Origin of the sequence: uncultured Chitinophaga sp. (assembly GCF_902168175.1) — a bacterium.
Classification (GTDB): Bacteria; Bacteroidota; Bacteroidia; order Chitinophagales; family Chitinophagaceae; genus Chitinophaga.
In genome coordinates this window covers 1-227,683 of record NZ_CABHOU010000101.1, presented here as the reverse complement: position 1 = coordinate 227,683, position 227,683 = coordinate 1, and the positions used below count along the sequence as shown (strand labels likewise).

At 48.4% G+C, this 227,683-nt stretch carries 137 protein-coding genes; 85 read left to right on the top strand and 52 right to left on the bottom strand.

Annotation, left to right across the window (positions count from 1 at the left end; translation table 11 throughout):
* Positions 1-284, bottom strand: a 284-nt coding sequence (locus QZT80_RS24650; protein ID WP_295128741.1) for an AraC family ligand binding domain-containing protein, incomplete at its 3' end; no start/stop codon positions are given.
* A gap of 96 nt (positions 285-380) precedes the next feature.
* On the opposite strand from QZT80_RS24650, the gene QZT80_RS24645 reads away from it, so the two are divergent.
* From QZT80_RS24645 to QZT80_RS24615, 7 genes are all read left to right on the top strand, one after another.
* Positions 381-1,838, top strand: coding sequence for an arabinose isomerase (locus QZT80_RS24645; protein ID WP_295128739.1), 1,458 nt, complete (start codon positions 381-383; stop codon positions 1,836-1,838).
* A gap of 217 nt (positions 1,839-2,055) precedes the next feature.
* A complete protein-coding gene (locus QZT80_RS24640) occupies positions 2,056-2,652 on the top strand; it encodes an RNA polymerase sigma-70 factor (protein WP_295128737.1) in 597 nt (198 codons plus the stop codon).
* Between the two features lie 91 nt (positions 2,653-2,743).
* Complete coding sequence (locus tag QZT80_RS24635) at positions 2,744-3,724, top strand: FecR family protein (protein WP_295128736.1); 981 nt, start codon at positions 2,744-2,746, stop codon at positions 3,722-3,724.
* A 110-nt stretch (positions 3,725-3,834) separates the two neighbouring features.
* Positions 3,835-7,275, top strand: a complete 3,441-nt coding sequence (locus QZT80_RS24630; protein ID WP_295128734.1) for a TonB-dependent receptor — start codon at positions 3,835-3,837, stop codon at positions 7,273-7,275.
* Between the two features lie 29 nt (positions 7,276-7,304).
* Positions 7,305-9,215, top strand: a complete 1,911-nt coding sequence (locus tag QZT80_RS24625; RefSeq protein ID WP_295128732.1) for a RagB/SusD family nutrient uptake outer membrane protein — start codon at positions 7,305-7,307, stop codon at positions 9,213-9,215.
* A 33-nt stretch (positions 9,216-9,248) separates the two neighbouring features.
* Positions 9,249-10,424 (top strand): DUF5000 domain-containing lipoprotein, encoded by a 1,176-nt coding sequence (locus tag QZT80_RS24620; protein ID WP_295128730.1) that lies wholly within the window; start codon positions 9,249-9,251, stop codon positions 10,422-10,424.
* Between the two features lie 18 nt (positions 10,425-10,442).
* Complete coding sequence (locus QZT80_RS24615) at positions 10,443-11,567, top strand: DUF4998 domain-containing protein (RefSeq protein WP_295128728.1); 1,125 nt, start codon at positions 10,443-10,445, stop codon at positions 11,565-11,567.
* A gap of 86 nt (positions 11,568-11,653) precedes the next feature.
* Here the strand turns inward: QZT80_RS24615 and QZT80_RS24610 are convergent, their stop codons facing one another.
* From QZT80_RS24610 to QZT80_RS24600, 3 genes are read right to left on the bottom strand one after another with little or no spacing between them, the layout of a single operon-like run.
* Positions 11,654-12,541 (bottom strand): SIR2 family protein, encoded by an 888-nt coding sequence (locus QZT80_RS24610; protein WP_295128726.1) that lies wholly within the window; start codon positions 12,539-12,541, stop codon positions 11,654-11,656.
* A 39-nt stretch (positions 12,542-12,580) separates the two neighbouring features.
* Positions 12,581-13,855: a sodium:proton antiporter gene (locus tag QZT80_RS24605; protein WP_295128724.1), complete on the bottom strand. Its 1,275-nt coding sequence runs from the start codon at positions 13,853-13,855 to the stop codon at positions 12,581-12,583.
* A 30-nt stretch (positions 13,856-13,885) separates the two neighbouring features.
* Complete coding sequence (locus QZT80_RS24600) at positions 13,886-14,092, bottom strand: hypothetical protein (protein ID WP_295128722.1); 207 nt, start codon at positions 14,090-14,092, stop codon at positions 13,886-13,888.
* Positions 14,093-14,280: 188 nt separating this feature from the next.
* On the opposite strand from QZT80_RS24600, the gene QZT80_RS24595 reads away from it, so the two are divergent.
* A complete protein-coding gene (locus QZT80_RS24595) occupies positions 14,281-16,731 on the top strand; it encodes a phosphocholine-specific phospholipase C (protein WP_295128720.1) in 2,451 nt (816 codons plus the stop codon).
* Between the two features lie 2 nt (positions 16,732-16,733).
* On the opposite strand, the gene QZT80_RS24590 is transcribed toward QZT80_RS24595, so the two are convergent.
* The 7 genes from QZT80_RS24590 to QZT80_RS24560 form a co-directional block, all read right to left on the bottom strand.
* A complete protein-coding gene (locus QZT80_RS24590; protein WP_295128718.1) occupies positions 16,734-17,159 on the bottom strand; it encodes a hypothetical protein in 426 nt (141 codons plus the stop codon).
* 254 nt (positions 17,160-17,413) lie between these two features.
* On the bottom strand, positions 17,414-19,660 hold the full coding sequence (locus QZT80_RS24585) for a DUF4838 domain-containing protein (RefSeq protein WP_295128716.1): 2,247 nt from the start codon (positions 19,658-19,660) through the stop codon (positions 17,414-17,416).
* A 4-nt stretch (positions 19,661-19,664) separates the two neighbouring features.
* On the bottom strand, positions 19,665-22,535 hold the full coding sequence (locus QZT80_RS24580) for a tetratricopeptide repeat protein (protein WP_295128714.1): 2,871 nt from the start codon (positions 22,533-22,535) through the stop codon (positions 19,665-19,667).
* 5 nt (positions 22,536-22,540) lie between these two features.
* Positions 22,541-24,040, bottom strand: a complete 1,500-nt coding sequence (locus QZT80_RS24575) for a glycosyltransferase (protein WP_295128712.1) — start codon at positions 24,038-24,040, stop codon at positions 22,541-22,543.
* A gap of 26 nt (positions 24,041-24,066) precedes the next feature.
* Positions 24,067-25,512 carry a glycosyltransferase gene (locus tag QZT80_RS24570; RefSeq protein WP_295128710.1) on the bottom strand — a complete coding sequence of 482 codons (1,446 nt, stop codon included), beginning with the start codon at positions 25,510-25,512 and terminating at the stop codon, positions 24,067-24,069.
* Positions 25,512-26,657 carry a HEAT repeat domain-containing protein gene (locus QZT80_RS24565; protein WP_295128708.1) on the bottom strand — a complete coding sequence of 382 codons (1,146 nt, stop codon included), beginning with the start codon at positions 26,655-26,657 and terminating at the stop codon, positions 25,512-25,514. Before QZT80_RS24565 ends, QZT80_RS24570 begins: the two co-directional genes overlap by 1 nt.
* A 44-nt stretch (positions 26,658-26,701) precedes the next feature.
* Positions 26,702-27,079: a response regulator transcription factor gene (locus QZT80_RS24560; protein WP_295128707.1), complete on the bottom strand. Its 378-nt coding sequence runs from the start codon at positions 27,077-27,079 to the stop codon at positions 26,702-26,704.
* Between the two features lie 359 nt (positions 27,080-27,438).
* On the opposite strand from QZT80_RS24560, the gene QZT80_RS24555 reads away from it, so the two are divergent.
* From QZT80_RS24555 to QZT80_RS24535, 5 genes are all read left to right on the top strand, one after another.
* Positions 27,439-30,861: a response regulator gene (locus QZT80_RS24555; protein ID WP_295128705.1), complete on the top strand. Its 3,423-nt coding sequence runs from the start codon at positions 27,439-27,441 to the stop codon at positions 30,859-30,861.
* Between the two features lie 31 nt (positions 30,862-30,892).
* The gene (locus tag QZT80_RS24550) at positions 30,893-31,714 is read left to right on the top strand and encodes a protein-glutamate O-methyltransferase CheR (protein WP_295128703.1); all 822 of its coding nucleotides are present in this window, start codon (positions 30,893-30,895) and stop codon (positions 31,712-31,714) included.
* Positions 31,715-31,716: 2 nt separating this feature from the next.
* Positions 31,717-32,274, top strand: a complete 558-nt coding sequence (locus QZT80_RS24545; RefSeq protein WP_295128701.1) for a chemotaxis protein CheB — start codon at positions 31,717-31,719, stop codon at positions 32,272-32,274.
* Between the two features lie 30 nt (positions 32,275-32,304).
* Positions 32,305-33,405, top strand: coding sequence for an ATP-binding protein (locus tag QZT80_RS24540; protein WP_295128699.1), 1,101 nt, complete (start codon positions 32,305-32,307; stop codon positions 33,403-33,405).
* 406 nt (positions 33,406-33,811) lie between these two features.
* On the top strand, positions 33,812-34,690 hold the full coding sequence (locus tag QZT80_RS24535) for an AraC family transcriptional regulator (protein WP_295128697.1): 879 nt from the start codon (positions 33,812-33,814) through the stop codon (positions 34,688-34,690).
* A 36-nt stretch (positions 34,691-34,726) separates the two neighbouring features.
* Here the strand turns inward: QZT80_RS24535 and QZT80_RS24530 are convergent, their stop codons facing one another.
* Positions 34,727-36,460, bottom strand: coding sequence for a DUF885 family protein (locus QZT80_RS24530; RefSeq protein WP_295128695.1), 1,734 nt, complete (start codon positions 36,458-36,460; stop codon positions 34,727-34,729).
* Between the two features lie 145 nt (positions 36,461-36,605).
* On the opposite strand from QZT80_RS24530, the gene QZT80_RS24525 reads away from it, so the two are divergent.
* On the top strand, positions 36,606-36,770 hold the full coding sequence (locus QZT80_RS24525) for a phosphatidate cytidylyltransferase (protein ID WP_295128693.1): 165 nt from the start codon (positions 36,606-36,608) through the stop codon (positions 36,768-36,770).
* Here the strand turns inward: QZT80_RS24525 and QZT80_RS24520 are convergent, their stop codons facing one another.
* A complete protein-coding gene (locus QZT80_RS24520) occupies positions 36,771-37,277 on the bottom strand; it encodes a sigma-70 family RNA polymerase sigma factor (RefSeq protein WP_295128691.1) in 507 nt (168 codons plus the stop codon).
* Between the two features lie 770 nt (positions 37,278-38,047).
* Between QZT80_RS24520 and QZT80_RS24515 the strand changes: the two genes are divergently transcribed.
* A complete protein-coding gene (locus QZT80_RS24515; RefSeq protein ID WP_295128689.1) occupies positions 38,048-39,196 on the top strand; it encodes a FecR domain-containing protein in 1,149 nt (382 codons plus the stop codon).
* A 199-nt stretch (positions 39,197-39,395) separates the two neighbouring features.
* On the top strand, positions 39,396-41,684 hold the full coding sequence (locus tag QZT80_RS24510) for a S9 family peptidase (RefSeq protein ID WP_295128687.1): 2,289 nt from the start codon (positions 39,396-39,398) through the stop codon (positions 41,682-41,684).
* 149 nt (positions 41,685-41,833) lie between these two features.
* On the opposite strand, the gene QZT80_RS24505 is transcribed toward QZT80_RS24510, so the two are convergent.
* The gene (locus QZT80_RS24505; RefSeq protein WP_295128686.1) at positions 41,834-42,715 is read right to left on the bottom strand and encodes an AraC family transcriptional regulator; all 882 of its coding nucleotides are present in this window, start codon (positions 42,713-42,715) and stop codon (positions 41,834-41,836) included.
* A 200-nt stretch (positions 42,716-42,915) separates the two neighbouring features.
* On the opposite strand from QZT80_RS24505, the gene QZT80_RS24500 reads away from it, so the two are divergent.
* From QZT80_RS24500 to QZT80_RS24465, 8 genes are all read left to right on the top strand, one after another.
* Positions 42,916-43,851 (top strand): dihydrodipicolinate synthase family protein, encoded by a 936-nt coding sequence (locus QZT80_RS24500; protein ID WP_295128684.1) that lies wholly within the window; start codon positions 42,916-42,918, stop codon positions 43,849-43,851.
* A 24-nt stretch (positions 43,852-43,875) separates the two neighbouring features.
* Positions 43,876-45,366, top strand: a complete 1,491-nt coding sequence (locus QZT80_RS24495; RefSeq protein WP_295128682.1) for an aldehyde dehydrogenase (NADP(+)) — start codon at positions 43,876-43,878, stop codon at positions 45,364-45,366.
* Between the two features lie 23 nt (positions 45,367-45,389).
* Positions 45,390-45,692 (top strand): hypothetical protein, encoded by a 303-nt coding sequence (locus QZT80_RS24490; RefSeq protein ID WP_295128680.1) that lies wholly within the window; start codon positions 45,390-45,392, stop codon positions 45,690-45,692.
* A 294-nt stretch (positions 45,693-45,986) separates the two neighbouring features.
* A complete protein-coding gene (locus tag QZT80_RS24485; RefSeq protein WP_295128678.1) occupies positions 45,987-47,432 on the top strand; it encodes an APC family permease in 1,446 nt (481 codons plus the stop codon).
* A 21-nt stretch (positions 47,433-47,453) separates the two neighbouring features.
* Complete coding sequence (locus QZT80_RS24480; protein ID WP_295128676.1) at positions 47,454-50,030, top strand: alpha-L-arabinofuranosidase C-terminal domain-containing protein; 2,577 nt, start codon at positions 47,454-47,456, stop codon at positions 50,028-50,030.
* Positions 50,031-50,271: 241 nt separating this feature from the next.
* Positions 50,272-51,276 (top strand): 4-hydroxyproline epimerase, encoded by a 1,005-nt coding sequence (locus tag QZT80_RS24475; RefSeq protein ID WP_295128674.1) that lies wholly within the window; start codon positions 50,272-50,274, stop codon positions 51,274-51,276.
* 48 nt (positions 51,277-51,324) lie between these two features.
* Entirely contained in the window at positions 51,325-52,575 is a 1,251-nt protein-coding gene (locus QZT80_RS24470) for an FAD-binding oxidoreductase (RefSeq protein WP_295128672.1), read from the top strand.
* A 237-nt stretch (positions 52,576-52,812) separates the two neighbouring features.
* Positions 52,813-54,513, top strand: coding sequence for a DUF885 family protein (locus QZT80_RS24465; RefSeq protein WP_295128670.1), 1,701 nt, complete (start codon positions 52,813-52,815; stop codon positions 54,511-54,513).
* A gap of 195 nt (positions 54,514-54,708) precedes the next feature.
* On the opposite strand, the gene QZT80_RS24460 is transcribed toward QZT80_RS24465, so the two are convergent.
* On the bottom strand, positions 54,709-56,283 hold the full coding sequence (locus tag QZT80_RS24460) for a hypothetical protein (protein WP_295128668.1): 1,575 nt from the start codon (positions 56,281-56,283) through the stop codon (positions 54,709-54,711).
* 234 nt (positions 56,284-56,517) lie between these two features.
* On the opposite strand from QZT80_RS24460, the gene QZT80_RS24455 reads away from it, so the two are divergent.
* From QZT80_RS24455 to QZT80_RS24435, 5 genes are all read left to right on the top strand, one after another.
* Complete coding sequence (locus tag QZT80_RS24455) at positions 56,518-57,225, top strand: NUDIX domain-containing protein (protein ID WP_295128666.1); 708 nt, start codon at positions 56,518-56,520, stop codon at positions 57,223-57,225.
* A gap of 142 nt (positions 57,226-57,367) precedes the next feature.
* Entirely contained in the window at positions 57,368-59,023 is a 1,656-nt protein-coding gene (locus QZT80_RS24450; protein ID WP_295128664.1) for a ribulokinase, read from the top strand.
* Complete coding sequence (locus QZT80_RS24445; RefSeq protein WP_295128662.1) at positions 59,020-59,718, top strand: L-ribulose-5-phosphate 4-epimerase; 699 nt, start codon at positions 59,020-59,022, stop codon at positions 59,716-59,718. The genes QZT80_RS24450 and QZT80_RS24445 overlap by 4 nt, the downstream gene beginning before the upstream one ends.
* A gap of 48 nt (positions 59,719-59,766) precedes the next feature.
* Positions 59,767-61,269 (top strand): L-arabinose isomerase, encoded by a 1,503-nt coding sequence (araA, locus tag QZT80_RS24440; protein WP_295128660.1) that lies wholly within the window; start codon positions 59,767-59,769, stop codon positions 61,267-61,269.
* A gap of 149 nt (positions 61,270-61,418) precedes the next feature.
* A complete protein-coding gene (locus QZT80_RS24435; RefSeq protein WP_295128658.1) occupies positions 61,419-63,119 on the top strand; it encodes a sodium/sugar symporter in 1,701 nt (566 codons plus the stop codon).
* Between the two features lie 228 nt (positions 63,120-63,347).
* On the opposite strand, the gene QZT80_RS24430 is transcribed toward QZT80_RS24435, so the two are convergent.
* The 6 genes from QZT80_RS24430 to QZT80_RS24405 all read right to left on the bottom strand — a co-directional run bounded on the left by QZT80_RS24430 (position 63,348) and on the right by QZT80_RS24405 (position 77,672).
* The gene (locus QZT80_RS24430; protein WP_295128656.1) at positions 63,348-64,631 is read right to left on the bottom strand and encodes a hypothetical protein; all 1,284 of its coding nucleotides are present in this window, start codon (positions 64,629-64,631) and stop codon (positions 63,348-63,350) included.
* Between the two features lie 328 nt (positions 64,632-64,959).
* Positions 64,960-65,721 (bottom strand): hypothetical protein, encoded by a 762-nt coding sequence (locus tag QZT80_RS24425; RefSeq protein ID WP_295128654.1) that lies wholly within the window; start codon positions 65,719-65,721, stop codon positions 64,960-64,962.
* A 19-nt stretch (positions 65,722-65,740) separates the two neighbouring features.
* Positions 65,741-67,300, bottom strand: a complete 1,560-nt coding sequence (locus QZT80_RS24420; RefSeq protein ID WP_295128652.1) for a RagB/SusD family nutrient uptake outer membrane protein — start codon at positions 67,298-67,300, stop codon at positions 65,741-65,743.
* A gap of 13 nt (positions 67,301-67,313) precedes the next feature.
* Positions 67,314-70,409, bottom strand: coding sequence for a TonB-dependent receptor (locus tag QZT80_RS24415; RefSeq protein WP_295128650.1), 3,096 nt, complete (start codon positions 70,407-70,409; stop codon positions 67,314-67,316).
* A gap of 162 nt (positions 70,410-70,571) precedes the next feature.
* Positions 70,572-73,391 (bottom strand): TIM-barrel domain-containing protein, encoded by a 2,820-nt coding sequence (locus tag QZT80_RS24410; protein WP_295128648.1) that lies wholly within the window; start codon positions 73,389-73,391, stop codon positions 70,572-70,574.
* Between the two features lie 228 nt (positions 73,392-73,619).
* A complete protein-coding gene (locus QZT80_RS24405) occupies positions 73,620-77,672 on the bottom strand; it encodes a hybrid sensor histidine kinase/response regulator transcription factor (protein WP_295128646.1) in 4,053 nt (1,350 codons plus the stop codon).
* Positions 77,673-77,985: 313 nt separating this feature from the next.
* Here QZT80_RS24405 and QZT80_RS24400 point away from each other — a divergent pair, with 313 nt between their 5' ends.
* On the top strand, positions 77,986-78,963 hold the full coding sequence (locus QZT80_RS24400; RefSeq protein WP_295128644.1) for a pectinesterase family protein: 978 nt from the start codon (positions 77,986-77,988) through the stop codon (positions 78,961-78,963).
* A gap of 101 nt (positions 78,964-79,064) precedes the next feature.
* Here QZT80_RS24400 and QZT80_RS24395 read toward each other — a convergent pair whose 3' ends face one another.
* From QZT80_RS24395 to QZT80_RS24385, 3 genes are all read right to left on the bottom strand, one after another.
* The gene (locus QZT80_RS24395) at positions 79,065-79,985 is read right to left on the bottom strand and encodes a type IX secretion system membrane protein PorP/SprF (protein ID WP_295128642.1); all 921 of its coding nucleotides are present in this window, start codon (positions 79,983-79,985) and stop codon (positions 79,065-79,067) included.
* Between the two features lie 30 nt (positions 79,986-80,015).
* Positions 80,016-85,100 carry a gliding motility-associated C-terminal domain-containing protein gene (locus tag QZT80_RS24390; protein WP_295128640.1) on the bottom strand — a complete coding sequence of 1,695 codons (5,085 nt, stop codon included), beginning with the start codon at positions 85,098-85,100 and terminating at the stop codon, positions 80,016-80,018.
* A gap of 370 nt (positions 85,101-85,470) precedes the next feature.
* On the bottom strand, positions 85,471-87,048 hold the full coding sequence (locus QZT80_RS24385) for a Na+/H+ antiporter (RefSeq protein WP_295128638.1): 1,578 nt from the start codon (positions 87,046-87,048) through the stop codon (positions 85,471-85,473).
* A gap of 294 nt (positions 87,049-87,342) precedes the next feature.
* On the opposite strand from QZT80_RS24385, the gene QZT80_RS24380 reads away from it, so the two are divergent.
* The 5 genes from QZT80_RS24380 (at position 87,343) to QZT80_RS24360 (ending at position 97,079) form a co-directional block, all read left to right on the top strand.
* On the top strand, positions 87,343-90,558 hold the full coding sequence (locus QZT80_RS24380) for a TonB-dependent receptor (protein WP_295128636.1): 3,216 nt from the start codon (positions 87,343-87,345) through the stop codon (positions 90,556-90,558).
* Positions 90,559-90,577: 19 nt separating this feature from the next.
* Complete coding sequence (locus QZT80_RS24375) at positions 90,578-92,389, top strand: RagB/SusD family nutrient uptake outer membrane protein (protein ID WP_295128634.1); 1,812 nt, start codon at positions 90,578-90,580, stop codon at positions 92,387-92,389.
* A gap of 19 nt (positions 92,390-92,408) precedes the next feature.
* Complete coding sequence (locus tag QZT80_RS24370) at positions 92,409-94,055, top strand: DUF4957 domain-containing protein (protein ID WP_295128632.1); 1,647 nt, start codon at positions 92,409-92,411, stop codon at positions 94,053-94,055.
* 17 nt (positions 94,056-94,072) lie between these two features.
* Positions 94,073-95,380 carry a pectate lyase gene (locus QZT80_RS24365; RefSeq protein WP_295128630.1) on the top strand — a complete coding sequence of 436 codons (1,308 nt, stop codon included), beginning with the start codon at positions 94,073-94,075 and terminating at the stop codon, positions 95,378-95,380.
* 82 nt (positions 95,381-95,462) lie between these two features.
* Positions 95,463-97,079: a glycoside hydrolase 43 family protein gene (locus QZT80_RS24360; protein WP_295128628.1), complete on the top strand. Its 1,617-nt coding sequence runs from the start codon at positions 95,463-95,465 to the stop codon at positions 97,077-97,079.
* A gap of 180 nt (positions 97,080-97,259) precedes the next feature.
* Here QZT80_RS24360 and QZT80_RS24355 read toward each other — a convergent pair whose 3' ends face one another.
* From QZT80_RS24355 to QZT80_RS24330, 6 genes are all read right to left on the bottom strand, one after another.
* Positions 97,260-97,811: a YceI family protein gene (locus QZT80_RS24355; protein ID WP_295128626.1), complete on the bottom strand. Its 552-nt coding sequence runs from the start codon at positions 97,809-97,811 to the stop codon at positions 97,260-97,262.
* The gene (locus QZT80_RS24350) at positions 97,799-98,347 is read right to left on the bottom strand and encodes a hypothetical protein (protein WP_295128624.1); all 549 of its coding nucleotides are present in this window, start codon (positions 98,345-98,347) and stop codon (positions 97,799-97,801) included. The genes QZT80_RS24355 and QZT80_RS24350 overlap by 13 nt, the downstream gene beginning before the upstream one ends.
* Before the next feature lie 141 nt (positions 98,348-98,488).
* Complete coding sequence (locus QZT80_RS24345; RefSeq protein WP_295128622.1) at positions 98,489-99,412, bottom strand: helix-turn-helix transcriptional regulator; 924 nt, start codon at positions 99,410-99,412, stop codon at positions 98,489-98,491.
* Between the two features lie 259 nt (positions 99,413-99,671).
* The gene (locus QZT80_RS24340) at positions 99,672-101,621 is read right to left on the bottom strand and encodes a sigma 54-interacting response regulator (RefSeq protein ID WP_295128620.1); all 1,950 of its coding nucleotides are present in this window, start codon (positions 101,619-101,621) and stop codon (positions 99,672-99,674) included.
* A 489-nt stretch (positions 101,622-102,110) separates the two neighbouring features.
* Positions 102,111-104,513: an FtsX-like permease family protein gene (locus QZT80_RS24335; protein ID WP_295128618.1), complete on the bottom strand. Its 2,403-nt coding sequence runs from the start codon at positions 104,511-104,513 to the stop codon at positions 102,111-102,113.
* Positions 104,514-104,713: 200 nt separating this feature from the next.
* Positions 104,714-105,745 carry a LacI family DNA-binding transcriptional regulator gene (locus QZT80_RS24330; protein WP_295128616.1) on the bottom strand — a complete coding sequence of 344 codons (1,032 nt, stop codon included), beginning with the start codon at positions 105,743-105,745 and terminating at the stop codon, positions 104,714-104,716.
* A gap of 252 nt (positions 105,746-105,997) precedes the next feature.
* On the opposite strand from QZT80_RS24330, the gene QZT80_RS24325 reads away from it, so the two are divergent.
* The 13 genes from QZT80_RS24325 (at position 105,998) to QZT80_RS24265 (ending at position 131,359) form a co-directional block, all read left to right on the top strand.
* Positions 105,998-108,955, top strand: coding sequence for a TonB-dependent receptor (locus QZT80_RS24325; RefSeq protein WP_295128614.1), 2,958 nt, complete (start codon positions 105,998-106,000; stop codon positions 108,953-108,955).
* An 18-nt stretch (positions 108,956-108,973) separates the two neighbouring features.
* Entirely contained in the window at positions 108,974-110,623 is a 1,650-nt protein-coding gene (locus QZT80_RS24320) for a RagB/SusD family nutrient uptake outer membrane protein (protein WP_295128611.1), read from the top strand.
* On the top strand, positions 110,620-112,272 hold the full coding sequence (locus QZT80_RS24315) for a glycoside hydrolase family 28 protein (RefSeq protein WP_295128609.1): 1,653 nt from the start codon (positions 110,620-110,622) through the stop codon (positions 112,270-112,272). The genes QZT80_RS24320 and QZT80_RS24315 overlap by 4 nt, the downstream gene beginning before the upstream one ends.
* A gap of 8 nt (positions 112,273-112,280) precedes the next feature.
* Positions 112,281-114,203, top strand: coding sequence for a glycoside hydrolase family 88 protein (locus QZT80_RS24310; RefSeq protein ID WP_295128607.1), 1,923 nt, complete (start codon positions 112,281-112,283; stop codon positions 114,201-114,203).
* Positions 114,204-114,208: 5 nt separating this feature from the next.
* Complete coding sequence (locus QZT80_RS24305) at positions 114,209-115,702, top strand: tagaturonate reductase (RefSeq protein WP_295128605.1); 1,494 nt, start codon at positions 114,209-114,211, stop codon at positions 115,700-115,702.
* A gap of 36 nt (positions 115,703-115,738) precedes the next feature.
* On the top strand, positions 115,739-117,184 hold the full coding sequence (gene uxaC / locus QZT80_RS24300) for a glucuronate isomerase (protein ID WP_295128603.1): 1,446 nt from the start codon (positions 115,739-115,741) through the stop codon (positions 117,182-117,184).
* 511 nt (positions 117,185-117,695) lie between these two features.
* Entirely contained in the window at positions 117,696-118,094 is a 399-nt protein-coding gene (locus QZT80_RS24295) for a BlaI/MecI/CopY family transcriptional regulator (RefSeq protein WP_295128601.1), read from the top strand.
* An 18-nt stretch (positions 118,095-118,112) separates the two neighbouring features.
* Positions 118,113-120,377 carry a M56 family metallopeptidase gene (locus tag QZT80_RS24290; protein WP_295128599.1) on the top strand — a complete coding sequence of 755 codons (2,265 nt, stop codon included), beginning with the start codon at positions 118,113-118,115 and terminating at the stop codon, positions 120,375-120,377.
* Between the two features lie 85 nt (positions 120,378-120,462).
* The gene (locus tag QZT80_RS24285) at positions 120,463-122,892 is read left to right on the top strand and encodes an outer membrane beta-barrel protein (protein ID WP_295128597.1); all 2,430 of its coding nucleotides are present in this window, start codon (positions 120,463-120,465) and stop codon (positions 122,890-122,892) included.
* Between the two features lie 525 nt (positions 122,893-123,417).
* On the top strand, positions 123,418-125,625 hold the full coding sequence (locus QZT80_RS24280) for a transferrin receptor-like dimerization domain-containing protein (protein ID WP_295128595.1): 2,208 nt from the start codon (positions 123,418-123,420) through the stop codon (positions 125,623-125,625).
* 109 nt (positions 125,626-125,734) lie between these two features.
* Positions 125,735-128,860: a TonB-dependent receptor gene (locus QZT80_RS24275; protein WP_295128593.1), complete on the top strand. Its 3,126-nt coding sequence runs from the start codon at positions 125,735-125,737 to the stop codon at positions 128,858-128,860.
* Positions 128,861-128,884: 24 nt separating this feature from the next.
* Complete coding sequence (locus QZT80_RS24270; protein ID WP_295128591.1) at positions 128,885-130,357, top strand: RagB/SusD family nutrient uptake outer membrane protein; 1,473 nt, start codon at positions 128,885-128,887, stop codon at positions 130,355-130,357.
* A gap of 6 nt (positions 130,358-130,363) precedes the next feature.
* Positions 130,364-131,359 (top strand): TlpA disulfide reductase family protein, encoded by a 996-nt coding sequence (locus QZT80_RS24265; RefSeq protein WP_295128589.1) that lies wholly within the window; start codon positions 130,364-130,366, stop codon positions 131,357-131,359.
* 3 nt (positions 131,360-131,362) lie between these two features.
* Here QZT80_RS24265 and QZT80_RS24260 read toward each other — a convergent pair whose 3' ends face one another.
* A complete protein-coding gene (locus QZT80_RS24260) occupies positions 131,363-132,511 on the bottom strand; it encodes an acyltransferase (protein ID WP_295128587.1) in 1,149 nt (382 codons plus the stop codon).
* A 143-nt stretch (positions 132,512-132,654) separates the two neighbouring features.
* On the opposite strand from QZT80_RS24260, the gene QZT80_RS24255 reads away from it, so the two are divergent.
* From QZT80_RS24255 to xrtN, 3 genes are all read left to right on the top strand, one after another.
* Complete coding sequence (locus QZT80_RS24255; protein ID WP_295128585.1) at positions 132,655-132,969, top strand: DUF6686 family protein; 315 nt, start codon at positions 132,655-132,657, stop codon at positions 132,967-132,969.
* A gap of 835 nt (positions 132,970-133,804) precedes the next feature.
* Positions 133,805-136,321, top strand: coding sequence for an XrtN system VIT domain-containing protein (locus tag QZT80_RS24250; protein WP_295128583.1), 2,517 nt, complete (start codon positions 133,805-133,807; stop codon positions 136,319-136,321).
* Entirely contained in the window at positions 136,318-137,682 is a 1,365-nt protein-coding gene (xrtN, locus tag QZT80_RS24245) for an exosortase N (protein WP_295128581.1), read from the top strand. The genes QZT80_RS24250 and xrtN overlap by 4 nt, the downstream gene beginning before the upstream one ends.
* Here xrtN and QZT80_RS24240 read toward each other — a convergent pair.
* Both QZT80_RS24240 and QZT80_RS24235 read right to left on the bottom strand, forming a co-directional pair.
* Positions 137,612-139,039, bottom strand: a complete 1,428-nt coding sequence (locus tag QZT80_RS24240) for an anion permease (protein ID WP_295128579.1) — start codon at positions 139,037-139,039, stop codon at positions 137,612-137,614. The genes xrtN and QZT80_RS24240 overlap by 71 nt on opposite strands.
* Positions 139,040-139,054: 15 nt before the next feature.
* A complete protein-coding gene (locus QZT80_RS24235; RefSeq protein ID WP_295128577.1) occupies positions 139,055-140,209 on the bottom strand; it encodes a porin in 1,155 nt (384 codons plus the stop codon).
* 117 nt (positions 140,210-140,326) lie between these two features.
* Here QZT80_RS24235 and QZT80_RS24230 point away from each other — a divergent pair, with 117 nt between their 5' ends.
* On the top strand, positions 140,327-140,863 hold the full coding sequence (locus tag QZT80_RS24230) for a hypothetical protein (protein ID WP_295128575.1): 537 nt from the start codon (positions 140,327-140,329) through the stop codon (positions 140,861-140,863).
* On the opposite strand, the gene QZT80_RS24225 is transcribed toward QZT80_RS24230, so the two are convergent.
* On the bottom strand, positions 140,860-142,179 hold the full coding sequence (locus QZT80_RS24225; protein WP_295128573.1) for a rhamnogalacturonan acetylesterase: 1,320 nt from the start codon (positions 142,177-142,179) through the stop codon (positions 140,860-140,862). The two genes, QZT80_RS24230 and QZT80_RS24225, sit on opposite strands and share 4 nt — an antisense overlap.
* A gap of 373 nt (positions 142,180-142,552) precedes the next feature.
* Here QZT80_RS24225 and QZT80_RS24220 point away from each other — a divergent pair, with 373 nt between their 5' ends.
* From QZT80_RS24220 to QZT80_RS24185, 8 genes are all read left to right on the top strand, one after another.
* Positions 142,553-143,056 carry a hypothetical protein gene (locus QZT80_RS24220; RefSeq protein ID WP_295128572.1) on the top strand — a complete coding sequence of 168 codons (504 nt, stop codon included), beginning with the start codon at positions 142,553-142,555 and terminating at the stop codon, positions 143,054-143,056.
* Between the two features lie 11 nt (positions 143,057-143,067).
* A complete protein-coding gene (locus tag QZT80_RS24215) occupies positions 143,068-143,736 on the top strand; it encodes a hypothetical protein (protein WP_295128571.1) in 669 nt (222 codons plus the stop codon).
* Between the two features lie 103 nt (positions 143,737-143,839).
* Positions 143,840-144,289 carry a YqgE/AlgH family protein gene (locus QZT80_RS24210; protein WP_295128569.1) on the top strand — a complete coding sequence of 150 codons (450 nt, stop codon included), beginning with the start codon at positions 143,840-143,842 and terminating at the stop codon, positions 144,287-144,289.
* Between the two features lie 618 nt (positions 144,290-144,907).
* A complete protein-coding gene (locus QZT80_RS24205) occupies positions 144,908-146,041 on the top strand; it encodes an efflux RND transporter periplasmic adaptor subunit (protein WP_295128567.1) in 1,134 nt (377 codons plus the stop codon).
* A 51-nt stretch (positions 146,042-146,092) separates the two neighbouring features.
* Entirely contained in the window at positions 146,093-149,266 is a 3,174-nt protein-coding gene (locus QZT80_RS24200; protein WP_295128565.1) for an efflux RND transporter permease subunit, read from the top strand.
* A 10-nt stretch (positions 149,267-149,276) separates the two neighbouring features.
* The gene (locus tag QZT80_RS24195) at positions 149,277-150,689 is read left to right on the top strand and encodes an efflux transporter outer membrane subunit (RefSeq protein WP_295128563.1); all 1,413 of its coding nucleotides are present in this window, start codon (positions 149,277-149,279) and stop codon (positions 150,687-150,689) included.
* A gap of 143 nt (positions 150,690-150,832) precedes the next feature.
* Positions 150,833-151,186, top strand: coding sequence for an MmcQ/YjbR family DNA-binding protein (locus tag QZT80_RS24190; RefSeq protein WP_295128561.1), 354 nt, complete (start codon positions 150,833-150,835; stop codon positions 151,184-151,186).
* Positions 151,187-151,279: 93 nt separating this feature from the next.
* Complete coding sequence (locus QZT80_RS24185; protein WP_295128560.1) at positions 151,280-152,209, top strand: ring-cleaving dioxygenase; 930 nt, start codon at positions 151,280-151,282, stop codon at positions 152,207-152,209.
* A gap of 86 nt (positions 152,210-152,295) precedes the next feature.
* On the opposite strand, the gene QZT80_RS24180 is transcribed toward QZT80_RS24185, so the two are convergent.
* From QZT80_RS24180 to QZT80_RS24165, 4 genes are all read right to left on the bottom strand, one after another.
* Positions 152,296-153,270, bottom strand: coding sequence for a PorP/SprF family type IX secretion system membrane protein (locus QZT80_RS24180; protein WP_295128558.1), 975 nt, complete (start codon positions 153,268-153,270; stop codon positions 152,296-152,298).
* A gap of 29 nt (positions 153,271-153,299) precedes the next feature.
* Complete coding sequence (locus QZT80_RS24175; protein WP_295128556.1) at positions 153,300-153,992, bottom strand: gliding motility-associated C-terminal domain-containing protein; 693 nt, start codon at positions 153,990-153,992, stop codon at positions 153,300-153,302.
* Between the two features lie 153 nt (positions 153,993-154,145).
* Complete coding sequence (locus tag QZT80_RS24170) at positions 154,146-156,473, bottom strand: BamA/TamA family outer membrane protein (protein WP_295128554.1); 2,328 nt, start codon at positions 156,471-156,473, stop codon at positions 154,146-154,148.
* 3 nt (positions 156,474-156,476) lie between these two features.
* Positions 156,477-161,513, bottom strand: coding sequence for a translocation/assembly module TamB domain-containing protein (locus QZT80_RS24165; RefSeq protein ID WP_295128552.1), 5,037 nt, complete (start codon positions 161,511-161,513; stop codon positions 156,477-156,479).
* A 229-nt stretch (positions 161,514-161,742) separates the two neighbouring features.
* Here QZT80_RS24165 and QZT80_RS24160 point away from each other — a divergent pair, with 229 nt between their 5' ends.
* Both QZT80_RS24160 and QZT80_RS24155 read left to right on the top strand, forming a co-directional pair.
* Positions 161,743-162,399, top strand: coding sequence for a hypothetical protein (locus QZT80_RS24160; RefSeq protein ID WP_295128550.1), 657 nt, complete (start codon positions 161,743-161,745; stop codon positions 162,397-162,399).
* 1,048 nt (positions 162,400-163,447) lie between these two features.
* Positions 163,448-164,305, top strand: a complete 858-nt coding sequence (locus tag QZT80_RS24155; protein ID WP_295128548.1) for a DUF6089 family protein — start codon at positions 163,448-163,450, stop codon at positions 164,303-164,305.
* An 889-nt stretch (positions 164,306-165,194) separates the two neighbouring features.
* On the opposite strand, the gene QZT80_RS24150 is transcribed toward QZT80_RS24155, so the two are convergent.
* A complete protein-coding gene (locus QZT80_RS24150; protein WP_295128546.1) occupies positions 165,195-166,778 on the bottom strand; it encodes a peptide chain release factor 3 in 1,584 nt (527 codons plus the stop codon).
* Between the two features lie 121 nt (positions 166,779-166,899).
* Between QZT80_RS24150 and QZT80_RS24145 the strand changes: the two genes are divergently transcribed.
* The 4 genes from QZT80_RS24145 to QZT80_RS24130 are packed head-to-tail and all read left to right on the top strand — an operon-like array spanning position 166,900 to position 172,119.
* Positions 166,900-168,153 (top strand): ABC transporter permease, encoded by a 1,254-nt coding sequence (locus tag QZT80_RS24145; protein WP_295128544.1) that lies wholly within the window; start codon positions 166,900-166,902, stop codon positions 168,151-168,153.
* A 39-nt stretch (positions 168,154-168,192) separates the two neighbouring features.
* Positions 168,193-169,206, top strand: coding sequence for a tRNA (adenosine(37)-N6)-threonylcarbamoyltransferase complex transferase subunit TsaD (gene tsaD / locus QZT80_RS24140; protein WP_295128542.1), 1,014 nt, complete (start codon positions 168,193-168,195; stop codon positions 169,204-169,206).
* 49 nt (positions 169,207-169,255) lie between these two features.
* On the top strand, positions 169,256-171,400 hold the full coding sequence (locus QZT80_RS24135) for an alpha-L-fucosidase (protein ID WP_295128540.1): 2,145 nt from the start codon (positions 169,256-169,258) through the stop codon (positions 171,398-171,400).
* A 2-nt stretch (positions 171,401-171,402) separates the two neighbouring features.
* A complete protein-coding gene (locus QZT80_RS24130; protein ID WP_295128539.1) occupies positions 171,403-172,119 on the top strand; it encodes a methyltransferase in 717 nt (238 codons plus the stop codon).
* Here the strand turns inward: QZT80_RS24130 and QZT80_RS24125 are convergent.
* Together QZT80_RS24125 and QZT80_RS24120 are read right to left on the bottom strand one after the other, a co-directional pair.
* On the bottom strand, positions 172,116-173,321 hold the full coding sequence (locus QZT80_RS24125) for an NAD(P)-dependent oxidoreductase (RefSeq protein WP_295128537.1): 1,206 nt from the start codon (positions 173,319-173,321) through the stop codon (positions 172,116-172,118). The genes QZT80_RS24130 and QZT80_RS24125 overlap by 4 nt on opposite strands.
* 49 nt (positions 173,322-173,370) lie before the next feature.
* Entirely contained in the window at positions 173,371-175,278 is a 1,908-nt protein-coding gene (locus QZT80_RS24120; protein ID WP_295128534.1) for an AAA domain-containing protein, read from the bottom strand.
* 255 nt (positions 175,279-175,533) lie between these two features.
* On the opposite strand from QZT80_RS24120, the gene QZT80_RS24115 reads away from it, so the two are divergent.
* The 6 genes from QZT80_RS24115 to QZT80_RS24090 all read left to right on the top strand — a co-directional run bounded on the left by QZT80_RS24115 (position 175,534) and on the right by QZT80_RS24090 (position 187,074).
* Positions 175,534-176,430 (top strand): phosphatase PAP2 family protein, encoded by an 897-nt coding sequence (locus QZT80_RS24115; protein WP_295128532.1) that lies wholly within the window; start codon positions 175,534-175,536, stop codon positions 176,428-176,430.
* Positions 176,431-176,753: 323 nt separating this feature from the next.
* Entirely contained in the window at positions 176,754-178,373 is a 1,620-nt protein-coding gene (locus QZT80_RS24110; protein ID WP_295128530.1) for a DUF6377 domain-containing protein, read from the top strand.
* A gap of 315 nt (positions 178,374-178,688) precedes the next feature.
* Positions 178,689-181,826: a SusC/RagA family TonB-linked outer membrane protein gene (locus QZT80_RS24105; protein ID WP_295128528.1), complete on the top strand. Its 3,138-nt coding sequence runs from the start codon at positions 178,689-178,691 to the stop codon at positions 181,824-181,826.
* 20 nt (positions 181,827-181,846) lie between these two features.
* Complete coding sequence (locus QZT80_RS24100) at positions 181,847-183,673, top strand: RagB/SusD family nutrient uptake outer membrane protein (RefSeq protein ID WP_295128526.1); 1,827 nt, start codon at positions 181,847-181,849, stop codon at positions 183,671-183,673.
* A gap of 59 nt (positions 183,674-183,732) precedes the next feature.
* Positions 183,733-184,962 (top strand): glycoside hydrolase family 71/99-like protein, encoded by a 1,230-nt coding sequence (locus tag QZT80_RS24095; RefSeq protein ID WP_295128524.1) that lies wholly within the window; start codon positions 183,733-183,735, stop codon positions 184,960-184,962.
* Between the two features lie 18 nt (positions 184,963-184,980).
* Positions 184,981-187,074 carry a glycoside hydrolase family 97 protein gene (locus tag QZT80_RS24090; RefSeq protein WP_295128522.1) on the top strand — a complete coding sequence of 698 codons (2,094 nt, stop codon included), beginning with the start codon at positions 184,981-184,983 and terminating at the stop codon, positions 187,072-187,074.
* A gap of 43 nt (positions 187,075-187,117) precedes the next feature.
* Here the strand turns inward: QZT80_RS24090 and QZT80_RS24085 are convergent, their stop codons facing one another.
* Positions 187,118-188,446: an APC family permease gene (locus QZT80_RS24085; protein ID WP_295128520.1), complete on the bottom strand. Its 1,329-nt coding sequence runs from the start codon at positions 188,444-188,446 to the stop codon at positions 187,118-187,120.
* Between the two features lie 189 nt (positions 188,447-188,635).
* Between QZT80_RS24085 and QZT80_RS24080 the strand changes: the two genes are divergently transcribed.
* The 3 genes from QZT80_RS24080 (at position 188,636) to QZT80_RS24070 (ending at position 193,479) form a co-directional block, all read left to right on the top strand.
* Positions 188,636-190,453 carry a histidine kinase gene (locus tag QZT80_RS24080; RefSeq protein WP_295128518.1) on the top strand — a complete coding sequence of 606 codons (1,818 nt, stop codon included), beginning with the start codon at positions 188,636-188,638 and terminating at the stop codon, positions 190,451-190,453.
* The gene (locus tag QZT80_RS24075) at positions 190,446-191,195 is read left to right on the top strand and encodes a LytTR family DNA-binding domain-containing protein (protein ID WP_295128516.1); all 750 of its coding nucleotides are present in this window, start codon (positions 190,446-190,448) and stop codon (positions 191,193-191,195) included. The genes QZT80_RS24080 and QZT80_RS24075 overlap by 8 nt, the downstream gene beginning before the upstream one ends.
* Before the next feature lie 157 nt (positions 191,196-191,352).
* Positions 191,353-193,479, top strand: a complete 2,127-nt coding sequence (locus QZT80_RS24070; protein WP_295128513.1) for an outer membrane beta-barrel protein — start codon at positions 191,353-191,355, stop codon at positions 193,477-193,479.
* On the opposite strand, the gene QZT80_RS24065 is transcribed toward QZT80_RS24070, so the two are convergent.
* Positions 193,480-194,400, bottom strand: a complete 921-nt coding sequence (locus QZT80_RS24065; protein WP_295128510.1) for a family 43 glycosylhydrolase — start codon at positions 194,398-194,400, stop codon at positions 193,480-193,482.
* A gap of 80 nt (positions 194,401-194,480) precedes the next feature.
* On the opposite strand from QZT80_RS24065, the gene QZT80_RS24060 reads away from it, so the two are divergent.
* On the top strand, positions 194,481-195,080 hold the full coding sequence (locus tag QZT80_RS24060) for a cyclic nucleotide-binding domain-containing protein (RefSeq protein ID WP_295128507.1): 600 nt from the start codon (positions 194,481-194,483) through the stop codon (positions 195,078-195,080).
* On the opposite strand, the gene QZT80_RS24055 is transcribed toward QZT80_RS24060, so the two are convergent.
* The 6 genes from QZT80_RS24055 to QZT80_RS24030 form a co-directional block, all read right to left on the bottom strand.
* Positions 195,077-195,553, bottom strand: a complete 477-nt coding sequence (locus QZT80_RS24055) for a LytTR family DNA-binding domain-containing protein (protein WP_295128504.1) — start codon at positions 195,551-195,553, stop codon at positions 195,077-195,079. The genes QZT80_RS24060 and QZT80_RS24055 overlap by 4 nt on opposite strands.
* A 119-nt stretch (positions 195,554-195,672) precedes the next feature.
* Entirely contained in the window at positions 195,673-198,204 is a 2,532-nt protein-coding gene (locus tag QZT80_RS24050) for a zinc-dependent metalloprotease (RefSeq protein WP_295128502.1), read from the bottom strand.
* A 24-nt stretch (positions 198,205-198,228) separates the two neighbouring features.
* On the bottom strand, positions 198,229-199,608 hold the full coding sequence (locus QZT80_RS24045) for a RagB/SusD family nutrient uptake outer membrane protein (RefSeq protein ID WP_295128499.1): 1,380 nt from the start codon (positions 199,606-199,608) through the stop codon (positions 198,229-198,231).
* A 14-nt stretch (positions 199,609-199,622) separates the two neighbouring features.
* A complete protein-coding gene (locus QZT80_RS24040) occupies positions 199,623-203,267 on the bottom strand; it encodes a SusC/RagA family TonB-linked outer membrane protein (RefSeq protein WP_295128496.1) in 3,645 nt (1,214 codons plus the stop codon).
* A gap of 183 nt (positions 203,268-203,450) precedes the next feature.
* Positions 203,451-204,599 carry a FecR domain-containing protein gene (locus QZT80_RS24035; protein WP_295128493.1) on the bottom strand — a complete coding sequence of 383 codons (1,149 nt, stop codon included), beginning with the start codon at positions 204,597-204,599 and terminating at the stop codon, positions 203,451-203,453.
* 69 nt (positions 204,600-204,668) lie between these two features.
* Positions 204,669-205,274 (bottom strand): RNA polymerase sigma factor, encoded by a 606-nt coding sequence (locus QZT80_RS24030; protein WP_295128490.1) that lies wholly within the window; start codon positions 205,272-205,274, stop codon positions 204,669-204,671.
* A gap of 100 nt (positions 205,275-205,374) precedes the next feature.
* Here QZT80_RS24030 and QZT80_RS24025 point away from each other — a divergent pair, with 100 nt between their 5' ends.
* The 7 genes from QZT80_RS24025 to QZT80_RS23995 all read left to right on the top strand — a co-directional run bounded on the left by QZT80_RS24025 (position 205,375) and on the right by QZT80_RS23995 (position 221,218).
* Positions 205,375-205,779 carry an immunity 22 family protein gene (locus tag QZT80_RS24025; RefSeq protein WP_295128487.1) on the top strand — a complete coding sequence of 135 codons (405 nt, stop codon included), beginning with the start codon at positions 205,375-205,377 and terminating at the stop codon, positions 205,777-205,779.
* Positions 205,780-206,114: 335 nt separating this feature from the next.
* Positions 206,115-207,962, top strand: a complete 1,848-nt coding sequence (locus tag QZT80_RS24020; protein ID WP_295128484.1) for a CHAT domain-containing protein — start codon at positions 206,115-206,117, stop codon at positions 207,960-207,962.
* Positions 207,938-212,230: an ATP-binding protein gene (locus tag QZT80_RS24015; RefSeq protein ID WP_295128481.1), complete on the top strand. Its 4,293-nt coding sequence runs from the start codon at positions 207,938-207,940 to the stop codon at positions 212,228-212,230. The genes QZT80_RS24020 and QZT80_RS24015 overlap by 25 nt, the downstream gene beginning before the upstream one ends.
* Before the next feature lie 34 nt (positions 212,231-212,264).
* A complete protein-coding gene (locus QZT80_RS24010) occupies positions 212,265-213,965 on the top strand; it encodes a caspase family protein (protein WP_295128479.1) in 1,701 nt (566 codons plus the stop codon).
* A 19-nt stretch (positions 213,966-213,984) separates the two neighbouring features.
* Positions 213,985-215,121 carry a MoxR family ATPase gene (locus tag QZT80_RS24005; RefSeq protein WP_295128477.1) on the top strand — a complete coding sequence of 379 codons (1,137 nt, stop codon included), beginning with the start codon at positions 213,985-213,987 and terminating at the stop codon, positions 215,119-215,121.
* The gene (locus QZT80_RS24000) at positions 215,121-216,326 is read left to right on the top strand and encodes a hypothetical protein (RefSeq protein ID WP_295128474.1); all 1,206 of its coding nucleotides are present in this window, start codon (positions 215,121-215,123) and stop codon (positions 216,324-216,326) included. The genes QZT80_RS24005 and QZT80_RS24000 overlap by 1 nt, the downstream gene beginning before the upstream one ends.
* 2 nt (positions 216,327-216,328) lie before the next feature.
* Complete coding sequence (locus QZT80_RS23995; RefSeq protein ID WP_295128471.1) at positions 216,329-221,218, top strand: pYEATS domain-containing protein; 4,890 nt, start codon at positions 216,329-216,331, stop codon at positions 221,216-221,218.
* 153 nt (positions 221,219-221,371) lie between these two features.
* Here QZT80_RS23995 and QZT80_RS23990 read toward each other — a convergent pair whose 3' ends face one another.
* Both QZT80_RS23990 and QZT80_RS23985 read right to left on the bottom strand, forming a co-directional pair.
* The gene (locus QZT80_RS23990) at positions 221,372-223,516 is read right to left on the bottom strand and encodes a GH92 family glycosyl hydrolase (protein ID WP_295128468.1); all 2,145 of its coding nucleotides are present in this window, start codon (positions 223,514-223,516) and stop codon (positions 221,372-221,374) included.
* Positions 223,517-224,280: 764 nt separating this feature from the next.
* The gene (locus QZT80_RS23985) at positions 224,281-225,090 is read right to left on the bottom strand and encodes an ATP-grasp domain-containing protein (RefSeq protein ID WP_295128465.1); all 810 of its coding nucleotides are present in this window, start codon (positions 225,088-225,090) and stop codon (positions 224,281-224,283) included.
* An 86-nt stretch (positions 225,091-225,176) separates the two neighbouring features.
* Here QZT80_RS23985 and QZT80_RS23980 point away from each other — a divergent pair, with 86 nt between their 5' ends.
* The gene (locus QZT80_RS23980; protein WP_295128462.1) at positions 225,177-225,635 is read left to right on the top strand and encodes a hypothetical protein; all 459 of its coding nucleotides are present in this window, start codon (positions 225,177-225,179) and stop codon (positions 225,633-225,635) included.
* Between the two features lie 38 nt (positions 225,636-225,673).
* Here the strand turns inward: QZT80_RS23980 and QZT80_RS23975 are convergent, their stop codons facing one another.
* Positions 225,674-226,672, bottom strand: coding sequence for a glycoside hydrolase family 43 protein (locus QZT80_RS23975; RefSeq protein ID WP_295128459.1), 999 nt, complete (start codon positions 226,670-226,672; stop codon positions 225,674-225,676).
* A 174-nt stretch (positions 226,673-226,846) separates the two neighbouring features.
* On the opposite strand from QZT80_RS23975, the gene QZT80_RS23970 reads away from it, so the two are divergent.
* Positions 226,847-227,683, top strand: an 837-nt coding sequence (locus tag QZT80_RS23970) for a pectinesterase family protein (RefSeq protein ID WP_295128456.1), incomplete at its 3' end; no start/stop codon positions are given.

The following is a 227,683-nucleotide window of genomic DNA, read 5'->3' as shown; positions in this document are numbered from 1 at the left end:
TAACGGTGCCATTCGTAAGGGAACAGCAGTAATATAGTACCTTCTTTAACCACCGTAGGCGCACAACTGGCCGATTCAAATATGCCTTTGCCCCGCGAGATGTAGATCACCTGGAATTCCTGCAATATCCGGCCCGTTTCCCAGTTAAAGGAATAGGAGGGCGGGTGTCCGGCAGAAGGATAACTTTTCCTTTTCTCAATGCGGTTATAACCCACGTTCAGCACATGCAGTCCCCACTTTTTATCTTCCGCACTTACCGGCAGGTATTTGTAGTAATTGTTCATGGCAGTTCAGAAAGTGTATGTAATATATCAAAATGGCTATTCCTTTTGATAGCGGAGTAGCCGAAATTTGGAAGATAAGTTGATAAATCATCCGTTATGAAAGATATACAATTCCCGCACCTGCAGCAACAAAGCCAGTTTAAGATCGGTTTGTTCGGCATAGGGCTCGATACCTACTGGCCACAGTTTGAAGGCTTAAAAGAGCGACTGGAGGGCTATTTAATGATAGTAGAACAACGGTTGTCTGCCATCCATCCGCAGGTGTTGAATGCGGGCCTGGTAGATACCGTGGATAAGGCCTTCCTGACCGGTAAACTGTTCAAAACGGAAGATGTGGATATCATTTTCCTGTACGTCACTACCTACGCATTATCATCTACCGTACTGCCCGTTGTGCAGAGGGCCAAAGTACCGGTGATCGTACTTAACCTCGCGCCGGAAGCGGCGATTGACTATAATTCATTTAACAAAATGACCGACCGTACAAAGATGACCGGCGAATGGCTGGCCTTTTGTTCGGCATGCCCAGTACCCGAAATTGCTAATGTGTTTAACCGCACGGGCGTTCGCTTTTTCCAGGTGACCGGCATGTTAGCCGGGCAGGATGCGTGCTGGCGCGAAATAACGGAATGGGTGGAGGCTGCAAGGGTGGCACACACAATGGCTTATAACCGCATGGGTTGTATGGGCCATTACTACAGCGGTATGCTCGACATCTACACCGATCTTACACGCCAGTACGCCAGTTTCGGCGGTCATATTGAATTGTTGGAGGTAGAAGAGCTGGCGGCGCTGCGAAAAGAGGTTAGTGCTACGGAAGCTGCTGAGCGGGTGCAGCTGTTCCGTAAAACCTTTGATGTGCAGGAGGATTGTTCGGTCGCCGAGCTGGAAAAGGCCGCTATTACCTCGGTGGCGCTTGATAAACTGGTGGTGCTGCATAAGCTGGGCTCCATGGCTTATTATTATAAGGGTACCGGCAATTTGGATAACGAAACGTCCATTGCCTCGATCATCCTCGGTAATTCGTTATTGACCGCTAATGGTGTGCCGGTGGCGGGCGAGTACGAGATCAAGAACGCGCAGGCCATGAAAATTATGGACAGCTTCGGTGCCGGTGGTTCTTTCACCGAATATTACGCGATGGATTTTAAAGATGATGTGGTGCTGATGGGACACGACGGTCCCGGCCATATTGCGATAGCGGAAGGTAAAACGAAAGTGCGGCCCTTACAGGTGTATCACGGTAAAGTTGGAAGCGGGTTATCGGTAGAAATGATGGTGAAGCATGGCCCGGTTACCCTGTTATCGGTCGTAGAAACGAAAGATGGCGGACTTATGCTGCTGGTGGCCGAAGGAAGTTCGGTACCCGGGCCTGTTTTACAGATTGGGAATACGAACAGCCGTTACCGCTTTCCGCAGGGCGCACGTAAGTTCGTGAACGACTGGAACAGTTATGGCCCGGCGCATCATTGTGCCGTAGGAGTAGGGCACATAGCAGCCAAAATAGAAAAGCTGGGCGCCTTGCTGGGTTTGGCAGTAAATAAGGTTTGCTGATACGACAAACCATTGCCTCCCAAACATTTTTTAATTACTTTAGTACGCGTTTAACGGCTGCTTTAAGAAAATGTGAACAGAATAAGTGTACACACCCTCTGCCTCAAAGCGCAGATGGTACAGGACAGTTAGCATGAATCGCTTATGTATCTTGGCTCTTCGGCATACCATGTATGCACAGTGAACCTTTTAGTCTCTTGATAACATTGGCAGACAAATGGCGTCTAAAATAATAACAACAAATCCTCCTCTACCGGAAAAGGACCTGGTGGCCGCAATGGTAGCCGGGAATGAAGACGCTTTTACGGAAATCTATAACCGTTACTGGGAGCGCCTGCTTTCCATCGCCTTTAACCTGACCCGTAACCAGGTGCAGGCCGAAGAGGTTACGCAGGAAGTGTTCATCAGCCTCTGGGACCGCCGCGGCGACGTAGAAATACTGTCATTGGGCGCTTACCTGGCTACTGCCGTTAAGTTCTCCGTATTTAAATCTATCGTTCGCCAGCGCCGCCGCCAGGAAATACTGAAAGAGAACTATACCACGGTGCTGTTCGATAACACTGAAGATAAAATATATACCCGCTTCCTGAAGGAGTATATAGATGGGGTAGTGGAAACGCTGCCCGAAAAGTGCAGGCTGGTATTCCAATATAGCCGCCGCGAGGGTCTTTCTGTAAGCGAAGTCGCCAAACGCCTCGATATTTCTCCCAAAACCGCAGAAGCGCATCTCACCAAAGCACTGAAAGTCATCCGCCTTAGCCTTAAAGGCTCCGGCCCGCTCATGTTATTCCTGGCACAATACTGCCAGCAGTAAGACTTTTCCTGTTCCACCTTATTTTTTACAAATAATTTTTACCCGGCTAAGGGTAGGGTAATATTTATGGTACATTATAATTAAGACGAAAATGCAAAACCCATTTAGCGTGGATGAAAAGGAACTAACAGACCTTGTTGAGAAGTATCTCGCAGGTTTGGCCACAGACGAAGAGCGTGAACGGCTGCTGTTATGGTATCGCCAGCAGGCGGACCAGCCGGCCAGCTGGCCGGCAACATCAGCCGGAGAGAAGCAGGAGGTGAAAAACCGTATGCTGCGCAATATTATGGAGCAGATAACGCATCAGCAGCCCCGTAAACGCCGGGTTTACCGTAGTGTTGCTGCCGCTGCTGCGCTGCTGTTACTGGGCGCAGGCCTGGCGAAGTTGTTGTTCTGGCCTGCATCAACATCTCAACCTGTTATATATAAAGTGGCTACCGCAGCAGGTGAACGAAAAATAATTCAGCTGCCCGATAGTACCAGGGTTTGGCTTGGGCCACGAAGTGAATTACAATATACAGCGGCATTTGGGAACGATAATAGGGACGTAACGCTGAGTGGTGAAGGCTTTTTTGATGTAACGGCGAAGACAGAACTGCCATTTGTATTACATACGGGCGAGCTGGCCACGAAGGTATTGGGGACGGAGTTTAATGTAGAAGCCTATCCCGGCGAAACACAGGTGAAAGTGACGCTGCTCAGCGGTGGCGTGGCACTTACAGGGCCTAACGGAAATAGTCGCCTGCAGCCCATGCAACAGGCCTTGTTTAATACTGATTCAGGCAATGTTCGCCAATACGATTATCCGGCAGCATCTGCCATGCTTAAAAGAAGAGAAGGAAACATTGAATATAAGAACGTAACTGTTAGCGAGATCGTAAAAGACCTGGAGCATATGTACGGCATCAACGTTACGCTACGTGGCCGAAGCAGCACCTGCCTGTTTTACGGACGACTTAAAGCCAACGAAACGCCGGAAGATTTCCTGGAAAAATTGTGCCTTGTACTAAATATGAAGCTGGAAGAAAATGAGGGGAAATTTATCATCTCTAAAGGAGATTGTAACAAATGATTGGCGCTTGTAAATCCACGTATGTAAATACATGCTGTTTATTAATATCAACCAACTAATAGCGGAACAGAAGTTCTGATTAGCTAACACAAAAACATATGGTCAAAAGTATGAAGAAAATCTATGCCTCACCGGGCAGGAACGGATTGTTGCGCGCCATTCAATACCGATTCCTTGTCCTTTCCCTGTTATGCTTTACGGCGGTAACGGCTATGGCCCAGGATGCACTCAGCAAAAAGGTGACGATTAACCTGAAGGATGAGGTGCTGGGCAATGCGCTGGAAAAAATTGCAGACGCTGCTGGTGTGAAATTTACTTATGATGGCAAAGTGGCGAACAGTGCCATTAAGATAAGTGTCGCCGCTAAAGACATGCGCCTGGCTGATTTGCTGACGCAGGCATTTAAGTCGCAGCCCATTACTTATGTTCTTTTAAAAGATGAAATTGTAGTGCGACTTGGAGAAAAAAAGTCTCCGCCGGCACAAGAGGCCGGCCAGCAAAGGGTAATAACGGGAAGCATATTCGACGATAACGGGCCGCTGCCCGGTGCTACTGTAATGGTGCAGGGTACCTCGCGCGGCGCACTTACGGATGCGGACGGAAAGTTTAAGATACAGGTAGATAATGATGATGAGGTATTGGTGTTTTCATTCATCAGTTACCTGACGCAAACGATCGTAGCGGGTACGCAGAAGGTAATCGATGTTAAACTGAAACCCAATGCCGCGAAAGATTTGGGAGAAGTACAGATCGTAGCTTTTGGCACGCAGAAAAAGGAAAGTGTGATCGGTTCCATTACGACCATCAATCCCAAAGATCTGAAAGGTCCAACCAGTAACCTTACCACAACGCTGGCGGGTCGCCTTGCGGGCGTTATTGCTTACCAGCGCAGTGGTGAACCCGGTGCTGATAATGCGGACTTCTTCGTTCGCGGTATTACCACGTTCGGTGCCAACAACCGCCCGCTCATCCTGATAGATGGTATTGAGCTTACCAGTACAGACCTTGCGCGTTTGCAGCCAGATGATATCGCCAGCTTTTCTATCATGAAAGATGCTACTGCTACGGCATTATATGGTGCGCGCGGTGCTAACGGTGTGATCCTGGTTACCACTAAACAAGGTACAGCCGGGGCTGCCAAGGTATCGCTGCGCGCCGAAAATTCAATATCAGCCCCCACTAAAAATATTGAACTGGCCGACCCTGTAACCTACATGAAACTCTATAATGAGGCCATGCTTACCCGTAAACCGGAAAACGGAACGGAGTTTACAGAAGAGAAAATTGAGAATACGGCAGCGGGTAAAAATCCCTACGTGTACCCGGCTAACGACTGGAGGGAAATGTTGTTCAAGGATTATACGAGCAACAAACGCGTGAACCTGAATGTGAGTGGCGGTGGCAACGTAGCCCGTTATTATGTAGCTGGTTCATTTAACCAGGATAACGGGATTCTTAATGTAGATGAGCGTAATAATTTCAACAGTAACATCAACCTGAAAAGTTACTCGCTGAGGGCGAACGTAAACATTAACGTGACTAAAACGACAGAGATGATGGTACGCCTGAGTGGTAACTTCGATGATTATACCGGTCCGATAGACGGCGGTGCCTCGATGTATCAGAAGGTGATGGCCTCTTCGCCCGTACGGTTCCCCGCGTATTTCATGCCGGATGCGGCCCACTCGTACGTAAAACACATCATGTTCGGTAACGCCGGTAATAACGGCCAGTACCTGAACCCTTATGCCGACATGGTAAAAGGCTACCGCGAATCGACCCGCGCCCTAATGCTGGCACAACTGGAACTGAAACAGGATTTAGGTGCTTTGCTGAAAGGTCTTTCTGCCAGAACAATGTTCAATACGAACCGTACCTCTTACTTCCAGGTAACAAGGGCCTATTCGCCTTTCTGGTACAACATCGGCTCGTACGACCGCGTAAAAGATACGTATACCATGCAGCAGCTGAACCCTGGTGGCGGTACGGAGTATCTGGGTTATGATGAAGATCCCACGCAGCTCAACAGTATTTTCTATTCAGAGTCTGCGTTGAACTACAGCCGCGACTTTTCGAAACATAGTGTAAGCGGTTTGCTGGTATTTATTGCCCGCCAGAGCGTGAACGCAAATGCCGGTACGTTACAACGCTCGTTGCCATCACGTAACCTGGGGCTTTCTGGTCGTGCCACGTACGCTTATGCTAACAAGTACTTCGCGGAATTTAACTTCGGTTACAACGGTTCTGAACGTTTTTATAAGAACAACCGTTTCGGCTTTTTCCCTTCGGGTGGTGTAGCATGGAGTGTTTCGAATGAAAAGTTCTTTGAGCCGTTGCAGGCCATCGTAAACAACTTCCGGGTGCGTTACTCACTGGGTTACGTAGGTAACGACCAGATCGGCGATATCACCGATCGTTTCTTCTATCTCTCCAATGTAAATATGAACGAACCTGGTCGCGGTGCTACTTTCGGCCGCGATGGGGGTGAGTTTAAAAATGGCGTACTGATCGACCGTTATTCCAACCTCGATATCAGCTGGGAAACTTCCCTGAAGCAGAACGTAGCGATGGAATTAAACCTGTACAGCAAGTTTAACCTCGTGGCGGAATTCTATACGGAAAAGCGCAGTAATATCCTGCAGAACCGTGCCGATATTCCGAATACGATGGGGTTGGCTACGGGCATTAGTTCTAACCTCGGTAAGGCGTCGGGTAAGGGTGTAGACCTTAGCCTCGATTACCGGCAGGCATGGTCGGGTGGCCTGCAACTGTCGGTGCGTGGTAACTTTACTTATGCCAAAAGTAAGTACGATGTATATGAAGAACCTGAGTATCCTGAACGTTACCGCTCCTACATTGGTCAGTCGGTGGCACAGCGTTTTGGCCTGATAGCAGAACGTTTGTTTGTGGACGATAAGGAAGCCCAGAACTCACCTAACCAGGAATTTGGTGCCGATTATGGCGGTGGTGATATAAAGTACCTCGACGTAAACCGCGATGGCCGTATCACGAATGCAGACATGGTGCCGATCGGTTATCCCACTGTTCCTGAAATTATATATGGTGGCGGATTTTCGCTGATCTACAAGAAGTTTGATATCTCTGCGTTTTTCCAGGGCGCTGCGAACCAGTCTTTCTGGATAGATGCAGTAGCTACCTCGCCATTCAAGCGTAACGGCGCTTTCGCAGCTAATAATGAAACACAGTTGTTGAAGGCTTATGCAGATGATCACTGGTCGGAAGACAACCGTAACATTTACGCCATGTGGCCACGCTTAAGCACCAACATCAACAATAATAATGTGCAGACAAGCACCTGGTTTATGCGCGATGGCTCCTTTATACGCCTGAAGCAGGTGGAACTGGGTTATTCGCTTCCCCAGAGCTGGCAAAAGAAAATCCGTACTTCTTCGTTCCGGTTTTATGTAAGCGGTACCAACCTGTTGCTGTTCAGCAAATTTAAATTATGGGATGTGGAGATGGCAGGCAACGGGCTTGGATACCCTATCCAGCGTGTATTTAATATAGGTTTGAACGCATCATTTAACTAACCGGAAGTTTTACAGAAATGCAAAGAATTATGAAAAAGCATAGCATCAAAGCCTTTGTACTCGTGCTGTTACTAACGGTACTGGGCTCCTGCAAAAAATACCTGGATGTAATACCTGATAATATCGCTACACTCGATAACGCATTCACCATGCGCTCGGAAGCAATCAAGTATCTCTACACCTGTTACTCCTACATGCCGAGAAACGGGGAGTTAACGGCCGATCCTGCCATGCTCAGTGGCGACGAGATGTGGGCGCTTACTGATCCGGGTTTTCCGGAGTTCGATCACATTATGTTCACCGTGGCCAGGGGCCGCCAGGTTACCGCTAACCCGGTAGGCGAGGGGTCTTACTGGGTAAACCTTTACAAAGGTTTGCGTGATTGTAATATCTTCCTGGAGAATGTTTATAAGGTGCCAGACCTGCTGCCCGAAGAACGCACCCAGTGGATCGCGGAAGTAACATTCCTGAAAGCCTACTATCATTTCTCCCTGTTAAGAATGTATGGGCCCATTCCCCTGGTAAAAACAAATTTGCCGGTAGATGTGGATGTAAACACCGTAAAGGTATACCGCGACCCGGTAGACTCCTGCTTTAGCTACATCGCCCGTTTGCTGGATGAATGCAAAGACGACCTGCCGCCCATTGTAATAGACCCTACGAAAGAACTGGGTCGCATTACACAGCCTATCGCTTATGCTTTAAAAGCCAAAGTGATGATCGCCGCTGCCAGCCCCTTATTTAATGGTAATACCGACCAGGCATCGCTGAAAGACAACCGTGGAATACAACTGTTTAACCAAAATGTATCGTCTGCCAAGTGGGATTCGGCCGTGGTGGCCTGTAAACAGGCGATTGATGTATGTCATGCGGTAAATATGAAGCTGTACACTTACCTGCCGTCATTCCAGCAATACACGCTTACCGATACGATGGTAACGCAGCTGGGCATAAGAAATGTGTTTACGGAGAAGTGGAATAGTGAGATCATATGGGCAAATACACAAACCAGTGTTAGCCTGTTGCAACGTGTGGCTACGCCAAACGTAGACTTTACGCGCATCGATAACCCAAGGATTGTATCGGAGCTGGCACCACCGCTGAAAATGGTGGAACTGTTTTACACCGACAACGGTGTGCCGCTGAATGAAGATAAAACCCGCACCGGAAGCAAAACAGCATTACGTACCGCCGTACCGGCAGAGGCCTTGTACATCCGCAATGGTTATACTACAGCCGCACTGCACTTCAACCGTGAACCACGTTTTTACGCTAACATCGGTTTTGATGGAGGGGTGTGGTATGGGCAGGGACAATACAATGATGCTACGCCTAACAACCTGTTTTACGTGGCGTCGAGAAAAGGTCAGCCCAATGGTAAAATCCAGCCCGATAAAGGATCTGTAACAGGTTACTTCATAAAAAAGTATGTGCATTTCCAAAACGTGCAGGGTACGGGCGTATCTGACTATTCCATCACTTCTTATCCATGGCCAGTTATCCGCCTCGCACAACTGTACCTGTGGTATGCGGAAGCGCTGAACGAACAAACTGGTGGCGCGGAAGAAGCTATTGTATACCTGGATAAAGTACGTGAGCGTGCAGGTTTGCAGGGCGTAAAATCTTCCTGGGATAACTTCTCCATCACACCTGGTAAATACACTACCCAAAATGGTTTGCGCGATATTATCCGCCAGGAAACGATGATTGAAATGGCCTTCGAAGCACAGCGTTACTGGGACATTCGCCGCTGGAAAACAGCCATCGCAGAATATCGCAGACCTATCGAGGGCTGGGATATCGAACAGTCGGACCCTCAGTATTTCTACAGGCAGAAAACACTGTTCACGCAAACTTTTGGGTTGAAGGATTACTTCTTCCCGATTAATACAGAAAACCTGCTAAGGAATAAAAACCTGGTGCAGAACATTGGCTGGTAATTTTTACAGATCCTATTCAAACATATGAAGCATATGAAGAAAATATTTAGCATGCTCGCAGCCGGCAGCCTGTTGTTGCTCTGGAACAGTTGTGCCAAGGAAGACCGGATAGATCACGTGGACAGCAGTTCACATGTGCCCGACCAGGTAAGCGAAGTAAAAGTAGTGGCTACGCCCGGAGGCGCCATCCTCACTTTCAAATTTCCCAAAGATCCGCAGTTGGCTTATGTGAAAGCAACGTACGAAATACAACCCGGCGTTATCCGCGAAACCAAAACATCTGTATACTCAGATACCCTGGTGCTGGAAGGCTTTGCCGATACGGCTTCGCATATAGTCAAAGTATTCAGCGTAGGTAAAAACGAAAAGGCATCAGCACCGCTGGAAGTGACCGTGAAACCACAGCGCGCTCCGGTTTTTAATGCTTTCGATGCGTTAACGATCGAAGAGGCGTTCGGTGGCGTGAAGATCAGGGTAACCAATGCCAACGAAGCTAACCTTGCAGTAGTGTTAATGTCTGATACGGCCAACGAGGCTTATTATACACCCCTGCAAACCTTTTACAGCAAATCGCCCGAAGGAGTGTTTTCGTTCAGAGGTCTGCCACCGGTGGAAAAGAAGTTTGCCGTTTACCTGCGCGACCGCTGGGGCAACCGTTCCGACACGTTGCTGAAAACGATTACGCCTTTGTATGAAGAAGCAGTGCCGAAACCTTTCGTGGGACTTAAACTACCTACCGATGAAGTAACGCCCGTAGAACCACCTTACACGATGGACAGAATGTGGGACGGAATTATTGATGGATGGATTTTCGCGACCAGGCATAGCAGCTCCACGCCACAGTGGTTTGCCTTCGATCTGAAAAAGAAAGTGGTGATAAGTCGTATGAAACTGCACCAGCGTGGCGAGAACTACACCTACACGGGTGGTAACGTTAAACAGTTCGAACTCTGGGGGTCTAACAATCCCGACCAGGACGGCGGCTGGGTTAACTGGAATTACCTCGGCACCTTTAACTCCTACAAACCATCAGGTCCGGGTACGGTTACTGCGGAAGATAAACAGTATGCTGCCGTAGACGGGGAGGACTTTGATCTTTCTTTCATCCCGCCTGCTTATCGTTACGTGCGTTTCAAAACCACGGCTACCTGGGGCGGCGGTCCGCAGATCACGATTTCCGAACTGAGCTTCTGGGGACAGATTCAATAACCTTAAACGCTATTTAACATGAAGAAAATATATAAAGGCGTATGGCTTTTACTGGGATTAGCCGGTGCATTTGCAGCCTGCAGGGATATGGACGATAATTACAAAGATTATATCGTGAACGGCGGTATTACTTATCCCGGTAAACCCCAGAAAGTAAGCTTGCATCCGGGCAATAACCGGGCTATGTTACAATGGCTGAAGGGCACTGACCCCAAGGTGGTGAAAGCCCGCATCTTCTGGAATAATTATACGGATTCTGTAGAACTGGATATGCCATCCAAGGGTGATACGGTGAACTATACGTTTGCTACTTTACCGGAGGGCGACTATACGTTTAACATCCGTACTTACGACGAAAAAAATAATGCATCTATTCCAGTAGAAATATCCGGAAGAGTGTTCGGTGCTACTTATGGCGGCACCTTACTTAACCGTCCCGTAAGCGCCAGTGAACTGGCTTTCTCCGGCAGTCTGAAAATAGGATGGGGATCGCCCGATACGGTAAACGGTGCTTTTGCCATGGAAGTAAAGTACATTAATGTTGCAGGTGCGGAAACGATTACCCGCTTTGGAATCAAAGAAACCAATACAGAGATCACCGATTTCAAGCCAGGTGGTACTTACGAATTCAGAACATTGTTTCTGCCCGATTCGCTGGCCATCGATACCTTTTACACACCGTTCCAGTTAGCGAAGAACGAGTTCAAACTCGCCAAGCAAGGCTGGATCGCTTATGCAAATTCATTCGAACCCTCGGGGCAACAGCCTAACGGGGCACCAACGAAGATCCTTGATGACAATGCGGAAACGTACTGGCACTCGGTGCATACCTCCCCATCTCCCCGTTACCCGCACTGGGTAGTGGTGGGCACTATTAATACGGTGGAACTCACAAGGGTTGAACTTACCTCGCGCAGTTCTCACTTCAGGGAAGATTTTACTGCCTTTAGGTTAGAAGGGAGTATGGATGGGAACACGTGGACAGAGTATGGATCATTCACCCAGGCAGAAATTACCGGCCCGCAATCATTTGCCATTCCCGGGAAGCCCCAGGCGAAATTTATCAGGATCTATATGACAGCTGGCCCAACTATTCACTCGCATATGGCAGAGTTTTCGGCTTTCGGTAATTACGTGCAGTAGTGGAGTTGAAGAAATAATTATCCCAGCCCATAAATACGTCACAATAAATAACGGCCGCTTCTTCGGAGGCGGCCGTTATTTATTCATTAATGGCCTTCTTCGGTTATCATCCCTTCAATATGCCCTAATACGCTCCTGTAGTATTCCAGCGGCGACGGGTAGGGAAACTCTACGACCTCTACACCATTCACCCGTAACAGATCGAGTTTAAATTTACTGGCTGCTGAAAACTTATCGGGGACGTAGTAATACAGGCGATTATTGATGGGCAGCTTACGATAATATTTCAACCTGGCGCGATAAGTAAGCAGCCACCAAAGATCGGTTTCTGAGAAGTCGAGGGAGAGTCCGAAAATATGTACATCGCTGGTAAAAAACAGGTCGATCCACGATTGGTGATTGATCCTGCCGTTTTGCAGGCGGTACTCAAGCGATTGTTTAAAGATGCCTTTGGTTTTGTAATCAGTGCCTGTTACCACGTAATTACGCATTTGCTGCAACTGGCCACCATAATGCTCATAACCCAGGTTAATCGACTGTGGTGAACGGCATTCTCCATGCACATGCCAGTAAGTAGTAGGCCCTTTTTGCGAACGGCGGAAAATACTGTAAATGCGCTCTTTCACCATGCCGGTATTTTTGTCTGGCAAACCATTTTCGAGTGAGTATTCGTAATTAGTGGTCATAATATGCGGCAACTTCATCTTTTCGATCCGCTGATGTATTTCATTTGGTTTAATAACGTTAACATTTTCGGCGATGAACGTTTTTAGTGCAATTTCGTCGATGTGCCCTTTATGAAGGGCGGTGAGAAATATTTCTTCGTACACAAGGGGGAATGGTTTTTCTTTATGTCGTTCCACCTTATCGCTTACGCCACAGAAGTCAATGATTTTACTCAGCAGCACGTCCCAGCTAAGTTGCTGAGTGGCGTTATTAATATCGTTGCCAACAAGCAGGGAAATCGGTTTCATGGATATATTTATCAGGAATGAGGAGGATAAAATTAAGCTTTAATTTCCGGATGGGAGTGAAGGGTCAATTGTTACCGGTTGCATCCATCGCCGCGCCAGCGGACCTATTGATAAGCCCTGAACGATAATCGAAAATAATACGACCACGTACGTGATCGTTACCATTTTCTCCCGGCCGGGACCTTCAGGTAAACTGAGCGCCAGTGCTACGGAAACGGCGCCGCGCAGGCCTCCCCAGGTAAGTACGGCAATAGCGCCTTTTTCGCGCGTGGTTTTATTGGTGAGAATGTACATGGGGATGATAACGGATACCCATCTGGCCAAAAATACGACAGGCAAACAGAGTAAGGCTGCACCCACCAGCTGCCAGTCCAGCACGAGTACCAGCATTTCAAAGCCGATCAGCAGGAACAGGAAGGCATTCATGATCTCATCTATCAATTCCCAGAATTTAGATACATAATCGCGGGTAGTTTTGCTCATTGAAATAGCCATCCCCTTGTTGCCAATGATGATACCGGCCACCACCATACTCAGTGCGCCGGATACGTCCAGCAATTCAGAAACGAGGTAACCGCCCATTACGATCGCCAGTGTAATCAACGTTTCTACTTTATAGTTGTTGATAGATTTAAGTACGATAACGCCTCCATAACCCAGGGCTAATCCCCATAACCAGCCACCAGCGGCCTCGCGCAGGAATATCCAGGCAATTTGCCCGGCTTTCATGGTTTCTACGCCATTTTGGTCCAGTTGGAGCAGGATGAGAAACAGTACCACGCCAACGCCGTCGTTAAACATCGACTCCCCCGCGATCTTAATCTCCAGCGATTCGGGAACGCCCAGTTCACCAAGAATGCCGAGTACGGCGATAGGATCGGTGGGGGAGATGAGTGCGCCGAACATCAGGCAGTAAATGAGTGGCACATGAATGTTGAATACCTGGAACAGGAAAAAGATGCCTGCCCCAATAACAGCGGCCGATATAATGACGCCGATGGTGGCCAGTAATATTACCACGCTACGGTGGCGGTGGAGCTTTCGAACATCCAGTTGAATAGCACCTGCAAACAGCAGGAAACTTAATAACGATTGCATGATCAGATCGCCGAACCTCACGTTTTGCATAATAACACGCGCTTGTTCCGCCAGTTCAGGAAACAGGTTCCCTAACGCAATAAGTACCATGCTACATACCAGCGACATAATCATTATACCGATAGTAGACGGAAGGTGGATGTATTTGCAATTGATATAACTAAAGGCCGCGGTAATCGTAATAAGCAGGGCCAGCGATGTGTACACGGGTGACATTCACAAGGGGCTTTGTCACTAATTTACTGATTATTTATAACAATAACCACATGCCTTTTCGTGGCCCGATTCCACCGCTTCTTTAATAGTAACCGTATCTATGCGGTGCGTGCAGCGCTTAAGACCCTGGCAAAGTTTTTTATGATAGGCATAACTGGTGCCGGATTTGCAAACGTACACTTTGGGGGCTTCGCCAGGCATTAAAAACAGTGCGAGTAAAAGGGAAATCGTATTCATAACGTTAGGGCTGTGGTACTTCTCCAAGATAGGGCTATTATTGCGCGTAGCACTAGCACGATGATGGGATTATATTCATAATAATATTTATGGATTGTACTGGTTATTCGTTATACTGTTAAGTTCCTGTAAAGAAGCTATTGATTCTGAAAGATTAGTGCTATTTTTTCCGCCATTAACAGCAAAATATGGATTCAAGAAGGGATTTTATAAAGAAGGCAGCACTTTTATCGGGCAGCGGCCTGTTCGCGGGGTTGCCTGTATCTATACAAAAGGCGATGGCAATAGATCCTGCGCCCGGCAGCACTTATGAGGATGCGGAACATGTAGTTTTCCTGATGCAGGAGAACCGTTCGTTCGATCATTGTTTCGGCGCGCTTCGTGGTGTTCGCGGATTTAATGATCCCCGGGCCATCACACTCCCTTCTGGCCATCCTGTTTGGTTACAGTCTGATAAGGGCGGCGAAACCTATGCCCCTTTCCGGCTGGATATGAAAAACAGTAAAGCTACCTGGATGAGTTCTTTGCCACATTCGTGGGAGAACCAGGTAGATGCGCGTAATGGCGGAAAATACGACCAGTGGCTGGAGGCAAAACGGCCTGGCATCAAAGAGTATGCGAACATGCCGCTTACACTTGGGTATTATACACGGGAAGATATTCCGTTCTATTACGCCATGGCAGATGCGTTTACTGTTTGCGATCAGCACTTCTGCTCTTCACTTACCGGTACTACGCCAAACCGTTTGTATTTCTGGAGCGGTACGATCCGTCCGCCCGAAGACGCCGATTCGCACGCGGCCGTGCGCAACTCCGATATTGAGTATGACTCCAACGCCAACTGGAAAAGTTTTCCCGAACGCCTCGAGGAAAACGGAATTTCATGGAGGATTTATCAGAATGAATTAAGTATGCCAACGGGTTTAAGCGGGGAAGAAGAATCGTGGCTGGCTAACTTCACTGATAACCCGATAGAGTGGTTCCCGGCTTACAAGGTGCGCTATGCGAAAGGTTATATGGCCTATCTTGTTAAAGAAATAGCCAAACTGAAAGCAGAAATAGTAGTGCTTCCGGCAGGCGATGCCAAACTTGCCACTAAAAAGGAAACACTGGCAAAGCTCGAGAAAGAGCAACAGCAGTGGAATACGGAGAATTACGAAAAGTTGTCGGCATACGAAAAGGCCTTACACGAAAAGGCTTTCACCACCAATATCAATGATCCGTATTATCATCAGATAACAGAAGTGGAATATGAAGACGGCCAGGAGAAGCGGAAGATGAGCATGCCCAAAGGAGATGTGCTGCACCAGTTCCGTGAAGATGTGAAAGGCGGCAAACTGCCCACCGTTTCCTGGCTGGTAGCGCCCGAAAACTTCTCTGATCATCCCACTTCGCCCTGGTACGGCGCCTGGTATTTATCCGAAGTCCTCGACATTCTTACCCAAAACCCGGAAGTATGGAAGAAAACCATTTTCATTCTTACCTATGATGAAAACGACGGCTGTTTCGACCATGTGCCTCCCTTTGTAGCGCCCGATCCGCGTGATCCATCTACGGGAGCAGTGTCGCCGGGCATTGATACTAAAAACGAATGGGTAACGAAAGAACAGGAGTTGCGTAGAGATGATCTGAAACCTTCACAGGCGCGGGAAAGTGCCATCGGGCTTGGGTATCGCGTACCTTTTGTAGTCGCCTCACCATGGAGCCGGGGCGGTTTCGTCAACTCCCAGGTTTTTGATCACACCTCTTCCCTTCAGTTCCTGGAAAAGTTCCTTAGTAAGAAGACGGGTAAAAAGATAACAGAGCCTAATATCAGCAGCTGGAGGAGAGCCGTTTGCGGCGACCTTACATCGGTATTCCGTCCGTACAACGGCGATAAAATCGACCTGCCGACGTTTATCGAGCGTAACGGCTTTCTCGAAATGGTGAATAATGCCCGGTTTAAGCCCGTTCCCGATAACTATCGTAAACTGAGTAAGGCAGATATCGCGCTGGTGCTTAAATCGCCTCAATCAGCCACTTACATGCCACGGCAGGAGCCAGGCACTCGGCCATCGAACGCCCTGCCGTACGAACTGGCAGTAAGTGGTAAGTTAGATGCAGGCAAACAATCGTTCGTGCTGCAATTTGAAGCAGGTAATCAATTGTTCAGGGATAAAGCGGCGGGTGCACCTTTTACTGTGTATGTACCCGGCCCCAATATGCAGGTCAGCAATTTTGCTGTAGCTGCCGGCGGTAAGGTAAATGGAGCATGGAAACTGCAGAAGGGCGGTTATCATTTACAGGCGCACGGTCCTAACGGTTTTTACCGCGAGTTTAAAGGAACCGCTCATGATCCGGAACTGGAGTTCCGTGTGCAGCAAATAGTCGCTAAAAATGAAAAGTACCATAACCTGTTACTGTCATTTCAAACACCGGCAAAACCCGTCACTCTGAAATTAATAGACAATGCGTACGGCAAAGCGCCACTTACTGTCGTGGTCCGTTCTGAAAAGGATAGTCCGGTTATCAACCTGCAGAAAACACAGGGCTGGTACGATTTTACGATTCGCGTGAAAGGTCATAAGGCCTACGAGCGCCGCTTTGCGGGTCGCGTAGAGGCAGGGGCGGAGAGTATTACGGATCCTGCTATGGCGTAACATTAATGATTGTACAGCCGGAAAATATAGCTTAGCTCATATACGATAAAAGCGATGACGATAGCCGCATGATAAGTGCGGTTATTCGTTCGCGTGGCGATAATGCATAGTAGAAAGTGAATGGCATTGCGTACGGGGTATTCCCAGTGCAGGTGTGCGAAGTAGGCCCGGCCTTTTATCAGCGTATCTATAAAGTCGGCCACGAAGTTCAATGCCATCAGGCCGAAGAACCATTTTTTACGGGAAAAGAAATACTCTTCGTAGTTGTTGTATTCTTTAAGATCATCGGGGAACAACAATACGCATTGAAGATAGAAGATGATTATATACAACACCAGGAAAATATACTCGCTGAAGGTCCACACGGTTACATTACGTAACCCTATTTCCCACCACCAGAAATGCACAAGCAGCAGGAATATATACAAGGCCCAGCCCAGGTGCAGCCAATAGGGTTTTTTTACCCGGATGCTCGATAAATTTCACGCCTCCTTTCAACAGATGTGTAATGCTGAGGCTTAGAATAATGCCAATGAGAATACGGATGTGAAAGAAAATATCCATAAAGCCAGTAGTTTGGGCGTTAAGCTGTATGAAAATAGTGAATTGTGGGCAGCCAGGCAAACGCATGTACATGTAAGGCGGGGCCTATTCTTTTGTCACTACTGTTTCACTTGGGTTGCTACAAAACAGTGATCTCATCACAACACAATCCCACCTTTTTGTCTGAACCGCGCCAGGCAGGCATGGCGGACAGGCATTTAGCGGTTACTCTGATATAACGTACTCCCGTAACTGGTGTAGCCAGGGTTATATTGCGGATCGCAGCGCTGTAATCCTCTTCTGTGGCCGAGGGCACGTCCTGCTTTCCGGCGGGTTTATAGGTTTTGCCATCTGCAGAGGTTTCTACGATCACCGTTTGCGGCGCAAATATGAAATGGCGGGCATCCTGTAAAAAGCCTGCCTGTATGCTCCTGATATTTTTAGTCTGACCAAGGTCGATGGTCGCCACCATATCCTGTCCGTAAAAGTATAGCCAGTTCGTACTAAAGTCCAGCCCGCCGGTAATTCCATCGGTAAGTGTACGTTCGCCTTTGGCCGGATAATCTTCGCTATAGGGGAACTGTAAGCTTACTTTCGCTCCAAACGCAATGCTGTTCAGCCATTTGCGGGAGAATATCTCCGACCATTCCTTTGCATAAGCATCCGGCGAAAGGCCGCCTTCGGAAAGTTCGGTAACGCCGGCTTTTTTACTTAGTTCTGTAAAACGTTTTACACGGTCGGGCCATTTGGGGTTTACCCCATATGCGGTGCCCTGCGGTACGAGGTAGCCAAATTTCTCTGTGCCGTAGAAACGTGATTGTTGTAATACAACGTATTCCAGTCCCAACCGCACTTCATTCACACGTTCCAGCAGGTAAACGTTGCCGTCAGCGGCCTTTTCAGCTTTATCGAGGATGGTTGAGTACTGATCTAACAACTCCGGCGTTAAATATCCAGCCTTTGTACCGCCATATATGTCGAGCCTTGTTTTACTGCTCTGCAGGCCCTTTTGCAGGGCCGCCAGGTATTCGGAAACATACGGGGCCGATTTGCCATAATAATCCTTTATAAAGTCATTACTGGCCTGGTTGAAGTCGATCTGCTGCTGCCACAGCAACTTCGCCTGTATAAAGCTGTTATAAGCTGCCATGTCGCTAAACGTAGCGCCGCTGCCCTGGGAGAATACGCCCTTTACGCCATTCTCCGCGAAGTAACGAAGGTTGGGCTGCAGGTTATTGTAGTCGGGAAATGGATTAAGATAGTTGGTAAACTGTGTGGTATAGTCCCATATAAAAATGTGAGGGGTAATGGTCGCCCAGCCTTTCAGGTCCTTCCGGAAACTTTCTGCGGATGCGGTGCTGCTGATCGGCTCGTGCCTGAGTACCGCGATGGTGCTGAGCATTATGAATACGTTAGCGGCCGGTTTAATATTTTTAGGCGGATGTACGGTTTGCTCGTACGCCAGTGTGGTAATAGTTTGCTTGGGGAACTTGGCCGCCACGCGGTTTACAAATGCGATAAGCGAACCCTGAACACCACCTTCTGCCGCGTTAACGCTGCTGCACTTATCGCAACTGCAAAAGCCGCCGCCGTCTTCCTGGCTTACCGACCAATACATGGCATCTGGGTTTTCGGCAATTGCTTTACGAAGGTTTTCGGTGACCAGGCGTAATACGTTTTCGTTGCTCAGGCAAAGTTGTGTGGGCTGGCGTTTGCCGTTTACTAAGGCATAGTATTCGGGGTGGCTGGCGAACCACGTTTTGGGCGGCACAAGTTTGAAGAACGAGTGGCCCCATATTCCCCATAAATCTTCGAAGCGGTGTAGTTTATGCCAGTCGAGGTACTCCGCGTCTGCAGAAGCAGGGTAGTAGGTTTCGCGGTATTGGAACGCTGGTTCCTGTTTGTCGTCGAGGTATTGAGGAATGTTGATCGTTTTAAGGGCGGCGACGCTGGCGGGGCCATCGCTGAACTTCTTACAGCCCAGGTAATTTTCCAGCAGGGTGTATACGCCATACAGACTTCCTTTTCCGCTACCGCCTAATATATAAAGGTCGGAAGCGTCTGAGTTGATTATAAACCCTTCTCCCTGTATTTTTCCCTTATTTATTTTTTGGGAGCGATTGGTTTTGCCAATGAAAATAGCTGCCCTGTCCTTATTATAAGCACTTTCTTTAATGATGTTAAATGCCGCGCCCGACATGCGTTTCAGATACTGTTGTAATACAGATGCTGCCTTTGATTCGTTTTTAGTCGCCTCATCGGGTATCACGATCACATGTTGTGCTACGCCGTTTTTTACAAGCGTAATACTGCCAGCCTTGATGCGGCAGCCGGTAGCGATGAGCATGGCAATTATTAACAACAGTGCCTGTAACGTTTTTTGCATGAACTTAAAATTTTCTTAGGAACATCAGGTAGATATCGTACTGGTTCTGGAACTGGTTGTCCGCAATCTTCTGATTGATCCAGGTGCCTGTGATACTTAGCGTGTTCCTATATTTAATTGACTTTTGATAACCCGCGCCCACACTGCGCGTCAGCAAGCCCGACAGTTGCGGAAAGGCAATCAGCCGGCTGCGATCATCGGGAGAGGTGCCCAGTCCGGCGAATACTGACAGGAAATCCTGGCTGCGGTTCATGTAATAACGGGTGGTCAGGTTAAAAGAAGTGTAGAAGTCGGACGAGTCGCTAATAAAGTAAGCACGGCCATTTACCCAGAAGTCGTTCCATGTTTTAGCCAGCGACACTACGCCGGAAATACTTTGCACACTGTCGGCCTTCAAATAACGCGCACCCAGTTCCGCTTCTATATCGTGCTTAAATGTTTTAAAGATGGAATAACCCAGCCGCATTTGCGGAAAGGCTACTTCGTTAGAGAAGGTGGCAATACCGTAGGAATACAATGATTTACTATGATTGATATACGCTTCCAGCTCGCCCTGTATACCCGTGCCTTCGGCCCGTCCGGCATAACTGATACGGCCGGCAATAGAACCGGCTTTGATAAACCTGCGGTATTCAAGCGTAGCTATCTGGTATCGGGTGGAACTATAGTCGTATTGGGTATTCAGGTAGTACAGTCCAAACTGGTTTTTTAGCGTTTTGCTCCGCAGGAAATCTGCATAGTCAGTATTAGCCGCGCTGCCATTCATTTTAACCAGACTATCTGCCGCCAGGGCAGCTTCTGCAAAGCGTTGCTGGTTTTCCAGGGATACTACGCGTTTCTGCAAAAATGTTTCCTGGTTAGGGTAATATTTCAAACCTTGTTCTGCGAGTGCCAATGCGCTGTCGTTTTGGCCAAGACTGCTATACAGATTGATACTGTACAGAAGCGCGAGTGAATCACGTTTGTTCAGCGCCAATACTTTTCGGAAGGCTTGTAAAGCACTATCAGGCTGGTTATTGCGCTGGTAGTTCACGCCCTGCTGTAATAACCCATCTGTATAAGATGTTTTGTAGCGCAGTGTAAACGGATAACGTTGCAGCAGTTGCGCGTTAATTTCGTTAGCTGCTGTGTATTGTTTCAGCTCAGTAAGGGCAGCGGCCTTCTTTAGCAACAGGTCCTTATTGTCCGGGTAATACTGTAAACCCTGGTTTGCATAAGCCAGCGCACTGTCTGGCTGGTTCGTAGCACTTTCAAGGTTAATGAGGTAATTGAGCGCGTCGATATTGTCAGGCGCCTGGGCAATAACTGCGGTAAACTGTTGTTTCGCCAAATCGTATTCCTCCGCCTGCATCAGGATGCGTCCCGCAGTGAGGCGTAGTTCCACGAACGTAGAAGCGTACTTTTCGTCCGAAGGGTCATTGTTTAAAAGTGATTCAACGATCTCCGCTGCTTCATCATATTTACCCATTTCAGCCAGCACACTCGATTTTTTAACGAGGAAGCGGGTATTGGAAGGGTAGAAGGATAAGGCATTGTCCAGTGCAGTTAAGGCCTTGGTGTAATCCCTGCGGGTAATGTAAGTGTTAGCCAGCATATCCAGTACGGTCGTGTCTGACGGGGAAGCCTGGCGTGCGTTTTCGAGTTCTGCAATGGCCAGGTCGTATTGCTGTTGCGCGAGGTATTCGCGGCCACTGGCCACTTTTAAGTAGGTATAGCGGTTGCGTATGTCGGTAGAGGATGGGTTCATCTGCCTTAACCTGCCCGCTATTGCCGCAGCTTCGGTGAATTTACGGTCGCTTTCCAGTACGTCGGCCTTTAAACCTAGTAAACGTTGGTCATTCGGATTTGTTTTCAATCCCCTGTTAATCCAGGCGAGGGCTTCACGGTAGGCGCCCCGGCTCATGCTCAGGCCAATTACTTTATCCAGTGCCTCGCGGTTGCCGGGGTTCTTTTCTAATACGCCCTGGTACAGCAAGTAAGGATCTGTATCTGTATAATAATTGGCAGCATCCATTCGCAGGTCGGTCTCCAGCTTGCGGGCTTTAGCGTCGTTAGGGTAATGTTTTAAAATCTCTTTCAGGGTGATGAGTGCTTCCGGGTAGTTGTTCATCTGCTGCTGCAGCCCCAGCTTTTTCATGAGCAAATCGTAGGAGTTAGGATTGGCGGCCAGTTCCTGGTTTACCTGTTCCAATGCACTGGTGTAATTGCGGTTGCGTACATACATGTTCGTGATGGCTGTTTTCGCCTCCTCGTTACCGGGTTCCACCGCCAGTACTTTCTCAAAGTGTTCGCGGGCCATAATGGTATTGCCTGCACGCTGGTATTGCCCGCCCGCCAGTAAAAAGTGACCGGTATAAGCTTTCTGTATGGTCGTATCTTCCGGATGTTTTTTCAATAATTCAGGCGCATACATATCACCCTGGTAAAATTTGCCGGAAGCATCCATGATGCTCAGTTTTTTTAACATCAGCACCTTGTCGTTCGGGAACTCGTATAAGGCCTCATCTGCAAAACATAGGGCTTCTTCATATTTCTTTTCGCTCATTTCTATATTGATAGCATAGAAATAGGCATCCCTGTACTGCGGCGATTTGCGTATTACTGCATTGATCTGTTTACGGGCTTCGATGTTGTTGCCGGTAAGCATATAGAGTCTTCCCAACAATAGCTGCTGGTCCACAAAGTCGGGCTGCTTGGCAAGTGCCTGTTTCGATAATTCGATAGCTTTGGCGTAATGCTGTAGTTTGGTTTCCTGCACGGCCTGTTCGTACAGTGCATCGGCATCGCCGCCTTTCTTAAATATCTGCGCCTGTGCGGATAAACCGATCAGCATCACAAACCCGAAAATGAAATATGTTAAAGGTATCCTCATCATTGTAATTAAGCCGTTTGTACTTTTTTCTTCTGACCAAATCCTTGCCGCTGCATGTTGCCCCAACTGTGCTTTTTGCCGATTAGGAAGAAGTAATATCCTCTCAAAGCAAAGAAAACTATTAAGGGGTGGTAGATCAGCGGTTCGATAAATGCCATGAGCGCTAATCCTATCACCTCGCGCCAGGTTTTATAGTATCGGTAGGTAATATGGTCCCACCATATGGCCATGGTGGTGATCATAATGGAATATAGATATACGAAAAGCAATAGTATCAAGGCATATGGCCAGTTTATCTGCCCGGTTATAATCAGGTAGATATAATAGAAAATACCGGTAACCTCGATGATAGGCGCCAGGAACTCAAACAATAAGTTATAGGGGAGTACCACGAGGCCTAGTTGTTTGTAACGCGGGTTAAATATCACCTTCCGGTGGATAGTGACAATTTCGGCCAGTCCACGTCCCCAGCGGGTACGCTGCCTGCTGAACACTTTCATGTTGGGGGGCCCTTCCGTCCAGCACTGTGTAGTGGGAATATAACGGATGGCGTACTTCAGCTTATTATCAATCATGTACGTACACATGCGCGTTACAATATCCATATCTTCGGCAAACGATTTACTGTCGTAGCCGCCGGCTTTAATAGCAATTTCTTTATCAAACAACCCCAAACCGCCCGATACGTTGGGCACGCAGTTAATGAGGCTCCATCCCATTTTCCCCAATACGTATGCGCGTATGTATTCCATTTCCTGGAATCGTGGTAACAACTGGCTTGGCGGCCTTACACGGGTAATTACTCCCTCGTCTATCTCACAACTGTTCGCCAGCCGAAGGGTGGCGCCGGTAGCAATTACGCGGGTACTGTCTTCCACCACATGTATATAACCGCACTCCGGACAAGGTTCGCCCACTTCTTTGATCTTTTTATGATCTTCGTCCATGAAGGGTTTGATCATGCGGAGCAGCGTATCTTTTTCAATGATACAGTCTACGTCCGTACACAGGAAGTAGTCGAAAGCAGCGGCGTTAATGCCCGCGTTAGACGCGTCGGCCTTACTTTTACCATTCACTTTATCTACTACTACCAGTTTGTCGTATGCGCTGTTAGTCGATTTAAATAATCTTTTTACCGGTTGTGATTTGATACGTTCGTTGTAAGCAAAGTCTACCTGCTGCAGCTCGAATTCATTGATCAGCTTCTCTAATGTATCGTCTGTGCTACCATCGTTTACAATAATCACTTCGAATTTGGAGTAGTTGAGTGTAAGCAGCGAACGTACGTTTTGTATGATCGTCACCGATTCGTTAAAGGCGGGGGCGATAATAGAAATGCCCGGTGCCATGGGCGATTGGAGTAGTTTGTTGTAATCTACATAACTGTTCTTCCGCTGATACCGGATAATGCCTCTTAGCGAAAGCATGGCCAGCAGGGCGTACATGAACAGCATGGTACAGCCGTACACAAACACAAAGCCTTCATAGAAATTCTTGAATAGTTCCATCTCCGAATATTTATACCTGTTGCACGCTATTTTTGTGTAGCCACTTTGACTGTTGTCTGAAATCCTCTACGCTGCATGTTGCCCCAGCCTGTCTTTTTACCTGTCAGGAAGTTGAGATAGCCTTTGATAGAGAACACTACGATCAGCGGGTGATAAAGAAAAAATTCCATGAAAGGCGTAGCGCATAAGTAAAGCGCTTCTTTCCATGTTTTATAATACCGGAACGTAAGCTGGTCCCACAGTATGGCGATAGTGGTGATCATTACGGAATAGGTATACACGAATAGCAACAGCCATAATGCGGTAGGCCAGTTAATAAGCCCGAGTATAGCCATGATGATGTAGTACGCAATACCGGTGATTTCCACGATGGGTGCCAGCAGTTCAAAAAAGAAGTTGTAAGGAAAAACGATCATGCCCATTCTGCCGTAACGCGGGTTCAGGAACATGCCGAAGTGGGCATACATCAGCTGCGCCAAACCTCTCGCCCAGCGCGTACGCTGCCGCTGGAAGACCTTTACAGTACTTGGCGCCTCTGTCCAGCAAAGGGTTTTAGGTATGTATCGAATGGCGTAGTCAATTTTATTATCGTGTGAGTAGCGGCACATACGGGTCATCAGTTCCATGTCTTCACCAAAGGAGCTATGGTCGTAGCCACCGCAGCGTATGGCGATTTCTTTGTCAAACAGGCCCAGCCCGCCCGATACGTTCGGTACACAGTTTAATAAACTCCATCCCATCTTCCCCAAAACAAAAGCCCTGATGTATTCCACTTCCTGGAAGCGTGGCAGCAGCTGCTTCGGCGGCCGCATCCTTACCATTAACCCCGCATCGAAGTCGCAGGAGTTAGCAATACGCAAAGTAGCGCCTGTAGCGATTACGCGTTTGCTTTTTTCCTGCATCACCGGTTTAATCAGTTCTGTAATGGTGTTTTTATCAAGGATGCAATCCACATCTGTACATACAAAGTGAGGATGGGCAGCAGCGTTGATGCCTGCATTTACCGCATCGGCCTTACTTTTACCGTTAACCTTGTCTATCACCATCAATTTGGCGTAGGCCGGATTGATGCTCTTGTATATCTTACGTACAGGTTTTGTCTGGATCTTAGCGTTATAGGCGAAGTCGACGGGCACCAGCTCAAACTCGTTGATCAGTTGTTCAAGGCTGTCATCGGTGCTGCCATCGTTAACGATAATGATTTCGTAGTTGGAGTAGTTCAGTGTAAGTAGGGAGCGTACATTAAAAATGATGGTGAGGCCTTCGTTAAACGCGGGTGCCAGCACGGTGATGCCGGGGGCCAGGGGAGAGCTCATTAATACGTCCTCCTCATGAAACTGGGCTTTGCGGGCATAAGCCCTGGTGGCGATAAATGAAAAAATGGCCAGCAGGGCATAGGTTACCAGCAGGATCGACCCATAAACAAAAATAGTGTTCTCATAAATCTTCCCGATCGTTTCCCAGATAGTCATCAATACTTTATTAGAGGGTTCATGCTATGTTTCAGTATCAGCTTGTTTTCGGAAGTAGCTGTATCTACTAACTCCTGCACCAGCCCTTTAGCGGCCCATTGGTTATTGATTATGGATTTAGCGGCGTGTTTACGTACCTCGAAGTCGGTAGCGTGTAAAAACTCCTGCCGTAAAAAGTCGATGTATTTGCCGCTGCTGATGCGGCCAAGTGCCTTAAGAATTTCCAGCTGGCAAAGCAGCGGCTGACTGTCGTACATGTACACCAGCTTTTCCTCTACTGTTTCTGTTTTCAGTTTGCCCAAACAGTTGATCGCATCGGCCCGCAGATAGTGGTCTTTAGTGTTCAGCAGCTTTACTACAGCGGGTACAGCGCTTAACTGGTTATAGTGTACGATCAGCTTTAAGCAGAAGGAAACAATGCTTTTATTGGAAGAATAGGTAATCCATTGCGCAAAGTTGGGAATGGCGATATGTTCTGTGGTAGAGATAATTTTGAACAGCTCTACCTGGTCCCACTCCAGCAGAGGTTCGGTAGCAACATCAAAAAACTTGAAAGGTTCGTTTTTACTGAGTTTAATATAGGCATGCCTGGCGGCGGCGCGCAATTCGCGGTTACGACTGTTAGTGAGGGGAAGTATCGTTACGTCGGCGATAGACATGTCCATGCTGGTGAATTCATAAAGCGCCTGCACTTTTTTCTCCCACTTGCCGGACTTCATCTTCTTCAGTGTTTCTTTGTCCAGCTCCAGTTGCACATAAAGATTACGTATCTGGTCGCCCATGGCGCCACGCACATTTTTACGGAAGTTAATGAGGCGGTCGATCATTGCCTGCCTGGCCCATTTTTTCTGAAATACAGGCTGGTCAAACACTTCAATAGGCAGCTGTACTTGCTCCGGCAGCAGATTGGGGTCGTTCAGCGACTCGTTCATTAATATATGTTCAATAAGCAGCTGATCGATTAAAGGTTGAAGTTTAGAAAGCCGCTTGTCGTTCCTATACCCCCGGAACCTGGCAACCAGGATCGACAGGTAAGCGAGCAGGGTGGCGACAACGGCAATCACTATAAAGATCAGTGCGATCTGTATGATCAGCGGTGCATATCGGAAATCATGAAATAATACAGAGAAGGACTCTGAGAACATGCGGTTACTTTTTATATGGATATGGTAGTGTCTGTTACCTGGTACTATCGGTATTGCATCAGCAGGCGTTTCACGCGAATCAGCAATTCTCCCGGGATCACTGGTTTTTTGAGAAAATCGTCGGCACCGAGCTTAAAGCCTTCCAGTATCATATCCTCATTACCAGCGTTAGAAACAATAATAACCGGAATTGGTTTGGCATCCGGACGATTTTTCACCTTACTTAAGATTTCGAAGCCATTTGCGTAAGGCATCATAATATCTGTAATAATCAGGTCATAGCCGAAATTGGTTTCCTCCAGTTTAGCGAAGGCTTCTTTGCCATTAGTCACATGATCGATCTGGTACTCTTCCCGATGAAGGATACGCTCCATGATCTTTGGCATTACTTCATCGTCTTCTACTAACAATATTTTACTCATGTGAATGGTGTTTTTCAAAGGAAGCGGGGAGCATTGCTGCTAAACGGTCCTTATAGGTTTTTTCGGTTATATTAAGTGTTTAATTAATAGCTTGTATGGTGATATCTACGTGGTAAAGCTGAATACGGTTTTCCTATTTTTTTATTATTTAATACGGTGTTTTTCTTTGATATGTTCAACGGTGCAAAATAGTGACTCACATGCAAAAGTCATAAATGTTTTGCTTATAACAATAGCACGTACGTAATATTCTTACGAAATCCTACTTCTTTTGTCAACTATAGCATACTTCGCGCCAACTGGCATATATTTGTTGATACATAACCATTAGCCGTTTTCGGCAAACCTTATCTGCAAGTATGAATATTTCGATGAAAAGCCGCTTATACACAGGTTTTGCCATAGCAGTACTGCTGGTGCTAACGGGCGGTATTCTATCCTACGTTAACTTCCATCGGCAGGCCAGTGAATCCGAGTGGGTCCAGCATACATATGAGGTAATTACCCAGGCGCAACGCATCAACCGGCTTATTTACGATATGCAGGTGGCTGGTAATACGTACCGTATTATAAAGGACGAGAAGTTCCTGGAGCCCTACTATGCCACTAAACCTAAGATGGCGCCGGCTTTACAAAACTTAAAGAACCTGGTGGGCGATAACCTCGACCAGGTAAAACAGGTCGATTCGCTGGAAGCCGATATCAATAAAGTAATAGATTATTGGGACGCGCTGGGTGTGCGATACCCTATGACCTATGTATTTTCGCATCAGCTGGAAGTGTCGCTCACGGAGGGGCAATACCTCGCGGTTGTACATAATCGGATATTGCGAATGGTCGAGAATGAACGAAGATTGTTAGTATTCCGAAATAACCGTAATGAAGCCTTTATCGACCGGGCCTCCACCATGCTCGGACTTAACTCTGTACTTACGCTGGTAGTAGCGTTCACCCTTATGTGGTTTACCTTCCGCGAGTTCCGCAACCGCTGGCGTGCAGAACGGCTGCTAAAGCAGAAGCTGGAGGAACTGGTAACGCTCAATGGGGTGGCGAACGAACGGAACTGGCTGCTTACCGGCATGGCCAGGTTAAACGAGAGTTTGCAGGGAAATGTGGAATTGCAGACCATGATGCAGCAGTTTCTCTACACCTTGGTGTCGTACCTGCGTTACCCGGCGGGTGCATTATATTATTATGATGAGTTAACCAACACCTTGCAACTCGGCTCTTCTGTAGCGCTGCCCGATACTGTTAAAAAGATATATAAATTAAAGGAAGGGATGATAGGAGAGGCGGCCATGCGCCGGGAAATCACGATCATCGACGAGGTGCCTGCATCTTACTGGCGGATAGAAGGTGCGTCCGGCTCACAACAGCCAGGTACGCTCATGCTGGTTCCGCTGTGGCGCGACAATATGCAGGTGGGCGTGATAGAACTGGCCTTGTTCAGCGCGGTGAAGCCCCGCGACCATGAATTGCTGGGGCAGGCCGCGGGCGACATTGCAGTAGCGCTTGCCGCCGCCGCCTCGCGGGATACAGCTAACAAACTGCTGCAGCAGCTGCAACAACAAAAGGAAGTGCTGGAAACACAACAGGAAGAGCTGCGGCAGACCAATGAAGAACTTACGCGACAGTCCGAAATACTACAGGCGTCTGAAGAAGAACTGCGAGTACAGGAGGAAGAGTTAAGGCAGGTGAATGATGAGATGACCGAGAAGAACAAGGCGTTGGAAATAACCCGCCAGGAGCTGTCGGTAAAGGCGCAGGAACTGGAACAAACCAGCAAATACAAGTCGGAGTTCCTGGCTAACATGTCGCACGAGTTAAGAACACCGCTTAACAGCGTACTGATCCTGGCCCGCCTCCTCGAAGAAAATAAAACAGAAACCCTGACACCCAAACAAAAAGAATATGCCGGTATCATCCATAAATCGGGATCGGACCTGCTTGAACTGATAGATGATATCCTGAACCTGGCTAAAATAGAAGCTGGTAAGATAGAAATGAATTTTGCGGCCGAACCGGTGCAGGAACTGGTGAACGATATGGAAAGCCTTTTCCGCGTGGTGGCCGAAGAGAAGAAAATCGGATTTACGACGGCTATAGCACCTAATGTACCGGCGCGTATACGTACCGACCGGCAGCGGCTGGAGCAGGTAATTAAAAACCTGCTTTCCAATGCGTTCAAGTTTACGCCAGCCAACGGCAGCATTAAACTCCAGGTGGAGGCTAAAGACGAAGCCTTGTTATATATTATGGTAGCAGATAGTGGTACCGGCATTGCTGCAGAAAAGCTACAGCTTATATTTGAAGCCTTCCGGCAGGCGGACGGTTCCACCAGCCGCAAATATGGTGGAACGGGACTTGGACTCTCTATCAGCAAAGAACTTACACATCGACTGGGCGGCGAAATACGGGTCGAAAGCGAGTTGGGCAAGGGCAGTACTTTCACTATCATATTACCACTGGCAGTTGATGGCGAAGTGTTGCGCCAGGGTGCGCCAGTTGTTGCGCCAGCCCCGCTACCGCCTCCACCAGCCCCGCCGATAACAATTAAAGCCCCGGTAACGGCAGAGGTACGTGATGACCGGGAATCCGTAACGAAGGCCGACAAACTGGTACTTATTATTGAAGATGACGCAACATTTGCGACCATTCTTCGTGATGCCGCACATGAAAAGGGCTATAAGGCCATCGTAGCGCTGAACGGTAACGATGGATTGTACCTCGCACGAAAATACTTGCCCAGCGCCATTATCCTGGATATGAACCTTCCGCTTATTGATGGTACGAGTATCCTTAAAATCTTAAAAGGCAACGATGATCTTAAACATATACTGGTCCATGTAATATCGGCTGGCGAAGTGTCTGCGCAGGTAATGAACCACGTTCATGGTTACACTCAGAAGCCTTTGCAGCTTACAGACATGGATGCGGTGTTCTCCGGCATCAGTCTGCAACTGAAGGCGGGCTTTAAAAATGTACTGGTTGTATCCGATGGCGGTTTGCTGCATCATCCTTCTATACAATCCATGAGCGACGAACGCCAGATGGAAACCCACTATGAGCAGGTAGGTTCTATTCAGGAGGCCATGAATCTGCTGGTGGAAAAAGATTTTGAAGGAATAGTACTGGATGTAGGAAAGGATGTAAAGGAAGGGATTAATAAGCTTTCGCAACTACGCCAGCTTACAGCATCCAAACAAACACCTGTTATCGTTTATATCGATCAGGATATATCGGAGGCTGATGAAAAGCTGATCCGCAAAGAAGCTGCGGCTATTGTGCGTAATTCCACCTTTTCGGCCGACCGTTTGATGGATGAGCTGGAACTGTTCCTGTATAAACTGAAAGAGGCGGGCGATGACCCGGAGAAGGCAGGCAAGTTGCTTAGGGCGGCAGATGTGAAAATGGAAGGTCAAAAAGTACTGCTGGCCGACGACGATATGCGGAATGTGTTTTCGCTGAGTGCGCTGCTTGAAGGCAACGGATTACAGGTAGTAACGGCTTCGGACGGTAAAGACGCAATCCGTCAACTTGAAGCGCATCCCGACCTGCGACTGGTGCTAATGGACATTATGATGCCCGAAATGGATGGGTACGAAGCCATACGCCAGATCAGGGCAAATGCAAAGTATGCCAGGCTCCCGATTATTGCCCTCACGGCCAAAGCCATGGCCGGCGACAGGGAAAAATGTATTGAGGCGGGCGCATCTGATTATATAGCAAAACCGGTAAACAGCAATAAGCTCTTATCCCTCATCAGGGTGTGGCTGGCTTAATTAATAACCGGAAGGAATTCTGGCGGATCTTATGAATGATGAACTTTCAATGGCAGATTACCTGGAATTAGTGCAGGTAATCAGGCTAAGATACGGTTATGATTTCAGCGGTTATGCGCAGGCTTCGCTGAAGCGTCGTATGGTACGTTTTATGGGGCACTCAGGGATGCCATCGGTATTTGAACTGAAGTACCGCCTGGTAAACGATGAGGCGTTTTTTAACAGCATGGTCCAATACCTCACTGTGAACGTAACAGAAATGTTTCGCGATCCGGCATTTTATAGAACGTTAAAAGAGGATATTCTGCCAAAACTGGCCGCCTATCCGAATATCAGGATATGGCATGCTGGTTGCTCTACAGGCGAAGAGGTGTATTCTATGGCCATTCTATTAAAGGAGGCGGGGTTGCTGGATCGCACACGCATTTACGCAACCGATCTTAACCCTGCCAACCTCGAAAAGGCCGCTTCGGGCGTTGTACAGCTGGAATATATGAAGGAATATACCGCAAACTATATACAATCGGGCGGCATCGGGGATTTTTCGGACTATTACTCTGCGCGGTATGACAGGGTGATATTGCAGAAGGAGCTAAGGAAAAACATTACTTTCTTCCAGCATAACCTTGCAGCCGACCAGGTATTTAACGAATTTCAGCTTATTTGCTGCCGTAATGTGTTTATTTACTTTAACCGGGAGTTGCAGAATCACGTATTGAAACTGTTTTATGACAGTTTATCACCCTGGGGCTTCCTTGCTCTTGGAATTAAGGAATCCTTACGATTTACGGAAATGAGGAATGCTTACGAAACGGTGCATGGCGCCCATAAAATTTACCGGCGTAAAAGATAAATATGGGAGCATACGATATCATTTTGGTAGGAGGGTCGGCAGGTAGTTTACTACCTGTAACAACAATTCTGGAGCAGCTTCCAGGCGATCTGGATATTCCGGTAGTGATCGTTTTACACCGGCTTAAAAATGTGCAAAGTGAAATGGACCGTTTACTTTCTGTGAAAAAAAAGATCATCGAACCAGAAGATAAAGAGAAAATTGTGCCGGGCCGCATCTATCTTGCGCCTCAAAATTACCACCTGATAACGGAAACCGATCGAACGTTTATGCTCGATTATTCCGAACTGGTAAATTTTAGCCGCCCATCTATTGATGTCACATTTAATAGTGTGGCACTTGCCTATGAAAGCAGAACGCTGGCCATACTTTTAAGCGGCGCAAATAAAGACGGTGCGGAAGGACTATGTAACGTACAGGAAAAAGGCGGCAAGGCGGTGGTGCAGGATCCGGCAACTGCCGAATTCGATGTAATGCCGCTGGCTGCTATAAATGCGTGTACAGATGTGAGTGTAATGAATATCGAAGAGATCATTCTGCATATAAAAAATAACAAGTAGATGCATTGTACATCTGCCAATTAACAACCAATGACCGAAAAAACCAAACCTAGAAAATTTACCATACTGTTGGTGGATGACCGTATCGAAAACCTGCTTTCACTCGAAGAAATGCTGGATGCGGAGCATCGCATATTTATTAAAGCCAGTTCGGGCAACGAGGCGCTTAAACAGGTGCTGCGTAATGATGATATCGGCCTTATTATGCTGGACGTTCAAATGCCGGAGATGGACGGTTTTGAAGTGGCAAGGCTGCTGAAAGCGAATCCCAAAACCCGCGACATCGCCATCATCTTTGTAACGGCCATCAATAAAGACGAACAGCACGTACTTAAAGGGTTTGAAGAGGGTGCGGTGGATTATCTGCCCAAACCGCTCGATCTGCTGGTGACCAGGGCAAAAGTAAATGTATTCGAAAAGTTATACTTCTATGAGCGCGATCTGAAGCAGGCTCTCAAAGAAAAAGAATTGGTAAATAACCAGCTGGAGCGTTTTATGTACGTGGTCGCCCACGATCTGCAATCGCCACTTTCCGGCGCTATGGGGTTAATGATGCTAATGCAGGAGGATCCTCGTATACAGGAACACGATGACCTGCTGGAATTTACTACTATGGCCGTAAAAGCCAGCTCCAGCCTGTCGGCCATGATCACCGCTATATTCGAATACTCGCGTAAAAATGAGTTACAGCAAATAGTGGAAGATGTGGATCTGAACGAATTAGTGAACGAGATAAAGGAAATGCTGTTTCCTCCTGATCACATAAAAATTAAGATTGAAGGTAAGTTGCCGGTAATTTTCAGTGTACGGTCTAAGTTACACCAGGTTTTTCAAAACCTTATCGGTAATGCGATTAAATACAACGATAAGGCAGAGGGTGAAATAGTGGTCGGGGTAAATGAAACGGACTCTTTCTACGAATTTTTCGTCAGGGATAATGGCCCCGGCATAGAGGAAAAGGACAACGAACGTATTTTCAAACTTTTTGAGGTGGTGGACGAGGAAAACGGCGATAGTACTGGGATCGGTCTCAATATCCTGAAAATGCTGGTAGAATCGCAGGGTGGAAAGGTATGGGTACAATCGTTCCGTGGCGAGGGAAGCTGTTTTTATTTCCAGTGGCGTAAATAATGGCATGGTAGATAGCTTAAAGGGGATTTTCAGCAGTAGGCTTTTATCGATGTGAAAAGAAATGGTAATTATTGTTAATATCTGACTTTAGAAAGATATCATCTTCGTATTTAACAAATTTTGTCTTTCTATTATCATTAATTGCCCCACTGGCGACAATTGTGATTAAACCTATTACTTTTGAAAAAGTGAGATCATTCACCAACCATTATCATACGCCATCTATTAAATGTCCCGCCGTGAGGGGACTTTTTCATGAACGAGAACCGAAAGCCAAACCGGGAGCCAGCTGTTTTTGAATCAACCAGGAAGATCTATCGAAGGAGAAAAAAGAAGAGGTGAGTCAATTTGAGCATTTATTATCCCATCATTGGTGATTGTCTGATTTTATGAGCAACCTAAAGCAATGAAAGTCATCCAGTTTACAGTACCTGTAGCTACAGAGGATTCTGTGGTAGTGGAGGAGGACCTGCTTCCAAATTTTTATAATTACCTGCACCGCCACAAGGAAATGCAGGTTACGCTGATCGTAAAGGGCAGCGGTACGCTCATTGCGGGGAATTATACCCAGCCATTTGAGCCGGGCGATATTTATGTGATGGGTGCTAACCAGCCGCATATTTTTAAGTCCGACCCTTCGCACTTCATCAATCCGAAAAAGGGGAATGCGCATGCCATACACATTTTTTTCGACCACGAGCGTATCCTTAAAAACCTGCTGCACCTGCAGGAAATGGAGCATATCAAACGGTTTCTCGATCGCACTCAAAGCGGTTTGCAAATGCATTCATCTCTCGGGCAGGACGATATAGCAGAAACTATCCACAAAGTGAGCGACAGTTCAGGTTTCGAGCGGCTGATACACTTTTTGCAGCTATTGCAAGGGTTTTCAAAAGATGTGAAAGACTGGAAGTCACTATCCACAGGTTTCTCCAAACATTCTCTGCCCGACTCCGAGGGTATCAGGATGAATGACATTTACCAGTATACGATGGACCATTACGGAGAAAACATCTCTCTAAAAAGGATAGCCGAAATCGCGCACATCACGCCTCATGCTTTTTGTAAATACTTTAAGAAGCATACGCGTAAAACTTATATGGCTTTCCTGAATGAGATCAGGATTAACGAAGCCTGTAAAAAGATCATCAGCGGGGAGTTTAACAGTATTTCCAGCATCGCTTACACGTCGGGGTTCAACAGTGCTATCAATTTCAACCGCGTATTTAAGAAAACGACCGGAATATCTCCCAGCGAGTATATACGGGAATACAAAACGAAGTAAAAAGAAAACGCAGGCCGAAAGAGCCTGCGTTTTTCGTTATTTTAACGCTCCGGCAAAACGCCAGGAAGTTTTGTAGTCCCGCGTAAGACGCTGGTTAAGCACAATAGCGCGGAACATTTCGATTGGGAGGGTATTTTCATGCAGGAAGGTGTCGTGAAACTGTTTCTCCGTCATTTTGCCCGTGGCGGTTATCTCTTTGTGTAAAGCCCTTAACTGAAGGCCGCCCATCATATAGGCGATCTGGTACAGCGGACCGTAACCACCGGTAAACGAACGGCGCACTTCCGATTCAGCGCTGAAAGGCTCGTGCCCTACACGGTCCACCAGGAAGTCGATACATTGTTTCGGTGTCCATTTGCCGAGGTGGTAATTGAGGGAGAAAATGATGCGCGCGCAACGGTGCATTCGCCAGAACAGGGCGCCTACTTTTTCTTCGGGCGTGAAATGAAAGCCCTTGTCCCAAAGCAGCATTTCCCAATATAAGGCCCAACCCTCCGATGAAAACGGCGTATAAAAGCATTCGCGGTAGCTTTTGAAGCGCGAATTCATAAAGAACTGGAGGTTATGTCCGGGTATCAGTTCATGAAAAACGGTAGCATGCGCAAAGCCGTAGTTGTTACTGCGCAGGCTCATTTCCTTAGTGGCCTCATTCATTTCGTCCGTAGGATAGGCGATAAGAATTGATTCGCCGCCCAGAAAAAACGGCGCAAAACGTTGCTGTTCTACAGTGAGCATGTTCATGCGCCAGGCTTCTTTGGCGAGAGCCGGCACAGTTACCAGGTCGTTTTTTTCTAAAAACGCGATCGCCTCTTCGGCCAGCCTGTTTATAAGTTCCGGTTGTTTGCCCGGTTCCACGTAATTCGTTTTCGTTTTTTCCAGCGCCTTTTTCCACTCAGTGCCAAAACCCATCTGCTGCGACGCTTTACGCATTTCCGCATCGCACCACTCAAATTCGCGGTTCGCAATTTTGACCAGCTCTTCCGCAGTATATGGGATCATTTCGTATTCCAGCAGCTGTTTAAGAGCGGCAGCGCCGATTGGCTGACCTTTTATACCTGTGCCATCATCAGTTGCGCTGGATTTATCTTCCTGTTTGGTTTTAAGCAATTCCGCCAGTTCGTCCAGTGCCTTGTCCGCGTCCTTGTAAGGTTGGGTTACCCGCCAGGTGAATTGCGGGTCATAGCCCTTATAAAAGTTATAAAAATTAGCCAGGCCGGCATCCAATTCCTTAACTACCATCACCGCGTTTGCCTGCAATGAAGGAGAAGGCAATTGCTTTTTCCAGGTAGCGATAGTGGTGTTTATCTGTTGCTGGACTGTTTTCAGTTGTGCGGCAGTAGTAGCGGCATCGAGGTATTTGCCACGGCGACGTTGTTGTTGCAGAGATACGATGGTGACGGCAAAAGGAATAGATGGCTCCAGCAGGCGGTACTGCTGCATTTTTTCTCCCAGGTTTACATTCATGGAGTTGATGTTACGGGCAAACAGGATGTAATCAGCCTGATCGCTTACGCTCATTGATCCAAAATCCAGTTTCTTCAATTCCGCCAGCACCTGGTCGTTGTGCTGCCGCATTCGTGTAAAGTATTCCGGATGCTGTCGAAAAATATACACACGCTCGATACTTTCGATATCGGTGTAATAGTTGGCAATTATACCTGGCATCACAGATTGTGGTATTTCAATCGCACTAACAACATGCGGTTTGGCGCTTACTACAGACAGGCAGGGAAGCAGGAGGGCCGTTAAAAGTAAATGTTTTGCTTTCATAAACACGATATGCCATAAGGTATAAATACTTTACCGCAATTTCCAGCGCTGCCGGGCAAATGATTAATTTTTGTAAAATAAAGCACAATACCAGCCACATCCCTTTGGCACAGGATATGTTATAACTATTTAAAAACTACACCTTATGAAAAATATCACGATTACGATGTTGGCTTTTATCACAGTGTTTTTAAGCAGTTGCGGTTTGGTGGAAGGAATATTTAAAGCCGGGGTTTGGACGGGGCTGTTGATTGTAGCTGTGGTATTAGGCCTCATTATCTTCCTGCTCACCCGTATGGGTAAGAAGTAATTATTCCAACATAAGTCGACCGAACTTCAGCCGCAGGTATTGTAAACCGATCTTTATTTGTGTTTTGATGGAGTTTTTACTGATACTTAGCCGTTCGGCCGCTTGCTGGTAGGGGAGTCCCTCAATATATACCAATTGGAATATAAGGGACCTTCTTGCCGGCATATCGTAAATAGCCGCAGCCAGTTTATCGGAGATATCCGGACCGTCCGCCTTGAGGCGAATTTCCTCGCTGGCTTCCCGTTGTTCCATTTCATGCTCGGCCACCTTCTTTTCATGGTTAGCTTTGTTGCGCTGATACGTGATGCAACGATTCTTTATCGATATCCACAAGTAAGATCCAACATCTTTCCTGATATCGATTTCATTTCTTCGCTCCCATAAATCAGCGAAAAGCGCCTGAACCAAATCCTTTGCTGCTGGATGATCGTCGAGCATAGCGAATGCTTGCAGGCAGAGAACTTTATAATGTTCTCGAAAAATGTCTTCAAATGTGCTTGCGTCCATACGGCACTAAGATTTCGGATATAACAGTAATAGGTACAAGAAGAATCTCGTATTGTCTGACGCTTTATATTGGAGAATATGGCTACTGCCCCGTGTGCTAAACAGGGTATTTATCGTTAGCAACACGAAAGTAGGGGAATTGGGTAGGGAAAGATGTTAATAAGCCGTTAATGAGGCATGCGGACGCAAGCTGCTACAACGTTGCAGTCGCTGCCCGATGAACAGGGTAACCGATATGATTTCGCTACCCTCATCTCAAGACAAAAACGATCGGAATGACAACATTTACTCAAGCCAGTAAAAGAAAAAAAGCTTTCCTCCACGTTACAGTCGGCTGGAGGAAAGCATTGAAACATGATGGTTTTTGAAGGATGTGGATATGTAAAGTATTTGATTGGTCATCTATTTGTTAATGGTGGCGCTTTTAGTTTCTTTTCGATAGAAAAAAGACGCTGGTATACTATAAAGACTGTTAAAGCTAAATACGGGGTGAATAAATGATGGAAAAAAATAAAATATTTATATTGATAATGTATTGCGTTGCTTTTTTTCTCTGCCTGAGTATTTTATCAGCTATATAATCGATCTTTACTGCATCGGTATTTCAGCCGGTTCTCTCCAAAAAGCTTCAAGACTAGCCACCATCGAGCCATTTTGCCAACTCGGTCACTGGTGTTTATGTATTTTATTCTCCATTTTTGAAATTATTTATTGAATTATTCTCCTTGTCGTTCACCCCGGTAAGGTGTAATTGTAGTCTTTATATATATATGGAACAGGATCAAATAGAACAGCTAATGGTGAAAAAGCTGGCAGGTATGACAACCGCCAGTGAAAACGCCTGCCTCGACGAGCTGCTCGCCATGGACCCTGCCGTAAAAGCCCAATGGGATGAACTTCGTACAATGACCGGCTCGAAAGATATGCAGGCATTTGCGGAAAGCCTTGATGTAGAAAGCGCCTGGGATGAATTGCAGACCATTGTGGCACCCGCCCGTCCATCACGTGTAATTACGCTGCGCCGCCTCTCGGCAGCCGCGGCCATTATACTACTACTGGGAGGTACTACCTACTTCCTGTTAACTAAGCAACAGCCTCTCCGTAAAGTTGTGGCCGTCAACCCGCCTGCAAACCTGCCTGTTGTTAACGGTATACGATTGCAAACAGAAGATGGTAATGTATTGGCGCTTGATGGTGAAAATGCCGCTAAAACAGCTACTGTAAACGGAATTCAACTTAGCAACGATAACGAAACCCTGCGTTTTGAAGGCAACGGTAGCGCAGCCACGAAATGGAACACGCTTATTGTGCCGGCCAAACTGGATTATAAAGTAGTACTAGCCGACGGCTCGCAGGTGTGGCTGAACGCAAACAGTCAGCTTCGGTTCCCGTTTGCTTTTTCGGGCGATTACAGAGAGGTGTTTGTAGAAGGTGAAGCATACTTCAGTATCGTTCCGAATGCGTCCCGTCCCTTTATTGTAAATATTGGTGAGAGTAAGGTGGAAGTGTTGGGTACAGAATTCAATCTCAATAATTATGGACAAAAAACAATAACCACCTCCCTCGTTAAGGGCGCAATTGCTGTAAACAATAAAACGGAAAGGGTAGTGCTGTCGCCGGGCCGGGAAGCTGTGTACAATGAAAGCGGCAGGGTAAAAGTGCAGCCATTCGATGAAGGCTATGCTACATCGTGGATGAGCGGAGTGTACACATTCCACAATACGCCACTGTCTGTAATGGTCGATGTTGTGCCGCGTATGTTTGATGTAAAGGTAATATTCGATAATCCGGAGGTGGCAGCCATCCGTTTCACGGGTGCTATGAACAAACATGAAGAGTTGTCGTACTTTCTTCATAACCTCGACCTGGCAGCCGATGTGAAATCATACTATAAAGACGGTGTTTTACACCTGAAATAAATAATTTTTCATTCTCTTCGAATCAGGACGCCGCTCGTTTCCACGGGCGGTTTTTTGTGTTATAAGGCATATTTTCCACCTTTTTACATTTTACGCTCATCCCTATTGTTAATTTTCGTAAACAATCGGCTAAGAAGCGCTTAACCAACGAAGCGCCGGGCGCGTAATTTTAAAAGCAGGAACCAATGTCCTCTTTAGCATGATCAACATCTCTATATTTCCCGCTTTCCGCCGTTTTATGATGGCGGCTCCGCTGTTCGCAGTGGCGCTTGGCGCTACAGCGCAGGCTCCCTTGTCTCCCTACCATCCAGACCGGAACGAGGTAGCGTCGCTCTACAAAAGCGCTGCCGAACTGGACAGCCTGGTACGTAATAAGGCCTACCGGTTAGGTGTAAGGCCGCGGTGGCAGGCAGGTCAGCATAACTTCTGGTACAAAAATGTGCTGCAGGACAGCGTGGTAGAATACATTTATGTTGATATAGCATCGGCTGCGAAGAAGCCGGCTTTTGATCATGAACGTCTTGCCGCAGCCCTTTCCAAAGCCACAGGCAAAACTATCGACGCAAAAAAATTACCGGTAACGGATATCGTTTACGCCAAAGACGCGATATTAATTGAAACGGGTGGGAAATGGTACAGTTGCCATCCGGGAAGTTATGAGTGTACGGCTACAACCGCCGCCGGTAAGTCTGTGGAGTCGGTAAACCCGGGTTCCCGGCCGCGTTGGGAGCGGGGTGACTGGATGTCGCGCAACACATCTCCGGATAAAAAATGGAAAGTTGACATCAGAAAGGGCAATATCTACCTGCTACCTGAAGGTGGAACAGAAATACAGTATACTACCGATGGTACTGAAAAAGAGCCTTATGGAGAAGTGCGCTGGGCGCCGGATAGCAAGTTTTTTGCGGTATGTCGCACGCATCCGGTGGAAGCTGCAAAGGTGTATTACCTGTTAAGCTCACAGCCCAATACTACCCGCGCTGAACTTAAATCGAACGAATATGCTCAACCCGGCGATGCCAATACCATGTTTGAAGTGTATGTGTGTGGTGTCGCGGACAAAGCTGTGAAAAAAATAGCGGTAGATAGTAGTAATGATCGTCCCTCTTTCCGCTGGCGGAAATCTGATCCCCGTTATTTTACATTTGAACGCGCCGATCGTGGCCACCAGCGCTTCCGCATCATAGAGGTGGATCGCGAAACCGGGAATACGCGCAACATTGTGGAGGAAAAAACGAACACTTTCATCTACGAGCAGCGCATCTTCACCAGCTATAACGATGATAAGGACGAAATTATCTGGGGGTCAGAGAAAGATGGTTATATGCACCTTTATCTTGTAGATGGCAAGAAAGGTGGAGTGAAAAATGCCATCACCCAGGGAGAATGGGTGGTCAGAACTGTGGATAGTGTAGATACAAAAAAACGCCAGGTTTGGTTTCGTGCCAGTGGCATGAATCCGGGGGAGGACCCGTATAACCTGCATTACTATCGCATTGGGTTTGATGGGAAAGGCCTGGTAAAACTCACAACAGCGAATGCTAACCACTCGCTTACCTTTTCTCCGGACCGCTCTTATTACATAGATACTTATTCCCGGCCAGACGTACCGCCTGTTACCGAACTCCATCGCACGGCAGATGGCAAAATAGTAACGGTGCTTGAAAAGGCGGATATCAGTCGCCTAATGGCTACAGGCCTCCGTTTACCGGAAGTATTTACCGCTAAGGGCCGCGATGGCAAAACGGACATCTGGGGCATTGTATGCCGCCCGCGTAATTTCGATCCTAATAAAAAATATCCGGTGATCGAGAATATTTATGCAGGGCCGCAGGACGCTTTTGTGCCTAAGAACTTTTCTACTTATAGCGAAATGCAAAGCATGGCCGAACTGGGCTTCATCGTAGTGCAAATGGATGGAATGGGCACGGCTAACCGCTCAAAAGCATTTCACGATGTATGCTGGAAAAACCTGGGAGATGCCGGTTTTCCCGATCGCATTCTCTGGATTAAAGCACTGGCCGCCAAATATCCTTACGTGGATGTGGACAGGGTAGGGCTGTATGGAACTTCAGCTGGTGGGCAGAATACAGCAGGCGGTCTGTTGTTTCATCCTGAATTTTACAAAGCAGGGGTGTCGGCATGTGGCTGCCACGATAATCGCGTAGACAAGCAGTGGTGGAATGAGCAGTGGATGGGGTATCCTGTGGGTAAACATTACGAAGAGCAATCGAACATTACCAATGCGGCAAAATTGCAGGGTCACCTGTTGCTCATTGTGGGTGAAGCAGATACGAATGTGCCGCCGGAATCGACCTACCGCCTGGCCGACGCGTTAATTAAAGCAAACAAGGACTTCGATCTCCTGGTAGTACCAGGTATGGGACACAGTGATGGCGGGCCTTACGGTCGTCGTAAGAAGCGCGACTTCTTCGTAAAAAAACTGCTGGGCACCGATCCTCCTGAGCGGAATATTGCCACCAACTAATATAATAAAAAGAACAGCATACGCGCCCCAAAAGGCGGGGCGTTGTTTTTAAGTAAGGTGAAAATATAGCTAAGTACTTATTTTTATAAAAAAAGCAACCGTTGTTAGGCGGCTGCTTTTTTATTTTGTATCTTTTAGAAGGTGCTTAACTAATGCTCAACATTTTGAAAGTAGCTATTTACGTAGTCGCTCGGCGATTGGTCGGTAATACTCTTGAACACGCGGTTGAAATTCGTAATGCTGTTAAAACCACAGGTATAAGCCACTGTAGCTATATTGTCGTAACCGCCGTCTGTTAGTTTTTTGCAGGCCTCGTTAATGCGAACTTCATTCAGGAATGACACGAATGTATGCAGTGTATGTTTTTTGAAATAACGGCAAAACGCCTGTGGGGTCATGTGGGCCTGTTTGGCAGCATCTTCCAGCGTAATAGGTTTATCATAATTGTGCATGATAAAGTTGTAGATGTTACCGATACGAATACCTTCATGTTCGCTGTAAACGGGTGTTTGACTGGCAGATGATAATGGCTTCATATCTTTTACAGCACTCATGAACTTCAACAGGTCGATGAAGTGAATGAGCTGATCGGCACCACTGCTTTGATGTATGCGGATCATTTTGCTCGACACCTCGGATACATGCGTTTGTGGTATTCTGAAACCGGATTGTGCCTGTGAAATAAAGTTCTTAAGCAGCTTGAGTTCCGGAAGATTAAAAAACGAAGCCAGCTGGCCGTTCGGATTGAAGAAAATATCAAGCGCTACGATCTTCTTTTTGCTTTTAGGCGCGAAGTAAGAAGGGTCGCTTTTAAATACATGTGGTTGATTGGCGCCCAGCCAGAAGATCTCGTTATCCCGGAAGGAATGCATGTTGTTTTCGGCAACCAGCGTGCCTTCGCCTTTCTGTATCCAGGTAAGTTGTATTTCCTGATGACGGTGAAGATGCTGGTAAAAGTGCGGTAATACATTCTTTTGTACGATGATGGTCTTATCGTGCGGCACAGGTATCGTGAACTGCAGTACTTTCATTGTTATACTGTATTTTAACTACTGATGGAATAGTTTTCCTGTCTGTTAAGTCTTCGGCTAAAGCCCTATGGGCTGCTCGCTTCCTCAATATTACTAATTTTTTGTGGTCTTTAGCAAAGAGGTTAATATATGGGCACAATTGATTACAATTAGACATGCAAGCCGCCCCGGTTTGAAATACTTTTGAAAAAAAAATTATTATGAGTATTGCCTGGAAGGGTATATATCCCGCACTGACCACCAAACTGACAGCAAATGACGAGCTGGACCTGCCTTTTTTCGAAAAGAACCTTAACGCGCAGATCGAGGCCGGTATCGACGGTATCGTACTGGGTGGTACGTTAGGTGAGGCCAGTACCTTAACTGTAGCAGAAAAAGAGAAACTGACCAAATTTGCAGTTGAAAAAACCGCGGGAAAGATACCTGTGATATTAAACATTGCAGAAGGATCTACCGCTGAGGCCATCCTTCGCGCTAAGGAGGCAAAAGCCTGGGGTGCTAAAGGCCTGATGATGCTGCCCGCTATGCGTTACAAAACTGACGCCCGCGAAACAGCCGCTTACTTTAAAGCTATCGCAAATTCAACCGATTTGCCTATCATGATATACAATAACCCGGTGGACTACAAAACCGAGGTTACGCTTGATGTTTTTGAAGAAATCGCTGAATGCCAGAACATCCAGGCAGTAAAAGAATCTACCCGCGATATTTCTAACGTTACCCGCATGCGCAATGTTTTCGGTGATCGTTACAAAATACTTTGCGGTGTTGATACCCTCGCTATGGAAGAACTGCTGATGGGCGCTGATGGCTGGGTAGGCGGACTGGTATGCGCTTTTCCTGAAGAAACGGTAGCGGTTTACCGTTTGGTAAAAGCTGGCAGAATTGAAGAAGCGCTGAAAATCTACCGTTGGTTCCTTCCATTGCTGGAACTGGATATCCACGCGAAACTTGTACAGTACATCAAACTGGCGGAAGTTCAGGTTGGTTTGGGTAGTGAATATGTAAGAGCGCCACGCCTTACGCTTATCGGCAAAGAAAGAGAAAGAGTACTGAAAGTAATCGACGATGCATTGGCTGTAAGACCTACATTGCCTGATTACAAATCTATTGCTGCCGGTCTGCAAACGATTTAAATTTGAACCTGATAAATTGAGAATATGCAAGTGCCTGTAACAGAAACTGTAAATGTAGACGTAGTGATGAACAATGCCGCTGCGGCATTTGAAGAATATAAGAACCTCTCTGCGGCTAAACGCGCGGCTTTCCTGGAAGCCATCGCCCAGGAGCTGGAGGCCGCAAAGGAAGCATTGGTGGCTGCTGCACATGCAGAAACCAACCTGCCACTGCCCAGGCTTAACGGAGAGGTAGGAAGAACAACAGGACAGTTACGATTATTTGCAAACCTTATTAAAGAAGGAAGCTGGGTAAATGCAGTGATCGACAGCGCAGATGCTACACGCACTCCCGCTCGTCCGGATTTGCGTAAGATGTCGCTGCCGCTTGGTCCCGTGGCTGTTTTTAGCGCCAGCAACTTCCCGTTTGCGTTCTCTACTGCGGGCGGCGATACTGCCAGCGCACTGGCTGCCGGTTGCCCTGTAGTGATAAAGGGGCACTCTGCTCATCTGCAAACCTCGCTGCTGGTATTTGATGCTATCCGCAAAGCGATTGCTGTTTCAGGTGTTCCGGAGTTTACGGTACAGCATATTACCGGCCCGGGTAACCTGGTAGGAAAGCAGCTTGTACAACATCCAAATATTGCAGCTGTAGGTTTTACCGGCTCATTCGCCGGTGGCACCGCACTGGTTGAATATTCAAGCCAGCGTGAAGTTCCTGTTCCTGTTTTTGCGGAAATGAGCAGCATTAACCCGGTGGTTTTCTTCCCTGATACTTTGCAGAAGAATGCTGCACAACTGGCGCAAACTTATGCTGGGTCAATAACCATGGGCATGGGGCAGTTTTGTACTAACCCGGGTTTGTTACTGGCAGTAAAAAGCCCAGCCCTGGACAGTTTCCTTGGTTTATTGGCTGAGGAAATAGCGAAAATAGCTCCGGCTAAAATGTTGCACGCTGGTATCTGTAAATCATTCAGCCACAAACTGACTGAAGTATTGGTACATAAAGATGTGGAACTGTTAAAACAGTCTGCGCAATCACCTGCCGAACTGGAGGCTTATCCAACGCTCGCTAAAGTAAGCGCCACGGCCTTCCTGGCTGATGCCACGCTGAAAGAAGAGGTGTTTGGACCATTCTCCCTGGTAGTAGAATGTGAAAGTAAGGCAGAACTGGTGAAGGTGCTGAAAAGCCTGAAGGGTCAGCTCACTACTACACTGATGGCTACCGACGAAGACATCAAAGCTAACCGCGATATACTCGAATTGCAGACAACACTGGCGGGAAGGATCATCCTGAACGCTGCGCCAACAGGTGTGGAGGTTTGTGCTGCGATGGTACACGGCGGGCCATTCCCGTCTACAACCGATCCGCGTTTTACGTCTGTAGGCTCCTCTGCAATACAACGCTGGGTACGCCCGGTATGTTTCCAGGGGTTCACCGACGATATGCTGCCGGATGCGCTTAAGAACAGCAATCCGCTTAATATCTGGCGCAACGTAGACAATAGCTTTACACAATCGCCAATCGGCGCTTAAACCTTTTTCTTACACGGCAAGAGATGAAGAGAATATTTGCACTGTTTCTGTGCGCATATGCAGGCATCACTTGCTGTGCGGCGCAACACAAAGGCGCTATACATCACCCGGTGGCAAAATTTGCCACCGGGGATGATGTATCCTTCAGCCAGTCGCGATTTGATGACCATCAATGGAAAGAAATTACAGCGGGTACGGCTTGGCAGTCGCAGGGTTATACAGACTATTACGGCTTCAACTGGTACCTCATACACATTGTTATCCCATCTTCTCGTAAAAAGTATCAATCAAAAATCAATTTAATACCACGGTCAAAAGCACATTGAAGTATGTAGTGTACGATGCGCTTATGAGTAAAGGCAATCCTCAACATCAGAAAGAGAGTAGGAAGACGGGAGCAAAACGTTGGGGATTTTTAATATGGACACAACGACTTACAAAATAAAAGTGCCCTGGAAAAGCCTGGGCCTGGCTGGCATACACAACAGGTGCGTTACCTGTGGAGACAACAGGATAAAGGAATGATAGAGGATGGTATACGGCGATTGTCCCTCCGCATGGCGTACGTTTCCTAAAGCTCGGAAAATAATTATTCGGTAACTATTCATTTCGCAATTTTTATGACCAATCAACCAAAGTCATTTAAGCAATCGTTCGGATTGCTGGATGCTACCATGATCGTGGCCGGCTCTATGATCGGCTCCGGGATTTTCCTGGTGAGCGCGGACATCACCCGCAATACCGGCTCTGCAGGCTGGCTCATCCTCATCTGGATTATCACCGGTTTGTTAACCGTTACCGCAGCCCTCAGTTATGGCGAATTAAGCGCTATGTTCCCCAAGGCCGGCGGGCAGTATGTTTACCTTAAAGAAGCATTTAACCCGCTGGTAGGTTTTCTTTATGGATGGAGTTTCTTCACTGTAATACAGGCAGGGTCTATCGCCGCGGTAGGCGTGGCTTTTGCAAAGTTTTCGGCCTACATATTTCCCGCCCTTAGCGAAAATAATATATTGGCCGATCTTGGATTTATAAAGATATCGGCGGCACAAATCACTTCCATTTTATTGATAGTTGCGCTTACATTCGTAAATACACGCGGCGTAAAAGAGGGAAAGATCATTCAGACTGTATTTACGCTAACCAAGCTGGCAGCCTTATTCGGCCTGATCGTTTTCGGTTTCCTGTTCGCTGCCAAAAAGGAAATATGGGATGCTAACTGGGCTACCGGTTTTAGCATAGGTAAGATGGACGGCGGTTCTCTTATTTCTTATTCAGGCCTCTCTATACTCGGGGCTATCGCTGGTAGTATGGTGGGTAGCCTGTTCAGCAGCGACTCCTGGAACAATGTTACCTTCATTGCCGGTGAAATTAAAAATCCAAAGAGAAATATTGGTTTAAGCCTTTTTCTCGGTACCGTCATCGTAACAGTTATTTACGTAGCAACCAACCTGATGTACATCAGTATTATGCCGATGAACGAAATTGCGTATGCCGAAAACGACCGCGTAGGTGTGGCAGCCTCGAAGTATATTTTCGGCGCCGATGGAACGATCATTATCGCTGCTTTCCTGATGATTTCTACATTTGGTTGTAATAACGGATTGATTTTGGCGGGGTCGCGGGTATGTTATACTATGGCTAAAGATGGCCTGTTCTTTAAAAAACTCGGTGTTTTAAATAAAAATGCGGTTCCTGGTAAAGCCCTTTGGATTCAGTGTGTTTGGGCCTCTGTGTTATGTCTTAGTGGAAAATACGGGCAGTTGCTTGATTATGTTATTTTCTGCGTATTGATATTTTACATTCTTACCATCATAGGTATTTTCCGGCTGCGTCGCACGCGCCCCGATTTGCCAAGGCCTTACAAAGCCTTCGCGTACCCTGTGTTACCTGCGTTATATATTATAGCAGCATCGGTAATTTGCTTTGCATTATTAATTTATAAACCTATGTATACCTGGCCTGGCTTAGGCATTGTATTACTGGGTATTCCTGTATACTACCTCGTGTGGGGTAAAAATTATTCGGCGGAAACAGTGAAAGAGGAAGAGACGGCGGATATGCTTTAATTTAACATCAAGCACGTACTTATGAAAAGAACTTTCCTGGCCCTCTGCGGAGGCTTGTATATGTTTTCGGCTACAGCCCAGAAAGCAGTTAGTGTTACGGTAGATGTAGCAAAACCGGAGGCGCGCGTATCGCCCTCGCTGCACGGTATTTTCTTTGAAGAGATCAGTCACGGTGGCGAAGGTGGATTATATGCAGAACTGATCCAGAACCGCGGTTTCGAGGAAAGTCGTATCCCGCAAGGAGTACAGCTGAAAAACGGTTGGCTGGTACCTGATGCCGCGCCACACTGGTTTCTGAATGGTAAACCCAGCGATTGGCGTATGCCCTGGGAAATCAAAAGTGATTACCCTTATTGGAAGCTTAACAGTAAAGGCGGTTCGCAGATGACGATCGCGCTTACGCAGGAGAAGCCATTGAATGCTGCTACACCACGTTCCCTGAAAGTTACGGTAAACAAGGTAGATGTTGCGGCTAAGCACGAAGTGGTAAACGAAGGGTTCTGGGGAATAAATACCGTGAAAGGAGATACTTACACATTAACTTTCTTCGCCCGTACTGCGGCTGATTATAAAAGTGGTGTAACCGCCTCGCTCCAAACCCGCGATGGCAAAGTGTTGGCAACTAATACTTTTAAAAGCATCAGTTCCGGCGAATGGAAAAAATATACCTGTAAACTCACCGCTACCGATACAGATCCACTGGCCGAGTTTGCACTCTCATTTAACGGAACGGGTACGGTCTACATCGATTTTGTGTCGCTGTTCCCTGATAAGACGTTCAAAGGCCGTAAAAACGGTATGAGAAACGACCTGGGCGTGTTACTTGCAGATTTAAAACCTGCGTTTTTACGCTGGCCGGGCGGCTGCTTCGTAGAAGGAATTACTATTGAAAGCGCGCCAAACTGGAAACAAACAATTGGTCCGCTGGAAAAACGCGAGGCAACTTACAGTCCATGGGGATACTGGGCCAGTAACGGTTTCGGGTACCATGAATATTTGCAGTTCTGCGAAGATATAAAGGCCGATGCCATGTACGTATTTAACGTGGGCATTGCCTGCGAAATGCGGAGCGGTACTTTCCTGGGGGAAGAAAAGGTGCCCGGCCTTATTGCTGATGTACTGGACGCAATTGAGTATGCTATTGGGCCCGCTACGTCTAAATGGGGTAAGGTGCGCGCCGCTAACGGCCATCCTGCACCATTCCCTTTAAAGTACCTGGAAATTGGTAACGAACAGCATGGCGTTGAGTATGCGAAACGTTACAATCAGTTTTATGACGCCATTAAAAAGAAATACCCGCAGCTCGAACTGATTGCCAGCATGGGTATCGGCGATATTAACCGCAATACGCTGGATAGCATGAAGAAGGTGGATATTGCTGATGAGCATGCGTACAAGGCCGCGTGGTGGTCGTTTACGAATAGCGACCATTTTGATCGTTATAAACGCGGAGCCTGGGATGTGTATGTGGGCGAATATGCCACGAATAACGGTGTAGGCGCGGGTAATATGATGGCCACACTCAGCGATGCGGCTTATATTTTATCAATGGAGCGTAATGGTGATTTGGTGAAGATGAGCAGCTATGCCCCGCTATTTGAAAATGTAAATACAAGGCATTGGCCGGTAAACCTGATCAATTTTGATGCTTCCCGCAGTTTTGGCCGTATTTCTTATTATCTGATAAAGATGATGAATGATGCCCGTGCGGACCAAAACTTCGCCGTAACCACGGCTATTGCTCCCGAAGCTGATCCGCAGCCTATGTATGCGGGCGGCATTGGACTGGCTACCTGGGATACGCAAACGGATTATAAGGACATCCAGGTGATAAAGGATGGTAAGGTTGTGTACCAGAGCGACCTGGTTAACAATAAGCTCGACTGGGAGTCCACGATAGGCAAGTGGGATTTGTCGGATAGTGTGATCTCTATGAAGGCGGAGGGCGCTCAGCGGTTTATCGCACTCAGAAATAAATCGTTCGATACTTACACCCTGAAGCTGAAAGCACGTCGCAATAGTGGATTTAACGCCTTTATCATTGGTTTCGCAGCTAAAGACCCACGGAATATGCTGCGGGCGCACATCGGCTCGTGGGTAAATCAGAACTGTGTGTTCGAATCGGTAACCGATGGCTTTAATGTATCTGACGTGTCGGTGCAGAAAAGATTGCCCAAACCCATCGAAACTGGCCGTTGGTACGATATTACGCTGGAAGTAGGCAAGGATAAGGTGGATTGCTACCTGGATGGTAAACTGCTAATGTCTTACTCCGAACCGCAAAAATTCATGTCCATTGCTGGCCGTGATGAGCAAAGTGGCGATATTATAGTGAAGATGGTGAATGCGTACGCCTCGCAGATGACTGTAAACCTTGATCTGAAAGGAATTACCGGGATAGAGGCAAAGGCGCATCAGCTTGACCTTTCTTCACCCAGTCTTGCGGATGAGAATTCGCTGGAGAACCCCCATGCATTTGTACCAAAATTGTCGGTTATATCAGGCATTGGTGCCAATAGCAAAATATCGCTCGAGCCCTTTACAGTATCGGTTATAAGGATTAAAGATCCTAGCTGGAAAAGGACCGCATCAAAATAAAACCAAATGTAAACGATAAGAGAAACAGGGCCTTAGCGCCCTGTTTTTTTTGCCCCGCAATGTGTTCGGGCTACCCTTTGTTAACATCATCTGTTTTTAAATTGCCGGAATTATGTTAATTTTTGCAAACATTTGATTAAATCCTGCGTGAATTTCCTGCTATAGCAGGGATATCTTTGTCTGGAACCCGGTAAATTCCTGCCGGAATACGCAACAGAAACAACGGACCAATACCTGAAACGTGAATAAGAAGACATTTTTTTGCATCGATGCGCACACCTGCGGTAATCCCGTAAGGCTGGTAGCGGGCGGCGGCCCTGTTTTAAAGGGTGATAATATGAGCGAAAAGCGTGCGCATTTCCTCAGCGAATTCGACTGGATCCGTAAAGGTCTGATGTTTGAGCCTCGCGGTCATGATATGATGAGCGGAAGTATTCTGTACGCTCCGCATGATCCTGCAAACGATGTAGCTGTGTTGTTTATCGAAACGAGCGGTTGTTTGCCTATGTGCGGTCATGGCACTATCGGTACCATTACTATTGCAGTAGAAGAAGGGCTCATCACCCCTAAACAACCGGGTGTTATCCGTATGGAAGCTCCTGCCGGACTTGTAAATATCGAATACAGGCAGGAAGGCCGTAAGGTAAAAAGTGTTAAACTCACCAACGTAGCCTCCTACCTGGCTGCCGAAGATATAGAAGTAGAATGTCCTGACCTGGGTACTTTGAAGGTGGACGTATCGTACGGTGGTAACTTTTACGCCATCGTAGATCTCCAGGAAAACTTCCCTGGTCTCGAGCACTTCACATCTTCCCAGCTGGTTTCCTGGGCGCGCGAGATGAGGAAACGTATCAACGAGAAGTATACTTTCGTTCACCCTGATAACCCAACTATCAACGGCTGCTCTCACGTATTATGGACGGGTAAAACGATCGATCCTGCTTCTACTGCCCGTAACGCGGTTTTTTATGGTGATAAGGCAATTGACCGGTCACCCTGTGGTACGGGTACTTCTGCACGTATGGCGCAGTGGTACGCGAAAGGTAAGTTGAAGAAAGGGGATGAGTTCATACACGAAAGCATTATCGGTTCTAAGTTTATCGGCCGCATCGAAGAAGAAACTACGGTGGGGGGCAAACCCGCTATCCGTCCAAGTATCGAAGGATGGGCGCGCGTATATGGTTACAATACCATTTCCATCGATCCGGAAGATGATCCGTTTGCATACGGATTCACCGTAATTTAACATCATCAAATTTATCAATCAAGCATATTTAAAAGTTTAGCAGCAACAATGGGAAATCAGGTGATCGTTATTGGTGGCGGAATTATTGGTTTAAGCAGCGCTTATTATTTGCAGCAGGCGGGCTATTCCGTAACTGTTGTTGATAAATCGGATATGTTAAATGGCTGCTCGTACGGTAACGCTGGTTATATCTGCCCCAGCCATTTCGTACCGCTAGCCGCTCCGGGCATCGTAAAACAGGGCTTCAAATGGATGCTTAACTCTAAAAGCCCGTTCTACGTACAACCCCGGCTGGATATGAACCTGATTAACTGGGGACTACAGTTCATGAAATGTGCCACTAAAGAGCATGTTGAACGCTCTGCCGTGCCGCTGCGTGATATTGCGCTGCTTAGCAAAAAATTATACGAGGAATGGACGGCGGTGCCAGGTCTCGACTTTGCCTACGAACCGAAAGGCATGTTGGAGTTTTTCAAAGAGGAGTCCAGCGCGCATCACGCTGAGGAATCGGCCCACGCTTCCCGCCAACTGGGGCTCGACGCCAGGGTACTGAGCAGAGCAGAAGTGGAGAAAATGGAACCCAATGCTAAGCTGGATATTCTTGGCGCAGTTTACTTCGCCTGCGATTCCCAGTTGTATCCGAATAAGCTCATGAGCAGCCTGCAGGCACATCTGAAGGCCAATGGCGCCAAATTCCTGAGCAATACTGAGGTGAGAGGTTTTGAAACCAGCGGTGGTAAAATCACGGGAGTGAAAACTGGTACCGAAACACTACAGGCGAGCGAAGTGGTGCTGGCTACGGGCGTATGGAGTGGAGAACTGGCAAAACAACTGTCGATTAAGATCCCAATGGTCGGCGGCCGTGGTTATTCGGTTAGCTATGAAAATGCGCCTTATAATCTGCATCATTCAATTATCCTGAGTGAAGCCCGCGTAGCTATTTCGCCGATGGATGGTAATAAGATCCGCTTTGGGGGCACTATGGAAATAACCGGGGTGGATGCGCCGCCAAGAATGAAGCGTGTACAGGGCATCCTCGAATCTGTTAAAAAATATTTTCCTGAATATAATATTCCAATGCCGGCCGAAAAGGACGTATGGTACGGCTATCGCCCCTGCAGTGCTGATGGCTTACCGCATATCGGTAAAACCAGCAGGTACAGCAATCTAACCGTTGCCACCGGTCACTCTATGCTGGGTATCAGTTTGGGGGCAGCTACCGGAAAACTGGTGGAGGAAATTATTCTCGGAAAACCAACATCTATGGACATTCGTCCTTTCCAGGTAGAGCGCTTTTAAAAAGCGCTCTTTTTTTTGGTATGATCATCTTGATTGTCCGGTAGACAATTATAAGTAACAATGAGTTAATATCGGCGAAGTGCTATTCCATATTGGGCTGTACTTTCACGATAATGCAATTCAGGGATAATAGTATCCTGCCTGCTTATACATCAACCAGGGTCTGCGTCACCTTATAAAACAATGTCTGCCTGTATGAACCGCAAAAAGAGATTTTTTAAACTATTTCTGATTATAATGAGCGTCCACAGCATGCCGGGACAAATGACCGCACAGGATAAGGGCGTTACCGCGCTTTATCAGCAAACCAGTGAAGTGAACAATATTATGGTGAAATATAGCGCAGACAGGGGGAACCTGATGCGCTTTTATTCCATCGATAACTCGCCTGAAAGGCGCGAACGCTTCCGCATCATGTACCAGGGTTACCTGGACCAGATAGAAAAAATGGATTTTGAATCATTGCCAGTCGGTTCAAGGGTAGATTACCTGTTGTTTCGCCAGCAATTACAGGATCAGTTACGTAAGCTGGATATCGAAAAAAAGGAGGTGGGCCAATTGAAAGACTGGTTCACTTTTGCAGATAAGATTTACGAAACGGAGAAACTGCGTCGTCGAGGTACAGAGCTGGAGGCCCAGCCGTTAGCTGCATCGTGGCACAGCATTGCTCAAACCATCAATAAAAATATTAAAGCGCTGGAAACTTCCGGCGGCATGGATATTTATGTAATTCGTCGAGGAGGAAGTGTGGTAAGAGGTTTGAAGGAGGCGGTGCAGAGCATCAACGAATTCTACAAAGGTTATGATCCGTCCTACACCTGGTGGATGGCGGGTCCGGCAAAGGAGTTGAACGACGCGTTGGATGCTTATTCCGCCGCCTGGAGAACGAAAGAAAAGGCGGCACCTTCCGGCAAAGACGATGGCAGTGGTATCATCGGTTATCCAATTGGAAATGAGGAACTCATTCGCCAGTTGCAGATTGAAATGATCCCTTATACACCTGAAGAGCTGGTAGCGATCGCTAATAAGGAATTCGCCTATTGCGATGCAGAAATGCTGAAGGCCAGCCGCGAAATGGGCTTCGGTGATAATTGGAAAGCTGCCATGGAGAAGGTGAAAAACACTTACGTGGCACCTGGCAAACAGCCGCAAATGATCATGCGTCTTTATAATGAGTCGGTGGATTTTCTGAAGAAACATGATCTCATTACCATCCCGCCTATGGCAGAAGAAGCCTGGTCGATGATTATGATGACACCTGAGCGCCAGTTGGTAAATCCATTTTTCACTGGCGGCGAAACCCTTAGTATCTCTTACCCTACCAACGATATGTCAGAGGCGGATAAGTTGATGAGCATGCGCGGTAATAACCCGCATTTCTCGCGCAGCACGGTACATCATGAACTGATTGCCGGTCACCATTTACAGGGGTACATGGAGTCGCGCTACAAAACCTACCGTAATTTCCAAACTCCTTTCTGGATCGAAGGTTGGGCTTTGTACTGGGAAATGCTGTTGTGGGATATGAAGTTCCCGCAATCGCCTGAAGATCGCATTGGTATGCTGTTCTGGCGTATGCACCGTTGTGCGCGAATTATCTTCTCGCTCAACTACCACACTAATAAATGGACGCCGCAGCAGTGTATCGACTTCCTTGTAGACAGGGTGGGACATGAAAGGGCCAATGCGGAAGGAGAAGTTCGTCGCTCTTTCGTAGGCGGTTACAGCCCGCTGTATCAGATTGCTTACATGATCGGTGGGTTACAGTTTTATGCGTTGCAGCGTGAATTGGTACCTGCTAAAATGACGATGAAGCAGTACCACGATGCTGTGTTGCAGGAAAACGGAATGCCGGTAGAAATGGTTCGCGCCATTCTCACCAGTCAGCCGTTGAAGAAGGAATTCAAAACAAACTGGCGTTTTTACCAGGTTAAATAACATAGGACTAACTATTAGATAAAATGAAGGAAGATGCGCGGTTTCGTGCATCTTTTTCTTTTTTGGGGATGGCCTATTTAATGAATTTATAAAACTGTTTACTACGCGTTAGAAGCAGTCAAGGGAAAATGGGGGGTAAATTAAAACGGCCCGTGCATATTCCATGCACGGGCCGTTCCTGTTTGGATGTTTTTCTTAGTTCTTTACCCAGCTTTTATTGATAGCCGTCTGCAGTTCGTTCATCTTGTCCATATCCTTTATGGCTAGGTTTTTCTGTGAACCAGTCTTATCAAACACCACCGGGAAAGCTTTTCCTGGCGTAAGGTCTATCTCAAGCCCGGCATACGCAAGGTATTTAGGATAATCTATTGGAGCGGTCGTAGTGGCATACACATCAAATATCTCATCCAGTTTAACACCGGCAATATTTTCACATACCTGTCTGAACTCTTCGTCCTTAAAACCTCGCTGTTTTTCCTGGTAAAACTCTTTGTAGAGGTGGCGCATCACATCATCGAGCGATTTTTTATTGCGTGTTTCATGCCTGATTTTCAAATCCAGCAGCAGGCCTAATGCACAGCCTTTATTGTAATATGAAATAGTGGTTACGGCCGTATTCGGATTATGGTTAAAAAACTGTAACCAGGTATCGAAGCTCGATGCTGTAGCCGACTGGAAGAGGTGTCCCGGACTGTTTTCATAAGCGGCTATATCGCTGCGGAGCATGTTATATACGTCCTGGCGGTTCAATATCCCAGCCCTGTTTAGGATCAGGTATTCGTAATAAACGGTAAAGCCTTCTGATACCCAGAGCATATTCGTGTAGTTTTCCTTGTCATAGTCAAAGGGGCCCAGGGCAATCGGGCGGATAGCTTTGATGTTATAGAGGTGAAAGTACTCATGGGCCAGGAAGTTGAGCCAGCGTTTGTAGGAATCGCTATCCTTTTTACCATACGGGCCTCCGGAGAACACTGCGGTCGAGTTCCTGTGTTCCAGGCCACCACGGCCTTCGCCCATGATGAGAAACGTGTAATGTTTGTAAGGAACATGCCCCATCAGCGTATTAGCGGATTTAATCATCTTCTCCAGGTCACTGAAAAAGCCCGGCACATCAATGCCCGCAGTGTCCTGAAGTACCAGCCGGTGGGGAATGTTGTTAATGGTTTTTGCGGTACTGTACTGGTTACCGAGCAAAAACGGGCAGTCGTAAAGTTCGTCGAAGTTGCTGGCTGTATAGGTAAAATCCTTTCCAGGTAAGGGATTTAGGCCGGTGTAACATTGCTTCCAACCGGCATAGGGTGTTACTTTTACGGTAGATGCCTGTTGCAATGCACCGTCGGGATGCATGAACACTGCGGCGGGAGGGAGGTAGGCAAAACCAGTATCTACCCAGGCGTCGGCCACCGATTGGCTGAAGGCGTAGAGGTCGTAACTTACAGTTACTTTGCCTCCCTCAGCAGCAATGTACCAGGTGTTCTTATTTGTTTTACTCCACTTTAAATCCTTTCCTGTAGCGGTTTTGGCGCGGAAGTTAACTACGTTTTTGGCGTAGTTGATCAGCCAGTAGTAGCCCGGCGTCCAGGCAGGCATCTTCACATTTAAACCGTTGTTTCTTATATTTTCACATTCCATTTCCACATGTATGTAGTGGTTGGCCGGATTGTTCATGCTGATGCTGTACCTGATGTCGGTGGGCTGAGTTTGAGCCTGGAGGCTGGAAAGGCCGGTAAACAAAAGGACGGCGGGCAGTAAAAAGCGCGGGAGGTTCATAGCCGTTGAAATTTTATTTATTGAAATATGCTGAATGAATAGCTATTTGCAACACTTATTCTTGATAACATCTGGCCGTATTTTAACCAGTACAGCACAGTATGGCCCATTCATAAAAAACCTTCTAAAATAATTGGTATAGCGACTTTTTATAGCTTATTTTGATAGGAATATCAGCAGGGCCGCCAAAGCCCGCAGGCATAAGTTTAAATATTGCATAAATTTCGCGTTAATATGACCAGTTACGGTAAACAGAAGCGGTTGTTAGTAGCAGTGGATTGTATCATTTTCGGATTCGACGGGCAGGAACTTAAAGTGTTGCTCATTAAGCGTGGGTTTGAACCAGAGAAAGGGAAGTGGAGCGTGATGGGAGGCTTTGTTCAACCAGAAGAAAGTTTTGAGGGTGCGGCCACACGTGTGCTATCGCAACTTACCGGTCTGCAGGATATTTACCTGGAACAGTTGTTCGCCTTCAGCCGTCCCGACCGCGACCCGATTGAACGCACTGCATCCATCGCCTACTTTGCCCTGTTGGATATTAACCAGTACCATCGCCAGCAACTTAAGCACGAGTTTCATGCAGAATGGTTTTCCTTGTCGCAAGTACCCGAACTAATCTTCGATCATACGGAGATGATAGAAATGGCCAAAGAAAAACTGCGGTACAAAGCAGCCATCCACCCGATCCTGTTCGAACTGCTGCCACAGAAATTTACCATACCACAGTTGCAGCTATTGTACGAAGGCGTTTACGAAACCGATTTCGACAAACGTAACTTCAGCCGTAAAATACTGTCGCTCAAACTGCTGGTTAAACAAAAGGATAAAGAAAAGGAAAGTTCGAAGAGAGGTGCTTTTTACTATAAGCTCGACAAACGGAGGTACAATGCAAATTTCCATTCTTTCCTGAATTTCATCGCAAAACCGCATAATCTGAAATAATGCCTTCCCAACGGGCCCCGACGGTAAAATTACCGTTGGGAAAGTTGAGAAAAGTGTTATTTTTGGAATAATTGTCGTGTAGACAATTTATTTTTGTTTACTTTTATTAAATGTCAAACTGACAATAATCACAAAACGCGTTATGAACAAGAGTGCTTATGTAATAGGCGTCGACTTTGGAACGGATTCGGTGAGGGCCCTGGTAGCCAGCACTCAGAACGGAGAAACGGTAGCCAGCGCCGTAAATTATTATCCACGTTGGAAGCAGGGCTTGTACTGCGACCCTTCGTCCCAACAATATCGCCAACACCCACTTGATTACCTGGAAAGCCTGGAAGCTGCCATCAAGGAAGCTTTGGCACAATGTCCGGCCGATATAAAAGCGGCCGTTAAAGGTATTTCTATAGATACAACCGGCTCTACGCCTGTAGCTGTTGATGCTGCCGGCACCCCGCTGGCACTTACGCCCGGGTTTGAAGAGAACCCGAACGCGATGTTCGTACTCTGGAAAGATCATACGGCCAACGATGAGGCAGAACGTATTAACCAGGTAGCTCACAGTGGTCAGGGTGAAGACTATACCAAATATTGCGGCGGTATTTATAGTAGTGAATGGTTTTGGGCTAAAATGATGCATGTTATTAAGGTAGATGTGGCTGTTCGTGAAAAAGCGGTGGCCTGGGTGGAGCATTGCGACTGGATCCCCGCACTGCTTACCGGTAATAACGATGTCAAAACACTTGTCCGCAGCCGTTGCGCTGCCGGACATAAAGCCATGTGGCACGAGTCATGGGGCGGTTTGCCCCCGGCGTCTTTCCTGGAAGCCGTAGACCCGCTGCTGGTTAAATATGATAAAATGTTCACCGATTCGGTAGTTTCCAGCGAAGCTGCCGGTACTATTACCGCCGAATGGGCCGCTAAACTGGGCCTTCCGGCTGATGTGGTAATTGGCGTTGGCGCTTTTGACGCGCACATGGGTGCTGTGGGAGCTGATATACAACCTTATGCCCTTTGCAAGATCATAGGTACCAGCACCTGCGATATCCTTATGGCTCCGATGGACGCTACCGGTCACCTGCTGATCAAAGGTATCTGCGGACAGGTTGATGGCTCTGTAGTGCCTGGTATGCTGGGCATGGAAGCCGGCCAGAGTGCTTATGGTGATGTGTACGCATGGTTGCGTAAACTGATTATCAAGCCGATGGCTGCGCTGATGAATGGCGACCTCGATCCGCAGAAGATGCAGCAGTACGAAGATAAACTGCTGGCTTACCTCTCCGGCGAAGCGCAAAATTTACCTTTAAAAGATAATGATATACTGGTACTCGACTGGTTTAACGGCCGTCGTACACCAGACGCAAACCATACTGTTAAAAGCGCCATGATCGGTCTTCACCTGGGTACGGATGCCGTACACCTGTTTAAGGGGCTGGTAGAAGCTACGGCTTTTGGCGCAAAAAGCATTGCCGATCGCTTTGAGAACGAAGGCGTGCCTATCAAAGAAGTGATAGCACTGGGTGGCGTTGCTAAAAAATCAGGTTATGCCATGCAGGTATTGGCTAACGTAATGAACCGGCCGATCAAGATCGTGCAGAACGAACAGGCATGTGCTATTGGTGCTGCGATGTTTGCGGCCGTGGCTGCAGGTGTTTACAGCAATGTATCCGAAGCACAAAAAGCTATGTTCGGTGGTTATGAGAAAGTATGGGAACCACAGCCGGAAAATGTGGCCTATTACGCTCAACGTTATAAAAAGTTTTTACAACTGGGTGCATTCTCAGAAAATATTTACGCATGAGCCAATACCAGCAACTGAAGCAAACGGCCTACGAAGCCAATATGCAGCTGCCTAAACTGGGCCTGGTACTTTTCACTTTCGGTAATGTAAGCATGGCCGATCATAGTAAAGGGCTCTTCGCTATCAAGCCAAGTGGCGTTCCCTACGACCGGTTGCTGCCTGATGATATGGTGATCGTTGATTTCGATGGTGTTACTGTCGAAGGTAAACTTCGTCCATCTTCGGATACTAAAACCCACGCGGTATTGTATAAACACTGGCCTAAAATAGGCAGCGTTGTACATACCCATTCAACTTACGCTACTGCCTGGGCACAGGCGCAGCGCGACGTTCCCATCTTTGGCACCACGCACGCCGACCACCTCACGGTAGATGTGCCTTGTGCCCCGCCAATGAGCGATGAGATGATTAAAGGGAACTATGAGTATGAAACAGGTTTTCAGATATTGAACTGTTTCAAGGAAAGAGGGTTGAGTTATGAAGAGGTGGAGATGATACTGGTGGGTAACCACGCACCATTTACCTGGGGTAAAACGGCTGATAAAGCGGTTTACAATGCAGCAGTACTGGAAGAAGTTTCACGCATGGCTTATCTCACAGAAACTATTAATCCCCAGGCCCCCCGCCTGAAGGATGCGCTGATACGCAAGCACTTCGAACGCAAACATGGTCCCGATTCTTATTACGGGCAATAAAACACGTCAATTACACTACTATTATCATTAAAAAAATTTCACTTTACAATGGCAGATTTGAAAGCATTTGAAGTTTGGTTCGTCACCGGCAGCCAGCATTTATACGGAGAAGAAACACTGCGCCAGGTTGCGGCCAATGCGCAAACTATTGCAGCTTCGCTGGACAAAGCTCCGCAGGTACCGGTGCGTGTTGTGTTTAAGCCTGTTGTTAAAACGCCCGAAGAAATTTACCAGGTTTGCCAGGAAGCAAATGTGGCGAAAGATTGTATCGGTATCATTACCTGGATGCACACTTTTTCGCCTGCTAAAATGTGGATCGGCGGTCTGAAAGTATTGCAAAAACCTTTGCTGCACCTGCATACACAGTTCAATCGCGATATTCCCTGGAAAGATATAGACATGGACTTCATGAACCTGAACCAAAGTGCTCACGGCGACCGTGAATTTGGACACATGGTATCGCGCATGCGTATAAACAGGAAGGTAGTGGTGGGGCACTGGCAGGAGGAATCGGTGCTGAACAGCATTGAAACCTGGACGCGTGCTGCTGCAGGCTGGGCCGATCTACAGGGCGCACGTTTCGCCCGTATTGGCGATAACATGCGTTATGTAGCGGTTACAGAAGGTGATAAAGTAGAAGCTGAACTGAAGTTCGGTTTTGCTGTAAATACGTATGGAGTAGGAGATGTAGTCGAACATATCAAAGCTGTTTCTGACGCTTCACTGGCGGCACTTACAGACGAATATGAATCTGCTTATAATGTAGTAGCTGCCCTTCGTAAAGGTGGTGACAAATACGAATCGCTGAAAGAAGCGGCCAGGATTGAATTGGGCCTTCGCAGCTTTTTGGAGAATGGTAATTTTAAAGGATTTACCGATACGTTTGAGGATCTGCATGGTATGATCCAGTTGCCAGGTATCGCAGCGCAAAGGCTGATGGCTTCTGGTTATGGCTTTGCCGGTGAGGGCGACTGGAAAACATCGGCGCTGGTGCGGGCGATGAAAACGATGGGTACTGGCCTCAAAGGTGGTAACGCTTTCATGGAAGATTATACCTATCATTTTGATCCGAACAACCGTCTGGTACTGGGTTCTCACATGCTCGAAATCTGTTCCTCCATTGCAGATGGTAAGGCTTCCTGCGAAGTACATCCGTTGGGTATCGGTGGTAAAGCCGACCCGGTAAGGCTGGTGTTTAACGTGGCGGCTGGGGCGGCCATCAACGCGTCTATCGTGGATATGGGTAACCGTTTCCGCCTGCTGGTAAATGATGTGGAAGCCGTGAAGCCGGAACATGATCTGCCTAAACTGCCTGTAGCCCGCGTTCTCTGGAAAGCATTGCCCGACATGAACACAGCGCTTGCAGCATGGATACTGGCAGGTGGCGCACACCATACCTGTTACAGCCAAAACCTGAACGCAGAACACATGCAGGACTTTGCAGACATGGCGGGCATTGAGTTCGTACATATCGGCGCAAAAACAGACCTCTACCAGTTCCGCAACGAACTTCGCTGGAACGAAGTGTATTATCAAATTAACAAGGCATAATAAATAAATATTTGCTTTATTACGTTAACTTGGAGGCAGCGCCCGTGAATCCGCTGCCTCCCGTTAACATCAGACAAAATCAACCAGAAAAATAAACCTATTCCCGACGAAGAAATATTCCACTTAAAAACAACAACAACGTTCTCCTTATGAACAAACTGAGCAACATAGATTACATCATATTTGTCATCTACTTTTTCCTCGTAGCGGGTTATGGCTACTGGATCTACCGCCGTAAGAAAAAAGACAGCATCGATACCAAAGATTTCTTCTTAGCAGAGGGTTCACTTACCTGGTGGGCTATTGGTGCATCTTTGATTGCTTCTAACATTTCGGCAGAACAATTCATCGGCATGAGCGGTAACGGTTTTACCGTTGGTGTGGCCGTTGCAGCATACGAATGGGTAGCGGCTATCGCACTTATTATCGTGGCTATGTGGTTTATCCCGGTATATCTTAAGAACAAGATATACACGATGCCACAATTCCTGAAAACCCGCTATAATGAAACAGTAGCACTGATCATGGCTGTTTTCTGGTTGTTCCTGTATGTATTTGTAAACTTAACTTCCATCCTGTTCCTGGGCGCGCTGGCTATCAGCAACCTGATTGGCGGAGGGGAGAACTTTCACCTTATCATGATTGGTTTGGCTGCATTTGCCCTCGTTATCACCCTGGGTGGTATGAAGGTGATCGGTTATACCGATGTAATACAGGTGGTAGTGCTTATCATCGGTGGTTTGGCTACCACGTACCTGGCGCTGACTATGGTGAGCGAGCATTTCGGACTTGGAAAGAATGCGCTGGCGGGTTTCAACCAGTTGCTGAAGGACAGTCCTGATCACTTTAAAATGATACTTCCCAAACCGGGGCCAGGTGCCTCGCAGGAGGAAATTAATAAGTACCTGATGCTGCCAGGTATAGCGATGTACTTCGCCGGGCAGTGGATCGTAAACCTGAACTACTGGGGCTGTAACCAATATATCACACAACGCGCGCTGGGCGCAGATCTTAAGACTGCCCGCAACGGTATCCTGTTCGCTGGTTTGTTGAAGCTGATGATGCCTGTCATCGTAATGCTTCCGGGTATTGCTGCGTATGTGTTGTATAAAAATGGTAGCTTACAGGCAGAAATGGCTTCCGGTGGTAAATTTAACCCCGATAACGCCTATTCTGCGGTACTGAGCTTCCTGCCTACAGGTTTGAAAGGTTTATCGCTGGCAGCCTTAACAGCAGCTATCGTAGCCTCCCTGGCCGGTAAAGCAAACAGTATTTCAACGATCTTTACACTGGATATCTATAAAAAGTATATCAGAAAGGAATCGGACGAAAAGAAACTGGTATGGATCGGTCGTTTGGCTATCGTGGCTTCTATGTTGATAGCGATCGCGTTTACCTGGAAAGATACCCTGAACATCGGTGGTGAAGGTGGGTTCACATTTATCCAGAAGTATACCGGCTTTATCAGCCCTGGCGTATTCGCGATGTTCCTGTTAGGCATGTTCTGGAAACGTACCACAGGAGCTGCTGCTGTAGCGGGTGTGGTAACTGGTTTTGCATTATCAGTTGTTTTTAATAACTATGCACCACAGTGGTTTGGTCACGAAACAATTCTCTATACCGCTTTCATTAACAGTAAAGGCGTTTACGAGATTCCGTTCCTGATCTGTATGGGCTGGTCTTTCTTCTTTACCGTAGTGGTAATGGTGGCTATCAGCCTGGCCGGACCGAAAATTAATCCGAAAGCTTTCGAGCTGGATAAAGCGATGTTTAAGGCAGAACCTTCTACTATCGCCCTGATCGTAGTTACTTTGCTGATCCTCACCGCCCTGTACGTGCGGTTCTGGTAAGCTAGATGATATTAAATTTTCTGGGATATCTTATTTCATAAGATCTCAGCATGACGTGGATGCTATCGGAGGCCGGATTTTTCCGGCCTCCCTCTTTTTATACTGATGTAATGTTACCAGGGATTATCCGCATTCGGGCGAATTTATGCCTCGCCAATGTTAAAATCGAACACTAAGGACTATCCACTGCCATGATTTGTACCTTCTTAACAGGGACAACCCCCGTAATTATAAGGTCGATTTCTTTACTCTGAATTTGCCGTCTATATTGGCCGACCCGAGGTAACGTCCGTCCATTGAGCTAAAACGCCCGGAAGGGACTACGGTGAACGTACCGGTGATATAGCCATCATCTATGCCCATGCTGGTGATCGTAATTCCTCCATCGCTTAGCAGTATGTGCTCGCCATCGATATAGAAGCATTTATAGGAGTCTAACGCATTGTTCTCGCTGAGCATGAAGCTATTTTTAGTTTGGGTGTTGTTTCCATTGCGGTAAGCATGAAAACCCACAGCAGACTCAAATTTCAGATCAATCACACGGCCGTCTTCAGCGGCAAGCAGGTTATATGTATCGCCAGATTTAAACGCGGTGGCGCGCATGCTCTGCCAGTTGCCGCCGTTAATGCGAAACGAAATACTACTACCAGTAATATTGATGGCGGTTACGAGGGTAACTGCTGCGCTTTTCAGATTGAGGGCGAGGGTTACTGCCACAGGGTTATTGGTCGGCACTTCGGAAGGAGCGAAGTAGGTAGCTTCAGCCCCTTCGGATTCCAAAACACCTGCTCCTGCGAGATCCCATTTTTTGATGTACTTCTTCTCCAGTGGTACCTGGTCGCCAACAGGTATCCCTTCACCTTCCGGCGGCACCAGCGGCACCAGTACATCGCCTTCCAGCGCCGTTGGCAACACTCTTACCGCCTTCAGCGGAACGTCTCCGTTTACGTCCACGTCGGCCGTTTGCGGGGTCAGGAACATCCATAACATCAGCGTCCAGTCGCTGAAATGGGTGCTGTTTATAGTGATGCTTTTGTTATTGGTATTGATAACAGGTTCAGCCATATACTGCCATATGCCTTTCGCATCCTGGTAAGCAATCCCCAGGGCTGGGGGATAAGAAATCATGGAACTCATCGCCGCATAGGAGAACGTAATACTAACTGGCTTGAGAAAGGTGATGCCATGCGGCGTTAGCCTGTAACCAGTGCCAATGCCACCGGGATTTGTATTCTCAATTGGCTCCAGGCTAATAGTGGTGGTATTAGTCAGCGCTCCCGCCGGTATACTCACCTGCAAGCTGCCGTCCGCATTGGCAATAGTACCACCATCTGCCCCTATCTGTTTGGTAGTGGCGGGGCCCAGTAAGCCGCCAATAGGCCGAACCACACCGGTAGCGGGTTGGGCGGGTTTCACCTGGTTGTCTTTTTTAGCACAGGCTGTAAATAAAAGCATGCAAATAGCCGCCAGCCAGCCTGGTAAGCCGTTGTTACGTAGTGTGATCATCTTCATGGTTCCGTTGTACGATCGGGGTTAATCGACCGGGTTGCAAAGGTAGAGAGCGTGTAGTCGGTGCGCGTAAGTAGGAGTGAGTGTTTTTACGATTAAGTAGTTACACGTAAGAGGGTGGTTGTAGATGTATACAATGTTTGCGCTATCCGCCTGATAACTCTGCAAACCTCCGGGGTGGTTATGGATAGCATTACCTGAGCGCTGTAAAACAAAGTCCCCCGCCACTGCAGGGGACCGTTGTTCAACATTAACCGGTTATGATTACCGGTTCAATCGTGCTCTAAAAGATTGTGGCTTTTGGAGTGTAAAACCTGGATGAACAGTATCGTTAATAATTAAAACCTTTGCGTTTGAACAACCACAGGTTCCTCCACCCGTCGCCCTGTTCTACTACTGTTAGTTCGTTGTTATTGATCTTAACGATGTTGTACACTATGCCCTTTCCATTGCTGATATCGCTGCCGGTTATTTTAAGTGTTTTGTTGAGTGTGTCGAGCGCGAAAAACCCTTTTTCTGTTTTGCCTTTGCTCACTTTAGTGAAGTTGGCGGCACCGTTCAGGTCAAAGGTCATTTCATCGTTAACTACGCCCCAGGATGTAAGATCGGGTACACCCACACGCCACCATTCGGGTGTTAAAGCGCCCCCGGAGCCGTTGCCGTAGCAGGCGCCATTGGGTTCATCTATCGCCCACACCCATACTTTGCCGGTTTGACCATTTGTTAGCTGGTTCCACATGGGGTTGGCGAAGTAATTAGCATCGTTGCTGGATACTGTAACAGAAGCGGAATCTTTTACCGGCCCGCCTTTGCTGTAAGCATAAAATTTGATGTTGTAAGTGCCTGCGAAAGGTAGTATGATCGTATCCTTTTGTTTGTTGGATATGCCGATCCCATAGTCCCAATAAGCCAGCACACCTGCTGTCTGGTTTTCAAGCATTACCTTGTTATCGTAACCGGCTTGCTGGGTAACAGCGAATTTTATTTGCGATGCTGCTATTGGTGCTGGCATATCTTCCCGGTCTTCGCGCGGGTCGCAGGAGGCCAGGGTAGCGGCAATGAGCAGTGTATATAATATGCGGAACTTTTTCATGTCAATGTTTTTAAGATGATTACAAACTCCATCCTTCATTTTGATGCAGACTGCCGTTGCTCAGGTTAATTTGTTTCTGGGGGATTTGCAGCAGCCCCTTTGTTTCGGGGCGGAAGCTGACGTTAAACTGCGCGTCGGCGCTGGTATTGTCTATGGCGGCTTTGGCTACGGTAACACCCTGCCGCAAAAGGTCCCAGTACCTTACACCTTCCAATGCCAGTTCCAGCCTGCGTTCGTTCATGATCAGCTGTTTGCCGGCGTCGGTATTGGTAACTGTAATACGATGGTTGTTGTTCCTGAACGCACGGTCGCGTACCTGGTTGTAGTAGTCCTGTGCTTTGCCAAGATCGCCGTCCAGCTGTAGTTCTGCGGCCATCAGTAATACATCGGCATAACGAATTACTACATAATCATAATAGTTGTCTATCTGGAAATCGCCGCCTACGTCTTCTGGCTTCATATCATTCATCGGCATATATTTTTTCCAAAAGAAACTGGTGTATTGCGGATAGCTTTCGTTGTACGTCAGGTTTTCATCCGTAACGGAAATAATGGATGAAGTTCTTCGTGTATCGCCGGTTTCGTAAGCCGCATATAGTTTAGGATTTACCGATCCCGCGCCCCAGCCTTTGTAGTAGGGAAGTACGGTTTTATTACGAATGCCTATCATCACCATCATCCTGTTCCCATCGTTTTTATTCCAGTCTTTAAGACCGGCGGAGGTGAACTTAATGGAGAACACAGTTTCTTTATTATCCTCTTTTGCAAAATTCGCGAGTGATGATTGCCACAGCAGGGGAAACGAATCTATCATTCCATAACCGCTGGTGTTGATCAGTTCTTCGAGGTAACCGCGCACTTTTACTTTATCGGTTACACCCGCCAGGTCGTTTTGTGCATAGTAGCCGGTGTAGTAAAGATAAACTCTTGCCAGCAGAGCTTCTGCTGCCCAGTGCGTAACACGCCCGTAATCGGCTTTGGCAATAGAAGCATAAGGAGTAGGGGCAAGATTAGCGATCGCGAATTCCAGGTCTTCTGCTATCACTTTATATACTTCTTCTGGTTTTGCCTGTGGCTGAAAATATTCTGTAGGGTCCAGCGGTTTGGTAACCAGTGGTACATTACCGAACATACGTACGAGGTCGAAGTAGAAGTAAGCGCGGAGGAAACGGGCTTCGGCTACGTACTTCACTTTGTTGGAAGAATCGGCGCCCCAGTTCACATTGTCGATATTGGCCAGCAGCACATTCGCCCGGTAAATCCCTTGATAATACTTCGTCCAGGGGCCATCGTTTGTATTGATATCATTTTCGAACCTGTCCCAACGCTTCCACGACATATCTGATTCGCCGCCACCGCCAAAACAATTGTCGCTGGCTATTTCAGAGATGAGGTGAATGTTGTCGAAACCGCCGAGCTGTAACACATCGTATACTGCTACCAGTGCTTCCAAAGCGTCTTTGGGCGTTTTGTAAAAGCTCTCGGTGGTTCTTTTGTTCAGCGGGTCTCTTTCGAGGAAACTCTTGCTGCATGAGGCGGCAAGGGTAAGTATAATGATGGAGGTGATTAGTTTTTTCATGATCTGCTTCGTTTTAGAGTTTCACATTTAAGCCAACCATCAGCGTTTTGGGCTGCGGATAGGTACCGATATCTATGCCGGAAGCCCAGCCGGTTGGCGCATAACCAACTTCGGGGTCCATGCCTTTATATTTGGTGAGTGTAAGCAGGTTGAGGCCTGATACATACAACCGGCACTGCTGTAATTTTACCTTACGCAGCAGGCTTTGTTTAAGGTCATAACCAATATTGATGCTGCGGAAGCGCAGAAAGTTGGCATCGTGTACAAACAGGTCGGATGCACGCGTGTAGTTCAGGTTCTTTTCATCATGTAACGTCATCCGCGGAAGCCTGTTGGAAGTACCTTCGCCAGTCCAGCGACCAAGAATTTCGGTGGTGTAGTTACTTTGCGGACGCGAGAAGTCGCGGATACCATCGTACACCTGGTTGCCGGCCACGCCGTAGACGTAAACCGAAAGGTCGATTCCTTTGTAATTCACGCTCAGGTTCAGTCCGTAACTCACATCCGGATTGGGGTTACCGATCATCGTTTTATCCCTGGAGTCGATAAGGCCATCGGCGTTACGGTCTACGAAACGTACGTCGCCAGGCAGGGCATCTGGTTGAATCCTTTTGCCTGCTTTGTCTACATAACTATTTACTTCGCTGGTGTTCTGGAATATACCTGCAGTTTGCAGTCCGTAAAAGTACCCCATCGGGAAGCCTTTCTGTGCGCGGAAAAACTCATCTCCCCCCACGAAATTGATACCTGCTTCGCCCTGTATGATCTTCTCCTGGTTGGGTATATCGATGACGGTATTCTTATTGAAAGTCAGATTTGGATTTACATTTACTGTAAAATCACCGAATGTATGGTGATAACCCAAACTTATCTCCACGCCTTCGTTTTTCACACTGCCACCGTTGATCATCGGTGGGTTAGCACCCGCAAGCGCGGGCACAGGAGGCGCAATCAGCCAGTCTTTGGTAGTCTTTCGATACCAGTCCACGGTGAGGTTGAAGGCGCCGAGGAACTCAGCATCAAGGCCTATATTGGTTTGCTCTGAGGTCTCCCATTTCAGATCGGGGTTGGCAACGCGATCGGGGGAGGAACCTACGAACTTTACATCTCCTTCTCCAAAGTAATAGTCTTTATTGGTAGACGTGATGGTAGCCAGGTACAGGAAGTCGTCGGTGGGCTGGTTACCGTTTTGGCCCCAGCCTGCCCGCAACTTCAGGAAGCTAAGCCAGCTGGTATGGAAAAACTTTTCATTCGTGGCCACCCATCCCGCAGAAACGGAAGGGAAATAACCGAACCGGTTATTGGCGCCGAACTTGGTAGAACCATCGGCCCTGAATATCGCAGTGAGCATATACTTCTCGGCATAGTTGTAACCAACACGACCAAAGTAGGAGAGTAATGCGCTTTCATTACGACTACCCGACACTTTACGCGTTTCTTCATTGGTGCCGTTATCAATGATGGCATGCGCGAAATCCAGTACCAGTAGGTCCTCTTTGGAGCCGCTCATGTTAAAACCATTGTACTCGTTGGATGTCATACCGCCCAGCACGTTGATGTTATGTTTGCCGAAGTCGCGCTGGTAAGAGATCGTATTGTCCCAATTCCAGGTAGCGTAGCGGCCCATGTCCTGCGCAGCGCGGGAGAGGTTGTTTACCACGTTGGTAGACAGGTTGTACGCTGGGTAAAACGCGTTCCCGGAAACGAAGTTGGCGTCCATGCCGAAGTCACTCCGCAACTTCAACCCCTTAATGGGCTCCAGTTCCAGGTACACATTGCCCAGGAAACGGTCCGATTTCGTCTTGTTGTTGTACGAGTAATACATGAGTGCCACCGGGTTAGTTTCGTCCGGATTAAAGGTCGATTTCGCGAAATCGCCGCTGGAGTCGTAAACGGGGAACAATGGACTCACGTTAATAACCGGGCGCAGTGTGTTGCTGTAAATATTCCCAACGCCTACACCTTTTTTATTCGACATGGTGTACGTAAAGTTCTGTCCGAAACGCAGCACGTCTTTATACATTTTATGCTCGGTGCTCAAACGTATGTTCACCCGCTCGTATTCTGACTGTCCCTTGAAACCTATCACCCCGGCCTGTTTCATGTAACCAACGGAAGTGGAGTAGGTCGATTTCTCAGAACCGCCTGATATCGTAAGAGTATGGCTTTGCGTAGGGGCATTGTCATTATAAATATGCTCCTGCCAGTCGGTGCCTTTGCCGTAGTTGTTGATCTGGTCTAAACTGAAGTACGGTGGCCGGCCGGAGTTGATAGCCGCTTCGTTCATAATGATGGCATATTCCCTGGCGTTCAGTAGCGGCAATTTACGGGCAGGACTCTGCACACCGTAAAAGCCGTCGTACGATACGGTCATATCTCCTTTACGGCCTTTTTTAGTGGTGATAAGGATTACCCCATTTGCCGCGCGGGAGCCGTAGATCGCAGCAGAGGCAGCGTCTTTCAACACGTCCATAGAGGCTACATCTGAAGCGTTCAGGTAGCTGATATCGCCGGTGGGCACGCCATCTACGATATACAATGGATCTGAATTACCCACAGTGCCTGTTCCGCGTATGCGCACTTTCATGGCTTCGCCGGGTTGGGCGGAATTAGTCGTGATCTGCACGCCGGGTGTTTGTCCCTGCAAGGCCTGGTCAACACGCAGACTATGAGTTTCCTGTAGATCGGCGCCGTTCACATGCCCTATCGCGCCGGTATTTAGTTTCTTTTTTTCTGAACCGAAACCTACCACCACTACTTCGTCAAGACCGGTGCTGGTTTCTTCGAGTTGTAAACTGATATTGCTGCGGCCATTCACTGGTACAAGCTGTTTCACAAAACCGATCAGCGATACTTCCAGGGTATCGTTGTTATCCACCTGTACCAGAAAAGCGCCGTTGGCGTCGCTAACCGTGCCGGTGCGGTTGGATTTTACCAGGATGTTTACCCCCGGCAAAGGGGAATTGTCTTTCGCGGAAAACACCTTTCCATTCAGGGGATGTTTGTCCGATTGTGCGGAGCTCGCCGTACCGGCCAGCATCATGCAGAGTAGGAACACTCCCTGCAGCGGGACCCGCAACAGGCCCGGCATGTAGTAAACGTTTTTCATAACCGTAATTTTTTTAGAGCTTAATTGAACCGTGGTTTATCTGTTACCTCTTTATCGTTCGTCGTATGTACCAGGGGGAATGAATACAATGTTGATCTTTTTCATACTTGTGGATTTAATGTATATGGAACTATTGCATAGGGATAAACGCAACGGGCGCTATTACAGCGTTACCGTTTGCGTGTTCCCATTATACCTGATGATTTTTTGTGCTTTACTTTCCGGATTAAAAGCCTGTGGATTTTTTTTGCTGATGTATATAATGCGGAACACGCGCTGTTGCAGCATACCGGGGAATGTGCCTTCCCGCTCCGCGATCGTCAGTTGTTTCTTATCTTCATTGTAAGCCAGGCGGATATTGGAAAAACGCCCCTGTTCATATTGATAATTGATATTCTCATCTTCATAGAGAGTGAATTCCGCGTCCTTACCACCGTACACGAACAGCGTTAACGTATCGGCTGGTTTTTCGCCGGTGTATTGCAGTGCGGGACCAGCAGGTAATATGCTGCCTTCGCGAACGAATAAGGGCAAACGGCTTAATGGGGCGCTGGCGGTTATGCTTTGGCCGCCTGCATTGTATTTGCCGCTGTAGAAATCGTACCAGCCATTACCGGCGGGCAGGTAGAGCTTACGTTCTCTTGCTTTATAATGGTACACTGGATTTACGAGCAACGAGGGCCCGAACATGAACTGGTCGCCTATGTTTGTTACGCTGCTGTCGTTCGGAAAGTCCATTACCAGCGCACGCATGATGGTGTAATCACTGTGGTGCGTATGGCCGGCGAGCGAATAGATATAAGGCATCAGGCGGTAACGGAGGCGGTTGTAATACAACATCGACTGGTACTCCTCGCTTTGTTCCGGTGCGATGTTAAATATTTCGCGGTACGGGTATTGGCCATGTGAACGGAACAGGGGGCAGAAAGAGCCGTACTGGTACCAGCGGGTGTTGAGTTCACGCCATTCGGCCAGGGCTGCGCCTTTCGGGTTGGGCATATCGTATTTGTTCTCTACGAAAAAGCCGCCAATATCGGTGGTCCAGTAGGGCAGGCCTGAAAGCGACATGTTGAGGCCTGCAGGTATTTGCCTTTCCATCTCATCGAAACGGGCAGCGATATCACCGCTCCAGCTTGCCGCTCCGTAATGTTGCAGACCGGGAAATGCGGTGCGGGTAAGGATAAACACGCGCTGGTCGTTGTTCACGCTGCGCTGCCCTTCGTAAACGCCTTTTGCGTTCATCAGGGTGTACGCATTAAAGTACTGTTCCGAAGGACCCAAGGCCGTTGGCGTCATCAGCTTTTTGCGATGATCGATGGAGGAGTTCGAATAGATATCTGGTTCGGAGGCATCCAGCCACCAGGCATCCACGCCCTTACTGAACAAATTCTTGTTCATCAGTTGCCAGAAAAGGCCGCGTGCTTCAGGACTGTACGCATCATAAAAGGTAGATACGTAACCTTTTCCTATCCAGTCGCGCTGTTTATCGGCGATGTTCTGACGGTACAGCCATCCCTTGTCATCAAACAGTTTATAGTTACTGATACCCTCGTAAAACTTAGGCCATACGGAAATCATGAAATGCGTATGGTATTTATCATGCAGCTCACCGATCATGGCTTTTGCATCAGGAAAGCGGCTTTCGTCGAACTCCTGGCTGCCCCAGGCGTCTTCTTTCCAGTACGACCAGTCCAGCACAATGTTGTCCAGCGGGATGTTGCGCTCGCGGAAGGTTTTAACGGTGCTAAGTATTTCTTCCTGTGTTTTGTATCGCTCGCGGCTCTGCCAAAAGCCCAGTGCCCAGGCGGGCAGCATGGAGGCTTTGCCGGTCAGGCTCCGGTAGCCGCTCACCACCTCGTCCATATCTTTACCCCACATAAAATAGTAATCGATCTTTTCTGCTGCTTCTGCGCTCAATGCCATCTTATCTTCCAACTCCACCGAAGGTCCCAGCCATTTGAAGGAAATAAACGACTGGTTCGACTCTGGTACCCATTCTATTTTCAGTTGATGTGGTTCGCCTGTCCGGTAAGTATTTTCAATAATACTCGGCCCCGGATTCCAGCTCTCCCGCCATCTGTCCAGTTGCAGTTTCCCATCTACCCATATTTTGATATAGCCCGATGCAGTAACATAAAACTTATGTTTTCCATCTGCCGCGGGTGTAAAACTTCCTTCCCATACCACTTTCCCTTTGTCCATCGGGAAACCGGCGGGCATATTGGAAAGGGAGGGGATAAAGGTGTAGTCGATGTTCGGCTCGTGACGAATGGTATGCACTTTACCATCTACGCTGTAAGTGGCCTTTATGCCATTGCCAGCAACAAGCTCTCCGACGTTACGCTGCGCACGGTCGTCGCCAAAGCGGGTAATGGAGTAGTTGTCCCACAAAATGCCGTAGTTGCGGCTCGATACCAGGAAAGGCACTGCGGCTACTGAGTTGTATTGGGTAAGGTCTACATCTTTGTCTTTATAGTTCATCAGCCCCGTTTGCGGTTGGCCCAGCCCGTAAAAGGCTTCGTTTTTGGGAGATTCGAATACTTGTTTTACACGGTACAACTGTTTGCCCTCTATCTCTACGGGTGCAAATGTTTTACCGCCTCCTGTCTTTTCCTGTAGTATAATACGGCCGCGGAGGTCGCGGAAGGTCACTTCGCCCGTACTCAGCAACACCGTAGCCGTAAGCGCAGCGGTTTTCAGCACAACTTCATCACCTTTCTCTTCCGACTCCCATTTGGCACCCGGTGCGCCGGACGTAAGCACGATCAGGCTGGGAGTGGCCGAAAAGGTATTGTCGGCGCTGGCGGTTACGTGTATGATCTTGTCGGAAATCACCTGCAGCTTTACCTGCTTCGCAGTGCCTGACCGGTAGTGCTTTAGTTTGATAATGAGCCCGTCGGGAAGTTTTTCTACATTATCGGCCATGCAGCCAATGGAAAACAGTAAGCTCAGCGCGAGGAACCCTGCCATTCTTTTTTTCATACCAGTGGAATTGTATCGTTACTATAATCGTGTTAGATGTGGTTGCACCTGTGTTGCCAGGTATTTTACAAATGTAGCGGCAGGGTTTATAGGCTGTGGTACGGGTATGTTGTGGATTACGGGTGCAAATGTTAAGCGGTTAACAGGGCAGGGGGCGGGTTTGATAAGGAGAAGGGATGGAAATGTTAAGTTGATAGCAATAAAGCTGCTGATTATCAGCAGCTTTACTTATTCTTTAAACTTAGCCGCGTAGGCCGATGGTAGCAGGTTGAATTCATTTTTAAAGTAGCGGGCAAAGTATTTCGGGTTGTTGAAGCCTACTTCGTATGCCACTTCGGCCACGGTTAACTGGCTTTTTTCGAGCAAGCTGGCCGCCCGCTTCAACCGTATCACCCTTATAAATTCAATGGGTGTTTTACCGGTGAGCGCCAGCAGTTTCTTGTAAGCGGTTACCCTGCTCATGAAAAGCGCTTTGCTCAGGTCTTCCACCGAAAAGTCGGGATTGCTCATATGTTGCTCAACGATGGCAATGGCTTTGGCGAGTAATTGCTCATCGGCCGGTGTTACCTCGGGTACAGAAGGCTGTACTTCCATTTTTTTGCGATAGGTTTCGCGCAGCGATGCGTGCTGGGATATAATATTACGAAGCCGCGACAGCAGCATTTCGAAATTGAACGGTTTGGTAATGTAGTCGGTGGCGCCAAGTTCAAGGGCTTCTATTTGCTCTGTATCGGCTGTTCTGGCAGTAAGCAGCACGATGGGAATATGCGCGGTTTTATGGTTGCCACGTACTTTACGGCAAAATTCCAGTCCGTCCATGCCGGGCATGGCTACGTCGCTTACAATAAGGTCGGGCGGCTGTTGTTGCAGCAGGTCCCAGGCAGCCTTGCCATTTGCGGCTTCTGTAATATGGAAGTATTGGCCCAGGTTATCTTTCAGGTAAAAGCGGAAGTCCTCGTTGTCTTCCACCAGCAACAGCGATGGCTTTTTGCCTGTTCTGGGTTTTGTAACCTTCGCGGATGCTTCTTTTGCAATTACTTCTGTTTGTGCTTCTCTTACCGGTGGCTGTTGGCTGGCATGCAGCGGGAACAGCACGGTGAAACAACTGCCCATTTCGGGGGCGCTGTCCACCGAAATAGTGCCGCCATGCAGTTTTACGAACTCGCTGGTAATGCTTAATCCAATACCGCTGCCCTGGTTTAACAGGCTGCCCGGTAATTCGTGCTGGAAAAAACGTTCGAAAATACGCTGCTGCTGTTCGGGCGGGATGCCTATGCCGGTGTCTTTTACGCTTACCTGGCAGGCGTCGGGCAATAGCTGAACGCTTACGGTAATGCTGCCATTGTCGGGCGTAAACTTAAAGGCGTTCGACAGCAGGTTGAATATGATCTTTTCAATCTTATCGCTGTCGTAGTCCATCCTGATTTCATCGGCATTACTTTCGAAATGGAGTTGGATATGTTTTTTCTCGGAGAGGTCGGAGAAGGACTGGGTGAGTTCGCGCACGAAAGCTACCATATCGCCTTCTGTAGCATGCAGTTTAATTTCCTGCATTTCCAGTTTACGGAAGTCGAGCAGTTGGTTCACGAGGTTTAACAGTCGCCGGGCATTACGTTGCATGAGCGTCAGGTGACCTTTTACGTTACCTTCCTCTGTTTGTTTGATGATTTTCTCTAACGGCGCTAATATCAGGCTCAGTGGGGTGCGGAACTCATGGCTGATATTCGTAAAGAAGCGGATCTTCAGTGCGTCCAGTTCGTGCATGCGTTGTGCTTCCTGGCGTTCCTGGGTAATTCGGAAGCGCATGCGTTCGCGGTCGAGAATAATGCGGCGGGCCAGTAGCAGGCCACTTAAAATAAGGATGATGTAAATGCCAAAGGCCAGCGGGTTGCGCCAAAAGGGCGGCAGTACTACTATGCGCAGACTTTGTTCCCGCCCTGTCCATTCCCCGTCGCTGTCGGCTGCGCGTACGCGGAAGGTGTACGTACCGGGGTCGAGGTTGGTGTAGGTCGCCTTTCGCGAAGTACCGGCGGGTATCCAGTCTTTATTAAACCCCTCCAGCATATACGCATACCGGTTACGTTCGGGGTGAAAATAGTTGAGCGCAGCAAACGACACGGAGAACACGTTCTCTTTATGTTTCAGCGTGATGGCGGGCATTTCCGTAATCGACTGTTGTATCAATACCCTGCCATTTAATTGGTCACCCGCAGTCATGGCTTGATTGAATATCTCGATACCTGTAAATACCAGTGGCGGCGCATAATTGCCGGAAGCGATGGCGTGGGGGAAGAAGAGGTTAAAGCCATTGGCCCCACCAAACACCAATTCTCCTTTTCGGGTCTTTAATGCAGCGTTCTCGTTAAACTCTTTGCCTTGCAAGCCGTCTGCTTCGTCATAGTTCTTAAATTTAAATGCGCCTTTAGCGTCCACACGCACGTTGCACAAACCATTGGTGGTACTCATCCAAAGGGTATGATCATTATCTTCTAATACATTCAGCACTGTGTTTTCGGGCAACCCGTCTTCTTTCCGGAATGTGCGTACGCCGCCCGTTGCGGGATCATAGAGGTTCAGCCCCTCGCGGGTACCTGTCCATACCCAGCCGCGACTGTCTTCAAAAAGGCAGATCACGTTTTTGTTGCTCAACTGGCCTTTGGTAAAGGTGAGTTTGGAAAAATTGCCTGTCACCGTATCTCTCACCGCAATTCCATCATCCGTACCCACCATCAGCCTGCCCCGCTTATCTTCTATGATCGCATAAATGAAATTGGAATGAATAGCAGGCTGGCGATAGGTTTGAAACTGATCACCAGCGGGATCGTACAGTGAAAGACCTCCTCCCAGCGTGCCTACCCATAGCTGCCGGCGACTGTCTTCAAACAGTTCCCATACATTATTGTTTGGCAGCGATGTTGTATCGGTGCCATTATTACGGCAATGCTTAAACTTCCCGTTGTCAAAACGTTCGAGCCCGCCCATATAAGTACCCACCCATAATTGCTGGCGATGATCGATGAGCAGGCTTACGATTACGTTGCTGCTAATGCTGTTTGGGTCCGACGGATTGTTACGGTATTGCGTAAAGCCGCCGGTACTGCGATCAAAGTAAATCAGGCCGCCGCCATTGGTACCTATCCATATATTCCCTTTTGCATCCTCCACAAACCTGTTTACATCATCGTAAGGCAGGCTGCGGTTGTTGAACGACTGGTATTGGTACAGCGGGAATTTAACAATGTTCTCGTGGTAATAATTGATGCCTTTTTTATAAGTTCCTATCCATATAATCCCGCTGTTATCGCGGTACATGGCCGTAATGCTGTTTTGGCTCAGACTTTTTGGATCGGCGGTATTGGATAACAGGTAAGTGATGCGTTGCTGTTTTTTATCCAGCACGTTTACGCCGCCATGATCAGTGCCTATCCATATTAAACCTTTATTATCCTGCGCCAGGCCGCGAACAATATTCGTGTTCAGTTTCGTTTTGCCATCGTGCTGGCTATAATGGGCGTGGCTGTTGGTGTTTGGGTTGATGTAGTAGATCCCTCGCGCATCACTGCTACAATATAACCACAGGTCACCATCCGCGTCGGCCAGCATGCCGTACAGCTGATTGGTGCCCGCAGCTGCAAAGGTGCTTCGGAACAGTACTTTTCCGCTATTGGCATCTATTTTTTCCAATACCCCTGTATGATGTACCAGCCATATTTGCCCCATTGCATCCTCTGTAATAGCAGCCACCGTATCTGTACTAATGCTGTTCTCATCACCGGCTTTATGCCGGACAGAGAGTGTTTTACCGGTATTCGGATCGTGCCGGTAAATGCCTGTATTCGGGTGCAGTAACCAGTATCGGCCGTTCCGTGTTTTTAAAATGAAGGGAATAATAGCAGGAGGGATGTTCAGCCTTTTCAGTTCCGCACCGGCACTACGTGTAAACTTCTCCGTCCGCGGATCGTACAGGTTCTGACGGGTACCGGCCGTAATCCATAACAGTCCGCCAGGCCCTTCGCTGATGCGGGTTACCATATCGTCGGAAATGGTGGCCGAATCGCGTACATCATGACGGAATACTTTAAACTCATAACCATCATAGCGGTTAAGTCCCGACATAGTACTGAACCACATAAAACCTTTACTGTCGCGGAAAATATTATTTACCTGGTTGTTGGAAAGCCCCTGACCAATGTCTACGTGACTAAACTGGTACGGATCGGTTTGTGCGTGCAGTTGCCCACAGCCAAACAGCAATAATAATATGGAGATCAGGTATTTCATGAACGTGCACGGAATCGATATCCCAATTTAATCAATACAAACAAATAAAACGGTAAGGGGGGCAAAAAAGAAAAAGGGTTGAAAGACTTCAACCCTTTATTGCTAAAATTCCACGTTATGACATTATGATGGTCATAATCTCTTTAATATCTTTTATAGAAATTATCTGATGATAATAAATGTCTGTTTGACAATACAAAAATAGGGTATGCTAACACGCCAGCCAAAAAATATAAGTTCCGGGAACGATTGCGTAAATAAATTGCTACTTTTTTTCTTAGTAAATAACTTTAGTGTGATAAAAATTCCCGTTATGTATCGCTCACAGCCTTGCCGGTATTGCCTGCTTTTCATTTTACTACTGCTTTCTTCAATGGTCGCGAACGCGACAAGCCGGTACGATTTTACAGTAGCGAAAGATGGTAGTGGTGACTTTTCTACGATACAGGAAGCGATAAATGCGGTGCCCGATTTCAGGAAAAAAACAACCATAATATTCATTAAGAAGGGCGTGTATAAAGAAAAGCTGGTGCTGCCTAATTCAAAAATGATGATCACGCTTGTGGGCGAACAGGTGGATAGCACAATTATCACTTATGATGATTTTGCATCACGGAAGAACCGCTTCGGTGAAGAAATGGGCACCAGCGGCAGTTCGGGTTTCTTCATTTTCGGTACAGACTTTTCCGCATTCAATATAACTTTCAGTAATACTGCCGGCCCTGTTGGACAGGCAGTAGCCGTATTTGTTGCCGGCGATCGCGCACGGTTTTATAACTGCCGCTTTCTCGGTTTCCAGGATACGCTGTACACTTATGGCTACGGCAGCCGTCAGTATTATAAGCAATGTTATATAGAAGGAGCGGTGGACTTCATTTTCGGCTCTTCCACCGCCGTGTTCGACAGTTGCACCATTTACTGCCGCCGCGGAGGATACATTACCGCAGCTTCCACACCCGATTCTACAAAATACGGTTACGTATTCCTGCATTGTAAGATCACCGGCGATGCGCCCGATAGTTCCTTTTACCTTGGCCGGCCCTGGAGGCCGTACGCCAAAACAGTGTTCATCAACTGCGAACTGGGGGCTTTTATAAAACCAGCAGGCTGGCATAACTGGGGCAGCACCGATAAGGAAAAAACAACCTTTTATGGGGAATATGGCAGCTACGGCCCCGGCGGTAACACGAAATCCCGGGTGCCATGGTCACACCAGTTAAAGGATACAGACGCCTATTCGTTGGATAAAATATTCGGCGACTGGTGGAAAACTGCCGTGAGTGGAATTTGATGATGAATTTAAATGAATCATGCGGTCGCGCGGCCGTATCCTACAAAAGAAATGGCGACCCAGGTGGGCCGCCATCTCATATTTGACTCGAACAGTAATGTCTAGTATGTATCCCTGAACAGGTTAATTGTTAACCCCAGTGTAAACGCATCATCCAGGTAGCTTCTTAAACCAGCGGTTTGTGAAGTGTACATCAGGTGCAGGTTTACGGTTGATTTAATATTGAAGCCCACGCCCGCAGTAGCATTCTTCGTGGTATGGTACAACCCGAATACATTCAGGGCATTATTCAGGAACACCAGGTTGGCACCCACATCAAAAATGTTATCGTAGTGCCGCACGCCACGGAAAGCTACTTTAGGTTCCACGCTGCCACTGCCATCGCCCAGAGGTATTTTGTAGCTGGCGGCTGCATAAAACGTAGTGCTGTTCGCAATTTCCCTGTTCTCCGATTTCAGGTAACCGGCAATGTTGGGCAAAGACGCCTGCAGGTTCCAGCGGTTATTGGTATACGCTACGCCAAAGTCTCCATCGAAGTAGTTATCGCGGCGGTTAAACAAACCCAGTGATGGGTCGTTTACTTCGCCGTTCAGGCTTTTGGTATCCAGGCGATCGCTACGGATGCCGGCCGATAAGCCGAAATGCAGCGACTGGCTACCCGTTACCGTCAACGGCAGGTGATAGGCATACGTTAAAGTTACCCTGGTACGGGAAAGCAAACCCGCTTTATCCATAAACACGCTGGCGCCCACACCTACACGTTTGCCCACATAATAATCACCAGTGAAGTTCATTGTAACGGGTACACCCGGCGCATTTTCCCACTGACGGCGGTAAGCGCCGTTCAGGTGAAAACCAGAGTCGATACCCGCGAAGGACGGATTGCCCAGGTATTGATTCTGGAAGTATTGAGTCGGCAACGGGTCTATCAGGGCGCTTGTGTTACCCACTTCCTGCGCTGCCGCTGTTTGGGCGGCAGTGAGCATACAGGTAAAACCAGCTATCATTAAAAAACGTTTCATGTCGGATATTTTTAGCAATGTCATTTTAAATTATTTGTCGCGTACTACGGTGATGAAACCTTTCACTTTAGGCAGGCCCGGACCAAAATCGAGGATGTAATAATAAGTGCCTTCTTCAACAGGACGGCCGCTGATGCGGGCATCCCACTCGTTCATGTATCCCTTCTTCGCGTAAATCATACGGCCAGTGCGGTCGAAGATCTTCACTTCGTTAAGCGGATAAGTGTCGATGTTTTTGATGATGAAACGATCGTTCACACCATCACCGTTAGGCGACATGAAGTTGGTAGCATCTACTTTATAATCGTCTTTAACAGTAAGGCTGATGTCGGCCGAAGCGGGACATCCTGCTGCGTTGTAGGCCGTTACGCGATACACCGCGTTTTGGGTGGCGCGTACGGTGAGGTTCGCCGTGTTAATACCGGAAATAATACCCGGACTGGTAGCATCCCATGTGTAAGTAACACCTCCGCTGGCAGTCAGTACGGTATTGATGCCTTTGGAGATATTGAGTCCCTCGCTGCTGGTGATCGTAGGAGGAGTGATAGAAGTCACGCTCAATACAAAGGTATTGCTTACCTGGTCTACCCCGCCGTTGGCAATACCACCGTTATCTTTGACAGTTAAAGTGACAATAGCAGTGCCGGTTGCCCCATTTACAAAACGCACGTGTACGCCGTTCATATCAGCCGTGAGCTGCGAGAACAGGGCCGGATTGTCTGAAGTAACGGTGAAGCTCAGCGTCTGGCTGGTTTCAGGACCGGGTGTTACACCGTTCAGCGCGATGATCTGCTCGCTGGCGGTGGCACAAAGGGCGACGTTGGAGATGGCACCGAGGGTAGGCGTTTCATTTACATCGCCAATATTTACTACGAATTCTCTGTCGAGGAATTCGCCTGCCTGTGTAGTAGCGCGAACACGGATGTTATAGATCGATTTTGCTTCGTAATTGAATGACTGTGCTGCCGTAAGGTTAGTGCCTGTGATGGCGAATGCGCTGTTGTCTGCGCTGCCTGTACCTGCAACAAGCGTGTAAGTGAACGTTGCGCCAGGTTCAGTGGAAGTAGCGCTGAATGCACCCACGATCGCGTTTACTGCATTATTCTCGAAGATGCTGTTCGCACTTAAGGAGATGCTGGTAGGCGGTTCAGGAAGATTATTAATATTGATTGTAACCGTAACAGGCGCGCTGGTGTTCAGTCCATCGCTCACCGTTAAGGTAAGTGTATAAGAAGTGATAGTTTCGTAGTCAAGTGCCGTGGCATTGTTTACTGTAATAGCACCGGTAGCGGCATTGATGGCGAAAGCATTGTTGGTATTACCTGCTGTAATAGTCCATGCCTGCAGCGGGAAGGCATCGGAACCGGTTGCGGTACCTACTGCTGTACCAACCGCACTGTTTTCGTTAATGTTGAATGTTTGACCGGCTGCGATTACCGGAGCTACAGCGTCCACCAGCACGGCGCTGGTAGAAGGAACGCCGGTCAGTGTGGTTACCAGGTTATTACTTGCCGCATCTTTCAGTATACTGGTATTGAGCTGAAGGGTAGTGGCGAGTGCAATACCGTCGGTGTCAAGATCGCCCGCTACTACCGTGTAACGGAAGGTATAGCTGTTACCGGCGCCGGTACCTGTATAATCCGCTATCTTATTGGCCGCACCGGCCGTGAAGCCCAGGGAAGGTTCGCCCACACCAGTTTTCACCAGGGGTTCGCTGAATGCTACCGTGAAGTCGAGGAATTCGCCTGCTTTGTAACGTTTGTCCGCTGGTACAGCAACGCTGGTTACCACCGGGGCAACTGCATCTACCAATACCTGGGTAGTACTACCGATATTATTGAGTGTAAGCACTGCGTCGTTACCAGTCAGATCTTCAACATCACCAGTCAGGGTGTTTACCGTAATGCCGTCTGTATCCTCCTGACCCACAAGCACGGTATAAGTGAATACGAGGCTATTGCTGCCAGTGCCAGAAACATAACCCGCGTTCACGTTCGTGCTGCCGATCTGTACCTGCAGGGTGGGAGTAGCAGTTACATTTACATTTTCACTGAAGGTTACGCTGAATTGAAGCACTTCGCCGGCAACATATGCTTTATTGGCCGGTACATTTACGGCAGTAACTACCGGAACTATTGCATCTACTAATACCAGGCTGGTATTGCCAACATTCATCAACAGCAGCTGCGCATTGTTGGTTGCATTGTCTTTAATATCGCCGGATAATGTACCCAGTGCGATGCCATCAGTGTCTTCATCACCAGCAACTACCGTGTAACGGTACAGCAGGTTATTTGAGCTTGAGCCGGAAACGTACGTAGCGTTTACCGTGTTGCTGCCGATAATAACCGTGAGGTTAGATGCGCCGGTGAGGTTTACCGCTTCGCTGAAGGTAACCGTGAAGTCGAGTTGGTCGCCTGCCACATAAGTACCGTTAGCTGGTACGCTTACATTCGTAATAACCGGTAGCACCGCATCTACCCATACGTTGGCAGCGGATGCTACGTTATTCAGCGTGAGATCGGCGGGATTACCCGGAACATCAGCGATAGTGCCCGACAGGCTGTTGATGGCAATACCATCGAGGTCGAGGTTGCCTGCAGCCACTGTATAGTTGAATACAAGAGCGCTGGTGCCTGTACCGGAAGCGTAGGTAGCGTTCACATTGGTGCTGCCTATCGTAAGTGCCAGTTGTGGTGTGCCTGTTACGGCAACATTCTCAGAGAAATTAACCGTGAAGGTCAGTGTTTGTCCCTGCAGGTAAGTCGCGTTGGCCGGTACGGCTACGCTGGTAACCACAGGCGTTATTGCATCAACATATACGCCGGAGGTGCTGCCTGTATTATTGAGCGTGAGTACGGCATCGTTGCCTGGTACATCTTTAATAGTGCCGGTAAGGGCGCCCACTGTAATACCATTGCCATCTTCCTGGTTGGCCAGTACAGTATAGTTGAAGATAAGAGCGCTGGTGCCGTTGCCGGAAAAATATGTTGCACTTACGTTTGTGCTGCCAATGGTAATGCCGAGGGAAGGCGTGCCGGTTATATTTACGGCTTCACTGAAGTTAACTGTGAATGAGAGTGTTTCGCTGGTGATATAAGTATCGTTGGCCGGTACAGCAACGCTGTTTACTACAGGCGCTACCGCATCCACCAGTATACCCGAAGTGTTAAGGGTACCTAGAGAAAGGTTGGCTGCGTTAGTAGCTGCATCGGCGATGGTGCCGGTAAGTGCGCCTACAGTAATGCCGTTGTTATCCAATTCACCTGCTGTTACCGTGTAACGGAATAGCAGCGCGTTGGTGCCGCTACCAGAAACGTAACTGGCGTTAACGTTTGTGCTGCCGATAGTGAGTGCGATGGCAGGCGTGCCGGTTACATTTACCGGTTCGCTGAAGTTAACGGTGAAGTTAAGCTGCTCGTTCGTGATATATGTTTTGTTGGCCGGTAGCGTAACACTGTTTACAGATGGAGCAACTGCATCCACACGTACGCCGGTAGTGCTGCCAATGTTGTTTAGCGTACCACCCAGGTCGTTGTCGGCCATGTCTTTAATAGTATTGCCGGACGGGGTCACGATAATGCCTATACCGTCTGTGTCTAAATCTCCGGCAGTTACTGTGTAGCGGTATACGACTGAGCTGGTGCCTGTTCCTGAAAAGTAAGCGGCTGTTTTGGACGTGCTGCCAATCTGGAGGTCAATCCCCGCTGGTGCCGTAACATTCACGGCCTCGCTGAAATTAACCGTAAATTCCAGCACTTGTGCGCCAACGTATATGCCGTTTGCCGGCACTGTTACGCTCGTTACGGTGGGCCTGATACCATCTATCACCAGGGCCTTTTGTCCTGAAATACTGGAGGTGCCTCCCAATGCAGGCAATGTAAGCTCCGCATCTGTGCCACCGGGTGACTTTAGGGTAGCGCCGGCTGGTAAAGTCAATGCCGCTGTAGACTGATATTCGAGGTCGGCCGATACATCGCCTTCCTGTATAATATAGTTGAATACGAGTGTATTCCCAACGTTGCCGGTGTAGGTGGCTAAACGATCGGTAGTGCCGGTTTCTAATAATAATGTAGGAAGTCCGTCGGCAAGTATTATCGCTGCATCGAATTCTACCCGCACATCTATATTTTGTCCTATGCTGTACGTTCCGTTGATCGCATTGGATGTTACCTGTAACACTTTTGGTACTGCTGGGGAAACGGTTACATTTATTGTTGTTGATGCCGTTTTGTTGCCGCCCGAACCGGTATGTCCACCATCATTTGTAGTAACTGTAATAGTTTTAACGCCGTTAGTGGTGGAGGTAAAAGTTACGGGGTTGCCGCCCAGGTAGGTGCGCAATGCACCGTAACTGCCAGTAAGCATAAGGCTTGCTGAGCCGCTGCCAGTTACGGTAACACCGGTTCCGTTCAGTGCGGAAAAAGTTCCATCGCTTACTCCAAAGCTGATGGTTACATTTGAACTTCCTTCTTCAGGATCGGAGGCTGTTACACTGGTTAATGTTACAGGCGAATTGGCTATACCTGAAAGCGTTGTGGTAGCCGAAATAGTTGGAGGGTCGTTAAACGCAGTTACCGCCATCGTAGTCGTTACATCAAAAACCGCATTATTCTTATTTCGGAACCGGAACGTTATCGTCCTGGTAAGAACAGAAGGCTGGTTGCTGGTGTTCTCAAAAGTAAAGTTGTGCAGCAACGCCGAGATGGCTGCCGCAGTAACGCCTGAGGCAAATGAAAGCCTCATATTATTACCGCCACTGGGGCCGCCATCCAAAAACATTGCAATTTCTACGCCGTTATAATACACGTATCCGGAGGTAGTGGTAATACCGCCCGCGTCGGTAATATTGATGATGTCACTGGTTGAACTGTTGGCGGAAATATATACCTCCAGCATGCTAGGCTGATAATATCCTGCATTCCATAGACCGATATCGGAGGTAGTGAACGTCGCGTTGCCCCCTACGTCAATCGCCGATGCCGGGTCTTCTTCATGGTAGGTGCCGGCATCGCCGTTCATATTGCTGACAGACGATTGCGCCGAAGCTGCCTGCACCAGCAACAGGCCAATAACGGATAATGTGAAGCTGCGTAAGATTGTTCTTGTTTTCAAAAGAGTGGAAACGTAAAATTCCTTCATCGTATAACAGTTAGTATTGTGTCAATGGTCATAACGTCCCGCTCCCAGCGTACAGGCGAAAAAAGCCAGTCCTGGCAGACAGGTAGTGTTGGTATAGGGTTTTTACTAAGAGGTGGTTAAAATTGCTTACGGGCTATTCCGGGGCACATCAGGATAAAAATTTCCTACAGGGGAAGGGGGAATTCACTGCATTAAAAACACGTCCCATGTAATCGGGCGCTAAGATAGTTGAATATCTGTATTTTTTAATATTAGAAGGTTTTTTGTTGAATATTCTTCGTGAACGTATCGATTTCGGGGGTAAACAACAGAGGCTACCCTGGGGCAGCCTCTGTAAAATGTCTTATTTTCTTAGCCTGGCTTCTTCCAAATCGAGGTTGGCTTCATGTTTACGAATGATCTCATCGTCATAATCATGTTCTGCTCTTAACCGGTTTAGCTCATTACGCCTTACGTCTATCAACTCTACCAACACTTTCCTGTAATGCCTGGCCACACTTTTATCTACCTGCTCGGTAGCATTTTCAAGAATGGCCGTGTACCGTTTCATCAGTTGTTGCAAAGCTGGGGAATGCTCCAGCTCTGACGCGTACTTACTCTGCAGAAATTCCATGGCGGCCTGCGTAAGATGTACATTTACCGCCGCCTCCTGCTGACTCTCTTTCAAGGCCGCCTCGCCTGTTTCTATATTCAGCCATTTGATGATCAGCGGAAGCGTTAGTCCCTGTAACACCAGGGTAAACAGAATCACCACAAAGGTGATGAACAGGATAATGTTGCGCTGCGGAAAAGCCACATCTTTGCTGATCATCAACGGAATAGACAGTGCTGATGCCAGCGAAACCACGCCCCGCATGCCCGACCAGCTTACGATGAATACGGATTTAAAAACGGGTTTTGATTCTTTCGCTCTGACCTTACTACTGATCCACCGGGGAATATAGGTAGCCGGGTATACCCACACCATACGTATCACCACCACCAGCAGGCTGATGACGATCCCGTAAAATATGGCCTGCTTCATTGAATAGTCCTCCAATCCCTCTACAATGGCCGGTAACTGTAAACCTATCAATATAAATACAAAGCCATTTAAGAGGAAAACGAGGGTAGACCATACGTTGGTAGTTTGTATGCGCGACCGGTAACTGAAGAAGTTGTGCGAACGGTAGGAGAGGAACAGGCCCCCGCTTACCACGGCCAGCACACCGGAAAAATGGAACTCTTCCGCCGTCAGGTACATCAGGTAGGGCGTCATCAGTGAAAGACCGGTATCTATCTGTGGAGTAGTAGGCAGATAACGGTGCAACAGGTAAAAGATCTGGCCTATTACCAATCCCACCACAATGCCCATACCCGCCACCAGGTAGAAATCGCCGATAGCTTTGACTAACACGAATTGTCCGGACGCTACCGCCGCCAGTGCAAAACGGAACACGATGAGCGATGAAGCGTCGTTTACCAGGCTCTCACCTTCTAATATGGTGGTTACCCGTTTCGGAATGTTCAGACCTTTTAATACAGATGTAGCCGCCACGGCGTCGGGGGGAGAAATGATCCCTCCCAGTAAAAAGCCGAGCGCCAGCGTAAACCCGGGTATCAGTGCATGAGAAACAAAGGCCACGATGGTAGAAGTGAATATCACCAGTCCCAAAGCCAGCAGCCCAATTGCCCGCCTGAACTTCCAGAACTGCTTCCAGGAAGTGTACCAGGCCGCTTCGTACAGCAGCGGCGGCAAAATTACCAGGAAAATAATATCCGGCTCAATGTCTATATGCGGCGTGCCGGGAATAAGCCCGATCAGCAACCCGGACAATACCAGGAAAATTGGATAAGATACCCGAAGTTTCTGGCCAAGCATGACCAGCAACGAAACCACGAACAAAAGAGAGATAATCAACAAAAGATGCTCATGCAGCATAAAACGAAAATATAGATTTTAGTCAGTCCGGGAAAGGCGTTTGATATGGTCCGGAATACTGCAAAATAAAGGTTTTTACCGGGAACGATTGCGTAAATAATCAAACGCCCTTCCTCCGTTTTGTACAAAAATCTGTTTATACTTGTTAAACACTGATACGGATTTATTCATCAACCAGAATAGTGACACGTTAACTTAAACAGATGACCTGGATATAGCGATGTAGAATGTGATCTGTTTTATGCTTAAGAACTAAATTCCCGCAGGCCCTAGCCTTCACTAAAATAGCCACGTATGAAAAAGGTATTTACACTCCTTTTAATTTTCCTGTTTCCCACTCTCTGTGCCTGGTCGCAAACGCGGCAGGTAAAGGGGAAAGTAACCGACGACAAAGGTGAAGCGCTGATCGGCGTTACCGTGTCGGTTGCCCATACTAATATCGGGGCCCATACTAGTCCCGATGGTAGTTTCGCCCTGAATGTTCCCGGCAGCGGACAGATAGAGTTGAATTTCTCTATCATGGGGTATAAAAAGAAAACACAGGTGACCGATGGAAAGTCGCCAGTGAATATCTCCCTCGAACCAGAAATGTCGTCGCTGAACGATGTGGTGGTAATCGGTTACCAGTCGGTAAGGCGAAAAGACCTCACGGGCTCTGTATCGTCGCTGGGCCCCGAAGCGCTGAAAGATATGCCGCTGAGTTCTGCCGCAGAAGCTATTACTGGCCGGCTTGCAGGCGTACAGGTGCAAACTACCGAAGGTCGCCCCGGCGCCGATATCACGATTCGTGTGCGCGGCGGCGGTTCCATTACGCAGGATAACTCACCGCTTTATATCGTGGATGGTATACAAGTGGAAAATGCACTGTCGTTTCTTTCTCCCCAGGAAATTGCCTCTATTGATGTGCTTAAAGACGCCGCCTCCACCGCTATTTATGGTGCAAGGGGCGCCAACGGCGTATTTGTAATTACGACCAAAAGCGGCCGCGATATGAAAACCCGCGTATCGTATGATGGATATGCAGGTGCAAGAAAGATCGTGAACAAACTCGACGTAATGAAACCGTACGATTTTGTGATGTACCAACACCAGTTGTACAACCGCTCGGCCGACGATCGTATTGCATTCGAAAGGAACTATGGCCGCTGGGAAGATCTGGACATCTATAAAAACATGCCTTTCACTGACTGGCAGGAAGAAGTGTTTGGACGCAACGCTGCTACGCAAACGCATGTAGTAAACGTAACGGGCGGTACTAAAGCCACTACATTTAATCTTACCCTTAACAATACGAACGAAGACGGTATCATGATCGAGTCGGGCTTTAAAAGGACTTTATTGTCTTTCAAATTCGATCATAAAATAAATGATAAGTTGAAAGTAGGTGTGAACACCCGTTACGCCAACCAGCGCATCGATGGCGTAGGTACTTCCAATACCGGCTCACAAGGAACGAACAGGCTGCGTAACGCTGTGCGCTTTAAACCGTTCATAGCACCGGGTGAAGAAAGTGTGGTGGATGAATTTGATTCTGAGTACGCATTGCTCACTAATCTTACCAGCCCTGTACTGCTGGCGAAAAATGAACTGCGTTACGCGTATCGTAAAGATATTATCCTTAATGGCTGGCTGGACTACCAGATCATCAAAGGCCTGAACTTCCACAGTGTGTTGGGAACTACCATTACGAATACCCGCGAGAACACCTTTAATGGTGCCATTACCAGTGTAGCCCGGCAAAATGCCAATATGCCGGTAGCGAGCATCCGTCGCGGCGAAAGTATTTCGCTCACCAACTCTAATACACTTACTTACAGCCTTCCATTACCCAAGCAACATAAAGCGGACGTGATGATCGGGCAGGAGATTTACCAAACCAATACCAATGCCATGAACCTCACGGTTAAATGGCTGCCCGTAGATATTACTGCTAAAGAAGCTTTTGCCGGTATGCAGAAAGCCACTCCGCCCACAGGAATGATCCAGGACGCACCGACCACAGGAGAGTCTATTACCCGCCAGCTTTCCTTCTTCGGCCGCGCTAATTACGTGTACAACGACAAATACCTGGCGAATTTCACGCTGCGGTACGACGGTTCTTCGAAGTTCCTGTACGATAATGGTTTCGCGGCATTCCCATCCGCAGCCCTTGCCTGGCGTATTTCGCAGGAGGAATTTATGAAAGATATCAGGGCGCTTTCTGATCTGAAGCTGCGTGTGAGTATGGGTACTTCGGGCAACAACCGCATTGGCAACGATTTGTTTAAAACGATGTTTAATACAAGTACGAGCAGTTATGCGTTCGACGAATCTATCACCCCTGGTATCGCGCCACTCAGTCTGGCTAATCCTAACCTGAAATGGGAAACCACGATAGCCAGGAACATTGGCCTGGATTTTACGTTGTTTGCTGGTCGTGTTAGCGGTGCATTGGATTTCTATCATAATAATACCAAAGACCTGCTGCTGGACGCAAACGTGCCGCCTACCAGCGGTTATACTTCGCAGATACAGAACGTGGGCAAAACAGAGAACAAAGGTGTGGAGTTGCAACTGAACGGTGTGATCATCAATAAAAAGAACTTCTCCTGGAACGCAGCGTTTAATATTTCTGCCAACCGCAATAAGATCGTAAGCCTGGGTACCGATCCGGAGGGCAAGCCCGTAAAATCTTACCTGGTACGTTCCGGTTGGGAAAACAGCCTGTTCGACTTCCTGGTAGAAGTAGGTAAACCGATCGGCCAGTTCTATGGCTATGTGTACGATGGCTGGTATACGCCGGATGATTTTGATTTCAATCCTGCTAATAATAGTTATACATTGAAAGCGGGTGTTCCCAATTCTAACTCCGCTGCCCTGGGCTCCCGCGAGCCGCAGCCTGGCGATCTGAAGTTGAAAAAGCTGTCGACCAAAGCAGATACTAAAATAGGAGAGGAAGACAGGACGGTGATTGGTAATGCTCAACCGAAGTTTACTGGCGGCCTTAACCAGCAGTTTTCCTATAAAGGCATTGACCTCAGTATTTTTATGAACTGGTCGTATGGAAACAAGGTGTACAACGCTAATAAAATGGAGTTCACCACCGCATATCTCTATAAAGATAATAACATGCTGTCGCTGATGAACGACCGTTACAAGCTGTTCGATGAAAACGGCACCCGCGTATACGATCCTGAACAACTGAAGGCGATGAACGTGAATACAAAATACTGGACGCCTTCGATGGGTAACTATATGCTGCATTCCTTCGCCATCGAAGATGGCTCGTTCCTCCGCATCAGCAATGTAACATTGGGTTACAGTTTACCAGAGGCCATGCTGAAAAGGACCAAAGTAATATCGCGTTTACGGGTGTACGCTACCGTGAACAACCTATATACGTTCACCAAGTACACAGGTTACGATCCTGAAGCGAGCACCCGCCGTGGTAACCCGCTTACGCCGGCGGTCGACTACTCGGCTTATCCGCGTAGCCGCTTCATTCTCGGTGGTGTAAACGTAAGCTTCTAACCCTTAAATGCGCATTCAAATGAAAAAGATAGTTTTATCAGCAATAGTTTTAAGCACCTTGTTTGTACAGGGCTGTAAAGATTACCTCCAGGTAGAGGATCCTTCCTCCCAGTCGCAGGTAGCGGTATTTAACAGCGTTTCTTATTCAAACTCCGCCGTTGTGGGCGTTTACGCTATGCTTATCGGCGATAACGCTTATGGTAACAGGGTGAGCTGCCTGTATCCACAGTCGGCCGACGATTTTAAAACTTCAGGAAGTTATAACTGTGACGATCGTCGCGGCATTAGTGTGTACGGCGCCTGTTCCTCCAACTCAGAGTTGCTCAATCCTTTTAACCAGTTGTATAAAGGGATTGAACGGGCGAATGTGTGTATCAAATACATTCCGGCATCCGACAAATATAACAATGGTACGGCAGCCGATAAGGCGACGTTGCGCAAACTGCATGGCGAGGCGCTGACGTTAAGGGCACAGTTTTATTATGAACTGATACGCAACTGGGGCGATTTGCCGGCATCGTTCGAACCGGCAGCCGATATATCCAATCTGTATCTTCCTAAAATGGACCGCGATTCTATTTACGACCATATTATCGCCGACCTTAAACTGGCCGAAGAGCTGGTGCCTTGGCGTACCGAAAGTCCTGACCAAAACCTGCGCCTTACAAAAGGTGCGGTAAAAGGCCTTCGCGCGAGGATAGCGCTGGCCCGTGGCGGTTACTCGCTTCGCCGCGAAAGCCGTAAGATGGAACGCCGCGCCGACTACAAAACTTATTACCAGATTGCATACGATGAGTGTAAAGATTTGTTGGCGCGCCGCGATCAGCACAGCCTCAACGATAACTACGAGAATATATTCCGCACGCTGCACAGTGCCACCCGCCTCGATAATGCCCACGAACTGATGTTCGAAGTAGGTGCTTACGGCGGTAATGCCAGCACCGACAGTAAACTGGGTTACTACAACGGTTTAAAACTGGACGGTAACTCTAAGTTCGGCCCCGGTGGCGGTGGTATCATCGCCCTGCCCACCTACTTCTACGAATTCGATTCTATCGCTGATGTAAGAAGAGATGTAACACTGGCTTATTACGAGATCGATAAGGATTCTAAAAAGATCATGCGTAAGGCTACGGATATTTGCGACGGTAAGTTCCGCCGCTCCTGGACAACTATCACCGGCACCTCCCAGAACCTGGCGATTAACTGGCCTATCCTGCGTTTTGCGGATGTGATGCTGATGTTCGCAGAGGCTGATAATGAAATTAACGGCGCGCCTTCCGCAGCAGCCATTGCCGCACTAACGGAAGTAAGGGCGAGGGCATATAAAGGCAATGAAAGTCGCATGGGTACTATTCCCGGTGATAAAGAAGGTTTTTTTAAGGCCGTAGTACAGGAACGTTTGCTGGAGTTCGGCGGCGAAGGCATTCGCAAATATGACCTGCTCCGTTGGAACATGCTGGCAGCCAAGATCACCGAAACCAGGGCGAAACTCACTGAGTTCATGAACGGCACCGGCCGTTATGCCAACGTACCACAGTATATATATACCAAGGCCGCTGATTATTTAAATACAGCCGTTCCTGCCGATATCAATACGCTCGACCTGTACGGTGGTGCTGCCTCTAAAGTATTCTTTGAACCAGGTGCGGCCACTACGCCCACAGGTTACGCCCGCCGCGACTGGCGTTCGGCCGTTACACAGGATTTCCTTACGGGTGCCCTTAACGGTTATGTAATACAGTTTGAAGAGAACAGGAAAGAATTGTACCCGCTGCACAATACGATCATTAACACCAATTACAATCTCAAACAGGATTATGGTTATTAATCCCACAAACTATATAGAGATGAAGATATTATCCATGTACCGCCTGATGCTATTGGTTTGCGCTGTCTGCTGCCTCGTTTCCTGCAGTCCGGAAGAAGAGAAGCTGGCCCCCATGCGCATGTTTATTCCTAAAGGGGAAATCGTGAGTACCAGCGGCATAACGTTCGTTGCCCTGATGTGGGAGCCACCTTTGTATTCAAGCGGCAAAGCTGTTAAGTACGATGTTGCGGTGTCAAAAGATTCGACGTTTGCCACCACTGCTTTTACACTGCAAACAGATACCGCAGGCGTTTTGCTGAATGATACGCAACTGGATGTACGTACTGATTATTTTGCGCGGGTAAGGGCGAAGGGTGCAGATACCACACTCGATTCCAAATGGCTGCGTAGTCCTGCATTCCAGATCAAAGGGGAACAGATATTTTTGCCGGTACGTGCTACGGAACTCAAAGCAATATCCACAACGCTCCGCTGGACAGTAACTCCGGGCATCACCAAAATCGTATTAACGCCTGCTACAGGCGCCGCTATAGAAGCTACGGTTAGTACCGCAGAAGCAGCGGATGGCGCGAAGGTCATAAAAGGCCTCGCTGCAAACATGACTTATAACGCGGATATATTTGCCGGCACAAAAAGTAAAGGTTATCTCTCTTTCAAAACTCTTACACTGCCCAACTTTACGGTCATTGTAAAACCGGCAGATAATCTCATCACCGTACTGGACACCTGCTCCAACAATGCTTTCATCGGCCTGGAGCCTGGTACTTACGATATTAAAGATGCCGGTGGAGCATACGCCAACCTGGTAATCAGACAAAAAACAGTCACCCTGCAATCCATATCCGGCGATCCGTTGGATACAAAGGTGAACTTTAAGGAAGTGACGCTCAAAGGCGATGGCGCAGGCATAAAACTGAACGGTATTGAGTTTGACGGACAGGCGGGCGCAGGCGCTTATTTCATCAACCTTACCGGTTTAAATGCCGATGCCGATCCCGCTGTGTTCACGAGCATCGAAATGGAGAACTGTCTCATTCGTAATACGGTGAACTGTATTTTCCGCGGCAACAGGGCAGGGAATCTTGCACATAAAATCAACCTGATTAAAATGAATAACTGTGTGGCGGGCGACAACGGCGGTTCATACACATATTTCACGATGGATAAAATGGATTTCGTGAAGCTTGAACTCACCAATTCTACTTTTTACAACATTGGCCGCGCATTTATCAGTTGGAGCACTGCGCTTACAGGTAATGCCAAACCAACAGTGATCGTAGATAACTGTACGTTCAACAATTTCGGCTCTGACGGTCGTAACTACGTGCTGCTGGACGCTAATTCGAATCCGCTGGATTTCGTGTTTACCAACAGTATATTGTACAACCTGCCCAAAGCTGGCAGTACCATCGGCAGCAGCCTGATCAGGGCAACGGGCGCCAATACGGCCATCACTTATTCCTACAACAACGTATTTAACGTAACAACAGGAGCGGGCGCACCGGTCAACATGCCTGCTTACGCCTATATTACGGCTACCGCCAACAAAGCAATCGATCTCGGCTGGACGGCCACCACTACAAACTTTACACTGCCCGCGGCATCGGAACTGCGCACAGCCGGCAAAACCGGCGGTGTTGTAGGTGATCCACGCTGGACTTATTAAAACAGAAAACAGGATAAATGGAATTTAAGAAGATACTGGCTGTTATGGCGTGTTGTTTACCGGCTGCATTACAGGCGCAGCAGCCCGCCTTCCCTGGTGCCGAAGGTTTTGGAAAGTTTACCAGTGGCGGGCGTGGGGGAAAGGTTTGCATCGTAAACAACCTGGCCGATCGCGGCCCTGGCAGCTTACGCGAAGCCTTACAACAGAAAGGTCCGCGCACCATTGTGTTTGCCGTATCGGGTACTATCAGCCTGGAGTCGGGCCTGTTCGTAAAGAACGGCGACGTAACGATCGCCGGTCAATCCGCCCCCGGCGATGGTATTTGTATCCGCAATTACCCGGTGGAAATTGAAGCCGATAATGTAATCATCCGTTACCTGCGTTTTCGGATGGGCGATGAAGCTAAAAAGGAAGGCGATGTAATCGGAGGACGTAATTGCAGGAACATTATTATCGACCATTGCTCCATGAGCTGGGGTACTGACGAATGTGCGTCTTTTTATCGTAACAGTAACTTCACCATGCAATGGTGCATCATTGCCGAAAGCCTGAACAAGTCTGTACATTTTAAGGGTGAGCATGGGTACGGCGGCATCTGGGGTGGCGAGGGCGCGAGTTTTCATCATAACCTGCTGGCCTCCAATAAAAGCCGTATGCCAAGGTTCTCCGGATCTTCCACCACCGTAAATCCTGAAAACGAACTGGTCGACTTCCGCAACAATGTGGTGTTTAACTGGGGCATTAATAATAGTTACGGGGGAGAGAAGGGGCGTTACAACATGGTGAACAACTATTACAGGCCGGGGCCGGCTACGAATGAAAAGGTGCGTTCCCGCATTGTCAATCCATCTTCACCTTACGGTTCGTTTTGGGTTGATGGGAATACTTTGCACGACGATGCTAAAGTAAGCCGCAACAACTGGAATGGCGTACATTGTGAGCATAAGGATTCTGTGAGGGCGGAGAAGCCTTTTGCCGTGCTGGCCATTCCTGTAGAATCGGCCGCCAAAGCTTACGAACGTGTACTGGAATGTGCAGGCGCCTGCCTGTACCGCGATGCTGCCGATAAACGCATTATTGATAACGTCCGCAGCGGACAGGCAGATAAAGGTCGTAATGGTATCATCGATTCGCAACTCGATGTTGGAGGTTGGCCGGAACTGGCTACTAAACCTGCACCGGAAGACTCGGACAAAGATGGAATGCCTGACGAATGGGAAAAGACAAGAGGCCTTAACCCCCAAGACCCGTCGGACGCCGCAATGTATAACCTGGATAAAGGTTATACCAACCTGGAAGTATATTTAAACTGGCTGGTGAGATAAATATGCGGCGCTTAACAATTTAAGCATCTGCTCATGAAACGGGAATTCGTATTTTCCCTGCTCACGTTTTTGAAATGACGGTATGATGAAAGGATTAATATTGGGCTGCGCACTGCTAATGCCTGCCATAATGATAGCCCAGCAAAAGCATAGTATCTCAAAGGTATGGGTGGCCGATAACGGCGATGGTACTTATAAAAACCCGGTTCTCGATGCTGATTACTCCGACCCGGACGCGATACGCGTAGGCGATACTTTTTATATGATCGCTTCGAGTTTCAACGCCAGCCCGGGTTTACCCATCTTACAAAGTAAAGATCTTGTAAACTGGTCGCTCGCAGGCCACGCTTTACTTCGCCAGCCACCTTTTGATCACTTTTCTAAAGTGCAACATGGCAATGGGGTATGGGCTCCGGCCATCCGCTTTCATAAAAATGAATTTTATATCTATTATCCCGATCCGGATTTTGGTATTTATATGATCAAGACGGCCAGTATTAACGGCCCATGGTCGGCGCCGGTATTGGTGGAAGGGGGTAAAGGCCTCATAGATCCCTGCCCGTTTTGGGACGACGATGGTAAGGCTTACCTGGCACATGCCTATGCAGGCAGCCGCGCTGGTATCAAGAGCATCATCGTACTTAAACGTATGAATGCAGAAGGCACAAAAGTACTGGATGCCGGCACGCTCGTATTCGACGGCCACGATGCTGATCCTACACTGGAAGGTCCGAAGTTATATAAGCGTAATGGTTTTTATTACATATTCGCGCCTGCCGGAGGTGTTTCTACGGGCTGGCAACTGGCCTTGCGCTCGAAAAATATTTACGGTCCCTACGAACGCAGAGTGGTCATGGACCAGGGTAAAACTGCTGTTAATGGACCGCACCAGGGCGCATGGGTAAATACTAAATCAGGGGAAGACTGGTTCCTGCATTTCCAGGATAAGGATGCGTACGGCCGTGTGGTGCATCTGCAACCCATGAAGTGGGTAAACGACTGGCCGGTGATTGGTGCCGATGCAGATAACGATGGCAAAGGAGAACCTGTATCAACCTATAAAAAACCTAACGCCGGCCCGGTGCAACCTGTTGCCACACCGCCGGAATCTGACGAATTTAACGCCATGCAGCCAGGGCTTCAATGGCAATGGCAGGCTAATCCTGCGGCTTACTGGTCGCATGCTAATATCAGTAAAGGTGAACTGCGGCTTTTTGCAGTGCGTATGCCCGATAGCAGCCGGAATTATTGGGAGGTACCGAACTTATTGTTACAGAAATTTCCGGCAGAATCTTTTACCGCTACTACTAAACTGCGCTTTAAACCCAGGCAGAATGGCGACAGGGCAGGACTGATCATATTCGGAATGGACTATGCTTACCTGTCGCTCGTGATGAACGACAATGCGGTGTATCTCGAACATGCTACCTGCCTGCAATCCGAAAAAGGCGCAAAAGAAAAACTGGCCTCGCTTAGCAAAGCTGCTGGTGAAAACATATGGCTGCGTGTAACAGTAAGTCCCGGCGCGAAATGTAAGTTCAGTTATAGCTACAACGGACAGCAGTTTACGGATGTGGATGGAGTACTCACGGCCAAACCGGGCCGCTGGGTAGGTGCTAAGGTAGGTCTGTTCGCAACGGGAACACTTAAAACGAACGACACAGGCTGGGCCGATATCGACTGGTTCAGGGTAGAATAAAAAATTGATGGCCGGGCTATGATTAGTCCGGCCATGTAATTAAACCTACAACTGTCGCTCTTATGTAACACTTTGTATTAAGTAGTTTTATATCTTATTGTAACGTCTGTAAAATTGCAACTTATCCGCAGTACCCGCAAGGTCTAAACACTGGATAAACTTGTATAAAATCGCTCGGTATCATACCTGCAGCAGCTGTATATCGCAATGCAGGTATACTTCCTCAGCTATTATCATTCCTCCGCTACCTATTCCAAACGCGTTCCGGTTTATCCTGGTGACCGTTACAACACCGGCTTTGATATTACCTCTCTCATCTGCTCTTATCCCCGTTATCAAACTTTCAGTTTTAAAATTTTGTGTGGTGTCTTTTATAGTCAAACTACCTGTTGTGTGTACCTGGTTATCTTTTAATGTAAGCTGGGTAGATTGATAAACAATGGAAGGAAAACGGTCGCTCTCAAAGAACTCGGTAGAACGTAAGTGGGCATCGCGGATGGCGTTACCTGTAAAGATGGAATGTGTATAGATGTTCACCCATAAACTGCCCCCCTGGAAGCCGCCGTTTAAAGTGCCTTCAAATTCGGAGAACCAGCCTGTAATTACCGTCAGTTCGAGGTACTTTACCCCAAAGCGGATGCTCGAATGTACAGGATCGATTGTCCAGTTGTGTTGGGCGTAAACATCATTCATATGGATGTATAAAGTGGAAGTGGCGGCTAGGTATGCCATATCAGCTCTGTAATGTCGGGAACATGCCGTTTATGTGCGTAAAAGCAATACTGTGTAACCAGTGCCACGGGCAATCCTGCGAAAAATACATCTACTGCCAGTGAAAGGCTGGCCATTAAAGGATCGGGCTGTTGCAATGGCACATGACTGAGTGGTATTACCGCGCCATTCATGAACAGCCATACAATTACGCCGTATAACATGCCTGATTTAAAAGGGTGATTGCGCACGAACGGCGTCCAGCTATACGCCAGCAGGTACACGGTTGCCACTACCAATGCAAACATGCAATGCAGGAACAGTCCGGCCAGCACGCTGGTAATACCGTCACTGTAAGCATGTTCGCCGTTAATGCCTGATGCAATAAACTGGAGTACGTCTGCGGGCGATCGACCTCTTGCCAGCCAGGAGATCAGAAACATGCCGGTAAGTTGTAACAAACTGGCTGCTATGCCCGATAATAAAATTGCCTTAATAAATGTAGGCGACCGCCGCACCATCAGGCGATTGCCGGGGTATACGTGAACATTTGCCATAATGCCAGGGTTTAAAAATGAATAAGTCGGAGAACACTGCAAAGCTACGGCGTGGTACGTTTAGTGTCAATTGACGAATCAGCGCTTCTGTTGCACTTTTTATCTTGAAGAAAATATAAGGAGCTTTAGCAACGCCGTATTTTAGTCCATTGCCACCTGCATCGACGATTTCTTTTTGAAGTCAGAGAAACTTACGCCCGACACGTTCTTGAAGAAACGGGAGAAATGGGTGATGTCGTTAAAGCCAAGCTGGTACGCTATTTCTTTCATACTCGTTTCTACATAAGCCGCCTGTCGTTTTGCTTCCAGTATAATGCGCTGCTGAATGTGGTAACTGGCGGGGTAGCCGGATACTTTCTTAATGATTTCGTTTAAATAGTTAGGCGTAACAGCCAGCGCCTGTGCGTAATCGGTTACCATTTTACGTGTGGTGTAGTGTTGCTCCAGCAGGTTCAGGAATTTCTTCGTTAGTTCCTGGTTGCGGGTATGCGCCTGCCCCGTGGTCGTTATTTCCGATTCACGGCTCAGATAAATAAGGAAAATCTTTACCAGTCCACGTAAAATTTCGCCGCGCAGCAGGTAGTAGTTGTCGAACTCGCGCTGCATCTTTTCCAGTAATTCCTCCAATTCCATTTCCAGTTCCTGGCCAAGGCGTATAGCCGGGGTATGGGAAAAGGTGTAGAACAGGCCTGTTTTAAACAGCAGGTCAAAGTTGTTCTCATGCAGGCTCAGGAATTCGTTGGTGAACGATAGCACGAACCCTTCTGCTCCTTCGTTAGCTTTTAACAGGTGGATCTGGCCCGGGGTAAGGCAATACACGGTGTTATCTGTAAGCTCGTAACGGGCAAGGTCTATCAGGTGTACACCACTTCCTTTTTTGATCCACACGATCATGAAAAAGTTGTTTCGCCTGGGCGTGTCCTGATGTTGCCATCGGTGCTTCTGCATCCATTCCAGGCTATGGATCTCGAAGGGGAGATTGTTTTCTCCTTCCAGTTGTTGCATTGGCGCAATGGTCCTTAAGGCCGCTGCGTTTTTTCCAGGTTGTGTAGTTAATCGCGTCATGGTCACAAGGTTTGGGTTTAGGCATGTTCGTCCGGGGACTCGATATACAGTTAAAAAATTTCCGGACGTATATAATAAGTCTATTTACGTGCCGCAATTGGCACAGATCGTTTTATTCCATGGTTGTTGTTCTATGTTGTTGATAATGATTCAGATAGGGGGTAGTGAAAAAGCCGCCGTTTATATACGGCGGCAGTAATAACTCTGAATATTTTGGAGATTATTGAAGCGCCTCCGATATTTTCGGAGGCAACGTGTGTTATTGGAGGTCTTCTTTTCTGATACCGAGTTTGAATATGCGCGACTCGAGCGTGGTGGGTTTTAGGTTAAGTAATTCTGCTGCCCCTCCGTTACCACGAATACGGCCGTTGGTTTTTTTGAGTACAGACAGGATGTAGGCCTTTTCTGTTTCCTGTTGTACCTTCTTCACCTCGTTTAGGGTTTGTAAAGGTGCGGGTGCAGGTGGCTGCTGACCAGTGGGTGAAAACATCCCGTTATTCAGCGGTCGTCTTAAATTCAGCGGCTGCTGACCATCGCACAAAATCACACTTTGTTCCATTACGTTTTCCAGTTCACGAATGTTACCCGGCCAATGCCAGGCTTCGAGTTCCCGCATCATTTTGTCGGAAATTCCCAGGTAAGGTTTGTTGAACTTTAACGCGAACTTTTCTGCGAAAAACTGCGCCAGTGCTTTTACATCTTCCTTCCTTTCACGTAGCGGCGGCAACGTAATGGGAAATACGTTCAGCCTGTAATACAAGTCGAGGCGGAAGCGGCCTTCAGCTACTTCTTTCTCAAGGTTCCTGTTGGTGGCGGCAATGAACCGTACATTTATTTTTATGGTGCTTTTACCACCGACCCTCTCTATTTCTTTTTCCTGTAATACCCTTAATAGTTTCACCTGCAACTCCAGTGGCATTTCTCCAATTTCATCCAGAAAAATAGTACCACCTTCGGCCTGTTCGAACTTCCCGATTCGTTTTTCAGTAGCACCGGTAAACGCGCCTTTCTCATGCCCGAACAATTCTGATTCGATCAGGTTGGCTGGCAGGGCGGCGCAGTTCACTTTCACCAGCGGCCCTTTTTTACGAATGGACAGGTCGTGGATCGATTGAGCAATTCTTTCTTTACCTGTACCGCTTTCGCCTAATACCAGTACCGACGTATCTACAGGGGCCACCTGGCTAACGAGGTCCAGTATGCCCAGCAGTAAATGACTATTACCCACAATACCGCCAAAGTCCTTTGCTGGTTTTGGGGTAACGGTGTGTTTGGCCGGAGGTGCAGGCTGGTTAAATGTAATGGCCTGTATAACCCTCGTCAACATGGGTGCCAGGCGAATGCTGAGTGAAAGATGTTCCTGCTGATAGGCATCCGCACGGCGACTGTAAAATGAAAGGGAATAGATCCGTCCGTCCGGCATCAGCAATGGCATTACCAGGTTAGATACCAGGTGGAAACTGCGGGCATACAATTTTTTCATGCCATTACTTTCGCATTGCGCGGTAAAAGAGGCGCCACTGTAATGGGCAGAAAGGGTTTCGGCAGGTGAGGAGCGTTGCAATGCCTCCAGTTCGGACGTGCGTATGCGTGTAATGGTACTCAGCTCCTGCGGGGTAATAGACTGGTATTGATCGAAACCAATGCGCAGGAAACATACGCCACTGTAAGGCAACGCATGCTCGTCCGTATGGCCGGTAGTGATAAAGTCGAATGGTAAATGCGACTGCAGCGACTGGGCAATTTGCAACAGTTTTGTTTGTTTATCGCTGGTAGCCGCTGCAATATCGGCCAGCTGCGAATCCAGTAACGCTTCGCGGCGCAGCGATGCTTCCAGGCTGTTCTCATGACGGTAACGGGCAATGTCGAGCGTTACCAGCACGTCTTTTCCCCGGAATGGTTTTACCAGGAATCCGTAAGGTTGTGTAGCACGGGCTGCCTCCAGTACCTGCTGGTTGGAGTTGGCGGATAAGTAAATAAAGGCAATGTTTTGGGATGATAGATAACGCGCCAGGTCGATGCCCGTTTCTTTGCCCTTTAAGTAAATGTCTAATAGCACAATATCGGGGCGGTCCCTGTCAATTATCTCCCGGGCCTGTTTTACCGAGTCGGCAATACCTGCTACCTTATAACCCGCAGATTCCAGGATGAGGCGCAGATCATTGGCGACAATGAATTCATCTTCAACTATCAGTATCTTCTTATTCATTAGTGTCTGTTTTACCAGGACCGTGTAATGTGCAAACACGTGTCTTTTACAGATTACCGTAACAGCGTCTGAGCTGTACAGCACCCTGGCGTAACCATTGGTCAAAAATGCTTAAACTACTTACTTGTAACAAAGTTCAGGATGGTGTATGGCAGCCTGGCACACAGATCGGTTTTGTTTTCAAAGACTGGCTGGCTGGGGCTGAAAAATATCAAAACAATCATTTTGCCCGCTGATCTGACCCAACACGATAAAGGTATAAAAATATCCTGAATATTGACAAACTGGTATGTTTGCTAAATCAAAAGGGCTGCTGGAAAGCAGCCCTGTGTTTACCTGTTAACCTATTATTTTAATTGCGCCACAAATAGAGAATGAAGATGTGTAATTTTAATTTCTAAGCCTGTCTTGACACAAAAATAACCCGCCTTTGCGGGCGGGTCAAGTTACGGATGGTGGGAAATCATGTATAAATAACGGTTCAGACGTTTAATCAGTCTTTAAACTCCTGACGGGATTAACGGTAGCTGCCTTTAACGCCTGCACACTCACGGTAAGCAGCGCCACGAGTAAGGCCAGGCTGCCGGAGAGCAGGAACATCCAGGCTTCTATAGGCGCCCGGTAGGCAAAATCGTTGAGCCAGCTGTGCATCACCCACCAGGAAAGTGGCCAGGCAATAAACATGGCGATGAGTACCAGCTTCATAAAGTCGCGCGACAACAGAACGGTAACGCCAGTCACAGATGCGCCTAACACTTTACGGATCCCTATCTCTTTGGTCCGCATCCTGGAAGCGTAGGCAGCCAGGCCAAACAAACCAAGGCAGGAAACAAGTATGGCGAATCCGGAAAATACTTTGAACAACTGCATCATCCGGTTCTCGGAGGCATACAGGTTCTCCAGTTTGTCGTCGATGAAGGTGTAAGTAAATACGCTGGTTGGTGCCAGTGCTTGTATTTTCGATTCCAGCAGCTGAAGGGTGGCGGGCAGTTTTCCCGCCTTCGCCTGCACCAGCAGGTAATCGGCATTAAGCGGTTTGTATTGAATAACCAGCGGGTCTACCGGCGAATGCAGCGATGCGAAGTTGAAGTCTTTCACCACGCCCACAATGGTGCCGCTGTCTGTATCCAGTTTCGCGCGTTTGCCCACAGGGTCTTTAATGCCAAAGGTTTTTACAGCGGTTTCGTTCAGGATAAATTCATTGTTTTTGATCGTTGGCCACTGCGCCCGGAAATTATTGCCTGCCACCAGCGTTAAGCCCATTGCCTGCAGTAACTGGTCGTCCACGAACATGGCACGGGTGCTTTGCTCCTCTATATCCTGTACGAAGGGTTGAAAACTTTGCATGCTAAAACGCTCGCCCGGCAGGTTGGATGTAATACCGAACGCGGTAATGTCTGCCTGTTGTTTCAGCTCATTACTTAAAGCGCCGTATTGCCGCCAGGTATCGTCGTACATGGTAACTGCCACCAGTTGCTTTTTATCAAACCCAAGCTCTGTATCATGAAACAAACGCATCTGCCTGTACATCACAACGGTGCTGAATATCATAAATACGGAAATCGTAAACTGAAATACAATAAGCCCTTTGCGCATCACCCCGGTACTACCTATCGCTGCTTTGGGTGATTGTAAGGATTTAACCGGGTTATAACCGGAAAGCATCCAGGCAGGGTAAAAGCCCGCCAGCAGACCTACGGAGAGGATGAGCGCAAACAGGATAGTGGCGTTTTGAATACTTAACAAATCGGAAAAACGAATGGCCTTACCGGTAAGATCATTGAAGAATGGCAGGGTTACATACACCAGCGCCAGGGCGAGCATGGCGGATAACAGGGTAACGAACAACGACTCTCCCAAAAACTGTCTGGCCAGTTGCAAACGCCCTGCACCAATCACTTTACGTAAGCCGATCTCTTTGGTCCGGTTATTAGCCTGTGCGGTAAATATATTGATGAAATTAACAGCGGCGATCAGTAGTATACACAGAGCAGCTACGGAAAAAATATACACGTAACGAATGTCGCTGTTGGCCGACATTTCCTTTTCCAGCTTCGAATGTAAATGTATGTCCTGCACGGGTTGCAGGTGCAGTCTGCGGTTCGCTAATATCTCTTTGGGCGTTTCGCCTGCCAGGGTGTAGTAGCTAAGTAAAAAGTCGTTCATCCGGCTTTCTATAGCAGCCCGGTCTTCGGGTTTATCGAGCAACAGGTAGTTGTAAAACCCGTTCCAGGTGCGGTTTACAAGAAGTCGCTTGTCTAGCCTGGCCAATATGGTGGGCATGGATATGAGGTAGGAAAACTGTACGTGCGATGGTTTGGCGGGAGTGGCTACCACACCGGTTACGCGCAATGGCTCCTGGGTTACTTCTTCACGCAATACTTTACCCAGCACATTGATTGTTCCGAAATATTTGAGCGCGAGTTTTTCTGTAAGTATCACACAACCTGGTGCTGCTAACGCCGTGGTGGCATCGCCTAGCAGGAATTGCAGGTCGAAAATGCGGGGCATGGCGGCTTCTGCAAACAACCCGTCCTTTTCTTCGTAGCGTTGCGACTGGCCTTTGGCATCGGTGTAAGACAGTACCTGTAAAGGTCTTGGCCGGAAAAAGCGGATGGTTTGGCGTATTTCCGGAAAGGCGGCTGCCATCTCTTCTCCAATATTAGGAGCTGTGGCGGCCCAGTGGCGGCTATCGTCACGGCCCTCCATGGTAACGCGATACAGGCGGGTAGCCGCATCATAACCTTTGTCATAGCTAATTTCATCCTTAACGTGCAGGATGATCAGCAGCGAGCAGGCCATTCCCAGTGCAAGACCAAGAATATTGATCGCAGAATATCCCTTGTATTTCCAGAGGCTGCGAAACGCGATTTTTATGTAGTTCCTGAGCATAATTTGGGTAGGTATCGAACAGGATGCCAAAGTGAAAATACAATATAGACTGATAGCTATAAATGACAGTATTTATGTATATGTCCGCTTTCGGTACAGACGTCCGTCCGGTATTGAAAAGGGTGGGGAATGAGCATGGGCACAACGCCCGGCCGCCGTTGTGTCACTCCCTTCAACGGCAGTGCAAAGCCCGGCGGATTTTATTTCCTGTTACCAGACTCGTTCACGATCAAACTGGTGGTTAATATTTTTCGCTCAAAATCTTTTACGGGGCGTTTGCTCTCTATCAGTTGCAACAGCAGGTCGGTGGCTATTTCTCCCATCTCGAAAGCGGGCTGCCTCACCACGGTTAAGGGCGGGTTCATCAACTCAATTAAATCGGAATTTGAAAACCCTACCAGTGCCATGTCGTGCGGGATGGAAACATTCTTGGCGCGCAACACCCTTAAACAGCCTGTAGTCAGCTTATCACCGGTGGTGAAAATGGCGTCGGGGCGGGGGCGAAGTTTCAGTAACTGGGTCACGGCCTGCTCGACCTCTGGCAATGCCATGCCACCGTTAGGGCAATATTTGATCAGCGATTTGGAAGGTTTAATATGTTTGTGCGCCAGCGCTTCCACATAACCTGCTATACGCTCGCGGCTGATGGATAAGTTCTCTGAAGCTGTAATGCAGGCGATGTTGCGGTAACCGTTCTTGAGCAAATGCATGGTAGCATCATAAGCCCCGCGGAAGTTCTCGATCACTACTTTATGCGTTTGTATATCCTCAACTATCCTGTCGAAAAACACGATGGGGAAGCCCCGGTCGTGCAGCGCGCGCAAATGCTCAAGGTCTTTGGTAGCGGCCGATACGGATATCAGCAAACCATCAACCGAACGCGACGCGAGGTAGTTTAAGGTTTGCACTTCTTTTTCGAACGACTCGTGGCTCTGGGAGATAATTACATTGTACCCCCGCTCTTTCGCCACCGATTCAATTCCGTTGATCGCCTGTGAAAAAAAACTGTTCGCAATCTCTGTTACGATCACGCCGATAGACCGGCTCCGCTTTTCCTTAAGGCTTAATGCTATTGGGTTAGGGCGGTAGTTGATCTGTGCAGCGTATTTCAGCACCAGCTTCTTCGTCTCCTCGCTAATCTCATGACTGTCGCGCAACGCACGCGATACGGTGGAGGTCGAAAGGCCCAGGGCCTTGGCAATATCTTTTATAGTGGCAGCTTCAAATTTCATAACGTCATTTGCAGGATGCTTAAATGTAAACAATTTTATCTGCATCCGCTACTACTGTGTAAACGTTGCCGGGAACGATTGCGTAAATAAACCCCTGTCAATGCTGTCGTTTTCCCGAATATAAGCGTAGACTTGTTAAAGTAATTCCCGTTAAATAAAGGACAGATACAATGACCATTTAGAGCAGCTTTTAACCCTACAGATTCGACGTTTTCCGGTAATCGTTTTATCAATCATTTCACGCCAGACGTTATGAAAAAGATTTACCTGCTTTGTTTATGCTTGCTTGCAATTGCCTTTATGGCGCAGGCCCAAACTCAAATTATAAAGGGAAAAGTTACGGACGCAGGAACAGGCGACGCACTTCCCTTTGTAAGTGTACAAATTAAAGGCACCACAACCGGTGTTAAAACTGATGAAAAAGGCAACTTCTCGCTTACTGTTCCAGCGGGTAAAGCCGAACTACAATTCTCCTACATGGGTTACCTGCCGGTAACACAGTTGGCAGACGGTAGTTCAAACGTTGTAGTAAAAATGGAGAAAGACGACAAAAAACTGGACGAAGTGGTGGTTATCGGTTACGGACAAGTCCGTAAGCGCGACCTTACGGGTTCTGTTGTGTCGGTAAAAGGGGAGGAACTGCGAAAAGTTCCGTCTACCAACGTGATGGAATCGGTGCAGGGAAAGGTGCCCGGTGTGGATATCACCAAAAGCAGCGGTGCCGCCGGTGCTAAAATCAATGTAACGGTAAGGGGTAATCGTTCTATCAACGCCCGTAACTCGCCACTGTACATTGTTGATGGGGTGCAGTACGGCAATATTGAAGATATTAACCCAAACGATATTCAGTCGATGGAAGTATTGAAAGATGCTTCCTCTACGGCCATTTATGGTTCCCGCGGTGCTAACGGGGTAATCATTATCACTACTAAACGCGGCTCCACGGGCAAGGCCCAGGTGAGCTTTAACGTGTACGGTGGTATCTCGGAAGTGGCCGGTTACCCGCACGTAAACACCGGCCCGCAGTACGTAGCGCTAAAACGCGAAGCGAACCGCACTAACAACCGTTGGAATACGGTGGCCGACGATCCCGCGATATTTAATCCTATGGAGCTGGCGGCTATCCGCAAAGGCGACTGGACGTATTACGCAGGGGAGCTGCTGCACAAGGGAAATCAGCAGGACTACCAGGTGGGTGTTTCCGCGGGTTCTGAAAAAACGAAGATCTATCTGTCGCTCGACTATTTTAAAGAGAAGGGCTTGTTTAAACTGGATAACCTTCAGCGTTATACAGCGCGCATGAACGTAGATCAGCAGGTAGGCGATAAACTGAAAGTGGGTATGCAGGGCCAGGTTACTTATTACGACCAGGACGTACGCAGAGACCCGCTGAACCAGGCAAATAAAATCATTCCGCTAGGCCTGCCGTACGATTCTGCCGGTAAGTTCATTGCCTTTCCCAATGCGGGCCCACACATCAACCCGCTGGCCGATGAACAGCCGAACGCTTACATTAATAACAGTCGTACCACGCGTACGCTGGTAAATGTATATGCTGAATACTCGCCCATAAAAGACCTTACGTTACGCAGCAATGCAGGTGTAACGCTGGATAATACGCGGACCGGTGTATACGCATCCCGCACAACCATCGACCGCGCTACGTTCTCTACTTCCCGTTCTCAATACAATACCAGCGCTAACCGCTTCCTGAACTGGGAAAACATCATCAGTTATAAAAAGACACTTGGTCAGCACAACTTCGCCGTTACAGCTGTTGGTAGCTTATTGGGTTTCCAGGCCGACTCCAGCAATGCGCAGGGTGAAGGTCAGTTGCTGCCCAGCCAGTTGTTTCATGCTTTGCAGAACAACGTAAGTGGTATTGCTATCCGCAGTGCTTACCAGCAATGGAACCTGGTGTCGTTCACGGCCCGTATCAATTACGCCTTTAGAGAAAGGTACCTGCTTACGCTTACCGGCCGTTACGATGGCTCGTCTAAATTGTCGGACGGTCAGAAATGGGCGTTTTTCCCATCTGCCGCCGCTGCCTGGCGTATCAGCGACGAGGAGTTCATGAAGCAGCAGAACTTTTTCAGCGACCTGAAACTTCGCGTGAGTTATGGTGTGGCGGGCAACGACGCCGTGGCGCCATACAGCACACAGAGCTCTTTGTTCCGTATTCCTTTTTCTTATGATGATAATACCGCCGCTCCGGCTTACACCATCAGCGACCAGATCGGCAATAAAACACTGAAATGGGAACTGTCCGGCACCACCGATATTGGCGTAGATATGGGTTTCCTCGGCAGCCGTATCAACATCAACTTTGATTATTATGATACCCGTACCTCTGATTTGCTGCTGCTGCGTACCCTGCCCACTTCTACGGGTGTAGGTAAAACATTGCAAAACATCGGCAAAACCAGGAACCACGGGATAGAAGTAGGCATTAATACCGTAAACGTTCAAACAGGCGATTTTAGCTGGACCACCAATCTCTCTTTCACCAGGAATAAAGAACAGATCGTGTCCCTGGCCGATGGTAGCACGAATGATATTGCCAGCGGCCTCTTTATCGGTTACCCGGTAACGGTGTACTACGATTATGATAAAATAGGTATCTGGCAAAGTAAAGACGCCAGCGAAGCAACGGTGTACAAATACAAACCGGGAGATATCAGGGTGCGCGATGTGAACAGGGATACTGCCATCAACTCCCTTGACCGTGTAGTAATTGGTGCGCAGGTACCTAAATGGACAGGCGGTTTAAACAACGATTTCCGTTATAAAGGCTTCGATCTGAATATTTACGTTTTTGCCCGCATTGGTCAGTGGATCAATTCGGAGTACGACAGCAAATACGATCCGCAGGGACTGGAAAACGGAGCCCCCGTGAACTACTGGACGCCGGAGAACCCGAGTAACGAGTACCCACGACCGAATTCGAGCGTGTCTATGTCGGGAACGCCTTTTATTTCTACACTGGGCTACCGCGACGGTTCTTTCGTAAAGATCAGGAACGTATCTCTCGGATATTCACTGCCTGCAGAGGCGGCCGGTAAAATCCGGATGAGTGCTGTTCGCATCTATGTAACGGGAAAAAATCTGGCTACCTTTAGTAAGGTGAAAGATTATGACCCGGAACGTGGTGGCGCGCTGAGTTTCCCGCTTACGAAAATGTATGTGGCTGGTTTAAATGTAACATTCTGATCCTTTAACCCGAACGTTATGAAAAAGTCATTCTCACCATATAGTCTTTTATTGATGCTGGCTGTATTGCTGGCGTCCTGCTCCAAATTGCTGGAAGAAAAGAACCCGGGCGGTCTTACGGCCGAGGCAGTATTCACTACTCCCGAGGGATTCGAAACGCTGGTAACCGCAGCTTATACGTACAACCGCTGGTGGTACGGAAAAGAAGATGGTTACAACATTTCCGAAATGGGCACCGACCTATGGACCAGCGGCACTGGCGATAAATACACCGATCTTTCTAACTATTATAATTTACAGTCTTCCAACACCGCCGTACGCGATCTCTGGAGAACGCTGTATGCCGCCGTAAACCTGTGTAATACAGGCATCAACCGCATTGACCAGGCGGGGCTGAGTGATGCGATTAAAACAAGGCGCCTTGCCGAATTGCGGTTCCTGCGTGGGTTTTATTACTGGCATATCGTGGAAACCTGGGGCAATGTGCATTATACAGAACAAGAAACGACAGAAACCATAACTACGGCCAATCGTACCCCGGTGGATACGTTTTATGCACATATCTTAAAGGATCTCGAATTTGCCGTGGCTAACCTGCCACCTACCACTACCGATTACGGAAGGGCCACTAAACCTATTGCGGAAGCTTTCCTGGCGCGTATCAGCTTAACACGCGGCCTTAACCAGCAAGCGTTTGACCTGGCGGATAAAGTGATTAAAAGTTATGGATATATTCTGCAACCGAAGTATGCAGACCTCTGGAGCATGAGCAATCTTGCCAACAAGGAAGTGATATGGGCCGTGAACTATTTTAAAAACCTTGCCTTTAACGACCGTACAGATGCTACGTTATATCCCGGTGGTCACCCAAGAGGTGCGCATAACGGGCACCTGATGTTCATTATGAAGTACGATGACCTGGCAGGCATGACGCGCGATATTGCAAACGGACGGCCTTTTAACAGGTATATGCCTACTTTGTATGCGCTGCGGCTGTTTGATGAAACAAAAGACGCCCGCTACAACGCAACTTTTAAACAGGCCTGGTTGTGTAATACACTGGGCACAGCACCGGCAGGGATGAAGATTGGCGATACAGCTGTATTTACGACTAAGTATGAAATTCCGGCCGATGTGGAGGCGACGAAGAAGTACAGGATTTATGATGTAAGTAAGATGTTTAAGGCCGATGGTAGCGGGTTAGACCGCCTGCATTATCCTTCCCTGCAAAAATTCGATGATCCTACGCGCGCTGCGTTCAATGAAGAACAAAGTCCACGAGATGCATTCATTATTCGCCTGGCGGAAATGTACCTGATAGCGGCAGAAGCGCAGCTAAACCTGAACAACCCGGGCAAGGCGGTGGATTACATCAATCCGATAAGACGCCGTGCCGCTGTAACAGGTAAAGAGGCGGAAATGGAGATTACCGCAGCGCAGGTAACGCTGGACTTTATCCTCGACGAAAGAGCGAGGGAACTGATGGGAGAACAGCTTCGCTGGTTCGACCTGAAACGTACGGGTAAACTGGAGAGCCGTTTGAAACTCGCCAATCCCGATGCTACCGTTAATTTTGATGCGCACCACCTTGTAAGGCCCATACCAAAGGACCAGGTGGACGCCGTGACCAATAAACAGGAATTTAAACAAAACTTAGGATACCAGTGAGATTACACCTGACATTAAGCTCAATTGCTATTGCTGCCACGCTGTTCGCTAAGCCCGCACAGGCGCAGTATTCCTGGAACAACCTGCCGGTCGTTAACGAACCGGTGTTCCGTAAGGACACATTTAATATTCTCCGCTTTGGTGCCAAAGCGGACGGATTAACGCTCAACTCGCCAAGTATTAACAAGGCTATCGACGCCTGTAATAAAAAGGGCGGTGGTGTGGTGTTAATTCCTGCAGGACTGTGGCTTACCGGCCCGATCGTGCTGAAAAGTAACGTTGAATTACACATCAGCCGCGACGCGTTGTTGCAGTTTACTACTGAATTCGACCAGTATCCTTTAATTGAGACCAGTTACGAGGGACTGGCGGCCATGCGTTGCCAGCCCCCGGTTTCGGCTACGGATGCGGAAAATATTGCGATTACAGGCAGCGGCATTATTGATGGCGCCGGCGACGCCTGGAGGCAGGTGAAAAAGGACAAACTCACGGAGTCGCAGTGGAAACGTTTAGTAGCTTCCGGTGGATTGACAAGTGCAGACAACCGCACCTGGTATCCTTCGGAGAAATCGCAAAAAGGCTCGTCCGTTAAACTGGCCGGTGTTATCGATCCTAATAAAACAAAGGCAGACCATGAGGAAATCAAGGACTTCCTGCGTCCGAACATGATCGTGTTAACCCGCTGTAAAAAAGTACTGTTAAAGGACGTTACGTTCCAGAACAGTCCTGCGTGGTGTATACACCCGCTGCTGTGTGAACACATTACGCTGCGTGGTGTAACGGTGAAGAACCCATGGTACGCCCAAAATGGCGATGGGCTCGACCTGGAATCGTGCCGCTTCGGACGCGTGGAAAATTGCGTATTCGATGTGGGAGACGATGCGATCTGTATTAAATCGGGTCGTGATGAGCAGGGTCGTAAAAGAGGCGTGCCTACGGAGAACTTCATTATCAATGGTAATACGGTTTACCATGCCCACGGCGGTTTCGTAATCGGCAGTGAAATGAGCGGCGGCGCCCGTAACCTCTTCGTATCGAACTGCAACTTCATCGGTACCGATATCGGACTGCGTTTTAAAACAACACGCGGCAGAGGTGGGGTAGTGGAAAAGATCTTTATCAGGGATATCAACATGACGAACATTCCCGGGGAAGCGATCCTGTTTGATATGTATTATATGGCGAAAGATCCTGTACCGCTGGCCGGCGAAAAGCATGCCGACGTAAAAGTGGAAACGTTCCCTGTAACCGAAGCCACTCCGCAGTTCCGGGATTTTCATATCAGCAATGTAGTGTGCCGTGGCGCTGCTAAGGGCATCTTTATCAGAGGTCTCCCTGAAATGCCGATCAGTAATATAGAAATGGATAACATCGTGATAAAAGCGAAGAAGGGAGTAGAACTCCTGGAAGCCAGTAATATAAGGCTCACCAATGCCACCTTCGAAGTAGCAGAATCTGATCCGCTGATCAACGTCCGTAACAGCCGCGAAATAAAGCTGGCCAATATTCGCTTCGAAGAGGCTAAGAATTTTATCAGTCTGTTAGGCGGAACGTCGGGCGTTTCTGTAAGCGGCACTGATGTTAAAAAGGCAAAAGAAAAGCCGGTGTTTGCCGATGGCGCAAAAACCGGGGCTTTGATCATAAAATAGATGGACCTATGAAAGTTAAACAGGCATTACTCGCAACGCTGATCACCGCCGGTGTATACACCTCGGCCGCCGCGCAAACACCAGCCGAAGACGCCCGCAAAATGGCGTTGACGGTAATGGATATCTGGAAAGACTCGCTGGTAGTAAACCCGGGGCACCCCGTGAAATGGTCGTACGACCAGGGTGTGGTACTGGAAGGTATTACGCTGCTGTGGAAGAATACAGGCAACGGCGAATACTTTAAGTACATCCAGAAAAGTATGGACCACTACGTTGACAAAGAAGGCAACGTAAGGTGGTACAAAGAATCGGAGTACAATATCGATCATATAAAAAACGCACGTATCCTGCTTACACTTTACAAAGTAACGGGGCAGGAAAAGTATAAGCTGGCAGCGGATAAATTCCGTAACCAGTTGCGTAATCACCCGCGTACGAAAGAGGGCGGCTTTTGGCACAAACAGCGTTATCCCTGGCAAATGTGGCTGGATGGCCTGTATATGGGCGAACCTTTTTACGCTGAGTATGCAGACCTCTTCCACGAAACGGGTGCGTTTAACGACATCACCCGCCAGTTTGTACTGATGGAAGTACATTCCCGCGATAGCAAAACGGGCCTGTTGTACCACGGTTACGACGAATCGCGCGAGCAGCGCTGGGCGGATAAAACCACTGGCCGCTCCCCGCACTTCTGGGGCCGTGCTATGGGTTGGTATGGTATGGGACTGGTAGATGCGCTGGAGTATTTTCCGGCCAAACACCCGGGCCGCGATAGCCTCATCGCCATCCTGAACCGCTTCGCTTCCGTAGTGGCTAAATACCAGGACAAAAAGAGCGGCGCCTGGTTCCAGATCCTCGATAGCGCCAGTGCTAAAGGCAACTATCTCGAAGCATCTGCTACCTCGATGTTTGTATACGCTATCGCAAAAGGTGTGCGCAAAGGTTATTTGCCTGCCAGTTATTTAAACACTGCTGCCAAAGGTTATAAAGGTATACAGGAACAGTTCCTGGAAGCAACGCCTAAAGGCGGCTGGAACCTGAAAGGCACGGTAAGTGTGGCGGGTCTTGGCGGCGATCCTTACCGCGACGGCAGTTATGCTTATTACCTGAGCGAAAAAGTAATCGTGAACGATGCGAAAGGTGTGGGCGCTTTCCTGCTGGCTGCCGGCGAAATGTCTATTGCCAACAGTCAGGCAAACGGTAAAGGGCTTACCGTGGTACTTGATCAGCATTACAACAACGAATGGAAGAAAGATATAACCGGCGCACAGGTGCGTACGCATTATGTGTGGAATGAATTATCGAACGGCGGTTACTCGCTTTGGGGACACATCTTCAATAAACAAGGCGTAAAAACTGATACGCTTTCTGCAGCACCAACCGCCTCCAGTCTTTCTAAAGCCAATATCTATATCATTGCCGATCCTGACACGGAAAAGGAAACGGCTGCACCAAACCATGTAACCGATAAAGATGCAGATGCCGTATACAACTGGGTAAAAGCCGGTGGTGTACTGGTACTCATGCAAAACGATTCCGGTAACGCGGAAATCAAAGGTTTTAACCGCCTGAGCCAGCGTTTTGGTATCACTTTTAATGAAAACAGTATTCATCGCGTAAAGGGCAGCAACTATGAAGAAGGTAAAGTAACGGTGCCTGCTGGTAATAAAGTGTTCAGCAAAGCGCGTTCCCTGTACATCAAGGAATTATCCACCCTCGACCTGAAAGCGCCCGCCACGCCGCTGATTACGGAGAATAAGGATGTGATCATGGCTACCGCGCAGGTAGGCAAAGGTGCTGTGTTTGCCGTGGGCGATCCATGGTTTTACAATGAATATCTCGACGGAAGAAAACTTCCGGCTACATATGAAAACTACCAGGCGGCCTCCGACCTTGTAAATTGGTTGATCAAAGAAGCGAAAAGTAAGTAAACAACATGATGCATCTGTCTAAATCACAACTGCCTGGTACAAAAGCGCTACCGGAAAAAGTGCTGCAGTTCGGCACCGGTGTACTGTTACGCGGACTGCCCGATTATTTTATAGATAAAGCGAATAAGGCCGGTATATTCAACGGCAGGGTAGTAGTAGTAAAATCTACGGCACAGGGCGATACGAGCGCTTTTGAAAAGCAGGACGGCCTGTACACACTGTGCGTACGAGGTATAGAAAATGGAAGAAAGATCGAAGAAGATATCGTGAATGCGTCCATCAGCAGGGTGCTTTCGGCTGCCAGCGACTGGCAGGCTATCCTGCAATGCGCCGCTAATCCGGAAATGGAACTGGTGATATCTAATACCACTGAAGTAGGCATCAGTCTGGTGGAAGATAATGTGCATGGCACACCGCCGGTTTCGTTCCCGGGCAAACTGCTGGCCTTTTTACTGGCGCGGTACGAACACTTCAAAGGTGCGGCAGATAAGGGGATGGTGATCGTGCCTACAGAACTGCTGCCTGATAATGGCCGCAAACTGAAAGAGATCGTTGTGCAACTGGCGCGTAATAATAAACTCAGCGAAGATTTTATACAATGGCTGTTACAGCATAATCACTTCTGTAACTCGCTGGTGGATCGTATTGTGCCGGGTAAACTGCCTGCAGCTATGCAATCGGTTACGGAAGAAGCTTTGGGGTATAAAGATGAACTGATGATCATGTCAGAGGTATATCGCCTTTGGGCTATCGAATCTTCCTCAGAAAAAGTGAAAAAGGTATTGTCTTTTAGTGAGGCCGATAGTGGTGTGGTGATAGCGCCGGACATCAATGTGTTCCGCGAGTTAAAACTGCGGCTGCTGAATGGTACGCATACGCTTACCTGCGGACTGGCCCTGCTGGCTGGTTTCGATACGGTAAAAGAGGCTATGGAAGATGAGTCGATGAGCAACTGTATAGAAGCGATGATGATGCAGGAAATTGCGCCTGCCATCACAGACATTTATATCCGTGAAGACGCCGCCTGGCGCTTTGCGCACAGTGTACTCGACCGCTTCCGCAATCCGCATCTTGAGCATCGCTGGTTAAGTATTACGATGCAGTACACCTCGAAAATGAAGATGAGAGATGTGCCCATCCTGTTACGCCATTATCAGCGTACCCAGGAAGTGCCGGCTATGATGGCGCTGGGCTTCGCTGCCTACCTGCTGTTTATGCGCAGCGAACGTACTGCGGATGGTCGTTATGAGGGCACTGCTAACGGGGTGACCTATACGATTACCGATGATCAGGCGAGCTGGTTCCATGAGTCGTGGAAACGACTGGAGCCTGCAGTGCTGGTGCGTACGGCTTTAAGTAACACCACCCTTTGGGGCACTGATTTGTGTGAACTAAAAGGTTTCCCGCAGGCGGTGGCTACCATGCTGAATGGAATGATGACCCACGGTGCTGCCGCCCTGGTGAGAAAAGCGGGTGCTGAAGCCGCGCTGGCAAAATAGAAATTGAACTAAGTTTTTTATTTGATAAGTGTTTATATGATTAAGAAAAAGTTCCTGGACGAGCATTTTTTGCTGAATACGGCTACTGCACAACGTTTGTATCACGACTTTGCAAAAGAAATGCCGGTGATAGATTATCATTGTCACCTGCCACCTGCGCAGATCGCAGGCGATATTAATTTCGAGAATATTACACAGGCCTGGTTGTATGGGGATCATTATAAGTGGAGAGCGATGCGTACCAACGGTGTACATGAAAGTTACTGCACGGGCGATAAAAAGGATTGGGAGAAGTTCGAGAAGTGGGCGGCTACGGTACCTTACACACTCCGCAATCCCCTGTACCACTGGACGCACCTGGAGCTGCAACGTTACTTCGACATCGGTGAGGTATTGAACCCTTCGTCTGCCCGCAGGATTTATAATACGGCCAGCGAAAAACTGCAGGACCCGTCGTACTCTGTACGCAACCTGCTCCGAAAAATGAACGTGGCACTGGTATGTACTACCGACGATCCCGCCGATAACCTGGAGTACCACATACAAATGAAACAGGAAGGCTTCGAAATCCCGATCCTGCCTGCTTTTCGTCCGGATGCAGCCATGAATGCCGATAATCCCGTCGTATATAATAACTACCTCGATCGTTTGGAGCAGGCGGCGAATGTGTCGATCAGCAGTTATGGCGACCTGTTAAAGGCCTTGAAGTCACGGCACGACTTTTTCGCCCAGCACGGCTGCAGTGTATCCGATCATGGAATAGAAGAGATTTACGCGGAGGAATTTACCGCTGCGGAAATAGAGCAGGCCTTCAGTAAAGTGAGAAGTGGCAAACAGCTCGACCTCACCGAACTGCGTAAGTTCAAGTCGGCTATGTTATTACAGTTGGCAGAGTGGGACTGGGAAAGGGGATGGGTGCAGCAGTACCACCTCGGCGCCCTGCGCAACAACAATTCCCGCATGATGAAACTTTTAGGGCCCGACACCGGCTGGGATTCTATCGGTGACTTTTCCCAGGCGCGTGCGCTGGCTAAGTTCCTGGATAAGCTGGATAAACAGGATAAACTCACCAAAACCATCATTTACAACCTTAACCCTGCCGATAACGAGGTGCTGGCTACCATGGCAGGCAACTTCAACGACGGTTCTATTGCCGGTAAAGTGCAGTTTGGCGCGGCCTGGTGGTTCCTCGATCAGAAAGATGGCATGCTCCGCCAGATGGACGCGCTGTCTAATATGTCGCTGCTAAGCCGCTTCGTGGGTATGCTTACCGACTCACGCAGCTTCCTCTCATTCCCGCGCCACGAATACTTCCGCAGGCTGCTGTGCGACCTGTTCGGTGCCGAAATAGAAAAAGGCGAAATGCCGGACGATATTGAATGGGTGGGTAAAGTGATCCAGGATATCAGTTTCCACAATGCCAGGCAGTACTTCAACTGGCAATACCTGGAAAAAGGCGTGGAGGCAAGGTTACGCGTTTAATCAGTCGTAGTTAATACTTCATACGTACGGGCACAGGTCCGGCTATCAATGCCGGCCTGTGCTTTTTTTTATGCCGGTAGCGCCGCAAAAAATTGATCAGCAGCAGTCATTCAACACACCATCGGGATTAATATTCAGCCAAAACGATCGCATATTGTATATCTGTAATAAGCGAATAAAGTACATGTCAGTGCGGTGGTGGAACAAGATTAACAGCAATTAAGATTAGGTTCGGATTAGATTAACATTAGAAAAACATTAGAATAAGATTAGAATAACATTAGAATAAACCAATGTTAAAATACGGGTTGGATAAAGTATGATAAAGGGTTTCATAAGGATCGAGGATAGTTTTCAGGATAAACCCCGTTTACGAGAACATAGCATTCTAAAGTAATGATATTATATTAACAAAGGTAAATTCGCCGGTCTCTGGTATTCATCCAGGAAATTTTTTAAAAAAAGACAACCTTATACTTGTTTCGTACGAATTGATTCGTACCTTTAGTTTATGAAAGAGGAAAAAAGCAACAACCAGGCAGAACCGACTAAAGGAGAACTGGAAATACTCCAGGTGTTGTGGAAGCATGGTCCGGCTACGGTGCGCTTTGTAAATGATATACTGAACGTGGACCGTAACGTTATTTATACCTCCACGCTTAAAACCATGCAGATCATGACCGACAAGGGTATGCTGGGCAGGGATGAGAGCAGTATGAAACATGTATACCGCGCATTGTTGGAGGAGCAGCCTACCAAAGGCCTGCTGCTGGACAAGTTCATGGACGCCACCTTTAACGGATCGGCCAAAACGCTGCTGATGCAGCTGCTGGGCAACGGCAAAACCTCCCGCAACGAACTGGAGGAAATAAAGTCGCTGCTGAATAAAATGGAGAACGACGAAAAATAACCGCTCAATTTTATCCATATGCACACCTTGTTTTTTAATAACGAACTGGTACGCGCCATTGGCTGGACCCTCATCCACTCTCTCTGGCAGGGGTTTGCACTGGCACTTGTGGCAGGATTACTGATCCTGTTTACCCGTAAGTCGAGGCCGGCATTGCGGTACAACCTGTTCACCGTCCTGTTTTTCCTGTTTATAGCAGGTACGGCGGTTACTTTCTTCTATGTGTTGGAAAGGCCCACCCCTCTGCCAATGGTAGAGAGCCAAACAGGCATCGTGCAATGGGTATCGCCATCGGTGCAGCAGGTGCAGGCACCCGTGGAGCATATGGAGTATACACCGGCTTTTAGTACCCGCTTTAAAGCCTATTTTAACGAGCATGCGCCGCTTTTGGTAACTGGCTGGTTCATAGTGTTCATAGCAAAGCTGTTATGGCTGCTATCGGGCCTTATTTACATTCAGCGTGTACGCAATTATAAAACCTTTACCCCGGAGGAGCACTGGGCGTTGAAGGTAGCGGAACTGGCGGAAAGGATCGGGTTAAGCATGAAAGTGCGTCTGTTGGAATCGGGTATGGTAAAAGTACCCGCCGTTACAGGCATACTGAAACCCCTGATCCTGATGCCTGTGGGTTTGCTGGCCAGCCTGCCGCCGGAGCAGGTCGAGGCCGTGCTGCTGCACGAACTGGCACATATCCGCCGCCGCGATTTTATTGTTAATCTTTTCCAGCACTTTGCGGAAACGATCTTCTTCTTTAATCCAGCTTTACTTTGGATCTCAGCACGCATACGGGAAGAAAGGGAGCATTGCTGCGATGATATGGCCATCACTGTCATGCAAAGCAAAACCGGCTACGTAAAGGCTATCGTATCCTTCATGGAATTTAATATCGATGCCCGCAATAAGTACGCCCTGGCTTTCCCGGGTAGTAAAAAACACCAGCTGCTGGACCGTGTAAAGCGTATTGTTCAAAACAGTAACAAAACACTCAACATGGCTGAAAAATCTTTCCTGCTCCTCTGCCTTAGTATTACTGGCATTATAGGACTGGTGTACTCGCAATCAGATAAACTGGTCAATTCTAATACAGAAAAAAATGCACCGCCGCCGAAGGTTAAAGACGGTAGCGCCGACAGTTCCCTTTACCGCAAGGCATTCGGAAAACTCGCCGGCGATGTGGTATCCGATAGCCCGCTCTTATCGTCGGATGTAGCACTGGCTGAACAGGCAGACACCATCACGCCTAAATCCTATGGCGAACTTTATACCGATCCTACATCAATAAGCGAAGGAACTACTTTGCAGTTCCAGGAAAACCGTAATGGATGGGCCTACAACATCTATCTATTTAAAAGGAATAGCAAACTTTACCAGGTAGAGGCTTATTCGCCTTACAATATAGCCCGTATTAAAGTGGACGGTAAAGTGGTGTACAAAACCGGCGACGCGGCGGCCGTGAAGGCGAAATATCAAGATGTACTCACTACCTGGAAGCAGGCTTACAAAGTGCCAGATACTGCGGTGGTGGGTAACTACGACGGCCAGTACGAACCCAGGGAGGACAATGTCTTGGGAACGGCGCCGGTATTTTACAGAGGCGGCAATCTAACTGGTGTTATTAAGCATGAAATGGAAAGCACTAAGTTCGAAGTCGACATCAAAAATAACCAGGCCACTGGTCTTACAATTAACGGTCGGAGGGTGCCTGATGAAGATTTCGTATCTACCTACCCCCTGGTGCGTGAAATATTTAAGGATATTGACAAGGGCAGGAATGTAAATATTGCGAATGCGCAGCGTAATGTGGTGGTTAACGCAAACGCTAATTCATCTGTAGTGGCTAATGTTCAGCATAACACAGCGGTGGTGAATTCGGGTAACATATCAGTAGCCACATCCACCACTGTGGATACCGGGAGAAAAGAAGTACACACCGTAACAAGTACTTCAAAATATGCACCTGTCGCTGTTATGGCACCGCCAACCCCGCCCGGCTACCAAAGTAAACCCTTTCCAACTCCACCAACGCCTCCATTATACAATTCCACGGGCGCTAATTCGGTAAGGGAAAAAATCTTAACGGATATGGTAAAGGACGGGTTCATCAAATCCACGGAGGATGATGTGAAATTTGTGCTGACCAATAAAGAGTTTAAGGTAAACGATAAAGCAATTACCGGTGAGATGTTTAAACGGTACCAAAAATTGTATATTACATCACCCTCGAATGCCTATATTTATACCAAAGACGGTAATTCCAGGCATTCCGACATATACGTAGAGTAACCCTTTCCATCTGCAGCATAATAACCAGTTTATTCACGAAAAGGTGAACCGGGAAAGGTATGCCTGTTATTAAAATTTTGTAGAGATGAAAATTATTTATCGCCTGCCACTGCTGGTGCTGGCCCTGTTACCCCTTTGCCTGTATGCGCAGCACATTGCTCCTGTTAGCGGCTTTATACAGGATAAAACCGGGAGGCCAATTGCAGGTGCTGCTATCAGCATTATGAATGAGAGAGATTCATTGCTTAAAATAGCAGTGGCAGGCGATAAAGGAGACTTCATTTTTCAACAGCCGTATCCTGCCAAATACCGCCTCGCCGTTTCCGCCATTGGCTTTGAGCAGTATCGCAGTGATACGTTTAGCGTAAGCGGGCCGGTGCAGTTGCCTGTAATACAGCTGCTGCCCGCCGCTACGCAATTAAAAGATGTAACGATCACCAGTCAGAAACCTTTCATCGAAAACAAGATCGACCGCATGATCGTGAATGTGGATGCGCTGATTTCGAATGCGGGTACGAACGCACTGGAAGTGCTGGAAAAATCGCCGGGCGTAACGGTAGACCAGGAAGGCAATATCAGCCTGCGCGGCAAATCGGGCGTGGTGATTTATATTGATGATAAACCCACTTATATGTCGGGTGCCGACCTGGCAGGTTATCTCCGGTCGTTACCATCCGGTACACTGGAAGCTATTGAGCTGATACCCATTCCACCGGCGCGTTATGACGCAGCAGGCAATGCGGGTGTGATCAATATAAGGACGAAGAAGCTGAAACAGCGTGGGTTTAACGGGAACCTGTCTACCGGTTGCCAACAGGGCCGCTATCCTAAAACGTATAACAGTCTTAACCTGAACGTGCGTAACAATGCGTTCAGCTTCTTTGCCAATGCGGGTTTCAATCACGCCCGGCAATACAACGACCTGGAAATAAATCGTAGTTATTTTGAACAGGATGGTACATTGTCTTCTTCATTTAAGCAGCAGAACTTCCTGCGGATGAAGAATTCAGCGCCATCGTTGAGAACAGGCGTAGATTATTATATGGACAAGAACACCACGATGGGCGTACAGCTAAACGGTACGTTCCGGCGTAACCTTCGCCTGGGCGACAACGACAGTTATCTCTCGAACAATGCGGGAACACTGGACTCGCTGGTAACGGCTGATAATACATCGCGCTCCAGTAACGATCGGTTGGCCGCCAATGTATACTACAGGAAAAAATTAGGGCAAACAGGACGTGAATTGCAGGTAGACCTGGATTACATCAACAACAATTCTTTCTCTACCCAATACTCATACAATAAAGCTTTCCTGGCCAATGGTACCCCCAGCTCGGCAGACGATCTCAGGGGCGAACTGCCATCTTACATCAATATTTATGCGGCTAAGGCCGACTACTCGCAGCCTTTACCACTGGCGATTAAGATGGACGGAGGACTTAAAACATCTTACATCACCACTGATAATAAAGCCACTTACTGGCGTACCATCAATAATGTAACGGGTTTGGATTACGATATCAGTAATCACTTCCGCTACCGTGAAAACATTAACGCTGCCTATATCAACTTCGCCCGCGAAGGCAAACGTATTTCCTCGCAACTGGGCCTGCGACTCGAGAATACGATCATGAACGGCCATCAGCTCGGTAATGCGGAGAAGCCGGATTCCGCGTTCAAACGCAGTTATACGCAACTTTTCCCCACCTTTTACATCAACTATAAATTAGATTCCGCTAATGTGAACCAGTTTACGCTTGCGTACAGCAAACGTATACGTCGCCCGGACTTCAATGATCTTAACCCATTCGTTTCGCCCCTGGATAAATTCATGTTATACGTAGGTAACCCTTACCTGCAGCCTGTTATCAGTAATGCCCTCGACCTTACCTATGTGTTTAAAGAAATACTTACGATCAACGCCAATTATACCCATAACAATGGTGAGATAGGAGAAACGATAGAGGCGCGGGATAATAAATTCTTCAGTCGTCCGGGTAATGTAGGTAAAAGCGATTATGTGTCGCTGTTTGCTTACATCAATTACCGCTACCAGTGGTTTACATTAATGTTTAACGGTGGAGCGGAGTATGCATGGTTCAAAGGGATGTTGTACGATAGAGAACTGGATACGGAGGGGCTCGTACACCTCGGCAATCTTACCACGCAATTCAATCTCGGCAAAGGATGGGACCTTGAATTAACCGCCAACTACCAGTCGCAATTGACCACCATGCAATTTGTGCTCGGCGGTTACTGGTCTGCCGGCGGCGCTATCCGTAAAAAGATACTCAAAGACAAAGGTGCCATACGCCTGACCGTGCAGGATGCATTCCATACCCGCCTTAACTACGGAGATATCAACCATCTTCAAAATGCTACCGGCAGCTATCGTAATCAATACGATACACAGGTGGCAGGCCTCACTTTTACTTACAATTTCGGCAAGTCCTTTGAAACACGCAAGAGAAGTTCGGGTAGCGCAGAGCAGGAGCAGGAGAGGATAAGGTAGGCGGATCAACAGAACGTTGCATGGCCGGCACTCTCACGCCGTCATGGAGACAACCTTGTGTATAGTCTTCGTACCAGAATCCTTGTGTGCCCGCGTTAGCGGGCATCACTGAGACCGCCATGGCGAGGAACGAAGCCATCCTCGTGCGCAGTTTCCGCACCAGTAAAAAGTCTTGCATAAGGCAACGCTTCCGTACGAAACCGATGCGTATTGCTATAATCCAATGGTCACGTACACAGTGCGTATCTCGAGCGAAGACTGCGCACGAGTGAGAGAGAGGCGGGCTGTATCAACGAAGCAATGCCCACCGAGGCATCATGACAGGTTGAAGCATACCATTTATACAAAAGTCTATAAACTTGGTGGGATAACTTGGTTATTTAGATTTGTGTCGATACATTTGCATTGTATTAACAGATTGCATACCCTCTGTTGGGTATATAGCCAAGGGATCAACTGGTAATGATAAAGGTGTGCCAACCTGGTAAAAAATCCGTAGATTATATAGCATAATTATTAAGATTTATGAGAAAAAGCTTCCGTACCGGCGGTATTGCGCTGGCAGTATTTTGCACTATGCCGGCGTTTGCCCAGAACAACAGTAAACTTACCAGCGCATCACCTTCACAGTTAGAACTGGAAAAGAAATTTGACGGGCTTATTGAAGCAAAACATATCGGTGAAAACATCAAACTATTTTCTGCTAAACCACACGCCATCGGGTCGGCCCAGGGCAAACTGGTGGCGGAACAGATACTCGAACAGTTTAAAAGTTACGGATGGGACGCGAAGATAGAAACCTATCATGTATTGTTCCCCACCCCCAAAGTGCGTGTGCTGGAACTTACCGCGCCCACCACTTATAAGGCATTATTAAGAGAGCCGGTACTAAAAGAGGACGGCACCTCGGGGCAGGAAGGACAATTACCTACCTATAACGCCTGGAGCGCCGATGGCGATGTAACGGCTGAACTGGTGTACGTAAACTTCGGTTTGCCGCAGGATTATGAGCAGTTGGAGAAACTGGGTGTAGATGTGAAAGGTAAGATCGTAATTGCCCGCTACGGCCGTTCATGGCGCGGTATTAAGCCGAAAATCGCACAGGAGCACGGGGCTATCGGTTGTATTATTTATGCTGATCCGAGAGAAGACGGTTTCTTCCAGGGAGAAACATATCCTAAGGGGCCGTACAAAAGCGAGTTCGGAGTACAACGTGGTTCGGTAATGGACATCGTTAAATACCCCGGCGACCCGCTTACGCCGGGTACCGCATCAACAGAAAATGCACAAAGGCTGGACCGCTTAAACGCGCCCAACCTGCTGAAAATACCGGTGTTGCCTATCAGCGCACACGACGCGAAACCTTTACTGGAAGCCCTGGCAGGGCCGGTGCCCCCGCAGGACTGGCGTGGCGCTTTCCCTTTCACCTACCATGTAGGGCCGGGTAAAGCAAAGGTGCATCTGAAAGTAGCCTTCAACTGGGATATTAAACCGGCCTATAACGTAATTGCTACGCTCAAAGGCTCGCTGTATCCCGACCAGTGGGTTATTCGTGGTAACCACCACGATGCCTGGGTGAACGGTGCTGCCGATCCGGTGAGTGGTTTAGCATCCTTACTGGAAGAAGCGAAAGCGATCGGAGTGTTGAAGAAAGCCGGTCATGATTTTAAACGCACACTCGTTTATTGCGCATGGGATGGCGAAGAACCAGGACTGCTGGGCTCTACCGAATGGGTAGAAGATCACCAGGCGGAACTGCAGCAGAAAACAGTAGCGTATATCAATACAGACGGTAACGGCCGTGGTTTCCTGGAGGCAGGCGGTTCACATGCACTGGAAGGACTGGTAGGCGATATCGCCAAACAGGTAACGGACCCGCAAACGAAAGTGAGCGTATGGGAACGCAGTAAAGCGGATGCCATCGCAACATCTGCATCTGCAAAAACGAAAAAAGAACTGCTGGCCCGCGAAGGTTTTAAGCTCAGTGCATTAGGCTCCGGGTCGGATTACTCTACCTTCCTGCAACACGCAGGTATACCGGTACTGAACCTGGCTTTTGGCGGGGAAGATGTGGCTGGTGAATATCATTCTATCTACGATTCATACGATCTGTTCATACGGTTTAAAGATCCGGGATTTGCTTATGGCGTCACGTTATCGCAGGTAGCCGGCCGTTCGGCCATCCGCCTGGCAGATGCTGAATTACTGCCTTTCGATTTCAGGAAACTGCAAAAGACGATCAGCGGATATGTAACCGACTTAACAACAGCGCTGGAGCAGGAGCGGGAGAATACGCAGGTAGAGAATCAACTGGTAAACAGTGGGATTTACGTACTGGCTGCCGATCCTAATGAAAAACAGGCCCTGCCGAAAGCGAAAGATGAAGTGCCTTATATCGACTTCTCGCCCGTACAAAATGCCCTGGCATCGTTAGATAAAGCGGCGAACCGTTTGGCAGACACGCTGGCGAAAGCGGGTACAACGCCTGCCATTAACAAGGCGCTTTACCAGGCAGAGCAACAATTGCTGACCACACAGGGTTTGCCAAGGCGGGACTGGTATAAACATACGATCTATGCACCGGGTTTTTATACCGGTTATGGCGTGAAAACGCTGCCTGGCATTCGTGAAGCGATAGAGCAGCGTAACTGGAAGGAAGCGGCGGAGCAGATCGATATAGCGGCAGGTGCTATCAACAAATTAACAGCCTATCTCAACAATATTTTACCATAAAAAAAGAGTAACAACAGCCTCAGCGAAAAACCTGTAAGACATCACTTAACGACAAAAAAAGGGCGGCGAACAGCCGCACGGGAATCTATTGCCTATAAAATCAACTACAATGAGAACATTTACTTATCTATTCACTTTGCTGTTAGTCGGTAATGCCGCCATAGCGCAGGAAAAGCGCGTAAGTGGCACCGTACGGTCGGCGGATAATACACCGTTGCCAGGCGTATCGGTACAGGTGAAAGGCACCAGTCGTGGCGCTGCTACAGACGCCAACGGCCGTTACAGCCTTGCGCTGCAACCGGGCGAAACTACCCTGGTATTCAGCTACACCGGCCAGCAAACACAGGAAACGCGTGTGAACGATACGCTGCTCAATATCACACTCAACGCATCTAACAAGACGCTGAATGAAGTACTGGTGGTAGCGTATGGCACTGCTAATAAACTTTCTTATACCGGCTCCGCATCCACCGTTAGCGCAAAAGAAATTGAGCGCCAGCAGGTGAGCAGCATCAGCCGGGCCTTACAGGGCACGGTGCCTGGTGTTCAGTCGGTTTCGTCTGCAGGCCAGCCGGGTAGCAATGCTACGATCCGCATCCGCGGTATCGGTTCTATCAACGCTTCCAGCGATCCGCTGTATGTAGTGGATGGTGTGCCTTTCTCGGGTAATATCAACGTGATCAATCCTGCCGATATACAATCGATCAGTGTATTGAAAGATGCTGCGGCGAGTGCGTTATACGGCTCGCGCGGCGCGAATGGGGTGATCATCGTTACCACCAAACAGGGACGCTTTAATGCAAAAGCTACCGTAACGGTGAATGCCAGCACCGGCTGGTCTACCCGCGCGGTAGACGACTACTCGAAAGTGAGCACTGCGGAATATTTTGAGCTGCAGTGGGAAGCGTTGCGTAACAAACAACTGGATAACGGCCGTACCGCCGAACAGGCCGCACAATATGCTACTGATAACGTGGTGAACACGCTTAAGATCAATCCATATGGTCCTTCGGTGGCAAAACCTGTTGGTCTCGATGGTAAACTGGTTGCAGGCGCTACGCCGCTGTGGAACGACGACTGGACGGAATCTACCGCCCGTACCGGCATCCGCAAACAGTTGGACCTGAACGTAAGCGGCGGTACGGAAAACTCTAAATACTTTGTATCTGCCGGTTACCTTGATGATAAAGGATTTATCATCGGCTCCGGATTTACGCGTTATAATGCACGTGTAAACTACAATACCAAAGTAAACCGCTGGTTCGAAGCGGGCGTTAACTTTGCGGCCACTTCTGCCGTGCAGGACGCGCCTCCGCAAGATGACAGCAACCAGGGCAACTACGCGAACTTCGGCCGTATCGTGTCTAATATCTATCCCATCTTCGAACACAATGCAGATGGTACTTTCAAGCTGGATTCTGAAGGAAAGAAGATCTATGATTTCGGTAACTACCGTCCCAGCGCTGCCGCTACCGGCAACAACCTGCTGGGTTCTTCCTTCCTGAATAAATACAATAACAAACAGGATAACCTGATATTCCGTGGTAACATCCAGCTCAACCTGCTGGAAGGGCTGAAGTTTAAAACCAGCCTGAACGCTGATTATACTAATGCTTTAAGCCATAGCTACAGCAACCCGCTGTACGGTGGCGGTGTTAGCACCCGTGGTTCGGTGAGCAAAAGCGAAGGCCGTACCCTGGCTTACACGATCAACAACTTCCTGGATTATTCCTTCAAACTGCAACAGGACCATAGCATAAATGTGCTGGCAGGGCAGGAGGTGTATGTGTATAATTCTACCTCTTTATCCGGCAGCAAAAACAACTTCGGTTTTATAGGTAAAGACGAACCTTCTGCAGCGTCGATCATCACCGGGTTTAGCGGTGGCAGCGACGAATACAAACTGGCCAGTTATCTGGCTAAAGTAGATTATAATTATGCAGATAAATATTTCCTGTCGGGCAGCTTCCGTCGCGACGGCTCTTCACGCTTTCATGAAGATTCACGCTGGGGTAACTTCTGGTCGGTAGGCGCCTCATGGACGCTTACGCAGGAAGAATGGCTGAAAAACATCGGCGGATTGGATGTATTGAAACTCCGCGCCAGCTATGGGGCACAGGGTAACGATAACCTCGGCAGCTACTACCAGTACCAGGACTTGTATTCTATATATAACAGTCTGGGTGAAGCCGGGGCTATCAGCTCCCGTCTTAAAACACCAGGTCTTAAATGGGAAACCAACCTGAACCTGAATATCGGTGCAGACGTCGCCCTGCTTGACAATCGCCTGTTGATATCTGCCGAATACTTCGAACGCCAGTCGAAAGACCTGCTGTTCCAGCGTCCGATAGCACCATCACTGGGTTATGGCTCTATCGATGATAATATCGGTGCGATGAAGAACACCGGGTTTGATTTGCAGATACAGGTAACGCCTGTGGTAACAAAAGACTTCAAATGGGACATAGGCGTAAACCTGGGTCACTATAAAAACAGGATTACCGAACTGCCGCAGAAAGAGATCATCCCAGCCAATACATCCGTGATAGGGCCCACCAAAAAACTCGTGGTAGGCAGTTCTGTATACGACTTCTTCATCCGCGAATGGGCAGGCGTAGATGCTACCACCGGTTTGCCGCAGTGGTATAAAAACGTATACGAAACAGGGCCCGACGGTCAGCAGGTAATCAAAGAAAGAACCAAGACCAGCGTATATGCACAGGCCGACCAGTACTTCGTGGGCAGCTCGCTGCCCGATGTAACGGGAGGTGTAAATACAGTGCTGAACTACAAGGGAGTTGAATTATCCGCCTTACTTGCATTTAATATTGGCGGTAAAGTACTCGACTATGACCTGGTGATGCTTACCCACAACGGCAATAATACCGGCCGTACCTGGAGCAAAGAAATTCTGGACCACTGGACGCCGGCCAATACCAATACCGACGTGCCGAGGCTCACTACCGATAATACCAACTGGAACAGTGCATCCACCCGTTTCCTGTACGACGCTACTTACGCGCGTTTGCGTAACATCGGCTTAAGTTACAGTTTACCGGCAAACCTCATTTCGCGCCTCCACCTGCAACAGTTGCGTGTGTATGGCAGGGGAGAGAACCTGTTTACTTTTTACAAACATGACGGGCTTGACCCGGAGCAGGCCGTGGATGGCGTAACGTTCTATCGTTATCCCGCCCAGAAAACGTTCTCAATTGGCCTGGACTTGTCGTTCTAACGTAATTATCTAAACGAAGAAACAATGAAAAAGACATTATACGGATTGCTGGCAGGATCGGTGCTGTTGTTCGCTTCCTGCAAAAAGGGCTGGTTCGAGACCTCGCCTTCGGGAAGTTTAACCGGCAGTGAGATTTACGCCACTACCAAAAATATAGACGCCCTGCTGAACGGCACCCTGCGTTACCTGATGGAAACCGCTACCTCGCAGGATAACCCAGGTTATGGTTCCATCCTGTTATCGCAGGAAGTAATGGGCAGCGATGCCATTGCCCGCGATGGCGTATATGGTTACCTCGCCACCTATGGCTTCACCGACCCGTTCGATAACACCACCCGTCGCGCACTGTTCTACTGGACATTCCAGTACAAGGTGATCGACAACTGTAATGGTATTATTGAGAACGTAGATAACGCCACCGGTACCGATGCCGATAAGCGTTACCTGAAAGGACAGGCCCTGGCGCTGCGTGCGTCTGTGTACCTAAACCTGGTAAGGCAATACCAGTTTACTTATGCAAAGGATAAGAACGCGAAGAGTGTTCCCATTTATACAGAACCTACAACGCCGTCGACACCCGGTAAAGCGCGTGCCACCGTACAGGAAGTGTACGACCGGGTATTGGAAGACCTGCGAACAGCCGGCCCATTGCTCGAGGGCTTTAAACGCACTGTTAAAAACCGTCCGGACCTCAACGTGGTAAATGGCCTGGCCGCCCGCGCCTTCCTGACCATGGAGAACTGGGATTCTGCCGCTGCGAGAGCTAAGCTGGCCCGTACTTCGTACCCCATCATGGAGGCGACAGAGTACAGCAAAGGCTTTAGCGACGTAACGAATGTTGAATGGATATGGGGCCATCCCCAGGCGACCGACCAGAACCTGGGTGGGGCGTCCTTCTTCGCTTATATCGACGTAACGCCAGCTACCGGTTACCGCAGCATCATGGCCGATCCTAACTTCAAAGCTATTTTTGATGATGCGGACGTACGTAAGAAATTGTTCAGGATCAATACCGATGCTACCAACGCCTTGTACGCCTGGTTACAATACACCAAGTTCGTGAATAAAGCCGACCAGTCGGGCCACATCCCGCTGATGCGTTCGTCCGAACAATTACTGATAGAGGCAGAGAGCAAGGCCCGCCTGAACCAGCTGAACGATGCAGTGATCGTATTGAACGGCCTGCGTGCCAAACGCACCCTGCCCGACCTCGATGCGGCTAATTTTACGCAGCCACAGCTGATCGAAGAAATTTTGAGAGAGAGAAGGAGAGAACTGTGGGGCGAAGGATTTGAGCTGCCCGATCTGTTGCGCCTGCAACGAGCAGTGGTACGCACCGTATCCACCGAGAAATTTACCGTGGGTACGAAAGAGGAAACTGTGAAAGGTCACCACCAGCTGAAGTTTCCTGATAAGTCAGACTTCGTGCCTAACAGTAATTACTACCTGTTTTCGATTCCTTTTAATGAGATTAACAGTAATCCGAACCTCAACTAATAATATATGAAAAAGACCTTTTTAAGCTTATTGTTGATGGGTGCCGTTATTACGGCTTCCGCACAGGGCGCCCGGCAGGCCTTTGCGCTTACCGGCACCGTAAACGGGGTAAAGAGCGGGAAAGTATACCTGCAAAAGTTCTATAACAAGATGTTTACCACGATCGATTCTGCGGTAGTGGAGAATGGCAATTTTACTTTTCAGACCAAACCCGTAGTGCCCGAGTTGTATGGCATTACGCTGAACCCCGCGAAGAGCCCGTACTTCCTGTTCCTGGAGAATAACAAGATCGAAGTAACGCTCGATACAGCTTCGTACTTCCGTAAAACCCTGGTAAAAGGTTCCGTATCGCAGGATGTATACACCGCCTGGCAGCTCGATTCAAAGGTGTCGCTGGAAGACCTGATCAAGGCGAATCCTTCGGCACTGGCCACTGCTTACATCTTTTACCGGTATTATACCTACCGCACTACGCCGGAGGAAATTGAAAAAGGCATCGCCCTGCTCGACCCTGCCCTGCACAAAACGCAGTATGTAGAAGTGCTGAAGAAACTGCCCGGCACCTTAAGGGCCGTAGAAGTGGGTAAAAAGGCCCCGGATTTCTCTATTAAGGATACCGAGGGTAAGGATGTTCATTTTGCCAGTCAGCTCGGTAAAAAGTACGTACTGCTCGATTTCTGGGCATCGTGGTGTGGCCCCTGCCGGGCAGAGAACCCAAACCTGGTACGCACGTACAACACTTTTAAAGATAAAGGCTTCGATATATTCGCCGTATCGCTCGACCGTAGCGGCGACCGGGACAAATGGTTAAAAGCGATCGCAGACGATAACCTCACCTGGAAACATGTATCAGACCTGGCCTACTGGAACTGCGAACCCGCGGCCCTCTACGGCGTACGTGCTATCCCGTCCAACCTGCTCATCGCGCCCGACGGCACTATCGTGGCCCGTAACCTGCGCGGAAAAGCACTGGACGAAAAGCTCGCAGAACTGTTGAAGTAATAATTAACCAAGCTTGTTCTTGATCCTCAGAAACGGATCTTCGAAATACTTTTTTGATAAACCAGCCACCAGCAACACTCCGCCCGTAACTACCGCGTAAAATGCCAACGTGGAAGGTATGGGCGAGAGTGCGAGCAGGTGTTTTTTAAGTACCAGCACCGCGCCGAATATCAGGAGCAGGTGGTACATGTATACACCGTAAGATATCTCACCCAGGCGGTTGAGCATTTTGCCTTCCAGCGAAAACAGTCGTTTCGCGTTCAGGGAAAGGTTCAGGATTACATAAAGGAATAGCAGGTCCAGCACAACGGCCGACACTACCGGAGTATTAAAAAGGGCGCTATACAGCCAGTATTCAGAGAAATAGTAATGGAAGCCCAGTCGCAGTACGAGTAGAGAAAGCAGCAATCCCTGCACGGTTTTAGAGAACAGTTTTGCTTCAGATACGGGTTGCTCCCGGTTATACACCCACCATGCGCCCAATCCGCCGATAGCCATGGCTTCGAACTGCAGGGTAGTGGTAAGGAAATTAAACAATTCGTTACGCGAGAACCAGGATGCGATTACCAGGAGTGCCAGTTTAATGGCAATGACCCCGTACAGCAGCACCAGCATATGTTTACGCAGGAACTTCACCAGCGGCGCCCACACCAGGTAAAACACTTCTTCCACCCCAATAGACCACAATGGTTCCAGCAAATGGTGCCCGAACAGGAAATTGACCATAAACGGCATAAAGAACAGGAACCAGGGCCAGGCCTCGCCGAAGGTATAAGGCATTTCATACGGATACCCCATAGCACCTAACACCGCAGGCACTAATACCGCGCCGATAAGCACCAGCAGGAAATACAGGGGCCAGATGCGCAAAACCCTGCGCAGGTAAAAGTTCCGTACACTAACACGGCCCGTTTTACGGTGTTCGTTCAAAAGCAGGTAAGTGATCAGGAACCCGCTAAGTACAAAAAAGAACGTCACTGCTGTGCCTCCGTTCTTAAAAAGCGATAGCTGGTCGAGGTTAAAAAGCCCGTACTTGCTACGTATCGTTTCCGCATGGTGCATCACCACGAGGTAAGCAGCCATAAAGCGCAGCCCGTTCAGACTTTCGAAATATTTAATTCCCCGGTATATATAACTGTTCGTATTCTCCATAATTACTAAGCCCCGCGAAGTTATTCTATAATTTCGGTAAACCCAATCCATCCAATTTTCCCGTTTGCGTAAATCAATTTCCCGTTTCGATCCCACCACCAGCCATAATGACCTTAATTTCATACTATTAACCATTTTGTATTATGTGTGAGACAAGGGTCCTAAATCATGGAAACGATGCGCTGGTAAGCTATTGCGTTCATTGTAAATCCATTTACTTCTGGTACAATAACCTCCTTCTGACGTTCACCCACGACAGCTTCCAGGTATTCCGTGACATGGTAAACGACATCGACTTCGACGAATGCGCCACCGTATTTCCCGACGGCGCTGAGCGGGCAGTCATGCACTCTCCCTGCAAATCTATCCGTTTTACGTTCACTTATGGTGAGTGGGTACGTATGAAAAAGGCGATAGAAGATGCGGTGTTAATGGAGCAGGTGTATGCTTGTATTTAGAAAATTAGTTAACCACCATCCGCTTTTTAATTAAGCCACCGTTGTCACTCACTTCAGCGGGTGTAACAGCATCAGTGCTATAGAATCGTGGGCTCCGTTACTAATGTAAACGTTGTATGGCATTTCCTCCTGTGGTAACTGGCAGCAGCCAGGCAGTCCTAGTGTAGTCTTCGTATCATTAATCCTGATTTCTTTTATGCGCAGGTGAGGGTAAATCTTCACTCATACGATCGTTGAGAGGAATTAGCATCACCCAACCCGTCATTGCGAGGAACGAAGCAATCCTCGTGTGTAGTCATTGCCCGCAATAATAGATTGTAAGGGAAACGGGCAACGTCATAGGCTTACTTCTAAGATGACTGTGCCAGGCGAAGACGGAGGCTTCGCTATTACTAACTTACTACTTCACACACAACTTTACTGACGCGAAGACTGAGCATGAGGATTGCTTCGTTCCTCGCAATGACGAGGATGGAAGGCGCGCCACTGCCACAGCCCATTGACAAAAGTGTCTGTCGCTCCATCACAGCCCTCTCCATGTTCAGGCCTTGACTATAGCGAAGACTGTAGCAAAGGGTTGCTTCACTTCGTTCGCAATGACGGCGGTGTGTGCCGCTCTATCGCTAGCTTTATGTATGACTAAACCTCAAAAAACTTACCAGCCGACTACAACTCTCTGGCATACACGCCATTCCCCCAATCCTCAAAATAATATTTTGCAGATAAAGGAATTTACACTTGCTTTGTATTGCAAAGTGCTTTTAAAGTATTCATTTTCGCCCTATAACCTTTACTGGGAGGGGAGAAGCAACTATTCATTCCTAATACCCTTTACATGTTTAACCTGGTTCGTTCGTTTTTCAAAGACAGTATTTATAACACCGGATTATTTTGCCTGGCCGTCTCGGTTTCGCTATTCCTGCTAACACTTGATGGTAGGAACAACGGCGTTTTTATGGTGCATTTTGGACTAACGGTATTGTTTTTTCTGATCGTGCTGATAAGTGGCCGGTTGAGGGCCGGACGCAATGGGTTGCACCTGATGACGCTGTTCCTGGTTTTATTCCTGGTTAGTTGTTATGGACTTAACCGGGAAATAAATGTGTTTGAATCGGCGGTGCCGTGGCAATGTGTGTTGCTGGTGGTGTCGTGTATTAACATCCTGTTGTTCTCTGTATTTGAAGAGATGCCGCGTTGGATGAAATTGCTGATGTCTTTCATACTGGGCGTTTCGGCTCTACTTTTCTTTTACCTCACTTTATACCTAATACCCCTGATGCCGGTAGGCATTATCTTCTTTTTTGCACTGGGACTGCCACTTCATGCTTTGGTGCCTATGCTTATTTGTATTTACCTGATCGTGCTGGTGCTGCGTTATCTGCAAAAGGAAGTAGCATTCATGAGGGCACTGGGAGCGGGGTTGGTAATGGCTGTTTTAACGACGATCGTATTTACGATAACCTGGTGCCTGTCTGTGGCACGTATAAACAACCTGAAGTCGGAATACAGCACCCTTCCGCAAAACCAGCCGTTATGGTCTTTAATGGCGGCGGAGTTGCCGCATAACGTAGTCGTGGAAAGAGTCCTGAAGACAGGTCCTGTGTATGTATCAAAAGCCGATGGAATAGACGAGTTTTCCTTTTTTGGCAATATAGATGGCGGCGCACGGTTGGGCGAATATTACCAGCATGATCCGCTGGTGGTGATCGCCTCTATCTTTGGCGGAGATTCACACCTGGAGGATATGGACCGCATCGAAATTCTGAAGGCCATGTACGGCGCAAGACACGATGCAGAAGAACGGTTGTGGCAGGGTAAAGATCTCGAAACTCGTACGGTAAAAACGCAGGCGGAAGTATGGCCGGCACAACGCCTGTCGTACACAGAACTTACCCTGAATGTGCATAATATAACCAATGGCCGTAGCTGGTGGTGGGGTACCAGGGAAGAGGCTATTTACACTTTTACACTGCCGGAAGGTGGTGTGGTTACCTCGCTTTCCCTATGGATCAATGACCGGGAAGAGAAAGGCATCCTCACTACCAAAGAGAAAGCGGATAGTGCATATAAAACGATTGTGGGCTTGGAATCCCGCGACCCGTCGGTGGTGCATTGGAAAGAAGGGAATACGGTAACTGTCAGGGTGTTTCCTGTAATGACAGACAGCTCGAGGCAGTTTAAGATCGGTGTAACCGCCCCGCTGGAAGCCCGCAACGGTAAGCTGTTGTATAAAAGCGTAAAAATGCAGGGGCCCGCATCTTTCGGGGCAAAAGAAGATTTACGTATCAGGTTTGATGAAACGCCGGCAGAAGCCGATCTGCCTTTGTCCTTTAGCCGCGAAGATGAGAAAACGATTACGCATACTGGTTTCTATAACGACTGCTGGGAAATAGGTTTCAAAGAAGTGCCGCTGAAGCAAAGCAGCTTTGCCTTCAATGGCCGCCAGTACCATGTGTTACCTTATAAGCCAAAACGGGTTCCAATATCATTTGCTGCTGTGTGTCTCGATATCAACAGCGCCTGGACGGAAGCTGATTTTAATGATGTGTATCGCCTCTGCGGTGATAAAAAGATGTACATATGTACGGATGGTGTACATATAGAACAGCTGACCCCGCAGAACCGCGATAAGGTGTTTGAACGCCTTAGCAGTAAACAGTTTTCACTATTCCCTTTCGGTAAAATTGAAAACCCGGAAAATACATTGGTCGTCACGAAATGTAATCCATACTCTCCGCAGCTGGGCGACCTGAAAGGGTTTACGCTGTTGACTGACCTTGGTGCCTATTTCAAGGCCGGCCATAAAGTGAACCTGTTTAATATCGGAAAAACGCTTTCTCCTTACATCAGTTCCCTGAAACAATACCGGGCTTTTAATTACGAGCAGGGAGACATCCGTTACCTGGGAGATTGTTTGTCGGGACAATTTGTAAAAAATGCAGAGAACGACGACCGCATTGTGATCGAAAGTGCAGGTATGATGATCGTGAAGGCTGACAGTGCAGAGAAGTCTGCCGGCACTGATCATTTACTGCGGTTGTTCGCATTTAATCATATCCTGCAACAGTCCGGAACGAAGTTGCTGGATGGCCCTGTAACCGATACTTCGCTGATTGCGGAGGCGAAGGAAGCTTACGTTGTAACGCCTGTATCCAGTTTGATCGTCCTGGAAACGCAGGCAGACTACGACCGGTTTGGTATTGAACGGAGTAAAAACAGCCTGGAAAATGCCGGGTTGAACGGTCAGGGTGCGGTGCCTGAGCCACATGAGTGGGTATTGATCATACTGGCGGTGGCCTTGCTCATTTGGTGTAAATACCGTTTCTCTTTCAGTTTAACAGGTAAACGATGATTGCACTTACTTTCCGAAAGTACATAAACTGGCAGGCGGGCTTCTTTTTAGCCTTTTACCTGGTGTTGGGTTACATCTGCCTTAAAAGTTACCTGAACTTCTCTGTTACGCCTTTACTAGGCGTTGCAGGGCTGGTACTGGCGCCCGTGAAAGGGGCAGGCGTTAAGGGTAACAGGCGTTTCTTTTACTGGGCTTTGTTGTTTGCTGGCCTGGCATTGTTCGTGCCAGTCAAAACATTGGCTTATGCAGCCATTGTTTTTGCAGTGATGTTCCTGGTAGAGAGTTACGTGTGCAAACTGAATATGGTACCGCTTTTTCTCGCATTGTTCATGTCGCCTGTTTTTGAATATGCAGTAACAGTATTTAGTTTCCCTGTTCGCATACAGTTAACAGGCATGGCCGGCTCCGTGTTATCTGCGCTGGGCAGCACGCAGGTTGAGGGAAACATGGTCATCTTTAACGGGGCGGAGTTTTCAGTTGATCCGGCCTGTATGGGGCTGCATATGCTGGCAGTGTCTTTAGTAATGGGCATTGTGTTGATGGGCATCTTCGCGGGACGATTACAACGAACGGTCCCGGTATGGATTTTCTTCGTGCAAATTGCCTGCATACTTGTACTGAGCCTGATCGCCAACCTGTTCCGTATTATTACGCTGGTGTACTTTCACCTGTTGCCCGACCAATGGGGCCACGAGGCGATGGGTTTACTTTGTTTCGTTGTTTACACGCTGTTACCGGCTTGTGTACTTACCTGGTGGATGATGCGCAAGTGGGGCAAAGTGCCTGTTGCTGTCACAGAAGAATACACGCCTGTAGCACATCCCATTCTCCCCAATATCTTATTATTACTGTTGATAGGTATACTGGCCATGCGACCAGCTCCTGTACGAACAATAGCCAGCGTTACACCGCCTGAAGATTATGCCATGGAGCAGCTGAAGGAAGTAACAAAACTCACCAGTCCGCAGGCATTGATTTATATCAAACCGGTGATGGGTTTCTTCGCTACAGATCACCATCCCACTATCTGCTGGCAGGGGAGTGGATACCAGTTTCGAAAAGTACAGGAGGAAAACTGGAACGGGTTTAATGTATACACCGCCGAACTAGAGAAAGGCAACGAAAGACTTTACACAGCATGGTGGTACAGCAGTGGTAAGTACGCCAGTATCAGCCAATGGGAATGGCGCTGGGATGCTTTGCTGTATGGGCGCGATTATTCATTGCTGAACGTAACCGTGGCCGCTAAGGCCGATTTACGTGCGGAAGTAGCACGTTTCCGGCTGCGTACTACCATAACCCCAGCACCTTCCACCACAATCCTCCCACGCCAAACCACACCGCCAGGAACAATACGCTGATGAAGAAACCGTGCTTCCACCAGTCTTTCATATCTACATATGTACTGCCGAAAAAGATCGGCGCAGGCCCGTGCCCGTAGTGCGTTAGGCAACCCATAAGTGTCGCGCAGGCGCCGAGGAAGATGGCGAGCATGGTGCCGGGCACGCCTACGGATATACCTACGGCGAGGAATACGCCGTACATAGCGGCTGCCTGTGCGGTAGCGCTGGCAAACATATAGTGGCAATAGGAATATACAATGATGATAAGCGGGAAGGCCCATGTCCACGGTAGTGTAGACAACTGTGTGCCGATCAGTTTCCCGAACCAGCCGATAAAGCCGAGTGAATTGAGGTAGGAGCCCATCATCACCAAAGACGAAAACCACACGATGGTATCCCAGGCGCCTTTCTCAGACTTCACATCTTCCCAGGTGAGTACACTGCTGAGTAATAATATACAAAGGCCGATAAGGGCGGCTGTTGTGGCATCTATTTTAAAAAGATCGCCGAAAATCCAAAGGGCCAGCAGGATGAAGAAGGTGGCGACCATCAGCCATTCTTTTACGGTGATAGGGCCCATCTCTTTTAATTTTTCTGCTGCCATGGCCGGCGCGTCGCTGGTTTTCTTCAGTTCAGGGGGATAAAATTTATAGAGGAACAACGGTAGCAGGATAAAACATACCAGTCCGGGTACACAGGCAGCCACTGCCCAGCTGCCCCAGGAAATATGGATGCCGAGGTCTTTTGCGAACTTCTGTGCCATCGGATTGCTGGCGGTAGCGGTAAGGAACATTACCGAGGTAACCATGTTGGCGTTGTAACTGCTTAACGTAAGAAAGGAACCTATTTTACGATGTGTTTCTGGCTGCTCCGGGTGGGAGCCCATGTTCACGGCGATGGACTTCATGATGGGAAATATGACACCACCGGCCCTGGCCGTATTACTGGGAATAGCCGGCGCTAACACCAGGTCGGCGATGTTAAGTCCGTAGGCGAGCCCTAACGGGCCGCGGCCGAACAACCGTATAAAGTAATAGGCTATTCGTGTGCCCAAACCTGTCTTAATAAACCCACGCGCAATAAAAAATGCCAAACCAATCAGCCAGATAGTGGAGTTGCCAAAACCACTGAGCGCATGTGCAACGGAAAGCGACGGGTTTCCTGGCGCCAATACCTGTGTGGCGGCGCAGAGCGTAATGCCCAACATGGCCATGGTACCCATACTGGCAGCTTTCAGGATGATGCCGAAAATGGTAGCCAGGAAAATGGCCAGCAAATGCCAGGCATTGGGCGCTACTCCCTCCGGTACCGGTATAAACCATATCACCAGGCCTATAATAAAAGTGATAAGCAGCGACTTCGGACGTATTTCCATGGTAAGTTGTGTTTTTTAAAATCTAATCTGTAATTGGGCATACCCGAGTTTGCGTGTATACGTAGTGGTAAGCGGTATGTCCTGGTCGAAGAAGTCCAGCGACATGCCCAGCTGTATGGCCACATAAAGGTTATCAGCAAATATGAGATTGATATTGGGGACAACCGTTTGCCTTACGTTGTCCGATTGTTTGTAATCGTCATTAAAGTATTCGTACCGGGAAGAGAACTCGATGGCCCTTACCCTGGGCTTATGCAGCTCGTAGCGTAGAATCGGGAACACATAAAAGCCCTGCATCCTGAACTCTTTGAGATCTGGCTTGGGGTTAAGTGTACTACTGTTGAAGTGCGTAAAACTCGTACCGTTCTTGTATTCCCCGCCAAGTGATATCGACCACTCACCCGCCAGCGGGATTTTAGCGAGAAAGTCGCCTCCAAATGCCGATCCCGTTCCGCTTCCAGCCTGACTGCCCGAGGCTGCATTAAGTCCCACCGTGAACTGAGGGGTAAGGTCTGCCTCAATACGGCCATACACGTTTTTAGTATCATCATCGTCCGAAGGCTGGTTGCGGTTGTTTCCGTTGTAGCCCCCCGCGTAATAACGTACACCATCTGTAATATCACCGAAAAGCGTCATCCCTATCTGGAAGCTTTGCCAGCCATTGCTGCCAAAGGCATAATACTGGTTACTATAATCCAGCGTACGGATGATGTCTACCGGCATGGCATCCTCTATGCCAAAGAAGGGTCTGAATTCGCCTACCTGTATGTTAAAGTGCTTATTAAGCGAGTATTTGATATAGGCATTTTCCAGCACCTTATTGATCGGATTACTACTGAACTCAGCAAAGTTCACCATAATATTTGCCGAGAAGTGATCGTTAATATTTGCCTTTACCTGCAACCGCGCCCGTTTGATGGCGAAAGTGTTAGTAATGCCCTTTTCTGTCGCGGGATCATAATTCCTGCCATCTACATTTACGTGTTCGGTAAACGATGCAACATAGCGTGTTTGCAGCAGGCCGGCGAAGCTTACAGAACGTTTGTAGGCAGAGTAGTTAGTGATCGCGGTATCGTGGTATTTGTCCAGACTGGACATGTCTTTTTGCTGTGCGGTTACATAACGCGTCGCTGTACAAAACACGGTGGCAAGCAATAATGATTTAAACATAGAATGAAAAGGGTTGATACAGATGTGACCGATCGTAAGATAACAGCAAAAAAGTAAAAAGGTTTAACAGCTCCAGGTGTGCCCAAAAAATCTTATCTTTTGATATAAACCATTGTAATGCCCTGGGATGTAATTGTAAAAATTATCAGTAACCTCATCTACATTGCGGCCATTATAGGCATTGTGTATTTCACCTTAAGGATTTTCCGTACTGCCCCCGAAAAACCAGCAGCCGGTATGCCTAAGGTGGTTAGTCGTCCTTTGCTTAACCTCTTCATCGAATGCCGTTATGAATCAAGTATGGTGCGTGGCTGGAAGTACAAAGTAGCAGTAGTTATTTATCCTGTTCACACAGATAGTGCGGAGCAGATGAGTGATGAATACATTACGGCCATCAATAGCATAGAGCTGCAAGGCGCTGCATTCGATGTATCGGTAATACAGGAAGCTACGCCTCCGCTGAGTGCTAAAGGACTCAAAGCTTCGTGGCTGGTAAAGCCTGCAGAAGCAGGCCCGGCCAGTTTCAGATTAATGCTGGATGTAAACAAGATGAATGCTCCCGCCGAAGTGCTGAAGGTGTTATTTAGTGACATCAAAGTGAGGCGTGATTATGGTGCCTGGTTGCGGAAAGGTATTAAGGGAAAAACAGTTTAATTCCCATCAGGCTTCATTACCTCCACACTGCCACTCATTGGCCAGTAAAACGTACCATAATCGTCCGGCTTCTTCGGATCAAATGTCCTATACTTCGGTAGTAAAGCCCTGCGTATCGGAAGCTTTGCATCCATAATGCCCTTTGCAATGCATCTCGCAATTTCATAAGCGCCGTAAGGGGAGAAGTGGGTATTGTCTTTCAGCGCCTCCGTTTGACCGGGAAACGTACCCGCCGGGTAGTGAACAAAAGCCTTTAATGATAATTCGGGTCCCCATGCCTCGTACAGATCTTTGCTCATGGCATTAAGGTCGATGAGGGCAACGTTTTGTTCTTTGGCTACCTGTCTTACTGCCGCAGGGTAATCGCCAAGGGTGTTGATGATATGGCCGCTGCTGTCGAAGCTGCGCCGGTGCATGGAGGTTACAAGTACGGGGTCGGCACCGCGTTTGCGGACTTCCTGTACATAATATTCCAGGTCTTTTTTATAGGACGTGAAGGGCCCAACACCTTCGCCCTTACGTTTTTGATCGTTATGCCCGAATTCAATGAACACATAATCGCCCGGCTGTGCCAGGCTCAGTATTTTGTCCAGGCGACCGGCAGATTTGAAGCTGTACAAGGCTTCTCCGCTTTCGGCATAATTCGCTACCACTACATCTTCCGGATCTAAAAAGGCCGGTATTATTTGTCCCCATGCAGCCCAGGGCTCCTTTGATTGGTCTACCACGGTGGAATTACCGGCCAGGAATATGGCATGCTCTACATTTGCCTTATTAATTTCTATCTGGCAGACCTTTGGAACACTGTCTGTAAATTCGATGGTCAGGCGGTTGTCCCAATGCAGGTACTCCCGCTCGCGGGGTTTTATTTTAATACTGCCGGTAACCTTGCCCTCCTTATTGTAAATGAGGGTGTCCCGTACCTGCACAGTAAAAGTTTTCTTCGCCAGCCGTCCCTTTTTGGTGATAAAGTTTTGAATGAACGACCGCCTGCATTCAGCCCTTACTGTAGTAGCAGAGGTCCCGTTCACGTCGCCCAGGATAACGGTTACATTATAGAATCCTTCAGGAAGATCTACAGAAAAGGAGAATGGCCGGTTCGCTGTGATGTATGTGGTGGGCCCGCGACGTTTGCTTTCCACCATCCGCAGGCCGGTGGTATCGTCAAACCCGTAGCCGGTTTTGCTGTTGTACAAAGTGGTGGGGGTAATATCATCCGGGCCGATCGTGAATCTTTTAATTCCCTTGCTCATTTCCTGGGCTATTGCCAGGGAGGTAGTTAACAGGCAGGCCGATATAAACAGGTATAGTTTCATAATCTTAATTGGGAAAGCAGGACTTTTATCTTTAGAAAGATAATAAGTTTATTTTGTTTTACCACATTCTGACCCGGGTTGTTGTATCCCCAACGGATATGCAGAAGTGAATACGCCTTTAGATATTGGCATGTATAACTTTGAGAGCGAAAGTTGATGATAAAAATGCGGAAAAGTTGATGGAATTTAAAATGAAGCATCCTATCTTAGCACCTGCACCCGATAAGAAATACCTAATTTATTGTGTTTGTTGATCAGGTAATTAAACCCGTTAATAAGACAGATGTAGCCCGGTTGTTTTAGTCTTATCTGGCCTGACTATGCTGCATCTGTTAACTATTACAAATTTATTATCCCTTAATTTTTTTTCATCATGAAGATCAGATTATTATTACCATTTCTGCTGCTCGCAGGACCTGCAGCTTATTCACAGACGAACAAACTCGAGAGTACCGGAAACGTAGGTATAGGTACTACCAATCCCACGAGCATTTTACATGTGCTGGGTAATAACCGCAATTACTACGTAAACAGGGGCATTCCTGGCCAGACCGAGGATACGCAGGGGCCGAACTATGTGCTGTTGCACAAGGTTTATACCAACACCCTTCTCATGACCGATCAGTTTGTTTCTGGAAAGATAGTAGCAACCCGTGGCGGCTCTACCGGCTGGAACAGAAAGTGGGCAGTGGAGGTTAATACCAGCAGCGCGTATGATTTAACGAGGGGTAGTCTTATTTCATACGTAGAACCCACCCGTCTTATGCTGGTGACGTATGGAGGTGAACGGTACATGGCTGTCGAAATACTGAACTCGTCGACCTTTACGCTTTTTCATTCACAGGTTATGCGGACAATGAAATACTTACCCTGGTAACCGACAATGTAGTGAGTGATCCGCAGCCATTTATCAGTGTAGAAAATGTGGGTTTAAACATAGGTGGATACGTTACTACAGGTACCATCCATCTACCCAAAAAGAATAATGGCTTTGTGAATAAATTTGACGATGTCCAGGCTATCTGGCTACAGGGAGCGGAGTTTCAAACTGAGTTGGCGATCGGTTATTCTGCTGTAGGCGGTGGCGCCTCCGCCATTGGCTTTTCCCGTGGAGGCTCCTGGGACACTGATATAAAATTCTACACGAACGCTGTTGGAAATGCGGGTACGCATAACATGGTAGAGCGTATGCGCATTACACCGGAAGGGAATGTGGGAATCGGAACCGCCGCCACCGGCACCAATAAACTCGCCGTAGAAGGCACCATCGCTGCCCGTAAGGTTAAAGTAACAGCAGCGCTCACCTGGCCCGACTACGTATTCGCTAAAAACTACGAATTGCCCTCCATTGCTTCGGTCGAAAAGTATATTGCCGAACACCAGCATCTGCCAGGTATTCCATCCGCAGAAGAGGTAAAACAGGAAGGGATTGACCTGGGTAATATGGACGCGAAACTACTCCAGAAGATAGAAGAACTTACCTTGTATCTTATCGAAATGAAAAAAGAAAATGAAGAAATGAAGGCGCGGCTCAAAGCGCTTGAAAGCAGGAAATAAGGAACAAAGCCCGGCACCAGATACGCCGGGCTTTGTTATTTTTAGCAGCGGCATGTATATATGAATTACATTTTTTAATAACTTAAAATTATATTTGCCCTCTATGAAACCAGGCATTTTTATAAAAAGCACCGCGCTGCTGGATGGTACCGAGTTCGAGAAAACGGTGATATTTGTTACGGAATATAACGAGAAGGGGGCCATGGGCTTTGTAGTGAACCAAACTTTTCCCCGCAAACTGAATGAGCTGGAAGAATTTAAACACATCATTCCTTTTCCCATACATCTTGGAGGCCCGGTAGACCAGGAACACCTTTATTTTGTACACCGGCGTCCAGATCTTATTGAGGGTGGCGTGCCCGTTACTGATAAAATTTTCCTGGGCGGCGATTTTCAAACCACAGTAAAACACATCGACAACCGTATACTCACCGGCCGCGACGTAAGGGTATTTATCGGCTACTGCGGCTGGGATTACCTCGACCTCGATAATGAAATTGAAGAGGGCAGTTGGGAGGTGATGGAAGAGTGGATGTTGTTTAATGCGAAGTAGCCCATCGTAATGATTTTGTAAATGCAAATAGAAGGCGTCGTATGCCTGCGCTTACCCCCTGTAGTTCATAAGCAGACTTTAATCGCCTTTCCTCTAAGTAATACTTATTAGTATCCCGCTATGGTAACATCCCGGTAATCCTGGTCATCTGCCAGCATAGCCTCACCTTCCATGCCTTATGAATACACTTTGTATTGGGGCCCACCCACAATCCGGGTATAATAGTAGGCAGCAAGCCTGTAAACCAGAACGGGCGTCGCGGCAGAGGGGAATCCAAGGAAGGCATGTTTGTTGATAGTAGTTAAACCATAAAAACCACAGGAAAACAACAACTGTTCATGGCAGCCTTGCCGCAGGAAATGTTCATTTCGTCGCTAATTGGGTAGTGGGCAGGCCGGGGCGTAGTACCTTGCACCTCAGACTACGGAAACAGAACACATCAGGGACACTGGCTGCCTGTGGCTTATGAGGCATTTCTTCTTACCCTATCCCAAACAGCCGGTACCCCGTATCAGTTTATGAGTATTAAAACCTTTGGGCCGGTTTAAGTGTTGTTCTTTCCAGGTCGTCAAAGTTGGTATAAACCTTTCAAATTAGCACAAAACCAGCACTCACTATATGAAGTTTTACAATTATTGTTTCGGTTGCATGTGGACGTTAATAGGCGGAATGCTGTTAACATCCTGCGGAGGAGAAAAGAAGACAGGCATGCCCGGCGCAGGGGCGGTGAAGGATTATAAAGTGGAAACCATTACTTTGGAGCATGCATCACTGCATACCGACTTTCCCGCTAATATCCAGGGGCAGCAGGTAGTGGAGATCAGGCCAAAGATCGACGGGTTCGTGGAAAAGATCTATGTAGACGAGGGCGCCACGGTTAAAAAGGGACAGTTACTGTTCCGTATCAGCAATCCCCAGTATGAACAGGAAGTGCGCACCGCCGAAGCCGGCATTAAAACGGCCCAGGCAGAAGTAAGCAGTGCTGAACTGCAGGTAAACAAGGTGAAACCCCTGGTGGAGAAAGGGATTATCAGCAAGTTTGAACAGGAAGCTGCGGAATACGCGTTACAGGCAAAAAGGGCTGCCCTGGCCCAGGCGAATGCCACGCTGGCCAATGCCCGTACGAATGTGGGATATACCGCCATCAGCAGCCCGGTTAACGGGATAATTGGCAATCTCCCCAATAAGGTAGGTGCCCTGGTGAGCAGCAACTCTGCACAGCCGCTCACTACCGTGTCCGAATCGGGCAACGTACTGGCCTACTTCTCCCTGAATGAAAAACAACTCCTTAACATTTCCCGCATATACAAGGGCGCTACACTACAGGACAAACTGAAGGGCGCTCCCGAAGTACAGCTCATACTGGCCGATGGTACCGTGTATGATCAGAAGGGTCGTATCGAAACCGGTAGTGGACTTGTGTCTTCGGAAACGGGTACTTTATCGTTCCGCGCAGTATTTCCTAACCCGGTTGGCATCCTGCGTAGCGGCGGTAGCGGCTCGGTAAGGATTCCCAGGGAAATAGATTCGGCCATCGTTATTCCACAGGTAGCTACTTACGACCTGCAGGGTAAACGTTTTGCCTGGCTGGTTAAACAGGATACCACTGTTACCAGCGTAGCCCTTACGGTGAGGCCTATGCCTGACGGACAATCGTTCGTAGTGGAAGACGGCCTTAAGGTGGGCGATGTGATCGTGGTGGAAGGTATCACCGATCTGAAAGAAGGTGCTAAAATACGCACGAAGAAGTAAAGCCGGCTGGTATTGTTAAAGCGGAAGTTCCCGCTAATTTAAAACGTAATTATGCTCAAAGTATTTATAGAAAGGCCGGTACTCTCCACCGTTATATCTGTTATCATCGTGATACTGGGTATTCTGGGGCTGGTAACGCTGCCTATTGCACAATATCCGGACATTGCGCCGCCTACCGTACAGGTGTCGGCCAGTTACCCGGGTGCCAACGCCGATGTGGTACTTAACTCCATCATCATCCCGCTGGAAGAACAGATCAATGGGGTGGAAGACATGACTTACATGAGCTCCACTTCTACCAACGAAGGCGCAGCCACCATCACGGTGGTGTTTAAAGTTGGTACTAACCCCGACCTTGCCGCGGTAAACGTACAAAACCGCGTATCCCGTGCTACGGCGCTGTTGCCGGCGGAGGTAACGCAGGCCGGTGTAACCGTGGTAAAGAGACAAACGAGTAACCTGCTCATTTTCGCCCTTAACAGCGAAAACCCTGCTTACGATCAAACCTTTTTGCAGAACTATGCAAAGATCAACCTTGTACCGCGTATACAGCGTGTAACCGGCGTAGGTGATGTAACGGTGTTTGGCTCGCGCGATTATTCCATGCGTATATGGCTGAAGCCACAGGCTATGCAGGCTTACGGTCTTATGCCGTCGGATATTACGGCCGCCCTGGCCGAGCAGAACATCGAAGCCGCACCGGGTAAAGTAGGGGAGAACAGTGATCAGGCATTCCAATATGTAATTAAATATACGGGTCGTCTTAAAGACGCTACGCAGTTCGAGAACATCATTCTTAAATCGATTGGTAACGGCCAGCAGCTGTTATTAAAGGATGTAGCGAGGGTGGAACTGGGTGCGCAAAGTTACTCGGCTTATAACCTTGTAAACGATCACCCGGCGGTGGGTGTGGCTGTGGTGCAAAGCGCCGGTTCTAACGCCCGTGATGTAATTAACGGTAGTAAAGCGGTATTGGAAGAAGCGGCGAAGAATTTCCCTCCGGGTGTAAAATACACGGTGTTGGTGGATGTGAACCGCTTCCTGGATTCCTCTATCGAAAAAGTAATTCATACCCTGGTAGAAGCTTTTATCCTGGTGTTCATTGTGGTATTCCTGTTCCTGCAGGATTTCCGGTCTACACTGATACCGGCCATATCGGTGCCAGTGGCTATCGTAGGTACGTTCTTCTTCCTAAATCTTTTTGGCTTCTCCATCAACCTGCTTACCCTGTTTGCTCTGGTACTGGCCATCGGGATTGTGGTGGATGATGCCATTGTAGTGGTGGAGGCGGTACACGCCAAACTCGATCATGGCGCCAAATCGGCCCGAAAGGCAACGCTTTCGGCTATGAATGAGATCAGCGGTGCTATCGTATCCATCACGCTGGTAATGTCGGCGGTGTTCGTACCGGTGTCATTCATTACCGGTTCGGCGGGTGTGTTTTACAAACAGTTCGGCCTTACACTGGCTATCGCGATCATTCTTTCCGCTATCAACGCATTAACACTCAGTCCTGCGCTTTGCGCCCTGCTGCTGAAGCCACACAACGAGCATGAACATAAGAAAACGACCTTCCTGCAACGCTTTTACAATGGCTTCAATAAGTCGTTCGATGCCATTACGGGCAAGTATAAACGTGCTGTTCACTTCCTGTCTATCCGCAAATGGATGGCGATTTTACTGGTTGCCCTGTTTGGCGGAGGATTGTTCTGGCTAATGAAAACGACTCCATCGTCTTTTGTACCTAACGAAGACATGGGTACGGTGTTCGCCTCTATCAGCCTGCCGCCGGGCTCTACCCTCGAACGTTCTGATTCAGTATCTAAAAAAGTAGCAGAAATAGCCCGTTCAATTGATGGGGTGAATAATACGCTGCAAATCGTTGGTACCAACTTCATCGCAGGGTCGGGCAGTGCATACAGCATGGTAATTATCGAATTGAAGGAGTGGGGCGATCGTCCTAAACGCGATGCACCTGCTATTATCCGCGAACTGTTCGGTAAAACGGCCGGTATACGTGAGGCCAGCAGCATTATCTTCTTTAGCCCGCCTACTGTACAGGGTTTCTCTGTAAGCGGTGGCTTCGAGTTCCAGTTACAGGACCAGGGCGGCCATACGATCAATGAATTTTATAAGGTGAATAACGAGTTCCTTGCGGCCCTGCGCCAGCGTCCGGAAATACAGTATGTTACCACTTCTTTCAACCCTACCTTCCCCCAGTTCCAGCTTTCGCTGAATACGGCCAGGGCTAAGGATGCCGGCGTGTCGCCCACTGCGATACTTTCTACATTGCAGGGGTATTTTGGCGGTATCTATGCATCTAACTTTAACCAGTTCGGTAAACAATATCGTGTAATGATCCAGGCGGACAGGCAGTTCCGGACCAGTGAGGCCAGCCTGAACAACATTTATGTACGTAACAGCGCCGGCGACATGGCACCGATCGGTGAGTTCGTAACACTTGAAAGGGTGTACGGTCCTGAGAGTATTTCACGTTTTAACCTGTTTACGGCTATATCCATACAAGGTTCTCCTAACGAGGGGTATAGCTCGGGTGATGCGATCAAGGCGGTACAGGAAGTAGCGGCGCAGTCGCTGCCAACAGGATATGGGTACGAGTTCTCGGGTATTACACGCGAGGAATTGTCTGCAGGTGGACAGTCGGTTTATATCTTTATCCTCTGTCTGATCTTCGTTTACTTCCTGCTTTGTGCGCAATACGAAAGTTACATCCTTCCGTTCGCGGTACTGTTATCGCTGCCGGTAGGTCTGGCGGGTACTTTCATCTTTAACAAGTTCTTCAACATCGATAATAACATTTATACGCAGATCTCACTGATCATGCTGATAGGGCTGTTGTCGAAAAACGCCATCCTGATCGTGGAATTTGCCGTGCAACGACGGCGCAAAGGGGAGTCTATACTGGATGCGGCGGTAGATGGGGCGGTTGCTCGTTTACGACCGATCCTGATGACCTCTTTCGCGTTCATCTTCGGGCTGGTGCCGCTGATGCTTGCATCGGGTGCGGGTGCCAATGGCAACCGATCTATCGGTACCAGTGCTGTAGGCGGTATGCTTATCGGTACGCTGCTCGGGGTAATGGTTATCCCGGCGCTGTTCGTGATATTCCAGCACCTGCAGGAAAAGGTAGGCCGCAAAAACAAACACGAAGACGAGGATGATGAAGATGAACCAGGTTTGCAAACCATACCCGCAGCCCATTAAAACGAAAAGCATGAAGAACAGATTTTATATAGCATTGATCATAGGGATGCCGGTACTCGCCGCGGGATGTAAGATCACGCAGAAATACGGGCAACCGGATATACAAACGCCTGCCACTTATCGTGGCGCAGCTACCACTACCGACACCTCTACGCTCGCAGATATCCGCTGGCAGGAGTTATTTTCCGATCCGCAACTGCGGTCGCTGATTCAGCAGGGGCTGGACAGTAACCTGGACCTGAAAATAGCGGTAGCGCGTATGAAGGTAGCAGCGGCCAATCTCAGGCAGAGTAAAGATGCATTTTGGCCTACGCTGACAGTAACGCCGGGTTACACGCATGCTAAACCCTCGCCCGCACAGTTGCAGGCGCAGGGTATTCCCGGCGCAAGCATCCCTGCATACGATCAGTACTCACTGTTGGGTAGTTCGGCCTGGGAAGTAGATATCTGGGGTAAACTACGTAGCACCAAACGTTCGGCTGCCGCCCAGTTTCTTCAAAGCGACGCCTATCGCCGGGCTGTACAAACCCAGCTGATCGCCAATATCGCCAATAACTATTACAGTTTGCTGGCGCTCGACGCACAGTTGAAAATCACCGAACAAACTGTGGAGATCCGCAAAAACGATGTGGAAACGATTAAGGCGCTGAAAGAAGCAGCCACCCTTACCGGGGCCGATGTGGTGAACAGTGAGGCCAATCGTTATGCGGCTCAGGTGCTCATCCCCGACATTAAAAGGGACATCCGCGAAATAGAAAATACGCTCAGCGTGTTGTTAGGCCTTGCGCCCGACAGCATCCGCCGTGGTGTGCTGGAGGCGCAGGATATCAATAAGTACCTGAATACAGGCGTACCATTACACCTGCTTAGCAACCGCCCGGATGTGCAGCAGGCCGAGTATGCGCTGATCAGCAATTTTGAGCTTACGAATGCTGCCCGCACTTATTTCTATCCGCAGTTGAACATCTCGGGTACGGCGGGTTTTGCTACCGTTAATACGCTCAAAGGCTTTTTTGATGGTACATTTTACTGGAATATAGCTGCAGGTCTTGCGCAGCCGATCTTCAACAAAGGACTTAACCGCCAGCGCCTCCGGGTAGCCGAAGCGCAGCAGGAAGAGTCGCTGTACAACTTCAAAGCAGTGATGCTGGATGCCACCAAAGAAGTATCAGATGCGCTGTTCAGCTACAGTACCGCGTCTGAGAAGATGGCACTACGATACAACCAGCTGGAAGCTTTGAAAAAGGCAGTAGAGTTTAATAAGGAACTGTTGAACTATTCTTCCAAAACAAACTATACGGACGTGTTAACGGCCGAGCAAAACCTGCTTACGGCGCAGTTAAATGGTATTAACGACAAGCTGCAGCAACTACAGGCTGTAGTTACGCTGTACCGCGCGTTAGGTGGCGGGTGGAAGCAATAAGCGCATCTCAGATTTTAAGCGCCTCCAAAAGCTGAACACTTTTGGAGGCGCTTTTCTATAAGCATATCCGCCTGTCAAAACGGATGACATATTAAATAGAACAGCGGTGATAGTGAGTCGGCCTGATTTCGTACTTTCGGACCATGAATCTGGAAAAATTCAGGGACTATTGTCTCTCGCTCAAAGGCACTTCGGAAAAGTTTCCGTTCGATGAAACCACGCTCGTGTTTTACGTAATGGACAAAATGTTTGCGCTTACCGATATCGGCATATTCGCCAGCGCTAACCTCAAATGCGATCCTGAACTGGCGGTAGAACTGCGCGAACGTTATTCGGCCGTAGAGCCAGGTTACCATATGAACAAGAAACACTGGAACACGGTCCTCATGGATGGTTCGATCCCGGACAAACTCATATTGGAGTGGGTAAAACACTCGTACGACAGGGTAGTGGCCGGTTTAACGAAGAAAGGCAGGGAGGCGCTGGACCAACTGTAAACCGGCTACCGATAAAATGTCCATCATTTTATTCGAACAGTCCATTTATACACCTTACGTGGAGCGGTACCTTTGACTTGTCAATTAAGATATATGGAAAACAAGATTTTAGGTATTCACCATGTAACGGCTATCGCCGGTAATGCTAAAAGAAACCTCGACTTTTATACCCAGGCGCTGGGCATGAGGCTGGTAAAAAAGACCGTGAACTTCGACGATCCTAATACTTACCACTTTTATTATGGCAACTATGCGGGCGAACCCGGTACGATACTCACTTTCTTCCCCTGGGAAGGTATTTCACAAGGCAGAAGGGGCGTTGGCCAAGCTACTGAAACCGGTTTTGCCGTTCCTGAAGGCACGCTCGATTTCTGGTTAAAAAGGTTCGACGACAGGAATGTTATTTATAACAAACCTGCTACGAAATTCGGCCAGGAATACCTGACCATCCTCGACCCGGACGGGCTGAAACTTGAACTGGTGGGCGTTCCGCAGGATAAACTGATTACGCCTTATGAAACACCAGGCCTCGACAGTAATGTAGCCCTTGGCGGTTTTCACCACATAACGCTTACATTAACGAGCATCAAACCTACGGTGGCTGTACTGGAGCTGTTAGGTTACAAACAGGTAGCGCAGGAAGTGAACCGTTATCGCTTCGCGCTCGACGGTAATCCTAAAGCTGGTCTTATCGATCTCGTGGAAGCGCCGGGCGAAGCCAGGCACTTATCTGGCGGCGGTACCGTGCACCACATCGCCTTCCGTGTAAAGAACCAGGCCGCGCAGGTAGAGTTCCAGGAAGCGATCGCGAGGAAAGGGTTTAACATTACACCGGTATTGGACCGTAACTATTTTACGTCCATCTACTTCCGCGAACCAGGTGGTGTATTGTTCGAAATAGCTACCGACGAACCAGGTTTTGCTGTAGACGAACCACTCGAATCTCTGGGAGAGGCATTAAAACTCCCTCAGCAATATGAAGCACAGCGCGAACAGATTGCAGCGCAACTTCCTAAATTGTAGTTTGACTAAACGGTTTATGAGATATAAAAAAGAAGGGGTCCGGTATTACCGGGCCCCTTTCTTCGTTGCAGCATAGGTTATAAAGACTATTGTTGCTGTTCCTGTGTACCTGGCACCAGCTTGCGGAAGAGGTTCAGATGTAAATTGATCTCAAAAGCACCATCCGTATAATTCTTTAATCCGGAGGTTTGAGAGTTGTATATCAGTTGCAGTCCTGCATTCTGTTTAAAGTTGAAACCCATACCTGCGGAAAAGTTGCGGGTGGAGTGGTACATGGCGAACACGTTGGCCAGGTCGTTCAGTACGGCTACGTTGGCGCCAATGTCTATCATGCTGCTTTCCCCTTTAATGCCCCTTACGCAAATCTTAGGTTCTACAGATGTAATGGTGGAACCTTCGTCTGTTGTTACCTTGTAACTGGCCGCAGCAAAGAATAAGGGTTTATTAAAGCTCTCATATTCGTCCTTCGTAAACTTAGCGAACAGGCTGGGCACTGATGCCTGCAAAGTCAGGTGTTCGTTCGTATACGCCATGCCGAAATCGGCGTCGAAGAAGTTATCGCGGTTATTATACCGGGCAACGGCCGGGTCGGGATCGCCCTCCATGCCTTTTGATGTAATACGTTTATTATCCAGCACACCGGAAAGGCCGAAGTGTAAGGCTGTTCCTTTTTCTAAATTAAGTGGGAGATGATAGGCGTAAGTGACAGCTACGCGTGTTTGGCTCAGCAACCCCGCTTTGTCGTGGTACAACTGCAAACCGGCGGCTACACGGTCGGTTACGGGAATATTCGCGGTGGCCGATGTGGTAACCGGTGCCCCCTCAATACCCTGCCATAACCTGCGGTGGGCAAAGTCAAGTTTTAAACCGGTACCCAGTCCTGCCATGGCCGGGTTGGCCAGGTACTGATTCATGAAATACTGTGCGCCCAGTGGGTGCTGCGTTTGGGTTTCGTTTCCCAGTTCCTGTGCGTGGGCACCCAAAGAGAAGCTTACCAACGCAGCTACCGCGAGCGCAGTTTTGGTGATCAGTTTAAAATGATAGGTATAGGGATATTTCATAGGTTTTTCATAAGGATGATGGTAGTAACTCAATTCCTTTCACGTATCAGTGTGATAAAGCCGGTGTATTTAGACGGCCCCAGGTCTATTACATAATAATAGGTACCCTCGGCAATGTGGTTACCGTTAACGGTGCCGTTCCAGTCGTTCTGATAGTTCTTTTTAGAAAACACAAGACGGCCCACACGGTCGTAGATAAAGAGTTCGTTGTTTTTGCCCAGGTCAAGGTTTTTAATGACCCAAACGTCATTAATGCCATCACCGTTTGGTGTAAGGATGTTGTTTGCCTCGAGTTTATTAGGCGTTTCATACACATCTGCAATTGTGATGGCAAATGCCCGCTCCACAAACTCGCCTGCCGTATTAGTAGCCCGTACGCGAATGTTATAAGTAAACTTCGTTTCGTAGTCGAACTTAACGGCCGCTCTCAGTATACCTTTTGTATCGATGGTAAAAGAAGCATTGTCGGCATCGTCTGCACCTGCTACAAGTGTATAAACATAAGTGGAAGAGTTGGCGTCGTTACTCATGAACGCGCCCACAGCGGTGCCTATCAGGTTGTTCTCGTGTATTTCCTTTACAGGCAGCTGAATGTCTGCAGGCACCTGCGCTACCGCCTGCAGGTGCAGGGCTGGTATCAATAACAGGGTGTATAACGCGTGCCTTCGAAAACGGCGCAGCACCTCGTGGCACTTGCCGGAATAGGATAGTAAATACTTCATATACAGTTGCTTTAACCATCGGTAAAAGCCCCGTTACCAAGGCTTATCACCGGGCTCCAGGATATTTACCCCTGAAATCCGTAATAGTCTATGGATAGCAAATATATATAATGTGTTTTGATTAATAAAATAATATTTTCATATGTATGCCCGCTAGAAGGGATATCCAATGGCGATGTTCAGTACCAGGTTCTCTTTTCTCCAGTCGGGATCACCGAATTTAATCTGGTTGCCTACCCACCGCTCGCCTTCGGGCAGCCATGGTTTACGTAGCGGGAACGCCACATCGAACCGGATGATCAGGATAGAGGCATCGACCCTCAGACCGAGGCCTGTGCCCATTGCCAGCTGACTCAATGCCTGCCCGATAATGAATTCACCGCCTTCCTTGCCGGTGAGCCTGTTTCGCAGCCATATATTACCTGCATCATAAAATGCGGCAAATTCGATCCGGTTCATTGGTTTATAACGCAGTTCGGAGTTTAATTCCAGTTTGATATCACCTGCCTGGTTAGCGAGCAGCCTGTTGCTGTCTGCATCCGCTGCCCTGTAAGTACCCGGACCAATGGTACGCGCCCTGAAAGCACGTAAGCTGTTGCTACCACCAATGAAGTACTGTTTTACGAACGGCAGGGTGCTGAAGTTGCCGTAGGGGATACCGTAACCCACCAGCGCCCTGTTCACCCAGGTAAGTTTATCGGCCAGTTTCCAGTAATGCCTGCCTTCCAGCGTAAGTCTTACATACTGGGAGAAGGGGTTGTTGAAGATCAGCTTCTGACTGTCGGCCTTCGGTATTAGCAGTCCGGCGATGTTACCTGATATATCGGTATTAAAGCTCCCGTAAAATGTGTGATAACGGGGCTCGGCCAGGTTGTTGAAAGTAATGGTGTAGTTGCCACCCAGCAGGAACTGTTTCGATACCGACTGTTGTAAGGCAAGGTCTTGCGACTGTTGCTTTATGAACTCTTCTGAAAGTTTGGTCGGTAGCACATAAGTAATGGCGATCGGGTTCAGTTGATGCTCGAGGTTTTTCGTTTTCTTCCATAAGTACCCAAACTGGAAATAGAAGGCATTAAGGTTGTACTGGGAAGGTCTGCTCAGCAACTCATAACCGATGCTTATTTTCGTTCTGGGAACAAACGGCGTACGAATATTAATGCCCTTGACCGGTGCAACGAACCTTGGGATCGTTACGGATACGTCGCCCGTAAGACTGTAGCCGCTCGTATTAAGCTGCGTGGACCCGCCACCTACCTGTGTTTCAAAGCCTGCGCCCAGTTTTATTTCCAACAGGTTCGCGGCATGCAGCCAGTTCCTGTTTTTGGCCGATACGTTTAACTGCGATCCTACGAAGTTGCTGCTTTTTGAGTAACCGGTAAGGTCTGCCTGCAACGAACGTTTAGGGTAGGGGGTAAGATAAAAACTGGCATTCAGGTAACCGCTGTCGCGCGCTGTTCTGAACTGCCCGCGCACAAACTTAAATACGCCCAGGTTCACCAGCCTTTGCAGGGTGATGTTATGGGAGCTTAACCGGTACAGACTATCGCGTTTCAGGAACACCGAACGCTCGAACACTATCGGCTTAAACAATGTATCGGGATCGATGATATTAAAGCCTGTTTTTCTTCTTATACGGGTGCTATCGGCTCGTCTCATGGCGCGTACAGAATCTAAACCACCAAAACGCATGGTGTCGGCATTGAGACTGTAATTGGTAAACAGGGTAACGTTACGCATACGGTATTGCTGCAACGCGGTTTTCGGTGTTTCTTTCTTTACCTGCACAAACAGGTTTACTTTACCCTGATGGGTACTATCGGCCTGGATCAATATATAGTCCGGGGTAAAGTAATAGAACCCACGTTCCTTTACTATAGCGTGCATACGCTCGCGCTCTGTCTTTACATCGTCTAACCGGTAAATACTGCCGGTTTTTAGTACTGATTTCTTTGTGTTGGCCATGAGTATGCCGCCCAGCGCTGTGGTCGAGTCTATTTCGAATACTACTGAGTCGACAATGTACCTGGTATGCGGTGTTGCGGTGTAGGTGATGCTCGCTTTTTTCTCACCTTTCCTGATCACCCTGTCCCTTACATCCGCCTGAAAATAACCGTTGTCCTCCAGGTAATTCTCAAGTATAAGACTATTGGTACCGGGTTTTACCTGGCTTAATAATACAGGTGCTTCGCCCCATTTCTTACGTAACAGGTAGTTAAGGCCCTTGGTTTTAGTACCGGGGTCTTTACCCAGATTATATATCAGCAATTTAACGGGGATACCCAGTGTTTTTTTATTGGGTGATGGTCTTAAACGGTCTTCCATCCCGTTGTTCAGCGCGCCTTTATCTTTGGGCTTTTTACCGTTCCACCTGATATCCGATCCGGTAAATAACCTGTCGCCCTCCGGCACTGTTTTAGTGGTGGAACAGGCCGCAAGTACGGTCCAGAGTATTAAGATGATATAGCCCTGCTTTCTGCTCATACTTTAATTTGATTTTTTAGCACGGATGCGTTCTTGTTTCTTCTCCCTGCGTCTTTCGAATATCTCCCTGAACCTATCGTAATCTACTACCAGCATGAAACTCAATCCTGTTTCTACTACTTCGCCTTCGATAATTGTTTCGCTGAGGTTACGCCTGTAAGCACGCAGGCGGTAGCGCCCGTCGCGGGTAAGGGTGTATTCGGCCGATACATCGCCTACAAGGGTACTGGCTTCCTGCGGATCGCCATTACCGGTGATGCCTACGTTGGAACCTACTGTTACCGTAAGCCGGTCGTTCAGCAGGCGTTTCGATACATCTACCTTCAGATTGGTGCTTTCTGTTTTAGTGCCGGTGCTATAGTCGTCTTCTGACTGCAAATCGAAATTCACATCAAAGCCCTTTATCAAACTGCCGGCCAGGTTGTTAAGCTGCTGCGATAATACTTTACTTACGCTCTTTCGTGCAATATCTTCGAACGAGCTTCCCGTACGACTGTCTAACTGGTCAAACGGATTTTCGGATATGAAGCGGTTCAATATCAGCAGCCCCATTACCTGTTTGTTTAACTCAGATGGTACCTGGTTGATCTGTTTCAGTCGGGTATACAGCGCCCCGTCCAGCACGTTGCGCGAGTTCTCGGGCATATCCAGTTCAAATGCTATTTCGGGCTTTAACAGTTCGCCGGTGATAATCAGGAACACTTCTACCGGCACCTTCTGGTTATACTGTGCTTTATTGGTGGTGGCATCTGTTACCTGGTCGCCAATAAGGTCGATGGCGGGGGCGTTTACAGCATATTTGGCCCGTATGTTTACATCGGCGCTGGTTGCCTCTCCGTTCCAGATAATGGTACTGCCTTTCTCGATCTCAAACTGACGTTTGATCAGCTGGTTCAGCGACATGGCATATTTTCCTTCATCAATTTCATACCTGCCCGTTAAACTCATTTTATTGCTCGGGTCCAGTGTGAGGTTGAGCGTGGCGTTACCCTGTACTTCGAGGTAGTCGCCGTTGCCGGGGTCAATCACGATACGCATTATGGCTTTCGGATCTATTTCTACGTCGCCGGAGAATACAATGCCCTTCAGTGTAGGCATTGAGGGCAACGAATCTATCCTCGTCAGCAGGCTGGAGTCGGGCATATTGTCGCGGTCCACGAATTCCATAATGCCTTCGCGGCTTTCTATGCCGGGTTTATCTTCTGGTATTACTACTGTTACCTCCGATTTCTCTCTCAGTTTTACGTTTAGTTGCACCCTTGGTAAATCGAGGTCGCCCTGCACGCGGGCCGTTAAGTCGATATAAGCGGGGCCATAGTACAGCTGGTCCGGATGGGCTTTAGGACCAAGTGCGCGGAAGTTCTCGGCTTTCAGGGTAAGGTTAAAATTAAAGTCACGGTAAGCGACGGTCCTGATCCTTCCGTTCAATACGGCCTCATTGCCCGCACTGTCTGCAATCACAAACTGGTTAAACCGGATACCGTCGGCCACGAACTCAATATCTTCATTGGGAAGTTTGAACTCATTGTTGATCATCGTAACGGTACCAGCGGCATCATCGAAGTGCAGGTGACCCCGTATATTAGGGGCATCCATCGTACCGCGAAGGGTAATACGGCCATTAGCAGCACCCGACATCTTTTCTACGTTGCCGAAAGTAAACGGCTCCAGTGTTTTCACATTCAGCTTTTGCAGGCTGAGGGTAAAGTCCATCTCCTTTCCGTAAGTGCCTTCCAACTCCACATCGTTGCCATTACCGGTAATGCGCGCCTCCAGGTTGTACGATTTATCTTCGGTAGAATTAGCTTTAAGCGCAAGGTCGCCAATAGAGGTGCCCATGGCGCGAAGACTATCCACCTTCAGATCGCCGTCCAGCAAAGGATTTACGCTTAGGTTCTTAACGGTGATGGCACCATTGGCAATACCATTGACCAGCGCCGTGTCTTTTTCAACAATGCTGGTGAGGGTAGACAGGCGGAAGTTTTTCAGTTCAACAGTGATATCCGGCAGCAGGGTATCGGTAGCGGCATTGGGTGTAAATACCCGCAGCAGCTGGTCCTGTTGCTGGAAACCAATATCTGCATAAGAAAGGTTGCCCGACTTCACTACCACTCTGTTTCCTCCGGCAGCTGTCCAGTTCATCTTGTTGAGTAATATTTTCTCTTTGAGGGAGAACAGGAGGCTGTCGCCTTCGAGGTAGTGCAGGTTGCCGCCCAGTTTGTATTTAGCGTTATCATCATGATCGTTGATCTGTAAATCGAAATCAAGTAACCCGTTCTGCGCTTTAGCGTCAATTGTGGTACGTTCGAGCGGAATACTGGGGTGTGAGAGTTTGCCCAGCACCATGTTCGCGGTCATAATCGTGGTATCTGCCCGCAGTTTCACACGGAAGGTATCCAGGAAGAAGGAGTCGTACCGCATCCTTGGCAGGTTAAGATCTGCGGCCAGCAATGCACTGTCGCTGTTCAGGCGGCCCGATACGAATAAAGGCTTGTCCAGTTGTATATCGGGGAAAAACTCTTCGAGTGATTTGGGAATGAACAGCGCGCCGTTAAAGGCCAGCTGTTGTTTTTCGGTGGGTACCGGTGGCAGGTTAGAAGCTGCCGAAAGGTGGCGTTCGATAATAGCCTGTGCGGTACTGGCCACTGTCTGGTAGTTAAAGTCGCCCGCAATCCGCATCCTTCCGAACGGTGCGCGTAGTGTTATCCGCTGCAGGCCACTGTCTGCATCGGCACGAACCAAAATACTGTCCAGCGCGTAAATCTGGCTCTTATCTGCTACCTGTATCTTAAATACATTGGCATAAGCATCGAGCTTACGTGGCTGTAAACTGTTTACCTTCGCTTCCAGTATGGCTTTCACGGTCATCGTATCGGCACTAAAGCCGGTGGCGTGCATGTCGAACCGCTGGAGGTCTACATTAGCCGCAATGTCCGGGCGTAATGAATCAATTTTACCCGAAACGTCGAATGTTACCTGCACAGCAGGATCATCTGCCTTACCTGTTGCCTGGTAGGCGCCTTTGTGTAACCCTCCATCTACTACAATGTTCTGGTAAGTATAACGGTTATACGTAAACGATCTGATGTCGATCCTGGCGTCGGCATTGGCGGTTTTAGGTTCGGTACCACTGCCTTTGGCGAAGATGGTGCCGTTGAGCGCACCGAGCGTGGTATCTCTTATAAAGCGGCCGGTTTGCAGTTGTTGTGCTATCAGCGTAAGACTGTAACTCAGTTTCTTCGGATCGGTAAAATTGCCTACGTCACCTTTTACAGACAGGTTGCCGAAGTCGGTAGTCATGAGCAGGTTAGGATGCAGTTGCTGCATACCCCCTCTCACGCTGCCATCGATCTGCATCCGGTTGGGTAGTTGCACGGTGTTCGGAATAGTACCGGCCGGCACCCAGGTGCGGATGCCGTAGTTGCTGCTCAATACCTTTACCTGCTGCAGGTCGATGCCGAGTTTGTCCGTTTCTGTTACGTTGCTGGCGCTGCCTTTCACGTACAGGTAGTTGTGGTCCGTATCTTTTACTTCCAGTCCGGGAATTTGCAGCTGGGCGAGGGAGCCGTTGATATTGCCTTTAAGGTCCAGCCGTTTGCGCCAGAGCGGTTTCATGGAAGCGTTGCTGGCCATATCGGGTACAAAGTACAAGGCCTCTTTCAAGGCTACTGAAGTTGGTCTGATGTCTGCTTTGATCTGTAGCATGGGCAGGTTGTCCGACAGGGTAGACCAGGAGCGGGTGCGTACCAGCACATCTGCATCTATCTTACTTTCGGCTGTTTGCAGCAGGAACTCGCCCAGGTTTACTTCGTTGCTGGTATACAATACCTTACCCTTCAGCTCTTTCAGTTGTATGCCGCTCTTTTCGGTAAGACTGCCTGTGCTGATGTGTGCCAGTGCGCTATCGGCATTATAGGAAATATGATCAGCCTTTAACACTACATTGGCCAGCGCCATATGGTTAAAGTCCAGCGCGTTTTTGTATTTCAGAGGTACCGCATCTGCATTATCCATATTAAAGTTAACCCCTGCCACATCCAGTGTTTCAGCAGTAATGCGCCAGGTGTTGGGCGATGAGGTGTCTTCCGGTTCGCTGGCACCGGTAGTGTCCAGGCCCTTGGCCATACGAAGATTGACAGTTGTTTCATGCAGCACCAGCGATTGGGCATCTACCAGGGTTTGTAACAGGTCGAACCGGGCGTTTTTCAGTTGCAGTTTGCCGATGTTGCCGCCCACGTCTATGCCCACGCCGTCGCTCGCATACTTTACGCTCGTATTGGTGATTAAAAGGTTGTTAGCCCTGATGTCAAAAGGAGAGGAGCCCGTATCCACAGGTTCGGGTTCCGCTATTTTGGGTAAAACAGAAGGAATGTATTTTTGAATGAAAGAAGCCGTCAGACCATCGATCTTAAATTCATCGATGTAATAAGCCCCGTTGTCCATATCCAGCTTTTCAGGTTCCAGGTGCAGGAGTTTGAGGTCGGCATTTACCAGCATACCGCCCAACGTGTCGTTAAAGGCCAGGTTAATACGGCGCAGGTCTATTTCACCAATATCGTACTTCATGGTAGTACCGCTTTCCTCGAATACCGTATCCTTTTCCGGGGTGGGAGAAGCAAAGGCATCGATGATGAACTGGTAGTTGAAGGCGCTGTCGTTAGCCGGGCGGTATACGTTCACCTTCGCATCGTTCCATTGCAGCGAGTATACACGCAGTTCATTGCTTAAAAGCGCCAGCAGGTTGTACCGCACCTCCAGTTCGCCCGTGGCAAATAAAGTTTGTTCTTTTTTATCTTTTAAGGATACGTCGCGCAGGCTGATATCGTGCCACCAGGTAAAACGGAGGCGGCCAATGTGTACTTCTGTCCCCAGTTTTTTGCGCAGGTAATTCTCTGCCTTGCCGCGTACAAAATCCTGTACGGGCGAAAGCTGTAATAATAGTAGTATTAAAAGGGGCAGGCCAACCACAGTAATTCCAATGCCAATCAACCATTTCTTCAGTCGTCTTTTCCAGGGTTTGCCGGTAGAGGGTTCCTTCACTTATTACGTATCTCGTTATAAAATAGTATGTTATCGGCACCTAGTTGCAAATATCGTACCGCTGGGCTCCGCTTTTAATGAATATTCAGTAAAGTTTTCGACCAATCGCCCTTTTTTACCGACGGGTAGTATGGAATCCTTTCCTGTGGCTATTTCAGATAAAACTTTAACGATTTCTATAGCCTTTCACAACTGGTAAACCACGATCTTCGCCGCAAATTATTCCAGCATGAAAAAATGCCTTTTGGCCGCCAGCATATGCCTTGGCTTGTTTACCTTTTCCGCGAAAGCGCAAACGATCAGCCCTTTGGAAAAAGAGATCAGGCAGTTTAGCTTTAGCCTTTACGAGGAAGTAAAACAATTACCCGTGGCGCTCGACCGCATGAGCATTAATGATACCATGTCGCTCGACCGTATTCCGTTGCTGGCAAAAATAAAGAGCTTTCTGGACAAACATGCCGCAGCTTATTACAGCAGTCGCAGCCAAAGCCTCGAAGCCGTTAAAGGAACAATTCCCGACACGAAAAAGTTCAAAGCCCTGGGATCGTTGGCGATGGAAGATATTTTAAGCAGCTTCACCATGGAAGACAGTACCCTGAACCCCGTATACGCGCTTAAAACCAGCATCTCCGCAGATGCCGTCACTAACAACCTTGCCACCACCATGTTTATCATGCTCGACGAGGTGGGGCAGGAGCAAACCCGCAGTGAAAAAATGCGCTTGTACGGCGCCTACGTATTTTCAGGCCTCCGCATCACCAGCCAAAACCTCAGCGGCGATATATGGCGCGTTTGGGCCGATGGCCAGTGGCGGGTATTAGATTTTACCTGGGACATCCGTAAAAACAAGATATGGGATGTGAAGGTATGGACGAAAGGAAATTGATAGCGTATATAGATAGAAGTTAGAGGGGGCCGGTGGCTCCCTTTTTTTTGATGGTATATTAACCCATTTTTGGCGTGCCGGTAACCTTTAGCCCTTTCGTGGCCCTTTTATTGCCCTTTCGTTGCCCTTACGTTATTAGGGGGAGGTATATGGAACCAGCTTTAGTAAACGTATTACGCCGCCGTTGCGTCGCACTCTTCAGCTGTTTAAGCATTATTGGGCAGACGTAAGCACCACTGCCTGGCGGATTACATTCAACCGACGTACGTTTAATGCATATTGTGATGCCCGCGTTAGCGGGCGTCACAAAGATCGTCATGGCGAGGAACGAAGCCATCCTCCGCTTAAGTCTTCGCACGAGATACGCACGGTCTACATGACTATTAGGTAATAGCAATACTCACCTTATTCGTAACGTCAGCGTTGCCTTCCGGGAAGCTTTTACTGTAGCGAAGACTTAAGCGGAGGGTGGGTGATGCCCGCTAACGCGGGCGCACAATATAGATTAAGCATCCGCACACTCCCTTCAACGGTACAGGCAATATAATACTACAAGGCCATCTACACCTCATCATCGCCCCCGAGGCACGAATGCTTCAAACAGGCCACCATAGCGAACTGCTTTATCGAAGGTATATCCATCCTATATCTATCCTATATTACCCTTCACCACCACAAAGGATTTCAGCGGACCTGAGTATAGGATCGATAAAGGATCGATATAGGATACTCATTAAACGGATAGCAGTTAACTGATGTTTTATTAACCGGTTTGGCCCTGATATATCGTCCTTATTATACTAGCAAACCCGGTTGGCCCTCCCCTCGTTTATACCTGAAAAGGGAATCTATTTTAACGATTCTTTAAATAATTACTTTAAATTTACAAGTAACTGATAATCAGATCATATTTTCTCTTATATTAATAATCAATGTGCTGATTATGAATTGATCAGGAAAATACTTAATTTCGGCCCCGTAATTAGGGCATCATACTTTTTTTGTGTATGAAAACGTTACTAATCAATAATCTGTAAACCTTACTTCCTTGAAAAAGATCATTGGAATTATTCTGTTGTCCGCGGCCCCGTTGTTGAGTTTTGCGCAGGATTGGCATGTTGGCCTGTTTGGAGGGATCAGTAATTATAGCGGCGACTTGAATCAAAAGGCGGTGGACTTTGGCTACACGCGTCCATCTTTGGGTTTATTGGTGCGCAAGGACATCAATCGGTTTGTTACGCTCCGCGCCCAGTTTACCTGGGGCATGGTGGCGGCTGCCGATAGTACTAACTCAGACCGCAGTCTTTTACAACGTAACCTCAGCTTCAAATCTAATATTTGGGAAGGTGCCGTAATGGGCGAACTTAATTTCATGGATATCGATGAAACGGGGTTTACGCCATATATATTCGGTGGTGTAGGTATGTTCAGCTTTTATCCCAAGGCTAAAAACGCTAATGGCGAATGGACACCACTTCGCCCCTTAAGAACAGAAGGGCAGGGGCTTCCTCAATACCCGGAAAGGCCGATGTACAGTCTTTACCAGGTGTCGCTTCCTTTCGGTTTCGGTGCCAAATACATACTAACGGATAACCTTACACTGGGTGTTGAAATTGGCTGGCGTAAAACCTTTACCGATTATCTTGATGATGTAAGTAATACTTATATTGATGAAAATACTTTGCTGGCCTATGCTGGTCAACAGGCCGTAGATCTTGCGTTTCGCGGCGATGAAACCGGCCACTTTTTACCACCCACTACTTATCCGCCCGATGGTACGATCAGGGGTAATCCTAAGAAGAAGGACTGGTACGTGTTCAGCGGTCTTACACTCACTTACCGTTTAGCTGGTTCCGGTACTGGCAGGGGGCGTTTGACCAACTTCTCCAAGTGTTTCAGGATGTAATTAATGTATTTATACTGATAGGAAAAGCCGCTCGTTTGAGTGGCTTTTTTTTGTGGCACACTTCTTGAAATTACAGCTATAAGTTACCAATCGAAACACCGGTGTAAAGAAAGAAGTGGTAATTAAAACAACCATCAATTTAAAAAACAAGGCTATGAAAAAGCTAATGCTCCTTATGTTGCTTGTTACAGGTGTTTCACTCTCTTTATCTGCCCAGGGCAGAGGTCACAAAAAAGGACACCACAAGCGTTATGACCATTGCGACGACCGACGTTATGACCGCAGGGATGATTGCAGAGATAAAAGATATTACAGGAATGAAAGAAGAGATCATGTTTATTACGAGGCGCCGCGAAGGGCAAGAGGCCGCGTAGTGGTGGTTCACCCGCCGCTTTTACCGCCGCCACCTCCTTTTCCGTTACCATTGCCTCCAAGGCCAAGAGTGAGCGGAACGGTGGTAATAAACGCAGGATTTTAACGGAAACCATGCATATGTAGAGAGACCGTCCGGGTATTTCCGGGCGGTTTTTTATTTATTGATGCTTTGTGCAGTAGGGAATGAAATAAGGATCGGCGGTCTTAAAGATAATAGCATGGCGGTTTACAGTAGATTGTAACATCTTTTGTAAACTGCCGTGCTTTTTTATTTTCCGCATTGCGTAAATCATATTTCCAATATCGTAAATGATCCGGATGATATGCACCTATCTTCGTTGCAGGTTAAAATTAAAAGTGATTGTAACCCCGAAAATTTTTTACAACGCGATAATTGAGTTGGTCGTACGAATAAGCCGCGCCTTATCCTGGGCGCGGCCTTTTTTTTGTATGTTGATACAAATGAAAAAGCCGGTCTGTTGATTGACCGGCTTTTTTATCACTATCGATATACTTACTTATGAATTTCTGAAGTAAAGTGGAACTCTATTTCAGGGTTGTTGGTACGTTCTGTATTGAGGTACCATTCCGACTGGGCCAGGTATACCAGGTGCCCGTCCTTATCTTCCACGATGTTCGAGCTTTTAAAGCGGATAAAGTCTTCGATCTTTTGTTTAGGGCCGGTAATCCAGCAGGCCTTGTAAAAAGGCAGGCTATTGAACTGGCAGGCCGCACCGTACTCCTGTAACAGGCGGTATTGTATTACCTCAAACTGCAGTTCGCCCACGCAACCAATGATCTTGCGGTTACCACTGTGCTGGGTAAACAACTGGGCCACGCCCTCGTCTGTTAACTGGCGTATACCTTTCTCCAGTTGCTTCGTCTTCATCGGGTCCTTGTTTACCAGCTCCTTAAACAACTCGGGAGAGAAGCTTGGGATGCCTGTAAAGTAAAGGTTTTCGCCCTCAGTAAGCGTATCGCCGATCTTAAAGTTACCGGTATCAAACAAACCTACTACGTCGCCCGGGTAGGCGTCGTCTACCACGTTTTTATCGCGGGCCATAAAGGTGTAGGGGTTTGAGAAACGAACGTCTTTATCGAGGCGTACGTGATGGTAGAACTTATTCCTTTCGAACCTGCCGGAGCAAATGCGCAAAAAGGCGATCCTGTCGCGGTGGCGGGGATCGAGGTTGGCGTGTATTTTAAATATGAAACCGGTGAACTTGTCTTCGCCGGGCTCAATTTCACGTGCGGTCGAAGGGCGTGTGCGCGGCACCGGTGCAATTTCCACAAAGGTGTCGAGCATGTCTTTTACACCGAAGTTGTTTACAGCGCTGCCAAAAAACACAGGTGCCATTTTACCTTCGAGGTAAGGTTGCTTGTCGAACGGGTCGTACACACCCTCGATCAGTTCCACGTCATTACGCAGCTGCGCTGCGTCCTGGGCGTTAAACAGCTCGTCTACGCGGGGTACGTTTACGTCCGGCATGGGTATAATATCTTCGTCGGTGGCCTTTTTGTTAGGGGCGAAACTCACGAAGCTTTTATCGTACAGGTTGTATACGCCTTTAAAGTCTTTACCGCCGTTAATAGGCCAGCTCAGGGGGCGTACGCTGATGTTCAGCTTTTCTTCCAGCTCGTCCAGCAGGTCAAAAGGGTTTTTACCGTCGCGGTCCATTTTGTTGACGAAAATGATTACCGGCGTATCGCGCATGCGGCATACTTCCATGAGCCTTTCGGTTTGCTCTTCCACACCTTTTACGCAGTCGATCACCAGCACCACACTGTCTACTGCGGTAAGCGTGCGGTAAGTATCTTCGGCAAAGTCCTTGTGACCGGGCGTATCCAGCAGGTTAACCAGTGTGTCGCGGTATTCGAAGGTCATTACGGAGGTAGCTACCGAGATACCTCTCTGGCGCTCGATCTCCATAAAGTCGGAGGTAGTATGTTTTTTTATCTTGTTAGACTTAACAGCACCCGCCGTTTGGATAGCGCCGCCGAACAGCAGGAACTTCTCTGTAAGGGTCGTTTTACCCGCATCGGGGTGGGCAATAATGGCAAAAGTCTTTCGCCTGTTGATCTCGTTAGCGTACTTCATGAATAGAAAAATGGCTGCAAAGGTAAGTATTTTCCCCCAGATGCTTCCCCGCTGGCAAGTTCCCTGTTCCATTGGTCAATAAACCGGGCGAAAGTATGGCGATAAAGATTAAATTTGATGTATGCTCTCCACCCTTAAGATTCTCTGGAACAGTTTAAAGATGGCCCTGCAGGAACTGCGGGTGAACAAGGTGCGTACCTTCCTTTCGCTGCTGGGTATTACCATCGGCATTTTCTGCATTATCGCGGTTTTTGCCGCTACAGAAAGCCTGGAACGCAACGTGCGCAGCGAGGTAGAATCGCTGGGCAGTAATGTGATCTATATCCAGAAATGGCCCTGGGGTGGCGGGCCAGATATGCCCTGGTGGAAGTATGTAAACCGTCCCGAACCTGTTTACAAGGAACTAAAACCGCTCCAGGAAAAGGTAAAGAGCGCGGCAGCATCGGCTTTCGTGTTTTCGGCCGGCGGTAAAAAGTTAGAATACGGGAAGGACTATATGGAGAACATACAGTTAATGGCCGTAACACAGGAGTTTGAGGACGTAACCACCCTGGATATTATTAGCGGCAGGTACTTTTCGGCCACCGAAACCAACAACGGCGCCAACGTAGTGATACTGGGCGGCAATATATGGCAGGCGCTGTTTCCCTCAGCAGAAGCAGCACTGGGCCAGACCATCCGCTTCAGCGGCCGCAACTGTAAAGTGATAGGTGCCCTTAAGTTCAAGGGCGACGGCATCCTTGGCGGTATTAACTTCGACGATTCGGCTATCATGCCTTATATGTTTGCCCGTACTATTGTAGACGAACGCCGGTTTGCCGACCCTTACCTGATGGTAAAGGCGCGCGATGGCGTATCGGTGCAACAACTGAAAGATGATTTGACCGGTACTATGCGTGCCATAAGACGATTAAGACCAACCCAGGAAGATAACTTTTCACTGAACGAAATCACTACCATCCAGAGTGAACTGAACTCGCTGTTCGGCGTACTCAATGCAGGAGGATTAATGATTGGTATATTCGCCCTGTTAGTGGGTGGTTTCGGGATTGCGAATATTATGTTCGTAACCGTTAAGGAGCGTACCAGCATCATCGGACTGAAAAAAGCAATTGGCGCCAAACGTAATATTATCCTGATGGAATTCCTGATGGAATCCATCCTGTTATGTATACTTGGAGGCCTGCTGGGCCTCACGGTGGTGTATGGAATGGCAGTAATAGCCACCAAAGTGATCCATTTCGACTTTTTCCTGTCGCCTGGCAAAATCATTTTCGGACTGAGTATTTCGGTTTTCGTAGGCATAGTAGCGGGCTTCATTCCTGCCTGGTCGGCCTCTAAACTCGACCCTGTGGTAGCGATCAGGAGCAATTAACACTGAAATTGTGCGCGGTGGCGTATCTTTGCAAACCTTATGACGGCTGTTAAAATCTTAGCGATAGAATCATCATGTGATGAAACAAGTGCCTCTGTGCTGGTAGACGGGAAAGTGCTTTCCAATATTATTGCCAACCAGGCCGTTCACGAACAGTACGGTGGCGTAGTGCCCGAACTGGCTTCGCGCGCGCACCAGGAGAACATTGTGCCCGTGGTAGACGCTGCGCTGAAACAGGCAGGCGTTGATATGCACGAACTTAGTGCGATCGCCTTTACCCAAAGCCCCGGCCTGATTGGTTCGCTGCTGGTAGGCAGTTGCTTTGCAAAGTCAATGGCGCTGGCCCTTAACATTCCCCTCATTGGTGTACACCACATGCAGGCACACGTACTGGCCAACTTCATCGAAGATCCCAAACCCTCTTTCCCTTTCCTTTGCCTTACCGTTTCCGGCGGTCATACCCAAATCGTACAATGTAACAGTCCGCTGAACATGAAAGTGATTGGCGAAACGCTGGACGATGCGGCCGGCGAAGCATTTGACAAAAGCGCTAAACTGATAGGACTGCCTTATCCGGGCGGCCCGCTTATCGATAAACATGCGAAGGAGGGTAACCCGCTTCGTTTTAAGTTCACCGAACCCCAGATCCCCGGCCTCAACTTTAGCTTTAGCGGACTTAAAACCGGTATCCTGTACTTTTTGCAGGAGAACAGGGCGAAAGATCCGGAGTTCGTGGAAAAGAACCTGGCAGACATCTGCGCCTCTATCCAGCACCGTATTGTAACGATACTGCTGAATAAACTGGTAAAGGCGTCTGAAGAAACAGGCATCCGGCAAATGAGCATAGCCGGCGGTGTAAGCGCCAATTCCGGTTTACGGAAGGGGCTGGCCGAGTACGCAGCAAAACATAACTGGCAATATTATATCCCGAAGTTTGAGTACTGTACCGACAATGCGGCCATGATCGCCATGACAGCGTATTATAAATACCTGGCCGGCGAATTTGTACCATTGGACGTTGTGCCCAGCGCCCGCGCCGTTTTCGGCGAGTAAAAAGGCTATAATGCAGAAGCTATCCCGTTTTACCCACTAATACCATTGCATGAAGAAGTTAGTCCTGCTTGTTATCTGGACCATTAGCACCATCGCAGTCAACGCACAACATAAAGCCGCACTGCAGGAGTGGAAGGACCAGAAGTATTCCATGTTCATTCACTGGGGCGCTATTTACAGCACCTTGGGTGGTGTATGGAACGGCAAACCTGTAACCGTGGGTTACAGCGAGCAGATACAGGCGCATGCAGGTATTTACAGCGATACATATGGCGATGTGGCCAAACGTTTCAACCCCGAAAACTGGAAGCCCGATTCTATTGCCCGCCTGGCCAAAGCTGCCGGTATGAAGTCGGTGGTCATCACATCAAAACACCATGATGGCTTTTGTATGTTCAAATCGGCTTACACCGGTTATAATGTAGTTGACGCCACGCCGTATCATCGCGATGTGGTAAAGGAACTGGCAGATGCCTGCAAACGCCACGGCCTTAAATTTGGCGTATACTTTTCACTCATCGACTGGCACTTTCCCGAAGCCTACCCGATATCCAGCCACAACAGCGATCCCATCACGGAGGCGCATCATCAATATAACATGAACCAGGTAACAGAACTGATGTCCAATTACGGGCCTATGTCTGAAATATGGTTCGATATGGGTTCATTAACAGCTTCGCAAAGCCAGGACCTGGCCACACTGGTACACCGCCTGCAACCCGATTGTATGGTAAGCGGCCGGCTGGGTAATGATGCCGGTGATTTTTGCGTGATGGGGGATAATGATTATCCCAGTTACAAAGTGGCTACACCCTGGCAAACGCCCGCTTCGGTGTACGACGAAACCTGGGGCTACCGCTCCTGGCAGGAACATGGCAGTGTAAACGATAAGGCGAAACAGAAACTGGAAGGCCTGTTAAAAGTAGCCAGCCGCGGCGGTAACTACCTGCTGAATATAGGTCCCCGGGGCGATGGCTCTGTAGTTAACTTTGAGAAGGAGGTACTGTTGCGTATAGGCAAATGGTTAGCAGTAAACGGAGAGGCCGTGTATGGCACCACCTCCACACCTTTCAGCACGTTCTTTGACTGGGGAGAAGTGACGGCCAAAGCAAATAAGTTGTACCTCAGTTTAATGCATCAGCCCGAAAATAATACCCTTGTTTTACCAGGCCTAACCGGCGAAGTAACATCCGTTGCATTACTGGACAGTAACAACGTAAAACTGCCTTGCCGCATTCGTACAGGAGAGGGGGGAATGGAGATAGAACTGCCATCGAAGTTTAAACTAAATGATCGTATTAGGGTATTAAAGATTAGCTTTAAGGGCGGTTATACGGTGGAGCCGCAACAGGTACAAAAAATGTCGCCGGGCGAACATCTTGTACTCGACAGGCATAACGCCGAAAAACATTACAGCTTTTCCGGCGTTGACTATAACAGTTATTATCGCAGTACCGTTGCAAACAGCTGGGATATAAAAATAACGGCGGAAATGAGGGTGATACCCTGGCTGGCCTTTACCCGGCAGGAGAAAGATAAGTTCATCAATCTCCGTTACAACGATCGCAATCAAACCGTAAAACTCGAGGGTACAGATTCTATTGAGATCAGCAAACCATCGCGCGTGCTTAACTGGAGCAGTATGTATGTAGCAGGCCCTTACTGGAATGGCATTAGCTGGGCGAATGGTGATATTGATAAGATAAATGTAAGTGAGCCGTGGCCGCAGGAAAATGGCAAACCCTGGGCGCTTAAGCAATGGAAGAATGATCAGACCTACGAGTTGCCGGCTGAGTGGAATAACAGCTGGTATATTTACCAGGAAATAACCGCCGCAGAAGAAGGCCCGTATATCGTGCGGCTGACGAGTGGAGATGGTATACAGGTGTTTTTAAACGGGGAAGAGCAGCTGGTACACAACAACCCTGCAAGAGGGTTCACCCAACAGGAGTACCTGGTACTTCCTTTTAAAGCAGGATTGAATAAACTGGTGGTAAAAGTATATAACCGGTTCGCGAAGAAAACGATTTTTTCGATAGATAAAAAGGTGCCGCAACTCATGTACCGTCAGCGTTTGCAGCCGCTGAACCTAAAAAAAGGAGAACTGTTTTCGTACAGCTGGGAGTTGTACAATCCGGTTTCCATTCACCGTGACATGCGTTTGCCGAACCTGGAATTGCATATAGCGCAATAAATATGGCCAATAATTATTTCCAGTTCAAACAATTTACCGTACAACAGCAGCGCGCCGCCATGCGGGTATGTACCGATGCATGTATACAAGGCGCTTTCACCGCCATGTATATACGCGAACAGCCCGTTAGCCGCATTTTGGATATTGGTGCCGGTACTGGCCTGTTAAGCCTGATGCTGGCACAGCAAACCCCCGCATTTATTGATGCTATTGAACTGGATGCCGATGCCTTTGCGCAGGCCGAAGAAAACTTTGCCACCTCGCCATGGGCCGACAGGTTGCAGGTGATTCATGCGGACGTGAGGGCTTTTCGTGCAGAGGAGCCTTACGAATTCATCATCACGAACCCGCCCTTTTATGAAAATGCGCTGAAGAGTTTCAATACTTCCCGTAATGCCGCCATGCACGCTACAGAACTCGATTTTGAGGCCCTCGTAAAAGCCATCGACGATAACCTGGCAGAAGATGGTAAGTTTTCTGTACTACTGCCGTACAGTCAATTTGATAAGTTCGAGGAACTGGCGGAGGATAAAGGTTTTGCCATGGAACACCGCCTGGATGTGCAGCAAACGCCGAAGCATGGCTTTTTTAGGACTATCGCTATTTTCACCAGGGAAGAAGTAACTACGCATACGGATACCCTGCGTATTTACGATGCCAATCATCAATACACCCCTGATTTTACCCATTTATTAAAGGATTATTATCTCTACCTCTAAGCTACATAGTCTTCCAGGTAGTCATAGTGAGCAGTAAGCCCGCCGGCCCTTGCGATAGTGGCCCTGTCTATCATTTTACTCTCCGTTTTCAATAACTCGTCGAATACGAATTTCATCAGCTGGTCGCCGAAGTACTGCGAAGCATCGCGGGGCAGTTCGTTTGGCAGGTTGCCAACGCACATCATGGTAACGCCTTCTTCATTAAACGGCGCTATTTTCTGGCGGGAAAAGCGGTTTACATCGTATACAGGCTCTTCGATCGTACCATCGCCAAGGTTACAGGGTATGGAGCCCTGGGCATCGTCTGTAATATCGGCGATCACCTGCAGGCGGAAGTTGTCTTTGGCCATATCGGCCCAGGTAAACAGGGGCTCTATGTTTTTATCCCAGTAAATCCCGTTCATCAGTATATCACTACAGGTAACGTAGGGAAGGAACTTACAGTCATATTTTTCGGGATGATTGTGAAAGTCTTCCCGGCTGTACGTTTTATCTGTTTTGCGGAGATAAAGTTCGCCTGCTTTTAACTGTGTATACACCGGGTAAGCATAACTGTTGATCATGAACTCCTCAGGCGGTATATATTTGATGCCGAGTAAGCCCATCACCTCCAAAATGCCTGCGGTAACGCGGCCCGAACCGGTAGCCACTATCTTAACAGGTGGTATTTTTACGCCAAAGTAATGTGTGATCAGTTCCTGGAAGTCGCGGCATTCGTGTACGCGTTTGAACTTAAAAGTGCCTGTCCGTTCGCCATAGGCCAGCAGCCCGTTATGCGCGCCCACTACGCCCGCAAAAAAGCCAAAGCCCAGTATACGTTGTCCGTCGTCATGCACCAGGCATTCATAATCGATCAGCGTTATTTGCTTTTCGAGTATGGTTTGCAGCATGTGTTTGTTATGCGGTTGCTTTTTCTTGGTATGAGAGAAAAAGAGATAGGTTTTACCAGGCAGCAGGTGTTCCACAGGTACTTCCTTTATGCCCAGCAGTATGCTGCAATGCGAAAGATCTTCCGACAATTTAATGCCGGCATCGCGGTACTCCTGGTCGCTGAAACACCGTTCGGGCGAAGGCTGTACAGTAATCGTAATGCCGGGGTAGTGCGACATGATCCATTTACATTGCAGGGGTGTAAAGGCAACGCGGTTATCGTGGGGTATTTTCTGTTCCCGTATAAGTCCGATGTTTATCTCTTTAGTCATAACGTTAGATAAGGCTTATCCTGCAACATACTGAATTTTAAATAAATCGCTAATCCACCATAAACTCCCAGGCGCTCTGGTAAGCGTTATGTTGTTCTGCGTAACTGATAAAACCTGCATAAAACGCCTCCTGCGAAAGCGTGCCGCTGTCGCCTATCACCACCAGCTTCTTCCGGGCCCTTGTCATCGCCACGTTCATCCTTCTGATATCTGCAAGGAAGCCAATTTTGCTGTCGGCATTACTCCGGGTCATACTGATATACACAATATCGCGCTCCTGCCCCTGGAAGCTGTCGATGGTGTTAACTGATATTTTACTGCCATACACCTTCAGCTCCGGGTTGTTTTCCAGTTGTTCTTTTAACAGCTGTATCTGTTGCCTGTACGGCGATATAATAGCGATACTGGGAAAGTCCTGCTCGCGGTAATGTGGTTGCAGGGCCGTTACCAGTTGCAAAAGATGTTTGAATACGAACGCCGCTTCTTCCGGGTTGGTGGTGCTGGTACCATCGAGCCGTTCTTCAAAGCCGCAGCCTGCAGTGTCTACAAAGTTGAGCGGGGTATCCTCCGTAAACAGCAGGTGGCCTGCCACCGAAGCATGCGCCTTTAGTTGATCTGCATAAAATACCGACGATGAGTAACCCATAATGGTTTCGTGCATGCGGTATTGTTCCTGCAGCAGTACCACCGCCTCGGGATGTGCGCTTACGCATTTTTCAAGCAGGGTAGTGGCCAGCCCTTTCTGGGCGGCTTCATTAGATTTGATGGTGGGGGATAACTGGCAATGATCGCCCGCCAGCACTACTTTTTTGCCTTTCAGTATGGGTATCCAGCAGGCAGGCTCCAGGGCCTGACCAGCTTCATCTATCACCACGGTATGATATTTCAGGTTACGCACGGTGTAATGATTAGCGCCCACCAGTGTGGCCGTAATTACCTGCGCCTTGTTCATCAGGTCTTCAATGATATACTGCTCTGTATTTTCTACCTGCTTCATAATATTACGGGCCTCGTCGAACAGGGCTTTACGCTGGTCGCGTTCGGCCTTCCCGAAGTTCCGTTTGTATTTGTGGGCCATGTTCCGGAACTCGGACGCCTGTTTCTTCATCCGTTTGATTTCCTTCATTTGCTGATGATCGGCCATTTTGCTGTCGAGCGTGAGGGAAGTGAGCCTTTCGGACACACGCGCCGGGTTGCCCACACGCAGTACGTTGAGGCCCGCACCGGAAAGTTTATCGCTCAGCAAATCTACCGCCGCATTACTGGGCGCCACCACCAGTATCTTGCGATTATCGTTTTTAGCGATCGCCTTAATGGCCTGCACGAGTGTAGTGGTTTTGCCCGTACCAGGAGGCCCATGCACAATGGCCAGTTCGTTGGCCGACAGTATCTTATTTACCGCTTCCTGCTGCGAAGGGTTAAGGGTTGGTAGCTGAAAGGGATGGAATTCAGTGTCGAATGTGGGCTTTTGCGCGCCGGAGAGTATATGCACCAGGCGACCTTCTTCTTTCTTTTCGCTCAGCTCCATGGCCAGTTTCAGGGCATTCTGCATTTCGTCGTAGCTGTTATCGTCGAACAGCAGGTCGATACCCAGTTTGCCATCGCGGCTCCATTCCGGCAGTTCGTCGGTACGCAGGCTTATTTTAAGCCGGTCGCCCCCCTGCCAGGTAATAGTACCCTCTACCCGGTCGGTTTTAGGATCGTGGTTGGAGAAAAGCGTGGCGGCTGCGCCAAAACGGAGCTGGGTGGGAATATCCTGGTGGGTGGTACGTTCTACTTCTACCGTGAGGTAGTCGGCCCGGCCCATTTCCGTATCGCGGATGGCGATAGGGTACCAGGTGAGGCCACTGGCGCGGCGTTCGTTTACAGAGGTACTTTCGGTGAGCGCCTGGTAGCTTCGTTTATCTTCTTCCTGCTCTATTTTCAGCAAAGCCAGCAGCTTTTTAAAATAATCCATGGCGCAAAGTTAAGGATTATGGGATAAGCAATTTTTACGCACGATGCGGATAAATAGAATTGCCGGCCGTTCCTGCTTTACAGGTGGTTAACACGGCAGGCTCACTACAGTAGCAGCGGCTACGGCCATCGGCCGGCAAACGTTCTCCAAATTGATTTATGCCTGTATTGCGTGTATATCTACAATTAAAGATGCGCTGTCAAAGAGAGAAAAAGCTTAGTTTTAACGCTGGATTAAACAGGTTTTTACTTTACGATGCGTAGGCTTATCACTCTTTTACCCGCATGTTTGCTGGCCATTACAAACAGTAATGCCCAGGTTGCGGCCACCGATTCTGCTGTTACAACCATTGCTGCTCCGGCCGATAGTACACCGGCCCGCGAAAAGATATACAATGCCAGGCCCTGGGTAGAATTGCCTGTAGGTTTCGGCGGCGTACTCCTCTTCTCGACCGTGGCTTTACCTGCCCTAACCAGGCACGCTTCCCTCACAGAAAGCCAGGCCCTGGCACTTAATCCACGGGATGTAAACTGGTTCGACCGCCCGGTGATCTTTAACAACCCTGATGGTTACTCGCGCGCGATGAGCCATTCAGACCTGTTCCTCAATATCTCTGTATTAAGTCCCGCGTTAATTGCGCTGGATAAAAATATCCGTAAAGACTGGTTCGACCTGTTGGGTATGTATTTCATAACACATACTATTAACCAGACGGTGTATGTAGGCCTGGCGTACAGCTTCCGCAGGGAAAGGCCCTATACATATAACGCGGACGTGCCGCTCACCTCGAAAGTGGGCAATGCAAAAGCGAACTCGTTCTATAGTGGTCATGCTTCCGTGGCGGCTGCATCTACCTTTTTCCTGGCTAAAGTATTTACCGACTACCATCATATTACGGGCTGGAAACGTATCGCACTGTACGGTGCGGCGGCAGTACCTCCGGGCGTGGTGGCGTATTACAGGATGAAAGGCGGCAGGCATTTCCGTACAGATGTGGCCATGGGTATGGTAGTGGGTGCTGCATCGGGCATACTGGTGCCGGAACTGCATCGTATTAAGCAGAAACATAAAGGTATTTCCTTATCGCCTTACTACTCGGGAGATGGCAGTGGTGTAGCCATGACCGTTTCATTGAATAAGAAGAAGTCTTAACAAAATAGACTAGTTCATATGAAAGCCCTGACGCTCCCGAGCGCCAGGGCTTTCTTTTTAGCAGATACTGATATGATATTACCGGTCTTCTCCTTGCTCTCTTGTTGCTTTCAGGAAGCTTTCAGGTAGCTTTCAGGTTGGTTCGGAGTGATTTGTTAATATAGTATCAGCGATGTCCTCAGTCGTCCCCGTTTATCTCCCCCACGGCGGATCAGTGAGGCATTAATACTTTCCAGGTTTGACAGTACGACCAGCTTCGAAAATAGATGTACCGGATAGGGAATTTTGCTTATTTTGTCTAAAATGAAGTTACCGGAACTGGTATGCGTAAATTATTACTGATCGCTGTCTGGGTATTATCATCCATCCCCTTATTTGCACAGCAAAACATAGAATCCGCGTTAGAACATCTTGATCAAACCATACAACAGGCCCCCTTGTTCGATAGTTTGAAAGAAAAAGCTATTCAGCAAACGAAAAGTGCCCTGCAGGCAGCTCCCGATCAGGCGGGCCGCTTTAATTTATGTTTGAAGCTTTATGAAGAATATAAGTCGTACCGCTACGACTCGGCGTACAGTTACGCGTTAAAGTTGCAGGATGCTGCTGAACAGCTTCATGACGAGGCGCTTATTCAGCAAGCCAAACTAAAGGTATGTTTCTCCCTGTTGTCGGCCGGCCTGTTTAAAGACGCCGCCGACTCCCTGAACAGCATTCATCCCCGCTTTTTACCTGCACAGCTCGAAACCGAGTACTTCCTGCTGCTGGGCCGTTTCTATTACGATATGGCCGATTATGCGAACGACAGTTATCATACACCAGGTAACGTGGCCGAAGGCAGCCGTTACCTCGATTCGGCGCTGGTGCGTATGCCTCCGGGTTCGTTTGATTATGAATATTACAGTGGATTAAAAGATATACGCCTGGGGCAAAAGGACCGGGCGCTGGAAACTTATAAAAGGTTGATGGCGAGGAAGGGCCTTACTGAACACGAAGTGGCCCTTACCGCTTCCACACTGGCCGACATTTACATCCAGAAGCAGCAGAACGACGATGCCATTGCGTTATTGATAGAGGCCACCATTGCCGATATTAAATCCTGCACCAAGGAAACTTCGGCCGCCTATAACCTGGCTACCTTATTATATAGAAAGGGGAACGTGAAAGATGCGTCTACCTGCATACAACTCGCTATTTCCGATGCGGCTTCCTATGGCGCAAGGCACCGTAAAGTACGCATTACCGACATCCTGCCCCTTATTGAAAGTGAAAAGCTGCTACTCGTAAAGAAACAGGAGAAAACCTGGATCACCTACGCGGTAATTGTTACTTTTTTGCTGATAGGGGTGGTGGTACTTACCATAACGGTGTTGCGGCAGGTGAAGAAACTCAAGGTCGCCCAGCAGATTATTACACAGGCCCATGTGAAAGAGCAGGAAATCAATCACCGCCTGATCGAAGCGAACAACAACCTGCAGGAAGCGAATAATATTAAAGAGGAATACATCGGTTACTTCTTTACCGCCAACTCTGAGTTCTTCGAGAAAATGGAGAAGTTTAAGAAGAACCTGGAAGCAAAAATTAAAGACCGTAAGTTCGACGAAATCAAAAGTCTTACCGGCAAAATAGACCTGAAAGCAGAAAAGGACTACCTGCTGGCCGACTTCGACCGCATCTTCCTGAAACTGTTCCCGCACTTTAAGGGTGAATTCAACGCTTTATTTAATCACGAAGACCAGATCGAATTAAAAGACGGGGAATTGATGAATACCGACCTTCGTATTTTTGCACTGATCCGCCTTGGTATTTCTGACACGGAAAAGATCGCCCACATCCTCCAATATTCGGGTAACACCATCAATACTTATAAAACGCGGATCAAGAATAAATCCATTGTTCCGAATGAAGAATTTGAACGCCGTATTATGAAAATTCAGGGGGGCTAAGGCCCCTTTTTCGTTAAGATATCAGTATATATGTAATTGTTTAATATAATAATAAGTGTTTGATAGTTAGATTGTTAATCCTTCATATCGACCCCGTTTTGCCACTATTCGTTATACTTTCAGGATATTATTTGCGCGGGCCCGCTTAAGAGGCTTTCTTTGCCTTTGTACTGATACAGCGGCGTAAGATTTTCGATCACAACTCAGCGAAAAACGATTATCTAAACAAAATTCCAGATCAACTAAAAGCTTAACACGTTTCCCTTTTTTCGGTTCTCGCCGAACCTATTCGTTCTCTAAATTAAATTCCCAGTTATGACTAAAACACTACTGCTTGCCAGAGCAATGTTTAGCTTGCTATTGCTTTTTCTCGTAAACATAACCTATGCCCAACAAAAAACGGTTACCGGTAAAGTAACCGGAGAAGAAGGGGTTGCCCTGCTTGGCGCCACCGTGGCCGTACAAGGTACCAGCGTAGGTACCAGCACCGATGCACAGGGTAACTTTACCCTGACCGTGCCCGCAGGCGGCAATACGCTGCTCATTAGTTTCCTCGGTTACGAAACCAGGCGTATGATCATCGGTTCTCAAACGAATTTTACGGTACAACTGGAAACAGATAAAAGTAAACTTACCGAGGTAGTGGTGGTGGGTTATGGCACCCAAAAACGTAAAGACCTTACCGGTTCGGTATCGTCTGTTAACGGTGCGCAGATTAAGAACCAACCGGTTACTAACGTTACAGAAGCCTTACAGGGCCGCGCGGCCGGCGTTGAAATTATCAAGAACAGCGGTCAGCCGGACGCACAGCCTACCATCATCATTCGTGGTTTGTCTTCCCTGCACCAGCCAGGGCCGCTATACATTGTGGACGGTGTAAGGGTACCGGGTGATAATATTAACGTGCAGGATATTGCCACTATCGACATCCTCAAAGATGCCAGCGCGGCAGCCATTTATGGTTCTGCAGCAGCCGGCGGGGTAATCGTTATTACCACAAAAAAGGGGAGTGGCAGTAAACCCTCTATCAACTTCAACGCGCGGTACGGCGTTACCAAACCGAAACTGGTAAAAATGCTAGGCAAGGAGGATTACATAAAGATGGAAAACATACTGAACCCCACCTTTTTCGACGATGCCACGCAAACGGATACACTGGCTAATACGGATTGGGTAGACGTGCTGTACCGCGATGGTATGGAGCAGAACTATAACCTCTCTGTTGCCGGCTCCTCGCCCGTAGTAAGTTACCTGTTCTCGGGTTTCTACAATAAACAGGACGGTATCTTCATTAAAAACTACTCCAATATCGGCGGCTTCCGTATCAATACGGATTACAAGCTGGGCAAATTCATCAAAATAGGGGAACAGCTGGCCATCAGCAGGCGTAAAACCTCGCCTTTAGGTCCCGTGGAGTCGATGATGAAGAACGCGCCTTTCCGTTCGCTGCCCATCGTACCGCTGTACGAAAAGGACGGCAGGATAGGTACTTTACCTCCGGGATACGGTATTTCATTTGGCGCACCTAACCCCTTAGGCGTGGTGAACTCGGCGGATATGGAGAACTTTAAGAACAACCTGCAGGGTAACGTATATGCGGAAATCAAACTGCCGTTCAACTTCAGTTTCCGCAGTAACCTGGGTTATTCGTATTACGACGAGTCGCAGGATTACTTCCAGGACAACCCGAACTTCGGTCCGGGCACACCAACATCTAACTCGCTTACCAAAAGCAGTGTACGCAGCAGCCAGTTGCTCAGCAACTATGTGCTTACCTACGACCAGGCTTTCGGTAAACATAACGTGAATGTATTAGGAGGTTTCGAGCAAATCGTGTCGAAGTACAATAACGTCAGCACCCGTATGACGGCGGTGGGACTGCCAGGTTTCTCGTTCGTGCAAACTTCCAACTCGCAAATTACCACCTTCGGCAAAAACGACCCTAACGGGCTGGTGAAATCGTGGTTCGGAAGGGCGAACTATAATTACGATAACCGTTACTACATTTCCGGTTCTATTCGCCAGGATGCTAACTTTACCGTGTTTGGCCCTAACAAACAGAAAGGTACTTTCGGGGCAGTGTCTGCCGGCTGGAATATCAGCGACGAGGAATTCTTTAAACAGAACGTTTCCTTCATCAACCTGCTTAAACTTCGTGGCAGCTACGGTTCGTTGGGTAACAGCAGTATTCCGCCCTACGCTTACCTGGCTTCGTACGCCATGTTCCAGGGTACCAGCGGTAATGCCAATGGCGGACAAAACTTCGCACCCGGCGCACCATTGGTGATCGCTAACTCTATCAACGCCATCCCTAATCCTGATCTGCAATGGGAAACCGTGTATGAAACCAATATCGGGTTAGATGGTGAACTGCTGGCCGGTAAACTGTATTTCACGGCAGAATGGTACAATAAACGCACGAAGGACATGTTGTACTCTTTAAGACTGCCGCTCAGCGCGGGTTATAAAGGTAACTACCTTGTCAACATCGGCGAAGTAAGCAGTAAAGGGGTGGATGTGTTACTGGGCTACCGTGATAAAGCAGGCGACTTTAGCTACGACATCAGCGCCAGTGCAGGCTTTAATAAAAACAAAGTAGTAGACCTCAGCGGTATTACCAACGATGCATTGTTCGATGGTCGTAACTATTATAACAACCTCGACGAAAGCGGCTTTAACCTGATGGGCACCAACGCCCTTACTATCACCAAAGCAGGCTTACCTTTCGGTAGCTTCTACGGTTACAAATCGCTCGGCATCTTCCAGACCGATGCGGAAGCAGCTACACAGAAAGTGGGTGGTAAAGTGGCCCATGCAGGCGACCTGATATTCGAAGACATTGATAAAGACGGCAACATCACTATCGCCGACCGCCAGGTATTAGGTAACCCGAACCCTAAAGTGGTTTTCGGCGCTAACGTACGCCTTAACTGGAAAGGAGTGGACGTGGCCATGTTGTTCAACGGTGTGGCGGGAGTAGATATCTTCAACGGTGTAAAAGCCTACAGCATGTACCGCTTTGCGGACGGTAACACTACCAGCAAGATCTTCGGTGCCTCTTTCTTCGGTGATAACGGCCTTACTTCCCAGCCGCGTGTACAGGCGCCCGACGGCTCTCTTGATCCGAACGGCAACTATACGTCGGTTAACAGCTACTTCGTAGAAAGCGGCAATTATGTAAAACTGAAGAACCTGCAGATCGGGTATACGTTCACCAACGACTTCCTGCGGAAAGTAAGCATTTCGAGCGCCAGGATATTTGGTATGGCTAACAACGTACTCACCTTCTCCAAGTACTCCGGCCAGGACCCTGAAATAGGCAGTTCTTATTCCAGCCAGGCCGCTACCGGATTGGTAGGCAGCACGGTAGGCGTAACTACCCGCGGTGTGGATGCGTTACCGCAATACCCGCAAACCCGCATCTTTTCTGTAGGTCTTGACATTAATTTCTAATGCTGCAAAAACTGAACAATATGTATAATAAGATATTTGCCCTCATGATCGTAGCAGCAGTAACCGTAACTGGCTGTAAAAAAGATCCGGAGCTGGTAGGGCCCCAAGACCAGTATTCCACCAGCAACTACCCGTCCAGTTTGAGCGCGCTGCAGAGCGTACTGGCGCCTTGTTACTCGAACCTGCGCGACCAGAACCTGTTCGGCTTTAACTATCTCACTAAAATGATGGCCAATGCTACCCATGCAGGTAACGCGGCGTATTCAGACGATAACTGGAAAGGTTTTATCACCGTAAGTGAGATGACACCCGGTAATGGTTTTGTAGAAGGTGTTTGGACAGCGTTGTACGCAGGTGTAAAAAATTGTAACGTGGCCCTGGCCGGTGCCGACTTCTTCGAACAGAACTACGCCAAAGCTGCTGATAAACCCGAAATCGATTATGTACGCGGACAGGCCTACTTCCTGCGCGCTTACTACTATTTTACGCTGGAAAACCTGTATGGACAGGACCACCTGGTAAATCCAACGCCCAAAGACACACTGGGTGTACCCATCTTCAGCGGCCTGCCTTCCAGCTTTGAAACTACACAGCAGCCACGTAGTTCCATCACCGCAGTTTGGACACTGATAGAAAGCGATCTGACAAAAGCCGCTACTTTACTGAAAGGTAAAAACTGGACAGGTAATGATGTGGGCAGAGCCACCGAATGGTCGGCCAAAGGCCTGCTGGGTAAAGCTTACGTGTTCCGTAAAGACTGGCCCAAAGCTAAAACTACCTTAAAAGATGTCATTGATAACAGTGGTAAAACACTGATGCCATACGGTAAATACCGCGATGCGTTCATTGGTATAAGCGCCAACGAATTCAATGAAGAATCGCTGTTCGAACTCAACATCGACCAGGATTCCAAAGGTGGTTACGGTGTGTACAGCGATGCCGCTAATGCTACATCCATCAATGGTTTGATATTTCCTCCCTATGCACTGGGACTTGATGGTACCGAGAATGCGTCCCTGCCTTTGGGTTATGGCGGTAACATCGGTATGCACGATAAAAACATCCTTCGCTTTGGTTATTCGGAAGGCTCGTATACACTGGTAAACAATCCAGCCTTCGATAATACCAAACCCGCCAGTTACACCAATCCTAAACTGATCATGGACCCGGTGTATAAAGCGAAAGCGCTGGCCGTGAGAACGAATAAAACAGCCGATCCTCGCCTGTACGTTAACACCGTGCAACCCTGGCTCGATTCTGTTAAACGTGATGGCATTAACTGGTACCCGGTAGCGCGCCCTTCTTATATCATGGGCGATGCTAACCTGAATACACAGTTGGGCTGGAGCTTCCGTAAATTCGCGCCGCTCTTCAACGATATTAATAACGTAGGTCCTGCCGATAATGCGAACATTTACATCCTGCGACTGGCCGATATTTACCTGTTATATGCCGAAGCCTGCGCTGCCTCTTCCGAAACCGGTACGGCACTCGAATACCTGAACAAGGTGAAGAGAAGAGCTTATGGTTACGCGATCAACGCCGCTTCACCCGTAGATTATGCCAGTCTTACCGCCGAAACGATGGCTAAGAAAGCCAACGACCCGGTGTTAGGTAACAATCCTTTGTACTACGAACGCTGGGCCGAGCTGTTTAACGAGGCACAGTGGTGGTTCGATATGTGCCGCTGGCACATAGGCGATTCCGAAGCGGCTTTCTATGTAACCGCCAGGGCCCTCAATGGCACAGCGTTTACCTGGAACAACAAGTCGTACGCCTGGCCTATACCTATCAATGAGCTGAACTCAAATCCGGCGATGGCTGGTCAGCAGAACCCGGTGTACTAAACTAATATTTCAATAGCCGGTGCGGGACGAACGTTCTGCACCGGCACATTATACCGCACATGAAAAGTATTTTCCTGTACGGCAGCCTGTGGCTTGCCTTTTCAGGCTGCTCGGGCGCTGCACAACCCGCTGGGGGCGCAGATACTGCCGTAGTGAAAAAGCTCGTGCCCGTGGCCGTGCAAAAAACAGTGCAGAAAAAAGTATTCGCTCACCTGATGCCCTGGTTCGAGAACAAACAAACCAATATACCCGCTGGCGTTTGGGGGCAGCACTGGACAATGGCCAACCGTAATCCGGATATCGACAGTGCAGGCATAAGGCAGGTGGCCGCATATTATTACCCGCTTACAGGTCCTTACGCCTCGGGCGATAGCGCCATTATTGCTTACCAGTTAATGATGATGAAGATGAGTGGGATTGATGGCGTGTTCATCGACTGGCCGGGTACGATCCAGTTATACGATTATCCGAAGAATGCGGAGAATACAGAAAAGATCATCCGCCAGCTGCAAAAGGCGGGCTTAACCTATGCAATTGTTTATGAGGACCAGAATGTGAACATCGCTTTTAACAAGGGCGCGATTACGAACAAACTGGATGCGGCCCAAAAAGACATGAGGTATATGGAGCAACATTTCTTTTCCATGCCCAATTATGTGAAAACAGGTGGTAAACCATTGCTGATGGTCTTTGGGCCGCAAACCTTTAATACACCACGTGAGTGGACGCAGGTGTTTGCCGTGTTTAAGTCGCCGCCCGCGTTTTTCACGCTCTGGGACCATGCACACAGGGCCGGTAATAATGCCACCGGCGAGTTCGCATGGATTAACGCCGATCATCTGGTAAGCCTGCAAAAGTTTTATGCCAGGGCAGGCGTTCAGAAAATCGCATCCGCCTATCCCGCCTTTAAAGCTTTTTATGCAGACGGCGGTTGGGGCGGCCCCACCTTTACGATTGAACCCGATGGGCTTAATACGTTTAAATCAACGCTCGACCTGGCCTTAAACAGCGATGCTGAGTATGTGCAGATCCCTACCTGGAACGACTATGGAGAAGGCACCGTGATAGAGCCTACGGTGAATTCGAAATACGCCTACCTGGAGTGGTTACAACAACGGCTGGGCGTAAATGTAAGCGCAGAGGTATTTGAGTTGATAAATGCCTGGTATGCGGCAAAGGTGAAGTATGCAGACAATCCCCCGGTGCAGGAGCAGCTGGAAGAGATATACGCCAACCTGGCGGCATTACGGGTGAACGAAGCAAAGGCCTTGCTGTCGGGCATTCATTAAAAAAACAGTAAGAACAATATGGTACTTAAGAACATGATCACCGGTTGGCTGTTGCTCGCCACAGCACTGGGCGTTAAAGCACAAACTGCCGGGTTGGACAACGTGAAACTGAATTTCTCTTTAGATGGGAATGGCCAGCCTGTGTATACAGTCGACTACAAAAACAATCCCATTATACTGCCCTCGAAGCTCGGGTTTACTTTAGAAGATGACAGCCTGTTTTACAAAGGCTTTAAAGTGCTGGGTACGGAGGAAAACGTAACAGATGAAACCTGGCAAACGGTATGGGGAGAAGAAAAGAACATCCGTAATCATTATCGCCAGCTCACCGTACACCTGCAACAACAACGGCATCCATTTCGCCTGCTCGATATCGAGTTTCGTGTATTTGCCGATGGCGTAGGCTTTCGTTATGTGTTCCCGAAACAGGGCGGACTTAAATACTTCGTGGTAACCGGCGAACGCACGCAGTTTCGCTTAACCGGCGATCATAAAACCTTCTGGGTCCCGGGCGATTACGACACGAACGAATATTCTTATACAACGGGCAAATTCTCCGCTATCGACAATAAAGAAATGGTGGAGAAAAGCACAGATATAGCCGTACGCACGGCGCCTGATCGTTATGCGGTGCAAACACCGCTGATGATGAAAAGTGACAACGGCCTGTACATCAATATCCACGAAGCGGCATTAATCGGTTTCCCGGCTATGATGTTACACGCGGATAAAGCGGATTACACGTTAACTGCCCACCTGGTGCCCGATGCCGTAGGCAACAAAGCTTATCTGCATGCCCCGTTTTTCACTCCCTGGCGAACGGTTATTGTAAGTGATAAGGCTACCGGCATCCTCAGCTCCCGCATCATCCTTAACCTTAACGAACCTTCAAGGATAGCCAATACCAGCTGGATAAAACCCATGAAGTTCGTGGGCGTATGGTGGGAAATGCAGGCTGGTAAAAGCACCTGGAGTTACTCCGACTATGCCGACAGTCTGAGTACAAATGGCCTGCCTATCCCGAACGGCCGTCATGGCGCCAATACTGCGAACGTAAAACGTTACATCGACTTCGCCTCCAAAAACGGAATAGACGCCGTGCTGGTAGAAGGCTGGAACACAGGCTGGGAAGACTGGTTCGGGAATTGGAAAGAGAATGTGTTTGATTTCGTAACACCTTACCGTGACTTCGACCTGCCAGGCATTATGGCGTACGCAAAAAGCAAAGGTGTACAAATGATCATGCACAACGAAACATCAGGCTCGGCTACGAATTACGAACGCCGCCTCGATTCGGCTTACCGTTTTATGAACCAGTTCGGCTACCCCGCAGTCAAAACCGGCTATGTAGGCAAAATTATCCCGCGCGGCGAACACCACGATGGGCAATGGATGGTAGACCACTACCTGCGTGTAGCCGAAAAAGCCGCGCAACACCAGGTGATGGTGGATATGCACGAACCTGTTCGTCCCACCGGCCTGCAACGCACCTGGCCTAACTGGGTAGCCAGCGAAGCGGCGAGGGGTAATGAATACAATGCATTTAGTAAGGGCAACCGGCCCGAACACGAAACGATATTGCCTTTCACAAGGCTTATTGGCGGCCCGATGGATTACACACCTGGCATCTTTAAACTGCGCAACTTCAGCTATGATACCAGCCGCCGTGTACATACAACCCTGTGTAAACAACTGGCCCTTTACGTAACGCTGTATAGCCCGCTGCAAATGGCCGCCGACTATCCCGAACACTACGAAGCGCATTTAGACGCCTTCCAGTTTATCCGCGATGTACCCTTAACCTGGGACGAATCAAAAGTGCTGGAAGCCGAACCGGGCGACTACCTTACGATTGCACGGAAGCAGGGTGCCAAATGGTTTATTGGGGCGGTTACGGACGAGCAGGCGCGCAAGTCTGATATCAAACTCGACTTCCTGGAAAAAGGAAAGAAATATAAGGCAACTGTGTATGCGGATGGCGAGAATGCCGACTGGTATCTCAATCCCGAATCATTCACGATAAAAACGATCGACGTAGACTATAAATCGACGCTGCGCCTGAAGCTGGCTCCCGGTGGCGGTGCAGCCGTAAGTTTGGTGCCGGTAAATTAATAGTGACAGATACAAGAGGCTGCCGAATGGCGGCTTCTTTTGCTTACAGCACGTTTTCCTTCGCGACCTTTTCCTTCACAAAGTAAACGGCTATCCCCAACAGCGTTACCGAAGTACCGGCTATCATCATAAGCGGCCCGGTGGAAATAAAAATGCCTATCCATATAAGGATCGCCAGTATAACCGGAATTGGATAAAGCGGCATGCGCCATTTGAAGAAGGAACGGCCATTGCGGCGGCTCAGCAGCATAAGCCCTACTGCCTGCGCTATGAACTGCACAAGTATACGCATCGCTAATATCGCACTAATTACATCTTTGATCTTAAACAACAGGCTGAACACAAACGCCACGCCGCCCAAAAATAACAACGATATATGCGGGAAGTTTTTGGTAGGGTGGAGGCGTGCGAAAACCTTGAAGAAAGCGCCATCCTGCGCAGCAGCAAAAGGAATACGGCTATACCCCAGCGTGGCGGAAAATACAGAAGCAAATGCTACCCACAGGATCATCACGGTAACGATGGTACCTGCTATGGGTCCGGCCAGTGCTTCAATGAACTCGCTTACCACGAACTGGCTTTTTTCAATCGTTTCCAGCGGCAGTACAGAGGCTACACTGATGTTCATGCAAAGGTAAAGAATGGTGATGCCCGCAATAGAAATGAGCATGCTGCGGGGGATGTTATGCTCCGGTTGGGTGATCTCACCGCCCAGGTGGCATACATTGTAGTAGCCGAGGTAACTGTAAATCGTTTTCACACAGGCAAATCCAAGCGCTGCACCAAACGCATAATTGATTTCGAGTCCATCGTTGATGTGGCGGATAGGTTCCAGGAAATTGCCGTGGGCCAGGCCGCTGCCAATGATCCAGGCCATGGTGGCCAATACGCCGGCCCAGAGTAACACGCTTATTTTTCCGATGGTTTCGATGTTACGGTAAAGTAGTAGCACGATGAGCAGTACTACGCCGCCGCTAACAGCTTTGGAGCCCCAGAAGCCCAGGGGCATTAAATAACCGGCATACTGCGAAAAGCCGATGGCGGCCGAAGCGATCACCAACGGGGCCTGTATCATAGTTTGCCACACAAACAGGAAACTCATTAGTTTACCGGTACGCGGCCCAAATCCTTCTTTCAAAAAGTTGTAACTCCCGCCAGCTTTGGGGAAGGTGGCGCCAAACTCGCTCCACACCATGGCATCGATAAGCGAAAGCACCGCACCCGCGATCCAGGCGTACAGGAACCCCGGCCCGTGCATGATTTCAGCTACTACACTCAGCACTACGAAGGGCCCTATGCCCACCATGTCGGTCATATTAATTGCCGTAGCCTGTACTATTCCAATCTTCCGGGTAAGTTGTGGTTGATCCATATACGGGAGTAAAAGTAAGGTTTTTGGGGGACAGGCAACAGATCTCCGGTTTAGCTTCAGTGGCGACGCTCCGTTCAACGGGAGGATGGGAATCGGACGGTAACGGCTCAGCCAACCCCGTTAACCGATCATTCTCACCCGCAAACTGCCCGGATTTTACTAGTTTAGCGCGTGATGCGCAAATTCGTAATGTTTCTTTTATTGGCCTGTTTATACCTGGCTACCGCAACGGCGGCAGACAGTCCTCAGGATAGTTGCCAGCGGTTGGTGCGCAGCGGGAACGGATACCTCTGGCGCTTTTTACCTAAAGAGGCTTACGCGCAGTATCATGAGGCACTGAAAATAGCGGTGTCCATCGACAATTACTACTGGAAGGGCGATGCATTACAGGGTGTAGCTCAGGCCCTTTGGTATATGGGGTATTCCCCGGCAGCGATAGATACTGTTAAACTGGCGATCGGTTATTACCGTAAAGCCGGTGCTACCAGTAATATCGGCGGCGCTCTCCGTATACTCAGTAATATTTACGACGATATGGGCGATTACGAAAATGCCTTTATCACGGTTACGGAAGCACTGGCGTTTTTCGATAAACATAAGGGGCAGCAGGATAACTGGATATTATCGCTGGTGCAGATGGGAGCGCTGTATACGAACCTGGGCGATTATGAAACGGCTATGGAGTATTATGACAAGGCGGAGGCGCTCCAGCCTTACCGCGGACAGTACCCATTCCGCGAAATGAACCACCGCATAGGCGAACTGTTCGCCGCGCAGGGTGATATTAAAACAGCACGCGCCTATTATAAAAAAGCGCTTATCGGCAACCCACGCAGTAAGATCGTACGCCTTCGTTTGGGCGATAGCTATATGCAGGAAAAGAAGTACGATGTTGCCTTTACCTATTACGACACCTTGTACCGTGAAGCGAAGTTAACGACCGACGGTAATATTATTATCGCCGCCATGTTGGGTATGGGGCGCGTATACCTGCAACAGGGTGATCTCGAAAAGGCGGCGGCCATTGTCAATGGATCGCTGGAACACTCTTCTGTTCGCGGGGCCCGGCAAAACAAAAGGGACGCTTATGAAATACTGGCGGCTATTTCTGAAGCACGCGGGCACCACAAGCAGGCATTGCAGTACCAGCGTATGTACGAGCGGCTGAAAGACTCTGTATTTTCTGAAAATTATAAACGCCAGCTCTTCACTTTCCGCCAGGAGGAAGAATCTGAAAAACTGATCGCGCAGCGGAACATATTGGGTGTTACTATTGTGGCTATCGTACTGGTAGCGCTGTTCGTGCTGTTCATCATAATCCTTCGCCATAAAAACGAAAAGCTGCACCTTCGCCAGCGGGCGGATGAATTGAAGATGCAGGCACTGCGCGCGCAGATGAACCCGCATTTTATCTTTAATTGTCTCACGGCCATCAATCATTTTATATTGGCGGAAGAAGGCGATAAAGCATCTGAATACCTCACCCGTTTCTCCAAATTGATTCGCATGGTGCTGGTGAACGCTGGTAAAACTGTAGTAACGCTGGAGGAGGAACTAACTATGTTGCGGCTGTACCTGAACATGGAACAACTGCGCTTCAAACAGGCGTTTGATTATGATATTTCTTTTGAAAACGGACTGCATGCCTCCATGGTAAACGTGCCTTCCTTCATCCTGCAGCCTTTCTGCGAAAATGCTATCTGGCATGGTTTGCTGCACAAGGAAGGAAAGGGACAGCTCACCATCTATTTTGCCATGGAGCGTGAAGTGCTCATTTGTACCATCAGCGATAACGGCATCGGTCGCAGGAAAGCGAAGGACTTAAATACCAGCCCGGTAGAGAAAGGCGCCTCGTTCGGCAACCGCTTAAGTGCGGAGCGGCTGGCGATCTTCAACGGGGAAGTGGAGGGTACTTCTTTCGTGATGGATGATGTACTGGATGCAAATGAACAGGTAGCAGGTACCCGCGTAATTTTAAAGATCCATAATAAACAGGCCCATGATTAAAGCGGTGATTATTGACGACGAACCTTACGCCAGCCAGGCGTTGGCCACCCTGCTAAAGAAACATTGTCCGGAAGTGAAGGTGGAAGCGCTTTGCAATAACGCAAAGGAGGCGGTGAAGCTGGTGCGTGAACTTCAGCCTCAACTGGTGTTCCTTGACATTGAAATGCCTTACCTCAACGGCTTCGAAGTATTGGAAATGCTGGCACCTATCGGGTTCGACTGCATCTTTACCACCAGTTACGATCAGTACGCCATTAAAGCCATCCGCTTCAGCGCGCTCGACTACCTGCTTAAACCGGTGGATGTGGAAGAACTGAAGGCGGCGGTTAAGAAGGTAAGCGGCCGTCAGCAACCATCGCTGCAACAGCAAATGGAGTTACTGCTGCAACGTTACCATCAACCCCAAACCGCTGTTAATCGTATAGCTTTACCCACACTCGATGGATTACAGATCATTCCGGTAGATACTATCCTTTACTGCAATGCCAGCAGTAACTACACGGTTTTTACGCTCAAAGAGCAGCAGAAACTGGTGATCTCCCGCACGCTGAAAGAAATAGAAGAAATGCTCGAGGAATATAACTTCCTGCGTGTCCATCATTCTTGTCTTGTAAACCTCGACGAGGTGAAGAAATACAGTCGTGGCGAAGGCGGCACTTTACTGATGACGGACGGGGCAGAAGTTGATGTATCCCGATCAAGAAAAGAAGCCCTTCTGAAGAAACTCATGCCGGGCAAATAGACGCCCTCAACGGCTCACCCATCCCCGTCAACTGCTCATTGCGGTCCCTCCCCGTAGTTATCCTCCCTACATTTACAGTACTTTTTTTTATAAATAGTTTGTGTACGGGAATGTATGTCTATACGTTCCCCTCTTATCCCGGTAAAAACAAAAAACTATGAAGAGATTTGCTTTTATAATCGTATGTTTTTTCGCTGTGCAACAGTTAAACGCGCAAACGCCCACCGTGCCAAAGGATACGGTGAAACGGCTGAACGAGGTGGAGATAAAGGCGCGCAAACCATTGGTAACGCGTAAGGCCGACCGGTTTATCGTGAACATAGAGAACAGTGCGCTGGCGGATGGCTATAATGCCCTGGAGGTGCTGCAAAAGTCGCCAGGCATTTGGGTGAGCCCTGATGGTGGCATTCGCATCAATGGTAATCAATCTGTAATGGTGATGATTAATGATGTGGTGCAACGTATGAGCGGGCAGGAACTGGCGGAGTATTTGAAATCATTGCGTTCGGAAAATATCAGTAAAATAGAAGTGATCGCCAATCCACCTGCGGAATATGAAGCATCCTCCTCGGGTGGTATTATCCATATTATACTGAAGAAAGCACGGGAGCAGGGCATATCGGGCACATTGTCGGCGCAGTTTCGCCAGCAGGGCAACCGTCCGTATATTGGTGGCGGCGCTTCCCTGGATTATAAGTTTAAGCGCTGGTACTTATTTGGCGGATATAATCCCAGTAAAGACCAGAGCCAGTATCGTGGTCATAGCACTACTGATTATCCCGATGGTAGCCGTTTTAGCAGTACCGGCCTTCGTAACAATAACAATACGCGTCAGCAATACAGGGCAGGGGCGGTGTACGATTTCTCCCCGCAACAATCACTCACCTTACAGCATAATGGTACGGCCACCGATCTTATACAGTCGTTTAGTTCCAATATCTCTTACAACCAGGTAACGGGCAAGGCTCATACAGATTGGGTAAGGCATCCCAGGCTGAGCAGCAGCACGGCCACTTATGTTTGGAAAACGGATACGCTTGGATCGTCCTTAAAAGTGATCGGTGATTATACACGCAACAGGAAAACGGAAGTAACTACGCTGAACTCTGAGTACAGTGATGCTTCCTTAAGCGGCACTTTCCGCACCAACACCCCGAGTACAACGGATATGTATAGCGCACAGGCAGATTACAGCCATGCTTTTACCGCGAAGTCCACCGCCAGAACAGGCCTTAAGTATGTGCGCACCGACAGGCGGAATAATTTACTGGCGGAGGACGAAGCAGCCGGCGAATGGATAAAGGATATTGCCGGTAGCAATGATTTTGCCTACAACGAGCACCTGCTCATGTTTTACGGCACCTTTGAAACACGGCTAAAGAAAACCAGTGTCAAGGCAGGTTTGCGTGGCGAACAAACTTATTCCAAAGGCCGCTCGCTTACCAACGGTTCCACCATCCGCCGCGATTACTTCGGCTGGTTCCCATCGGTGTTCATCGACCATACATTGGCGCAGGAAAAGGGTAACTCGGCGCGCCTAAACTATTCGCGGCGCGTTGGCCGCCCGGCTTACAACGATCTTAATCCATACCGTTTACAGGTAAACGATTTTGAGATAGTAACCGGCAATCCCGACCTGCTGCCCCAGTACACCCACGTAGTACAGGCCGGTGTAACGCTCCGCCATAAATTCAATGCCGACCTCCATTACCGCCATACTACCAACTACATCGCCCAAACAGCGCTCACACTGGACGATAACATTATCGAATACAAATCGAAGAACTTTCCAAAGAACGTGGAATACGGTGTTTCTGCCAATATATCGGTGCCGCTGTTAAAGGGCTGGGAGGCCGAGAACGGCTTGCTGTTGTATCACGCTAAAGCCGACTTTGAAGATCTGGAAATAGACCGTACCTCGATGGTGCTTAAAACGATGCAAACGTATAAGTGGAATAAGGTGGCCGATTTTGATCTGTATGCGGAGTATACATCGCCCTATACCACTGCTAATTCCAGGCAGTCGGAGATATTTTACATGGACCTCGGCGCATCGCGGGCCATCCTTAAAAAGAAAGGCCGCATCAGGTTGTACTTCGCCGATGTGTTTAATACTTCGCGGGAGAAAACGATCACGGAATACAAGGGTACCCGCATCAACTTTTACCAGAAACGCCCTACACGTGCGGTGATGCTGGCTTTTAGCTGGAACTTCAGTAAAGGCAAATTATTTACGAAGAAGAAAATAGATACGAATAATACCGACGAGAAAAGCAGGATGTAATTACCGGCTTATTTCCGGCCAGCCTTTATTCCATGTCAGCTTTTCTATGCGCAGTTTAGACCGGCCCCTGTCGTTCGCATCATACCCATGAAAGAAAAGGTAATCATGGCCATCAAATGTATATACCGAGTTATGACCCACCCCATGCCATTTTTCATCGCCTTCCAGTAAAAGCGTGCCGCCGCCCTGTTTCATGTCCACGCCGGCTTTGTCGGTGTAAGGGCCCTGTAAGTTACGCGAACGGCCTACCACCATTTTATAGGTACTGTTAACACCTTTGCAGCAGAAGTCTGTGGAGGCGAACAGGTAGTAGTAGTTTCCTTTTTGAAAGATGAATGGGGCTTCGATGGCTTTGTTGCCGCGCTCACGGCTGGCAATATTAATGAACGGGCCAACGGGGGCGGTAAGACTATCATTTAACCGCACCAGTTGCAGTCCTCCCCAGAAGGAGCCAAAACTCAGCCAGGGTTTATCTTTTTTATCGAAAATGAGATTCGGGTCTATTGCGTTCCAGTTGTCTTTACCCTGCACCGATCGTATTACTTTACCATGATCGGTAAATAAAGCCCCCGGGTGCAGCGAAGTAGCGGTAGCCAGGCCAATACAGGAGCTGTTTTTTCCGAAGGTAGACACAGAGTAGAACAGGTAATAAGTACCGTTATGAAAACTGATATCCGGCGCCCAGGTATGGCCCTTATATCCAGGCACAGCTTCCACTGCCCATTGCGGCGGGGTATCGAATACAGGTTTTTCCCGTTTCCAGTTTACCATATCGGTGCTGCTCCAGCGGGAAATACCATTGCCGGTGCAAAAAAGGTAGTACACACTGTCTTGTTTGATCAGCACCGGATCATGTACAGAGGGCATTTGCGCCAGTAATCCCAGGGGAACGAGCAATAAGGTGAGGAGCAGGTAACGCATCCTGTAAATCTAATTAAATGACCTCATTCTTTATAGCTGCGGTTGTTTTTACTATATTTAGCTGCTCATCTTCCCAAAACATGACAACTAAATTCCCGGAGTACGCGCTGGCCTGCCGGTTTCTGCAGGAGCGGCACATTTTCTTCACCGAAAGCGAATTTGCGCTCATCCGGTCGGTAACCCGCCATGTAACCATTCCGAAACACACCATCATCATGGAACAGGGCAAACCGGTGGAACGGTTGTATTTTGTTAATACAGGCATCGTGCGTTTATACCGCGTACATAACGAAGTGGATTATACCCTCGGACTGGTATCTGGCAATGAGTTCGTATCTACTACATTGTACCTGTCCAATGGTATGCCATCGTCGTGCGCACTGGAAACCTTAACTGAGGTGGATGCGCTGCAATGGGGCAGGGAAGAAGTGGCCGTGCTGCGAAAAGGCCTGCACGACGCCAATAAAGTAGACATGAACCTGATAGAACGGGTAATGATGTGGGGGCAGGACAATCTCATCGACCTGATATGCCTTACTGCTGAAGAACGTTACCGGAAGCTGATCGCCCATCAGCCCGATATCATTAAATACGTACCGTTGAAGTACATTGCCTCTTATCTCAATATTCACCAGGACAGCCTCTCCCGTATCCGTAAACTCACCGCACAGAAGAGTTAAAGGATCATTTGTTTAAGCGCTGGCAGGTAATTCCGTCCTACACTTATTTCCAGGTCATTATGTAACGTCAACACCAGCCGTGTAAGGTCGCGGTGCAGCTCCCTGATGTGATGTACGTTTACGATATGCGAGCGGTGGATGCGGATGAACTGGGCCGGGTGCAGCCTGCGTTCTATATGGCTGATGCCGTAGGAGCTAAGATAGGATCGGTTGTCGGTAGTATGTATCCAGGTATAATCGCGGTCGGCTTTCAGGTAGATGATGTCACTTACGGATAGATTAATGAACCGTTTTCCATTATCTACCAACATCCGGCTATGGTAGATGGGCGCACTTTCGCGCTCGTTTTTAACAACCGGCAGTTTGGTTTGCAGATCGATTACCTGGATGGCTTTAATGGCGGTTAGCCCATCATGCATTACTGCCTCAGGGTGGCAGCCAGGGCTGGGGACTGTTGCTGGTTTCCTTTTCATGACGGGTGTGTTTCCGATACCCTGTAAAAGTAACGGCCGGGCGCTTTGGGGTTTCTGACGTATGTCAGAATAAAAAAAGCCGGTCCCACTAAAGGAACCGGCTTTTAAAGGATTGACCCCTACTTCTTCTCGTTAAACTTCTTCTCTATGCTATCATTCATCTCCTGTAGGTGTATTCGGGTCAATTTATCGATCGACGGGCTTTGCAGCGCACGTTTGAACAATTGCTGGTGACCGCGCAATGTACTGCGGATAAGGCCCTGCATGTCTGAACCGCCCAGTTTATAAGAGCCCGGGCTGATCATACCTTTATCGTCCTGGGTAAAGGACTGTTGTATCAGGCGCATTACGTACAGTTTCTGCAGGTTCCTCCTGTAGAAGTCTACTTTTTTACCGCTATACAACTCCGTGAAAATTGCCTGGTCCATATCCGTGAACAGGTCTTCCAGGGAGTAGGTTTTAGTTTTCGGATCGTACGACGGTTCCATCAGGTGGCTCATACGACGGCGGGTTAAGATGGCATCTACCACATCTTCCTGCAGTTTGGCGAATTCCATACCGAAGGAGTAGTTCAGGCGCTGGAATATCTCTTTATTATTCAGCCACTCCGGTGTCGTAAATACCTGCTCGCGCAGGAACTTAACCGCACGTTTCTGTTTCTCGTACTCCACCGGAACGTATACGGGGCCGGCTTCTGTAGAGAGTTTGTAGTTATGGTAAATACCACCGATGTTTTTCATGGCATGCCCCATGTAGCGGCTGTACTGCGTAAATACGTTCTTAAAAGTTTCGTCCAGTTCGTCGAAGCTTTCTTCCGGGATCTTTGTCCATTCCACCAGTTGCGGCACCATCCTTTTCAGGTTTTTGATACCGTATTCGCCGGCCTTCATGGCGTCGTCGCCGAGGTCTTCGTTCTGGGCGCGCGGATCGTCGGGTTCCATTTCACCACCAAACCAAAGACGGTTGTTCTTTTTCAGACTGTCGGTTACAATTTTAACGATCGCTTTCTGTTCCTGCCATTCGTCTTTGTATTCCGGGCGCCAGCGGTATCCCCATTCAATAGCCCACTTGTCGTAGTCATTAATGCGCGGGTACAGGCCAGAGGTACCGATGTTATCTTCCGGCTGTGCTACGTAGTTAAAACGGGCGTAGTCCATGATTGAAGGCGTGTGACCATGGATTTCGAGCCATTTTTTATCGCGCAGTTTTTCCACCGGTACGGTGGAGCTGGAACCGAAGTTGTGGCGGAGCCCAAGCGTATGACCCACTTCATGTGATGATACGAAGCGGATCAGGTCGCCCATCAGCGCATCGTCGATCACCGGTTTACGGGCACGCGGGTCGGTGGTGGCGCATTGTACCAGGTACCATTTCTGCAACATAGACATTACGTTATGGTACCAGAAAATATGGCTTTCCAGGATCTCGCCGCTGCGTGGGTCCGTAATGCTTGGGCCCATTGCGTTCGCGATTTGCGAAGGGCGGTAAATGATGGCAGAGTTACGTGCGTCATTCAGGCTCCAGGTGCTGTCTTGCTCGTAGGTAGGTGCTTCCAGACCAATAATCGCGTTTTTAAAGCCCGCCTGTTCAAAGGCCTTGTTCCAGTCGTTTACGCCGGCAATCAGGTATGGTACCCATTTTTTCGGAGTAGCCGGATCAATATAAAACACGATCTGCTTCTGTGGTTCTACCAGTTCGCCGCGCAGGTAACGTTGTACATCTTCCGGTTTAGGTTCCAGTTTCCAGCGGTTAGCATAGCTGGTCACTTTTACGCTCTGCGGATGTGCATCGAAGTCGCGGTGAGAAGAGGTGAAGTAACCTACGCGTTCGTCCATGATCCTGGGTTTCATGGGTACGGCAGGCAGTAATACCATAGAAGAATTGAGTTCTACGGTATAGTTGCTGTGTGTTGGATTTAAACCGGCGCTATACGTTTTCACCGCCTTTACTTCGAGGTTGGTGGCATATACATTTACCGACTCGATATAACTGCGGTCGTTCTGCTGTGCGCCCATACCTGCGCGTTGTTTCAGCTTATCATTCTCGAAATAAAGTACATTGTTGTCGCTGCTGAGGAAGTCTGTAACGTCAATTACGGCGGCGGTTGAATCGGCATTGTACGCTGCTATCGGGAACGCCATGGCAATAGCCTGTACGTTATTCAGCATGACGCTTTTGGCCATATCGGAAGTAGAATCCGGTGTATACTCCGAAAAAGACAGGCGGCGAAGGAACAAGCGGTCGCCCGGGCCTTTTTCGAAACGGTATACCGATTCTGCGATCTCATCGCCCACGAGGCCGTTGGAGCCGTTACGCATGTCTACAGAGGCTTTGGAAATCCTGCTCACCGTGAGTATCTCGCGGCTGAACAGGGAGAAGGGCACTTCAAAAAAGTACTTTTCTTCTTTCTTATGCACCATCAGGAAACCCTTGCGGCTTTCCATGTCTTTGGTAATGACCTCGCTGTACTTCTTTACTTTCGGCGGCTGGTTCTTACGGGTAGAATCTCCGGCAGGTTTAGCGGCAGGTACTACTGCGGCGGTTTCTCCTTTCTTCTTCTTCTTTCTTTTCTGCGCGCTGGAAGGGCTATAGGCTCCCATGATCGCGCATGAAACGATCAGCGCGAAAAGCGGCAATTTTCTTTTAAGCATGATTCAGATATTATAAGGATTTTGTTACCTGGGATTTTGTGTCATCTCAGGATTCAGTAGAACATATTTTGAAGCGATCGGGAATACGTAACGGTTTGAATTAGGTGTCAGCGTATAGGTTTCGCCGAGAAACACGCGTGTAACCGTTTTTGCGAAACGAGGTTCGAGGTTCAGGCGTTTCTGGTCGAACCAGCGGGTGCCGTTCCACATCATCTCCCTTCTTCTTTCATCCAGCGACAATTGCAGGGCTTCATCCGCGTTGTTGGCGGTAAGCAGGGTGTAGTCGGCGGGGAGGAAGCGGAATTTGCGCAGTTCGTTGAGGATATCTACAGCACCGGAAGCATTATTAGCGCGGGCCAGGCATTCTGCTTTGGTCACCATCATTTCCGGTACGCTGGGCCCTATCAGTACACCGCTCGCTACATCTATCGATACAAGTCTGTGACCATAATATCCGCGGCCGTTGAATACGGGTGCCGGGATATAACTGGTGCCGGGCAGGGTGTAAACACGCCAGCGAAGGTCCTGCGGAGTAAACAGCGCCTGGAGCGAGTTACTCATCGCGTAGTGTACCAGTGATGAAGAGCCGTTAACGCGCAGGAAAAGAGGTTCTGACAGGTTGAGTTTAGTCGGATAATTCGTGCCGCTCACGAAAGGAGCGAGGTCCATAAGCTGGCTGTTGCGGGCGAGTGCGCTGTCTGCATACCTGCGAGCATCATCGTACGCGGCCATGTACAGGTGCGAACGGGTAAGCAGGCCATAAGCTGCCATCTGCGACGCCTCGGTAGCCCGGGAAGGGTGTGGCGGCAGATTAGGAATAGCCTCCAGCAGATCTTTATTAATTTGTGCATACACCGCTTTAACAGAGGCTCTTTGCAGGTTTACACCTTCAAAGGCTGCCCTAAGCACCAGGGGTACGCCGGGATCAGTTTCTGCACTGGTTGCGCTGTAGTGCCTGGCATACATGTTCACGAGGTCAAGGTAAGCGGCAGCACGGTATACGCGGGCCTTGGCATAGATCGTGCGCTTCTGCACGTCGGTACCGCCTTCGCTGTCCATCACCCCATCGGTAATGGCGTTGCAGTTGTAAATCTGCTTGTAATAGCGGTCCCAGTCGGCATCGTTCTGCTCGCCGTAATAGTCGGCCGACCATGTATAGGCCATACGCGTGGCATTTGTAATGCGTTGCTCCAATACAACGTCGGTTACTTCCATATCGTCAGATAAGGCCAGGGGCAAACTGTAGCCGGTATTCATATTGAACACCCCATTCAGTAACGCATCATAGTCAGAAGTCAGTTTCAGCACGCGTCTGCCTGGCTGATCTATCTCCACGTATTTACGGCATCCTCCTGCTGTTAAAAGCAGGGCGCCAAAAGCATATATAAGAAATGATTTTTTCATTGTTGCTGTCGTTGTTAGAAGGTGACGTTCATACTAAAGTTGTAATTCGGCGCGGGACGCAGGCTGCTGTAGTGGCTATTGAAGATGTACTGCGGATCTACGCCTGCATCGTTCTTTTTCCAGATCAGCCCAATATTAGCCGCCGTGAGGCCCAGCGTCATATTTTTAACGAAGCTGCGTTTGCCGATCGTGCCTACATCGTAGTTCATACTCACCTGTTGCAGGCGGATGTTATCGCCGTCAATTACATTAATGTTCGATTGTGAGAACCAGTTAATGGAATTCATATTGATGTTGCTGATACCAAGGATATTGGTATTGGCTTCATCACCCGGCTGGCGCCAACGGTTGACCATGGCTTTGGCTGCGCTCAGGTAACCGCTTAGCTGAGAGCCGCTCGGCAGGTTCCTTGCATCGATCGGATCATAGAACAGCTGATAATCGAGGTAGTAGGCGATCCTGGCTACCAGAGATAATTTTCTATACCTCAGTGTTTGGCTAAAACCTCCCGTGGTCCGTGGGCTGGCATTTCCTACATATTCTAAATCGTCGATGGTTAAAGGCTGAGGTGAGAAAGAGCTGATCTTTTCTCCCTTTGCATTATATATCTGTGATTGTCCTCTTTCGTCCAATCCCGCCCAACGATAGGCGAACATACGGTCGATCGGGTAGCCGGAAATTGGGCCTACATAGTAGGGGGAAGTAACGACCTGTGTGCCAAAACGTTTGTCGGACACTTCGTTGGAAGTATGCGCAAGGTTGAAGTTGGCCGACCATGTCCAGTTTTTACTGCGAATCAGTTCACCACTTACTGCGATCTCGTAACCATTGCTTTTCAGCTCGCCGGTATTGTAGGCCAGGCTCGTCCAGCCCAGGGCCGGGTTAATTGGCATGTTTACAAGTATACCAGAAGACAAACGCTGGTAAATATCGAAGGTAACCGTCATTCTTTGTTTCAGCAAACGCAGGTCCAGACCGGTGTTAAACGTGCGGGAATTTTCCCAGCGCAGGTCCGGGTTACCTGCCACACCTATACTGCCGTAGGGTAAACCCGTGTAGGAGTCAACTCCTGAATAGTTAAACACAGACTTGGGTACGCCGTTTACAGGCACTTTACCCGCTGTTCCCACGGTGAAGCGCAGCGCCGCAAAATCCAGCAGCGGTACATCTTTCATAAAATTCTCATCGCTGATGATCCATTTAGTACCTAACGACCAGAATGGTTTTGCACGTTTTCTTCTTTCCAGGCCCAACTCAGTATAGTCGTCGAAACGAATGCTGCCCGACAGGAAGTAGCGGCTTTTGTAATCATAGTTGGCGGCGCCGTAATAAGAGAGGTAACGTGTGATAGGCCGGACGATCACGTTATCAGATGAACCCAGTGTCCGGGTAGCATTGACCGTTGGTGACCAAAGGTATGTTCTGTAAGGCGTAGTAGGATTCACCACGGCAGATGTACTCGATGCCAGATCATACCCGTAATACGTTTGCGAATACACTTCCATTTTGGCTTCGCGGAATTCGTTACCCCCAATCAGCGAGGCATTGTGCTCACCAAATTGCTTATGTAAATCGAATCCTAAACGAATGGTATAATCCTGACCAATAGTGCTGCCCGTTTTCAATACCGCACCTTTGGGTACGCCGAAAGTCAGGCGTCCTGCATCCCGCGAAGTGCCTTCATTTACGAGGTTTTTGGTCGAATAAGCGTTCTCACGGGCCAGTTCATCTACTAATGAACTATTGCGCTGGTAGGTGCCCGAAGCATCTAAATTCAGCCAATCGGTAACCCTGCCCGAAAGGTTTACGTTAATACGGCTGCCGTTTTTACGGTAAGTCGTGGTGCTGGCCGTTAATTCATCGATAGCATTGTACGACCATGGGAAGTAGCCCATATTTGTAAAGCTGTCGACCGTATTTTTATTGAACAGTACATATTTCGGATCGTAAATATCTTCGTACGGACGTAACCCGAACGAACCCGGGCTGATAGAAGATACTGCTGCGGTATTTACATCGCTCTTGGAATAGCTTTGGTTAATATAGGTAGATAATTTTATCCTGTTTTGGAAGAAACTGCTGTTTACCCTTATGTTGGCATAATAAGACTCAGTTCCATTTCCTTTGAATACAGGTTTGTCGTTTGCGTAGTTGCCAGATATGTAATAGTCGGAATTACCGGCGCCACCTGATACGGATAGCCCGTATTGCTGCGTTACGGCATTCTGTAACATCACATCGCTCAGTTGTTTTTTGCTATCGTGTTGACCAAGTTCTGCCAGCATTGCATCGCGTTGCGCAGTGGTAATTTTTCCTTTCCTTGCGTCGAACATAATTTCCTGTGCACGGCTAACGCCTGGATTACGCCAGTGTGTAGACGGATCAGTGAAGAAGTTTTTATCAAACAGTTCCTGTTCAAAGTCGATGTAATCCTTTGCGTTCATGACATTCAGGTTGGCCAGGTCAGCAGGCTCCGAAATGCTCAATGCAGTAGTGAGGCCTACCTGTGGCGCACCCTGTTTTCCTTTTTTTGTTTCAATCACAATTACGCCATTAGCGGCCCTGGATCCCCAGATCGCTGATGCTGCGGCATCTTTCAAAAAGGAAATACTTTCAATATCGTTTGGGTTGATGTTGTTAATGATCGAATTTGTAGAACTCCTGGTTGTGCGGCTATGGCCAGAGTTGGGGTTGGACGCCAGGTTGTTTTCGATGGCCGGAAATCCGTCGATCACGATGAGCGGCATCCGCTCGGAAGCGTCGGTAAAATAGTTGTTCTGCGTCCTCATCTGGATGCTGTTATTACGCACATCGAACACAACACCTGGTACCATGCCTTCCAAACGCTCCATGATGTTAAGCGCCGGACTTTGGCGGATATCTTTCGCGGTGATCACCACAGCAGAACCTGTAGCCAGTTTTTTATCGATCTTCTGATAACCGGTACTGATGGTTATGCCTTCGAGTTGCAGTTGCGACACACGCATATTAATGGTTACCGTTACCACGGCATTACCAACGGTTACCGATTGTGTAACACGCTGAAAGCTTACATGCGATATTTCAAGTTTATATTCACCTGGCGACACGTCTGAAAAAGTGAACCAGCCCGCAGCATTGGTAGTAACTACCCGGCGGGAGGGAAGCAGCAGCACGGACGCATTGGCCACCGGTTGTCCGCGTTCATCTTTTAATACGCCCTGGATAGCCTGCGGAGCAGCGGCTGGCACGGTTGGCGTCGGGGCCTTTTCTTTCAGCAGGATGAATTTATCCTTAATGATGTAATCTATTGGCTGGTCCACCAGGCTTACCTCCAGGAATTGCTTCAGTGGCAGGTCCGATACGGATACGGTTACCGGTTTGGTATTGTCCAGCACTTCACGGTTATAAAATACGGTGTAACCGGTTTGCTTTTCGATTTCGGCAAATACAGCCTTTAAGTTCGCTTTCCTAACAGAAAGTGTTACTGATTGAGAGTAGGTGTTGGCATGAACTTGTAAAAGTACCGCCGTCAGAAAAATGAAGGTTAGCTTCATTACTAAAATGATTTTGGTGAAAGCGCCCCGCTTCGCCGCCCTGTTGCCATCATCCCGGCGGTAAATGGCCGCAGGTGAGGTAAGGGCATGAGAAGTCCCCGACGCAATAGCATTTTTTTGCATAAATTGCATTTGATTGAATTGTTTAAAAATGAGACTCGAAACTCGTTTTAAATTAATCGGTCGTTTTTGCCGGAAGTCTGACCACTTCCGGTTTTTTTATTGGTTGATGATTGATTCTCTGACTGGCATAGATTACCCCGGCCATGTAAACATGACTATTAGTACGCTCTGGTTTGCATATTGTTATTTGGTGACGATCAATTTTTTCCCGTCGATCCTGAAATGAACATTTGACGCTTCGAGCGCAGCCAACAAGTCATTCAGGCTTATATTTCTCGGCAGTTTACCGCCGAAATAAATTGCTGGTATACCATTCTCATAAACCACATCTATATCATACCAGCGCTCGATCTGTCGCATGGCATCCTGCAAACTTACATCATCGAAATCGAACACCCCGTTCTTCCAGGCCATTACCTTGGCGAGGTCGGCGCTTTTGCCCACTTTAATATCATTGGCCACCAGGGCTTGCTGTCCGGGTTCCAGAACAACCGTCTGCCCGCCAGAAGCCACACGGATGGCGCCGCTAAGCAGGGTAGTAGTCAGTACGGGTTCGCCGGCATAGTTATGTACGTTAAAACTGGTGCCCAGCACCTCTATGGCGGTATTTTTTTCGCTCACCATTACCTTAAAAGGCCGGTGCGCATTCTGCGCCACTTCAAAATAAGCTTCTCCCGTTATCTCCACCACTCTTTCCTTACCATTGAATGCAGTGGGATAACGAAGGGAAGATGCAGCGTTAAGCCACACATTCGTTCCATCCTGCAACGTCACGCGGAAAAAGCCTCCACGGGGCGTTCGCAGGGTATTATAATTGGTAGCGGCTTCGCTGCCATTGATATCGTATACGAGTTGTCCACCCTGCTGTTTTACGGTAGCGGCACCCTGTTGCAGTACCTGGCTGCCTGCACTGTCGAGTGTAATGGTGCTGCCATCTGCCAGTATAAGCGTGGCTTTGTTGCTGCCTGGTGGTACGTATGGGGCGGGAGTATTGTTTACCACCAGTTGTCCGGTGGGTTGACGCAGCAGCAGGTAACTCCCTCCGCCCAGCACGAGTAAGGCCACAGCGGCGGCCCAGCTCCAGCGGCGTATTGTATGCACGCGGTCGGGTTTCTGCGCAGGACTAACGATCTTCCGCCAGGAGGCTTCTACATCATAACTGGCAAAACGTTCGTCGATCGTTTGCAGTCCTGCCCATTCGGCTTCCAGCATTTGCATGAGAAACGCATCGTCCTTATCACCCAATAAGGTTTTCAGGCGTTGCCTTTCCGGGCCGGTAGCTGTACCGTCCATATATCGATGTAATAGTTCCTGGACCTCTTTCTCTTGCATAAACTTTCTGGCTGCTATTATTAAAGACGCATAAAAATTCCAAAGGGGGCCATCGCCGGAGAAATTTTCCTAAAAAATAATATCGAGGCCTGCAAGCATAGCTACCAGCACCAGTGAAACGCCGGAAAGGCGGGCCTTTATGTATTCGGTTACGGCAGCGATCGCCAGTTTCATGTATTTTTTAACGGTCAGTACCGAAAGGCCGGTTTGCATGGCTATTTCGGCATGACTAAGTCCCTGGCGGCGTGCCATCAGGTATACTTTCTGCTGCTGGGGCGGCAGCTGGTTCACGGCTTCGTCGAGCAGCGTGAATATAAATTCGTCTGTTTCGGTGTCGCTGATAGCGGGTGTATGTTCCTGCTCGTTTTCCCACTCCGCAGCCAGTTCACGCTCGCGCACGATTTTCCGGAGCTGGTCCAGCGCATAGTTGCGGCAGATGATGAACAGGTAGTTTTTAAAGTTTTGTACGCCTTCCAGGGCTTCGCGGCCCATCCATACCTTCAGGAACACGTCCTGGACGATCTCTTCGGCATGACTTTCGGACTTGGTGAGGCGGTATACATAGGTGAGCAGTAGCGGCTGGTAGGCAAACATGAGTTCACGAAACGCATTTTCATCGCCACGCGCGATGTGTAAGAGCAGTTCTCGTTCATTATTTGATCCTTGTCCGGACAATTGGCCTACAGTTATAAATCCGCCTTAAAAATAATAAAATTTCCGGATGGCGAAGGTTTGCTTCCTCCGCTATATAAAATGAATCCCGTATTTTCGCCGCATGAGCGAAATGTCAAAAGTACACATCTGGATAGGTACCACCGATAAAGGCGAAGAAGAATTCGGGGAATATTTCGAGCTGGACTACGCCACCGAAGGCGATTTTGACGATCCGGCATACCAGGTATGCGGGTTTTGTAAAGACCTTGGCGCGAAGTGGTACGATGAGGATTTTCTCGGCGTGGGTATGTTCGATAACGCCGTGGAGGTGAAAGAGCTGTTATATGAAACCGTGATCAAAGTGCCGGAGGCTTATGATGCGGCCTACAATAAATGCCTGGAACTGGGCATTACTGAAGGCAACATGGTTTTTTATTATACCGACGCTAACCTGGTAGTTGCCGATACCAGCAAAAAATATAACGGTTTGCATTATCTCGGAATGTATGATAGCGAATTGATATAGAATGGATTGTCTTTTTGGGTAATACGTATAAATACTGTTTGTTAATTGCTAAAAATACTGTTACTTTATATAAGCGCTTAGGTATATTGTAAAGAGTGGAGTTCACCGACGAATTAGAAACCTCAAAAATTGATCGTGCTGTAGCCTCAAATGTTCTCCGGAAGTTGGAAAGTAAGCGCTGATAACTGTTACAAATTGGAGGCCCCAACCATGGCCATTGCGAAAAGCCTGTAAAACTGGCTGTACAAGGCTAATCCCGGAGTATTCATTATTTTATCTCCTGCCGTATAGCCGGTGTTCCGGGCTATCTGTTTTACTTGTATAAATCTATAGGTATGGTACCATCTATACTGGCGGCATTTGCGCATGTGGCAGACCTTCCGAGCCTTTCCGCTGAGCAGGAGAAGTTACGGAGTATGTTCATTGATCAGAATAAGATGCGCTTCTCCTCCCTTAGTAACGTGCAGTTTGGCGACTTGCGCGGCTATTTTCTTAATATAGAGGAACAGCAACGCACCACCATCTTTCACTATGCCGGGCACGCCGGCGGCACCAATGTAAGTCTTACGAACGGCACCTTACACATGGAGGCCTTCGGCGAATTGCTCACAAAGTTGCCGAACCTGCAGCTGGTTTTCCTCAATGGCTGCGATACACGCGAGGTGGCTGGCATCCTGTTGAACAAAGGGATAAAGGCGGTAATTGTAACCGAGGGACCGGTAAACGACGTGGTGGCCACTGATTTTGCGGTCTACTTCTACCAGGCTTATTACAACCTCAATACCCTGGCCGACTCTTTTGAGTATGCCAAAAACTGTGTGTTATCTGTTCACGAAAAAGGCGACCTCACCTTCTCGAGGGTAGTAAGAGGGCTGGATGATGACATCAGCGACGCGAAGAACAGGTATAGTCTGCATGTGATCGATGAAGCCTGTCTTCGTAACAACATGCTTTTCCAGTTGCCGTACGAGATGGAAGTTGATGATAACATTGAGTACGAACCTTGCAGGGAGCTGGTAAGAAGTATGGCGGAAAGTATACTGGAGGGCAATTATTCAGAGAACAGGATATTAACCCCTAATGAGCAGGAGGAGTTCAACCGCCTGTACACCGATCTGATGGCCGACGATACAGACCCGCGCACCGTACGTTTGCTTTGCAATGGTATTATCAAACATATGCCTTTCCCGATCGGCTGGCACCTCAGCAACCTGTGGGGGGCAGGCAAAATGGCCGCGCAGGAAGGCTTGTACCTCGAGCTGCTGCAACAACAACTGGCTACTTACAACGCGTCTATCCAGCTGCTCAGTTTTTCTATGCTTAACTGTTTCCTCGATGAGCTAATGAAACGCGGAGGGATGGAATTAACCGATGGGCAGTGGGACGTGATGCAGAATTTCATGGACTCCGGTGAGCCTAACAACGCGCTCATCAACAGTCCGGCCCTGCTGGTCACTATCCGTTCGGTGTTCGAGCAAGTGAAGGTAGAACCGTTTATTACGGAATACCAGGAGTTGAGAGAGGTGTTCCGGGAGGGGGAAGATTCATTTCAAAGCACTCATCTTTTTATACAGGGATTAAAAGCTTCGCTGCAAAACGGGGAAATTAAAAAGCTTGATGTAAAGTCATTGTGCAAAAGGGTAGAAAATATACTGGTATCCATTTTTGCGAAAGCAGGTTTCCTTATCCGGTATAAACTTACCACCGTAAAAGATATTGAATACAACCAGAGCCGCAGAATGCCGCAACCTTCTTACGGTATCCGCAGGATCATACTCGATGGCGCGGATGTAGACGGCGATTACAGGGGCCGTTACACGAACCCGCTGCACACTTATTCAGTAGTGTTTGCCAGGGAGATCAACCGTAACTCCTTTAACGGTTTTATGAACCTGTCTCCTTTTATTATCGACGAAAATGGGCTGAAGGGCGAGAATGCCGCTAACCTGTATTTCTATAGCCACTCAGAAGGAGAAGATTACGTATACCGTCGTTCCGAAAATATGAATGAAACCAGGACGATCAAAAAAGTAAACACGTACCAGCCTAAAGAGTTGAAAGGAAAACCCGATCCGCTGATCAAACAGATCAACGGCAGGATGACTGAACTCAAAGGCGACCTTGATTTTTTTAAGCTACTTATACATAACCGGGGTGTATGCCAGACACTGATCTCCCACTAAGTCCTTTTAAATTATTCGATTCTTTTTCAGATAAAGACGAAGCGTTCTTTTTTGGAAGGGAAACGGAAACAGATGACCTGTACCAGATGGCCCAGGAGTCGAATATTGTATTGGTGTTCGGCTACTCCGGCACCGGTAAAACCAGCCTGGTACAATGCGGCCTGGTAAACAATACGAAACATTTCAGGTGGAATACCATACTGGTGCGCCGGTTGAACGACATCAACGAGGCATTGCCCGCACGGCTCAAAGAAAGCATCGATCCCGCCTTACATGAAGAAGTAAAGCACCTGTCTACCCCCGCTTTATTGAAGGAAGCTTATATGGATAACTTCCGTCCTGTGCTGCTAATTTTCGACCAGTTCGAGGAGTTGTTCGTTTTTGGGAAAGAGGTAGAACGCGCGGCGTTTTATAAAACGCTCCAGGAACTCAGTAGGCTGGATATTCCCTGTAAAATGATCTTCGTGATCCGCGAAGAGTTCCTCGGCAGCCTCAACGACCTGGAACTGCTGGAGCCGGAGATCTTTAAAAAACGACTGCGTGTAAGTCCGATGACGGACAGAGGAGCGCGTAACATGATCATTGATACCTGCGGTTTTTTTGACATTAAACTGCGCGGATCGAAACCTGACGACACTCCTGATCCATCGGGGCGTACACGGCTCGACAAGCCAAACCATGTGCAGTGGAACCACGAGGTGGCAGCAGCGATCGTTGCAGAAGCTACCCGCAATGGCGCGGTCAACCTGCCTTATCTGCAGGTGTTCATGGACGCCTTATGGACGGAAGCCCGCGACAGAGGCCCGGACAATATTGTTATTGACCTGCCGCTGATCGACTGGGTGAAGACAAAGGGTAATGTACTGAAGTATTTTCTCGATACACGTATCGCCGGCCAAACATTCGTAAGTCCGGAGGATACCTGGAAGGTGTTAAAGCTGTTTTTGTCCGACCGCATAGATATTAAAAAGCATGTGGGCAAAGAAGACTTTATTTCCATTCCGATAGCCACAAAAAACCTTGAACTCCTGCGCGGTTACCTGGTCGATAAAGGTGTGATCCGAAAGGTGGATGAAGGGGTGGTAGAACCTGAAGATGAAAAGGAGATTTATGAACTGGCGCACGAAAGCCTGGTACCTATCATACGCGGTGTAAAGATAACAGGATTAAGACCTAAGCTAAAAGTACCGAACATACAAGGCAATCCCTACAAAGGACTGGAGTCGTACAACATTAAAGACAATACCAAGTTCTATGGACGGAAAGAAGTCGTAAAAATCCTGGTGGAAAAGGTACGTAACCAGCCGCTGGTGGTAGTGGTAGGTAATTCCGGCGTAGGTAAATCGTCGTTGGTGAAAGCGGGCGTGTTTCCGCAGATGCGCAACGATGGCTGGGAAATGCTGGAGCCATTACGGGCGGGTGAGCAGCCACTGGTAGCCATCGCAAAAAGACTGGAGGATTGTGTGGCGAACAGGCAGAAGAAATACATCATGCTTATCGACCAGTTCGAAGAAATAGTGACCCGTATCGGTGATCGTAAAGAACAGGAACTTATTTACCAGCGCCTGTTCGAATTACTCGAAATGCAGAAGGACAAACATAAACCTTATGATCTTCGCATTATTGCCACCATCAGGGCCGATTTTGAGCCCCAGTTCCGGATCATCAAATTACTGAATAATTACTGGGAAGCGGGGCGATATATCGTTCCGCCGTTTACCCGTGAAGAAATATGTGAGGCGATTGAAGAACCTGCATACCAGGCGGGCCTTGAATTTGCACCGCCCTCGCTGGTAGATAAGATAGCCGACGAAGTATACAGCTCGCAAACCACGGGTCTGCTGCCGCTGATGTCGTTTAGCCTCAGCGAAATGTACACCCGTTATTGGAATCGCGTTAAAGACCTGCCCGAAGCGCAACGCGATGGCGTATTAAGGGAAAGCGATTACGATGCCGTGGGCGGTGTGATGCTTGCCTTACCTACCAGGGCAGATGAGGTGTACGACGGTTTCCAGGAAAGCCATCCGGCAGACTATCACAAGTTCCAGGAGGTGATTAAGAATATTATCCTGCGAATGGTGTATTTCTCGCCGGGCGAACTGGCTGGCCAGCGGGTGGACAGGCAGGATTTTATATATCCTGATAATGGAAAGAACGAGCGGGTGAAAAAAGTCCTGGAGAAACTGTTAGATAGCCGTTTGATAGTATCGGGAGAAGATCAGGGAAAGAGAGCCTATTACGAACCGGCGCACGATGTACTCGTGAAAACATGGCCACGGATATGGGAATGGATTAACGACAGCGGGAAAGACCGCCTGCTGCTGCAATCACGCCTGAAAGCAGCACTTGAAGAACGGAGGCCGGGAGGATGGTGGAACGACGTTCGGTTGAATGAGTTGGAAAAGGTGATGAATGCTGACGACAACTGGCTGAATAAAAAGGAATACGCATTCGCTGAAAAAAGTATCCGGTTGAGAAACCGTGAGCATACGAAAAAAGCACGGAGAAACAGGAGACTGATTGTCGGGTTATCGTTGGGTATCCTTGTTTTTGGCGCAGTAGGAAGCTTCGCTTTTTTTCAGATGAGGAAGGCTAACAAAAGTTTGACCAAAAACAGGGAACTGTCAGCCTCGCTAACAGAACAGGTGGAAGTAAACAAAGTTGCAAGAGCGAAAGCGGAGATGGCCAGTGAGCAGGCTAACCAGCAAAGGGCGGTAGCCATACAAGCGCAGGCGCAGGCAGAAAATGCCAGGATCATTGCCATGAACGCGGGAGAACAGTTGAAGACCAAGCTGGTGTTATTAGAACTGGCCAATGCAGAAGTCGACAAACAACGTAAGTTAATGGTCGAAAAAAATGCAACACTCTCTAAAAGTAAAGCGCTGACAGATAGTTTGCTGATCGTGGAACAGTCTGCGGTTGCGAAGTACAGACTGGCGTACGATAGTATCCGCGATATTAGCGCTGCTAATGTGAAACAATTAATTGCGCTGGCCGGCACGCAGAAAAGTAAGGATATGGCAACTGCATACAGGATTGCCCAGATCGCAAGCCAGCGGGACCCGTCAAATGCAGAAGCGGCAGCTTTCTTCAAAGATCTGGCCAATGAACGCACTTTTTATCTCACCCGCCGGCTGCATGGTAATATTTTCGATATATCGGCAGATGGAAAACTATTGCTGGTAGCTTCCTCAACCGGCCGGATGCTGCGTCTTGTCGATCTGAATACTTTCAAAACGATCGATTCAACTATGCTCAGCCCCGGCCTGCTGTCGGCCAGGTTCCAGCATAGCGGAAAGGTAGTGATGCTTGTTTATCCGGGCAGGGTGAGGATGTTAAGGGCCAGTGGCCTGTACGATCAGGATACATTTGGCGGCCTTGACGGGGATAATATCGCTGCGGCCTCTATGTCGCCGGACGGATCACTGATACTGATGATCGACAAAGGAAAACTAAAAATATATACAAACTTTTTGAGGGCAAATGAACGGGCCGTGCAGAAGTTCCGGGACAAGCAGTTCAATTTTGATGATAATGTTACGGCGGCTGTTTTTACAGCCAATGGAAAAACAGTAATAGCTACCACCGAAAAAGGTTCTACCTATTTCGTAAATACAGACGACGGCCGTTATAACACCATCGGCAGCAGGAAAAGTTTTACAACCGCCAGCCTGTCTCCAACAGGAAATTATGTGGTTACGGGCAACCGTACAGATTTTGACGTGTATGATAGTAGAGGAACACGGGTAAACCCTTTCCGCAAACCTGATGGAATAGCCTCCTTCGATGGTGCCCTGTTTTCAGCCGATGGCCGCTGGCTACTGATAAACTACTCAAAGTTTTCTGAGAAATCTATGTCGCAAAACATGCAAAATACACCATCCGGTCAGCCGATGGTATTTCTTACAGAGCTGGATTGTAAGTCCTGTTTGCTGAAAGAGCCTGTTGATATGAGCGCGGTTTACATGACCACCTTGTTTGGAAGCAAGGCGAAGGTGCAGGTACTCGATAGCGCCCGGCTGCTGATCGCTGATGCACATGGGGCAATGAGTTATGTGGATTACCTGTCTGGTAAAACAATATTATTACGCATGCCAGCCGGCGACCAGGGCGATGTGGCCTATGTAGCTGGCAAATCATACATTTTTGCGAACAGCGGCGACTCCTTATCACTGTGGCAATACGGAAGAGGCGCCGATTTCGACAAAAACAATCAACTCCCATTACTTACAGACAGTGAACTAAAAGCATTCGGCATTACCCGCTAGGCGGGCGCAATATGCACTATAAAAGAAAAGGACAATGTTGGACAGGGATAACATAACACGCGGTCTGGATACGGACGAAGGAGGCGGACGGCCGCAGGTACCTGTGGGGAAGTACTACCTTTTTGTAGTGGCCGTAGACCAATATGATGCAAAGAAAGGTTTTGAACCACTGAAAACGCCGGTAAGAGATGCCGGCAGGTTGGTGGAATTATTACTTGAGAAGTATTCGTTCGACAGGCCGGTGGCACCGCCGGCACCGCTCGCAGCATATAAAGGCGTAACTGTAGTGCCTTACAGTACGCCGGAAATAATGTGTTTGTACAACGACCGCGCTACTAAAACCGCGATACTCACCCATCTTTTATCGCTTAGAAAAATGGTGACCGAAAATGATCACCTGCTGATCTACTTTGCCGGTCATGGCGATAACCTCCCGGGACTTTTAGGTGGCTATATCATGCCTTTCGGTGCAGATATCGGCGATCCCAGCACCTGGATGGAACATAATAATCTTTACAACTTTTTTGGTAATTACCGGGCCAATAAAACCTTCCGGGATATTTTGCTGATACTGGATTGTTGTTGCAGCGGGGTGGTACATGGTGGTTTAAAGATGAGCGACCCCGACCTCCAGTTTTCCCGTTACGCCCTTACTTCCGCCGCCAGCCGCGAACCTGTTCTCGACGAAGCGCTCAATGGCAGTAGTCCGTTTACGGATGTGCTTTGCCGGCAACTGGACGCTAATACGAACGCGAAGTTTTTCATAGAGGAACGCGCATTTATAGATGCCGTAGAAGCGCAGATAGAGATAATGGCGAATATGAATTCGCGCCTGCAAAACTTTTCGCAGACGCCTGCTTACGGAACGCTGGCCGAATCGGGCAACAGCCGGTTCATCTTCCGGTTGAAAGATCCCAATGTACCCCCGGCCTCCGTGCTTTCCCGCTCTTTTATCGAATACCTGAACTTCGAATCGCAGAAGCTGGCGCTGGCCAGGGAATATGCACGAGGTAAAAAGGAAGACCTGATCATTATCACCACCGTTTGCGATCGCTTCAATATTCATCGGATACAGGGCAAAGCGTTGCTCGAAAAACTGAAACCGAAACGCTTCTTCAATTTTAAAGATTACTGGCAAATCGTGGTAGAACCGGATAAAACCGGCGATGGCATCTGGCCGGTGCTGGCTGCCAATGTCAATATAAAACTGGATGAAAATATTAAACAGCAATGTGCCGTGTATATCCGAGACCGGCTGAAACGCCGGCCGGATGAAGAACACAGGCCTTTACTGTTCTTCCTGGGTTGCAGTTTTCAGTCGGGCGACAGGAGCAGGGAGATCATTTCGTTCTGTAAGGAATTACAGGAAGAACTGGAAAAAGCAAAAATAGCCCTGCAGGAAGAAGGTGTGGTATTCAGCAGTGTATTTGTAGTGGTGGCCGATACCAGGCAGGGTGGTGGTGTGCAGTTCTTTAAACGGGAAGACTTCGTAAATGTGCTGGGCACCGACAGGAACGTAATCGTGGCGGATATGGTGGAGGCACTAAGGCCCTTACTGGCAGGCGAGTGGTACGATAACGCAGCAAAGCATATACAGTCGGTCAACTTCCAGGCGCTCAATGTAGACGATTATTTCGATGAAGAACAATCCTGTCACCTGGAAGATTTTATTGTTAAAGTCAGTGAGAAACTGGGCGTAAGCCGCGAAGAACTCGCTAATCATTTATGGCATTAAACATTCAAACGCTTATACTATGTCAGATAAAAGGAGATATGATAGCAATGGTATCATCATGTATCCCACTACCAGGGAAGGATTTCCGAAGGTATCCCACCGGTTTATCCAGAAGGGAACAGACGGGAAAGATATGATCGCGGCCGTGGAGCCGGAGTTGCCGGTGTCCGAATTTGTGTACGATGGCATAAGCAAAACCGGAGGATTTGTGCAAAAAACAGATGCCGGTGGCAAACCATTAACGGTAAAGAGCAAGCCGCTACCACCGTACATTGTGGATGATAATCTTGAGCAGATCGTGCGGCTGGTGCAGATACTGCGCCGCCCCATCCTGTTAAAAGGAGAACCCGGCAGCGGAAAAACGCAGTTGGCCAAGTCGGTGGCGTTCGACTGGTACGGGGAGAATTACCGCGAACACTTTTTTGAATGGCATGTGAAGTCTACCTCCCGAGCGGTAGATGGTTTGTACCACTTCGATCACGTGGCGCGCCTGCGTAACTCCCAACTGAAAAATGGAAGTGGAGAAAAAGAAGACCTGTTGCAGTACCGCAGCTTCGGCCCGCTCGCAAAGGCGTTTCTCACCTCTACCAAAGAAAACCCTTCGATCCTGCTGATCGACGAAATTGATAAAGCGGATATTGACTTCCCGAATGACTTACTGCTCGAACTCGATGAACGCCGCTTCACCATCCCCGAATCCGAAACCGGTGAAACAATAGAGGCCCGTTATCCGCCCATTATTTTCATTACCAGTAACGACGAACGCGAACTGCCCGAGGCCTTCCTGCGCCGCTGCCTGTTCATGTTCATCAAGTTCCCGAACGACGAACAGATCGTGGATATCGTGAAGGCGCATATACCGGGACTGGTTGAGGAACATGGCACTTTCGTGAAGAAAGCCATTGAAGTGATCCATGCACAGCGGGCGAAGGTGGCGGTAAGCCCGTCCGACAGCAAAATGGTATCTACCAGCGAAATGCTCGACTGGCTGGCGGCCTATCATCATGAACTAAAAGCCGGCCTGATCACCTCGCCGGAACAAGACCTCGAAAAACTACCGCTGTTCTACCAGGCTTTGCTCAAAACACAGTCATCTGTTAAACAACGGGAAAACGATTATAAAAAGGCCGCCACAGAGGTTAATAACAGTAACTGATGAACGAGCATCCCCTGATATTCTGGAACTTCTTTAAAGCGATTGAAACGTCGCTCAGCTATGAGCGCTGGATCGATAAATATAAAATGTTCATCGACGCTTTGCAGAACGGATTGATCCCGCTGGAAGAGGATTTAAAGTCGTTCCGTGCGCTCTGTAATGTGCTGTACCTGCAGGACCATCGTGATCACAAACGTTTTAATGAACTGCTGGATACGGCGATACGTTTTGAGGGCGAGCGACTGGTCAATATGTTGCGTGCCGGCCTGGAAAGGGCCGAACAGGCTGCCAGGGAAACAGTAGCACCGGGTGCGCAGGCACCGCCAAAAGCGGATGCAGGTGATGTTCCGGAGCCTATGGCGGTGCCGCGCGACAATGAAAGCCAGGAGGACGATGAGGAAGCTCCGCCTCCGCCGCCGAAAGAACCCGGGAGAGAAAAGGCGATGGAAACAGGAGAGATGTATTACAAAACGCCCTGGAACATAACCGCCGACGAAGGAACAGACGAAGAACGTTATGGCGAGGAAGCCCGGTTTTTACACAGCGATGAATATTTTCCCCTCAACCGCCGCAATATGGTGAAAGGCTGGCAGTTCCTCCGTTACAAAGAACGCACCGACCGTTCTACAGAACTGGATATACCGGCTACTGCATTCAAAATTGCCAGGGAAGGGCTGTTCCTGGAGCCGGTATACAAACAGGGGCTGCGTAACCGCCAGGACACACTGATCATACTGGCCGATGTACATGGCTCTATGGCACCTTTTCATGAATTAAGCAGCAGGCTGATATACACCGCGCAGCACGAAGGCGGGCATGCCCGCGCGCCGGTATTTTACTTCCAGAACTTTCCGACGGCTTACGTTTACCGGAAACCTAATCTTTCCGCTCCGGTGAAGATCGACGAAGCGCTGCGACAGGCGAACAGTTGTGTAACCACTGCGGTGATCATCAGCGATGCCGGTGCGGCGAGGGGTAATACCGACAAAGTGGTGGTAGAAAGGCGGCAGCAGCAAACGGCTGCTTTTTTAGAAGAAGTAAGAAAACGCTGTGCAAAGGTATTGTGGCTCAACCCCGTTCCCCGGCATCGCTGGGATAACACAGCGGCAGCCGGTATCAAAAACCTCAATATGGTGCCGATGTTAGAACAGGATACCTACAATTTCCAGGACACGTTGCGCGCCATCTTTAAGCAAAAAAAATAAGTATGTTACCTCCCGGTTTTCCGATAGATAAATTGTCTGCCACTGACCGCCATAAAGTTGAATGGTTTTATGGCCGGTATGTGGAGCAGTACTACGGGCACTACAAGTACGGCCACTTCCTGATGGCCGCTTATGCCGCTGTACCCGGGCTGCTTACCCCCGACATGTTGTACAAGATGTGGCAGAACTTCAATGCCTATACCTGGAGCGGTAAACCCGTTACCATTCATCGTATAGCAGTGTCAGACATCCTGTTATCACCGCTTTGCCATGATGTAGGTTACGAACTCTATGAAATGCACCAGGACATACGCCTTGCTTTCCTCGAATGGCTGAAAGTGGAAGCCGACGATAGTGAGCGTGTACGCGGGTTTCGGCCTATTGAAGTAATTGGTCACTTTTTGCAGGAGTACTATCAGCGGCCGAACCCCGGCAGCCAGATATGGGGTGAGCATTACTTGGATACGCAGCAGTTGGATGTGCTGTCGTTCTTCAAACCGGAAAAGGTAGCCGCATTGTTGAAAACGAGGATTACTAACGCGGCAAATGAACGAAATGAAACTTCATTGTTAAGGGCCATCGACGCATTTACAAAAACGCACAAGCGGTTGGAGCGGGTACTGCCCGAGCAGGATAGTACGTTACAGGAGTTTAAACGCGAGAGCCAGTGGTTAGAGGCTGGTCGCGCACTGGTGCAGCAGCATTTCGGGCAGTTTGCCGGTTTGCTGGACGCACACAGGGATTTGAGTAATTGGGTTACGGAAAAGCAGGAAGGCGCATTGCCGGTAAAGATAGAGCGGAGTGTGATGTCGAAGTTGAAGGAGGCAGGGCAACCGAAATTGTGGGCTTTAGTGGTGGGCGCTGATGATCAGTTGAGTGGACGTCGCACAGAAAATGATGCTTTGTTGATGGAGAACGGCCTGCGTGATATCATGGAAGCTGAAAGACTGGAAATGAAAACTGTGATAGGCGCGGGTAAGGAGATGATTATGCAGTACCTCGCAAAGATGGCAGCCGACGTGAGCGGGAATGATATCGTTTTCATTTATTTCTCCTGCAACAGTACGCCGGAGATAGAAAACCCCGGTTCATTATGGATAGGAGAGCAGGAAATCACTTATAAAGAATTAAATACGGCTATATCGGAATTGAAAAGCAGGCAGGTAGTCCTGATGCTGGAGATGCCTTTTCCAGGAACACATCAGTGGATGAATATAGCCATGGGTATGGGACGTGCGGTTATTACCAGTTCTTATCATTCACAACAGCCGTATGACCAGGAGAGGGAGCCGATACAGGAGAAGGCTTATTCCTTTTTTACCTATGAATTTGTGCGGCAGCTAAAGCGCAAACAGGGCCAGTTAAGTATTCGCAGCCTGATGTGCATGGCAGTAAAAGGGTTTGAAACAATGCCGCAGGTGCGTGCGCTTTACGGGGAATCTGCCCCGCGCTTACGCAATGAACATGCTCCGCAGATCTGGGCTTCCCCGGAAATGATGGATGCAACGTTGCTCCCGGACGCCGCACTCACCGCTCGCTTACAGGTTGGTTTGCAGAGGGAAGGCTATTATCACGATTATGTAGATGGGGTGATGAACGGCGATATGGAACGGGCGATCAATGAGTACCGGCGCGACTTCCTTAATAACCGGGAAATGGAAAAGAGCGAGGTATTACTTGAAATAGAACAACGCTCATCCGGCAGGCACGAAAAACCTGTGTTCCTGCTGCTGTTCTCGGACCCGCACAAGCGACTCAAGTTTCTGGAAGATGAGCAGGCGGAGATAGGAGAATTGCTGTCGGCCCATACGGATGAGGGGATGACAGACTTTGTGATACTCAATTATGCAGATAAAAAAACGCTGTCAGATTTCCTTACCAATATCGAATACAGAGACAGGGTTGAGTTATTTTATTATTCCGGGCTGGACGAAGCCGGAAATATGGTGTTGGAAGACGGAACATTTCCGGTATTTGATTTAATACCATTGCTGGAGTTTCAGCGTAACATGCAGGTGGTGTTCCTGAATACCTGTAATTCTGCGCATGCAGCAAACTGGATCGCACAAATGGCCGGCTGCAGGGCCCTGGGCGGTTTAGGGACGGTAGACGATGGTTATAGTGCTGAATTCGGAGTGTCATTCTTTAAGGATATCATTAAGGGGGGAAGTTGGGAGGAATATGAACAAATGCCGATGGCGGGGGACCTTCGTATGGAAGATGCCCCACAGGGAGTGATCAGGTACTTTCAGGCACCGTGGATAGAAAGGGGACAGTTGATGTCCTGGAAGTTTAAGATGGTGGAGAAGAAGGAGCAAAAGGAGCAAAAGAAAACGAATACGATCAGGGCTGTCTGTTTAGGGATAAACCAGGAACCGGGTGGACGTACACTGGAATATTGTAACGACAATGCCGGGAAGTTCGGCGAATGGCTTACGGCACAGCGTGAGCAGCTTCAAAAGGAAGTGAAAGTAAATGTTTTACCCGGCGCAACCAGGGCTGTTGCACTGAGCGCAATTGATGAACTGGCGGCCGCAGAAGATGGGGATACGTGCGTGATTTTTTATTCCGGAGTACTTTACCGGAAGGATAGGAATAACGAAGATGATGAATTTTGTTTCGGGGAAGATGCAGATTATGCAATGATGCGTGCCGATAGTTTTGTGTTTCACAGGTTGGTAAATCGATTTAAAGATAAAAATGTAAACCTGATCGTCATCTGCGACGTTCATGGTTACCTGGCAGCCGGCCGTGGACGGGCTAACACAACCCCAAACCGTTATGACGGACTGAAGCACTTCGTTTTGATAAAAAGAGAATTGTCTACAGAATTTACTTTCACAGCCGGGAATGAATTTTTTACTGAATTATTGGACGTACTGCATGCCGATGGCGGCGAACTCACTTACCAGGGCCTTCTCGACAGGTTACGGATAAAAATGCTAAGTTGGGGAGAAAGGCTAACACTATCAGCTAAAACGGATGTGCGTAACTGGCAGGACCATGTTGTATTTACAAACCGTCTTCGTAAAAATGTAGCCTATTACATATCGTTCAATAAAAACCTGAATAGCTGGGTGGCAAATGCAGGCTTACGAAATGGCCTAAAACCATCTGTCAATTTCACAGGTACTTATTTTTATTTGCAGGATGGAAGTTTGGCCCTTATAGGTGAAGTAGGAGAGGATTACTCACTTTTGACCGGCCTTGAAGGCAGGGCTGAAACGGAAAGCGCTGAAGCCATGCTTGTTGAGCGTAAAATTCCGGAGGTGAGGGTCGCTTTTAGTAAAAACGTACCCAACCAGGCAAAGACAAATATACTGCAGGAGATAGAACGCCAGCATATTCCGTATATAGATTTTGTTTATGAAGAAATTTATGCATACTACGTTATTGACTATGGTTATGGTGGTTTTTATCTCACTTTTGATCTGAGGCGTGGTGACCCGGCTCAGGTATTGGAGAGCGTGAAAACAGAAGCGGAACTGGTAAAGCAGATGCAGAGCATATGCGAGTGGATGGCCATGGTAGACTATTATTACCCGGGCAGAGGCATCAAAAGAGAAGATTTGAACGTTACGTTCTTAGTGGCTGATGAACTTAAACAGAAACGGATATCAGAAAGAGAATTTTCAGAATACCAGAACCCATCATCCATTTTGCTGTCGCGTAACATCGGCGCATATCCTGCCCTGATGTGTAACGTAAGCATTGCAGAGGGCAGTAGTTTAAAGGAGTGTTATGTTCGTGGATTGTATTTCGACCGGGGATTTGATGTGCATGACATTACCACAGGCGTTATGCATCTCCGGAAAGGCGATGTAATAACGATAGACATCGACAGGTATATAATGGAGAGAGTTAATAACAACGTTTTTCGTCCCGGTCCGGATACGGACATCGGGGAACAGGGACTTTCGGACTATGTCAGACTATTTGTGTCGACAGCCGAAGTGTTATCCGTTCCGGTGAAGAAGTATCCATGGAGGCAGCGGCCTGCCCCGCCAGCGGCCACTTTCCCGGTGAATGCGGATGTTTCTATCAACGTGCCGGTCTTTTTCGACTGGGGGCCTGAAACTCCCAAACAGGAGCAAACTTTCCGGCAAAAGGTGCAAGGTCTGTACGAATCCCGCAAAGTAGCGTTTGAGGACGATCCCCAGAAGAACCGCTGGGGTGGCGAGTCGACCGCTAATAATTGGATGCTGCATGCCAGCGTCAAACGAAAGAACCTGATCCCCGGTTTCTACTCTGTTACGATTTATGCAGACTTCAAAGGCGATATACCACCAGGTACCGAAGTGGCATTCTTCCTGCACGATTCTTTCGATGAAGAAATAAAATACACAACCGTCGAAAAGGGCAGGGCCTTGATTAACGTGAGTGCCTACGAAGCGTTTACCACAGGTGCTTACACCTCCGACGGCACCATGCTCGAACTCGATCTGAACAACGCGCCCGGTTTCCCGGACGGCTTTTATTACCAGGATGTAATGGATGTTTTTAAGTCGAAGGTAAAGGAGTTGTACAACAGCACGCCAGTCCGCATAAAAGATGATCTGCAAAAAGGTCGCTGGGGTGGGGCGTTTCACGTCAATGGCAAAGCGCTCAGCGCTTCAGTAAAGAAATCTTTATTGCCAGGCCTCTTTAAAATAAAGCTGCGTGTAGCCTCCACTAATAATACACCACTTATGGGCGACGTGGCCTTCTTCATCCACGATTCATTCAATAACCAGATTAAATTCCGCCGCGCGCTTAATGGAGAAGCATCTGTCAGCGTTACTGCTTATGAAGCCTTTGCGGTAGGTGCTTATACAGAGGATGGTACACTGCTCGAACTCGATCTTAACCAGGTGAAGGATGCGCCTGAAGGTTTTTATTATAAAGAACGATGAGAGATCATATTTTTGCCGCGTTCTGCAGCCCGGGAATATACTTTCCCATCCCCTCCGGTTGATGGATGATAGAAAGTGATATCCGACATGCCGGAGGTGTTGCGATGTTGACCACATAAAAAAGCCCCGCATCGCTGCGAGGCTCTTATCAACTTATTTCGTGACGATCTCTATTTTCGCACCGTTCTTAAATATCGAATGGTTGACGAAGTAACCGTTCTGTACCACGCCATCTACCTTAATCGTTTTCAGGTCGCGGCTCTTACCGGTTTTGGTGATCGTAATGGTTTTACCGCTGTTGGTTTTCCATTTCACTTCATCAAACAAAGGCACACTCACCAGGTATTCCGGATCGGTGGCCGAGAAGGTGTATAAACCTAATGCGCTCAGTACGTACCAGGCCGACATTTCCCCTGCATCGTCCATGCCGCACAGCGCAAGACCTTCGGGGCCTATGCCGTACAGGCTGTTCAGGATGGTGTCGAGCATCTTTTGCGACTTCTCGGGTTTACCGATAAAGTAATACGCGAACGGAGCTTCGTGGTCGGGCTGGTTGCCGTGGCAATACTGACCGATCATCGTTTCCACGTTACGGGCAATGTGTTTAGGGTTCCAGGGCAACGTAAACAACGAATCCAATTTAGATTCAAAGCCTGCAGCACCGCCATATAACTCCACCAGTCCCTTCATATCATGCGGCGCAAAAAACGATACCTGCCAGGCGTTAGCCTCCCTGTACATGTACTCGTAATAAGGGTACTGGGGATTGAAGGGTGTGATCCAGCTGCCATCTTCCAGCCGTCCCCTCATGAACCTGGTTGCCGGATCAAACATGTTTTTATAGTTCTTCGAACGCGCCATGAGTATACGGTAGTTGGCCGTATCACCCAGCTTCTTCGCGATCAGCGCCAGTGAGTAATCATCGTACGAGTACTCCAGTGTTTTAGACACGCCTGCCGCCGCTTTCGTTTCCACGTGCGGGTTCTTAACGTCCGGATCAGGAATATATCCTTTTTCAATATACTCCTTAATGTAAGGACGTGCGCCGCCCGATACATTGGCGTTTCTCAATAATATCTCGTAAGTGCCTTTGATATCGAAGTTGTCAATTCCCCTTAAATAAGCCCCTGCGATTGAAGACGCGCCATGGTCACCATGGAAGAAGGTGGGAATAAAACCTGTTTTGTCGCCTACATCTTTCATCGACTTAATCACGTCCAGCGCTACTTTTGGCGACATTAAGCCGAGTAATACATCTTTATTACGATAAGTATCCCATAAAGAAGGTTCCGTATAGTAATTGAAATCAGCCTTTACCACTTTACGTTTTGCATCCGTGAATTCGCCGTTCACATCACTGCGTAAAGCCGGCCATAACAGCGAGCGGTACAGGCTGGAGTACAGCATCTGCTTCTGTTTCTCCGTTCCGCCCTTCAATGTTATCCTCGATAGAACCTGCTCCCATTCACGGTTTGCAGCAGTACGAATATCTGCAAATGATTTATTGCCAATCTCTTTCTGCAAATTCTCTTTCGCATTTTCCGTACTCACAAACGACAGACCTATCTTCATTTCTACCGCTTTCGTACTACCATCCTGTAAATGCACGATCGCGCGACCATTCCGTTGCCCTTCGTTTGTTTTATCAACTTTTGCAATGTTAGTATTTAGTTGGGCATAGAAGTAGATGCGCTCGCCCGTTTGCTGAAACCCCTGCACTGCATTGTTTCCCACCTGTTCAATGTTCCAGTTATTCACCCGGTTATTAGACCGTGCCAGGTCGAACAGTATTTGCCTGTCATTGTTGCTTTTGTACTCATACTTATGATACCCGCAACGCAGCGTAGAAGTAAGGCTCACATTCACATTGTAATCATCCAGGTACACCTGGTAAAATCCCGGCGAAGCACTTTCTTTCTGATGAGAAAAATGAGATCCCAGCTTTTCGCCCGGCTTCGACAGCGGCAACACGGGAATATTACACAAATTCCAATGCCCCTTATTTGTATGCGTAAACCCATAAATCATATCGTCCTCATACTCATATCCCGCACCAGAACCATATTCCGTCATCGGACTCAGTTGTACCATCGCATTTGGCAGTGAGCTGCCAGGGAATGTAAGTCCTGACCATGATCGCCACCCCTCGGGCAGTTCATACCCGAGAATTTTCGGATCAGTAAGTGGTGCCGTACCAATAAAAGTATTTACATATTTCGTATGAGGCGATGTTTGTTGCCCCTTAACAGAAGTGGCTGCCAGCAACAGCAGTGAAGCTATTCGGAAAAGGTTGTTCATGAGCGTGAAATGTATTTCTTTTGGTCGATGCAAATGTAGTTGGTTCACGCTCTTGTGTACGCGAAAATTACATCAGCGGTTGGTAGAAAAGTATTGAAAGTATTGCTAAATGTGAGGTTTGAAGGATTGATAGGTAGCAGGGTAAAGGAGATGGGGAGATAGGAAATTTAGCAGGGACAGATGGTGGTTTATGTTAATTTTTGCGAGTTATTGAGGGGATGATGAGTAAACCTACTTTGTTCGCGATGATGGGTGCCTCATTGTACCTTATTGTCTCGTGGGGGGATTGAATCGAGAGTTGAGCGGCGGGACTCACTGCAGCTCATCGTCTCGTGAAGATTTTATACGTTCGTCGTTCGTAGCCGCGTCGCCATTGCGACACACCTCGTCGTCATTGCGAACGGAGTGAAGCAACCCGTCGCTTCAGTAAAAATTCTGAAAATAACGGATATCAATACATGGCGATAGTGTGCTTGCGTTGTTAGAGGTTTGTAAGGGCGGGGAGAGGCTCGCGGGGGCGGGGTGAGCGCGATGATAACAGCGTTTTCTGAAATAATAACTTGCCTCACTTCTCAGCTTTTTACTGGAGCGACGGGTTGCTTCACTCCGTTCGCAATGACGGCGGGGGAGCGTGCCTCACTACACCTCATCGTCTCGCGAAGATTTTACTGAAGCGATAGTTGAACGGTGGGGGAAACATGTCTTGTTACACCACATCGCCGCGAAGATGTTTGCTGGAGTGGCTAATCCAAAATGTACTTCCATTATACCACCCCTACAAAATACCCCGACACCGCCTCCACAATATCCTCAATCCGCGCATTATAAAACCCGGCGCCATTCATCGATCCACATTCGACGATGTAATAAGTATCGCCGCAAAGGCAAATGTCCATAACAAATACATCGTGCGGAGCATACTCACGGCACCTCGCTTCTGCAAAAGCTTTTACGGGATCGGGGCAGCCTTCTTCTTTTTTTAGCCGGAAGTACTCCCTGTATTTTGAAGCGGCTACTACTTCTTTGTTGACGATCCAAAGGCGCCATTCGGCGGCGATGTTATAGGGCTCGCCGGCAACAATGGGACTGTCGGGCGTCAGGTTTGTGTTTTCTACTGCTTTCAGTTGCTCGTACCAGCGCGCTATCTCGCCAAAGGCTTTTACTTCGCCGGCAAAGGATTTGCTGTCGTCATTCGGGCGGATGAACAGTTGTTTGTCTGCCGGATATTTATTGCTTTCGATAAGCTCTTTAAATGTGGTAATGGTTGCATCGCCATTGAGCATATGCTGTCCCCATTTAGAAATGTAGTTTTCGATGGAGAAGCTGATTTCGTCAAAAAATATTCCTTTACGGAGATCTTCATCCTGTGTGGCTAGATAATTGAAGGTTGTTGATCCGTAGAGAATGGACGCACGTTCACGACTGAATGCGGGAAGCGATGAGGCGAAAGGGATAATGTCAATTGCCACGAACGGGATGTTAAGTACGTTACAGGCAGACTGAAGATCTTCGAAATTGCCGGGGCTGGTAAGGTTACGTTGTACCACCCACTGGATATTGGGATATTGTTTCATGACTTGTGCAAATTAAGGAATTTATCCACTAGGCTCTCGTATCCAGAAAATAAAAACTAATTTTAAACAACAAATCACCTCTCTACATGGCATTCTTTGGTCTGTTCAAAAAGAAGAAGAAAATAATACTGCACGACGAACTGTTTGGTGAAATCAGGTTCTTAGATTTCGGGAAGCATGATAGCTACTTCGAATCGAAGGTCAACTTTTCCCCCGATGGTCATCCTATAGATTGTCTTATTCCTGCTGATGAATCCGGACCAACTGAGCATCAGCGGGCTTTTTACAGGCAGCTGCAGCAGAATTATCCAGCCTATACCGAAAAGGTAAAACACCTGATCGAGGAAGAGTTCAGGCATTTCAATGAGGAGTTTATTATAGTTGATTTTTCGAAGGAATTGGAGTTAGAACATATTCGGCTGCCACAGCCAGAAAAACCTGATTACGAATGGGAACTCGCCTTTTCGTCAGTACACGACGATAACCACCTGATCACAATAGGATTTATCGGAGAGGAGCCAGACGAGGTGCATATTGATGGATAAACATCTTTATGACTGCTGCCTGCTTATCAGGAAAAATGCTACGGATTCCACGCCCGCCCAACTTCCAGTTTATCACCATCCAGCCTTACCGTAAACAGGTGAGGCACACGTACTGTACGCCCATTCACTTCCTTATGGCTATGCACCGACATTAGCAGCCGTCCATCAAAGGTTTTGAACAACATACCATGACCAAAGTTAGGCGGGGTGATGGGCTCGGGCTCCTGTACCCATGGACCGTCGAGCGTGCCGCTTTGGGAGTACACCACGCCCTGGGTGTATACGTCGTATATCCAGCTGGTCCATATCATACCCAGTCGACCAGTGCCCGTATTGAACAGGTAAGGGCCATCCGTTACTTTATTCGGACGGTCGTTGCCATTTTCGTCTTTCTCCCTGCTCCAGGGTGCTTCACTGGCGCGGAACAGCAGTTTGCCTTCTCCAATAGAACCGCTCAGGTCGGGCTTTAGCTCGATCTTTTCCATGGTGCCGTCGAGGTTTTGCAGCCATTCGTAGCAGTAGATCATGTAAGGTTTACCATCCTTATCTATCCAAAATGTACCATCAAGCGTGGGTTTATTCGCGGGCAGATACGTTGGATCTTTCATCGGTACGTAAGGCCCGTCAGGTTTATCACTCACCAACACATGACTGGCACGGCGTTCTATCACGTTGCCCTTAACGGTATCGATCTTCACTGCCCGGTTCGTAAAGGTGGCGAAGTAGTAGTACTTGTTTTTGTAAGCATGTATTTCCGCAGCCCATATCATAGGATTCGGCCCCATCCAGGATGTACTGTCGGTTTGGGCCACGCGGTAGGGGCCAGTCCATTGTTTCAGGTCTTTACTCTTCCATAACATACCACCGGTACCGGTCATGTAGTATTGATCCGATTTTTTATCTGCTAATATAAACGGATCGCTTAAACGTATAGAGTCTAGCGGAACAGTTCTGACGGTGACCGGATTTCTCTGCTGGGCAAAAGCCAGGGTGGAGAAGAGTAGGCAGCCGGTTATCGTAGTAAGGTATCTTTTCATGGTGGAAAGCTTTATTGCGTAAGCAGGCGATAAGATAGTGAATTTGTGAGGTAGATGAAAGACAAACGGTATGAGCGGCCCGGCAACGTTTGCATAGCTTTTTGAGAACAGCTGCCAACTTATATGTATTATGCAGTAGCGGTCCTAAATGGCCGGTTATTAAATTCGCCCGTTATGAAGTTTGTCCTTTCTATAATAGCCACACTGGCCATCCTTAACGCCTTTGCCCAGCAAACCAGCACCGACACGGCCTGGAAGGTAAAATTGCGGCAGCAGGGGCAAAAAGTCATACCGCCTTATCCGAAAGAACTAACCGTATCCCAGGATGGCAGCGGCGATTATGTCACCATACAGGAGGCCGTGAACGCCGTGCGGGACTTGTCGCAGGAGCAGGTAATCATCCACATCAAACCCGGTATTTACCGGGAAAAACTCATCATCCCATCCTGGAAGAAAAGAATATCACTGGTAGGAGAGAACGCCGCCAATACGATCATCACCAACGCCGACTACTCCGGAAAGGAATACCCTGGCGGGAAAGATGCGTTTGGCCGGGCGAAGTACAGCACTTACACCTCTTACACCGTACTGGTGCAGGGCGACGACTTTGTAGCCGAAAATCTCACGATCAGTAATACAGCCGGCAGGGTAGGGCAGGCAGTCGCTTTACACGTGGAAGGCGACCGCGCCATCGTCCGCAACTGCCGCCTGCTGGGCAACCAGGATACCGTGTTTACTGCCACGTCCGGCAGTCGCCAGTATTACGAGAATTGTTACATAGAAGGCACTACCGACTTCATATTCGGAGAGGCCACCTGCGTATTCTCCCGCTGCACCATCAAAAGTTTATCTGACTCCTATATAACCGCTGCCGCCACATCAGTTGAGCAGCGTTTCGGCTACGTGTTCCTCGACTGTAAATTAATAGCCGATAGTACGGTAAAGAAATGTTACCTCGGCCGGCCCTGGAGGCCGAACGCCAAAACAGTATTCATCAATACGGTGATGGGG

What these genes read in the sequence shown, in the direction of transcription:
- QZT80_RS24645 (WP_295128739.1), top strand. Translation starts at nt 381, where the DNA reads ATGAAAGATATACAATTCCCGCACCTGCAGCAACAAAGCCAGTTTAAG.
- QZT80_RS24640 (WP_295128737.1), top strand. Translation starts at nt 2,056, where the DNA reads ATGGCGTCTAAAATAATAACAACAAATCCTCCTCTACCGGAAAAGGAC.
- QZT80_RS24635 (WP_295128736.1), top strand. Translation starts at nt 2,744, where the DNA reads ATGCAAAACCCATTTAGCGTGGATGAAAAGGAACTAACAGACCTTGTT.
- QZT80_RS24630 (WP_295128734.1), top strand. Translation starts at nt 3,835, where the DNA reads ATGAAGAAAATCTATGCCTCACCGGGCAGGAACGGATTGTTGCGCGCC.
- QZT80_RS24625 (WP_295128732.1), top strand. Translation starts at nt 7,305, where the DNA reads ATGAAAAAGCATAGCATCAAAGCCTTTGTACTCGTGCTGTTACTAACG.
- QZT80_RS24620 (WP_295128730.1), top strand. Translation starts at nt 9,249, where the DNA reads ATGAAGAAAATATTTAGCATGCTCGCAGCCGGCAGCCTGTTGTTGCTC.
- QZT80_RS24615 (WP_295128728.1), top strand. Translation starts at nt 10,443, where the DNA reads ATGAAGAAAATATATAAAGGCGTATGGCTTTTACTGGGATTAGCCGGT.
- QZT80_RS24610 (WP_295128726.1), bottom strand. Translation starts at nt 12,541, where the DNA reads ATGAAACCGATTTCCCTGCTTGTTGGCAACGATATTAATAACGCCACT.
- QZT80_RS24605 (WP_295128724.1), bottom strand. Translation starts at nt 13,855, where the DNA reads ATGTCACCCGTGTACACATCGCTGGCCCTGCTTATTACGATTACCGCG.
- QZT80_RS24600 (WP_295128722.1), bottom strand. Translation starts at nt 14,092, where the DNA reads ATGAATACGATTTCCCTTTTACTCGCACTGTTTTTAATGCCTGGCGAA.
- QZT80_RS24595 (WP_295128720.1), top strand. Translation starts at nt 14,281, where the DNA reads ATGGATTCAAGAAGGGATTTTATAAAGAAGGCAGCACTTTTATCGGGC.
- QZT80_RS24585 (WP_295128716.1), bottom strand. Translation starts at nt 19,660, where the DNA reads ATGCAAAAAACGTTACAGGCACTGTTGTTAATAATTGCCATGCTCATC.
- QZT80_RS24580 (WP_295128714.1), bottom strand. Translation starts at nt 22,535, where the DNA reads ATGATGAGGATACCTTTAACATATTTCATTTTCGGGTTTGTGATGCTG.
- QZT80_RS24575 (WP_295128712.1), bottom strand. Translation starts at nt 24,040, where the DNA reads ATGGAACTATTCAAGAATTTCTATGAAGGCTTTGTGTTTGTGTACGGC.
- QZT80_RS24570 (WP_295128710.1), bottom strand. Translation starts at nt 25,512, where the DNA reads ATGACTATCTGGGAAACGATCGGGAAGATTTATGAGAACACTATTTTT.
- QZT80_RS24565 (WP_295128708.1), bottom strand. Translation starts at nt 26,657, where the DNA reads ATGTTCTCAGAGTCCTTCTCTGTATTATTTCATGATTTCCGATATGCA.
- QZT80_RS24560 (WP_295128707.1), bottom strand. Translation starts at nt 27,079, where the DNA reads ATGAGTAAAATATTGTTAGTAGAAGACGATGAAGTAATGCCAAAGATC.
- QZT80_RS24555 (WP_295128705.1), top strand. Translation starts at nt 27,439, where the DNA reads ATGAATATTTCGATGAAAAGCCGCTTATACACAGGTTTTGCCATAGCA.
- QZT80_RS24550 (WP_295128703.1), top strand. Translation starts at nt 30,893, where the DNA reads ATGAATGATGAACTTTCAATGGCAGATTACCTGGAATTAGTGCAGGTA.
- QZT80_RS24545 (WP_295128701.1), top strand. Translation starts at nt 31,717, where the DNA reads ATGGGAGCATACGATATCATTTTGGTAGGAGGGTCGGCAGGTAGTTTA.
- QZT80_RS24540 (WP_295128699.1), top strand. Translation starts at nt 32,305, where the DNA reads ATGACCGAAAAAACCAAACCTAGAAAATTTACCATACTGTTGGTGGAT.
- QZT80_RS24535 (WP_295128697.1), top strand. Translation starts at nt 33,812, where the DNA reads ATGAAAGTCATCCAGTTTACAGTACCTGTAGCTACAGAGGATTCTGTG.
- QZT80_RS24530 (WP_295128695.1), bottom strand. Translation starts at nt 36,460, where the DNA reads ATGAAAGCAAAACATTTACTTTTAACGGCCCTCCTGCTTCCCTGCCTG.
- QZT80_RS24525 (WP_295128693.1), top strand. Translation starts at nt 36,606, where the DNA reads ATGAAAAATATCACGATTACGATGTTGGCTTTTATCACAGTGTTTTTA.
- QZT80_RS24520 (WP_295128691.1), bottom strand. Translation starts at nt 37,277, where the DNA reads ATGGACGCAAGCACATTTGAAGACATTTTTCGAGAACATTATAAAGTT.
- QZT80_RS24515 (WP_295128689.1), top strand. Translation starts at nt 38,048, where the DNA reads ATGGAACAGGATCAAATAGAACAGCTAATGGTGAAAAAGCTGGCAGGT.
- QZT80_RS24510 (WP_295128687.1), top strand. Translation starts at nt 39,396, where the DNA reads ATGATCAACATCTCTATATTTCCCGCTTTCCGCCGTTTTATGATGGCG.
- QZT80_RS24505 (WP_295128686.1), bottom strand. Translation starts at nt 42,715, where the DNA reads ATGAAAGTACTGCAGTTCACGATACCTGTGCCGCACGATAAGACCATC.
- QZT80_RS24500 (WP_295128684.1), top strand. Translation starts at nt 42,916, where the DNA reads ATGAGTATTGCCTGGAAGGGTATATATCCCGCACTGACCACCAAACTG.
- QZT80_RS24495 (WP_295128682.1), top strand. Translation starts at nt 43,876, where the DNA reads ATGCAAGTGCCTGTAACAGAAACTGTAAATGTAGACGTAGTGATGAAC.
- QZT80_RS24490 (WP_295128680.1), top strand. Translation starts at nt 45,390, where the DNA reads ATGAAGAGAATATTTGCACTGTTTCTGTGCGCATATGCAGGCATCACT.
- QZT80_RS24485 (WP_295128678.1), top strand. Translation starts at nt 45,987, where the DNA reads ATGACCAATCAACCAAAGTCATTTAAGCAATCGTTCGGATTGCTGGAT.
- QZT80_RS24480 (WP_295128676.1), top strand. Translation starts at nt 47,454, where the DNA reads ATGAAAAGAACTTTCCTGGCCCTCTGCGGAGGCTTGTATATGTTTTCG.
- QZT80_RS24470 (WP_295128672.1), top strand. Translation starts at nt 51,325, where the DNA reads ATGGGAAATCAGGTGATCGTTATTGGTGGCGGAATTATTGGTTTAAGC.
- QZT80_RS24465 (WP_295128670.1), top strand. Translation starts at nt 52,813, where the DNA reads ATGAGCGTCCACAGCATGCCGGGACAAATGACCGCACAGGATAAGGGC.
- QZT80_RS24460 (WP_295128668.1), bottom strand. Translation starts at nt 56,283, where the DNA reads ATGAACCTCCCGCGCTTTTTACTGCCCGCCGTCCTTTTGTTTACCGGC.
- QZT80_RS24455 (WP_295128666.1), top strand. Translation starts at nt 56,518, where the DNA reads ATGACCAGTTACGGTAAACAGAAGCGGTTGTTAGTAGCAGTGGATTGT.
- QZT80_RS24450 (WP_295128664.1), top strand. Translation starts at nt 57,368, where the DNA reads ATGAACAAGAGTGCTTATGTAATAGGCGTCGACTTTGGAACGGATTCG.
- QZT80_RS24445 (WP_295128662.1), top strand. Translation starts at nt 59,020, where the DNA reads ATGAGCCAATACCAGCAACTGAAGCAAACGGCCTACGAAGCCAATATG.
- araA (WP_295128660.1), top strand. Translation starts at nt 59,767, where the DNA reads ATGGCAGATTTGAAAGCATTTGAAGTTTGGTTCGTCACCGGCAGCCAG.
- QZT80_RS24435 (WP_295128658.1), top strand. Translation starts at nt 61,419, where the DNA reads ATGAACAAACTGAGCAACATAGATTACATCATATTTGTCATCTACTTT.
- QZT80_RS24430 (WP_295128656.1), bottom strand. Translation starts at nt 64,631, where the DNA reads ATGAAGATGATCACACTACGTAACAACGGCTTACCAGGCTGGCTGGCG.
- QZT80_RS24425 (WP_295128654.1), bottom strand. Translation starts at nt 65,721, where the DNA reads ATGAAAAAGTTCCGCATATTATATACACTGCTCATTGCCGCTACCCTG.
- QZT80_RS24420 (WP_295128652.1), bottom strand. Translation starts at nt 67,300, where the DNA reads ATGAAAAAACTAATCACCTCCATCATTATACTTACCCTTGCCGCCTCA.
- QZT80_RS24415 (WP_295128650.1), bottom strand. Translation starts at nt 70,409, where the DNA reads ATGAAAAACGTTTACTACATGCCGGGCCTGTTGCGGGTCCCGCTGCAG.
- QZT80_RS24410 (WP_295128648.1), bottom strand. Translation starts at nt 73,391, where the DNA reads ATGAAAAAAAGAATGGCAGGGTTCCTCGCGCTGAGCTTACTGTTTTCC.
- QZT80_RS24405 (WP_295128646.1), bottom strand. Translation starts at nt 77,672, where the DNA reads ATGAAATACCTGATCTCCATATTATTATTGCTGTTTGGCTGTGGGCAA.
- QZT80_RS24400 (WP_295128644.1), top strand. Translation starts at nt 77,986, where the DNA reads ATGTATCGCTCACAGCCTTGCCGGTATTGCCTGCTTTTCATTTTACTA.
- QZT80_RS24395 (WP_295128642.1), bottom strand. Translation starts at nt 79,985, where the DNA reads ATGAAACGTTTTTTAATGATAGCTGGTTTTACCTGTATGCTCACTGCC.
- QZT80_RS24385 (WP_295128638.1), bottom strand. Translation starts at nt 87,048, where the DNA reads ATGCTGCATGAGCATCTTTTGTTGATTATCTCTCTTTTGTTCGTGGTT.
- QZT80_RS24380 (WP_295128636.1), top strand. Translation starts at nt 87,343, where the DNA reads ATGAAAAAGGTATTTACACTCCTTTTAATTTTCCTGTTTCCCACTCTC.
- QZT80_RS24375 (WP_295128634.1), top strand. Translation starts at nt 90,578, where the DNA reads ATGAAAAAGATAGTTTTATCAGCAATAGTTTTAAGCACCTTGTTTGTA.
- QZT80_RS24370 (WP_295128632.1), top strand. Translation starts at nt 92,409, where the DNA reads ATGAAGATATTATCCATGTACCGCCTGATGCTATTGGTTTGCGCTGTC.
- QZT80_RS24365 (WP_295128630.1), top strand. Translation starts at nt 94,073, where the DNA reads ATGGAATTTAAGAAGATACTGGCTGTTATGGCGTGTTGTTTACCGGCT.
- QZT80_RS24360 (WP_295128628.1), top strand. Translation starts at nt 95,463, where the DNA reads ATGATGAAAGGATTAATATTGGGCTGCGCACTGCTAATGCCTGCCATA.
- QZT80_RS24355 (WP_295128626.1), bottom strand. Translation starts at nt 97,811, where the DNA reads ATGGCATACCTAGCCGCCACTTCCACTTTATACATCCATATGAATGAT.
- QZT80_RS24350 (WP_295128624.1), bottom strand. Translation starts at nt 98,347, where the DNA reads ATGGCAAATGTTCACGTATACCCCGGCAATCGCCTGATGGTGCGGCGG.
- QZT80_RS24345 (WP_295128622.1), bottom strand. Translation starts at nt 99,412, where the DNA reads ATGACGCGATTAACTACACAACCTGGAAAAAACGCAGCGGCCTTAAGG.
- QZT80_RS24340 (WP_295128620.1), bottom strand. Translation starts at nt 101,621, where the DNA reads ATGAATAAGAAGATACTGATAGTTGAAGATGAATTCATTGTCGCCAAT.
- QZT80_RS24335 (WP_295128618.1), bottom strand. Translation starts at nt 104,513, where the DNA reads ATGCTCAGGAACTACATAAAAATCGCGTTTCGCAGCCTCTGGAAATAC.
- QZT80_RS24330 (WP_295128616.1), bottom strand. Translation starts at nt 105,745, where the DNA reads ATGAAATTTGAAGCTGCCACTATAAAAGATATTGCCAAGGCCCTGGGC.
- QZT80_RS24325 (WP_295128614.1), top strand. Translation starts at nt 105,998, where the DNA reads ATGAAAAAGATTTACCTGCTTTGTTTATGCTTGCTTGCAATTGCCTTT.
- QZT80_RS24320 (WP_295128611.1), top strand. Translation starts at nt 108,974, where the DNA reads ATGAAAAAGTCATTCTCACCATATAGTCTTTTATTGATGCTGGCTGTA.
- QZT80_RS24310 (WP_295128607.1), top strand. Translation starts at nt 112,281, where the DNA reads ATGAAAGTTAAACAGGCATTACTCGCAACGCTGATCACCGCCGGTGTA.
- QZT80_RS24305 (WP_295128605.1), top strand. Translation starts at nt 114,209, where the DNA reads ATGATGCATCTGTCTAAATCACAACTGCCTGGTACAAAAGCGCTACCG.
- uxaC (WP_295128603.1), top strand. Translation starts at nt 115,739, where the DNA reads ATGATTAAGAAAAAGTTCCTGGACGAGCATTTTTTGCTGAATACGGCT.
- QZT80_RS24295 (WP_295128601.1), top strand. Translation starts at nt 117,696, where the DNA reads ATGAAAGAGGAAAAAAGCAACAACCAGGCAGAACCGACTAAAGGAGAA.
- QZT80_RS24290 (WP_295128599.1), top strand. Translation starts at nt 118,113, where the DNA reads ATGCACACCTTGTTTTTTAATAACGAACTGGTACGCGCCATTGGCTGG.
- QZT80_RS24285 (WP_295128597.1), top strand. Translation starts at nt 120,463, where the DNA reads ATGAAAATTATTTATCGCCTGCCACTGCTGGTGCTGGCCCTGTTACCC.
- QZT80_RS24280 (WP_295128595.1), top strand. Translation starts at nt 123,418, where the DNA reads ATGAGAAAAAGCTTCCGTACCGGCGGTATTGCGCTGGCAGTATTTTGC.
- QZT80_RS24275 (WP_295128593.1), top strand. Translation starts at nt 125,735, where the DNA reads ATGAGAACATTTACTTATCTATTCACTTTGCTGTTAGTCGGTAATGCC.
- QZT80_RS24270 (WP_295128591.1), top strand. Translation starts at nt 128,885, where the DNA reads ATGAAAAAGACATTATACGGATTGCTGGCAGGATCGGTGCTGTTGTTC.
- QZT80_RS24265 (WP_295128589.1), top strand. Translation starts at nt 130,364, where the DNA reads ATGAAAAAGACCTTTTTAAGCTTATTGTTGATGGGTGCCGTTATTACG.
- QZT80_RS24260 (WP_295128587.1), bottom strand. Translation starts at nt 132,511, where the DNA reads ATGGAGAATACGAACAGTTATATATACCGGGGAATTAAATATTTCGAA.
- QZT80_RS24255 (WP_295128585.1), top strand. Translation starts at nt 132,655, where the DNA reads ATGTGTGAGACAAGGGTCCTAAATCATGGAAACGATGCGCTGGTAAGC.
- QZT80_RS24250 (WP_295128583.1), top strand. Translation starts at nt 133,805, where the DNA reads ATGTTTAACCTGGTTCGTTCGTTTTTCAAAGACAGTATTTATAACACC.
- xrtN (WP_295128581.1), top strand. Translation starts at nt 136,318, where the DNA reads ATGATTGCACTTACTTTCCGAAAGTACATAAACTGGCAGGCGGGCTTC.
- QZT80_RS24240 (WP_295128579.1), bottom strand. Translation starts at nt 139,039, where the DNA reads ATGGAAATACGTCCGAAGTCGCTGCTTATCACTTTTATTATAGGCCTG.
- QZT80_RS24235 (WP_295128577.1), bottom strand. Translation starts at nt 140,209, where the DNA reads ATGTTTAAATCATTATTGCTTGCCACCGTGTTTTGTACAGCGACGCGT.
- QZT80_RS24230 (WP_295128575.1), top strand. Translation starts at nt 140,327, where the DNA reads ATGCCCTGGGATGTAATTGTAAAAATTATCAGTAACCTCATCTACATT.
- QZT80_RS24225 (WP_295128573.1), bottom strand. Translation starts at nt 142,179, where the DNA reads ATGAAACTATACCTGTTTATATCGGCCTGCCTGTTAACTACCTCCCTG.
- QZT80_RS24220 (WP_295128572.1), top strand. Translation starts at nt 142,553, where the DNA reads ATGAAGATCAGATTATTATTACCATTTCTGCTGCTCGCAGGACCTGCA.
- QZT80_RS24210 (WP_295128569.1), top strand. Translation starts at nt 143,840, where the DNA reads ATGAAACCAGGCATTTTTATAAAAAGCACCGCGCTGCTGGATGGTACC.
- QZT80_RS24205 (WP_295128567.1), top strand. Translation starts at nt 144,908, where the DNA reads ATGAAGTTTTACAATTATTGTTTCGGTTGCATGTGGACGTTAATAGGC.
- QZT80_RS24200 (WP_295128565.1), top strand. Translation starts at nt 146,093, where the DNA reads ATGCTCAAAGTATTTATAGAAAGGCCGGTACTCTCCACCGTTATATCT.
- QZT80_RS24195 (WP_295128563.1), top strand. Translation starts at nt 149,277, where the DNA reads ATGAAGAACAGATTTTATATAGCATTGATCATAGGGATGCCGGTACTC.
- QZT80_RS24190 (WP_295128561.1), top strand. Translation starts at nt 150,833, where the DNA reads ATGAATCTGGAAAAATTCAGGGACTATTGTCTCTCGCTCAAAGGCACT.
- QZT80_RS24185 (WP_295128560.1), top strand. Translation starts at nt 151,280, where the DNA reads ATGGAAAACAAGATTTTAGGTATTCACCATGTAACGGCTATCGCCGGT.
- QZT80_RS24180 (WP_295128558.1), bottom strand. Translation starts at nt 153,270, where the DNA reads ATGAAATATCCCTATACCTATCATTTTAAACTGATCACCAAAACTGCG.
- QZT80_RS24175 (WP_295128556.1), bottom strand. Translation starts at nt 153,992, where the DNA reads ATGAAGTATTTACTATCCTATTCCGGCAAGTGCCACGAGGTGCTGCGC.
- QZT80_RS24170 (WP_295128554.1), bottom strand. Translation starts at nt 156,473, where the DNA reads ATGAGCAGAAAGCAGGGCTATATCATCTTAATACTCTGGACCGTACTT.
- QZT80_RS24160 (WP_295128550.1), top strand. Translation starts at nt 161,743, where the DNA reads ATGAAAAAATGCCTTTTGGCCGCCAGCATATGCCTTGGCTTGTTTACC.
- QZT80_RS24150 (WP_295128546.1), bottom strand. Translation starts at nt 166,778, where the DNA reads ATGAAGTACGCTAACGAGATCAACAGGCGAAAGACTTTTGCCATTATT.
- QZT80_RS24145 (WP_295128544.1), top strand. Translation starts at nt 166,900, where the DNA reads ATGCTCTCCACCCTTAAGATTCTCTGGAACAGTTTAAAGATGGCCCTG.
- tsaD (WP_295128542.1), top strand. Translation starts at nt 168,193, where the DNA reads ATGACGGCTGTTAAAATCTTAGCGATAGAATCATCATGTGATGAAACA.
- QZT80_RS24135 (WP_295128540.1), top strand. Translation starts at nt 169,256, where the DNA reads ATGAAGAAGTTAGTCCTGCTTGTTATCTGGACCATTAGCACCATCGCA.
- QZT80_RS24130 (WP_295128539.1), top strand. Translation starts at nt 171,403, where the DNA reads ATGGCCAATAATTATTTCCAGTTCAAACAATTTACCGTACAACAGCAG.
- QZT80_RS24125 (WP_295128537.1), bottom strand. Translation starts at nt 173,321, where the DNA reads ATGACTAAAGAGATAAACATCGGACTTATACGGGAACAGAAAATACCC.
- QZT80_RS24120 (WP_295128534.1), bottom strand. Translation starts at nt 175,278, where the DNA reads ATGGATTATTTTAAAAAGCTGCTGGCTTTGCTGAAAATAGAGCAGGAA.
- QZT80_RS24115 (WP_295128532.1), top strand. Translation starts at nt 175,534, where the DNA reads ATGCGTAGGCTTATCACTCTTTTACCCGCATGTTTGCTGGCCATTACA.
- QZT80_RS24110 (WP_295128530.1), top strand. Translation starts at nt 176,754, where the DNA reads ATGCGTAAATTATTACTGATCGCTGTCTGGGTATTATCATCCATCCCC.
- QZT80_RS24105 (WP_295128528.1), top strand. Translation starts at nt 178,689, where the DNA reads ATGACTAAAACACTACTGCTTGCCAGAGCAATGTTTAGCTTGCTATTG.
- QZT80_RS24100 (WP_295128526.1), top strand. Translation starts at nt 181,847, where the DNA reads ATGTATAATAAGATATTTGCCCTCATGATCGTAGCAGCAGTAACCGTA.
- QZT80_RS24095 (WP_295128524.1), top strand. Translation starts at nt 183,733, where the DNA reads ATGAAAAGTATTTTCCTGTACGGCAGCCTGTGGCTTGCCTTTTCAGGC.
- QZT80_RS24090 (WP_295128522.1), top strand. Translation starts at nt 184,981, where the DNA reads ATGGTACTTAAGAACATGATCACCGGTTGGCTGTTGCTCGCCACAGCA.
- QZT80_RS24085 (WP_295128520.1), bottom strand. Translation starts at nt 188,446, where the DNA reads ATGGATCAACCACAACTTACCCGGAAGATTGGAATAGTACAGGCTACG.
- QZT80_RS24080 (WP_295128518.1), top strand. Translation starts at nt 188,636, where the DNA reads ATGTTTCTTTTATTGGCCTGTTTATACCTGGCTACCGCAACGGCGGCA.
- QZT80_RS24075 (WP_295128516.1), top strand. Translation starts at nt 190,446, where the DNA reads ATGATTAAAGCGGTGATTATTGACGACGAACCTTACGCCAGCCAGGCG.
- QZT80_RS24070 (WP_295128513.1), top strand. Translation starts at nt 191,353, where the DNA reads ATGAAGAGATTTGCTTTTATAATCGTATGTTTTTTCGCTGTGCAACAG.
- QZT80_RS24065 (WP_295128510.1), bottom strand. Translation starts at nt 194,400, where the DNA reads ATGCGTTACCTGCTCCTCACCTTATTGCTCGTTCCCCTGGGATTACTG.
- QZT80_RS24060 (WP_295128507.1), top strand. Translation starts at nt 194,481, where the DNA reads ATGACAACTAAATTCCCGGAGTACGCGCTGGCCTGCCGGTTTCTGCAG.
- QZT80_RS24055 (WP_295128504.1), bottom strand. Translation starts at nt 195,553, where the DNA reads ATGAAAAGGAAACCAGCAACAGTCCCCAGCCCTGGCTGCCACCCTGAG.
- QZT80_RS24050 (WP_295128502.1), bottom strand. Translation starts at nt 198,204, where the DNA reads ATGCTTAAAAGAAAATTGCCGCTTTTCGCGCTGATCGTTTCATGCGCG.
- QZT80_RS24045 (WP_295128499.1), bottom strand. Translation starts at nt 199,608, where the DNA reads ATGAAAAAATCATTTCTTATATATGCTTTTGGCGCCCTGCTTTTAACA.
- QZT80_RS24040 (WP_295128496.1), bottom strand. Translation starts at nt 203,267, where the DNA reads ATGCAAAAAAATGCTATTGCGTCGGGGACTTCTCATGCCCTTACCTCA.
- QZT80_RS24035 (WP_295128493.1), bottom strand. Translation starts at nt 204,599, where the DNA reads ATGCAAGAGAAAGAGGTCCAGGAACTATTACATCGATATATGGACGGT.
- QZT80_RS24025 (WP_295128487.1), top strand. Translation starts at nt 205,375, where the DNA reads ATGAGCGAAATGTCAAAAGTACACATCTGGATAGGTACCACCGATAAA.
- QZT80_RS24020 (WP_295128484.1), top strand. Translation starts at nt 206,115, where the DNA reads ATGGTACCATCTATACTGGCGGCATTTGCGCATGTGGCAGACCTTCCG.
- QZT80_RS24015 (WP_295128481.1), top strand. Translation starts at nt 207,938, where the DNA reads ATGCCAGACACTGATCTCCCACTAAGTCCTTTTAAATTATTCGATTCT.
- QZT80_RS24010 (WP_295128479.1), top strand. Translation starts at nt 212,265, where the DNA reads ATGTTGGACAGGGATAACATAACACGCGGTCTGGATACGGACGAAGGA.
- QZT80_RS24005 (WP_295128477.1), top strand. Translation starts at nt 213,985, where the DNA reads ATGTCAGATAAAAGGAGATATGATAGCAATGGTATCATCATGTATCCC.
- QZT80_RS24000 (WP_295128474.1), top strand. Translation starts at nt 215,121, where the DNA reads ATGAACGAGCATCCCCTGATATTCTGGAACTTCTTTAAAGCGATTGAA.
- QZT80_RS23995 (WP_295128471.1), top strand. Translation starts at nt 216,329, where the DNA reads ATGTTACCTCCCGGTTTTCCGATAGATAAATTGTCTGCCACTGACCGC.
- QZT80_RS23990 (WP_295128468.1), bottom strand. Translation starts at nt 223,516, where the DNA reads ATGAACAACCTTTTCCGAATAGCTTCACTGCTGTTGCTGGCAGCCACT.
- QZT80_RS23985 (WP_295128465.1), bottom strand. Translation starts at nt 225,090, where the DNA reads ATGAAACAATATCCCAATATCCAGTGGGTGGTACAACGTAACCTTACC.
- QZT80_RS23980 (WP_295128462.1), top strand. Translation starts at nt 225,177, where the DNA reads ATGGCATTCTTTGGTCTGTTCAAAAAGAAGAAGAAAATAATACTGCAC.
- QZT80_RS23975 (WP_295128459.1), bottom strand. Translation starts at nt 226,672, where the DNA reads ATGAAAAGATACCTTACTACGATAACCGGCTGCCTACTCTTCTCCACC.